Annotated in this window: 192 protein-coding genes (2 of these 192 cut by a window edge); 96 read left to right on the top strand and 96 right to left on the bottom strand. The window is 37.9% G+C overall.

Annotation, left to right across the window (positions count from 1 at the left end; genetic code table 11):
* Positions 1–208: the 3' end of an ATP-dependent protease subunit HslV gene (gene hslV, locus H7U17_RS11695; RefSeq protein ID WP_186756905.1), read on the top strand. Its footprint begins 332 nt before the window's first position; only the last 208 of its 540 coding nucleotides appear in the window; its start codon lies beyond the left edge, outside the window; its stop codon occupies positions 206–208.
* Positions 209–253: 45 nt separating this feature from the next.
* On the opposite strand, the gene H7U17_RS11690 is transcribed toward hslV, so the two are convergent.
* The gene (locus H7U17_RS11690; RefSeq protein WP_186756904.1) at positions 254–2,977 is read right to left on the bottom strand and encodes an ATP-binding protein; all 2,724 of its coding nucleotides are present in this window, start codon (positions 2,975–2,977) and stop codon (positions 254–256) included.
* An 88-nt stretch (positions 2,978–3,065) separates the two neighbouring features.
* A complete protein-coding gene (locus H7U17_RS11685) occupies positions 3,066–3,458 on the bottom strand; it encodes a Dabb family protein (protein ID WP_186756903.1) in 393 nt (130 codons plus the stop codon).
* A 189-nt stretch (positions 3,459–3,647) separates the two neighbouring features.
* Here H7U17_RS11685 and H7U17_RS11680 point away from each other — a divergent pair, with 189 nt between their 5' ends.
* From H7U17_RS11680 to H7U17_RS11660, 5 genes are all read left to right on the top strand, one after another.
* Entirely contained in the window at positions 3,648–4,634 is a 987-nt protein-coding gene (locus H7U17_RS11680; protein ID WP_186756902.1) for an aldo/keto reductase, read from the top strand.
* 59 nt (positions 4,635–4,693) lie between these two features.
* The gene (locus H7U17_RS11675) at positions 4,694–5,593 is read left to right on the top strand and encodes an aldo/keto reductase (protein WP_186756901.1); all 900 of its coding nucleotides are present in this window, start codon (positions 4,694–4,696) and stop codon (positions 5,591–5,593) included.
* Positions 5,594–5,747: 154 nt separating this feature from the next.
* The gene (locus tag H7U17_RS11670; RefSeq protein ID WP_230981375.1) at positions 5,748–6,068 is read left to right on the top strand and encodes a hypothetical protein; all 321 of its coding nucleotides are present in this window, start codon (positions 5,748–5,750) and stop codon (positions 6,066–6,068) included.
* Positions 6,069–6,209: 141 nt separating this feature from the next.
* Complete coding sequence (locus H7U17_RS11665) at positions 6,210–7,862, top strand: SulP family inorganic anion transporter (RefSeq protein ID WP_186756900.1); 1,653 nt, start codon at positions 6,210–6,212, stop codon at positions 7,860–7,862.
* 23 nt (positions 7,863–7,885) lie between these two features.
* Complete coding sequence (locus H7U17_RS11660) at positions 7,886–8,524, top strand: carbonic anhydrase family protein (RefSeq protein WP_186756899.1); 639 nt, start codon at positions 7,886–7,888, stop codon at positions 8,522–8,524.
* A 280-nt stretch (positions 8,525–8,804) separates the two neighbouring features.
* Here the strand turns inward: H7U17_RS11660 and H7U17_RS11655 are convergent, their stop codons facing one another.
* On the bottom strand, positions 8,805–9,155 hold the full coding sequence (locus H7U17_RS11655; RefSeq protein WP_186756898.1) for a single-stranded DNA-binding protein: 351 nt from the start codon (positions 9,153–9,155) through the stop codon (positions 8,805–8,807).
* A 194-nt stretch (positions 9,156–9,349) separates the two neighbouring features.
* On the opposite strand from H7U17_RS11655, the gene H7U17_RS11650 reads away from it, so the two are divergent.
* The 8 genes from H7U17_RS11650 (at position 9,350) to H7U17_RS11615 (ending at position 19,195) form a co-directional block, all read left to right on the top strand.
* Positions 9,350–9,724: a hypothetical protein gene (locus H7U17_RS11650; RefSeq protein ID WP_186756897.1), complete on the top strand. Its 375-nt coding sequence runs from the start codon at positions 9,350–9,352 to the stop codon at positions 9,722–9,724.
* Positions 9,725–9,792: 68 nt separating this feature from the next.
* Positions 9,793–11,103, top strand: a complete 1,311-nt coding sequence (locus H7U17_RS11645) for a DUF2254 domain-containing protein (RefSeq protein WP_186756896.1) — start codon at positions 9,793–9,795, stop codon at positions 11,101–11,103.
* 32 nt (positions 11,104–11,135) lie between these two features.
* Entirely contained in the window at positions 11,136–11,870 is a 735-nt protein-coding gene (locus H7U17_RS11640) for a class I SAM-dependent methyltransferase (RefSeq protein WP_186756895.1), read from the top strand.
* Positions 11,871–12,011: 141 nt separating this feature from the next.
* Positions 12,012–14,963, top strand: coding sequence for an FAD-binding and (Fe-S)-binding domain-containing protein (locus tag H7U17_RS11635; protein ID WP_186756894.1), 2,952 nt, complete (start codon positions 12,012–12,014; stop codon positions 14,961–14,963).
* A gap of 168 nt (positions 14,964–15,131) precedes the next feature.
* Entirely contained in the window at positions 15,132–16,283 is a 1,152-nt protein-coding gene (locus tag H7U17_RS11630; RefSeq protein WP_186756893.1) for a glycosyltransferase family 4 protein, read from the top strand.
* A gap of 47 nt (positions 16,284–16,330) precedes the next feature.
* On the top strand, positions 16,331–17,641 hold the full coding sequence (locus H7U17_RS11625) for a glycosyltransferase family 4 protein (protein ID WP_186756892.1): 1,311 nt from the start codon (positions 16,331–16,333) through the stop codon (positions 17,639–17,641).
* Positions 17,616–18,710, top strand: coding sequence for a DegT/DnrJ/EryC1/StrS family aminotransferase (locus H7U17_RS11620; protein WP_186756891.1), 1,095 nt, complete (start codon positions 17,616–17,618; stop codon positions 18,708–18,710). The genes H7U17_RS11625 and H7U17_RS11620 overlap by 26 nt, the downstream gene beginning before the upstream one ends.
* Before the next feature lie 95 nt (positions 18,711–18,805).
* A complete protein-coding gene (locus tag H7U17_RS11615) occupies positions 18,806–19,195 on the top strand; it encodes a DUF302 domain-containing protein (protein WP_186756890.1) in 390 nt (129 codons plus the stop codon).
* Positions 19,196–19,237: 42 nt separating this feature from the next.
* On the opposite strand, the gene H7U17_RS11610 is transcribed toward H7U17_RS11615, so the two are convergent.
* From H7U17_RS11610 to H7U17_RS11585, 6 genes are all read right to left on the bottom strand, one after another.
* Entirely contained in the window at positions 19,238–20,725 is a 1,488-nt protein-coding gene (locus H7U17_RS11610; protein ID WP_186756889.1) for a lipopolysaccharide biosynthesis protein, read from the bottom strand.
* 3 nt (positions 20,726–20,728) lie between these two features.
* The gene (locus H7U17_RS11605; protein WP_186756888.1) at positions 20,729–21,445 is read right to left on the bottom strand and encodes a class I SAM-dependent methyltransferase; all 717 of its coding nucleotides are present in this window, start codon (positions 21,443–21,445) and stop codon (positions 20,729–20,731) included.
* Between the two features lie 50 nt (positions 21,446–21,495).
* Complete coding sequence (locus tag H7U17_RS11600) at positions 21,496–22,353, bottom strand: glycosyltransferase family 2 protein (protein WP_186756887.1); 858 nt, start codon at positions 22,351–22,353, stop codon at positions 21,496–21,498.
* Between the two features lie 22 nt (positions 22,354–22,375).
* Entirely contained in the window at positions 22,376–23,089 is a 714-nt protein-coding gene (locus H7U17_RS11595) for a class I SAM-dependent methyltransferase (protein WP_186756886.1), read from the bottom strand.
* Positions 23,073–25,508, bottom strand: a complete 2,436-nt coding sequence (locus H7U17_RS11590) for a YfhO family protein (RefSeq protein ID WP_186756885.1) — start codon at positions 25,506–25,508, stop codon at positions 23,073–23,075. The genes H7U17_RS11595 and H7U17_RS11590 overlap by 17 nt, the downstream gene beginning before the upstream one ends.
* Positions 25,509–25,750: 242 nt before the next feature.
* Positions 25,751–26,782, bottom strand: coding sequence for a patatin-like phospholipase family protein (locus H7U17_RS11585; protein ID WP_186756884.1), 1,032 nt, complete (start codon positions 26,780–26,782; stop codon positions 25,751–25,753).
* Between the two features lie 506 nt (positions 26,783–27,288).
* On the opposite strand from H7U17_RS11585, the gene katG reads away from it, so the two are divergent.
* The 4 genes from katG to H7U17_RS11565 all read left to right on the top strand — a co-directional run bounded on the left by katG (position 27,289) and on the right by H7U17_RS11565 (position 33,384).
* Positions 27,289–29,535 (top strand): catalase/peroxidase HPI, encoded by a 2,247-nt coding sequence (gene katG / locus H7U17_RS11580; protein WP_186756883.1) that lies wholly within the window; start codon positions 27,289–27,291, stop codon positions 29,533–29,535.
* Positions 29,536–29,884: 349 nt separating this feature from the next.
* Positions 29,885–30,493: a cytochrome c family protein gene (locus H7U17_RS11575; RefSeq protein WP_186756882.1), complete on the top strand. Its 609-nt coding sequence runs from the start codon at positions 29,885–29,887 to the stop codon at positions 30,491–30,493.
* Positions 30,494–30,702: 209 nt separating this feature from the next.
* Positions 30,703–32,340, top strand: coding sequence for a beta-N-acetylhexosaminidase (locus H7U17_RS11570; protein ID WP_186756881.1), 1,638 nt, complete (start codon positions 30,703–30,705; stop codon positions 32,338–32,340).
* Between the two features lie 198 nt (positions 32,341–32,538).
* Positions 32,539–33,384: a hydroxymethylglutaryl-CoA lyase gene (locus tag H7U17_RS11565; RefSeq protein WP_186756880.1), complete on the top strand. Its 846-nt coding sequence runs from the start codon at positions 32,539–32,541 to the stop codon at positions 33,382–33,384.
* Positions 33,385–33,497: 113 nt separating this feature from the next.
* Here the strand turns inward: H7U17_RS11565 and dprA are convergent, their stop codons facing one another.
* The 11 genes from dprA to H7U17_RS11510 all read right to left on the bottom strand — a co-directional run bounded on the left by dprA (position 33,498) and on the right by H7U17_RS11510 (position 44,046).
* A complete protein-coding gene (gene dprA / locus H7U17_RS11560; protein ID WP_186756879.1) occupies positions 33,498–34,622 on the bottom strand; it encodes a DNA-processing protein DprA in 1,125 nt (374 codons plus the stop codon).
* Positions 34,603–34,956: a MerR family transcriptional regulator gene (locus H7U17_RS11555; protein ID WP_186756878.1), complete on the bottom strand. Its 354-nt coding sequence runs from the start codon at positions 34,954–34,956 to the stop codon at positions 34,603–34,605. Before H7U17_RS11555 ends, dprA begins: the two co-directional genes overlap by 20 nt.
* A 153-nt stretch (positions 34,957–35,109) precedes the next feature.
* Entirely contained in the window at positions 35,110–36,444 is a 1,335-nt protein-coding gene (gene argH / locus H7U17_RS11550) for an argininosuccinate lyase (protein WP_186756877.1), read from the bottom strand.
* 106 nt (positions 36,445–36,550) lie between these two features.
* Positions 36,551–36,946 carry a four helix bundle protein gene (locus tag H7U17_RS11545; protein ID WP_186756876.1) on the bottom strand — a complete coding sequence of 132 codons (396 nt, stop codon included), beginning with the start codon at positions 36,944–36,946 and terminating at the stop codon, positions 36,551–36,553.
* A 115-nt stretch (positions 36,947–37,061) separates the two neighbouring features.
* On the bottom strand, positions 37,062–38,126 hold the full coding sequence (locus H7U17_RS11540) for a M20 family metallo-hydrolase (protein ID WP_186756875.1): 1,065 nt from the start codon (positions 38,124–38,126) through the stop codon (positions 37,062–37,064).
* Positions 38,127–38,182: 56 nt separating this feature from the next.
* The gene (gene argB / locus H7U17_RS11535; RefSeq protein ID WP_186756997.1) at positions 38,183–38,983 is read right to left on the bottom strand and encodes an acetylglutamate kinase; all 801 of its coding nucleotides are present in this window, start codon (positions 38,981–38,983) and stop codon (positions 38,183–38,185) included.
* A 30-nt stretch (positions 38,984–39,013) separates the two neighbouring features.
* Positions 39,014–39,955, bottom strand: a complete 942-nt coding sequence (locus H7U17_RS11530; protein WP_186756874.1) for an N-acetylornithine carbamoyltransferase — start codon at positions 39,953–39,955, stop codon at positions 39,014–39,016.
* Between the two features lie 97 nt (positions 39,956–40,052).
* Positions 40,053–41,198 carry an aspartate aminotransferase family protein gene (locus H7U17_RS11525; RefSeq protein WP_186756873.1) on the bottom strand — a complete coding sequence of 382 codons (1,146 nt, stop codon included), beginning with the start codon at positions 41,196–41,198 and terminating at the stop codon, positions 40,053–40,055.
* Positions 41,199–41,209: 11 nt separating this feature from the next.
* Complete coding sequence (gene argC, locus H7U17_RS11520; RefSeq protein WP_186756872.1) at positions 41,210–42,178, bottom strand: N-acetyl-gamma-glutamyl-phosphate reductase; 969 nt, start codon at positions 42,176–42,178, stop codon at positions 41,210–41,212.
* Complete coding sequence (gene argG, locus H7U17_RS11515; protein WP_186756871.1) at positions 42,171–43,370, bottom strand: argininosuccinate synthase; 1,200 nt, start codon at positions 43,368–43,370, stop codon at positions 42,171–42,173. The genes argC and argG overlap by 8 nt, the downstream gene beginning before the upstream one ends.
* 1 nt (position 43,371) lies before the next feature.
* Complete coding sequence (locus tag H7U17_RS11510; protein WP_186756870.1) at positions 43,372–44,046, bottom strand: GNAT family N-acetyltransferase; 675 nt, start codon at positions 44,044–44,046, stop codon at positions 43,372–43,374.
* Between the two features lie 682 nt (positions 44,047–44,728).
* Here H7U17_RS11510 and H7U17_RS11505 point away from each other — a divergent pair.
* Together H7U17_RS11505 and H7U17_RS11500 are read left to right on the top strand one after the other, a co-directional pair.
* Positions 44,729–45,799 (top strand): Fic family protein, encoded by a 1,071-nt coding sequence (locus H7U17_RS11505; protein WP_186756869.1) that lies wholly within the window; start codon positions 44,729–44,731, stop codon positions 45,797–45,799.
* Positions 45,800–45,931: 132 nt separating this feature from the next.
* Positions 45,932–47,875, top strand: a complete 1,944-nt coding sequence (locus H7U17_RS11500; protein WP_186756868.1) for a gliding motility-associated C-terminal domain-containing protein — start codon at positions 45,932–45,934, stop codon at positions 47,873–47,875.
* 52 nt (positions 47,876–47,927) lie between these two features.
* On the opposite strand, the gene H7U17_RS11495 is transcribed toward H7U17_RS11500, so the two are convergent.
* Positions 47,928–48,083, bottom strand: a complete 156-nt coding sequence (locus tag H7U17_RS11495; RefSeq protein WP_186756867.1) for a hypothetical protein — start codon at positions 48,081–48,083, stop codon at positions 47,928–47,930.
* 59 nt (positions 48,084–48,142) lie between these two features.
* Here H7U17_RS11495 and H7U17_RS11490 point away from each other — a divergent pair, with 59 nt between their 5' ends.
* On the top strand, positions 48,143–48,856 hold the full coding sequence (locus H7U17_RS11490; RefSeq protein WP_186756866.1) for a DsbA family oxidoreductase: 714 nt from the start codon (positions 48,143–48,145) through the stop codon (positions 48,854–48,856).
* A gap of 131 nt (positions 48,857–48,987) precedes the next feature.
* Here the strand turns inward: H7U17_RS11490 and H7U17_RS11485 are convergent, their stop codons facing one another.
* Positions 48,988–50,202, bottom strand: a complete 1,215-nt coding sequence (locus tag H7U17_RS11485) for a serpin family protein (RefSeq protein ID WP_186756865.1) — start codon at positions 50,200–50,202, stop codon at positions 48,988–48,990.
* Positions 50,203–50,826: 624 nt separating this feature from the next.
* Here H7U17_RS11485 and H7U17_RS11480 point away from each other — a divergent pair.
* Positions 50,827–53,001, top strand: a complete 2,175-nt coding sequence (locus H7U17_RS11480; protein ID WP_186756864.1) for a B12-binding domain-containing radical SAM protein — start codon at positions 50,827–50,829, stop codon at positions 52,999–53,001.
* A gap of 139 nt (positions 53,002–53,140) precedes the next feature.
* Here the strand turns inward: H7U17_RS11480 and H7U17_RS11475 are convergent, their stop codons facing one another.
* The 4 genes from H7U17_RS11475 to H7U17_RS11460 form a co-directional block, all read right to left on the bottom strand.
* On the bottom strand, positions 53,141–54,823 hold the full coding sequence (locus tag H7U17_RS11475; protein ID WP_186756863.1) for a S41 family peptidase: 1,683 nt from the start codon (positions 54,821–54,823) through the stop codon (positions 53,141–53,143).
* Between the two features lie 491 nt (positions 54,824–55,314).
* On the bottom strand, positions 55,315–56,436 hold the full coding sequence (locus tag H7U17_RS11470; RefSeq protein WP_186756862.1) for a DUF4221 family protein: 1,122 nt from the start codon (positions 56,434–56,436) through the stop codon (positions 55,315–55,317).
* Positions 56,437–56,712: 276 nt separating this feature from the next.
* Complete coding sequence (smc, locus tag H7U17_RS11465) at positions 56,713–60,264, bottom strand: chromosome segregation protein SMC (RefSeq protein ID WP_186756861.1); 3,552 nt, start codon at positions 60,262–60,264, stop codon at positions 56,713–56,715.
* Between the two features lie 213 nt (positions 60,265–60,477).
* Complete coding sequence (locus H7U17_RS11460; RefSeq protein ID WP_186756860.1) at positions 60,478–61,188, bottom strand: hypothetical protein; 711 nt, start codon at positions 61,186–61,188, stop codon at positions 60,478–60,480.
* A gap of 222 nt (positions 61,189–61,410) precedes the next feature.
* Between H7U17_RS11460 and H7U17_RS11455 the strand changes: the two genes are divergently transcribed.
* The 4 genes from H7U17_RS11455 to H7U17_RS11440 all read left to right on the top strand — a co-directional run bounded on the left by H7U17_RS11455 (position 61,411) and on the right by H7U17_RS11440 (position 64,180).
* Positions 61,411–61,938: a hypothetical protein gene (locus H7U17_RS11455; RefSeq protein ID WP_186756859.1), complete on the top strand. Its 528-nt coding sequence runs from the start codon at positions 61,411–61,413 to the stop codon at positions 61,936–61,938.
* A 304-nt stretch (positions 61,939–62,242) separates the two neighbouring features.
* Complete coding sequence (locus H7U17_RS11450) at positions 62,243–62,746, top strand: QcrA and Rieske domain-containing protein (RefSeq protein WP_186756858.1); 504 nt, start codon at positions 62,243–62,245, stop codon at positions 62,744–62,746.
* A gap of 7 nt (positions 62,747–62,753) precedes the next feature.
* The gene (locus H7U17_RS11445) at positions 62,754–63,311 is read left to right on the top strand and encodes a YceI family protein (RefSeq protein WP_186756857.1); all 558 of its coding nucleotides are present in this window, start codon (positions 62,754–62,756) and stop codon (positions 63,309–63,311) included.
* A gap of 8 nt (positions 63,312–63,319) precedes the next feature.
* The gene (locus tag H7U17_RS11440; protein ID WP_186756856.1) at positions 63,320–64,180 is read left to right on the top strand and encodes a DUF5777 family beta-barrel protein; all 861 of its coding nucleotides are present in this window, start codon (positions 63,320–63,322) and stop codon (positions 64,178–64,180) included.
* On the opposite strand, the gene H7U17_RS11435 is transcribed toward H7U17_RS11440, so the two are convergent.
* Complete coding sequence (locus H7U17_RS11435) at positions 64,094–65,758, bottom strand: ArnT family glycosyltransferase (protein ID WP_186756855.1); 1,665 nt, start codon at positions 65,756–65,758, stop codon at positions 64,094–64,096. The two genes, H7U17_RS11440 and H7U17_RS11435, sit on opposite strands and share 87 nt — an antisense overlap.
* 119 nt (positions 65,759–65,877) lie before the next feature.
* Between H7U17_RS11435 and H7U17_RS11430 the strand changes: the two genes are divergently transcribed.
* Positions 65,878–66,804, top strand: coding sequence for a helix-turn-helix transcriptional regulator (locus H7U17_RS11430; protein WP_186756854.1), 927 nt, complete (start codon positions 65,878–65,880; stop codon positions 66,802–66,804).
* Between the two features lie 22 nt (positions 66,805–66,826).
* On the opposite strand, the gene H7U17_RS11425 is transcribed toward H7U17_RS11430, so the two are convergent.
* Positions 66,827–67,423 (bottom strand): DUF4377 domain-containing protein, encoded by a 597-nt coding sequence (locus H7U17_RS11425; protein ID WP_186756853.1) that lies wholly within the window; start codon positions 67,421–67,423, stop codon positions 66,827–66,829.
* A 198-nt stretch (positions 67,424–67,621) separates the two neighbouring features.
* Between H7U17_RS11425 and H7U17_RS11420 the strand changes: the two genes are divergently transcribed.
* On the top strand, positions 67,622–69,097 hold the full coding sequence (locus H7U17_RS11420; protein ID WP_186756852.1) for a S10 family peptidase: 1,476 nt from the start codon (positions 67,622–67,624) through the stop codon (positions 69,095–69,097).
* A gap of 58 nt (positions 69,098–69,155) precedes the next feature.
* Here H7U17_RS11420 and H7U17_RS11415 read toward each other — a convergent pair whose 3' ends face one another.
* Positions 69,156–70,055 carry a glutamate--tRNA ligase family protein gene (locus H7U17_RS11415; protein ID WP_186756851.1) on the bottom strand — a complete coding sequence of 300 codons (900 nt, stop codon included), beginning with the start codon at positions 70,053–70,055 and terminating at the stop codon, positions 69,156–69,158.
* A gap of 316 nt (positions 70,056–70,371) precedes the next feature.
* Here H7U17_RS11415 and H7U17_RS11410 point away from each other — a divergent pair, with 316 nt between their 5' ends.
* Positions 70,372–71,106 carry an NYN domain-containing protein gene (locus H7U17_RS11410; RefSeq protein ID WP_186756850.1) on the top strand — a complete coding sequence of 245 codons (735 nt, stop codon included), beginning with the start codon at positions 70,372–70,374 and terminating at the stop codon, positions 71,104–71,106.
* A gap of 205 nt (positions 71,107–71,311) precedes the next feature.
* Here the strand turns inward: H7U17_RS11410 and H7U17_RS11405 are convergent, their stop codons facing one another.
* Positions 71,312–73,633, bottom strand: a complete 2,322-nt coding sequence (locus tag H7U17_RS11405) for a CHRD domain-containing protein (protein ID WP_186756849.1) — start codon at positions 73,631–73,633, stop codon at positions 71,312–71,314.
* 205 nt (positions 73,634–73,838) lie between these two features.
* On the opposite strand from H7U17_RS11405, the gene H7U17_RS11400 reads away from it, so the two are divergent.
* The 20 genes from H7U17_RS11400 to H7U17_RS11305 all read left to right on the top strand — a co-directional run bounded on the left by H7U17_RS11400 (position 73,839) and on the right by H7U17_RS11305 (position 92,334).
* A complete protein-coding gene (locus H7U17_RS11400) occupies positions 73,839–74,633 on the top strand; it encodes a M48 family metallopeptidase (protein WP_186756848.1) in 795 nt (264 codons plus the stop codon).
* Positions 74,634–75,046: 413 nt separating this feature from the next.
* On the top strand, positions 75,047–75,616 hold the full coding sequence (locus H7U17_RS11395) for a YceI family protein (RefSeq protein WP_186756847.1): 570 nt from the start codon (positions 75,047–75,049) through the stop codon (positions 75,614–75,616).
* A gap of 32 nt (positions 75,617–75,648) precedes the next feature.
* Complete coding sequence (locus H7U17_RS11390) at positions 75,649–76,917, top strand: hypothetical protein (RefSeq protein ID WP_222439192.1); 1,269 nt, start codon at positions 75,649–75,651, stop codon at positions 76,915–76,917.
* Positions 76,918–77,012: 95 nt separating this feature from the next.
* Complete coding sequence (locus tag H7U17_RS11385) at positions 77,013–77,618, top strand: YceI family protein (protein WP_186756846.1); 606 nt, start codon at positions 77,013–77,015, stop codon at positions 77,616–77,618.
* Positions 77,619–77,683: 65 nt separating this feature from the next.
* Positions 77,684–78,394, top strand: a complete 711-nt coding sequence (locus H7U17_RS11380) for a Crp/Fnr family transcriptional regulator (RefSeq protein ID WP_186756845.1) — start codon at positions 77,684–77,686, stop codon at positions 78,392–78,394.
* A gap of 157 nt (positions 78,395–78,551) precedes the next feature.
* On the top strand, positions 78,552–79,172 hold the full coding sequence (locus tag H7U17_RS11375; RefSeq protein WP_186756844.1) for a hypothetical protein: 621 nt from the start codon (positions 78,552–78,554) through the stop codon (positions 79,170–79,172).
* Positions 79,173–79,248: 76 nt separating this feature from the next.
* Positions 79,249–81,678: a heavy metal translocating P-type ATPase gene (locus H7U17_RS11370; protein ID WP_186756843.1), complete on the top strand. Its 2,430-nt coding sequence runs from the start codon at positions 79,249–79,251 to the stop codon at positions 81,676–81,678.
* The gene (gene ccoS / locus H7U17_RS11365) at positions 81,669–81,854 is read left to right on the top strand and encodes a cbb3-type cytochrome oxidase assembly protein CcoS (protein ID WP_186756842.1); all 186 of its coding nucleotides are present in this window, start codon (positions 81,669–81,671) and stop codon (positions 81,852–81,854) included. Before H7U17_RS11370 ends, ccoS begins: the two co-directional genes overlap by 10 nt.
* A 3-nt stretch (positions 81,855–81,857) precedes the next feature.
* Positions 81,858–84,011 carry a cytochrome-c oxidase, cbb3-type subunit I gene (gene ccoN / locus H7U17_RS11360; protein WP_186756841.1) on the top strand — a complete coding sequence of 718 codons (2,154 nt, stop codon included), beginning with the start codon at positions 81,858–81,860 and terminating at the stop codon, positions 84,009–84,011.
* Positions 84,012–84,023: 12 nt separating this feature from the next.
* Positions 84,024–84,215: a cbb3-type cytochrome c oxidase subunit 3 gene (locus H7U17_RS11355; protein ID WP_186756840.1), complete on the top strand. Its 192-nt coding sequence runs from the start codon at positions 84,024–84,026 to the stop codon at positions 84,213–84,215.
* Complete coding sequence (locus H7U17_RS11350; RefSeq protein WP_186756839.1) at positions 84,202–85,128, top strand: cbb3-type cytochrome c oxidase N-terminal domain-containing protein; 927 nt, start codon at positions 84,202–84,204, stop codon at positions 85,126–85,128. The genes H7U17_RS11355 and H7U17_RS11350 overlap by 14 nt, the downstream gene beginning before the upstream one ends.
* A 46-nt stretch (positions 85,129–85,174) precedes the next feature.
* Complete coding sequence (gene ccoG, locus H7U17_RS11345; protein WP_186756838.1) at positions 85,175–86,587, top strand: cytochrome c oxidase accessory protein CcoG; 1,413 nt, start codon at positions 85,175–85,177, stop codon at positions 86,585–86,587.
* Between the two features lie 22 nt (positions 86,588–86,609).
* A complete protein-coding gene (locus H7U17_RS11340) occupies positions 86,610–87,035 on the top strand; it encodes a FixH family protein (protein WP_186756837.1) in 426 nt (141 codons plus the stop codon).
* Complete coding sequence (locus tag H7U17_RS11335) at positions 87,035–87,742, top strand: sulfite exporter TauE/SafE family protein (protein ID WP_186756836.1); 708 nt, start codon at positions 87,035–87,037, stop codon at positions 87,740–87,742. Before H7U17_RS11340 ends, H7U17_RS11335 begins: the two co-directional genes overlap by 1 nt.
* Positions 87,743–88,042: 300 nt before the next feature.
* The gene (locus H7U17_RS11330) at positions 88,043–88,606 is read left to right on the top strand and encodes an RNA polymerase sigma factor (protein ID WP_186756835.1); all 564 of its coding nucleotides are present in this window, start codon (positions 88,043–88,045) and stop codon (positions 88,604–88,606) included.
* Entirely contained in the window at positions 88,575–89,798 is a 1,224-nt protein-coding gene (locus tag H7U17_RS11325) for a porin family protein (protein WP_186756834.1), read from the top strand. The genes H7U17_RS11330 and H7U17_RS11325 overlap by 32 nt, the downstream gene beginning before the upstream one ends.
* A gap of 122 nt (positions 89,799–89,920) precedes the next feature.
* Entirely contained in the window at positions 89,921–90,430 is a 510-nt protein-coding gene (locus tag H7U17_RS11320; protein WP_186756833.1) for a CHRD domain-containing protein, read from the top strand.
* An 85-nt stretch (positions 90,431–90,515) separates the two neighbouring features.
* Positions 90,516–90,881, top strand: coding sequence for a 2-polyprenyl-6-methoxyphenol hydroxylase (locus H7U17_RS11315; RefSeq protein ID WP_186756832.1), 366 nt, complete (start codon positions 90,516–90,518; stop codon positions 90,879–90,881).
* Positions 90,882–90,892: 11 nt separating this feature from the next.
* Complete coding sequence (locus H7U17_RS11310; RefSeq protein ID WP_186756831.1) at positions 90,893–91,429, top strand: YceI family protein; 537 nt, start codon at positions 90,893–90,895, stop codon at positions 91,427–91,429.
* A 71-nt stretch (positions 91,430–91,500) separates the two neighbouring features.
* Positions 91,501–92,334, top strand: coding sequence for a DUF5777 family beta-barrel protein (locus H7U17_RS11305; protein ID WP_230981374.1), 834 nt, complete (start codon positions 91,501–91,503; stop codon positions 92,332–92,334).
* A 3-nt stretch (positions 92,335–92,337) separates the two neighbouring features.
* Here H7U17_RS11305 and H7U17_RS11300 read toward each other — a convergent pair whose 3' ends face one another.
* Positions 92,338–93,411, bottom strand: coding sequence for a LacI family DNA-binding transcriptional regulator (locus H7U17_RS11300; protein WP_186756829.1), 1,074 nt, complete (start codon positions 93,409–93,411; stop codon positions 92,338–92,340).
* Positions 93,412–93,981: 570 nt separating this feature from the next.
* On the opposite strand from H7U17_RS11300, the gene H7U17_RS11295 reads away from it, so the two are divergent.
* The 3 genes from H7U17_RS11295 to ffh all read left to right on the top strand — a co-directional run bounded on the left by H7U17_RS11295 (position 93,982) and on the right by ffh (position 101,016).
* Positions 93,982–97,398 (top strand): SusC/RagA family TonB-linked outer membrane protein, encoded by a 3,417-nt coding sequence (locus H7U17_RS11295; protein ID WP_230981373.1) that lies wholly within the window; start codon positions 93,982–93,984, stop codon positions 97,396–97,398.
* Positions 97,399–97,431: 33 nt separating this feature from the next.
* Positions 97,432–99,015, top strand: coding sequence for a SusD/RagB family nutrient-binding outer membrane lipoprotein (locus H7U17_RS11290; RefSeq protein WP_186756828.1), 1,584 nt, complete (start codon positions 97,432–97,434; stop codon positions 99,013–99,015).
* A gap of 660 nt (positions 99,016–99,675) precedes the next feature.
* Entirely contained in the window at positions 99,676–101,016 is a 1,341-nt protein-coding gene (gene ffh, locus H7U17_RS11285) for a signal recognition particle protein (RefSeq protein WP_186756827.1), read from the top strand.
* A 75-nt stretch (positions 101,017–101,091) separates the two neighbouring features.
* Here the strand turns inward: ffh and H7U17_RS11280 are convergent, their stop codons facing one another.
* Positions 101,092–102,264, bottom strand: a complete 1,173-nt coding sequence (locus H7U17_RS11280; protein WP_186756826.1) for a 2-isopropylmalate synthase — start codon at positions 102,262–102,264, stop codon at positions 101,092–101,094.
* Between the two features lie 140 nt (positions 102,265–102,404).
* On the opposite strand from H7U17_RS11280, the gene H7U17_RS11275 reads away from it, so the two are divergent.
* Entirely contained in the window at positions 102,405–103,964 is a 1,560-nt protein-coding gene (locus tag H7U17_RS11275; RefSeq protein WP_186756825.1) for a hypothetical protein, read from the top strand.
* A gap of 57 nt (positions 103,965–104,021) precedes the next feature.
* Here H7U17_RS11275 and H7U17_RS11270 read toward each other — a convergent pair whose 3' ends face one another.
* The 3 genes from H7U17_RS11270 to H7U17_RS11260 form a co-directional block, all read right to left on the bottom strand.
* A complete protein-coding gene (locus tag H7U17_RS11270; RefSeq protein ID WP_186756824.1) occupies positions 104,022–104,498 on the bottom strand; it encodes a nucleoside deaminase in 477 nt (158 codons plus the stop codon).
* 92 nt (positions 104,499–104,590) lie between these two features.
* Positions 104,591–105,328: a LytR/AlgR family response regulator transcription factor gene (locus tag H7U17_RS11265; RefSeq protein ID WP_186756823.1), complete on the bottom strand. Its 738-nt coding sequence runs from the start codon at positions 105,326–105,328 to the stop codon at positions 104,591–104,593.
* Entirely contained in the window at positions 105,325–106,401 is a 1,077-nt protein-coding gene (locus H7U17_RS11260; RefSeq protein WP_186756822.1) for a sensor histidine kinase, read from the bottom strand. Before H7U17_RS11260 ends, H7U17_RS11265 begins: the two co-directional genes overlap by 4 nt.
* Before the next feature lie 300 nt (positions 106,402–106,701).
* Here H7U17_RS11260 and H7U17_RS11255 point away from each other — a divergent pair, with 300 nt between their 5' ends.
* Positions 106,702–109,215 carry a TonB-dependent receptor gene (locus tag H7U17_RS11255; RefSeq protein ID WP_186756821.1) on the top strand — a complete coding sequence of 838 codons (2,514 nt, stop codon included), beginning with the start codon at positions 106,702–106,704 and terminating at the stop codon, positions 109,213–109,215.
* 80 nt (positions 109,216–109,295) lie between these two features.
* Here H7U17_RS11255 and H7U17_RS11250 read toward each other — a convergent pair whose 3' ends face one another.
* From H7U17_RS11250 to H7U17_RS11235, 4 genes are all read right to left on the bottom strand, one after another.
* A complete protein-coding gene (locus tag H7U17_RS11250; protein WP_186756820.1) occupies positions 109,296–110,735 on the bottom strand; it encodes a RagB/SusD family nutrient uptake outer membrane protein in 1,440 nt (479 codons plus the stop codon).
* 15 nt (positions 110,736–110,750) lie between these two features.
* Complete coding sequence (locus H7U17_RS11245) at positions 110,751–113,810, bottom strand: SusC/RagA family TonB-linked outer membrane protein (RefSeq protein WP_186756819.1); 3,060 nt, start codon at positions 113,808–113,810, stop codon at positions 110,751–110,753.
* Positions 113,811–114,645: 835 nt separating this feature from the next.
* The gene (locus H7U17_RS11240; RefSeq protein WP_186756818.1) at positions 114,646–115,626 is read right to left on the bottom strand and encodes a pyruvate dehydrogenase complex E1 component subunit beta; all 981 of its coding nucleotides are present in this window, start codon (positions 115,624–115,626) and stop codon (positions 114,646–114,648) included.
* 95 nt (positions 115,627–115,721) lie between these two features.
* A complete protein-coding gene (locus tag H7U17_RS11235) occupies positions 115,722–117,083 on the bottom strand; it encodes an NAD-dependent succinate-semialdehyde dehydrogenase (protein WP_186756817.1) in 1,362 nt (453 codons plus the stop codon).
* A gap of 184 nt (positions 117,084–117,267) precedes the next feature.
* On the opposite strand from H7U17_RS11235, the gene H7U17_RS11230 reads away from it, so the two are divergent.
* Positions 117,268–117,774 (top strand): metallophosphoesterase family protein, encoded by a 507-nt coding sequence (locus H7U17_RS11230; protein ID WP_186756816.1) that lies wholly within the window; start codon positions 117,268–117,270, stop codon positions 117,772–117,774.
* Positions 117,775–117,804: 30 nt separating this feature from the next.
* Complete coding sequence (locus H7U17_RS11225; protein WP_186756815.1) at positions 117,805–118,539, top strand: EcsC family protein; 735 nt, start codon at positions 117,805–117,807, stop codon at positions 118,537–118,539.
* A 60-nt stretch (positions 118,540–118,599) separates the two neighbouring features.
* Here the strand turns inward: H7U17_RS11225 and H7U17_RS11220 are convergent, their stop codons facing one another.
* The gene (locus tag H7U17_RS11220; protein WP_186756814.1) at positions 118,600–119,406 is read right to left on the bottom strand and encodes a 3'-5' exonuclease; all 807 of its coding nucleotides are present in this window, start codon (positions 119,404–119,406) and stop codon (positions 118,600–118,602) included.
* Positions 119,407–119,771: 365 nt separating this feature from the next.
* Here H7U17_RS11220 and dnaB point away from each other — a divergent pair, with 365 nt between their 5' ends.
* Positions 119,772–121,370 (top strand): replicative DNA helicase, encoded by a 1,599-nt coding sequence (dnaB, locus tag H7U17_RS11215; protein ID WP_186756813.1) that lies wholly within the window; start codon positions 119,772–119,774, stop codon positions 121,368–121,370.
* A gap of 57 nt (positions 121,371–121,427) precedes the next feature.
* Positions 121,428–122,429 (top strand): quinone oxidoreductase family protein, encoded by a 1,002-nt coding sequence (locus H7U17_RS11210; protein ID WP_186756812.1) that lies wholly within the window; start codon positions 121,428–121,430, stop codon positions 122,427–122,429.
* A gap of 13 nt (positions 122,430–122,442) precedes the next feature.
* On the opposite strand, the gene H7U17_RS11205 is transcribed toward H7U17_RS11210, so the two are convergent.
* Positions 122,443–122,775: a tetratricopeptide repeat protein gene (locus H7U17_RS11205; RefSeq protein ID WP_186756811.1), complete on the bottom strand. Its 333-nt coding sequence runs from the start codon at positions 122,773–122,775 to the stop codon at positions 122,443–122,445.
* Between the two features lie 481 nt (positions 122,776–123,256).
* Between H7U17_RS11205 and H7U17_RS11200 the strand changes: the two genes are divergently transcribed.
* The 4 genes from H7U17_RS11200 to H7U17_RS11185 all read left to right on the top strand — a co-directional run bounded on the left by H7U17_RS11200 (position 123,257) and on the right by H7U17_RS11185 (position 127,009).
* Positions 123,257–123,994 (top strand): electron transfer flavoprotein subunit beta/FixA family protein, encoded by a 738-nt coding sequence (locus tag H7U17_RS11200; protein ID WP_186756810.1) that lies wholly within the window; start codon positions 123,257–123,259, stop codon positions 123,992–123,994.
* A gap of 27 nt (positions 123,995–124,021) precedes the next feature.
* The gene (locus tag H7U17_RS11195; RefSeq protein WP_186756809.1) at positions 124,022–124,987 is read left to right on the top strand and encodes an electron transfer flavoprotein subunit alpha/FixB family protein; all 966 of its coding nucleotides are present in this window, start codon (positions 124,022–124,024) and stop codon (positions 124,985–124,987) included.
* Between the two features lie 7 nt (positions 124,988–124,994).
* A complete protein-coding gene (locus tag H7U17_RS11190; protein WP_186756808.1) occupies positions 124,995–125,600 on the top strand; it encodes a bifunctional nuclease domain-containing protein in 606 nt (201 codons plus the stop codon).
* A 122-nt stretch (positions 125,601–125,722) separates the two neighbouring features.
* Complete coding sequence (locus H7U17_RS11185; protein ID WP_186756807.1) at positions 125,723–127,009, top strand: NupC/NupG family nucleoside CNT transporter; 1,287 nt, start codon at positions 125,723–125,725, stop codon at positions 127,007–127,009.
* Between the two features lie 131 nt (positions 127,010–127,140).
* Here the strand turns inward: H7U17_RS11185 and H7U17_RS11180 are convergent, their stop codons facing one another.
* Positions 127,141–127,578: a peptidylprolyl isomerase gene (locus tag H7U17_RS11180; protein ID WP_186756806.1), complete on the bottom strand. Its 438-nt coding sequence runs from the start codon at positions 127,576–127,578 to the stop codon at positions 127,141–127,143.
* A 148-nt stretch (positions 127,579–127,726) separates the two neighbouring features.
* On the opposite strand from H7U17_RS11180, the gene H7U17_RS11175 reads away from it, so the two are divergent.
* On the top strand, positions 127,727–127,996 hold the full coding sequence (locus tag H7U17_RS11175; protein WP_186756805.1) for a hypothetical protein: 270 nt from the start codon (positions 127,727–127,729) through the stop codon (positions 127,994–127,996).
* 39 nt (positions 127,997–128,035) lie between these two features.
* On the opposite strand, the gene pckA is transcribed toward H7U17_RS11175, so the two are convergent.
* Positions 128,036–129,583, bottom strand: a complete 1,548-nt coding sequence (pckA, locus tag H7U17_RS11170) for a phosphoenolpyruvate carboxykinase (ATP) (RefSeq protein ID WP_230981384.1) — start codon at positions 129,581–129,583, stop codon at positions 128,036–128,038.
* Between the two features lie 356 nt (positions 129,584–129,939).
* On the opposite strand from pckA, the gene H7U17_RS11165 reads away from it, so the two are divergent.
* Positions 129,940–131,520, top strand: coding sequence for a peptide MFS transporter (locus tag H7U17_RS11165; protein WP_186756803.1), 1,581 nt, complete (start codon positions 129,940–129,942; stop codon positions 131,518–131,520).
* Positions 131,521–131,586: 66 nt separating this feature from the next.
* Here the strand turns inward: H7U17_RS11165 and H7U17_RS11160 are convergent, their stop codons facing one another.
* The 3 genes from H7U17_RS11160 to H7U17_RS11150 all read right to left on the bottom strand — a co-directional run bounded on the left by H7U17_RS11160 (position 131,587) and on the right by H7U17_RS11150 (position 132,573).
* The gene (locus H7U17_RS11160) at positions 131,587–131,730 is read right to left on the bottom strand and encodes a hypothetical protein (protein ID WP_186756802.1); all 144 of its coding nucleotides are present in this window, start codon (positions 131,728–131,730) and stop codon (positions 131,587–131,589) included.
* 126 nt (positions 131,731–131,856) lie between these two features.
* Positions 131,857–132,057: a hypothetical protein gene (locus H7U17_RS11155; protein WP_186756801.1), complete on the bottom strand. Its 201-nt coding sequence runs from the start codon at positions 132,055–132,057 to the stop codon at positions 131,857–131,859.
* Positions 132,058–132,216: 159 nt separating this feature from the next.
* On the bottom strand, positions 132,217–132,573 hold the full coding sequence (locus H7U17_RS11150; RefSeq protein ID WP_186756800.1) for a response regulator: 357 nt from the start codon (positions 132,571–132,573) through the stop codon (positions 132,217–132,219).
* A 512-nt stretch (positions 132,574–133,085) separates the two neighbouring features.
* Here H7U17_RS11150 and H7U17_RS11145 point away from each other — a divergent pair.
* The 5 genes from H7U17_RS11145 to H7U17_RS11125 all read left to right on the top strand — a co-directional run bounded on the left by H7U17_RS11145 (position 133,086) and on the right by H7U17_RS11125 (position 140,900).
* On the top strand, positions 133,086–134,474 hold the full coding sequence (locus H7U17_RS11145) for an undecaprenyl-phosphate glucose phosphotransferase (RefSeq protein WP_186756799.1): 1,389 nt from the start codon (positions 133,086–133,088) through the stop codon (positions 134,472–134,474).
* Positions 134,475–135,128: 654 nt separating this feature from the next.
* The gene (locus H7U17_RS11140; RefSeq protein WP_186756798.1) at positions 135,129–136,142 is read left to right on the top strand and encodes a polysaccharide lyase; all 1,014 of its coding nucleotides are present in this window, start codon (positions 135,129–135,131) and stop codon (positions 136,140–136,142) included.
* A 152-nt stretch (positions 136,143–136,294) separates the two neighbouring features.
* On the top strand, positions 136,295–137,962 hold the full coding sequence (locus H7U17_RS11135) for a polysaccharide lyase (protein ID WP_186756797.1): 1,668 nt from the start codon (positions 136,295–136,297) through the stop codon (positions 137,960–137,962).
* Positions 137,963–138,154: 192 nt separating this feature from the next.
* Complete coding sequence (locus tag H7U17_RS11130; protein ID WP_186756796.1) at positions 138,155–139,801, top strand: polysaccharide lyase; 1,647 nt, start codon at positions 138,155–138,157, stop codon at positions 139,799–139,801.
* 316 nt (positions 139,802–140,117) lie between these two features.
* Positions 140,118–140,900 carry a polysaccharide lyase gene (locus H7U17_RS11125; RefSeq protein WP_186756795.1) on the top strand — a complete coding sequence of 261 codons (783 nt, stop codon included), beginning with the start codon at positions 140,118–140,120 and terminating at the stop codon, positions 140,898–140,900.
* Between the two features lie 41 nt (positions 140,901–140,941).
* Here the strand turns inward: H7U17_RS11125 and H7U17_RS11120 are convergent, their stop codons facing one another.
* The 19 genes from H7U17_RS11120 to H7U17_RS11030 all read right to left on the bottom strand — a co-directional run bounded on the left by H7U17_RS11120 (position 140,942) and on the right by H7U17_RS11030 (position 166,424).
* The gene (locus tag H7U17_RS11120; protein ID WP_186756794.1) at positions 140,942–141,901 is read right to left on the bottom strand and encodes a polysaccharide deacetylase family protein; all 960 of its coding nucleotides are present in this window, start codon (positions 141,899–141,901) and stop codon (positions 140,942–140,944) included.
* Positions 141,902–141,982: 81 nt separating this feature from the next.
* Positions 141,983–143,617, bottom strand: coding sequence for a GNAT family N-acetyltransferase (locus H7U17_RS11115; protein WP_186756793.1), 1,635 nt, complete (start codon positions 143,615–143,617; stop codon positions 141,983–141,985).
* Between the two features lie 104 nt (positions 143,618–143,721).
* On the bottom strand, positions 143,722–145,335 hold the full coding sequence (locus tag H7U17_RS11110) for a GNAT family N-acetyltransferase (RefSeq protein ID WP_186756792.1): 1,614 nt from the start codon (positions 145,333–145,335) through the stop codon (positions 143,722–143,724).
* Between the two features lie 51 nt (positions 145,336–145,386).
* Positions 145,387–146,502, bottom strand: coding sequence for an aminotransferase class V-fold PLP-dependent enzyme (locus H7U17_RS11105; RefSeq protein ID WP_186756791.1), 1,116 nt, complete (start codon positions 146,500–146,502; stop codon positions 145,387–145,389).
* A 45-nt stretch (positions 146,503–146,547) separates the two neighbouring features.
* Positions 146,548–148,233, bottom strand: coding sequence for a GNAT family N-acetyltransferase (locus H7U17_RS11100; RefSeq protein WP_186756790.1), 1,686 nt, complete (start codon positions 148,231–148,233; stop codon positions 146,548–146,550).
* A gap of 62 nt (positions 148,234–148,295) precedes the next feature.
* On the bottom strand, positions 148,296–149,603 hold the full coding sequence (locus H7U17_RS11095; RefSeq protein ID WP_186756789.1) for a UDP-glucose dehydrogenase family protein: 1,308 nt from the start codon (positions 149,601–149,603) through the stop codon (positions 148,296–148,298).
* Positions 149,604–149,605: 2 nt separating this feature from the next.
* Positions 149,606–150,628 carry a DUF354 domain-containing protein gene (locus H7U17_RS11090; protein WP_186756788.1) on the bottom strand — a complete coding sequence of 341 codons (1,023 nt, stop codon included), beginning with the start codon at positions 150,626–150,628 and terminating at the stop codon, positions 149,606–149,608.
* 107 nt (positions 150,629–150,735) lie between these two features.
* The gene (locus tag H7U17_RS11085; protein WP_186756787.1) at positions 150,736–151,713 is read right to left on the bottom strand and encodes a glycosyltransferase family 4 protein; all 978 of its coding nucleotides are present in this window, start codon (positions 151,711–151,713) and stop codon (positions 150,736–150,738) included.
* Between the two features lie 18 nt (positions 151,714–151,731).
* Entirely contained in the window at positions 151,732–152,940 is a 1,209-nt protein-coding gene (locus H7U17_RS11080; protein ID WP_186756786.1) for a glycosyltransferase, read from the bottom strand.
* A complete protein-coding gene (locus H7U17_RS11075) occupies positions 152,937–153,746 on the bottom strand; it encodes a hypothetical protein (RefSeq protein ID WP_186756785.1) in 810 nt (269 codons plus the stop codon). The genes H7U17_RS11080 and H7U17_RS11075 overlap by 4 nt, the downstream gene beginning before the upstream one ends.
* A complete protein-coding gene (locus H7U17_RS11070; RefSeq protein WP_230981372.1) occupies positions 153,743–154,888 on the bottom strand; it encodes a glycosyltransferase family 4 protein in 1,146 nt (381 codons plus the stop codon). Before H7U17_RS11070 ends, H7U17_RS11075 begins: the two co-directional genes overlap by 4 nt.
* 9 nt (positions 154,889–154,897) lie before the next feature.
* Complete coding sequence (locus tag H7U17_RS11065) at positions 154,898–156,046, bottom strand: O-antigen ligase family protein (protein ID WP_186756784.1); 1,149 nt, start codon at positions 156,044–156,046, stop codon at positions 154,898–154,900.
* Between the two features lie 116 nt (positions 156,047–156,162).
* Positions 156,163–156,927, bottom strand: coding sequence for a nucleoside/nucleotide kinase family protein (locus H7U17_RS11060; protein ID WP_186756783.1), 765 nt, complete (start codon positions 156,925–156,927; stop codon positions 156,163–156,165).
* Positions 156,928–156,929: 2 nt separating this feature from the next.
* Positions 156,930–158,318: a nucleoside/nucleotide kinase family protein gene (locus H7U17_RS11055; RefSeq protein WP_186756782.1), complete on the bottom strand. Its 1,389-nt coding sequence runs from the start codon at positions 158,316–158,318 to the stop codon at positions 156,930–156,932.
* Positions 158,319–158,379: 61 nt separating this feature from the next.
* On the bottom strand, positions 158,380–159,927 hold the full coding sequence (locus tag H7U17_RS11050) for a lipopolysaccharide biosynthesis protein (protein WP_186756781.1): 1,548 nt from the start codon (positions 159,925–159,927) through the stop codon (positions 158,380–158,382).
* Between the two features lie 233 nt (positions 159,928–160,160).
* Entirely contained in the window at positions 160,161–162,593 is a 2,433-nt protein-coding gene (locus H7U17_RS11045) for a GumC family protein (RefSeq protein ID WP_186756780.1), read from the bottom strand.
* A 368-nt stretch (positions 162,594–162,961) separates the two neighbouring features.
* On the bottom strand, positions 162,962–164,116 hold the full coding sequence (locus H7U17_RS11040) for a polysaccharide pyruvyl transferase family protein (RefSeq protein WP_186756779.1): 1,155 nt from the start codon (positions 164,114–164,116) through the stop codon (positions 162,962–162,964).
* 2 nt (positions 164,117–164,118) lie between these two features.
* Complete coding sequence (locus tag H7U17_RS11035) at positions 164,119–165,288, bottom strand: outer membrane protein assembly factor BamB family protein (RefSeq protein ID WP_186756778.1); 1,170 nt, start codon at positions 165,286–165,288, stop codon at positions 164,119–164,121.
* Between the two features lie 320 nt (positions 165,289–165,608).
* Positions 165,609–166,424, bottom strand: a complete 816-nt coding sequence (locus tag H7U17_RS11030; RefSeq protein ID WP_186756777.1) for a polysaccharide biosynthesis/export family protein — start codon at positions 166,422–166,424, stop codon at positions 165,609–165,611.
* A 296-nt stretch (positions 166,425–166,720) separates the two neighbouring features.
* Here H7U17_RS11030 and H7U17_RS11025 point away from each other — a divergent pair, with 296 nt between their 5' ends.
* Positions 166,721–167,203: a deoxycytidylate deaminase gene (locus tag H7U17_RS11025; protein WP_186756776.1), complete on the top strand. Its 483-nt coding sequence runs from the start codon at positions 166,721–166,723 to the stop codon at positions 167,201–167,203.
* On the opposite strand, the gene murB is transcribed toward H7U17_RS11025, so the two are convergent.
* Positions 167,200–168,219, bottom strand: coding sequence for a UDP-N-acetylmuramate dehydrogenase (gene murB, locus H7U17_RS11020; protein WP_186756775.1), 1,020 nt, complete (start codon positions 168,217–168,219; stop codon positions 167,200–167,202). The genes H7U17_RS11025 and murB overlap by 4 nt on opposite strands.
* 135 nt (positions 168,220–168,354) lie before the next feature.
* Here murB and H7U17_RS11015 point away from each other — a divergent pair, with 135 nt between their 5' ends.
* The 4 genes from H7U17_RS11015 (at position 168,355) to H7U17_RS11000 (ending at position 172,319) form a co-directional block, all read left to right on the top strand.
* Positions 168,355–169,296, top strand: a complete 942-nt coding sequence (locus H7U17_RS11015; protein ID WP_186756774.1) for a succinylglutamate desuccinylase/aspartoacylase family protein — start codon at positions 168,355–168,357, stop codon at positions 169,294–169,296.
* Positions 169,297–169,345: 49 nt separating this feature from the next.
* On the top strand, positions 169,346–170,488 hold the full coding sequence (gene egtB / locus H7U17_RS11010; protein ID WP_186756773.1) for an ergothioneine biosynthesis protein EgtB: 1,143 nt from the start codon (positions 169,346–169,348) through the stop codon (positions 170,486–170,488).
* A 10-nt stretch (positions 170,489–170,498) separates the two neighbouring features.
* Positions 170,499–171,464, top strand: a complete 966-nt coding sequence (egtD, locus tag H7U17_RS11005; RefSeq protein WP_186756772.1) for an L-histidine N(alpha)-methyltransferase — start codon at positions 170,499–170,501, stop codon at positions 171,462–171,464.
* Between the two features lie 63 nt (positions 171,465–171,527).
* Complete coding sequence (locus H7U17_RS11000; protein ID WP_186756771.1) at positions 171,528–172,319, top strand: tRNA pseudouridine synthase A; 792 nt, start codon at positions 171,528–171,530, stop codon at positions 172,317–172,319.
* A 54-nt stretch (positions 172,320–172,373) separates the two neighbouring features.
* Here the strand turns inward: H7U17_RS11000 and H7U17_RS10995 are convergent, their stop codons facing one another.
* Positions 172,374–174,101 (bottom strand): phospho-sugar mutase, encoded by a 1,728-nt coding sequence (locus H7U17_RS10995; protein ID WP_186756770.1) that lies wholly within the window; start codon positions 174,099–174,101, stop codon positions 172,374–172,376.
* 123 nt (positions 174,102–174,224) lie between these two features.
* Positions 174,225–175,319, bottom strand: coding sequence for a 4-hydroxyphenylpyruvate dioxygenase (hppD, locus tag H7U17_RS10990; protein WP_186756769.1), 1,095 nt, complete (start codon positions 175,317–175,319; stop codon positions 174,225–174,227).
* A gap of 361 nt (positions 175,320–175,680) precedes the next feature.
* Between hppD and H7U17_RS10985 the strand changes: the two genes are divergently transcribed.
* On the top strand, positions 175,681–176,103 hold the full coding sequence (locus tag H7U17_RS10985) for a hypothetical protein (protein ID WP_186756768.1): 423 nt from the start codon (positions 175,681–175,683) through the stop codon (positions 176,101–176,103).
* An 88-nt stretch (positions 176,104–176,191) separates the two neighbouring features.
* Here the strand turns inward: H7U17_RS10985 and trpS are convergent, their stop codons facing one another.
* Complete coding sequence (gene trpS, locus H7U17_RS10980; protein WP_186756767.1) at positions 176,192–177,166, bottom strand: tryptophan--tRNA ligase; 975 nt, start codon at positions 177,164–177,166, stop codon at positions 176,192–176,194.
* A 71-nt stretch (positions 177,167–177,237) separates the two neighbouring features.
* On the opposite strand from trpS, the gene H7U17_RS10975 reads away from it, so the two are divergent.
* Entirely contained in the window at positions 177,238–178,335 is a 1,098-nt protein-coding gene (locus tag H7U17_RS10975) for a DUF1573 domain-containing protein (protein ID WP_186756766.1), read from the top strand.
* Positions 178,336–178,344: 9 nt separating this feature from the next.
* Here the strand turns inward: H7U17_RS10975 and H7U17_RS10970 are convergent, their stop codons facing one another.
* The gene (locus H7U17_RS10970) at positions 178,345–179,553 is read right to left on the bottom strand and encodes an acyl-CoA dehydrogenase family protein (RefSeq protein WP_186756765.1); all 1,209 of its coding nucleotides are present in this window, start codon (positions 179,551–179,553) and stop codon (positions 178,345–178,347) included.
* 130 nt (positions 179,554–179,683) lie between these two features.
* Here H7U17_RS10970 and H7U17_RS10965 point away from each other — a divergent pair, with 130 nt between their 5' ends.
* From H7U17_RS10965 to ppk1, 5 genes are all read left to right on the top strand, one after another.
* Complete coding sequence (locus tag H7U17_RS10965; protein WP_186756764.1) at positions 179,684–180,652, top strand: tryptophan 2,3-dioxygenase family protein; 969 nt, start codon at positions 179,684–179,686, stop codon at positions 180,650–180,652.
* A gap of 64 nt (positions 180,653–180,716) precedes the next feature.
* Complete coding sequence (locus H7U17_RS10960) at positions 180,717–182,294, top strand: NAD(P)/FAD-dependent oxidoreductase (protein WP_186756763.1); 1,578 nt, start codon at positions 180,717–180,719, stop codon at positions 182,292–182,294.
* Positions 182,287–182,658 carry a CoA-binding protein gene (locus H7U17_RS10955; protein ID WP_186756762.1) on the top strand — a complete coding sequence of 124 codons (372 nt, stop codon included), beginning with the start codon at positions 182,287–182,289 and terminating at the stop codon, positions 182,656–182,658. Before H7U17_RS10960 ends, H7U17_RS10955 begins: the two co-directional genes overlap by 8 nt.
* 137 nt (positions 182,659–182,795) lie before the next feature.
* Positions 182,796–184,754, top strand: a complete 1,959-nt coding sequence (gene gyrB / locus H7U17_RS10950) for a DNA topoisomerase (ATP-hydrolyzing) subunit B (protein WP_186756761.1) — start codon at positions 182,796–182,798, stop codon at positions 184,752–184,754.
* A gap of 118 nt (positions 184,755–184,872) precedes the next feature.
* Positions 184,873–186,996 (top strand): polyphosphate kinase 1, encoded by a 2,124-nt coding sequence (gene ppk1 / locus H7U17_RS10945; RefSeq protein ID WP_186756993.1) that lies wholly within the window; start codon positions 184,873–184,875, stop codon positions 186,994–186,996.
* A gap of 58 nt (positions 186,997–187,054) precedes the next feature.
* On the opposite strand, the gene H7U17_RS10940 is transcribed toward ppk1, so the two are convergent.
* The 5 genes from H7U17_RS10940 to H7U17_RS10920 form a co-directional block, all read right to left on the bottom strand.
* A complete protein-coding gene (locus tag H7U17_RS10940) occupies positions 187,055–187,951 on the bottom strand; it encodes a Ppx/GppA phosphatase family protein (protein WP_186756760.1) in 897 nt (298 codons plus the stop codon).
* A gap of 107 nt (positions 187,952–188,058) precedes the next feature.
* Positions 188,059–188,268 carry a hypothetical protein gene (locus H7U17_RS10935; protein ID WP_186756759.1) on the bottom strand — a complete coding sequence of 70 codons (210 nt, stop codon included), beginning with the start codon at positions 188,266–188,268 and terminating at the stop codon, positions 188,059–188,061.
* Between the two features lie 73 nt (positions 188,269–188,341).
* Entirely contained in the window at positions 188,342–189,352 is a 1,011-nt protein-coding gene (locus tag H7U17_RS10930; RefSeq protein WP_186756758.1) for a TerC/Alx family metal homeostasis membrane protein, read from the bottom strand.
* A 64-nt stretch (positions 189,353–189,416) separates the two neighbouring features.
* Positions 189,417–191,198 carry an SLC13 family permease gene (locus tag H7U17_RS10925; protein WP_186756757.1) on the bottom strand — a complete coding sequence of 594 codons (1,782 nt, stop codon included), beginning with the start codon at positions 191,196–191,198 and terminating at the stop codon, positions 189,417–189,419.
* Positions 191,199–191,201: 3 nt separating this feature from the next.
* On the bottom strand, positions 191,202–191,477 hold the full coding sequence (locus tag H7U17_RS10920; RefSeq protein ID WP_186756756.1) for a DUF202 domain-containing protein: 276 nt from the start codon (positions 191,475–191,477) through the stop codon (positions 191,202–191,204).
* Positions 191,478–191,537: 60 nt separating this feature from the next.
* Between H7U17_RS10920 and H7U17_RS10915 the strand changes: the two genes are divergently transcribed.
* Positions 191,538–192,437, top strand: coding sequence for a DUF3078 domain-containing protein (locus tag H7U17_RS10915; RefSeq protein ID WP_186756755.1), 900 nt, complete (start codon positions 191,538–191,540; stop codon positions 192,435–192,437).
* Positions 192,438–192,830: 393 nt separating this feature from the next.
* Here the strand turns inward: H7U17_RS10915 and H7U17_RS10910 are convergent, their stop codons facing one another.
* The 10 genes from H7U17_RS10910 to H7U17_RS10865 all read right to left on the bottom strand — a co-directional run bounded on the left by H7U17_RS10910 (position 192,831) and on the right by H7U17_RS10865 (position 203,038).
* Positions 192,831–194,366: a DUF4301 family protein gene (locus tag H7U17_RS10910; RefSeq protein ID WP_230981371.1), complete on the bottom strand. Its 1,536-nt coding sequence runs from the start codon at positions 194,364–194,366 to the stop codon at positions 192,831–192,833.
* 174 nt (positions 194,367–194,540) lie between these two features.
* The gene (locus H7U17_RS10905) at positions 194,541–195,404 is read right to left on the bottom strand and encodes an alpha/beta hydrolase (RefSeq protein ID WP_186756754.1); all 864 of its coding nucleotides are present in this window, start codon (positions 195,402–195,404) and stop codon (positions 194,541–194,543) included.
* Positions 195,405–195,479: 75 nt separating this feature from the next.
* Positions 195,480–196,238 (bottom strand): GH25 family lysozyme, encoded by a 759-nt coding sequence (locus H7U17_RS10900; RefSeq protein WP_186756753.1) that lies wholly within the window; start codon positions 196,236–196,238, stop codon positions 195,480–195,482.
* 12 nt (positions 196,239–196,250) lie between these two features.
* Positions 196,251–197,129, bottom strand: a complete 879-nt coding sequence (locus H7U17_RS10895; protein WP_186756752.1) for a hypothetical protein — start codon at positions 197,127–197,129, stop codon at positions 196,251–196,253.
* A 446-nt stretch (positions 197,130–197,575) separates the two neighbouring features.
* Positions 197,576–198,508, bottom strand: coding sequence for a polysaccharide deacetylase family protein (locus tag H7U17_RS10890; RefSeq protein ID WP_186756751.1), 933 nt, complete (start codon positions 198,506–198,508; stop codon positions 197,576–197,578).
* A gap of 47 nt (positions 198,509–198,555) precedes the next feature.
* Entirely contained in the window at positions 198,556–199,425 is an 870-nt protein-coding gene (locus tag H7U17_RS10885) for a redoxin domain-containing protein (RefSeq protein WP_186756750.1), read from the bottom strand.
* Positions 199,426–199,520: 95 nt separating this feature from the next.
* On the bottom strand, positions 199,521–200,399 hold the full coding sequence (locus tag H7U17_RS10880; RefSeq protein ID WP_186756749.1) for a 5-oxoprolinase subunit C family protein: 879 nt from the start codon (positions 200,397–200,399) through the stop codon (positions 199,521–199,523).
* Positions 200,386–201,099: a 5-oxoprolinase subunit B family protein gene (locus H7U17_RS10875; protein WP_186756748.1), complete on the bottom strand. Its 714-nt coding sequence runs from the start codon at positions 201,097–201,099 to the stop codon at positions 200,386–200,388. The genes H7U17_RS10880 and H7U17_RS10875 overlap by 14 nt, the downstream gene beginning before the upstream one ends.
* Entirely contained in the window at positions 201,096–201,824 is a 729-nt protein-coding gene (gene pxpA, locus H7U17_RS10870; RefSeq protein ID WP_186756747.1) for a 5-oxoprolinase subunit PxpA, read from the bottom strand. The genes H7U17_RS10875 and pxpA overlap by 4 nt, the downstream gene beginning before the upstream one ends.
* Positions 201,815–203,038 (bottom strand): Nramp family divalent metal transporter, encoded by a 1,224-nt coding sequence (locus H7U17_RS10865; protein WP_230981370.1) that lies wholly within the window; start codon positions 203,036–203,038, stop codon positions 201,815–201,817. Before H7U17_RS10865 ends, pxpA begins: the two co-directional genes overlap by 10 nt.
* A gap of 258 nt (positions 203,039–203,296) precedes the next feature.
* Between H7U17_RS10865 and H7U17_RS10860 the strand changes: the two genes are divergently transcribed.
* From H7U17_RS10860 to H7U17_RS10835, 6 genes are all read left to right on the top strand, one after another.
* Entirely contained in the window at positions 203,297–204,544 is a 1,248-nt protein-coding gene (locus H7U17_RS10860; RefSeq protein WP_186756746.1) for a DNA recombination protein RmuC, read from the top strand.
* Between the two features lie 94 nt (positions 204,545–204,638).
* On the top strand, positions 204,639–205,217 hold the full coding sequence (locus H7U17_RS10855) for a DUF4136 domain-containing protein (protein ID WP_186756745.1): 579 nt from the start codon (positions 204,639–204,641) through the stop codon (positions 205,215–205,217).
* A gap of 244 nt (positions 205,218–205,461) precedes the next feature.
* Positions 205,462–205,800 carry a n-acetylglutamate synthase gene (locus H7U17_RS10850; RefSeq protein ID WP_186756744.1) on the top strand — a complete coding sequence of 113 codons (339 nt, stop codon included), beginning with the start codon at positions 205,462–205,464 and terminating at the stop codon, positions 205,798–205,800.
* A 152-nt stretch (positions 205,801–205,952) separates the two neighbouring features.
* Positions 205,953–207,299 carry a Trk system potassium transporter TrkA gene (gene trkA, locus H7U17_RS10845; RefSeq protein ID WP_186756743.1) on the top strand — a complete coding sequence of 449 codons (1,347 nt, stop codon included), beginning with the start codon at positions 205,953–205,955 and terminating at the stop codon, positions 207,297–207,299.
* Between the two features lie 4 nt (positions 207,300–207,303).
* A complete protein-coding gene (locus H7U17_RS10840; RefSeq protein WP_186756742.1) occupies positions 207,304–208,755 on the top strand; it encodes a TrkH family potassium uptake protein in 1,452 nt (483 codons plus the stop codon).
* Between the two features lie 80 nt (positions 208,756–208,835).
* Entirely contained in the window at positions 208,836–209,636 is an 801-nt protein-coding gene (locus H7U17_RS10835) for a PhzF family phenazine biosynthesis protein (protein ID WP_186756741.1), read from the top strand.
* A gap of 74 nt (positions 209,637–209,710) precedes the next feature.
* Here H7U17_RS10835 and H7U17_RS10830 read toward each other — a convergent pair whose 3' ends face one another.
* Both H7U17_RS10830 and H7U17_RS10825 read right to left on the bottom strand, forming a co-directional pair.
* Positions 209,711–210,142 (bottom strand): c-type cytochrome, encoded by a 432-nt coding sequence (locus tag H7U17_RS10830; protein ID WP_186756740.1) that lies wholly within the window; start codon positions 210,140–210,142, stop codon positions 209,711–209,713.
* A 6-nt stretch (positions 210,143–210,148) separates the two neighbouring features.
* The gene (locus H7U17_RS10825; protein ID WP_186756739.1) at positions 210,149–211,315 is read right to left on the bottom strand and encodes a PQQ-dependent sugar dehydrogenase; all 1,167 of its coding nucleotides are present in this window, start codon (positions 211,313–211,315) and stop codon (positions 210,149–210,151) included.
* A 268-nt stretch (positions 211,316–211,583) separates the two neighbouring features.
* On the opposite strand from H7U17_RS10825, the gene H7U17_RS10820 reads away from it, so the two are divergent.
* A complete protein-coding gene (locus H7U17_RS10820) occupies positions 211,584–212,057 on the top strand; it encodes a hypothetical protein (RefSeq protein ID WP_186756738.1) in 474 nt (157 codons plus the stop codon).
* 89 nt (positions 212,058–212,146) lie between these two features.
* On the opposite strand, the gene H7U17_RS10815 is transcribed toward H7U17_RS10820, so the two are convergent.
* The 3 genes from H7U17_RS10815 to H7U17_RS10805 all read right to left on the bottom strand — a co-directional run bounded on the left by H7U17_RS10815 (position 212,147) and on the right by H7U17_RS10805 (position 218,022).
* On the bottom strand, positions 212,147–212,758 hold the full coding sequence (locus H7U17_RS10815; protein ID WP_186756737.1) for a hypothetical protein: 612 nt from the start codon (positions 212,756–212,758) through the stop codon (positions 212,147–212,149).
* Between the two features lie 21 nt (positions 212,759–212,779).
* Positions 212,780–215,092, bottom strand: a complete 2,313-nt coding sequence (locus tag H7U17_RS10810) for a TonB-dependent receptor (protein ID WP_186756736.1) — start codon at positions 215,090–215,092, stop codon at positions 212,780–212,782.
* A gap of 188 nt (positions 215,093–215,280) precedes the next feature.
* Positions 215,281–218,022, bottom strand: a complete 2,742-nt coding sequence (locus H7U17_RS10805; RefSeq protein ID WP_317172738.1) for an outer membrane beta-barrel protein — start codon at positions 218,020–218,022, stop codon at positions 215,281–215,283.
* Between the two features lie 356 nt (positions 218,023–218,378).
* Between H7U17_RS10805 and H7U17_RS10800 the strand changes: the two genes are divergently transcribed.
* Complete coding sequence (locus H7U17_RS10800) at positions 218,379–219,617, top strand: S8 family peptidase (protein ID WP_186756734.1); 1,239 nt, start codon at positions 218,379–218,381, stop codon at positions 219,615–219,617.
* Between the two features lie 53 nt (positions 219,618–219,670).
* Here H7U17_RS10800 and H7U17_RS10795 read toward each other — a convergent pair whose 3' ends face one another.
* Positions 219,671–219,901 (bottom strand): DUF3820 family protein, encoded by a 231-nt coding sequence (locus tag H7U17_RS10795; RefSeq protein WP_186756733.1) that lies wholly within the window; start codon positions 219,899–219,901, stop codon positions 219,671–219,673.
* Between the two features lie 100 nt (positions 219,902–220,001).
* On the opposite strand from H7U17_RS10795, the gene H7U17_RS10790 reads away from it, so the two are divergent.
* Together H7U17_RS10790 and gap are read left to right on the top strand one after the other, a co-directional pair.
* The gene (locus tag H7U17_RS10790; protein ID WP_186756732.1) at positions 220,002–221,408 is read left to right on the top strand and encodes an alpha/beta hydrolase family protein; all 1,407 of its coding nucleotides are present in this window, start codon (positions 220,002–220,004) and stop codon (positions 221,406–221,408) included.
* 318 nt (positions 221,409–221,726) lie between these two features.
* Complete coding sequence (gene gap, locus H7U17_RS10785) at positions 221,727–222,731, top strand: type I glyceraldehyde-3-phosphate dehydrogenase (RefSeq protein WP_186756731.1); 1,005 nt, start codon at positions 221,727–221,729, stop codon at positions 222,729–222,731.
* Positions 222,732–222,785: 54 nt separating this feature from the next.
* On the opposite strand, the gene H7U17_RS10780 is transcribed toward gap, so the two are convergent.
* From H7U17_RS10780 to H7U17_RS10770, 3 genes are all read right to left on the bottom strand, one after another.
* Positions 222,786–223,121, bottom strand: a complete 336-nt coding sequence (locus tag H7U17_RS10780) for a nuclear transport factor 2 family protein (protein ID WP_230981369.1) — start codon at positions 223,119–223,121, stop codon at positions 222,786–222,788.
* Between the two features lie 76 nt (positions 223,122–223,197).
* The gene (locus H7U17_RS10775) at positions 223,198–223,617 is read right to left on the bottom strand and encodes a hypothetical protein (RefSeq protein ID WP_186756729.1); all 420 of its coding nucleotides are present in this window, start codon (positions 223,615–223,617) and stop codon (positions 223,198–223,200) included.
* Positions 223,618–223,860: 243 nt separating this feature from the next.
* The gene (locus H7U17_RS10770; protein ID WP_186756728.1) at positions 223,861–225,399 is read right to left on the bottom strand and encodes a SulP family inorganic anion transporter; all 1,539 of its coding nucleotides are present in this window, start codon (positions 225,397–225,399) and stop codon (positions 223,861–223,863) included.
* A gap of 557 nt (positions 225,400–225,956) precedes the next feature.
* Here H7U17_RS10770 and cfa point away from each other — a divergent pair.
* Both cfa and H7U17_RS10760 read left to right on the top strand, forming a co-directional pair.
* The gene (gene cfa, locus H7U17_RS10765) at positions 225,957–227,102 is read left to right on the top strand and encodes a cyclopropane fatty acyl phospholipid synthase (protein WP_186756727.1); all 1,146 of its coding nucleotides are present in this window, start codon (positions 225,957–225,959) and stop codon (positions 227,100–227,102) included.
* Positions 227,103–227,412: 310 nt separating this feature from the next.
* Positions 227,413–227,616, top strand: a complete 204-nt coding sequence (locus H7U17_RS10760; RefSeq protein ID WP_186756726.1) for a YwbE family protein — start codon at positions 227,413–227,415, stop codon at positions 227,614–227,616.
* Between the two features lie 199 nt (positions 227,617–227,815).
* On the opposite strand, the gene H7U17_RS10755 is transcribed toward H7U17_RS10760, so the two are convergent.
* Entirely contained in the window at positions 227,816–228,250 is a 435-nt protein-coding gene (locus H7U17_RS10755) for a hypothetical protein (protein WP_186756725.1), read from the bottom strand.
* 262 nt (positions 228,251–228,512) lie between these two features.
* Between H7U17_RS10755 and H7U17_RS10750 the strand changes: the two genes are divergently transcribed.
* On the top strand, positions 228,513–229,721 hold the full coding sequence (locus H7U17_RS10750; RefSeq protein ID WP_230981368.1) for an MFS transporter: 1,209 nt from the start codon (positions 228,513–228,515) through the stop codon (positions 229,719–229,721).
* Positions 229,722–229,877: 156 nt separating this feature from the next.
* Positions 229,878–230,165, top strand: coding sequence for a hypothetical protein (locus H7U17_RS10745; RefSeq protein ID WP_186756723.1), 288 nt, complete (start codon positions 229,878–229,880; stop codon positions 230,163–230,165).
* Between the two features lie 64 nt (positions 230,166–230,229).
* Here H7U17_RS10745 and H7U17_RS10740 read toward each other — a convergent pair whose 3' ends face one another.
* Positions 230,230–230,686: the 3' portion of a LytR/AlgR family response regulator transcription factor gene (locus H7U17_RS10740; RefSeq protein WP_186756722.1), read on the bottom strand. 221 nt of this gene lie beyond the right edge of the window; only the last 457 of its 678 coding nucleotides appear in the window; its start codon lies beyond the right edge, outside the window; the stop codon is at positions 230,230–230,232.

Raw genomic sequence — 230,686 nt, 5'->3', positions numbered from 1 at the left:
TATCTCAGGTACTGGTGATGTAATTGAACCTGATGAATCTGTTGCAACTATTGGTTCTGGTAGTATGTATGCTCAGTCTGCAGCTAGGGCCTTGAAGAAGTTTGCCCCACATTTATCAGCAGAGGAAATGGTTCGTGAAAGCTTAAATATTGCTGCGGATATTTGTATTTATACCAATCATAATCTGGTTATAGAAAAAGTAAGTTAATTGTAGTTTGGTCATTCATCTGATGAGTTTTTGTTAGGTGAATGATCAACTGATTTTTTCAAGTAGCCATTGGTGAAGTATTTTGCCAATGTCCTTTTTATTCATTGGTTTTGATGTATAATCATCCAATCCCGCCTCTAAACATTTCTGCCTTTCATTGTTGAGAATTCCAGCAGTCAGTGCTATGATAGGGGTATGCTTACCGGTTTTGGATTCTATCTTCCTGATAGCATCAGTAGCTTCATATCCATTTAAGACAGGCATTTGAATATCCATAAAAATTATGTCTACTTCATTTTCGTTATATACCTCTATAACCTTTTTACCATTTTTTGCTTCTAAGATTACCGCTTTAGGAATAAAATTATGAAGCAACTTTTTAGTTAAGATCATATTGACTTGATTGTCCTCAGCGATTAAAATAGAAGGCGAAATTTCTTTCAATTGTTCTAAGTCTTCTTGACTAGTGATATTTTGATCGAATGAGACTTTGGAGTCCTCCTGATCAAATAATTTATTAAGAACCTGAAGGAAATCTGGCTTTTTATAAGGTTTTATCAGAAGGGCATCTATATGTTCGGGAATGCTGGAATTTTGAATAAAGGCATCGTGCATCAAGATGACTTTGGGCTCATTTGAAATTAACTTCAGTTCTGTTTTAAGTCTTTGTATAAACTGGGTACCATTTCCATCTTTCAAGTGTTGATTGACCAGAATAAGGTTGTATGGGGCTGAGTTTTGAAGGAGTTTTTCAGCTTCTTCTTGGTCAAGTGCCAGAGTGGAAGAAGCACCAAGATAAGATAGATTTTCTTGGATTACTTTTCCATGTATTTGATTTTTTTCAATGATTAGCGCATAAAGGTTTTCGATTGGTAATGCGGGTTCTTTTTGTCTTTCTTCAAGTGTTTCAAAATTAATATCGAACCAAAATGTACTTCCTTTATTTAATTCGCTCTTAAGGTAAATTTTTCCGCCCATCATATTGAGCAGTTTTTTACATATTGCTAATCCTAGGCCTGTTCCTCCAAATTTTCTTGTAGTAGATGAATCCTCTTGGGTAAATGCACTGAAGATTTTTTCTTGATTGTCAGGTTCAATTCCTTTTCCGGTATCGCTCACGGTGAACCTGATCTTGGAAAAATTTTCAAGCTCTTCACCCAATCGCTCAATTTTCAGGATAATTTCTCCCTTATTTGTGAACTTTACGGCATTACTCAATAAATTGATCAGTATTTGCTTGATACGCACCTGATCTGCCAAGACCAATTTTGGGATATGCTCATCGATATCTAAAATTAATTCAATAGACCTTTGATGTGCTTGAAACGCAACTAGGTTAACCGTTTCTATACCCAGATCATATAAATTGGTTTGGGAAAGCTCAATTTCCAGTTTGCCAGCCTCAATTTTTGAAAAATCCAGGATATCATTTACAATTTCCATCAAGGATTTTGCTGATTGATTGATCAAGGTGATATACTGTTTTTGATTGGCATCAAGGGGTGTTGAGTTAAGTAGATCTGAGAAGCCTATTACGCCATTTAAGGGCGTTCTGATTTCATGACTCATACTTGAGATAAAATCAGATTTGGCTCTATTGGCAGATTCTGCCTGATATTTCGACCTGCGAATCCTATAGGAAGTGAATAACACAATAGTGACCAATACCAACATGATAATAAAACCGGCTAAAAATATATTTCGCCTAAATATTTGCTGTTGGAGTTTTTCATTGATTAGCTTTTCGTTTAAGGCCATTTCCGTATTAATAGCATTTAGTCTTTGATCAAAATCAATTTTGGCCTCCATGCGCCCCATGTTTTTTGAATTCATTTGACTAGTTATGCTATCCTGTAAGGAGGCATATTTTTTCTGGTAATATAAAGCTTCTTTCCAGTTCTCTAGGTTTTCATAGAAAGTAGAATAGAGTTGGTTTATGGTGATAAACTGTTCCCTAAAGTGGTTGTTCTTACTTATGATTTCACCTTTGTCCAAGTATAATTTTGCCTTGTAATTTTGCCCAGTAGCAAGGTAGAGTTCAGCCAGTCTTATGATACAGCTAGTGAGCGTAGAATAGGACTGTTCTTTTTCCAGAATTTGATAAGCAGAGAGATAATTATCAATAGCTCCTGTTGTATCACCTTGTACTTTTTGAATGTCTCCCAGAGTTCTTCTGGCATAGGATTCAAGAAAATCATCTTTTTTGTCTGCTAAAAATGGATTAATCAATTCCAATGCCTCATCATATCTTCCCAATTGAGCAAGGATAAAAGCACGGTTGTTCAAGGCGCGGCCGCTCATGGCTCTATCCTCAACAGCAACACTTCTTTCATAAGCTTCCTCAAAATATTCCAAGGCTAACTCAAGTTGACCACTTCCTTCACTATAAATTGCCCCGATGTTAAAAAATGAGCGGATGGTCAAATTGGGTTTGTTCAATGGGATAATACTTTGATGACCTTTAAAAGCAAAGTCTATCGCTTTAAGATAGTCATCCATTCTATAATAAATCCATCCCAAGTTAATCATGCTCTGTGCTTCCCCTAGCGGATAATCAATGCCTTTTGATAGCTCCAGTGCATTTAAGGAATTACTGAGTGCATTATTGATGTCTTTTTCAATGTTTTTTTCCACCCAGTTGTTCAAACTGTCTATTTTTCCTTCTTGGGAAAGGTCATTTTGTGGCGAGCTTATCTGGAATGATAGAACATCTATGCTTGTGAAAAGCAAAACAGTAAAAAGGGATAATATGAAGAGGTTACTTTTCATTTACAAAGTTGGCTGACCTTCGCGATTTATTTAAAGGTCAGCCCAGAACTATATATTTAAAAAACAAAATAGCATTTAATAATGAGTATTATTGAATTTTGGTGTCATAAACTTGTACTTTTTCCCACTTTTCCTCATGGTCAGCTATGAATTTTTTATGGATTGCTGCCAATTGGTAAATATTATGGTCTTCCAGACTACTAAAATGTACTGTCAAGGAAACGTGGAAAGAGTGGTCTACTACCTCCCTTCTCTCAGTTACAGCGGGGAGTCCAATATAGGCTTTTTTGATACTCTTTATTTTAATTAAATCTTCACAGCCATTGATAAAACTCTTCATGTCTTTTTCAGGGTCTTTTAGCCAGAAGTATACTTGATGAATCATAAAATCTTTTTTAGGTTTGGCTATAGTATTAGTGGATAATAAAATACCAGAGCCCAATAAGGAGAAATAGTTGAGAAATTTTCTTCTAGCGTTCATAGTTAAATAGTTTTGTTGTCAATTACACTCCAAGATAGAAAAATGTTCATGAATGTTTTTTGGGTCAACAAGATTGATTATGTTTTAGAGCTATTGGCCTTTTGTATTTTAAAATACAAAGTTTGAAATTAATACATCAATAGACATTTTCAAAGGTATGAACAGTTAATTTAATAGTGTGAAATAGTTATGGAATATAGGACTTTAGGTAAAACCGGATTAAAGGTGTCAGAAATATCATTGGGAACATGGCAAGTAGGTGGAGGCTGGGGCGGTGCTTTTGATGAAAAGGCAGCTTCGAGAATTATTAATAAAGCGATTGATGAAGGGGTGAATTTTTTAGATACAGCGGATGTATATGATGATGGAGCTAGTGAACATGCGGTCGGGAAAGTTTTAAAAGAACGGTCTGAGGATATATATATTGGGACCAAATGTGGCAGACAAATTAATCCACATGTAGCTGAAGGTTACACGCCAAAGGTACTCAGGGCATATGTCGAGGCTAGTTTAGAAAATATGCAGTTGGAGACCTTGGATCTAATTCAATTGCATTGTCCTCCAACAGAGGTTTTTTATAGAGATGAAATTTTTGAGTTGTTTGATAGACTAAAGGATGAAGGGAAGATTCGTTATTTTGGTGTAAGTGTAGAAAAAGTGGTAGAAGCCAAACAGGCAATAAAATATCCAAATGTTTCGACTGTTCAGATAATTTTTAACATGTTTAGGCAGAAACCTTTGGAAGAGTTTTTTAAGGATGCCGAAGAAAAAAATATTGGTATTATAGCTCGAGTACCATTGGCCAGTGGGCTTTTAAGTGGCAAAATGGATGCATCGAGCACTTTCGATAAAAATGATCACAGGGATTTTAATAGAAATGGAGAAGCATTTGATAAAGGCGAGACATTTTCAGGAGTTGATTTTGAAACAGGCCTTAAGGCTGTGGAGCAGCTAAAGCCTGTGTTTGAGGACAATGGGGTACTGGCTTCTTGGGCCTTAAGGTGGATTTTGATGTTTGATCAAGTGAGTACTGTTATTCCTGGAGCTTCTAAAGTAGAACAGGTGGTTTCAAATGTCAATGCGGGTCAATTACCTCGCTTGAATTCTGATCAAATGAATAAAGTGAGGGAAGTTTACAATGAATATATTAAGCCAAGTGTTCATTTGCTCTGGTAAAATTAAGGAGTGATAATGATGCGATATAAATTGAAATAAAAAATAGAAAAAGGGTTATAATGAATTATCATCAACTAGGAAAATCTCCCATAAAAGTATCTGAACTGTCTTTTGGGTGTATGTCATTGAAAGGTAGTAAATCAGATGATAGGGCATTATTGCGTGAAGCTTTTGACCAAGGGATCAACTATTTTGATACAGCAGACCTATATGATGGCGGAGAAAATGAGAAGCTTGTAGGAGATGCCTTGAAAGGAATAAGAAAGGAAGTCGTTCTTGCTACAAAAGTAGGAAACCAGTTGCGAACTGATGGAAATGGTTGGGACTGGAATCCCCGAAAATCCTATATCTTAAAAGCAGTGGATAAAAGCCTTGAGAGGCTACAGACAGATTATATCGATTTGTATCAATTGCATGGAGGAACCATGGATGACCCTATCGATGAAACGATTGAAGCATTTGAGCATTTGAAGCAGGTGGGGAAAATCAGAGAATATGGCATTTCTTCTATTCGACCAAATGTAATCAAGAGTTATACCGAAAAATCTAATATGGTTGCTGTAATGATGCAATATAGTTTGTTGGACAGGAGGCCTGAAGAGGAATGCTTGGAATTACTTGCTAAGAATGATATTAGTGTCCTTGTTAGAGGGGCCTATGCCAAAGGTTTATTGTTGGATAAACCTGTACAACCGTATCTTAATTGGTCTGAGAGCGAGGTCGAAAATATAAAAGGGAAATTAGCTGCTCTAAGTTCAAGTTTGGTAGAAAGAGCGGGCTTGATCTTGAAGTATTTGCTAGAACAGCCTGCGGTGACTTCTATAGTTTCAGGCATCCGGAAGGAAGAACAATTATTGGACAGTTTGGAGGCTTTGGAAGCAATGGGCGATTGGGATCAAAAGATTATCCAATTAAAAGAAAAATTGCCGGTTAATAGGTATGATTCACACCGTTCATAAAAAAATATGAGAAAATCAAAGATTAAAACAAAGGAATAGACTTGTTCGATTTTGTGATTAATTAATCTATACAGGAACATTTGTCTTATTATATCCGTAGGTTTTCTAAACTTTTGCATACTTTTGGAAATAATAAACTAGAAAAAAATAGCCTTTGACAGATTATTCAACATATAGAAAAACTATTGCCACCATTTTTTTGGTGATTTTTGCATTTTTGGTAATTGGTCCCAGTACCATAGCTTTGATCGATGATCAAATTGATGTTTCTATTTGTTATTCAATGGTGGAAGAAGAAGAGGAGGAAAGCCATGAAAATCATAAACTAGAAAAGGAAGATTTTGTGGACAAATCTGTCTGCTGGGATGCCATACTGGCTCAGTCGAATATTAATTCTGATTTGAATTTCCACCGGATACAAGATTATCATTTCGTCCTAAGGGATCAATTCTGCCCACCTCCAGAACTTTCGTAATATTTTACAGCCAATTTGAGCTGAATTTAGGCAAGCTAAAAATTCCTTTTTATACAGAGGGATTCTTTTGAAGCAAATAAAAAAGTGTTTCGGGAGATGTTTTGCGCCTTATTTAAATTACGAATAAAAAAATAAAATTTTATGACAAAGAAGACTAATCTCTTTGCAAACCTCAAGTCAGACTTGCCATCTGGTCTTGTAGTATTTCTTGTGGCACTTCCATTATGTTTGGGGATAGCAATGGCATCTGGTGCACCATTATTTTCAGGAATCATTACTGGAATAGTTGGCGGTATTGTTGTTGGGTTTTTGAGCCAATCTCATATAAGCGTTTCTGGTCCTGCTGCAGGTCTGACCGCTATTGTAATTGTAGCCATTCAGGATTTGGGTGGATTTGATATATTTTTGGTATCAGTCGTTTTAGCAGGTCTTATACAACTTCTATTGGGTTTCTTGCGTGCAGGCAGTATATCTAATTATATTCCAAGCAATGTCATAACGGGTATGCTTGCAGGTATTGGGGTAATTATCTTTATTAAGCAAATACCTGTGGCACTAGGATCAGATGTGGAAATTGGAGGTGGTTTGGCCATTTTCTCTGATATTGCTGCTTCTTTTACGGATATTCAGCCAGGAGTGATCTTGGTGACTGCTATTTCTCTGGCGATATTGATTGCTTGGGATAAAATTCCTGCATTGAAAAAATTAAAACTGGTACCGGCTGCTTTAGTAGCTGTGATATGTGGGGTATTAGTAAATGAGTTTTTGATCATGTCAGGCAGCTCTTTAGCGATAGGAGAGAAATACCTTGTTAGTTTACCTGTCCCTACTTCTACAGAAGATTTTAAAAATTTAATTACCCTTCCTAAATTTGGAGCTGTAGCTAATCCTGAAGTTTGGATTGTAGCCATAACCATTGCAATCGTTGCATCGATTGAAACTTTATTGTGTATAGAAGCCGCAGACCGTATGGATCCGATGAAAAGGGTGACCAATACCAATGTGGAATTGAAAGCGCAAGGAATAGGGAATATGGTCAGTGGATTGATTGGAGGGCTACCAATGACTTCAGTGGTAGTCAGGACTACGGCAAACGTTAATTCGGGAGCTAAGTCAAAGATGTCGGCAGTTATTCATGGTATATTCTTATTGATAAGTGTTTTGACAATCCCCGTTATTTTAAATAAAGTGCCATTAGCTACTTTAGCTGCGATTTTGTTGTTGATTGGTTATAAATTAGCCAAGCCTTCAACTTTTACTTATTTTTGGAATCAAGGGAAATACCAGTTCTTGCCATTTGTGGCGACGCTAGGAGCAGTAGTCTTTTTGGACCTATTGAAAGGGGTCGCTTTGGGTATAGTTATCAGTGTTTTCTTTGTACTAAAAGGCAATGCCAAAAGAGTATACTATTTCAAGAAAGAAGACTATAATGATGGAGATGTTATTCATGTGGACTTGGCCCAAGAGGTGTCCTTTTTGAACAAGGCAGCTATTAAGCAGACTTTGAATCATATTCCAAAAGGAGCAAGCGTGGTGATAGATGCTTCTGATACTGTGTATGTAACGCATGATGTATTGGAGCTTATTAGAGAATTTAAGGAAATTCAGGCACCAGAAAAGAATATATCCGTAAAACTAATTGGCTTTAAAGCTGCGTATAATCTGGAAAATGACTTAGAGGAATCTAATCATGTTTCCACAGAACATAAAGAAGTTTTAACTTATAGGAAAAATAGGAAAACATCTCATAAAGAGGTAATAACTGATTTGATTAACAATAATTCATCGAATTAATTAAAGGAAATTTCAATAAAAATATGAAAGCACATACCGCTGAAACTCAAGCAACAGTGACTCCACAAAAAGCATTGGACTTTTTGAAAGAGGGGAACCAAAGATTTGTGAATAATCTAAAGTATAACAGGAATCTGCTTGAGCAGGTGAATGATACCAAAGATGGGCAATGGCCTTTTGCAATTGTGTTGAGTTGTATCGATAGTAGAACATCTGCTGAATTAATTTTTGACCAGGGATTGGGAGATATCTTTAGTACAAGAATCGCTGGAAATGTGGCAAACGAAGACATTTTGGGTAGTATGGAATATGCCTGCAAAGTGGCTGGGTCTAAACTTGTGGTGGTGTTGGGCCATAGTAAGTGTGGAGCAATAAATGGTGCTTGTGCAGGAGTGAAAATGGGTAACCTTACTGGTCTTTTAAATAAAGTTACTCCTTCAATTGAAGAAGTTAAAAAAGAGCTGCCAGACAGCTTACCAACAGATGTTAAATTTGTTGAAGCAGTTTCACACCATAATATTATCCATACCATGGATGCCATTTTGGAAAGAAGTGCTGTATTGAAAGAATTGTATGATGCAGGTGAGATCGGAGTCGTAGGTGGTTATTATAATGTGGAAACAGGCGAAGTAGAATTCACTAAGACCATGATTAAAAGCTAAATTGACAGAGCATTTATTTTATAGCAAAGGAAGCCACATTGTGGCTTCCTTTTTTTCTTGAGAGGTATTAGCAGCCCTGTGCTACAGAGTACAAGTATTATCTTCCGGAAATGCCAAAACATAACCTGCTTAATCTCTGGTTTTGGCTAGGAGAGCTTGGGATGCATTGAGTTTAGCATCTTGAAGCTAATTAATATCAGTTTATTAGCCCTTTTCAGTAATAGAGGGGCATTTAAGTGCCCCTCCACTACTGCTTCAGTGTATAAATTAAAATAGGTAACTATGCTTCGGCCTTGCTTTTGTCCCCCAATAGCACCAGGTCATTAACTTGGATTTCCGTGATGTATTTTTTGACACCGCTTTTATCAGTATAGGTCCTGTTGATGAGCTTTCCCTCAATGGCGATCTCAGAGCCCTTATCAGTATATTTGTTGATAATTTCTGCGGTTTTGCCCCAAGCAACCAGTTGATGCCAGGTGGTGTCTTCTACGCGGTCCCCTTTAGCATTTTTATAGATTTCGTTGGTTGCCAAGCTTAGCCTTGCCATCGCATTGCCATTATCCAATACCTTAAAATCCGCTTTTGAGCCTAGTCGGCCAATTAATTGAACTTTGTTTCTTAAAGTGTTCATAACAATAATCATTTAGGTTAAAGAATAAAATCAAAATGAGCATTAGTGTAAATGCTTGGTTCAAATTTGCCTTATATGCTGATTTCTAGTCGGATAATAAATGTTTCTTTCCATTTGTAGTCGTTTGTAAGCATTTGCTTATCTGTACTTTGATTTGTAAATTCCATTAGTTTTTTAATTAAACCTTATTTTTTATGTATAATGAAAAGAAGCAATGTCTCTATTGCGAGAATGATATTCAGGGCAGGGCAGACAAGAAATTTTGTGATGATCAATGTAGAAACAATTATAATAACCAATTAAAAGCGGTTAAGAATAATGAGATCAGAAATATCAATAATGCCCTGAAAAAGAACAGGAATATATTGGAAGGGCTACTGAGCAAGGAGGAAGGAACTTTTAAAGTGAACAGAGAAAGGTTATTGGCAGAGGGGTTTCAGTTCAAGTACCATACCCATCATTATATCAATAAGAAGGGCAATGTTTATGTTTACTGTTATGATTATGGTTATCTGGAATTGGATCATGATTCGAATTGGTTTTTGGTGGTGAGAAAAAAGTCAAATTAGTAAGCTGGCCTATTCTAGTATCATTACTTTATGAATTAAATATTTGATAAGAATTAATCGGATAAGTCTTGAAAAACAAAATCATTTATTTTTGGTCCATTCTTCAGTCCTCTTTTTGGTTTGTTCCTTTACTGCTAGTAGTTTCTTCTATAATTGCTGCAACAGGTTTTATATACCTGGATAATAATTGGGATTTTGCTTCATCTGGGGTAATTAGCTTTTATGTGCATGGAGGAGCGGATGCAGCACGGAGTATACTTTCTACCATTGCAGGGGCGATGATCGGGGTGGCGGGCACGGTGTTTTCCATTACCTTGGTGGCCTTGACACTGGCTTCATCACAATTTGGGCCTCGCTTATTGCAGAATTTCATGCATGACCGGATCAATCAAGTAGTCTTAGGTTCTTATATAGCAACATTTACCTATTGCCTCCTTGTTCTTAGAGCGGTTAAGTCAGACGGGGAAATGGCTTTTATCCCAAATATCTCTATTACATTTGCCATAGTTTTAGCGATCGTGAATATTCTTTTGCTAGTGGTTTTCATACACCATATTTCCGTGAATATTCAAGCAGATCAGGTAATCTCCAATGTTAATCTTAATCTCAGGAGAAATTTTAAGCGACTATTTCCCAAGGAGGAAAATGGAAATGATCTGTCAGAGATTGATGAAGAAAAATTATCCGGAAAAAAGTCCAGTTTAAAAGAGAAACTGGAAGTATATGCCCAGGAAAGTGGTTATCTGCAATCTGTGGATCATACAGGTCTTTTTAACTTAGCCAAGGATCTGGAAGGTTTGGTAGAGGTGAAAAAACATGCCGGTAATTTCATTATTGAGGGGCAGGTTTTGGCCCTGGTCCTGAGTGCCAATGAATTGGAGGTAGAAAAAAATGATCAAGTAAAGTCTTTTTTTATTATAGGACGGAAAAGGACCTCAACCCAAGATGTAGAGTTTTCGATAAGGCAGATGGTGGAAGTCGCGGCCAGGGCACTTTCTCCGGGAGTAAATGACCCTTTTACGGCCATTACCTGTATAGATAAGTTGACCGATATAATTTGTTATTTGACTTCAGCAAAACTACCAAGTCCTTATCACTTTGATGAAGAGGGGGAGGTGTTTTTGATCACCAAGACGATCAGTTTTGAAGATGTGATGAATGTGTCTTTTAATCAAATTCGCCAATATGGAAAAGATGCTCCAGCAGTTATTATAAGATTGATGGAGGCAATGCTCACCATTTATAATTTTTCGAAGAATGAGGAACAAAGAAAGATTGTTAAGAAACATGCCCGAATGATCATGCATTTAGGGAAGGAGAGTTTTGTGGAAGAAAATGACATAGATGATTTGAGGGCAAGGTATGAGCAACTTATTTAGTGTAATGATTGATCTATTAAAAGTTTACCGTCGTGAAGGATAATTTCTCAGGACACGCATCGGATTACAGGAAGTTCCGTCCAGCATATCCAGATGAACTCTATGAGTTTATACTTTCTAAGGTTTCAAGCAGATCTGCAGCATGGGATTGTGGAACCGGGAATGGTCAGGTAGCAGTAAAGTTAGCTGATTATTTTGAAAGTGTTGAAGCTACAGATATCAGTGCCCAGCAATTGGCCTTAGCCCCTCAAAGAAATAATATTGTTTATAGTTTGAGGTCTGCAGAAGAGAGTGGGTTTGCAGATAATAGTTTTGATCTGATTACCGTGGCACAGGCTGTTCATTGGTTTCAATTCGAAAAGTTTTTTAATGAAGTCAAAAGAAGCTTAAAATCCCGAGGAATTATAGCTTTGATAGGATATGGATTGGTTCAGTTGGAGGGAGGAGAAAAGCACCTTGGCAATTTATATGAAAACATCCTAGGAAATTACTGGGACCTCGAAAGAAAATATATTGAACAAAACTATGAAGGTATTCCCTTTGATTTTGGGATTATCCGGTCTCCTGAACTAAGTATGGAATATCATTGGACCTTTGATCAGTTTATGGGGTATTTAAATACTTGGTCAGCGGTTAAACATTATGAAAGGGCTCACAGGGAAAGTCCTCTGGCTTTGGTAAAGGAGCAATTTCAGGAACTTTGGGACAATCAGGAAAAGGTCAAACTTAAATTCCCTATTATCTTGAGAGTAGGTGTTAATCATTAGTTGTATTTTTTCCTGAAAAACTTAGGGCAAATGCCTTTTTGGTGTTGAGTTTGTTGGTCTATCTTTGGGGTTTTGTTATTTTTTCAACAGATAATTCATTTTATTATTTATTAGTTGGCCTAACTGTTTTAATTTTATGGCATGTCTAAGGAGCAAGAGAATTTGTCACCTTTTTTGGCTGATTTGGCCAAAGAATTAACCGGTGAATTATATTACGATCAATTGATGAAAACCCTTTATGCCACTGATGCATCGGTATATAGGGAATTACCTTTGGCGGTAGCGATGCCGAAAACCAAAGAAGATATTAAAAAGCTTATCCATTTTGCGAATAGCCATAAAACATCTTTGATTCCAAGAACAGCAGGGACTTCCCTCGCTGGCCAATGTGTGGGAGATGGTATTGTGGTGGATGTTTCAAAGCACTTTACCCAAATTTTAGAATTAAATAAGGAGGAAGGCTGGGTGCGCGTGCAACCAGGTGTAGTGAGGGATGAGCTGAATGCATTTTTGAAACCTCATGGTTTGTTTTTTAGCCCCGTTACATCGACAGCCAATCGGGCAATGATTGGTGGGATGGTTGGAAATAATTCATGCGGAACGACATCTATTATTTATGGTTCCACCCGAGAACACACTTTGGAACTCCATACGATTCTCAGTGATGGTTCAGAAGCTACTTTCGGGAAAATATCCAAAGAGGAATTTGAGCAGAAATGCAGTCAAAATGATCTTGAAGGTAATCTTTATAAGAAGGCCTTTGAGGAATTAAGTGTAGAAAAGCATCAGGAAAACATCCGTAAGGAGTTTCCTAAATCCAGTATCCAAAGGAGAAATACAGGATATGCGGTGGACTATTTGTTGGAAACTGAAGTTTTCTCGGATACAGATACGGAATTTGATTTCTGTAAGTTGCTGTGTGGGTCTGAAGGGACTTTGGCTTTTACTACGGAGATCAAAATTCATGTTGATCCACTTCCAGATCCAAAAGATGTGGTAGTAGCGGCACATTTTGAAAGTATACATGCTTGTATGAAGGCCACTCAGCTGGCCATGAAATATCATCCTACAGCCTGTGAGATGATGGATAAAATTATCCTCGATTGTACAAAAGAAAATATTGAACAAAGCAAGAACCGGTATTTTGTGGAAGGTGATCCAGAGGGAATTCTAATGATTGAATTCAGGGGGCAAACAGAAGAGGATGCCTTGAAGGATGCCCAAAAGATGATAGATGGGATGAAAGCAGCAGGATTAGGTTATGCTTTTCCAATCATTACAGGTGACAGAACCAAAAATGTTTGGGCGCTGAGAAGTGCTGGACTAGGTTTATTGGCTAATATTCCAGGAGATAAAAAGGCTGTGGCCTGTATTGAAGATACGGCTGTGGATATTGATGATTTGGCGGATTTTATTGATGAATTTGGCGAGATCATGAAAGGATTTGGCCAGAAGCCAGTGCATTATGCCCATGCCGGTGCTGGGGAAATCCACCTTCGACCTATCTTGGATTTGAAAAAGTCAGAGGATGTGAAGGATTTTTATAAAATTACCGAAGCCGTAGCCAAGTTGGTGAAAAAATATGATGGTTCCTTGAGTGGTGAGCACGGAGATGGAAGGGTAAGGGCTGCTTTTATACCGATTATGGTGGGAGAAGAGAACTATCAGTTGTTCAGGAGAATTAAAAAATCCTGGGATCCCAATAATATTTTCAATCCAGGTAAAATAGTGGATACTGCTCCTATGAACAGTTTCTTACGCTATGAGCCAGATATGGTCACACCTGAATTTGACACGGCCATGGATTTTGGTCATGTAGGTGGAATCCTGAGGGCTGCTGAAAAATGCAATGGCTCTGGTGATTGCCGTAAACTGCCTATTTCTGGTGGTACCATGTGCCCTAGTTATATGGCTACCAGAAATGAAAAAGATACTACAAGAGGAAGGGCAAATACTTTAAGGGAATTTTTGACCAAGAATACTAAAGAGAATCCTTTTGACCATCCAGAGGTGAAGGAGGTGATGGACCTTTGCCTTTCCTGTAAGGGCTGTACTTCTGAATGCCCCTCTAATGTGGACATGGCCAGCCTAAAGGCAGAATTCCTTTACCAATATCAAAAGACCAATGGAGTGCCTTTGCGAAGTAAGGCATTTGCATATATCAATAATCTCAATGAGCTTGGCAGCTTGGTGCCTGGATTGACAAACTTCATGATGACCAACAAGTCAACTGGTGGAATGATGAAGAAAATCCTAGGTGTGGCAGAGCAAAGATCATTGCCCACCATTTCCAAGGTGAATTTGAGAAAATGGTACAAAAAGCATTACAGTAATTTGCCAGTAGCAGAAAAGTCCAATGGCCGAGTAAATTTCTTCTGTGATGAATTTACCAATTTCAATGATACAGCAATAGGGATCAAGGCGATCAAATTATTGCATCATTTAGGTTATGAGGTAGTCATGAGGGAACATCCAGAAAGTGGTCGTGGCGCGATCTCTAAAGGTTTATTGGATCATGCCAAAAATTTGGCAAACAAAAATGTAGCGGTTTTCAAAGATGTGGTCAACATTGATGAACCATTGGTGGGTGTAGAGCCATCGGCCATTTTAAGTTTTAAGGATGAATATCCTAGGTTGGTGAAAACTGAATTGGTTGAAGCTGCCAAAAAGCTGAAGCAAAACAGCATGATGGTAGATGAATTCCTGGCCAAGGAAGTTATGAGAGGAAAAATCACAGCGGATCAGTTTACCAAGGAAAGCAAGAAAGTATTGCTTCATGGGCATTGTCATCAAAAGTCGCTGAGTTCTGTGAACTTTACGCAGAAATTATTGACTTTGCCTGAAAACTATACCCTAGAAACTATTCCGTCTGGTTGCTGTGGCATGGCAGGTTCCTTTGGCTATGAGGAAGAACATTATGAAGTGAGTATGAAGGTAGGGGAGATGGTATTATTCCCAACGGTCAGAAAGGCTACAGAGGATACCATAGTGGCAGCACCAGGAACGAGTTGTAGGCACCAGATTGCTGATGGTACAGGAAGGAAAGCGCAGCATCCGGTGGAGGTACTGTTTGAGGCAGCAGGATTAAAATAAAATGTTTAATGGTTGGCAGCTACCTATTCAGCTGTCAACCATTATTTTACTTTTTGAATTTTTGGTCGAATATTTGATGATGAACAATAAGTTGTATTTATAATTCATCTCCAAGATATATACCTTCACTTTTTAGGTTTATATTTGCACTTTTAAAGGAAAAAGTTGATGCCAAAATTAATCCGTGTAACCACCGTTCCCCTCTCTCTGAAATTGTTGCTTTCAGGTCAAATGAAGTATCTGAAAGATGCTGGCTGGGAGGTGTTGATGGTAAGTGCTGATGGAAAGGAAGTTAATGAGATTAAGCGAAAAGAGGGCTGTGAACATGTTATCATTCCTTTCAGTAGAAAAATCACACCAATACATGATTTAATTTGTCTTTGGAAATTAATTCAACTTTTTAAGCAAGAGCGACCTGATGTGGTTCATACACATACCCCCAAGGCAGGTTTGCTCGGAATGATTGCGTCAAAGTTTGCAGGGGTGAAAGTCCGTATACATACTGTGGCGGGGATGCCCTATGTGGTGACAAAAGATAGCAAGCGCAAGCTTTTGGAGACCATGGAAAAGTGGACCTTTAGCAATGCTAACCATGTTTGGCCCAATGCCCATTCACTGAAAGACCTGATTTTGAAAGAAAAGCTCAGCAAGCCAGAAAAGGTAGAGGTTCTAGGAGATGGTTCTTCTAATGGAGTGGACCTGGAAAGGTTTAATCGTGATAATTTAAAGGAAAATCACTTGGTTGCCGCAACCATGCGGGTGATGCCCGGTGAGAATGATTTTATCATTTTGGCAGTAGGAAGATTGGTGAAGGACAAGGGGATAGAAGAACTGGTAAATGCTTTTTTAAACTCCAAGATTATCAATCAATCCAAACTGGTGCTGTTGGGAGATTTTGAGCAAGATCTTAATCCACTGGAAGAAGATATTATCCGTAAGATCGAAGATCATCCAAGAATTGTGCAAGTAAACTGGTCAGATCATGTGGAGCATTATATGGCCATTTCTGATGTGCTAGTCCATGCCTCACATAGGGAAGGGTTTCCAAATGTATTATTGGAAGCAGGAGCCATGCAATTGCCGATTATCTGCTCAGATATCATGGGGAATAGTGATATTGTGACCAATAAGAAAACTGGATTGGTATTTCCTGTAAAGGACAAAGGAGTCCTTAAGGAAGCCCTTGAGTTTGCCTTTGTAAAAAGAGAGGCAATGCAAACATTGGCAGATCACCTTTATGTTGAAGTGACGGCAAAGTATGATCGAAAAAAAATGCATGCATTGATTTTAGAAAAGTACCGTGAATTGACTGCCAAGTAGCCTTTTGTACCAGAGGGCAATCTCGCGTAAAAGCTTATATTTGTTTCATGGAAGAGAGCAAAAAGGTACTCATCATTACTTATTATTGGCCCCCCAGTGCAGGTTCTGGTGTACAACGTTGGCTGAAATTTGCCAAGTTTTTACCTGAATACGGTTGGGAACCTGTGATTTTTACCCCTGAAAATCCAGATTTTGAACTTAAGGACGAAACCATGCTTAAGGAAATATCTCCCAATTGGGAGGTGATAAAGTTCCCTATTTGGGAACCTTATGGAGTATTTAGGTTTCTAAAAAAGAGGAAAAATGGAAGGGCAGCGGATCCATCCAAGTTGATGGAAAAGCGGAATAAAAACTGGTTTGATCAGACTTCCATGTGGTTGCGTGCCAATGCCATGATTCCTGATCCTAGGGTGTTTTGGGTAAAGCCTTCGGTGAATTATTTATTAGATATACTGGAAAAGAATAATATTCAAGCCATCATCACAACAGGGCCGCCTCATAGTATGCACCTAATAGGAAGGGATTTGAAGCGAAAATCAGGTTTGCCCTGGATTGCAGATTTTAGGGATCCTTGGTCCACATGGGAGTTTTTGGATACATTGCCCATGATGAAGACCATTCGTAGGAGGCATGAGCGCTTGGAGAGATCTGTATTTAGGGAGGCAGATAATGTGGTGACCATTTCCCCTACTTTTCAGGAAGAGATTGCCAAGATTGCCAACAGGGAAATTGATCTAATCACCAATGGTTTTGATACTGCAGATTTGCCAGACAGTTTTAATAAGCAAAAACGCAGGGAAACTGTTTTTGAGATTGTATATACCGGGATTATTGATTCCATCAGAAATCCAATACCATTTCTTAAGGCTTTTAAAGGAGCTTTTGAAGGAAAGAAGCAAGCTGTAAAATTGACTTTTGTTGGCAGGGTAAGTGATAAGGTGACCCAATTTATTAAAAAGGATTCTTGGCTAAATGAAAGGGTAGAGTTTCCAGGGTATTTGCCTCATGAAAAGGTCTTTGATTTCTATGAAAAAGCAGATATGCTTTTATTAATCCTGACCAATACTAAAAATGCTAAAGGAAATATCCCTGGTAAATTATTCGAATATATAGCCACAGGAAGATGTATCGTGGCATTGGGAGATCCAGCAGGTGATGCGAGCCAAATTATTCAGGAAGCAGGGGCAGGCAAAGTGTTTTCTCATGAATCTGTAAGGAGCATTCAGCGATTTTTAGAAGATCACGTAGAGTCTGATGTTGGAAAAGCTAAAGAGCGAGATATAAGCAGGTTTGAAAGAAAAACATTGACCAAAAAACTAGCAAAATTACTTGATGAAAAAATCAATACCCTTTCTTGAGCTTGCAAGCATGCATGCGGATTTGGCTGATGAGCTGAAATCAAAGTTTGCTGAGATGCTTCAAAAGGGGATTTTCTCTGCAGGAACTGAGGTAGAGGAGTTGGAAAGAAGTCTCGCTGGATTTTTGAAAATGCCGCATGCCATTGCTTGTGCCAATGGTACAGATGCTTTGGAATTGGCATTGCGGGCCTTGGGAATAGGGGATGGGGATGAGGTGATCGTACCTGCCATGACCTGGGTTTCTACTGCTGAAGTGGTTAAAATGGTGGGGGCTGAACTGATTTTTTGCGATGTGGATTCCGATGGTCTAATCAATATTGACCAAATGGAAAGGATGATCACCAAAAGGACCAAGGCTGTCATACCTGTCCACCTTTATGGGAAAATGGTAAATATGGAAAGGTTGCTTGCCATTACCAGGTCGAAAGGTGTCAAAGTTGTGGAAGATGCCGCTCAGGCATTTGGTGCTTTTCAAAATGGTATTAGTGCTGGAGCCTTTGGCGATATTGGTTGTTTTAGTTTTTATCCAACCAAAAACTTAGGCGCTTTAGGGGAAGCAGGCCTTATGTTGACTGCTGATGATACTCATTCAAGAAAATTAAGGTTATTATTGACACATGGTCAACCTGAAAGGGATATACATGAATTGATAGGCAGGAACAGTAGAATTGATACTTTGCAGGCTGGTTTTTTGAATGTGAAGTTGGATTATTTATTACCATGGCAGCAAAAAAGAAAGCAACTTGCCGAGGTTTATTTGGAGCATCTGCAACATCTTAAGGGAATTATAGTACCTAAGGGGATTTTAAAAGATGATCATAATGCCCATCTATTTACTATAAGGCTGGAAGAAAGGGATAAGCTAAAAGCTTTTCTGGCAGATCAGGGAATAAGTACTGCCATTCATTATCCTATGGCGGTTTCAGCTACTCCCGCTTTTAATGGATATGGGGATTTTCCCATGGCCAATGCGTTGGCCCGAACGACACTTTCTCTACCCCTTCATCCCTATTTGGGAGAAAAAGAGGTAAGGCGGGTTTGCGAAGCGATTCATGAGTTTTTTCGATAGTGAATTTCAAGGTCATCAGTATTTTGTGACCTAGGTCACTGTTTTGAAGTGAGCTATTTTGTACTTTAAGCTTAAATCAAACCAAAACTAAAACCATGACTTATTTCTTTAATAAAACGCTTCAAAACACCAGCTTTGATAAGGTGATAGACCATGTAACCGATGCCCTGAAAGCAGAAGGCTTTGGAGTCCTTACAGATATAGATGTAAAAGCCACTTTCAAAAAAAAGCTGGATGTTGACTTTAGGAATTATCGCATTCTGGGAGCCTGTAATCCTAATTTTGCACATAAAGCGATAGGTGCAGAGGATAAAATTGGGGTATTTTTACCCTGCAATGTTGTGGTTCAGGAATTGGAAAATGGCAATGTAGAAGTGGCAGCTGTGGATCCAATAGCTTCCATGTCAACAGTGGAAAATCCTGAACTTGGTGAAATAGCAGGTCAGGTGCAAGAAAGTTTGAAAAGGGTTGTGGCTGGACTTTAAGATATAATGAAATTTAGAGCCTAAGTGTCAAAGCTTAGGCTTTTATTTTATCGCAAATTTCTTCAAATATTTATCCATTACCACATTAAAGTCCGGTGAGCATTTTGAGAGATAAACAGTTGGGATATAAAGAGCGAGTACAATGACACCTTTAATTAGCAGATTAAGATAAATATTGTCGATGTTTGGCACTAGATCAATGATTAACCAAGTAATTCCAATAATGGCCAATGTTTTGAGACTCTCCCAGGAAAATGGTGACAAATTGTATTTGTTTCTTAGGAACCAATAACGCATACCATTGATCAAGATCATACTGATAAGTGAAGCCATGGCAGCTCCTACAACCCCCATTTTGGGGATTAATAGATAGTTGGAAAGTATCAATAGGGCTAAAGTCAGGAAGCCCATAAATAGGTTATAATAATAATGCTTTGAAACAGCTATGATCTGGTAATTGACTGAAGTTATATTGTCCACCAGTTGTGCCAATGCGGTGAATAGCAGCACAGGCAGTGCGAGGGCATAGCTTTCTCCTAAATAGCCCCCTATGCTGTAGCGGTTACCCCAGACACAAAGGAAGATCAGGCCTCCAATGACCAATAAGGTTTGACTACTTTTGCGGTAAATATTCTGGATATTGGCATAATCTCCTTCGGCCATGGATTCAGAAATGGTCACGATGGAGACTCTTCTGATGGCCTTAGCAGGAACACTGATTACGACTCCAAAAAAGAATAAGGTTGTATAAATCCCCACAGCATCCTCACCAATTAGCCATTGGATCATATAACTGTCTATATACAGTATAAGTCCTCCACTTAAAATTTCAAGAACCCCAGAAGACGAAATACCAGCGATATTGCGTTTTTCAGACTGGGTAAAGGGGCCTGGCTTGCCCAGAGTAAATGCTTTTGTTCTTTTCAGAAAGAGGAATGAGATCATTACGGGTATAAAAAAAATGGCCAAATTGAAATAAATCAGCTGTTGGAAATCCATCCATTGGAAATAAAAAATTATTAAACCAATTATAGGAAGGAACTTTTGAATGACGCTGTCGGCAAAAACACCCGGCAAAGGTTGATGATTGGTACGGAGATAGGCATCTAGGATATACTGGAAAACCCTAAAGCCAATGACCACTAATATCCCCCAATAGAAGGTACCATTATAATGGAATCCCTCAAATCCTCCGTCCTGCGTTTGGAAGATAAAGTCCTTAGTCGCTAAAAATGTAGGGATGGCCAATAATGTTCCCACCAATCCCACCAAAAGGGAAAATGTAATAAAGCTCTTTTTCTTTTCCGGTTTGTTTTTGAATTCCGGCACCATTTTTAAAGTGGTCAGGTTGGTGCCTAAGGTGAAGATGGAGGCAAATAAGGCAGTGGTGTTCAAAACCAATTGCAGCAGACCAATTTCTCCTTCAGTTAATATTTTGGGGCGCAGTAGGGCAGAACCAACAAAACCTATCAGGATTCCTGCATAGGCAATGATAGTAGTTTGAGAAGATTGTTTCCTGATGATCCCCATATTCTACGGTTTGATCCAAAAAGTGGTATCTGAAAGTCCTGTAGTACAGGTAAAATATTCCCAATCTTCAAGTACTTTAAATGCTAACTGATAACTCGGTCGATCAGAATTGTCCAAAATCATTAAGCCTCCGGATTTTAACTTGTCAATAGAATTGAGTAGACAAGCCACCCTAGCCCGTCCATCTACTAATATGAAATCAAAATAATCATTTTCAAATTCATTGGCTATATGAAAATATTTCCAGAACTGCGGTTTGAAGGAGTAGTCCCCAGCCTTTAAATTAAAGGTTTCAAAGAATAAGGGTAATTCCTTGGTACGAAAACTTGGATCCTCAGCAATAAATCGATAATCGATATTATTTAGCTGGTTTTCTTTGAACCATTTTGAAACATGCTCAAACCAGCCTTGGTGATGTTCAACACTTACCAGTTTCTCTATCCTTTGGGCAAAGAATTTGGAACTGGCCCCACTGCCAAACTCCAGACCAATCATGTCTTTTTTTAACCATCCTTTGAGAAAATTCACTGCAGAAGGAGCAAACCATGGTGTAGGCTTGTTCCACCAGCGGAAGGTATAAAATATCCCTTTGATCAAAGGCCTGCATATCCGATAACGGAGGTATTCCAGTCCATCACTTTTATTCCGTTTCCAATTTTTGTTGGGTAGGATACTGTCGTTTTGTGCTTTTTTGAGTTGCTGAATGATTGGATTTGCCATGCTTTGGGAGTAGCCCTTCAATTTTGTGATCAAACTTATAAAAAATCGGTTTATTTACCGCTGATCTTTTGAAAGATGTTTTTCCAGCGGTAAGAACGGATAAACTTTCCTTCCTCTTTACTGACAACTGGTACGGTATTGCCATATGCAGCTTTAATATAACCAATCATGCTGTCCAATAGGTAAAGCGGTTTTTTTTGTTTGATGCTTACCTTAGCCATTGAAAGGAATGCGATGCCTAGTCCATAACGCATTTTGTACATGGCCTGTCCTTGCATATATTTGGCCTTTTTGGAATATGAAGACCCTGTTGGTCGGAGGTGCTTAACTTTAAGGTCTGGAAGGGTAATGACATCAAAACCATGGTATCTACAAAGCAGTTCATCGATGGTGTCCCAACCAATACTACAACGTAATCCATTCATTTGCTCAAAAAGTGCCTTAGAGTAGGATTTAAAGGCTCCTCGGACATGATCCTTGCCCATTGGATGGTTCAATTTCCATTCTCCAACTTCCATTTCATAGGCAAAACCACCTACCACTCCTGCCTTTGGGTGAGTTTCGAATACCTCTGCTATAGTTTTAAAATATTCTTTGGGAAGGATGAGGTCGGCATCTAGTTTGACTATAAAGTCATAACCTTTCTCAAGGGCTTTGTACCCCTTATCAAAAGCTGAAATAACTTTACTGCCCGGTAATCTAGAGGCTTCGGTCTGACTGTTTACCTTGGAGATCCAAGGGAATTTGGCCATATACTCCTCAATTATTTTTTCCGTATTATCGGTGGAATGGTCATTAACAATGACTGTTTGAGAAGGGAGCAAAGATTGCTGAGCCAATGAATCTAATAATCCCGGTAAAAACTGCGCTTCATTGTGCGCAGGAATGATAACACTGTATTTTAGCATAAAGTTGGTCGGCGCTGCCTAATTACATCAGCAAATTCATCAGGTTAAATTGCAGCTTTTCCTTTTTGAGCGCCCATTTCTTTTTAGGAGTAGGAGCGTTCAATGTTTTAAGTGATTTGAATATAAAATACTGGAAATCATTTTCTTCATAAAAAACAGAGTAGGGCATACTTTGTTCCAAGTAAAAGCCATTGTCTGTAATACTTTTTATCAAATCACCTATATTGACTACGGGTTCAATAAACTGTAGTGATTCAGGATCATTATCGGCTCTCCAAGTTGAAAATTCAGGAGTAGGCAGATTGATGAATATGACGGAATCTTGATGGGAATGACGTCTGATTCCCTCAAAAATTCTAAAATGACGGTCCCTGGAAACTTGCTGTAAAATTTCGGAGATAACAAAAAAGTCATAGGTGTTCCCTTTGCTTTCATAGGCCTTCATTTCCGCGATTTTAAAGCTTAGGTTTTGCTGATCTTTCCAGCGTTCTTGAGCTTTTTCAATGCTTTTTGGGCTGATATCTATGCCCAGAACATGACCGTTTTTGGTTTTTTGGGCGATCAAGTGGCTGAGTTCTCCCAAACCACAGCCTATTTCTAAAACACTATGGTCTGATTTTAATCCTGCACCTAGCAATTTCTCCAAAATATGCAGGTAGCCAATATCGAATTCCTCTTTTTTGGGATTATCATCAAAACGGTCGTAGTAACTGAAATACTTATCTTTCTCTTCCATATTTGGGTTGATTTGTATACGGCAGTACTATTCCTGCTAGTAACAGTAATATAATAAAATATTGGGAAGATACTGCTATAAAAGAACCCTGATAATAGGACTTCGGTTCAAATTTGAAGGTGATTTCCGATTCCCCTTGCGGTACCATCATTCCTCTTAACAAATAGTTTGTACGGATAATATCTGCTGATTCCCCATTGACCCTAGCTGTCCAACCTGCAGGATAGTAAATCTCTGAGAAAACTACTAGGCCTGCTTTACTGGCATTGACAGCATATTTCAGCTCGTTAGGCTTGTAATTCACTAGCTTGACAGATCCTGCGCCAGCTTTTGCCTCAAACTCGGTTGTGTTGACTGTAGCTTGGATTTTTGTGTCCATATTTGAAAGAACCTTTATTTCTTCCTCATTAGAATTTACAGGGATGATTTCAGAAGGGAACCAAGCAGGGCCGTTGGCTTCGGGATTTTGGAATACCGCATTTTCAGCTTGGCCAGCAATAATATATTTCGTGTTCAGCATATTTGCTGCTTTTAGAATTTGATAATCAAAATCACCTTCTTGAGCTTTTTGTACAAACTGGCCAATTTCCCCTTGCAATATCCTGTCGATAAGGTCCTGGTACCTTCGCATTTTAGCTCCATGGTATCCTCCGATGCTATTGAACCTATAACTGGTCCTGGCTTCTTGGAAAGTATTTTGTAAGTTGAGCACTCGGAAATAGCCCTTGTCCTGCATGATTTTTTTATCTGCCCCATTTGGAGCAAAATATGTTTCACTAGGATTTTTTCTTAGGGAACCATCGTTAAGATAGCGTTTGTTGACCGTCCAGACATCAGCAATGACCATAACGGATATTCCCAAAGTGGCGTATAAATAGCTTGTTTTTTTCTTGATGGCCAAGTAAATCAAAAGGCCACTGGCGGTAATAAAGGCCAAGCTTCTCAGGGCATCTTTTTGCAATAGGGCTTTTCTATCAGCTCTTAATGCTTTGGTCAGCCATTCTGGGAAATTGGCATCTCCAGCTCCCTTGAAACCAAAAGCTCCAGCTAATAAAATCAGGATCAGTGTTAAGCCACCAACAATGGCTAAGGCAATTAAAAATCCTTTTAATTTTTTCTTTTGGTCCTGCTCGGCAAAAAGATTCTCCAATCCGATACAGCCTAAGACTGGAATGGCAAATAGAGTGATTCCAAGTGCCATCGAAACTGCCCTGAACTTATTATAGCCAGGCAATAGGTCAAATAAGGTGTAATTGAACCAAGCTAGGTTTTTTCCCCAAGCCAACATAAGAGACACTATGGTGATTGCAACAAAAATATTTCTGTACCTTTTTGGAGCGTAAATGATTCCTATCACAAATAAAAAGACCATAATAATACTTCCATAAATAGGTCCGCCCGTGAAAGGCTGGTCTCCCCAGTAGGTCGGGGCGCCCTTGATGAAATTGTTTAACTGAGCACCAGATACACCATTTTGTTGTAGGGCCTTTTCAGTATCGGAGCCTTCGCCAAGGTCTTCTTGACTGGCGCCCCCAGAGAAATTAGGAGCCAAAAGGGTCAATGATTCCAGTTTGCCTTGCGACCAACTGAAGGCATATTCTTTGCTCAGCCCACTTTCATTTTGTGTATTGCTTTCTAATGTCTTTTCACCTCGGATGGAGTAGTCTCCATATTCTAAAATCGAAATTAATCGATTGGCATTTCCAGCTCCTGAAAGGACACCTGCCAAAACCAAAAGTCCGGCAATTTTCCCAAATTCGGCCAAGCTTTTTTCTTTACTGTAATAAACCAATTGTCCTATTCCATAGATAAGGATTACAATTAGGGTATAATAAGTGATTTGTAAGTGGTTAAAACGAATTTGCAACATTAAAGCTAAAGCAGTGATGGCGAAGCCTAATGTCTTTTTGCCACTGAAGGCCATATGAATTCCTGCGAGAATAAGTGGAATCAGGCATATGGCCCAAATTTTAGCATTATGACCAGCTTCGAGACTGAGCATATTAAAGGTGTTGAATGCAAAAGCCCAGGCCCCCATTACAGATATTTCAGGTCTGACTTTAAAACAAAGCAAAAGGATATACATGCCAAGCATCCCAAAGAAAAGTCCATTGATTGGATGGGGTAGTCCCAAGGTTAGTACGGAGATTACAGCTCTGGAAATATCACCTGGGTATTCAGTATTAATCAGGTAGGCAGGCATTCCTCCAAACATGCGGTTGGTCCAAAGGGCCTCCTCACCGGTTTCCTCACGAAAATCCAATACCTCTTTCGCAGAACCTTCCCATTGGAGGATGTCATTTTGGAAAATCATTTTCCCATCGAATAGGATTGGGGAAAAGTATAAAACAACGAGGGTATAAAAAGAAACGATTCCTAAGAGGTGAGGCAAAACCTCTTTTTTAAAATTAATTTGCATGCTGCTAATTTGGTTATCCCTATTTTAAAACGATGTGCAAATTAAAAATTAATGGGGATTTCTAATAAGGAAAACAATGGAGAAGTTGGCCTTTATTTGGTGTTGATTTAATAAAATAGGAGTGTCGTATGGAGTAAATAGCAAGAACAGCCAGAATTGATAGTGTTCAGTTGATGATTATGATCGGAAGGTATTAATTACAGAACGATTAATACCTTCCGGTTTGAAGCTTTGGTTGAGAATTAGGCATTAGAAAATTTAAACAGCTTTTCTGTAATTTCATCCAGCTGCTCATCGACTTCACTTTTGGAGATATAACTTAATGCATCTTCTTTTAATTTAGTCATGTTTTCAATTGATCCATTATCCATAGCTGTATCTGCTTGAATGAGTATAGGCTCTAAACGGTAGTAATCTTTTTGATCCTTGGCACTGAGTGTTTTATAGATTTGGTCTAGGTGATGGTGCACAGTTTTAGCATTTCCAGACATCATGATTTCAATAATAGGTTTTATCCAACCGACCGCACCCCAATCTTTAGCTTTTTTATATTCATATTTTTGACTAGTGCTACCCGTTCCAAGTGAAACAATCATCATATCCTTAGCAGTAGGAAGGTGATCTATGCCATCAAAATTCATCGTCCGGACTTCGGAGTATGCCACCAATGCCGGGTTATTTACAAAAACTCCACCATCAATCAGTGGATAGGGTGTTCCCAAATTGTTTTTTATCCTTGCAGTTTCGAAGTAGGTAGGAGCTGCAGAGGTTGACCGGGCGACATCTTTTACCTTATAATTAAATATGTCTTTTTGGGCTTTGTGCTGCTTAAAAAAATGTGGTTTCCCATTTCTAATATCATAGGAACTGATAATGCAGGGTTTTAAGAGTTGGGATAGCTCGGTTTCCAAAAAGGTATCATTTAGTGCCTCCTCCAATTCGCTGGCGTCGAATTTCTCATCTAATATTCCTGCACCACTTTTAATTTTCTGCCATTTGCTCACATCAAAAATTTCATCCCCACGGTCCAAATAAATATTTACAGCTTGATCTGCGGTTAGTTTGGGACGATTTTCTTCATTTGGTGTCAAATAGGCCAAAGTAAGGATGCCACCTGTACTGGTGCCCGCCAAAAAGTCAAACATATCAGATAATCTTAGCGTTTCATCCTTACCCTTCTTTTGGATTTTTTTCTCTAGTTGGCTGAGGACCACTCCGGGTAAAATCCCGCGAATCCCACCGCCATCAATGGATAATATTCTTACTTTTCTCATGTGTATTGTGGTTTATTGTGCGTGTAAAAAACTTTCAAAAATTGACTTGGTTATAGGTATAATACCTAGGTTATTGAATTATTGTTGATTCAAGAAACTTGACCCAATTGGACCTTTATTAAAGGTTAAGACTTGATTATAAAATCATTTCCTATAGAGTTTTAATCAGAAAATGAATCGTCTTTCGAGGATTATCCTCGGAGAATTAATGCGGATAAATTCAATGAATTATGATGATCTAAAATAGGGAAAATATTTGTAATTCGCTGATATTGATAGGGAAATGATGTTTTGGGTTCCTTCTTATTGGTCCAATTAAAACATTTGGGTTTATTATCTGTTTTAAAAAAAAATCAAAGAATCCCATTGGTTTGTAAAGGAGTTAAATGCCTTGGTGAACTAATTATAAATTTTTAAATTATAGAAGAATATAAAAAAGTACTGTTTAAAAATTCAATCTATTCATCGTCTTTTTAGATCATTATTTACTTAAAAAATCATTAGAAATGGAAAATAGCATGAAGCCCAATACCTCCTCAAATGGCTCTAACGGAGAAAGTAAATGCCCATTTATTGGTGGAACCTTAAATCAGGCTGCAGGTGGCGGAACCAGAAACCGTGATTGGTGGCCCAACCAGTTGAATTTGAGTATCCTTCGTCAACATTCTTTCTTGTCCAATCCTATGGAGGGAGATTTTAATTATGCCGAGGAGTTTAAAAAACTTGATTTAAAGCAGGTTAAGGAAGATTTGTTTGAATTGATGACCGACTCCCAGGATTGGTGGCCTGCAGATTATGGGCATTATGGACCGTTTTTTATTAGAATGGCTTGGCACAGTGCAGGAACTTATCGTATTTCTGATGGTCGTGGAGGTGGAGGTTCTGGATCTCAGCGATTTGCCCCATTAAACAGTTGGCCTGATAATGCTAATCTCGACAAGGCACGTCTTTTATTATGGCCTGTAAAACAAAAGTATGGAAAGAAAATTTCTTGGGCTGACCTAATGATCTTGGCCGGTAATTGTGCTTTGGAGTCTATGGGACTAAAAACTTTTGGCTTTGGTGGAGGTAGAGAGGATGTTTGGGAACCTGAGGAGGATATCTACTGGGGATCTGAAGGTGAATGGATGGGGGATAAGGATAGATATAGTGGTGGAAAAGGTAGAGAACTGGAAAATCCTTTGGGTGCTACCCATATGGGATTAATATATGTGAATCCTGAAGGACCGGAAGGAAAACCTGATCCTGTAGCGGCAGCCCATGATATCAGAGAAACTTTTGGGCGGATGGCCATGAATGATGAAGAAACGGTGGCTTTGATTGCAGGAGGTCATACATTTGGAAAAACTCATGGGGCTGGTGATGTAGAAAAATATGTAGGACCAGAACCAGCTGGGGCTTCCATTGAAGAAATGGGCTTGGGTTGGAAAAATCGCATGGGCAGTGGAAAAGGTGTTGATACGATTACATCAGGTCTAGAAGGTGCCTGGACGAGCACTCCGACCCAATGGAGTAATAGTTATTTTGAAAATCTATTTGGTTATGAATGGGAGTTGACCAAGAGTCCAGCTGGCGCTTACCAGTGGAAGCCAAAAGATAATGGGGGGGCTGGTACCATTCCTGATGCACATGACCCTTCCATTAAGCATGCTCCATTTATGCTGACTACAGACCTGTCGCTAAGAATGGACCCTATTTATGAGCCTATCTCAAGGAGGTTTTATGAAAATCCAGAAGAGTTTGCGGATGCATTTGCTAGGGCTTGGTATAAATTAACGCATAGGGATATGGGACCTGTAGAACGATACCTTGGTCCTGAAGTTCCTAGTGAGGAACTTCTATGGCAAGACCCTATTCCTGCAGTTACACATAAATTGGTGGATGATAAGGATATTGCCGAACTCAAAAGTAAAATTTTGGATTCAGGATTGAAGGTTTCCGAATTGGTAGCTACAGCTTGGGCTTCTGCTTCTACTTTCCGTGGTTCAGATAAGCGTGGTGGAGCAAATGGTGCACATATTAGATTGGCCCCTCAGAAGGACTGGGAAGTAAATAATCCTTCCCAGCTTTCTAAGGTTTTGGCAAAGTTGGAGGTAATTCAAGAAAGCTTTAATAGTGCTCAAAGTGATGGTAAGCAAGTTTCTATGGCTGATTTGATTGTTTTGGCAGGTTGTGCAGGCGTAGAAAAGGCAGCAAAAGCTGCGGGTAATGAAGTAAAAGTTCCTTTTACACCAGGTCGTGGAGATGCGAGTCAAGAACAAACTGATGTAGAATCATTTGCTGCACTGGAACCAGGTTCTGATGGATTTAGGAATTATTATAATAAGACACATAGGGCATCAGCTGAGGAGATGTTGGTAGACCGTGCCCAATTGTTGACACTGACAGCACCGGAAATGACCGTGCTTGTAGGAGGATTACGTGTTCTTAATACGAATTATGATGGTTCCAATAATGGAGTCTTTACCAAAAGACCTGAAGTGTTGAGCAATGATTATTTCATCAATTTATTGGATATGGGGACTACATGGAAGTCCACCTCGGATGCTCAAGACTTGTTTGAGGGTAGTGATCGCAAGACTGGTGAAGTCAAATGGACAGGGACAAGGGTTGATCTGATTTTTGGCTCAAATTCTGAATTAAGGGCATTGGCTGAAGTTTATGGATATAAAGATGGTCAAGAAAAATTTGTTAAAGACTTTGTTGCCGCTTGGTCCAAGGTAATGGATCTGGATCGTTTCGATCTTGATTAAATACAGGTAATTAAATCCTACTTGGATCATTATGGTAGGTTTTAAATAGATAGGGTGGTCATGAATATGATCACCTTTTTTTATGAATTGGATTCTTCATTAATTCTTGCTCAATATTTAATGAGGAATCTAATTTGTTGATTAAATAAAATACCTGCAATTGGTGAAAAATAATTATGCTATTTCTATTTTAATTGTTGTTTAATTCAATTAACTTATAGTGAGCTACTTATAGGTGTTTTTTCCGGTGGGAGATGACATTTTGTGGATTTTTATAGAAGAAAAGGCCGGAAAGGCCATCTAAGGGTGACTTTTAATTGTGTTTTATAACTATTATGCCCAAAATATCATGAAAAAGTATTTTAATCCCCTTTTGTCGGCGCTGATTATCATTCTTCTTTTCCAGTGTAGTGAAAAGAATTCCGGCAGTATTGCAAATGATGTCCTTATGGGAGAGGTACCATTGTACCATGGATTTGAGAGCCAGATAAAATTTGGTGAACACCTAGTGCTGGTAGGAGGATGTAATGATTGTCATACTCCAAAAAAGATGACCGTACATGGTCCTGTGTTAGACTCAGCACTTTGGCTTTCAGGCCATCCAGCGGAAATGCCTAAAATAAAAGTCGATCGAGCAGAAATGGAAGCCAAAGGACTTGCCGTTACAGGTGATTTGACCGAATGGATAGGCCCTTGGGGCGTTTCTTATGCTGCTAACCTTACTCCAGATGAAACGGGTATTGGTACTTGGAAAGTAGAACAACTTTTTAAGGTCTTTAGAGAAGGGAAATACAAAGGATTAGATGGATCTAGAATGATATTGCCACCGATGCCTTGGGAAATGTTCAAATATTATACTGATGAAGAAGTTGAAGCTATTTTTGCGTACCTAAAAAGCATTAAGCCTATTAGTAATCAAGTTCCGCCTCCCTTACCTCCGCTTTCGGCCGTAAATTAAATGGTTGGACAAGGAATTTGATAAGCTAATTAAAGAATGGAAAGAAAGTCATTAAGAAGCTTATTAACTTCATAATGGCTTTTGTTTGGTTTAGTATGACTAATCGTAATAATTAAAAACAAAAGAACTTTTGAAACGAAATAAATTAATTGTTTTTTATTTCATTTTGTTTTATTTTAGTCTTTGATAACCTTAGACTAAAATAAAGTATGAAAATTAAAGTATTGTTTTCCTTATTATTTTTTTCTCTGATAATAATAAGCTGTACGGAAAAGGGAAGGACTTTTTCATCTGAAGAATTTTTGGTAGTGCCCCAACCAAACAGTGTTGAGCTTGGAGAAGCATCAATGGTGCTTAATGGTAAACTGACTGTTTCTGTTAATGGAGAGGAACAAAAGGAAGTCGCCGAATTATTAGCTGATTACCTTAAAGGTGAAATTCAAGTTGAAATTAAAGAAGGAGGAAGTGCTCAATTGAATTTTTTAAAAAATGAGGATTTAGACTCAGAAGCCTATAAGCTAATTGTAAATCCAGGGCAAATAAATATTGAAGCTTTGGACAGAGCGGGCTGGTTTTATGGGGTTCAGAGTCTTAGACAGATTATTGTCAAAGAATCTTCTGAGGGAGACCAGACATACACTTGGTTGGTACCGAGTGTGAAAATAGAAGATGAACCACGCTTTGGATGGCGTGCATATATGTTGGATGAGTCAAGATATTTTCAAGGAGAAGTGTTTGTGAAGAAGATTTTGGATCAAATGGCCTTGCTGAAAATGAACCGGTTTCACTGGCATTTAACTGATGATGCAGGATGGAGAATTGAAATTAAAAAATATCCCTTATTGACAGAAGTAGGATCCAAGCGGTCAGATTCTGAAATAGGAACGTGGGGAAGCGGCGAAACTGCTGGAGAACCACATGAAGGTTTTTACACGCAAGAGCAAATCAAGGATATTGTTGCCTATGCAGCAGCCAGGAATATCACCATAGTTCCTGAGTTTGAAATGCCAGGTCACTCAAGTGCTGCTATTGCAGCTTATACTTGGCTGGGTACAGCAGGTAAGGATATTGATGTGCCTGTTAAATTTGGAAGACATTATGATAATTATGATGTGACCAAACCGGAGTTCGTACAATTTTCCAAGGATGTTCTGAAGGAAATTTTTGAGTTGTTTCCTTCAGAGGTTATCCATATTGGGGGTGATGAAGTAGGGTACAAAGTTTGGGAGGAATCCGCCCACGTACAAAAGTATATGCAAGAGCATGGTATTAATACCCCTGCAGATTTACAGATTAGTTTTACCAATGACATTTCAAAATTCATTGAAGATAACGGCAGAAGAATGATGGGTTGGAATGAGATCATGGGAACAAATATCCATACAGATTTCAGTGAGAAGAAGGACGATCAAGAAGCCGAAACCGAGCTGGCAAAAAATGTGGTAGTACACTTTTGGAAAGGCAATCTTGAACTGGCCACTGAAGCAGCTGAGAAAGGTTATGGCATTGTGAATTCCCTGCATAGCAATACTTATTTGGATTATAGTTATAAGAGCATCAGCTTGGAAAAAGCCTATAGTTTTGACCCTATTCCAGAGGGATTGGATGCCAAATACCACCAAAATGTATATGGAACTGGGTGTCAAATGTGGACAGAATGGGCTCCAAATAATGAAAAAGTAGAATACCAGACTTTCCCTAGAATCGCAGCATTTGCAGAAGTGGGCTGGACTGAACTGGATAATAAGGATTTTGATAGTTTTAAGCAGGCTTTAGCAGTAATTCAAACTAAATATTGGGACAAGGCTGGCATCAATTATGCAAAAGTACTTGACAAAGAGAATTGATATTTTTTAATCTATTAGGTTTAATACGCATCAATTATCGACAGGTATTGGAGGCTGTAGCTTCTAATACCTGTTTTTTTTATGGAATTGAATTTATATTATTCAATTAGGCATTCCTTTATATGATGAAATAGTGGATGTAAAACGAATTAATTTAATTAATTTCGATTATTTAGAAACAAGCAATTACCAGTAATTATGAAGATCATTGAATGTCCTCGGGATGCGATGCAGGGGAGAGAAGAATTTATCGATACAGCAATCAAGGCAGCATATATCAATCAATTATTGGAGGTGGGCTTTGATACGGTGGATTTTGGAAGTTTTGTGAGCCCTAAAGCCATGCCGCAAATGCGGGATACTGCCGAGCTGTTGGAGCTGTTGGATTTGTTTCATTCCAAATCGAAATTATTGGCAATAGTCGCTAATAAAAGGGGGGCTGATGATGCATTGCATTTTGAGGAAATTGATTATTTGGGTTTCCCCCTTTCCATATCAGAAACCTTTCAGCAAAGAAATACCCATAAAAGCATAGCAGAAGCACTGGAAACAGTGGAGGATATTCAGAACCTTTGTGAAATCAAGGGTAGGACCTTGGTAACCTATTTAAGTATGGGCTTTGGCAATCCCTATGGAGAGCCATTTTCCGCTGAAATAGTGGCAGAATTTGTGGGGAAATTAGATGCTTTGGGAATTAAGATCATTGCCTTGTCAGATACGATTGGTGTGGCAGAGCCCAAGTTGATAGAGGAGTTGTTCAGTACCAATATTCAAGCCTATCCGGAGATAGAATTTGGGGCGCATTTTCATAGTAGGCCTGAAAGCATTGAAGAAAAAATTAAGGCTGGATTGAAAGGTGGCTGTGAGCGTTTTGATGGGGCCATTAAGGGCTTTGGTGGCTGCCCTATGGCCAAAGATGAATTGGTGGGGAATGTGGCTACTGAAGTGATGATAGAGGTGTTGGAAAAAGAAGGTTTCGAATTAAATTTGAACAAGGAGGAGTTTGGAGAGGCTATGAAGTTGGCTAGGTTTGTTTTTAGCTAAGTTTGATTTTAAACTATTCGTCATTTAAAATAGCGAATTTTGATTTGGAGGATTTTAAATCCTCCGTTATTTATTTTCGGGATTTAAAATCCCGAAAAGCAAAATTTATATATTTAGCTCAATCCGTATTTTTTGCCAGGAAAGGATTTTATAAGTCCTTGGAATTCCAAATTAAGCAAGAGTGAAGCCAGTTGGGAAACAGGGATTTGGCTTTGCCAACTAAGGTTGTCGATTTCTAATTCTTGGTTATCGGAAAGTAATTTTAGAATAGTCTGTTCCTCAATAGGGAATTTGCTGAGGTCTATTTTGTTAGGTTTTTCAGGATTTTTCTTTTTGTTTCCAGTCTCCCATGAAAGTGCTTCTTGAATATCTTTTGGCCCGGTATAAATACTGGCCTTCATGGATTTGATCAGGTTGTTGCAGCCTTCACTGTAGGTGTTTTGGAGGTTACCGGGAACTGCAAAGACTTCACGGTTATAGCTGTAGGCAATTTCTGCAGTAATCAATGCGCCACCTCTTTTGGCAGCCTCCACTACAATCAAGGCATCAGAGAGAGCAGCGATAATGCGGTTTCTAGCGGGGAAATTATTGGCGTTCAGTACAGTCCCAACCTTGTATTCTGAAAGCAAACCTCCATTTTCCATCATTTTGTTTGCAGTACTATTGTGGGTGGCAGGATAAATGGATTCTAGTGAATTTCCCAACACCGAAATGGTAGGCAATCCAAAATCCAAGGCAGCCCTATGTGCGGTAATATCAATCCCATAAGCAAGGCCACTGATGACTGTTGGTTGGAACGGAGCTAGACTTTCAACTATTTTACGAGTCGTCAGCTTACCATAATCAGAGGCATTCCGGGTACCTACAATACCAATACTCTTTTCTGGATTAAGGTTAATATTCCCCTTTGTAAATAAGAGTACAGGTGAGTCCAAGTATGATTTGAGCCTTGTTGGGTAGCTTTTGTCCAGATAGCAATGGATGTTAATTTGATGTTTTGAACAATCCGCCATCACCTTCTCGGCTTTTTTGAGGAATTCTAGCTTTTGCTTTCTTATTTCAAGTAATTTGGGTCCTATGCCAGGGATTTTGGCTGCCTTACCTCGAGCCATATTGAAAAATTCCTGTGCCGATCCGCAATAGCTGATGATGGTTTTAAAAATATTGGGGCCTAGTTGGGGAATTAGACTAAGTGCTATGGAGTAAAGTAGTTTTGTTTCATCCGTTGTTTTCTGCATGAAGATTGTTCCTGATTTCGATTAAAAAGCTCCTGATTTCTTTCAGGCGGTTGACCATGCCGGCTTTATCGGAAACCTCATAGTGGTCCTTTTTGATGATTTCCTGTGCACCTTGGAGGGTGTAGCCTTTTTCTTTTACCAAATGAAAAATGAGACCGATTTTTTCGATGTCTTCCTTGGTAAACCTGCGGTTGCCTTTTTTGTCTTTTTTGGGTTTGATGATGTCAAATTCACCTTCCCAATAGCGGATAAGGGAAGTAGCTACTTTGAACATTTCAGCTACTTCACCAATGGAATAATACTTTTTTTCTATTTCTCGTTCTTTGTATGGCACCGCTCAAAAATTTAAAGATTCAAAATAACGAATTTATAAGAAAGATGGCAATTGAATGAGCGTATTTCGTGAATAGATATTTAGACTTTAACATAAAATGCCAGACTTGTGATTTAAGTCTGGCATCTTGTTTACAATGTTTATAAACTGTTATTAGTCTTCCAGCAATTTTTTATAACTGGATTCTATTTTTCCAAAATCAAATTTAGCAATGGCCTGATCCATTTTTCGTTTGATTTCATCTAAGCAAAGTTGGCCTATGCTGCCTTCATGACTGTGGTTTACATTATGCTCAGGAGTGAAGTTGTTACTTTCAATATCCAGACCAACCTTTTTGTAAGCATCTCGGAAGGGCATTCCTTGCAATACCAATTCATTGACCACTTCCACGCTGAACAGGTGTTTGTAGAACTTGTCATCAAGAATTCCGGATTTCACCTCAATATGCGCTAACATAAATTCAGTGATCTGAAGGCATTCTTTCAGTTTTTCAAAATCAGGGAAAGTCGTTTCCTTCAAAAGCTGCAAATCACGGTGATAACCAGTGGTGGTATTTGTCATTTGCATCATCAAATTTTGAGGGCCACTTTGGATTTGATTGGCCTTGGCTCTAATTAATTCAAAGACATCAGGATTCTTCTTATGAGGCATGATACTGGAACCTGTGGTCAGGTTATCAGGAAACTTTACAAAACCAAAATGCTGGTTCATAAAAATGATGGTGTCTGCAGCTAAACGATTAAGTGTTCCTGCTAAGCCTGCCATGGCAAAGGCTATTACTTTTTCAGTTTTCCCACGGTTATTTTGGGCATTGATCACATTATAATGCATTTCCTTAAAACCCAATAGTTCTGTGGTCATTGTCCTGTTGAGAGGAAAGGAAGAACCGTAACCGGCTGCTGAACCCAATGGGTTTCTGTCGGCAAGGTTATAGGCTGCTTGAAGCATTTCAAGGTCCTCTGCCAAGGATTCAGCCAAAGAACTAAACCAAAGTCCGAAAGAGGAAGGCATAGCTAATTGGGTGTGGGTATAACCAGGCATCAAATCATTTTTATGCTTTTCGGCTAATTTCACCAAAAGGTCAAAAAGGGATTTTGTAGCTGCAAGTACTTCTTGGATTTCAGAACGGTAATAAAGTTTGAGGTCTACAGCAACTTGATCATTCCTGGATCGCCCACTGTGCAGCTTCTTGCCTACATCACCAAATCTTTCAGTAAGTAGAAATTCCACCTGTGAGTGCACGTCTTCAACTCCTGGGGCAATTTTAAAGGTCCCAGCTTCAATTTCCGCATAGATTTCTCTTAAGCCCTTTTTCAGGGTGGCCAGCTCGTCTTTAGTCAAAAGCCCGATGCTTTCCAACATGGTGGCATGTGCCAAGGAACCCAATACGTCAAAGGGAGCCAAGACAATGTCAAATTCCGGGTCACGCCCAATGGTGAACTGTTCTACTTCCTTGGTACTGGTTGTGTTTTTTTGCCAAAGTTTCATGCTTGTTTATTATTATAGGCCTAGACTTTATTTCTAACAATTAAGCCTATTGGCTATGGTGTTTTAATTTATGGTAATCGGTGTTCTGTATTCTGTTATCAGTGGACTATTTGTCAGAAACAGGGGTTTTTCCACAAAATGCAGATGATTTGGCCATCATACCATTAAGCATTTTTCCAATAGATCGGCATGTGTTTAACAATTCCTTTGATTTATCCTCGGAAATGTAACCGCAATTGGAAGCTGTTTCAATCCAATGTTGAGTTTCTAATTGTTCGGCGTCGGTGTCAGTCAGTTTACTGATAAAGTGTCTTTCATATCTTCTCTTTCCCCATGCCTCTGCAATTTGAGCACCTATAGATCTTGAGGACCTTCTTACTTGATCAGTAAGAGAAAATGTTTCTTCTTTTGGGAACTCTCTGGAAACCTGAAAAATATTTTGAGATAATTGTTTAGATGTAATGTACACATTCAATTCCTGAAAATTTTTTACATATTCCATAACCGTTATTATTAAAACCTAATTCTTACCAATTCTTAAAACCGATTTAATAAGACCCAATTCCAATTTACTGATTACTGATCACAGTTTACCGGTTACCAATTTCTTATTCTTTTTAATTTATTGAATCAATGTATGATCTTAATATATCAATATATCGGTCAATACCCTGATCGATTTCTTCCAAATAAATATATTCATCCGGAGTATGGGAGCGGGCGGAATCTCCTGGTCCGATCTTGATTGATGGATAAGGAATCAAAGCCTGATCCGATAGGGTAGGGCTGCCGTAACATTTCAATTTCATTGAATGGATGACATCCCAGATTTTGTGGTCTTTGGGAAGGGCAGAACTATTCAGCCTAATAGATCTTGGCTGCAAATCTGCCTTTAATATTTCTTTTAGTTCATCCAAAGCCTCTTGAAGAGTATAGCTGTCCGTAACCCTTACATCTAAGGTATAAACGCATTTGTCTGGGACCACATTATGCTGGCTTCCTGATTGAATGATGGTTGCAGAAACTTTACTTTCCCCTAAATATTCTGATACCCTCTTAAACTTATAATCCTTAATGGTGTTTAGATCGGGTAATGCCTCATATAGTGCATTGATACCTTCATTTCTGGCAGCATGACCTGCCTTTCCCGTTACAGTGGCATCGATAACCATAAGGCCTTTTTCTGCTACTGCTACATCCAAAAGGGTGGGTTCTCCCACAATTGCCAAATGGATTTCAGGCAGGTCCTCTAGTAGATAGGCAATTCCTTCTTTTCCACTGATTTCTTCCTCTGCCGTTGCCGCTAGAATTAAGTTAAAAGGAAGTTTTTTTTCATAGAAATGAACAAAGGTGGCTATTAGACTTACCAAGCAGCCTCCAGCATCATTACTGCCCAATCCATATAATTTCCCCTCTTCAATTATAGCCTTGAACGGATCCTTTGTATAACCATTATTCGGCTTGACAGTATCATGATGGGAGTTCAATAATATATTGGGTTTCTGGGAATCAAAATGTTTGTTGACTGCCCAGACATTATTTTTTTTGCGTTTGATCTCTACTCCTTTTTGAAGGAGGTAATCCGCCAATATATTGGCCGTATTTTCTTCCTCTCGACTGAGGGAAGGAGTTTCTATCAATTGCTGTAGAAGCTTTTTTGCTTCTTCTTTGAGCTTATGCATAAATCAGCAAAAGTGATTTAGAGTTTTAATTAGGACTTTTATATTTTGGAAAAGAATCAATAAAGGTCGTATTTATGCCTTTCAATATTGGTCCCTGATTTTTTTCCTTTCGCAGCTAAAATCAGGTTTTCAGCCTTGCCCAACCAAACATTGCTTACCCCTTTTTGAAGGGCAGCGAAGGCATTGTCCAATTTAGGGATCATGCCTGAATGGATGACATTGTCCTTTTTAAGTTCTTCATAGATTTCCTCATTGATACGGGGAACAACTGAATCATCGTTGTTTTCATCAATGAGTACTCCTGCCTTGTTGAAACAGAAATAAAGTCTCACCATATGTTTTTTTGCCATGGAAGTAGCAATTTCCGAAGCAATAGTATCGGCATTGGTATTCAAAAGGTTCCCTTTTCGATCATGTGTTATGGCAGAAACCACAGGGACTATATCCTTTTCGAGTAATAAATTTAATAACTCAGTATCTACTTCTTTAACATCTCCGACAAAGCCATAGTCTATTTTTCCTATTGGCCTTTTTGAAGAACGGATCAGGTTACCATCTGCTCCAGTGAAGCCCAAAGCATTTTGTCTTAAGCCTTGGAGTTGGGCAACAATTTTTTTATTGATAAGTCCCGCATAAACCATCGTTACCACATCCAGTGTTTCAGCATCAGTAATTCTTCTGCCATCTACCATTTTAGGTTTTATGCCTAGACTTTCACCGAATTTGGAAGCCATCACCCCACCGCCATGGACTAGGATTTTTTTTCCTTCCAGTCGTGCAAACAAGGATAAAAATTCTTCCAGTTTTTCTGGATCATCAATGACGTTTCCGCCAATTTTTACAATACTGATATTCATCATAGGGCAATAGGTAGTTAGGGGAAAAGCTTATTTTAAAATATTGCTAAGCGCAGCTTGAGCTGCATAAATTCTGTTTTTGGCCTGGTGTTGTACCAAGCTTCTAGGACCATCCAAAATCTCATCCGAAAGCTCTACATTTCTTCTTACAGGAAGACAATGCATAACTTTGGCATCAGGAGCCTTTGCCAATTTTTGTTCATTCAGCATCCAAGATTCATCAGTACAAAGAATTTTACCATATTCATTGAAAGCACTCCAGTTTTTAACATAAACGAAGTCTGCGTCTGCTAGTGCCTTGTCCTGATCATATTCAATTTTTGCCCCTTTGGTAAACCGCTCGTCCAATTCATATCCTTCCGGATGGGTGATGGTCACATCATGTCCACAGCCGATGGACCATTCTGCAAAAGAATTAGCTACGGCATGTGGAATGGCTTTGATATGTGGTGCCCAAGTAAGCACGACTTTTGGCTTATCTTTTTTCTTATGCTCGTCTATGGTAATCATATCCGCCAAACTCTGTAAAGGGTGACGGATAGCACTTTCCAAACTCACTACTGGGAGGCCACTATGCTTGATAAACTGGTTAAGAATATAGTCTTCACTGTCCTCCTTTTTATTGGAGAGAGAAGGGAAGGCTCTTAGTGCCAATACATCAAAATAACTCCCCAATACTCCGGCAGCATCACGGATATGTTCCACCTTCCCTTGGTTCATGATGGCGCCGTCTTCCATTTCCAATGCCCAACCTTCTTTGTCCATATTGAGTACGATGGCACTCATACCCAAATTAGCTGCGGCAATCTGCGTGCTCACACGGGTCCTTAGGCTGGGATTCAAAAATATCAATCCAATTCTCTTTCCAGCGCCTAGGTTATGATCCTGTAAAGGAGATGCTTTGTATTCCAAGGCTTGTTGGATCAGTTGATCCGCTAGGCTTTTGTTTTCAAATTGGGTGTAGTATTTCATGGGTAAATTAAGTTTTAAGAATAATAAAAACCCTTAATACAAAGCGTTCATCTTTTTGAAAAAATGAACGCCTTGATACCATTGGTTTTGTTTTGTCCTATTGGACTTTATTAGTGGTTAATACTGTTTTTAACTTTTGAATAAATAAAGTTAAGGCTTTTGACTCAATATTCAGTGGGGGAAGCAAACGAATGGTGTGTTTTCCGGCAGAGCTTCCAGTGAAAATCTTGTGTTCTTTGATCAAAGCAGCCCTTACTGGTGCTGCTTCAATGTCCAGATCAAAGCCTATCATCAAGCCCTTGCCACGTACTTCAGTAACGCCTTCAATAGCTTCTAGCGCTTTAATCAGCGCTTCACCATTTTCAAGTGATGTTTCAATAAGGTTTTCTTCTTCTATGACCTCCAATACGGCCAATGCAGCGGCACAGGCCAAATGATTCCCTCCAAAAGTAGTTCCAAGCAGACCATGAGAGGCTTTGAATTCAGGGCTGATCAATACTCCCCCAATTGGGAAACCGTTTCCCATTCCTTTTGCAACGGTGATCAAGTCTGGTTTTAGTCCTTCTACCCACTGGTGGGCAAAGAATTTACCCGTCCTTGCATAACCAGACTGAACCTCATCTAAAATTAGTTTCGCTCCATATTGCTTGGCCAATTTAGAAAGGCCCAAGAGAAATTCAGCATTAGGCACTTGAATTCCACCAACACCTTGGATTCCTTCAACAATGATCCCTGCGATATCACCTTTGGCCAATTGCTTTTCAACTGCATCAATATCATTGAAAGGAAGAATATGTACGTGCTCATGCTCATTGAAAGGAGCGATGATTTTAGGGTTGTCGGTTAAGGCTACCGCACCTGCCGTTCTTCCATGAAAGCCTTTAGTAAAAGAGATAAATCCTTTCTTGCCTGTATCAAAAGAAGCTAGTTTCAGGGCATTCTCATTAGCTTCTGCTCCTGAGTTACATAGGAATAAATCGTAATCGGTATAGCCTGAAACCTCGCCCAGTTTTGTTGCCAATTCCTTTTGAATTGGAATTTGAACAGAATTGGAGTAAAAGGCAATATTGTCCAATTGCTCCTTGATGCGTTTGGTATAATGTGGATGGCTGTGTCCGATAGAAATCACAGCATGCCCTCCATATAAATCTAAATATTCGGTTCCTTGATCATCCCAGATTTTGCTGCCAGCAGCTTTTACAGGGGTGACATTGATCAATGGATAAACGTCAAATAGTTTCATTTTATTGTGGTTTAAAAAGCTACGCTTTTAAGTTTTAAACCTGCTTTTTCATCCAATCCAAAGGCCAGGTTATAATTCTGAACAGCTTGTCCTGAAGCCCCTTTCAAAAGGTTGTCAATGGCAGAATATACCACCAATTGTCCCGCTTCTTTTTTCAGGTGAACAATGCACTTATTGGTGCTTACTACCTGTTTAAGGTCGATGTCTTTTTCTGAAACAAGGGTAAACGGTGCATCAGCATAGAATTCCTTGTATACTTTGTAGGCATCTTCCAAAGAGCCCTCATAAGGGAAGTAAGCAGTGATCCAGATACCTCGGGAGAAATTACCTCTGTAGGGTACAAATAGGAGGTTTTGGTCAAAGCCTTCCTGCAACTGCCCAAAAGTCTGTTTGATTTCTTTTAGGTGTTGATGGGTGAATAGCTTATAAACTGATACATTCTGGTTTCTCTGGCTAAAGTGGGTAGTTTCACTCAGCTTTTTGCCGGCACCAGTACTGCCCGTGATACCTGTAATATGAATATCGCTTTTGGCCAATCCAGCTGCAATGGCAGGTACCAAGGCCAATTGGATACCCGTAGCAAAACAGCCTGGGTTAGCTATACGCTTGGTGTTCTTGTTTTTTGGGGAATTGATCTCAGGAAGTCCATAAAGGAAACCGTTGGATTCATCCCTGAAATCAGTACTCAAATCAATGATGACGGTATGGTCATCGAATTTATTTTCTTCCAAAAAGGATTTGGCCTGTCCGTGAGGCAATCCCAAAAAGACAGCATCCAATCCTTCAGTTTTTACTTCATCTGTGAACACTAAATCGGAGTCTCCGATTAGATCAGGATGTACTTCATCTATTTTTTTGCCTTTTTGGCTGTTGCTATGGATATAAACTAATTCACAATTAGGGTGGTTTACCAAAATTCTTAGCAATTCCCCTCCAGTATATCCAGCAGCGCCAATAATGGCAGTTTTTATTTTAGTCATTTTCTAAGGTTTGGTTCACTTTATGGAAAATTGCTGTTTGGTTACCAAGTATTTTGGTGAAGCCTTTAACATCTTCAGCGGTATAGCCTTTGTTCATTTCACCATAGCTACCAAATTTGGCTGACATCAAATCATGTTCAGACTCAATACCAATCAATTGGAATTGGTAAGGTTTCAAAGCAACTTTTACAGTTCCTGTAACGAAGGTTTGAGTATCCTGAAGGAATGATTCTAGGTTTCTCATTACAGGATCCAAATAATGCCCTTCGTGTAGGTGGTTGCCATAGAATTCAGCAATTTGGTTCTTCCAGAACGTTTGCCACTTGGTCAAGGTGTGTTTTTCCAATAGCTGATGGCCCTTGATGATGATCAATGGAGCAGCAGCCTCAAAACCTACACGGCCTTTGATGCCTATAATGGTGTCACCAACGTGTATGTCACGACCAATGGCATAAGGATCTGCCAATTCCTGAACTTTCAAAATGGCGTCTACTGGATTGTCGAAGTTTTGTCCATTTACACCTTTCAGTTCTCCTGCTTCAAATTGCAAGGTAATGGCTTCAGATTCAGTTTTGGTCAACTGGGTGGGGTAGGCTTCCTCTGGCAAAGTATCACCAGAGGTAAGAGTTTCTTTACCTCCCACAGATGTTCCCCAAATACCTTTATTGATGGAATAGGCTGCTTTTTCGAAATTCATTTCTACGCCGTGCTTTTTCAAATATTCGATCTCAGCTTCACGGCTCAGTTTCAAATCACGGATAGGGGTGATGATTTCAGCTTCAGGAAGAATGGTCTGGAAGATCATGTCAAATCGAACTTGATCATTACCTGCTCCGGTACTACCGTGGGCTACAGCTTTGGCTCCGATTTTTTTAGCATATTCTGCAAGGGCTTTGGCTTGAAGGATCCTCTCAGCACTAACAGAAAGAGGGTAGGTCTGGTTTTTCAATACGTTACCAAACACCAAGTATTTAATTACTTCATTATAATAAGTCTGGGTTACATCCAGTACCTCAAACGAAGCAATTCCCAGTTTTCCTGCCCTTTCTTCAGTGGCTTTTAACTCTTCTTCGCTAAATCCGCCAGTGTTAACCAATACGGCATGCACTTCATAACCTTTTTCTTGGGATAGGTGGATTGCGCAAAAAGTGGTGTCCAAACCACCGCTATATGCTAAAACTACTTTTTTCATTTTATATAATTTCTAACGTTTTACTGGTCTTTTTTTTTAGGCCTGTGAAGACTGCTCGCTTCATGCGTACAAGTCGCTCAAAAAGGCTAAGGTTTTTATCGAAATCTTTGCGCATGGCCACTTCCTTTTTCTTTTGGTCTTTAGGGACATAAAGCATGGCAGTGCAAAGACAGTTACTGCGGTTTTTACTTTTCAGGATTTCATAGTTGACACAGCTTTGGCAGCCCTTCCAGAATTCCTCATCATCAGTAAGGTCAGAATAACTCACAGGCACATAACCTAATTCTGAGTTAATTTTCATGACTGCAGCACCCGTCGTCAATCCAAAGATTTTAGCATTTGGATATTTGCTGCGGCTTAGTTTGAAAACTGATTTTTTAATTTCCCGTGCAAGGCCTGATTTTCTGAAATTTGGAGAAACGATCAACCCTGAATTGGCCACAAATCTTCCGTGACTCCAAGCTTCAATATAGCAGAAACCGGCCCATTCTCCAGTTTTGGATAATGCGATCACGGCTTTTCCCTCCCGCATCTTTTGGGTGATGTATTCAGGCGAACGTTTGGCAATACCGGTTCCTCTGGCTTGGGCGGAAGTAGCCATTTCATCCACAATTTCTTGGGCATATTTACAGTGCTGCTCTCCTGCAGGCTGTATGATAAATTGACTTTTTGTCATGTTTGGTATTTATCGAGGGAGTCGCGATTGGCTCTAATTCCCGACATTGTTTTGCCAACTGATTGACTCCTGTAAGTAGTAAAGAAAATAAATTTGATTTGGGTAGAAAGACATCCGCGTGAGATATCCATAATAATAGCAGGGACTAGGCCCTAAAGAGACTCCTGAAGTCTTTCCTTATTGAAAAAGTAGGCATAGCAATGCTGTTAATGGAAAGGATATCCATTGAATTACTGTGCGTTGCTATGTTGATTAAATGACTCATTGTTCTAATGCGGTACAAATGTTAGAATTAATGGTGAAATAAACAAAATATTTTCATAGAAATTTTATTAAAGCAATGATGCGTAAGGGCTTTGGCCTGAATTCTTTGAGGATTAAGTAATTATATTTTGAAAATTTATGGTACTTGGCAGTTGATTGTTTGGTAGGGGTGGGGAATGTGTTGTTTTTTCGGTTTATTATAGGGTTAGAGATAATAAGGATGAATCTTTGTTTTAATAGTTTGCAAGTTGCATGCTGAAGTAAATCAACAACGATTTTCTTAAAGTCTTTAACAAGTATTACTTGCAATATCTGGTATTTCGGAGGTGTACTTCGAGAGTAATTGATGATGAATGTATTATAAATTCTTTTAATCAAAATAAAAATTGACTAAATTTGTCAAAATATAAATTGTCAAATGAAAACATTAGCCAATATTTTGATGGAGAGTAGGGAAAGCCGGGCGATTACCTTGAAGGAGGCAGTAGTTTTGAGCGGCATAGACTCAGGATTGCTCAGTAAATTTGAACGTGGGAAGAGGTTGCCATCTGAAAGGAACTTGATGAGTTTGTCAGTGGCTTATGGATTGGCATTTACTGACTTGAAAAAGGTTTGGTTGGTAGAAAAAGTATTGAATTTAGTTCAGTATGAAGTTGATTCAGCTGAAATATTGGCTTTAGCAGAAAGTAGAGTGGAATATCTTGCAGGAAAACAATCTCTTGTACTTCAAGAGGTGCCTGAGCAGGTTTTGTCCAAGTTGGAGAAGATAGATTTGCTCAAGACAAAATGGAACAATAAAAGACCATTGGGAGCAGTTCAGCTTGAAAAGATGAAGGAGTATTTTAATGTTGCTTACACTTTTGAAAGCAATAGGATAGAAGGGAATACATTGACCTTGCAAGAAACCCATTTGGTAGTAAACGAAGGGATTACCATAGGAGGTAAGTCAATGAGGGAACATTTGGAGGCTATTAACCATGCAGAGGCAGTAGCATATTTAGAGAAGTTGGCTTCTGATAAGGAGGAGCTTTATAAAAGGAGCCTGTTGGATCTGCATTATTTGGTTCTTAAAGGGATAGATAGAGACAATGCTGGTAAATATCGTTCAGTTCCTGTAAGGATTAGCGGTAGCAAGCATGTTCCTCCACAGCCTTATTTGATCAATAAGATGATGGAGGATTATTTCCTACATTATCAAAAGCAAAGGAATGTCTTACATCCGGTACTTTTGGCAGCAGAGCTTCATGAGCGTTTGGTGAGTATTCATCCTTTTGTGGATGGGAATGGAAGGACCAGCCGGTTGGTTATGAATTTGATTTTGGTAAGTAATGGTTACACCATTGCCAATCTCAAAGGAGACAATGTTTCTAGACTGGCGTATTACCGTGCTTTGGAAGCTGTACAGGTAAATAATGATCCTGTGCCATTTTATCATCTCGTAGCTGATGCTGTTTTGGAATCATTGGAGCAGCATTTGGAGATGGTCTGACCAGTTAGCCCTCTAATTTTTGAGATTGGAGGATTACTTATTTTGGGAATTAACAAAGAGGAGAAGGTAGGAATACTAATTTTACTATATTTGACACTTTATTTACTTGATTCTGTTGTTTAGTGTGTAAAAATGATTTTTAAAAGATTACTATCCGGATCACTTTTTAGGGCTTGCTTTCTTTTTAGTTTTGCGGTTCTGATGCTGCTGGTAAGGTTTGGGTTTTCCCAATCTATAGTAGAACCAAACAAATTATCGACCGATCCAGCTAGGTGGTGTTGGAAAACAGGAGGTATAAATTGGAGGTTTCCAGAGAGAAATATTGAAAGGTATGTCGAGGTAAGGGATTATTTGACTAGTTATAAAAGTACTTTTCACATTTCCCCTCCAAAATATAGGATAGGAGGTGTTTGGGGTGTTGCTCCTGGAATATATTGTGTGACCATTTCTTCACCCTTAACAGAAGAAGTATATAAAAAAGCTGTTAAGGTGTATCCATATGAATTTAATGATGCTTTACCTGGTCTAGAGATAAATGAAGTTTTGGGTGGCTGCAATGGAAATAATGACGAAAATGGTCAAGATGAAAATTTTATTGAGTTTAGTGTTGATTTTTCTGATTATCCCATTGGTCAGATATTTAGGGTTCATTTATTTAATGATTACGGAGAATTGGTTTTTGAAGAGAGCATGGTTTCAGATGGGGGAACTAAAAAGTTTCAAAGCCCAAATTTAAGCTTAGGAGATTATCATGTGAGTGTGGAACATAATGTTTGTAATATCCCTATTGATACAATTTTTAAAATTATAGAAGGAGGCGATTCTGGATTTGAAATTAATGAAAAATACCTAATCAGATGTAGTCAAAGTGCTTTGGTGAAACCTGAAGAAAAAGAAGACATATTATATACTCTTTATGATGTAAACGATGTTCTTTTAGCGACAGGGAATGAATTTGAGATTACTTCTCCCGGAGTTTATAGTATTACAAGCCAATCAGAAATTTATTGCCCTAGTACGAAAACTTTTGAGGTGGTTTCCGAAGCTTGGGAAGTGCCATTGGTGGAAGTGTTAGGCGATCCATGTGAGCGAAGGTTGATCTTGAAATCCGATTATTCAATCCCTGATGGTGTGAATGGAAAAATCCAATGGTACTCAGTCTTGGATGAGGATCAGCCTATAGGAGAAGGCGAGAAAGTAATTGTGACCAAAAATGGAAGCTATTTTGCCAAAATTCATTTTACCAACAATCCAGGATGTGATGTGGTCTCTGATAAGATCGAAATAGCACTTTTCCCCCCTATCATTGATCCTGATTTTGTGACTTCATCAGCTGGTTTATGTAATGGAATAAATTCTTTGTTACTAATTTCTGAGGAGGAAAATCTGCCCGATGAGGCAATAATTAGATGGTATAAAGATACTTATTCAGACAATAATTTGCTTCAGCAGGGAGGAGTGCAGCTAGAAGTTTCTCAGCCAGGTTTATATTTTGCTGAAATTCAAATAAACGGTTGTCATTTGACCATGGATTCCATCTATGTTAGAGAGCTTGATGAGAAGGAAATATTAGTAGAGGAAGTATATGATCTTTGTGACTATGAAGGCACTGACTTGGTCATTGATCCTGGAAGCTTCAAGGAATATGAATGGTATTTGGATAAACAGTTGGTAGGAACCTCCAATGCCTTTATTCCGGATTTGCCAGGGAATTATTCCATTTGGGCCAAAGATGAAAATGGATGTATCAGTACCAGGGATTTTCTGGTAACTGAAGATTGTGAGCCCTTAATAAGTTTTAGTACGGGGATAAAACCTAAGGATCCTAAGTTTCCTTTAGTAGTTTATTATAATGGTTTTGTTCAAGAAGTTGAACTCTATATTTATGATAAATGGGGAAAAGTGGTTTTCCAATCAGATTCAAGTAAAGATGGATGGAATGATGATGAGGGAATATGGGATGGTACTACAAATGGAATTGCGATGCCAAATGGAAATTATAATTTATTGATCAAATATATAGGGGGAGATGGGAACAGTGGGGTTTTGAGAGGAGTGGTAACCGTTATTGATTAAAAATAAATAAGGTGTCTCCAGTCAATTTATTTGTTAATATTCCCGATTTGATTTAAAAGATATACATCAATACAAATAAAATCACCAGCAAGATAGCCACTATTTGGATGATAGGGCTGTTTTTCGGGAATTCGTACTTGCAGATAGGGCATAAATCTGCTTTGGCATCTACCTCCATGGCGCAGGAGGGACATTCTCTAGTTTTCATTATTTTTTGAACTAAAATATATCAAAATTGATTTACCCTTAAGATAATCAAAATAAACTATGAAAATAGAAATCTGGTCGGACATCATGTGTCCTTTTTGCTACATTGGAAAAAGAAGGTTAGAAGCTGCATTGGAGGAATTCCCTCATAAGGACAAGGTGCAGGTAGAGTGGAAGAGTTTTTTATTGAACCCCGAAATGAAAACCGAACCTGATAAAAGTATTTCTCAGTATTTGGCAGAAACCAAAGGTTGGAGTTTAGAACAGGCGGAAGAGGCAGGTGAGCAGGTAGCAGCAATGGCTAAGGAAGAAGGTTTGGATTATGATTTCAGTAAAGTGGTTGTGGCCAATGCTAGAAAAGCACACCGTCTGCTACAATTTGCCAAGATCAATGGCAAAGGAGATACATTAAAGGAAAGATTGTTTCATGCCTATTTTACAGAAGGAGCGAATATGGATGATCAGCCTACCTTGATAAAACTGGCCCATGAGGTTGGGTTGGAAGAAGAAAAAGCCAAGGCAGCCATGCAGTCTGCCGATCTCGATGCAGCTGTCAACCACGATATTTATGAATCCCAGCAATTGGGTGTAAGAGGTGTTCCTTTTTTTGTACTGGACCAGAAGTATGGTGTTTCCGGAGCACAGGCAAAAGAAACTTTTAGCCAGGCATTGGATACTGCTTGGAAAGCTTATGAAGCGGAGAGAGCTCCTTTAAAATCTGTTGAAGGAACTGAAACAGGCAGTGCCTGTGATATTGAAGGAAATTGTGATTAATGTAAATTTTGTGATTTAGTGTTAGAATATTACAAAGGTGGGGCTTGAGTTCCACCTTTCTTTTTTACTGATATTTAGGAGGATTTTAAATCTTCCTAACTTGAGTATAATTTATACAAAGTTGAAACTTATCATCTTACAAACCTTCCAGTAAAAATTATTGAGCCTGTTTTATTGTCAGTTATAAAAAATATAAAAGGGCGACTGGCATGGAATTGCTTTATCGTCTTTTTGGGCCGTGATAATACTGCACTGTTGCCAACTATCACTATTTTATTTAAAGAAGCAGCTGTAGCCTCACTTTTGATTTCATTGGTTTCAAAGGTGGTCTTATGGATGATTTCACCTATTTTCAAAGAATCTTTGCTTGAAATACCGCTGAAATCTGCTTTATTAGAAAACATTAAAGAATAGCCCATCTTTTTAATATCCTTGATAGGGTTGATCTCGGATTCAATCTTCATTTTTGGAAGGGTCAACTTAATCTCTTCTTCAGCACTTAGGCTGTCTATTTTTGAAAGGTAATCCAGGTTGATCTTTTCCTCCAATTCCAAGAGGCTTTTATGTCTCTTTGGTAAAAGTACCATCATAGAGTATTGATTGGATTGATAAGGAATATGAATAGCCTGAAGTTCTGGATCTTCATAATACTGGTAATTGGACTGATTATACATAAAGTCCATACTAACCATTTCCTTTGTAATGGTATAAAATAGGCTCAAAGAATTCCTGTTGGCTTCAAATGGCTTTTCCCATTGTCCAAAAAAATAAATTGCATTCAAAAGGCTCAATTTGACATCTTTCCCCAATCCATTTAATCTCTTTATTTTGTTTTGGGTTTTGTTTGATACCCAATCATTTAACTTTTGGTTGGGATCCGTATTATTACCCATGTTAAAGCTAAAGACATCGGCCATATAGTCTGTCTGAATTTTATCTTTGTATTGGGCATTTATCTCAAAATTGTCTTTTATCCATAAGGAGTTGGCTATGATGAGCTGGTTGTTATTGCTGCCATCATCATTTTTGATGTGCTGAGGTTGAATTTTGGGAGCTTCATTATTTGATGGTCCTTTTAAACCAAAGTTTTCACTGGACTCCTTTTCAAGATTATTGATAGATAATAAACTTTCCAATTCCTGCCTGGTGGATGATCCAGCCCCTTCCATCGTCATGGCTAATGCAATGCTTAGGCTGTAAGGTGAAATGAAATAGTTGTTGGAATCTGGTTTGGTTGCCTTATATATTTTGACTGCAAAGGCATTGCTGGGTAGCAGTGGTGAATTTTGAGAAAAACTATAATGCTGAATTAATAAGCTGAGGATAAAAATAAGGGCTTTTTTCATAAGTTTTTAAATAATATTTACTGACTCCAATCTGAATAAAAAGTGATTTTTAACTTAAGTTTATCATTGTTGAAACCTATCACCTTAAATAAAATCAAGTACATTTTGGGTTTATTTGAATTTGATGGTAAGATAAAGAATGCTGGAACCCAATAAAATACCCCACATGGGGTATTTTTAGATTTTGTTTATTTTAAGTTCGTTGAGAAAACCGGTGCAGATTAAGGGAGTTATTGAGGTTTTCTTTGGCTCTCTCTCGAATTGATAAACTGGAAGACTACAATCAAAACGAATATACCCAAGCCTAAAGCGATAATTGAAGGAGGAAATGGAAGTTTAAAGTCAAGAGAACTTATGGATTCGTTTATCAAATCTTTTAGAAAAAACACTCCTTCCATAAGCGTCAAGAAACTCAATCTTTTTCATTTTGCAGAAGTTAAATTATTTGTAATGTTTGGAAAGGTAGAGCTTAGACAAGCTGTTTTGAAGAAAGGTTATAGGAAAATGATTTTTTTATAGGACTTTCAATGACTGGAGTTATGCTTACTGGCACCTGGTTTTGCCACAAATCATGAATTATTCCACCTTTCTTTATAATTTTGCCCCAAATCAATCCCAAATACTTTGGCTACTAAAGTTCTCTTCATCACCCCTCCATTTACCCAGCTGAATACTCCATATCCAGCAACGGCCTATCTAAAAGGTTATCTAAATACCTTAAACATTACGTCAAATCAGGCTGATTTGGGTTTGGAAGTGATTTTAGCCTTGTTTTCAAAAAAAGGGCTAAAGCAGGTTTTTGAATTGGCAGAAGAGCAAGGACTCCAATATTCAGACAATGTAAATAGAATATTGAGGATGAAGGCTGCTTATTTGCAGACGATAGATACAGTGATTGATTTTTTGCAGGACAAGAACCCAACGCTGGCCTATCATATTTCCGAGGGAAATTTTTTGCCCCAGGCAGCTCGATTTGAGCAGTTGGGAGATGTGGAATGGGCCTTCGGGACCATGGGCCTAAGGGACAAATCCCGTTACCTAGCTACCTTGTATTTGGAGGATTTAGGAGATCTGATTACTGAGGCCATTGATCCTCATTTTGGTTTTAGTCGCTATGCAGAGAGCTTGGGAATGTCAGCAGGTAGCTTTGATGAGATGGAGGAAGCCTTGCAGGGGCCATTGAGTTTGATCGATACCATATTGTTGGATTTGTTGGAGGAAAAAATAGAAGCATATCAACCCGAATCGGTAGCCTTCTCAGTTCCTTTTCCGGGGAATCTTTATGGTGCATTGAAGTGTGGACAATATTTAAAGACCAAGCATCCTAGTATTAAGGTGTGGATGGGCGGAGGCTATCCCAATACAGAGCTTAGAAGTTTGAAAGATGCTCGGATTTTCGATTATGTAGATTATATCACCTTAGATGATGGTGAAGCCCCCGTTCGTTTGTTGTTGGACCATTTGGACGGAAAACTGTCTTTAGAAGCTTTGAAGCGAACATTTGTTTGTCTGGATGGTGAGGTGAAATTGATCAATGGTGCTAGGGATAAAGATGTGCCCCAAAGGGATGTAGGGACTCCAGATTATAGTGACCTGCCTCTAAGTAAATATCTTTCGGTAATTGAGGTGGCCAATCCCATGCATCGCTTATGGAGTGATGGCCGTTGGAATAAGTTGACCCTGGCCCATGGCTGTTATTGGGGGAAATGTACTTTCTGTGATATCTCCTTGGATTATATTGGACGTTACGAACCCATTACTGCTGCTATCCTTTGTGATAGGATCGAGGAAATTATGGCCCAAACGGGAACCAATGGGTTTCACTTTGTGGATGAAGCGGCACCTCCAGCTTTGATGCGGGATCTGGCCTTAGAGATATTGAGAAGGGGACTTGTGGTCGTTTGGTGGACTAATATCCGTTTTGAAAGTAATTTTACTGCTGATCTTTGCCGATTGTTGAGGGCTTCCGGCTGTATTGCCATTTCAGGAGGGTTGGAAGTCGCTTCTGATCGATTGCTTGGCTTGATCAAAAAGGGGGTAACCGTGGCACAAGTGGCCCAAGTTACCCATCATCTTACACAAGCGGGGATTATGGTGCATGCTTACCTGATGTATGGTTATCCGACTCAAACGGCACAGGAAACCATAGATTCTTTGGAAATGGTGCGTCAGCTTTTTGAGGAAGGTGTTTTGCAGTCAGGTTTCTGGCACCGTTTTGCCATGACCGCCCATAGCCCAGTTGGCTTGGACCCAAAGGCTTTTGGCGTTTATAGGACTGATTTGGCCTTGGCTCCTTTTGCCAATAATGAAGTGGGGTACGAGGACCCTATTGGTGTGGATCATGCTGGTTTTTCAGAGGGACTTAGGAAATCTTTGTTTAATTATATGCATGGAGTGGGTTTTGATATACCATTGAAAGAATGGTTTAATTTTAAAGTCCCAATAACTACAATTCCAAAAAACTATATCCATAGGCAAATAGCCGAAGAACCTGCATTAGTTTATAAAAAGCATCATAGAATTGTTTGGATAGGGGCGCAGCCAGATTTGCTGGATTCTGAAGAACCTGGTTTTGTGGAGTTGGTCTTTTCGGGTAAGAAGGAAGATTTTGCCATGGAGTTGCCAGAGGAATTTGCAGAATGGGTGGCCAGCCTTTTGGCGAGGGTGTCCTATGACCAACCTTTGAGTATGCTTAAGGGAATTTGGGAAGATTATGAAGCCAATGTCGGTGATTTTGAAGAGTTGGTGGAATCGGAAGTTTGGGAGATACTGAGAGAGCAGGGGTTGTTGGTTTTTTAGTGACCACTTAGATCGTTGAAACCACAGAGATCACAAAGAACGCAGAGGGGGAGCTGTAAGGGACCATCTGTTCGGGATTTTAAATCCCGAACCATAATTTTATGGAGGATTTTAAATCCTCCATGGCTGATGAAATAGCCTAATGAGGTGAATTGATTAATTCAATCCCTTTCAGTATATATTGATCTTGCAGGAAATTGGAAGTAGTTTCTTCCACATAATAATCAATTTTTAAGCCTTTCCTTTGTGCCCCAGTTCCATCTGGGTAAAAAGCTCCCAAACTGGTGAAATTAATTTCTGACTTATCTGGTAAGGTATATGAAGTTATATTCATTTGGGCTCCAGCGGTGTTTTGTCCAACTGTTATGCAATTTGGTGAAGCCTGAATGGCCATGCCGATATATTCAGCTTGACTCATTGTAGTTTTGTTTACCAGTAAAATTACTTTTCCCTTATAATATTTAGAGCTATGGTAGCCTGCTATGAAAGGATCTTTAATGATTTTTAATGGTGCTTTGTCAAAATAGGCCAAGGAAGGTCTATTGGGAATTGGTGATATCGTTTTGATGAACTTTTTCTTTTCTCTATAGAGGTATTTTGCAAGAGCATTGATGTTAATGTTTTTGGGATAATTTCTTAGATCAATGATGATTCCTTTTGTGCCGGAAAAATCTCTGAATGCGGTTTTTAGTTCATCATTTGAAATAGTTTTTAGGTTCAGGTAACCAATATTGTCTTCTATGTTTTTCCATTTTTCGGTAGGAGTGGATGGTTTGAGATAGGAGTGATCATTTGTTCTGCTAGGATTGTCCAAGTTGAGTGATATTTTTATGATTTGATCATCCCGCTTGATGCTCAGCTCCAAGTTTTTGTTATTACTGAAAATCATCCAGTTTGCCCATTTTTTTAAGTAGGTATCATTTGAGGACGATAGAAATGGCTTTACTTTTTCGTCCAGGTTAGCTTGAATACTTTTCCCATCTATTTCAAAAATTAGGTCACCAAGCATTAAATCTTTGCTTTTTATTAGAGTTTTATCCACTGAGGTCACTACCAAAGTGTCATTAATTATATTCACACCAAATGGTGGTTTATATGCCAATAAAGAATCACTTAATTCTTTACTGTAGTAAAAACTATGTGAATCATTTAAATGTGTAAAAAGATGAGCTTTGGTTTTTTCATAGTCAAATTTCGATTTACAATCGGAGAATTTTACAATGAATTTATCCAATATCTCCACCCAGTTTTCATCCATTAGGTATTTATTGACATAGTAATATTGGATTACATTCCAGAAGCTAAAGAGAGATAAAAGCCGATGGCTTTTAAAGGTGTAATTAAAATTGTCAAAGCCTTTTTCATTATCAAAGGAGGGAATTGAAGAGAAAGTATGCCCTGTGATATAATGGCTTTTGATATTGGTATTGTCCCTTAGTTTGGACAAATGAGAATATAGATCAGGAGAGGATATATACTTTTCAATCCAGTCATAATCATAGTTTTTAGTGAAAAAGCCTTTATGGTTTGTTGAGCTTTTAATTTTGCTTGGCTCTACACTGTTTACAAAATCAAGTAAAAACATATTCAGTTCTGATTGACTTTTAACTTCTTCTAGTTCATTGATTTTGTCTACAAATACTTTGTCCCAGTCGTATTGTCCTTTACTCACATGGGGATGGTGGTATTTCATCAGACCCCAAACCAGCCCAAACTGCTTTACTTTTTCGGTTTCGCTTATTAGCTGTATGGTTTGTGTTCTTGCATTAGCAATAAAACCAAGAATAAGAAGGGCAGTCATTAAAAAGCTCTTTGAATTCATTAGTTTACATCAAAATAAAAAAACATTCATACCAAAGATGGAGTCACAGTTTCGGAAAAATCATTGAGTATTGAAATATAAAAGATGTTAAAATAGTAAAAATGTAGTTTATCATTGGTTAAAGAAAGGTTTTTGCTTGTTGAGTTTTGTAAAAGGAGATTGTAGGCTCACAGTGAAAAATGGGCAAATAAAAAGGAGGATTTAAAATCCTCCTTAGCTGTCTTTTTACATCACAGAAATGAAATTTTGGGACTGATCAATAATGTCCATCAAAACGCCCTTCTCTGATCTCTAAGATATATCCTTCACTATCTACCGCCTCAAACCAAAAGACACTAGTGGCCAAGGCAATTGGTCTATGGTTTTTTTTGGGATTCTCTTGATCTTTTTTACAAGCTGAAAAAATAGTATCAGGATGATTTAGTATATCAAATTTCTCATTTTGTATTCATTATTATAAAAATAAGTTAGAACAAGGAGTGGAGAGACTTTTAACTGCCTTTATTATTTATTCCTAACCTCACAAAAACCATTTCATCATCGATGTTTTCATATATCCATATTTTACTGTCTTTGACAAAATGCTTAGCAGGTTTCTTATTCAATTGTGGGACAAAGGTTTCCCCAATCATATTCAAGTCATTATCATAAGCTGTTAAGTAAACTTCTGTTTTTCCCTTTTTGAGTTGATAAGAAAACCGATAGTAAATTTTATTTTCACTATCATAAAATGGATGCATAAAATTGATCTCCTCTCTATATTTAGCGCGTTCAATTTCAAATTCCTCAGGAGTTGCATGCTCTAATTTATAGATTTTCTCCTTTTTATTGGCTGTAAGCTGGCTACTGTATGATTTTATAAATAAGGAGTCCATTTCTGTGTCATACCACATTAGATCACAAGTGGTCTCATTTGATAATATCACTTTAGTTCCAAACTTTTCTATCCCCATTCTAGGTGCTTCATTTATAATACTACCTTTTCCTAGGTAATAACGAAATCTATAATCTGATGCTCTCTCGAAGCTTTTTAGGTTTAATCTTGAAGTCTCATATTTATCTAAATAAAGTATCCCCAATTTGAAGTTTTTACCATCATAATCTTGGATCAATCCATATATCCGTTTGGCTGATGGATCCATGATAACTTTATCACCCTTTAATAGATCACCTCCTGAATGCCAATTTGCTAAAGAAAAGTTTTCATAATATACAGTCATAAGCTTTCTTCCATTTAAGGAAAATAATGAACTGTGATACATACCCGTTAAGGATATTTGATGTTCATTTAGAACTTTCATTATTGCCATTCCTGGGCCTATACCGTTTGGGCCTTCTCTTTCAAACAGAAACTTATCCTCCAACCTTAACTCTTCTAGGTTGATTTTCTCTAGGGTAAGATCATATTCATTGAAATTATATAAGTATTTGCTATCCGTACTAATGCCTGAACTAGTGAGTCCATATTTCAAAAAAATAACTTCATCTCCAGGGTCGATACGGACTGTGTCTAAGGATAATTCTACATTTGAAAAATATCCCTTGTCTGCATTTTCAGTTTTTCCATTGCAGGAAATTGTCAATGAAATAATAAAATAAAGAAAGTACTTCATATTGTTTGATGATTCAATAAATAATGAAATTAAGATGGTTAATGATTTTATTGATCGTTACGAGGGATCTATAATATGGTATAAAGGAACTTTACCGCCCATCAAAAAAATCAACATCGTTTCTATAACTAAAGCTTTAATCTATGAAAAAGATTGGCAGCAAACAAATATCTAATAAAAGTTATTAAAAACAGATAATGTCCATAGATTCATGTGATTAAGCTCAAAAAAGTACAGCGTTTACTTAAATCCTCCTTAGCATATTAGTTAAATAAATTAATCAATAATATCTTCCAATTCCCTTAAATCCACTGGTACTACTCTGGATACCCCTGCTTCGATCATGGTAATACCATAAATGATATCCGTACTGGCCATGGTCCGCTTATTATGGGTGACAATGATAAACTGGGACTCATGGGAGAATTTTTGGATGATCTGGTTGAACTTATCAATATTAGCATCATCCAGTGGAGCATCCACCTCATCAAAGATACAGAAAGGCGCAGGCTTCAGCAGATAAATGGAGAAGAGTAGGGAAGTGGCCGTCAAGGTCTTTTCACCACCCGAAAGCTGGTTGATGGTCAATGGCCTTTTGCCTTTTGGCTTGGCCATGATCTCAATGGTACTGTCCAATGGAGATTCGGGGTTGGTCAACTTTAGGTCACAATCATCCTCTGCTGTAAACAGGGAACGGAAAACCTTAACAAAGTTGGTCTTGATTTGATCAAAGGCAGACAAGAAAGTTTCCTTAGCAACTGTGTCTATTTCCTTAATGGTGTCCATCAAGGAATTTTTAGCTTTTTCTAAGTCTTCTTTCTGCGAGGAGATGAAAGTATGGCGTTCCTTAATTTCATCATAAGCCTCCATGGCCATGGGGTTGATCGGTCCCATTTTTTCCAATCTTTGTTTGGCCTTTTGGACTTCCTCACGGATTTGCTCCTCATCCTTTTCCTGGTATTCAGGATCGACCTCAGGATCTTCTTGAATCAGGTTATCCAAATCGATTTCAAATTCCACACTTAATCTCTCCTTCATGCTGGAAAGCTTAAGCTTGATCTCGTTAAGGGTATTTTGCAATTCCATGATTAGGGCATCGATCCCTTCTTTTTGCTTGGAAAGCTCACGGATGCCTTTTTCCATTTCGTCGATATCGCCTCTGGAGGCATAGTAATCTTTTTCAGCTTCAGTAACGCCGATTTCAATGGTCTCTTTTTCGGTATATAATTCGATCAATTCATCATCCTTGATCTCATTATTGTCCAGAAGTCCCCTAATTTCTTGATCAATTGTACTGAGTTCGGATTGGGATTTCTCTATCCTTTCCTTACTGTTTTCAAAAGCACTTTTCTTAAAGGAAATTTCTTGCTCAAGGCTATTGACTTTATTTAAGTGCTGATGGTATTGGATGTTTTCTTGGTTGTAATTACTGGAACGGACGGACAAGTTTTCCTCTTCAGTAAGCAATTGCTCATTGATGATTTCGATCTCTTCCTCCATGCCGTCAAAACCATTTTTTTCCTCATCCAGCTTTGGACCGATTTCATTGACTTCTTCGCTTAAGCTGTCAATCTTTTCTAGGATGTCTTCCCGTTTATTGGCATTGGTGGATAGCATTTCTGCCAACTGCTCCTTTTTGGTTTTGATGGAGATATATTGCTGGTTGACCTCAGAAATTTCAGATTGAAGGTCTTCAATGTCCTTCTTATAAGAGACTTCTTTCAGTTTCATCAGGTCACTGACTTTTTTGTCCAAATTGGACCTTGCAGCACTGACCTTTTTGTTCAGCTCCTTGATCTCAACTTCCAGCTTCTCAAGATTCTTTGCCCGGCCAATTCGCTTACCTTCGAAGAGTCCAACTGAACCACCAGAAATGCTGAATTTACGCTTAGTGAATTTTCCGCTTTCCGTAATGAAAATGGTGTCATTATCTTCAGGAATGTCTTTGATCTCACCTTGGACAATATAAACATCATCCAGGATATAACTGATTAGCTTGGCGTACTTTTCATCATATTCAATGATTTCTGTAGCAGCTGTAGCATTGGCAAACAGTTTATTGGTGGAGGGTTTGAAACGCTCAAAATGCTCTAGTACGAAGAAGTTGGCTTTTCCTCTAGCGGCATCACTTAGTAGGTTTACTGCAGCAATGGCTTGGTCCTCTGTGTCCACCACATAATAATTCATATAGCTTTCAAGATAATTCTCAATGGCCACACGATAGTTTTCGCTGGTCGTCAGAATATCCGAAAGAAGGGGAGTGTCCTTACCCCAGTCTGAATTCTTTTTTAAGAACTTGATGGCTTCGGGGAAACCCTCTAAGTTTTCAACCAAGGATTTGGTAAGGTTAAACTCATTGGATTTGGCGTCCAGTTTCCTTCCCAACTGGGTAACCTCTTCCCTAATCAGTTCTATGGTATGGTTGGATTCTTCAATTTTATGGTTTTGATCCTCTTCCTTGGCCTTTAGCTGGGTGATGCGATCGGTTTTTTCATCCAACTCATCTTTCAGTACCAGCATTTTTTCTTCAAACTCAGCTAAGTTGGCTTCCTGACTATTATCGTCCGAAGCGGTTTTTTCCAATTCTTGCTTTAGGGAGGAAAGCTGAATTTGCTTGATCTCCAGTTCTTTGCTGAGTTGGTAGATAGTGTCTTTGCGGGTTGAGAAATCTTTGCTGAGCACTTTTTGCCTTTCTTGGAGAATGGCATGGGCTGATTTTTGTTCTTCGTATTCTGCTTTTAGATTTTCTACAGTAAGCTCCTTTTCCGACAAAAGCTTTTCAGCTACTTCCTTTTCTTGCTCGAGTGATCGAATACTAAAGCCCGCACGGTCATTGGATTTTCGGTCTTGATCGATTTGCTCTCGGAGCTTCATTGACCGGTCTTCCAAGAATCGAAGACGTTCGTTTTTGATTTTTTTCTCACTCTCAAACTGTCTGATTTTGTTGACATGCTCGTTGAGCGTTTTTTGTCTGGAGGAGAGGAGCTTTTCTTTATGGATCTGTTCAGACTTGGATTTTTCCAATTCTGCTTCCTTGGTTGTTATCTGGTTATTGAGCTGTAATTTGCGATCATTTTCCGCATTGATCCTTTCATTGGCACCAATCAGGTTGTCAGTATGGGTTTTTACACTGATTTTGGCCAAGGCAATGCTTGATGCCTTATAGGATTTTTTGATTTCAAAGTATTTAGCAGCCTGCTTGGCCTGCTTTTCCAGGGATTTGAGGTTTTTCTCAATCTCATATAAGAGATCTTCCACCCTGTCAAGGTCTGCATCAGTATCTTCCAGCTTTTTAAGTGTTTCCTTCTTACGGGTCTTGAACTTGGAAATACCGGCAGCTTCCTCAAAGAGGTCCCTACGGGAGTTGTTCTTGTCATTGAGCAACTCATCAATCATTTTCAGTTCGATGATGGCATAGCTGTTGGATTGGATACCCGTGTCCATAAAGAGGTTATTGATGTCCTTAAGACGACAGGCAATGCCATTGAGTAAATATTCACTTTCCCCAGAACGGTAGTAACGACGGGTGATGGTGACATGGGTGTATTCGGTAGGAAGCAGGTTTTTGGTGTTTTCAAAGGTTAGGGACACCTCAGCCAGATTGGTAGGTTTCCTGTTTTTGGTACCATTGAAAATCACATTTTCCATTTTATCGGAGCGAAGTGCCCGGGTTTTTTGCTCACCCAGTACCCAGCGGATGGCATCCACAACATTGGACTTTCCACATCCATTCGGGCCTACGATTCCTGTAATGCCCTTGTCAAAATGGATGGAGACCTTGTCCCCAAAACTTTTAAAACCTTTGATTTCAAGCTTGGTTAGCTGCATGTATGCTTAAATAAAATAGATTAAGACAAACAAAATTAATCAGATCGGGTTAATAAGCAAATGGGAATTTGTAGTTCCTTGGTTTTGATGGTTTTAAAAAAACAGTAGATTTTTACTGAACAGTTTCACAATTTGGAGAAAGATTTCCTTTAAGTCAAAGGGAAATTGGAATAGGGGATGCAATCTGGCCCTTCAGAGGAGATTACAACTAAATTATAGCACTAATTCCTCAAGTTTTGATTTTGCTTCAATTGGCATTTTCCAGGAATAATCTGATAGTAGTTTTTCATATATGCTGTTCCAAAAGTCTTCGTCGTGTAGATTGTTGGATGCTGATCTTGACTTCAAAAAATTGGCTATTTCGTAGACTTGGTGAAATGAATTATAACTTTTTTCTGCATTTTCAAAGGCCAATATTGCCTCTCTTAGTTCTTTACTAAACAACTTCTCGAACCCCACCCTTTCCCATGCTATTGCTGCGCTATAATCTTTTGAGGTGCTGGAAAATGTAGGCGTCAGTTCATTGTCAATTTTTTCTATTTCTTTTTCAAGTTCTTTGATTTGAGGGGTAGATGCGGAATCCCTTTTGTTTTCCATTTCAAAAAGCTGATTTTGCTTCTGTCTTCTTTGTGCCATTAAATCCTTGTATTCCTTGTCTACAGCCTCATAATATGATTCCCATCCCTCCCTTAGTTTTTCTGATGGTGTGATGTGTGAGAAATATTGAGCCAACAACCTTTTTTCTGAAATTTTGGAATTGTCCGTCACGATTGAAACATATTTATCATATTCTTGAAGTTCGGTTATCCCTATTTCACGGTCCTTAAAGCCTGCATTAATAATCGTGGTCATGATCACCAAGCCTACCGATGCTACTGCCCATCTTAATAATCCTATCCAAATTTTCAATCTTTCATCAGTCATGTTTTTTAGGATTTAAGGTTTGATTTATTAATATAACAAAATAATATTTTATGATGAACCATTTGGATCTGGTAGGTAGATTTAAGCTTAGAGAAGTAGGATAGAGATATGCTAAATTTTAAAAGGAGTATTAGGGATACTTTTATAAATGACTTGTTTTTAATAAATGTATACATTGGATAATTTTTGCTATCTTAGTTTTAAACAAAAAATAGCGAAACAGTGGATAATGGAACTTGGATCTATATTATCATCTCGATAATATTTTTTATAGTCAATGCACTTACTAAAAAGAAAAAAGGTGAGGGACAGGAAGTTGATGAGATGGGAGAGGGGGCAATGGATGAACAGCCAGGCAATAAGCCTTTGTCTTTTGAGGAACTTTTAAGGGAAATTAGGCAAGGTCAACAGAAAGAAGCCGATGTTGAGGAGAGAGAGGAAGAAGTGGTTCAGAAAACGGAGGATACAGACTATCCCAAAGTAGAAGCAGCCCCTGAGCCAGTTAGGCGACAGCCTGAAATAAAATATTATGAAGGTACTTACCAAGCCGATCATGTAGAAAAGGGCAAGGCTTTGGTTAAATTGGACGATCAGGTAGAAATCGATAGTGATAAGAAAATATTAAAAGAAGTAGAAGATGTGGCTGAGGAAGGGGCCAGCTATAACAGGTACAGGAGAATGTTAAAGGATCCCCAATCCCTTAAAGATGCTATTGTTGTCTCTGAAATTTTGAAAAGGAAGGAATATTAATGAAAAGGTGTTTTCCTTATAGTCATATGATGACTGACAAAGTACCATTAATATCAAGTAAGGATAAAGTTAAATAATGTGAATATAGGAGTCTGTTTACAGTTTGAATTCTTAGTGCTTTCAAACACTAAATGATAAGAAATAAGCCCATTTTATTACTGTTTAATTTACATTTTTTGAGAGTCTATATACTATTTGCTCAAATATATCAATCCCTAAAATTGTGAGATATTTCATGATATCGGTAGGAGTAGTTCTAATTTGTCTATGATCCAATTGCACTTTGGAATGCGTAGGTTAATGCATGAAGCAACTTACAAATACAAAGGCAGGAAAGCTCACTCAGGATAGGAGAGAGTTCCTATTAAAGACAGGTTCATTATCTGTGATGTCCCTATTTGGAATGTCATTTTTTACCGCCTGCAGCAGCTCAGAAGATATGGATCCTTCAAGCCCAGATGATTCAGGAGGTGATGATTCAGGGAACGGTATTGAGGTTTCGGGAGGTACCGTGACTATTGATCTAAGTAAACAGTCGGGTCTCAAAACCAATGGAGGATGGCTTTTGGTCAGTGAAGCAAGAGTTCTGGTGGTGAATATAGGTAATGATATGTTCAGTGCTTTGACATCTGTTTGTACCCACTCCAATTGCGCTGATAATTGGAAATTTCAAAGCAGTCAGTTTGTTTGTGGCTGTCATGGGTCCAGGTTTACCACAGATGGTTCGGTTGCCAATGGACCGGCTAGCTCTCCATTGACTTCTTATTCGACCATGTTACAGGACGATATTCTAACAATCATGAAATAATCTTATCATGAAAAAGCTCTTTATCATATTCTATTTAGCCTTTTTAGGGAGTACCCAAAAAGCCTTTTGCCAAGAATTTATTACTGAAAGTGGCCATGCAGAGTTTCTCTCCCGAGCCTCTCTGAATGAATTTACGGGGAAGTCAGACCAGCTAAACGGCTTGGTGGACTTGGACAAAAATTTGGTGGATTTTTATATAGACCTGAATACCTTGAAAACAGGGATTGGCTTGAGAGATAGACATATGAGAGAGAATTACCTGGAAACTGAAGATTTTCCTTATGCTGAATTTACTGGGGAAATAAGAGGCCTGAATGAAGAGATGATTAGTTCATTTGAAAATGGGCAAAAAGTAACTGCAGTGGGGAAATTTAAAATTCACGGAGTGGAAAGAGAGATGGAAATCAATGGGGAAATCAAGCAGGATCAGGAAAAAAACACGCTGCATTTGAGCGCTAAATTTGAAGTCCTATTGGGTGACCATGACATAGCAATTCCAAAAGTGATGTTTTATGAGCTTTCAGAGAAACAAATAGTTACCATTAATGTCAGTCTAAAGAAATAAGCAAAACCATGAAAACTTCACTTTTAATATTATCATTATTGTTAACGGCTTTTGTAGCTCAAGCTCAGTTGGAAAGAAAACCTGCTGAACCAAACAAGGAAGAGGACCTGATCTTCCATGCCCCTAGACATATTAATTTGTTGACCGTAGAGCCAATAGAGAAAAAAGGTTTGCATCTGGCCATAATGCATACTTTTGGGGCATTGGATGGAGGCGTACAAAACTTTTTTGGGCTTGACTATGGTGCCAATATTATGATTGGTTTTGAATATGGAATGACCGAAAAATTCTCACTGGGACTTTCCAGGTCCAGCTTGGACAAAGTGTATGATTTATATGGTCGGTATCATTTGATGAGTCAAAGCTATGATAACAGCCGTCCAATTTCAATAAGCCTAATGGCTGGAGCAGGAGTAAACACTTCTGATTATAGTTTTATAGAAGAAACAGAAGTCTCCTTTGCGGATAGAACCAGCTATAAGGCTCAGGTAATGTTTGCCAGAAAGTTCAATGACAGCTTTAGCTTCCAGTTAAGCCCTATGTTGGCCTATTTTACCAGTCCTTTTGAGTTTTATCAGATAGAAGGTGATGAAAATTTGTATTTGGCTTTAGGTTTGAGTGCCAAATATAAGGTGACAGGGAAATCTTCCTTGACATTGCAGTATATTCCTAATTTGAACAATGAGTTAAAAAGTAATTTAGGTGTTGGAATAGATGTGGAAGCAGGAGGTCATGTCTTTCAAATGTACTTTGTGACCAGCCAAGCATTAAACGAGCAGTATCTATTGGCGGGAGGAAATGGAACCCCGGGGGAACAATTTAGGATTGGGTTTAATGTTAACCGCATATTCGCCCTTGGGAAGCGGTAATAATGGATTGATTCTCTCAAACCCGATGATATGCAGCCACTCGTCTTCCATGCTTTCAGTTTGTACATAGTTATTTTGTTTGGCAAATTCCCTTACTTTTTGAAGTAGGGAAGTTTGGTCAGGGTAGGCATGTTGGCTGTACTTATATATGAATAAAGTGAAATTCTGAGGAGGGTTTAAGTAGGGTTGAGCTTTAAAATCTTCTAAGCTAATTGCCCGCTTTTTAGGTAATAGTTTTCCTAGGATAACTTCTTGACTGTCGCAAATAAATTGATGGCTTATTAAGGGTGAATGATGGTCACTGTTTTCAAGGTTTTGGATAAATGCTTCTTTGAAGTGAGAATAATTTTTTAGGCCCGATTGATTTTTAAAAGCCATGAAAACTGGAAGAATCAAGAGCGCCACCATCCCTGCTAATCTTAATCTGGATGTCAGAAAAGCGAGGCACGCTGCAAAAAGGAAATAATAAATCGCAATATTCCATTCCATTAAAGAAAGCGCAACGAATCCCCCGAAGGCTATCCATAATGAACAGAATTTGTTCCAGAAGAAATTATCCAACCAACGGTGGTTTTCAAAAGCGATATTGGCAGATAGCAAAGGGATCAGAATTATCAAGTGCCTAGGGTTTAGGTGAAGGGGATTATAATAAGAGAAGCTGGTACTCATAAACCAAAAACCAATAATCATACAGATGGTACATAAGGAAAAGATGAGGGGTAAGTCTCTTTTAGTTAAAAAAGCCCTGACGATTGAGGGAACGGACAAGACAATCCAAATCCAATAGGTTCGTTCTACAAAAGTCGTGATAGGGATGAAAGTTAATCGTTCCAACATTATCAGCCAGTTTTTGTCAAAATAGCTGTAGGGGGATACATAGTGCCCTTCTTGAATGCTTCGAAATCTAAAAAAAGCATCTTCAAACTTCCATTCAAAGTATCCTAAATATACAAGGAAAAATAAGGTCACGAAGCCGAAAAAGTATAAATAAAAGCTTTTACCGTTATCCTTTAAATAATCAAATACCATAAGCATGACAGGAAATGGTGCTAGGTAAATGATGGTTTCCTTGGTACAAAATCCCACAAAGAAGGCCAGTGCCATTAATAGCCCTGATTCAAGGGGACGTTTAAATCGGTAGTAAGCTGAGTAGGGAATTAATGCGGTCCAGAATAAGAGTGGGGAATCTGGGTACACTTTGGGGAGGAAATGCAACAAATATATATTGGAAATAAAGAATAATACCAACCAAAATTTGGTAGAAGGTTTTGGCATGATGCTCCATATAAGGATCAAGGCTCCTATATAGTAGATCAGGCTGGAGAGTGAAGCAATCCGATCATTGAAACCAAAAAGGAAAGTAAGGAGTCCTGATAATATATAAGCGCCCCACCTGAAAGTGAAATGCTCCCCAGTCATCACATCATTTCCCATCCAGAAATTTTGACCATAAATTATATAGGCCACATCATCACTGAAAGTAATTCCATCATAAGCAAAAAACCAATAGCCTATCAAAAGAAGGATACCTGCAACAAGGTAGGTGTTGGGCTGGTGGAGCTTTATGCTTTTTTCCATAAACTTTTATATCCTCATTGTTTTGAGGATCGTTTCTTGGTGAAAAATTGACAATTTGTGTCTTTAATGTGTGGAGTTATAATCTTAGACGTAAATTGCTTTCTGAAATTTAACTTGTCATGGCTAAAACAAAAAGTGTTGAGCAACAAAAAATACTAAGGGTTTTCAAATTAATCAATTTGCTACGGTCCAATATAGGTAAACCTGTAGGTCGGCTAGCAGAATCCTTGGGTACGGATAAAAGAACCATCTACCGCTATTTCAAATTATTGGAAGAATTGGGGTTTCAGGTAGAAAAGGAGTTTGGTAAGTTTAAGATTGTTGATAGGGTGGATCAGCATAGTGACAGTTTCTATGGGACCTTTACTGATGATGAAACAGCTTTTATAGCCGATTTGTTGAGCAAAAATGGAAAGAAAAACCTATTGAGGGATTCTATCCTGCAGAAGGTCCATCACCGTTCTGATTTTCAGCAAGGTGTCAGTCAGTTGTTCAATGCGCATTTAGGAACATTTGTGGATGAACTAGGAGAGGCAATAAGGGATAAGTTTCAAGTGCTATTGAAAGATTATTATTCCCTTAGTAGTGATTCAGTGAGTGATAGACTGGTAGAACCTGTGGCTTTTACAAGTAATTTTGAATCTGTGTACGCTTTTGAAGTTGCTAGTAAGGAGATGAAACTTTTTAAGTTAGAGAGGATAACCGAGGTGAAAGTTAGCTCTCATAAGCATGTTTACGAGGTTTTACATGAATCCTTAGAGCAAGGATTGTTTGGTTTTACTGGGAAGGACCGATTTCAAGTAAAACTTAGACTTTCGAAGAAAGCCTACCAATTACTTATGGAGGATCATCCTGATGCGAAGCCATATACCTATATAAAAGAAAGAAATCAATATTATTTTGAATCAGAAATACCAGAGTTGCCAGGAATAGCGAGGTTTATCCTTGGCTTACCGGGAGAAGTAGTATTGGAAGAAGGAAAAGAATTGGAGCATTACCTTAAAGAGCAATTAAAAAAGGCTGAAAATATTTTTCTCAGCCCTTGAAATTAAAATAAACTGTGGTCGCTTATTTTAGTTGGATAAGTTTAATCGTATTATCATTTACATGACGGAATACTCCGTCTACATTTGCGCTAGTTTGTAGTTCAAGACTCAAGTCATCACATAAGGTGCTACACTCTATATCTATTTCTCCCAACAGATTATATCCAATATCTTCATTTCCAAGAACCAGGGTTGAAGGACTGAAGTCTGTGGATTTTAAAGGAAGGTCAAAGGTTGTGCCAACACTTACTGGGTCTTTTGAATTTTCTGAAATAAAGGTGTATTGGATAAAATGTAAACCGGTGTCGGAATTAAATGCTTCTTCTTTTCGTATCCTTAATTCATAATTATAACCTAATTCATAGTCAAAACCTGAAATGGCATCTATGGGGATTGCAGTCCATTCATCAGTTGCTACTTGATCGCTAAATTGTACTCTTAGCCATAACGTAGGATTATCTGCTTCATTGTTTTGAATGATGGGGAAATGTTGGACCTTAACATTTTCTTCCTTGATGGGAGTTTCGTCCAAGCAGGATGAAAAGAGCAATATGCCCATTACACTGAGGTAAGCTGTAATGATGCTGGATTGTCGTTTTAGGGTAAAAAAACTAAACATGATAAATAATTGAGTTGGTTTATTAAAAGAAGTGTTTTAATGTATCTCGCAGGTCTACAATAAAAATGCCATTAAATGAAAAATGGGATTATTTATAAGCAACTTTTACCCCTGAAAGTGTTTTTCGACCATCGCCTAGATTGTTTTTTAATAGACTATGATAAATTTTTATCTTCGGCCTTTAATCAATAAGTTTTTATGAAAAGATCAATTACGCTCATTTTAGCATTGCTATGTATGTTGGGAAGCTTAAAGGCACAGGAATTATTAAATTCTGATTCCTCAGCAATTTCCAAACATCAATTGAATATTAAAGGAAAAAATGTTCCCTATACTGCTACGGTCGGAACCCAGCCTGTTTGGGATAAGGATGGTAATGAAGTAGCCTATTTATTTTATACCTATTATGAACGCTCGGATATTCAAGATAAGACCAATAGACCGCTGGTTATTTCCTTTAATGGAGGCCCAGGATCAGCTTCTATTTGGATGCATATAGCTTATACAGGTCCTGTTCTTTTGAATATTGATGAGGAGGGTAATCCTGTTCAACCGTATGGTGTGAAGGATAATCCACATTCCATTTTAGATGTAGCTGATATTGTTTATATCGATCCAGTAAATACCGGATATTCCAGAATTACTGATAAAAAAGCTGACAGGGCCCAGTTTTTTGGTGTGAATTCAGATGTTAACTACTTGGCTGACTGGGTAAGAACCTTTGTGAGTCGAAATAACAGATGGGCATCTCCAAAATACCTGATTGGCGAAAGCTATGGTACCACTAGGGTATCTGGATTAGTGAATAGGTTACAGAACAGCCAATGGATGTTTTTCAATGGTGTAGTGTTGGTTTCTCCAACGGACTTAGGGATTGATAGAAGCGGTCCAGTAGCAGCAGCCAATTATTTGCCTTATTATACCGCCACAGCTTGGTACCACAAGGCACTGGAACCTTCTTTACAACAAAGAGATCTTGAAGAACTATTGCCTGAAGTGGAAGAATTTACGGTAAATGAGTTAATTCCAGCTATGGTAAAGGGAGGTTTCCTTGCGACGGAGGAAAAGCAGGCTTTAGCAAAGAAAATGTCCACTTATTCTGGATTAAGTGAGAAAGTATTATTGGAACATAATTTGGCTGTTCCTACACAATTTTTCTGGAAAGAGTTGCTTAGAGACCAGGGACTTACTGTGGGTCGATTGGATAGTAGGTACAAGGGAATAGATAGGTCTGATGCTGGAAGCAGTTTTGATCATGACCCAGCCCTAACCGCTTGGAACCATGCTTTTGCGCCAGCTTTTAATCATTATATGATCAATGAACTTGATTTTAAGACTGATTTGAATTATTTCCTCTTTGGGCCAGTTCATCCGTGGGATAGAACAAGGGATAGAACAGGTGAAAATCTCCGTTCAGCTGTTGCTCAAAACCCATATTTGCATGTAATGATTCAATCAGGCTATTACGATGGTGGTACGGATTATTTCAATGCAAAATATTCTATGTGGCAAATGGACCCAAGTGGTAAATTAAAGAATAGGTTGTCATGGAAAGGGTATAGAAGTGGGCATATGATGTATTTGAGATCTGAAGATCTCGAAAAAGCCAATGATGATATCAGAGAGTTTATCAAAAAGTCTTTGCCAAAGGACGGAATGCCAGCTCGCTATTAATGACCTATTGAAATCATTTGAAATAAATAATAGATGCAGAGAAGAAAAGGCCGGGAATTTACCCGGCTTTTTCTATATAGGCTTTTTCAAAATCTTCCAAACATAAAATGGGTTCTTTGAATCCCATAAAATCACCTAACAAGAGATAGATGTCAGCTTTGCTTTTTCCCATTTTTCTTAGGCCTTGAATGGAAGTCGCACCTTTGGATTTGGAAAGCTTTTTGTTTTTGGAATGCATGATCAATTGATGATGCTTAAAAGTGATATCAGAGAAGCTATTGGAGGGCAATAAGCTTGATAGATAGGACTGAGCCAGACTGGAATCCAATAAGTCTTGGCCACGAACAATCAGGTCAACTCCAAAATTGATGTCATCAATGACAGAAGCCAGCTGATAGGCCGGCAAGCTTGTCTTTTTCCTGACCACAAAATGCTGCATATTATCAGGCAAGAAGGAATTGTAAACTCCTGATTCCAATGATTTAAACTGTATTGAATGTCCGTTGGTGATCAAACGCCAGTTAGTATTCTCCTCTTTGAGATCTATTTTTCTATTAAGGCATGTTCCCGGGTATTGGGCATTGGTGCTGATATTTGCAATTTGTTTTCTAGAGCATTCACAGGCAAAAAGTAATTGTTTTTCTTTTAATGACTCCAAGGCTTTTTTATAGCTTTCCAGACGATGAATTTGGGAAAATTCTTGACTAAACTCTTTTTGGTTTTTTGGCCCTAGGTCCCAAGGTATTTCCAAGAAGTCTAGTGTGATGAAAATGTCTTCAATATAAGCTTGTCTTACTCGGCTTTGGTCAAGGTCATCTATACGTAATAGTATTTTGCTGTGATGTTTTTTTGCAAGGGAAGAGGTTATCAAAAATGATAAAATATTGCCTAAATGAAGATATCCACTAGGGGTAGGAGCGAACCTTGTTAACTGGTATGTTGCTTGGGTTTTGGGCATAGTAATGGTTACTAAAGTAATAAAGTATCTTCTTACCAACACCCTAAAACGGTGAAATATTCAAGAATAAAATTACAGTCAATTGAAATCAAAATGTGTGTTTTTTTTAATAGATGAGTTGTGTTTTATGAAATTCCTTTATTAATAAGTAGTTACTTGAGGAGGTTGTCAAGGAATTATGGTTAACTTACTTTATCTATGATTCGCAAAACTTTCTACAAGTTCGACATGGCAGAATAATTGTTGTTTATTGAATATTGTAGGATTTGATTTTTAGAGATCAACATTAGTTGAGAACAAGAAAAATATTTTAGAAATGGAAAATGAGCTTAATTTGGCCGTATTGATTGATGCGGATAATATACCTTCTTTTTATATCAAGGAGATGATGGAGGAATTAGCCAAGTATGGTAACCCTACTATAAAAAGAATATATGGGGATTGGACCCAACCGCAGTTAGGCAAATGGAAAGCTGTGTTATTGGAACATGCTATCACGCCCATGCAACAATACAGTTATACTTCGGGCAAAAATGCTACTGATTCAGCGATGATCATTGATGCTATGGATATTTTGTATACAGAAAAGGTAAACGGGTTTTGTCTAGTTTCCAGTGATAGTGATTTTACTAAACTGGCTACTAGATTGAGAGAAGCCAATATGAAGGTTTTTGGGATTGGAGAAAAGAAGACTCCGACACCTTTTATTGCGGCTTGTGACAAATTCATTTATTTGGAAATTCTGAAGCAGCAGGAAAAAGAGGATAAAATTACTGTAGCAAAACAAATTCCAGAAGTGGAAAAAATAACCTCAAAGGTTATTCGTTTGATTTCAAATACTATTTCAGATTGCTCAGAAGATGACGATGGATGGGCCTTTATGGGGGATGTTGGGAACTTGCTACAGAAAAAGCAACCGAATTTTGATTCAAGAAACTATGGCTTTCAAAAACTCACACCTATGATTAGCTCTATCGATAAATTTGAGATTGACCAAAGGGAAAGTGGGAGAGGTAGGCATCGTTTGATTTATGTCAGAAACAAAAAATAAAATCTGATTATCCGCTATGATGCCAGTAATCATAAATACTTTGCTCAGGTGGTTGGGAGACTGAAGTCTGAAGCGGCAGATACTTTAATCAAAGCGATCGTCTTAATTTGTTTTTAATCTTTACTGGTAAAATTGTGGATATAGAAATTAAAAAAGCTTCCAGATATCTGGAAGCCTTTTCCTATATGAGTTATTGTAAACTAAATTAATTATTAATTCCTATATTTCCCTGTCCGACTATGGTGCCCAATTGGTCGGAACTTAAGTGAACGTTTACATATCCGTCAATATTCATTAATCCTGCGTAATTCAAAGCATCTCCCGACTCTAACATTTCCACATTTGTCATACTCATTCCAGTAGTTCCATCAACCGCATTAAAGGAGAAGATGATTGGCCCTCCTTCACTGGCAGAATTAGCATGGATGTGAGCAGGGTGACTACCTCCTTCTGGTGTTCCTTTCATTGCGATGGTTGCTAGGGCAAATCCATTGACTCTTTCAGCAAAGGTAATAGTGCCACTGATTCCTGGTACATCTTTTTCATTTAAAGCATAAACCATAGTATTTCCTGTAAGCTCATTCTGACCGATGTCTCCATGTGCAACGATGGTTCCTAATTGGCTACCACTTAGGTGTACATTAACATATCCATCAACATCGAGAATATCAGCATACGGCATAGGGTCTCCTGCATCAGTTTGTCTAATGGTGGTCATGCTCATTCCTGTGGTACCATCAACAGGATTGAATGATACGACAATTCCACCACCTTCAGCGGCTGTATTGGCATGTATATGTGCGGGGTGACTTCCCCCATCAGGTGTGCCATCTAAACTTATCGTTGCCAATGAAAGTCCATTTACCCTTTCTTGAAACTTGATGGATCCACTGATCCCGGGAACCATTTTTTCTCCAAGGCTATATATTTTTTCATTTCCAGTTAATTCGTTTTGTCCAATATCTCCCTGTGCAACGATGGTTCCTAATTGGCTAGCGCTTAGGTGTACATTGACATATCCATCAACATTGAGAATATCAGCATACGGCATAGGGTTTCCTGCATCGGTTTGCCTGATGGTGGTCATACTCATGCCCGTAGTGCCGTCGACAGGATTGAATGATATGACAATTCCACCGCCTTCAGCAGCAGTATTGGCATGAATATGTGCAGGGTGACTTCCCCTTTCAGGTGTGCCATCTAAACTTATCGTTGCCAATGAAAGTCCATTTACCCTTTCCTGAAACTTGATGGATCCACTGATCCCGGGAACCATTTTTTCTCCAAGGCTGTATATTTTTTCATTTCCAGTCAATTCATTTTGTCCTATATCTCCCTGCGATACAATTGTACCTAATTGCTCTGCACTGAGGTGTACATTTACATATCCATCGAAACTTAGGATGTCATCGTACATTAGCGCATTACCGTCGTCTGTTTGTCTAATGGTGGTCATACTCATTCCAGTATTTCCATCTACGGGATTGAAGCTCACAGCGATGCCACCACCTTCCGCTGCTGTATTATAGTGAATGTGTGCAGGATGGCTACCTCCCTCTGGCGTGCCATCTATCTGAATGGTGGCCAGAGTATAACCGCTAATTCTCTTTTTAAAAGTAACAGTACCACTAATTCCGGGAACAGCTTTTTCACCTAAACTATAAATTTTAAACTGGTCGGTGAGTTCATTGACACCTATATCTGCTTGGGATACAATGGTTCCAAGATCATTTGAGGAAAGATGAACATTTACATAGCCATCCATACTTAAGATGTCTTCATAGGATATAGGGGTTCCCTCATCATTTGTTTCAATAATGGTGGTACTCATTCCTGTACTACCATCGACCGGGTTAAATGAAATGGCTATAGGACCACCTTCAGCAGCTGAGTTGGAGTGAATGTGTGCCGGGTGGCTACCTCCGTCCGGAGTTCCTTCCAAATCGATGGTTGCTAAAGTAGACCCATTTACCCTCTTTTGGAACGTAATGGTTCCGGATATTCCAGGAACAGCTTTTTCCAGAAGATTATAAGTTTTGGAATCCCCAGCTAAAGCATTTCCTCCCATGTCACCTTGGGCTACTATGGTTCCCAAATCTCCATGACTTAGGTGAACATTGATATAGCCATCAAAATTGATTAAAGAATTATAGCTGACTGAAGTGCCATCGTCACGCTTATTTACGAGAGAGGTACTAACGCCCGAACCCCCATCTACTGGATTTAGTGAAATGGCTATATCACCACCTTCAGATGCCGAATTAAAGTGTATATGGGAAGGGTGTACGCCATTTTCCGGTGTTCCGTTTAAGATTAAGGTCACCTTTGTGTAACCATCTTCCCCCTCTTCAAAAATTGCGGAGCCACTTACTCCGGAATTACCGATTTCTACTAGCGGATAGGTCATTTTTTGGCCTGTCAGTTCTAAGGCTTCTGTGGGACTGGTATCATCCACACAAGAAAAAAATCCGATTATGCTTAGCATCATTAGCCAATTAAAAAGATGTAGCGGTATGCGCTTTTTCATTTTCTTGTTGATTTTGGTTAAAAGAATATTGTCATTATAAAATTATAACTAGGATAAATGATATTTGTTTAGTCTTGGTGGTTATTAACTTAGATTGATCAATTAAATTGCAGAAATTTTAATGGTTAATAGAAAGTGAACTATTCATTTAACCGTTAATTGGCATCTTTTTTGGGAAATTTTAATTGAACAATTTTAAATGAATATGTTGAAAAGAATATCAATTTTGCTTTTATCGGGCCTAGTGCTGTATGGTTGTGCTACAGTGCCTTTAAGTGGGAGGAAACAATTGAGCTTGGTAAGTAATGAAGAAGTCTTACCTATGGCCTTCCAGCAATACAATGAAGTAAAAACCGAAAGTAAATTACTTACTGGTACAAGTGATGGAGAAAAGGTGCAAAGGGTAGGGAAGCGCATAGCAGCGGCTGTAGAGACCTATCTTAATGATAATGGTTACGGAGATATTGTCGAAGGATTCGAATGGGAGTTCAATCTTATTCAAGATGACCAGGTAAATGCTTGGTGTATGCCAGGGGGGAAAGTGGCCTTTTATACGGGAATAATACCCGTTTGCCAAGATGAAACAGGTATTGCCGTGGTTATGGGCCATGAGGTAGCGCATGCTATTGCTAGCCATGCTAGAGAAAGAATGTCCCAGGGATTGGTGGCAAATGGATTATTGGGAGGTTTGCAAGTGGCTATGGGGCAAGACCCAACTTTGACTGAGGCGATTTTTATGCAAGCAGTGGGTATGGGGAGCCAGGTTGGTATGCTTAAATTTTCCCGTGACCAAGAATTAGAGTCAGATCAATTGGGATTGATTTTTATGGCAATGGCAGGTTATGATCCAAGAGAGGCACCTGAATTTTGGAAAAGAATGGAAGCAAAATCTTCGGGGGCAGCACCGCCAGAGTTTTTGTCCACTCACCCAGGTCCTGATAGAAGGATTGATGAGCTGAACAAACAAATGCCAGAGGCTTTAAAGTATTATAAACAGTAATTTTTAGGATTAATTTTGATTGGAAAGGCTGTAACCTGATTTAAGGTTACAGCCTTTTTTATTGTCATTATTTGTTAAGATCCAATTTGGAAAAAACAATAAGTACTAATTCAAAATAAAAATGCATTGATTTATGAAGTGAATGATATGGTGTTTTAGATTGATGATTCTGTAAGTAAATGTTTTTTTATGATTTTAAACAATATTTTTAATAATAAAAAACGGCGTATTTTATTATAAAATAAACTAAATGTATTTTTAATTATATTATTTTTAGTTAAATTTTTGTAGTGAAAACATGACAAAAGTCTTGTTTTTAGTTTCTTTTTCTCATGTTTTCGCCATTTCGTGGACAGTACATTTGTTATATCAATTAAGCAAAACAAGTTTTCAACAGCATAACATTTTGAATTATGAAGACAGTGAAATTAATTATCCTATCAGCATTATTAATGATGCTAGGATTTCAGCTCAGGGCTCAGGGAAGTTATGGTTTGTCCGGTCCTCAGGAATTTATGGTTGAAGGAACTTCTACCATTCATGATTGGGAAATGGTGGCCAAGGAAGGGGTGAAAGGAAGTATGAGCGCTACAGTCAATGGTTCAGAAATAGCATCTATTTCTTCATTGAAAATCACATTACCAGTCGAAAGCTTGAAGAGCGGTAAGTCCAGTATGGACAAAAATGCTTATGAGAGTTTAGATAAGAAAAAGAATCCCAACATTCTGTATGAATTGATCAGTATAGATGAAATCGGGGCAGGTATGATTAAGGGCAAAGGTAAATTGATCATTGCCGGTAATTCCAAAGATGTAATAATGGAAGTTAAATATAGGGTGAGCAATGGAGATATAATTTTTGAGGGAAGTCAGGATATCACCTTCTCAGAATATAATATAGATCCTCCAACAGCCATGTTTAATACTATTAAAACAGGTAATGAGTTGAAGTTATCATTTAAAGCCCAATTTCAACCAAACTGATAAATCAACAAACACATAACAAAGCAAAAGCCATGAATACTATGACAAAAGGCATTAATTATGCTATCCTATTCTTTGCGGTTTTATTTTCAGGTACCTCTTTGGTACAGGCGCAAAAATCCTTACAATATTATAGAGCTGATAATAGCTATGGGCTCAATGTTTTTGAGACTAGTAAAGATTCAGTTTCTACTTATGAGGGACTGAGAGTGAAAGTAGGCGGGGACTTCGCCTTACAGTTTCAGGGAATCAATCAAGAAAATAATCTTGACAACTTGGTGGACCTAGGGTCCAATCTGAATCTTCCTACAGCCAACCTGAACCTTGATGTTCAGTTGGAGGATGGTGTTAGAATGCATTTGAGAACCTATCTTTCTGCAAGACACCACTCAGAGGCCTGGGTAAAAGGAGGTTATTTGCAATTGGATAAACTAGATTTTGTTTCTGACGGATTTCTTGAGGGATTGATGAAATATACTACTATCAAAGTGGGTATGGATGAGATCAACTATGGTGATGCACACTTTAGAAGAACAGATAATGCCCGAGCTATTTTCAATCCATTTGTTGGGAATTATATCATGGACTCCTTTACTACTGAGGCCTTTGCAGAAGTGACTCTTCAAAACAGCGGATTCTTGGCTATGCTCGCCATATCTAATGGTAAGCTTAATCAATCAGTAGTAGTCAATGACAACTCTGACAATAAACTTTCGTTTTATGGTAAAGTAGGTTATGACAATTATGTTGCCGAGGATTTGAGAGTTAGATTGACAGGTTCTTGGTATAACAACCAAGGATTGTCAACTGGAACTTCACTATATGGAGGTGACCGTGCGGGTTCCAGATACTACAGCGTGTTGCATACAATTGAAGATGGTGGATCGGACTTTGAGGGTCGTTTCAATCCAAGATTTAGACAGCTTACTGCCTTTCAAATAAATCCGTTTGTAAAATTCAAAGGTCTGGAGTTTTTCGGGATTTTCGAATCAGCGATGAACAGCGAGGACGAAGGTGATGGCCAGTATACTCAACTTGCGGGCGAATTACTTTATAGATTTGGTTCTCGTGAGCAGTTATATTTAGGAGGCAGATATAATAAGGTGAAAGGTGAAGCAAATGCGGATGATCCGACAACCTCCATTGAAAGATTCAATATTGGTGGTGGATGGTTCATGACCAAAAATATTGTAGCCAAAATTGAGTATGTTAATCAGAAATATGACGGATTTGCAGCAGGTTCTAAATACGACGGAGCGAAATTCGATGGACTGAATATTGAAGCAGCGATAAGCTTCTAATCATTTATGATCACATAAAATTTGGAAGGGTATCGGGCAAACCGGTACTCTTCTTTTGCTTTAAATTCAATAGGTCAAATATAAATCAAGGTGATATGTTTAAGTTGATTTCATTTATTGGTATTCTAATGTTGGCTACTATGCCTAAGGAACGAAAAACAATTATGTGGAATATCCTTGAGGAAAGTGAATTGGGTATTGCAGGAACTACCAATGTCAATAGCTACTATTGCATGTCAGAAAATTATTTCGGAGATGATAAAATTTATGAAAGATATTCAAATGAAGGTCAGGTCAGCTGGAGCGGAAAGATAAGAGTTCCAGCAAGAAGTTTTGATTGTGCGAATAATATTATGACCAAGGATTTTCAAAGTACCATTAAGGCTGATCAGCACCCATATATTGGAATGGAGTTTCTTCATCTTGAAAAAGTAAAAGGAGAAGATAGTGCTATTAGTGGTGAGGCAATTGTTACCTTGGTTAAGGTGCAACAAAAAATTAAAATTGCTTGTAAGCTGGAAAGGTTGGATAATGGGGTTTTGAAACTGGAAGGGGATCACACATTTTTGTTCTCTGATTTTGGCCTAGAGGCACCCAAAAAGTTTTTTGGGGCTATAAAAGTAAAAGATCAAGTAACCGTTGAATTCAAATTATTTTTAGAATCTGAGTCTTCAAATTCCATTAAAGGGAACTTATTATGATAAAAGTCATCTTTTTTTAATAGGTTTATAACATAGCTTTGTGATGTTAATTAATTTTTAGGTTCATGACAATAAAGAATACACCATGTGAATTATGCTTAAGCCGTAAATTTTCCATGTTTTCAGGTTTATCTGATGAACATTTATGCAATTTATCGGACAGCAAAAATTTGATTTCCCATAAAAAAGGCCAAATGCTGTTTTATGAGGGCACTAAACCTTTGGGGGTTTTTTGTGTAAGCTCAGGCATTGTAAAAGTGTTTAAAACGGCATCTAATGGTAAAGAGCAAATTATCCGATTAGTCCAGAAAGGAGACTTTCTTGGTTATACATCGTTGTTGGGTGAAGAAGCTTATTTGAATTCAGCTACCATTGTTGAAGATGCAAAAATCTGTTTTATTCCCAAGGAAACTTTTCTTAAGCTCATCGCTGAGGACAACAATTTCCACAGAAGGTTGACCAAGGCGGTTTGTCAAAATCTGGGATTAATGGAAGAGAAGCTAACTGATGCTACCCAGAAGACCATTAGGGAAAGGTTAGCTTTTACCTTGATTAAATTGTCTGACTCTTATGGTGTAGATGGTGGTGAGAGCAGAAAAATAGATCTGGTATTAACCAGAGAGGAAATAGCCGGTTTGGTAGGTACTGCTACTGAAACGGTAATTAGGTTGCTTTCTGAATTTAAGAAGGACAGTCTGATTAAGTTTGAAGGCAAAAAGATCATCGTTTTAGATAGAAAAGGATTGGCCAGGTTATCTGATTTTTATAATAATTGATCAAATCATTCCGTATTTATCAAAAACAAAAGCCCAAACAGACGTTTGGGCTTTTGTTTTTATATATATGATTTTTATCAGGTTTTGGCTTTTTAAATGTCATAATTCCTCAGCCAGAAGCGGTATAAATTTGTCTTAAATCTATAATTGATTACAGATGAAAGGCAACATTCATAATTACCTGGAAATACCTACTGATATATTGGCTCCTATATATGACCAAAAGATTCAGGGGGACTTTTTTGACCGTAGATTGATAGAGGGAGTTTTGAATCAAGAAGAGAAAGACATTTATATGATAATGGCCAATTTGCCAAAAGTCTTGGATTGGTTGCATGGACAAGATCAACCACAGGTCCTCGAGAAAAGACCCTGCGCTATTCCATTATTATTGTTTGACCAAGATCTGTCATTTGATAAACTCCTCTTTCATTATGATGGAACTCCTGATTCTGCCGATATCATACAAGGGTTTTTGGAAAAATTCGAACTGCATATAAAGAGCAGTCAAGCCACCATCATTTCTCCAAGTTTTATTCCTAAATCAAAACTTCAAGAAGAGCAAGCCTTGATTCAACTCATAAGAAACTATACTGGTGAAACCAGTTTTATAAAATTCAATTTTAGGAAAATTGGTGACTTCTGGTCTTATGCTACCAAAAACAAATCCACCATGCTGGTAACTTCCAAAGCTTATCAAGCTGATTTGGCTAAAGTCTTATTTCATTTTTATAAAGGTGGATTTTGGTATGATAACTTATCATTTTATCTGGCTTAAAAATATAAAATATTATATACTAATATTTTAAAATAGGATTCATTATAGTTAAATTGATACAGAACCACCAATGAACATGAAGGAAGTTAAACAAAAGGATCGTACTTTGTGCTTCCACTGTGGAGAACAGTGTTTGGATGAATCCCTTCGCTATGATGAAAAGGATTTTTGTTGTCCAGGCTGTATGCTGGTTTATGAAGTGTTGAATGAAAATGGCCTTAGCAGTTATTATGAGTATGGTGAAAAGCCTGGCATAAAAAACGACAACAATAATAAATCAGCCAATCGATTTGATTACTTAGAAGAACCTGAAGTAATCCAAAAATTAATAGATTTTCAAAACGAAAAGGAAACTCATATTTCCTTTGATATTCCAGCAATACATTGTGCCTCCTGTGTGTGGTTATTGGAAAACCTTCACAGACTTAATTCGAATATTTTTGAATCTCGGGTGGATTATGTAAAAAAAGAGGTACACATCAAATTCGTACATAATGCTCTAAGTCTGAAAGAGCTGGTGAGGCTATTGGCTAAGATAGGTTATGAGCCGAGTATTCAACTGGATGCATTGGAAGAAAAGCCAAAAAGAAGGATAGACAGGAAACTGATATATAAGTTGGCAGTAGCTGGATTTTGCTTTGGCAATATGATGTTTTTCAGTTTGCCTGAGTATTTCAGTGAAGTGTCATTATTGGAAGAGAATTTTAGAGGCCTTTTTGTCCAGCTCAATTTAGCCTTGTCACTTCCTGTTATATTTTATTCAGCAACAGATTACTATAGGTCTGCATGGTACTCTCTGAGTTCTGGTCGTGTTAATATGGATGTTCCCATAGTCATGGGGATAATTTCTCTGTTTGTTTATAGTCTATACGAAGTAATTGAGCTGGGGGAAAGCGGTTATTTCGATTCTATAGGGGGGCTATTGTTTTTTCTATTGATCGGGAAATATTTTCAGCAAAAAACCTATGACCGTCTTGCTTTTGACAGGGATTATAAGTCCTACTTCCCATTGGCTGTAACCCGCTTGGGGAATAAAGGGGAAGAAGTTGTTTCGCTTCCTAAAATAAAAGTAGGGGATACCTTGAAGATTCGTCATGGTGAGTTGATTCCAGCGGATAGTTTGTTACTGGAAGGGGAAGCCCGAATTGATTATAGTTTTGTGACAGGGGAGGAAGTGCCTGTTTTTGTAAAGAAGGGTTCTTTAATTTATGCAGGAGGTAGGCAGCAGGCAGGAGCCTTGCTCCTAAATGTGCAGAAAGCCCCTTCCCAAGGTTATTTAACTGATTTGTGGAACCAAGATAGTTTCCAGCTTGGAAAGCCCAAGGAACTGGAATCATTGGCCAATGCCATTAGTGGAAAATTCACATTGGTGGTGCTGATGGTGGCTTTTGGTGCTCTAGCTTTTTGGATTCAAACGGATGTTTCCGTGGCGGTGAAAACTTTTACCAGCGTTTTAATTGTGGCCTGCCCATGTGCATTGGCGATGTCCACCCCTTTTACCTTAGGTAATACTTTGAGGGTTTTTGGTAATAGGAAATTTTATTTAAAAAACAGCCATGTGGTAGAGCAACTGGCAAAAGCAGATACCTATATTTTTGATAAGACAGGAACGCTTACAGATCCAGCTGCAGCAACAGTAAACTATATCGGATTTTGCTTGGATGAAGAGAATAAATCAGTAATCAAAGGCATGGTCCAGCATTCCATGCATGCCTTAAGCAGTCGGATCAATGTATGGTTGGGGGAGATCAAGCCTGCTTATGTGGAGGGAATAGGGGAGCTTCCTGGAAAGGGTATTGAAGCTATTTATAATGGAAAGATAGTGCGAATAGGTTCGGCCAAGTGGTTGGGGATTGGCAATATTAGAACCAAAGATTTTGGTAATAGGATTTACATCTCCTTTGATGGAGAAGTAAAGGGATATTTTCATATCCAAAGTGGATTGAGGAAGGGTGTGGAAAGATCCATGGATCAATTGAAAGATATGGGCCAAGTTCACTTACTGTCCGGTGATCAGGATCATGATCGTGAAAATCTTCAAAAGGTATTTGGGGCAGCGGTGGAGATGAATTTTAACCAAAGCCCAAAAGAAAAGTTGCAATACATCAAATCATTGAACGATAGAGGGAATAAAACGGTGATGGTTGGAGATGGATTGAATGATGCAGGTGCCTTGCAAGAAAGCAGGGTGGGGATTGCAGTAACCAGTCAATCCACTCATTTTTCTCCTGCAAGTGATGCTATTATGGATGCCGATGTAATTGGCCAGTTACCTCAGTTTATAGCGTTGGCAAAGGAAAGCAGGAATGTGATCAAGGCAAGTTTTGTGCTCAGCTTTCTGTACAATATTGTTGGGATCAGTTTGGCTGTTCAAGGCCTGCTTAGTCCTGTTATTTGTGCGATTTTGATGCCACTGAGTAGTATTTCGGTGGTGGTATTTACTACAGTGATGATCAATTATCTAGCGATGAGAAAAGGAAGTAAAAATAATTATTCATGGAAGTAATATTCATTTTGATCGGGGTGAGTTTGGTTTTGGCTTCTAGCTTTTTGTTCCTGTTTTTCAGGGCCATGAAGAAAGGCCAGTTTGACGATACCTATACCCCTTCGGTAAGAATTCTATTTGATTCACATAAAAACAAAAAAACGGTTAAGCCTAAACCGTCACCTAAAACCAAATAAAGTATGTCAGATGTAATACTAGAAAAGTTCAGTTACGATAATAAAATCGTAAAGTACTTTGGAGCAGCCACCATAGTTTGGGGCTTAGTCGGAATGCTGGTTGGGATATTGGCAGCCATCCAGCTTTTTCTTCCCGAAGCCAATATGGGAAACCCTTATACCACATTTGGGAGGATTAGACCGCTACACACCAATGCGGTAATATTTGCCTTTGTGGGAAATGCCATTTTCGCCGGAGTGTACTATTCCATGCCTCGATTGCTGAAGGCCAGGATGTGGAGTGATGCACTTAGCTGGATCAATTTCTGGGGCTGGCAGTTAATTATCCTTGCTGCTGCGATTACCCTACCATTGGGCTTGACCACTTCAAAGGAATATGCCGAATTGGAATGGCCTATTGATATTGGGATTGCTGTAGTGTGGGTAGCTTTTGGTGCCAATATGATCGGTACATTGCTTAAGCGAAGGGAAAGACATATGTATGTAGCCATTTGGTTTTATTTGGCCTCTTTTGTAACCGTGGCAGTTTTACATATATTTAATTCTTTGGCCTTGCCAGTTTCGTTTTTCAAAAGTTATTCGGCATATGCAGGTGTTCAAGACGCCTTGGTTCAATGGTGGTACGGTCACAATGCAGTGGCTTTCTTCTTGACCACACCTTATTTGGGATTGATGTATTACTTCCTTCCCAAAGCAGCTAATAGGCCAGTTTATTCTTATAAGCTTTCTATAGTTCACTTCTGGTCCTTGATCTTTCTGTATATCTGGGCAGGGCCTCACCATCTTTTGTATACTGCTTTGCCCAACTGGGCGCAGGTTCTCGGGGTAGCTTTCTCGGTGATGTTAATTGCTCCATCTTGGGGCGGTATGGTCAATGGACTATTAACGCTAAGAGGTGCTTGGGACAAAGTAAGAGTTGACCCAGTACTTAAGTTTATGGTTGTGGCGGTTACAGCCTACGGTATGGCCACCTTCGAAGGTCCTATGCTATCATTGAAATATGTGAACGCCATCGCGCACTATACTGATTGGATCGTTGCACACGTGCATATTGGCGCCTTGGGCTGGAATGGCTTCTTGACCTTTGGTATGCTTTACTGGTTATGGCCTAAGATGTGGAAAACAAAATTGTACTCTACTAAATTGGCGAACACCCACTTCTGGTTGGGTACTTTGGGGATTGTTTTCTATGCCTTGCCTATGTATGTGGCTGCCTTGACCCAAAGCTTGATGTGGAAAGAGTTCAATGAGATGGGAAGATTAGCTTATCCTAATTTCCTTGAAACAGTTCTTGAAATTGTTCCAATGTATATGTTGAGGGCATTCGGTGGTGTGCTTTACTTGGCCGGGGCCATAGTGATGGTTTATAACCTTGTCAAAACATCTAAAATCGGCGTTTTCCAAGCAGAAGAGCCAGATGAGGCACCTGCGCTTAGCAAGTTTGTACCTAAGAAAGGTGAATACTGGCACCATGCATGGGAGAGAAAACCAATCTTCTTTACCATCTTGGCTACAGTGGCCATTCTTATTGGAGCGGTGATAGAAATTGTGCCCACCTTGTTGGTGAAATCGAATGTGCCAACCATCAGTAGTGTCCAACCATATACTCCGCTGGAATTGCAGGGTAGGGACCTCTATATTTCACATGGTTGTGTGGGATGTCACTCACAGATGATTCGGCCTTTCAGATCTGAAACTGAGCGTTATGGAGAATATTCCAAAGCTGGTGAATTCGTTTACGACAGGCCATTCCTTTGGGGATCAAAACGAACTGGTCCTGATTTGCACAGGGTAGGAAAGAAATATCCAGATAGCTGGCATTATCACCATATGTTAGATCCAAGAACGATGTCTCCTGGCTCTACCATGCCTGCTTACCCATGGATGATTACCAATACCATGGACCATTTAGATGTTCCGGATAAAATCAGAACCATGCAGCAACTCGGGGTACCATATCCAGAAGGTTATGCTGATGAACAGGCCTTGAAAGATCTGCACGAACAAGCCCAGGGAATCGCTTCCGGACTTTCAGATGCAGGTGTAGAAGTAAGGCCAGATGCTGAGATTGTGGCCCTGATCGCCTATTTGCAGAGATTAGGAACGGATATTAAGAAAACGGATGCCCCGACATCAGAAGAAAGTATCGCCAAATAACCCCAAAAAGTCATGAAAAAGGAAATTTTAACTTCTATAGAGAACGTGGAGATTTATCCCATTTTGTCTTTGCTCATTTTTGTGCTGTTTTTTATCGGTGTTGCTTGGTGGGTGGTGAAGGCAGATAAGCAGTATATAGATCATATGAAATCCCTTCCAATGGAGGATGATAACCCAAATTTTGCGAGCCATGAAAAAAACTAAAATAGCATTATTGGTGTCCATGTTGGCACTTATCTCTCGATCAGCGATGGCCCAAGAGGCTGAAAAGGGATTATTCGAGACTTTAGGGGAGATGGATAGCAGTCAGCTGACCTTGTTGATCATCATCATGGTGGTGCTGGGATTGATGGTGCTCCTGATGATTTTACTGATCTATCTGACCAGTTTTATAGTTGCTTTGCTCAATAAGGAAAATCCGGAAATGGCCAAAGAGCCAAGCTGGTGGGATAATTTTAAAGAAAAATTTGTCACAGGAAAACTTAAACCAATTGAGGAAGAAGAGGAAATATTATTGGATCACAACTACGATGGTATTGTAGAGTTGGACAATTATATGCCTCCTTGGTTAAAGTATGTGTTTTACGGAACCATACTATTTGCGGTTGTTTATTTGGTGAACAACACCAATGTAGGATTTGGTAAATCACCAACAGAGGAATATCAGGCTGAACTGGCAGAGGAAGCCATTGCGGCCGAGGAGCGAAAAGCTTTGGCATTGGCTTCCATTGATGAAACGAATGTAGCCCTAGACCAATCCCAGACCATGTTAGAAATGGGCGGGACCATATTTCAGAATAACTGTGTAGCCTGTCATGCTTCCGATGGAGGAGGTGGTGTAGGTCCAAACCTTACAGATAAATTTTGGTTGCATGGAGGAAGCATTTCAGATGTGTTTTCCGTTATTAAATATGGGGTTCCAGAAAAAGGAATGATTCCTTGGCAAGACCAGTTAAGTCCAGAAGAAATTCAACAAGTAGCGAATTTCGTGCTCTCTCTAGAGGGGACGACTCCGGCGAATCCTAAAGAGCCTCAAGGTGAAGAATATGTTCGTGAAACTGAAGGAGAAACAGGCGGAGAGGAGACTGTTTCAAATAGCTTACAAGTTAATGGCTAAATAATAACAGGGGCAGTATAAGCTGCCCCTTACAAAAAACAGAACGATGTCTCACGATCAGCAAAATAAATCAGAAGCTTTTAGAGATTCCCTTTCCACAGTAAAGGACGATGGGGGAAGGAATTGGGTATATCCCAAAAAGGTGCGTGGTTTTTTCTATAAATGGAGAACGTATGTTTCCTGGATTCTATTAGCTATTTTATTTGCAGGTCCATTTCTAAAGATTGGAGGAAAGCCTTTTCTTTTGTTGAATATTTTCGAAAGGAAATTCATCATATTCGGACAGGTGTTTTGGCCTCAGGATACCCATATCCTGTTGTTCTTATTGCTCATATTCTTTGTCTTTATCATCCTGTTTACTGTAGTCTTTGGAAGGGTGTTTTGTGGTTGGGCCTGTCCTCAGACCCTGTTTATGGAGATGGTGTTTCGCAAAATCGAGTATTGGATTGAGGGAGATGCCAATCAACAAAAACGTTTGAATGCCCAGCCTTGGAACCAGGAAAAAATATTGAAAAAGGGAGCCAAAATGACATTGTTCTTACTTATCTCCCTTTTGATTTCCCATCTGGTGATGGCTTACCTTATAGGGGTGGATCAAACCTTGGAAATAATAAGTAGTCCGCCTTCAGATCATTTGGCAGGCTTCATGGCCTTACTGGCCTTTACCGGGGTTTTTCTCTTTGTATTCTCTTGGTTTAGGGAGCAAGCCTGTACGGTGGTTTGTCCATATGGTAGGCTGCAAGGAGTTTTATTGGACACCAATTCCATCAATGTATCCTATGATTACTTACGGGGAGAGCCAAGGGGGAAAATAAATAAGAAAGAACCTGAGAAATCAGCTAAAGGAGATTGTGTAGACTGTAATCTATGTGTTCAGGTTTGCCCTACAGGTATAGATATCAGGAATGGCGTGCAAATGGAATGTGTCAACTGCACAGCCTGTATTGATGCTTGTGATGAGGTGATGGTGAAGGTGGATAGACCTAAGGGCTTGATTCGTTATGCTTCTGAGAATAGTATTAAGGAAGGACATCAAAAGCTGATTACTCCGAGGGTAGTAGGTTATATAGCTGTTTTATTGATTTTAGTAGTAGCCTTTGTGGGATTGCTCATGACCAGAACTGAAATGTCAGCAACGGTTACCAGGTTTAGAGGTATGACTTATCAAGAAAGGACTGATGGTCAAATTAGTAATCTTTACGAAGTGACCTTTATTAATAAAACCTTTGATGAGCAGGATGTACAAATAAAATCATCTAATCCCCAATTTATAGTGGAGGCCAATGATGAGGGTAATTGGACTTTGGATGGGCAATCTAAAGTTGAAGGAAGGTTCTTTCTGGTAATCGATGCCAATGAGGTAACAGAAATTAATCAGGAAGTGGAATTATTGTTACTTCAAAATGGTGAAGTAATCGATGAAATCAAAACGAATTTTATGGCGCCAATGCCAAAATAGGATTATTTAAAATCATGAGATTATGAACTGGGGAAATTCGATTGTATTGGTATTTGTTGTATTTGCAGCCATTGTTTTTACCATGGTGGGAATTTGCATCAAACAGGATGATATCCATTTGGTTACAGAACAGTACTATGAGGCTGAGATCAAATATCAGGAACAAATAGAAAAGGTTTCCAATGCCGCATTGTTATCTGAAAAAGCAATGAACTTTGATCCCTCGGAAAAATCATTGAATATCCACTTGGAAGATGGGATGAAAGGAACGGTTTGGCTTTTTAGACCTTCCGATGCACGCTTGGATCAGAAAATAGATTTTGAAATTGATCAGACAGAAAATAAGAAGATTAGCCTGAGCAAATTGGAGCAAGGCTATTGGAAGGCAAAAGTCGCTTGGTCCAATGCCGGTAAGGAATATTTTGAAGAGCTAAAAATCACACTATAATGATTTGGACAGCATTTCTTTTGGGATTTTTGGGTTCATTTCATTGTCTTGGAATGTGTGGCCCGATTGCCTTGGCAGTATCAAGCTCCGATAAACAAAAGGCTGTCATGAAAAAAGTTTGGTACAACCTAGGCCGAACAGGCACTTATGCCATTTTAGGATTATTTGCTGGTACCATCGGTTTGGGCTTGGAGTTGGCAGGTTTTCAACAATGGGTCTCTATAGGCCTCGGAGTTTTGATTATTCTTTTCGCGTTTATGTATAAAAAGAGCGAAAGGGCTCTGGCAAAAGGAGGGGCTTATCAGCTTGTGGCCAAGGTTAAAAATGCTCTGGGATATTGGTTGAAAAAAGGAGGTTCAAAGGCTTTTTTTATGACAGGCTTAGTCAACGGTTTTTTGCCCTGCGGAATGGTATATATAGCCTTGTTGGGATCTATGGCCATGGCAGGACCTGTAGAAGGTGCAATTTATATGGTTAGTTTTGGAATGGGCACAATTCCACTTTTATTGGCCTTAATGCTAAGTGGAAATTTATTCAATGCAGATTGGAGAATAAGGCTGTTTAGGTTAATGCCTTATTTTGCCATATTCATAGGTTTATTGTTTGTTATAAGAGGCCTGGGTTTGGGGATTCATTTTTTAAGTCCTGCATTGGAAGTATTCGACCCTTCAAATGGAATCCCTGCTAGTATGACCATTTGCAAATAATTGGTTGTATTGGTTTCTGCGGATAGGCACTTTGCTATTTTAATGGCATTCTACAATGGGCATGTGGTCCAATGAATAACTTGGATGCCCCCCTTCCATTTTTAATAGGATATTGTTTTCAGTTTTTTATGTCGATCCTTTCAATTATATATTTTGTGCCCAAATTTTTTACAATCATAATAAGTGTATGTGTCTATTTTTCAATATATAATCGTTTAATTGTTGTAAAGGGAGAAATATTAAATGTTGACGCAACCCTTTCGAAGAATGTCTTGTATAGGCAAATGAACCATTTCTGTTGTGAACTACGAACCGGACCAAAGGCTGATTAAGGGGCTCCTGAAAAATGATAGAAAGTCCCAAGAACTGTTGTATAAGCAGTTTTACAGTTATGGTATGAGTGTTTGTCTACGTTATACGAGTAATAGAAATGACGCGGTGGAGGTATTGAATGATAGCTTCATGAAGGTATTCACCAAAATCCAGCAATATGATGAGCAATACGCTTTTAAGACTTGGTTCAGGAGAATTTTGATCAATTCATCCATTAATCACAATAAAAGCAAATTAAATAACCATTATGCTTTGAGTTTGGATGAGGTAGTGGAAGTAGAAGACAAGAAGAGCAGTATCATTAATGAACTCTCTTATGAAGAGTTGATAAAACTTATACAAAGCTTGTCTCCAATGTACAGGACTGTATTCAGTTTGTATGTAATTGAAGGTTATTCGCATCCTGAAATAGCAGACTTATTGGGGATAAGTGAAGGAGCTTCCAAGTCTAACCTATCCAGGGCAAGATTGAATTTAAGGGAATTACTAAAAAGGAATCATGAAAAAAGACTGGCGAAATATGAGCGATAAGGAGCTGGATGATTTCTTCAGAGAGGGCTTGGATGAGCCAGAGATTCCTTTTGTGGAGGAGGACTGGGAAAAGATGCAGGAAAAGATGATCCATTTGCCCGGAAATAACAAAGCAGGAGGATTTTATAGATACAAGTGGTTTCTCTTCGGTTTGGGATTATTATGGGTAGGAGCATTGAGCTGGTGGACTATCGATGCTTTTGATAAGCCATATCAAGAGGAAAACTCAAATATAATCGTGCAGAAGAATAATCAAAGGCAAGGAACGCCAGGTAATATTCCCGACAAGGAAACTGCTGCTTCTGCGCAGAATCAGGGAAGCATAAATATTGATGATATCAAAGAAGATACTGAACCTGGTAACGTAGATCAAAAAGAAAATTTGGCTGAAACTTCAAATATCAAAGCCAATAGGTTTATCCAAGAAATGGATAGATCAGAATCAGAAAAAAGAGGTAGCCATGATCCGTTTTATCAAAAGAATAACAGGGAATTGACGGTAGGATCTATGAATAAGCCATTGCCCATCTTTGAGCAGGATTATGAAAAGGAACTGGTACTAGATGTGGAAGCAGAGGGAGCTGTATTAGTTAAGAAGGCAGAAAATAGGATTTCACAGAGATGGAGTTTTTCATTATTACTTTCTCCTGATGTCAGTGCCTTAAAGCTTAAAGAAGTAAGGGGAGTGGGGACCAGTGCGGGAATAAATATTGAATATTATTTTCTACCTAAATGGAGCCTAAACTTGGGCGCTTTATATGCCTTTAAGACCTATGGGACTAGTGATGGCTATCAATTTTCCTATCCAAGTTCAAAGCCAATCACCTGGCTGGAAGGAGATTGTTATGTGTTGGATATACCTCTTAATATCAGGTATTATGCAATTAAAGGCACAATGGATAGATGGTATATCAGTTCTGGATTGTCCTCTTATCTAATGCTGAAGGAGAAATATCAGCTGGTAAATGGTTACAGTTCTTACTATCCAAATTATGAAAACCTGGAAATTAGGAACAAAAACCAGCATTATTTTCAGGTACTCAATATAAGTATGGGGTATGAAAGAAGACTTTCGGAAAAACTATCTATACAGGTTGAGCCCTATTTGAAATTACCTCTAAAAGGGGTGGGGGAAGGGCAGGTAAGTCTTAAGAGTGCAGGAGCACTTATAGGCTTAAAATATAATTGGTAGTGTTTTATAGATAATAAGTTTTAGAAAAATGGTGACCTGCATTTTGTACCAAAAAATGAGGGAAAATGGCAGGTTGGAAAAGTATTGCCTAATAGTTATTGAAAATATTTAAAAATAAAGTCATGGAAAAGTATATGAAGTTTTGGTTGTTGGGGATGATATTACTGCTTGCTGCAGGAATGGTTGCATGTAATGATGATGATGATGATGACCCAATCCCACAAGTGCAGAAAAAAGTCTATAATTTAAATGCTGTCGGAGAGTCTGGGGTGTCAGGTACAGTTACTTTCACAAGGCAAACTGATGGATTTACCCTAATAGAAATTGACTTGTCTGGTACTGCTGCGGGAAATTCTCATCCCTCACATATACATGCCAATTCAGCAAGTGAAGGTGGTGGTATAGTGATAGATTTGATGAATGTAGATGGTGCCACAGGAGAAAGCAGTACTACTGTCACAGAAAGAAATGATGGAACGGAGATTACTTATGAGGAATTGATTGCATTTGACGGATACGTGAATGTTCATCTAAGCGCTTCAGAGTTGTCTACATTAGTTGCCCAAGGGGATATTGGCAGTAATGCAACTGGGACATCCAATAATGGAAATGGTGGAGGTGTCCCTTACTAGCCGATAGTATGAGGGGACGGTTATCGCGTATTGCTGTCCCCTTTCTTTTTTTGATAAAACAATGTTCAACCTAAAATCAATTAAAATGAAAAGTTCAAAAATCTTATTAATTAGCTGCATGTTATTGGGAATGTTGGCTTGTGGAAGTGAAAATGAAGATGATATCATGCCTAATAATCCAAGTGCAGACCGATGTGATGATAATGAGGCGACCTTATCAGGTGAAGTATCTACAATAATTGAAAATAATTGTGCCATTTCAGGATGCCATGTGGCAGGAACTGGTAGGGTGGATTTAACTGTAACATCCAATATTATTCAAAATGCTACTCAAATCAGGAGTTATACAGAAAGTGGCTTTATGCCAGAAGCAAGTTCCGGTTTGACATTGACACAGACCCAAAAGGATGATATATATTGTTGGGTGGCTAATGGAGCTAATAACAACTAAAGAAATTTGTCATGAAAGCTTATTTAATTGCCTTAATGCTTTGGTTGATTGCCTCTCCACTATGGGGTCAATCATTTCGAACGGTATCTTCTGAGGTGAGCTTTTTTTCGAGTGCTCCTTTGGAAGATATTAAGGCTAATAATGAAGAAGTTATTGGAGTGTTCAATGCTGACAAAGGTGCCATTGCCTTTGTAGTTCAGATCAAGGGTTTTCAATTTGCTAAGTCATTGATGCAAGAACATTTTAATGAAAACTTTATGGAGTCAGAAAAGTATCCCCGGGCTACTTTTGAAGGTAAAGTGTTGGACTATAATTTAACTGAATCTGGTGAGCAACAAGCTAGGGTTGAGGGGACTATGACTATCCATGGAGAAAGTCAAGAGATGGAAGCAACGGGGACATTTGAAAAAAGAGCGGATGAAATTATTATGAAAGCTGTTTTTCCTATAGCCCTTGAAGATTATAATATTTCCATACCTAAAATCCTGTTTCAAAAAATTGCAGAGGAAGTGGAGGTCACCGTTCATTTTAAATTCAAAGAAGGATGAAAATTTTGAAAGTAGTAATTTTAGTTCTAGCAACAGTTTTTTTGAAAGTTTTTGGTCAAACTTCATCTCTAATGGCACAGGATAGTTTGCTGGAGCAATTACAGCAAGATGTCGATCCAATAGAAAATATTGTATTGGGAACATTTAAAGGGACTCGACTGATCAATGGGCACACTGTTATGATCAGAGGTGCAGGGAATCTAGATTTTATGATATCACATCGTTTCGGTAGGTTAAATTCTGGCGCTTATAATTTTTTCGGCTTAGATGAAGCCAATATTCGGCTGGGCCTGGAATATGCTTTTACCGATCGCCTGACGGTTGGTTTTGGAAGGAATTCATTTCAAAAAGTCTATGATGGTTTTGCCAAATATAATTTCCTCCGTCAACAATCAGGTGTCAGAAATATACCGGTTTCCATGACGTGGTATTCCAGTATGGCGGTCAATACTTTTAAGAGACCCGAATTACCTTTGAATTTTCAGAGAAGACTTTCCTTTGCGCACCAAATATTAATCTCCAGAAAGTTTTCAAAGTGTGTTTCCCTACAGTTAATGCCCAGTTATGTCCATCAAAACTTGGTGCCAACTAAGGAAGACAAAAATGATCTTATTGCCTTAGGTGTTGGAGGGAGTTTAAAACTAACCAAGCGGACCTCGTTGAATTTGGAGTATTATTATCGCGTAAATCCCAATGAGGATGACGGATTATACGATGTTTTCGCCATTGGTTTTGATATAGAAACAGGAGGACATGTTTTTCAACTCCATTTAACCAATGCTCAGGCCATGACAGAAACAGGATTCATCCCCGGAACCAGCGGAAATTTCTGGGATGGAGATATTCATTTTGGCTTTAATATTTCCAGGTCATTTCAGCTTAAAGAGAAGAATAAATCATGGTAAGGCCTAATGGATATTGGATTTGATATAAGAATCCAGATTATGTTTAGTAATTACCTCAAGGGGGAAAAGTTCTAATTTTGGTGTCTCTTTTTTGAATAATAGATGATTGGCCAAGTGGTAAATTCCTCTATTTACTTGTCTGTTTGGATTTTGGTTGATCAGAAAATTAATCTGACCTGATTTTAATAATTCTATATTCTCCTTCAACAAATCATATCCTACTATACAAATATTAGGAAGCTTGTATTTACTAATAATATTAGCGGTTAGTTTGGCACCCGAAGAAGTCGGAATGAATAATCCTTTAATATCATTGGATTTAATAGCATCTACTAGTTTGGATTCAAAAGACTTCATATCATCACCCTCGATAATAATGGATATGACCTCCATCTTACTAGATTGTTTTTTGTTAAAATAGTCCCTAAACCCCCTTTCTTTTTCAATAAAGTGAACAGAGTGTTGGACTTTTTCGCTGATATGCAAGATGGCTACTGTTCCTGAGTTGGATTTGGTGCAGAGATCGATCAAAGAACCTGCCAACTGACCACTTTGGTACAGATCCTGTCCGATAAAAGCAAGGGGAGATATTCCATTAATCATGGTATTAAAATGAACATAAGGTATTCCCAAACGCTGTATTTCTTTAAAAAAATCCAAGGCTACATTGAGGAAGATAGGAGCACTAATGATCGCATCGGGCTTATTTTCCAAAACATTATAGGCTACTCTTTTAAATGATTCTTCATCATTTAATTTAAAGAAATGGGTTTCGATTTGCATTTGGTAGGGTTGCCATTCTTTCTTTGAGGCCTCCAGACTGTCCAAAGAAAGTTTCCAGTAAGGATCTTCATCAGGGTGGGGAACCAATACAGCAATTCTATTGGTCTTATTTGAGCCTAAGGTTTTGGCGAGAAGGTTTGGGGTGTAGTCGATTTCTTTCAAGATTTTCTCCACCTTTTTACGGGCTACATCAGAAACTTTGCCTCTTTTATGAATTACCCTGTCTACTGTTCCAACTGAAACACCAGATAATTTGGCAATGTCCTTAATCCGAATTGTTTTATTCTTCTCCATTTAAGTATAAAGCTGATTTGGAATATAATTAGCTATATCCAGAACAATTTAATGACTTTTTTCCAACTGTCAGCAAAATAAAATCACCTGATAATAGGAATCAAGTGTAGTTGTATTACTGAATTGTTAACAACATTTTTTAATTGTAACCAAAAACTTAATTAAAAGGCTACAAAGATGAGTAATATTTAATGAATCTTAAAATAACGTAGTTTTTATATAATCTTAGTTTATTGCTTTTGTTTCTATGTGTGCGCAAACAAATATAGTGTGTGCGCAAACATTTTTAGAATTTTTTTTGAATCAATGAAATATATTTCTACTTTGGTGGTGTTAAAATATTTTAATAAGTGTTAAGTGAAATGTTAAATTATTGTTTTTAAATAAGTAGTTGAGCTAGGATTTTAATGATTTCAATTGCTAAAAAAAGCAATAATATATGTTTCAGGTTACTGGTTTATTCCAGGTATTAAATCTCTGTAATCACCCTTATGGAGAGGAGAACTAAAATTAATTGATGCGTATTTGAGCTTGTCTCAATGGAAAACTCTTTCACCTAAACAATTAAATATGAAAAAACTAATTACCCGCAAAACGAAACCCAATTTGCCTTTCAAAAGGAAAAGCAAGGTCCTATTAGCCCAGAGTATGCTGGTAGGTTTAGTGCTTTCTGGTCATGCTTCGGCGAATGTACTAGAAAACGCTCCGATTTTTAATGATGGTATCAGTATCAACAAGGCTGATATCACAATAAAAGGAACCGTAACAGATACCAATGGCGAACCATTACCAGGTGCTGCTGTAACCATTCAGGGAAAAAGTATTGGTACTATTACTGATTTAGATGGTAAATTCACACTGGATGTACCTGCCAATTCAACTTTGGTGGTTTCTTTTCTAGGTTTTACCACGCAAACGATTGCAATCGGCAATCAAACAGAACTTAATATTGTCCTAGAAGAGGAGGCTGCAGCACTTGATGAGTATGTGGTAACCGCCTTCGGTATGGACAAAAAACAAAAAGCGCTAGGTTATGCGACTACTACCGTAAAGTCTGATGAATTGGTGAAGGTAGGAACGCCTAATGTTGCTTCTGCTCTTTATGGTAAAGCTCCAGGAGTTAGAATTCAAACCGGTGCTGGTGGTGCTACTTCAGCAGTTAATATTCAGATCCGTGGTGTCAACTCCATTACAGGTAAAAACCAGCCATTGATCGTATTGGATGGTGTGCCTATCCGTAACGAAGAAGTTACCAATAATAATTATTGGAGTGATCAGCGTTTGAGAGGTAATGGTCTATTGGACATTAACCCTGCTGATATTGATAACATCTCTATTTTGAAAGGTGCCTCTGCTGCAGCCCTATATGGTTCTGAAGCGGTAAACGGTGTTGTATTGATTACCACCAAAAAAGGTAAATCAGGTGAAAAAGGCATGAGTGTAGATTTTAATGCTAATTACACTGTAGATAAGATTGCCTATTTGCCTAAATACCAAAACGTAAGAGGTCCAGGTGGTCCTGCTCATGTTTGGGATTTGGGTCAAGCTGAAGATGGCTTTAACTATGACGAGGAAACCGGTGAGCGCATCGTGCCTAATACGACCATTAACTTTGGGCCTGAATTTGATGGCCAACCAATGCGTACTTGGGATGGTGAAATGAGACCTTACGTGGCTCAAGAGGACAACTATGCTGCCTTGTTTAACAATCCAGTGAGTTCTCAAGTGAATGTAGCGATCTCTAATGCCAATGATAAAGGAAGTTTCCGTCTTTCATTGACCCGTCAGGACAATGAGGCCTTGAGTTTGAATTCTAAGAACAGCAAGAACATTGTTAACTTGAATTCTACCTATAAGGTTAGCAAAAAGTGGAAAACGGATTTGATGATTAACTATATCAATCAGAACACGAAGAACCGTCCTTATTCTATCGACCGAATGATCAATAACTTCGGCGGTATGATGACGCGTTTTGATAATGGAGCTTGGTATTTGGATAATTATCAGACTAGTAGAGGTTATAGGTTCGTGACTGGTAATGGACAGAGTTTAACTCCCGATGAAAATATTTCAGGAAGTGGATTTTTGTCAGCCATTGCAGATTATGCTTGGAGAGTTAACAAGCATATGTTGAATGAAAACAGTAATCGTGTGATTGGTAGTTTGACCAATACCTTTGATATTACCAAAGAATTGAACTTGAGAGCTCGTGTGTCTACGGATTTCACTAACCGTTATTCAGAAGATGCAAGATCTACTACAAGACCATTGGCCTTTGGACCTTCCGGTTCATTTGGTATGCGTACTGAATTGTTCAGTATTCTCTATGGAGATGTAATGCTTAACTATAAGAAGCAAATTACAGATGAGGTGACTTTCAGTGCCATGGCAGGTTATACTGCTAGACAAGAAAGCTTTAATACTGTCAACAGAAGTACTAACGGTGGTTTGAGTTCAGAAAATCTATTTGATGTTGTGGCTTCCACAAATATTCCAAACTCAGGTTCAAATAGAACGGATAGGGTGATTGATGCTGCTTTGGGTACCGTTAACTTGGATTATAAAGGTGTTTGGTTTGTGGAAGGAACTATCCGTAGAGATAGAATTTCTACCATGAATCCTGATAACAATACTTTTGTTTATCCTTCTGTTAACTCAAGTTTTGCGATTTCTGATGCGATTACCTTACCTCAGTTCATTACTTTCTCTAAGCTGAGAGGTTCTTGGGGTATCGTGGGTAACTATCCTGATATTTACAGAGCGAATATTGCTTATAACCAAAACTCATTAGGTGAGCAACAGCCGGGTGGAAATAATGTACTTTATACCAATTTGGGAACTAGCTTTGGAAACGACTTGATCCGTCCGGAGCAAAAGCATGAATTTGAATTTGGTTTGGATACAAGGTTCTTTAACAATCGTTTTGGATTAGATGTCTCTTACTATAATGCACAGATTCGTGACCAAATTTTGCCATTGACCTTGCCTTCAACTTCAGGAGCAAGATCGGTATTGACCAATATTGGTACTTTGAGAAACCAAGGTGTTGAAGTTTCTTTGAATGGTGCGATTATCGAAACAAGAGATTTCGGATGGAATGCTATCTTTAATATTGCTAAAAACGTCAACAAGGTAGAGAAGTTGGCCAATGGTGCAACTGAATTGCTACACAGAGACTATGATGGTAATGCTGCTCAGCTTCGTTCTGTAGTTGGTAATCCAATGGGTGATTTTTATGCTCGTCCAGTGGCTACTGATGATAACGGAAATAGAATTGTTCAGCCAAACGGTCTATATAAAATTGATGACCAAAACTGGATCAAAGCGGGTAATGCTATGCCTGATGCAGTAGGTGGTTTCATCAATGATGTTAGATATAAGAATTTCAATGTATCAGCAGTAATCGACTTCCAGATCGGAGGTAGTGTAATGCCAACTGGTATTAACTGGATGACTAGCCGTGGTTTGACTGAGGAAAGTTTGAACAATATGAATGAAGAAAGAGGTGGTCTTGCTTATTATCAAGATGAAGATGGACAAGGTGTACAAGTTCCTCATTCTACTACTCAAGGTCCAAATGGTGAAACAGTATACCACGACGGTATGTTGATGGATGGTGTTACGGCTGATGGTCAAGAAAATACCAATGTGGTTTCTCAAGCATATTATTACCAAATGACTTATAACTGGGGTGGTCCTCAGTATAGCCAGTCAAGATATGAACTATATATCAAGGACAATGACTATGCAAAATTGAGAGAGCTTTCTATTGGTTATACACTTCCTAATCATATCACCTCTAAAATTGGTGCTTCTAACGTGAATGTTTCAGTATTTGGTAGAAATTTATTCTTCCTTTACAGAAATATCAAGAACCTAGATCCTGAGGTGTTAACAGGTGGCTCAAGATGGGCTCAGTCCTTGACAAGTGCAGGTACCAACCCTGCAACCAGAACTTATGGTGTAATGTTAAGAGCTAAATTCTAAAAGCTAGTTTAAGAACAATTCATATTAATAGACATGAATATCAATAGACTATTTATATATATATTTCTGATCGGTAGCTTAGCAAGCTGTACCATGTCAGACTTTGCGGATAATTATACAGATCCTTCTAAGCTTTCTGAAACTACAGTAGGAAAGCAGTTTACAGGAATGATTCATTCCAATAGACTGTATGTATTACCAGGTTACAGAGATTACTTTGTAGTTAAAAGAATTACTTCAAACAGATATACTCAGGCTACTGGCTGGGTGAATATTGAAAACCAATATGTACCAGGATCTGCTGCTGTAAATGATATCTGGGATGCTTATTATAACTTCATGGCCCAATACCGTGAGTTAGAAAAAGTATACAATGGGCTAACTGAGCAGGAGCAAGAAGATAACCGTTTGTTCATGATTGCTGCAAATACCTATTTCTATGGTCAAACTCAGCAAATGGTAGATTTACATGGTGATATCCCATGGACTGAAGCAGGAATGCTTAGCCAAAATGGTGGTGATTATACTAAATCATATGCAGGTTACGACAAGGCTAGCGACATCTATACTAAAATGCTAGATGATTTGGCAGGCTTTGCCGATGAGTTGAGAGGCTTAGAAATTAATCAAGCTGTTGAGGCTGATTTCAATACTCAGGATTTGATCAACCGTGGTGATGTCGAATTATGGTTGAAATATATCAACTCTTTGAGATTGAGAATGCTTACCAGAGTGAGTGGAACTAGCGAATTCGCAGCTAGAGCGACTGCTGAAATCGCTGAGATTTTGTCTAATCCTTCTGATTACCCAGTAGTTACTGATAATGATGATAATATCCTTTTCAGAATCCATACTTTGGGTACCCTAATGGGAGCTACTCAATTTCAGGATGGATTAGAGTCTTGGGATGGTAACTTGGCAGGTGAGGCTATTTTGAGCCATATGGTGGATAACCAAGATCCAAGATTGACTTATGTGTTCGAACCAGGTGAAGAAGCTAATGGTGAATATATGGGATTGGATCCTTTGTTGAACCCAACTGCACAGAATGATTTGGTATTGTCTCAGACTTTGAGTATTTACAATAGATCTACCTTCAGTAGAAACCAATACTTCCCAGGTGTCATCATGACTGCTTCGGAAGTACATTTGATGGCAGCTGAGCACTACTTGAAAGAAGGCCAGAGCTCAATGGCTAAGATGCATTATGAAGAAGCTATCAAGCAGTCCATCAGTTTCTATGAATACTTGAGAAGCATCAGTAACAATACCGAAGCAGCTGCTCCAGTAGTTCCAACTGATGCAGCTATTGCAAGTTATTTAACAATGGATGCTGTTTCTTGGGATGCTGCTGCTAGCGCTGATGAGCAGTTGAAGTTGATCGCAGAGCAGAAATGGTTACATTTTAACATAGTTCAACCTACTGAAAGCTGGCATGAACTTAGAAGACTTGATAAAGTGGAATTGGAATTCTGGGTAGATAATTCTAACCAGCAAAGTACTCCTCCAAGTCGTTGGATGTATCCTGGATCTGAGCAGACTTACAATACTGAAAACTATGCTAAGGTTCAGTCTGATGATAAGCTTAGCAACCAAATATTCTGGGATGTAAATTAATAAAGTTTCATCTTAAAAATTTGAGTAAAAATTGTTTTGGGGACAATTTAGGCCGTGCCTGCAGTAATACTGCTTGGTGCGGCTTTTTTTATTTTTAGGCTTAATTTTTTTACCGTATGTTCATCCTTAGGGGATAAAACGTTCTTAATACTAAAATGTGATTCTAATCAATGTGATGATCAATTGAAGATTTAGGATTGAAAATACAAGATGATGCATGTATAATGTGCAGTGGCGGATTTTACTTTTTGCATATAATGCTCACGAAAAAAAAATCAGTAGAAGGAGATAGGTTAGATAGGAATAAAAAAAGCCGCTGGTTTTATCCGGCGGCTTTCTTTTAGGATTAAAAATTAAAAGTAAAGTATAATTACTTTGTTTGATTGAAAAAAGTGAAACAGTAAGACTAATGTACAATAAAATTTCAAAAAATAAAATACCGTGATTAGGGTATTTTTTGAATTAAACTGTAAATAAAATGCATAAATATAGAATGTCTCTAAATAAAAAATTTGAATGAATTGCTATAACGTTTTACTTGTTCTTAAATAGACTTAGGAAAAAGGCCAGTTGTTGAATAAGAAATTGAGAATAAAAGAGCCATGCCTTCTAAAAAAATTAAATTATTGTATTTTTGCACTAAATAGAAGAATAAGACACATGTTTGATAATCTTAGTTATAAATTAGATAAAGCATTTAAGACCCTAAAAGGGACAGGTAAAATCACGGAGATCAATGTTGCCAGTACGGTTAAGGAGATCAGAAGAGCCTTGATTGATGCTGATGTTAACTATAAAGTAGCCAAGGAAGTTACCGATACTATTAAGACGGAAGCTTTAGGCAGGGATGTGTTGATCTCTGTTTCTCCAGGGCAATTATTAGTAAAGATCACTCAGGAAGAGCTGACCAAATTGATGGGAGGCAAAAAGGAGGATATTAACCTAAGTGGTGATCCTGGAGTGATATTGATTTCCGGACTTCAAGGTTCAGGTAAAACTACCTTTTCTGGAAAATTGGCCAGCCACCTTAAAAAGCAGGGAAGACAAGTATTATTGGTAGCTTGTGATATTTATAGACCTGCGGCGATTGAGCAGTTGAAAACTTTGGGTGAGCAGATAGGTGTAGAGGTATATGCTGAGCCTGAAAATAAAAATGCCTTGGACATTGCATCTAAGGCCATTGAATATGCTAAGAAAAACGGAAAGAAAACCGTAATCGTCGATACAGCTGGTCGTTTGGCAGTGGATGAACAGATGATGAATGAGATCTCTGAATTAAAGGAGCATCTTAATCCAGCTGAAACCTTGTTTGTAGTTGACTCAATGACCGGTCAGGATGCTGTCAATACAGCCAAAACCTTTGATGAGCGATTAGACTTCAATGGGGTAGTTTTGACCAAATTGGATGGTGATACCCGTGGTGGTGCAGCGATTTCTATCCGTCACGTAGTAGATAAACCAATCAAGTTTATTTCTACTGGTGAGAAGATGGAAAATTTGGATGTGTTCTATCCTGACCGTATGGCTCAGCGAATCCTTGGCATGGGTGACGTTGTATCTTTGGTAGAGCGTGCTCAGCAGTCTTTTGATGAAGATGAAGCTAAAAGGATCAATGCAAAAATCCGTAAGAATCAGTTTAACTTTGATGATTTCCTTTCCCAACTTGAGCAAATCAAGAAAATGGGTAACTTGAAAGATTTAATGGGGATGATCCCTGGAATGGGTAAAGCGATCAAAGGATTGGATATTGATGATGATTCTTTCAAACCAATAGAAGCGATTATCAGAAGTATGACACCTTTGGAGCGTGAGAACCCTGATGTGATTGATGGAGGAAGAAGGAGAAGAATAGCGAAGGGAAGTGGAAGGTCTATTCAAGAAGTTAATAATTTGATGAAACAGTTTTCTGATATGAGAAAATTGATGAAGCAAATGAATAAAATGGGGGGAGCTCAACGAGCATTGGGTAATCTGATGCCTAAAGCAGGAGGAAGAAGATAATATGTGTTAGGTATAAATGAAAAAAATCCAGATCGTTAAAACGATCTGGATTTTTTTATGGATAAATATTTTTTCTTAAGCTTCTACTTTTCCTGATAGCTTAGCTACTTTCATGATCTCATGTAAATCATCATCGGTAATTTCCTTTTTAAGGTCTGCATGCTCCAAGAACAATTGATAAACCTCATCCAGTTGCAATTTGGTCAGGTTATAACCAATTTTATGTGCTCTGAATGCCAATGCAGCTCGGCCACTTCTAGCAGTTAGTACAATCATTGATTCATGAACGCCTACCTCTTCTGGATCAATGATCTCGTAAGTTTCTCGGTTTTTGATTACACCATCTTGGTGGATACCGGAGGAGTGAGCAAAAGCATTGGAACCGACAATCGCTTTGTTTGGCTGAACGATCATCCCCATTCTTTCAGAAACCAATCTACTTACTGGGTTAAGCAATTTGGAGTTGATATTGTTATAAACGTCCAATCTTGGGTGTTGCTTCATTATCATGGCCACCTCTTCTAAAGAAGTGTTTCCAGCTCGCTCTCCAATACCGTTTATGGTACATTCGATTTGTCTTGCACCATTCATTACTGCAGATATGGCATTGGCAGTAGCGAGGCCAAGATCATTGTGGCAATGGGCTGAAATGATTACATTTTCAATGCCCGCTACATTGTCCATAAGGTATTTGACTTTTGCACCATATTCATCAGGTAAGCAATAACCAGTAGTATCAGGGATATTAAGTACAGTAGCTCCGGCTTTGATGACAGCTTCACAGACTCGGGCAAGATATTCATTGTCTGTTCTGCCAGCATCTTCTGCATAAAATTCCACATCCTCTACAAACTTTTTGGCGTGTTTGACTGCTCCTACAGCTCTTTCGAGAATTTGGTCTGGTGTACTTTTAAATTTAAATTTTATATGAGAAGGCGAGGTTCCGATTCCTGTATGGATTCTTGGTCTTTTAGCATATTTAAGGGCTTCAGCAGCCACTTCAATATCCTTTTGAACACCTCTAGAAAGTCCGCAAATAATAGGTTCTGATACACTTTTAGAGATTTCCACAACTGATTTGAAATCCCCTGGACTGGAAATAGGAAAACCTGCCTCAATTACATCTACTCCGAGTTGCTCGAGTTTTTGGGCAATTTCGATTTTTTGAGGGGTGTTCAACTTACAGCCTGGGACTTGTTCTCCGTCCCTTAGGGTGGTGTCAAAGATCAGTACTTGTTGTTTATCCATAACGTGTTGTTTTTATCTAAAATCTAAAGTAAAATCTAATGGTTTGATTGTAAATTGTATTAATTATATTTGTCCAATGTTCAATGGTATAGTTTATAACGTAAAATACTGAAAAACAGTTTGTTGAGTTGTTTATTCTTATGAAGTTAGAAAGAGGGAAAGATATTGTTTTTAATTTAATTAAGTCTTTGAGCACTTCAGAGAAGCGGGGGTTCAAACTTTATGCAAAGCGATTTGGAGCGAATGAAAATGCCAAATTTGTGAAGCTGTTTGATACCATGGATAAAATGGAGGCTTACGATGAAGTTTATCTCTTAAAGAAAGCTCCTGTTACCAAGAAGCAGCTGGCCAATATGAAGTCACATTTGTACAAACAGATCTTGATCAGTCTACGGTTGATTTACGCTGATCAGAATGTGGAGCTGCAGTTGAATGAACAAATTGATTTTGCAAGGATTTTATACAATAAGGGACTTTATCAGCAAAGTTTAAGGTTATTGGCCAAAGCAAAGCATATAGCCGAAAAGTATTTTTTGGATACAATTATGCTTAGGATAGTGGAGTTGGAAAAGGTAATAGAATCCCAGCATATCACCAGGAGTATGCGGGATAGAGCTGAAATTCTTGCCAATGAAGCCAAAAACTTGGCCAAGAGTGCTACGCAAAAGAACTCATTTAGTAACCTGTCTTTGCAATTATATGGACTATACTTAAAGGTAGGGCATGTGAAAGATGAATTTGATAAAAAGCTAGTAGAAGCTTATTATCTGAAAAACATGCCTGAATATGATATGGAAGAGCTTAATTTCTATGAGAAGTTATATCTATTTCAGGCACAAGTTTGGTTTTACCATATTTTGCAGGATTTTCCTCTATGTTTTAGAGCTGCACATCGCTGGGTAGGACTTTATGAAGAGCATCCTCATATGAAAAAGGTAGCAACAGGAAATTATCTCAAGGCCTATCATTATTTATTGGATACTTTATTCTATCTGCAGCATTATGATCGATTCACAGAAGTATTCGAACAGTTTAAGGATAGCTTGGAGAATGATGATTTTAAAATGGATGATAACTGTAGGGTTTTGGCCTTTCTCTATTATTATTCCAATAGTATCAATTATCATTTTCTAACAGGCGATTTCAGTGGAGGAGTTAAATCAGTGGTTCCATCGCTATTGAAGGAAATGACTCTGTTGGAGGATAAGTTGGATGTGCACCACGTTATCGTTTTACATTATAAGATTGCCTGTTTGTATTTTGGAGGCGGGGACAATATCAATGCTATACGTCATTTGAATGAAGTGATTGATCATAAAGGAGATGGTTTAAGGGAGGATTTGCAGTGCTTTGCCCATATTCTAAAGCTGATTGCCAGCTATGAAGAGGGTTTGGATGATAATCTTGAGCATCAAATAAAAACAGTTTATAGGTTTTTGATAAAAATGCAGGATTTGCACTTGGTACAGCAGGAGATGATGTCCTTTGTGAGGAACTTGAACAGAATTTATGATTATCAATTAAAATCAGCTTTCATTGATCTTCGAGATAGCTTGATTCAATATGAAAATCACCCTTATGAAAAAAGGGCCTTTTTGTATTTGGACATCATTTCATGGTTGGAAAGTAAAATCCAAGGCAGACCAGTTCAAGAGGTAATTCGAGAGAAATATCAAAAAAAGTTAATAAGGGAGAAATGATTTATTCTAAACTAGTAAGTCTTGGTGCTGAAATCCTTTGATATAGATTTACGGGTATCAATATACTTTTTTGTCTTCAAAATTTTCCCATTCACTAAATACTTTTAGGGCTTCGTCATTGGGAGCATGTTGCATGGGGATTTTTCGGTCCTGAGGCGGAAGCGGCAATTCGTGATAAATAAAGTCATCATCAAATCCAGCCTCGGAAGCCTGTTGGCGTGTATTGGCGTAAAATACTTGTTTGGGTCTTGCCCAATAAATGGCTCCCAAGCACATCGGGCAGGGCTCGCAAGAAGTATAGATTTCACAGCCTTCAAGCTGAAAGGTCCTTAGGTTTTTGCAAGCCTCTCTAATGGCTACCACTTCTGCATGAGCAGTGGGGTCATTATTGGAGAGTACTTGGTTATTACCTTGTCCTATAATAACTCCATCCTTCACTATTACACATCCAAAGGGACCTCCGTTGCCTGAATGCATTCCTGATCTCGAAAGATTAATGGCCATCTGCATATAGGTTTTTTGCAATTCTGTCATATCGTGGGAGCTAAATGTATATAATTGGTTTGTGTTGATTTAAATTAATTCGAATCTGTCAAAATATGAAACGCTTAGCCTTAGATTTAGTTTTAACCAATCCATTTGTTTACAAATTGCAAAAAGTTGTCTTTATAGTTTTCGCTGACCGCTATGGTAGTGTTGCTGATATTTACCGTATTTTTTGTGATAGATTGAATATGGTCTAGAGAAATAATATAAGAGCGATGTATTCTCATAAATTGATTTTCTGGAAGAATCTCCTCCATGTTTTTGAGGCTGGTCAAAGAAAGAAGGGGAGAGGATCTATCTGCCAAGTGAACTTTAACGTAATCTTTGTATCCTTCCACATATAAAATATCTTTTAGCACGACTTTCACCAATTGGTATTCCACCTTAATAAAAATATAACTTTGTTGTGGATTATCGGCTGAGGTGTTGGATTGAGACGATTTGGATTCAAAGAAGTGGTAAGCTTTAGTGCAGGATTTTAAGAATTCTTCATAACTAAATGGCTTGAGGAGATAATCCATGGCATCAACTTTATATCCCTCTATGGCAAACTGATTATAGGCAGTGGTGAAGATTATTCTAGGTACATTGCTTTGTTTGTTGCTGTCCAAAACCCTTGCCAGCTCCATGCCAGAAAGATCCGGCATTTGGATGTCGAGAAAAATCAGGTCCACTTCATGGCTATGCACAAAGGAAAGCGCATCAATGGCATTTTCAAATTTAGCTTCCAAGGATAAAAAGCTGGTTTGTTCGATAAAGCTACAGATAAGATCCAATGCCAAAGGTTCGTCATCTACAGCGATGCATTTGATTTTCATGCCAGATTGATTTTCAAGGTTACACGATATTCATTTTCAGGGTTTTGATCATCAATTGACAATTCATATTGTTTATTATACAGTAATGACAGTCTTCTTTTGGTATTGGTGAGCCCTATTCCTTTCAGGTGACTTTCAGGACTGTTGGGATTTTTGGGAATGATTTTATTACAGGTTTTTAATGTCAGTTCATTCTTGAATTGCTTTACACTGATATAAATCTGACTTTCTTGCTTGGAGCTTATGCCGTGTTTGAAACAATTCTCCACAAATGGGAGGAATAGCATTGGGGCAATTACTTTGTCCTCAACAGTTTCTTGAATATCCAGCTCTACTTTTACTTTATGAGAAATTCTTAATTTCATCAGTTCGATAAAATCTTTGATAAAATTAATCTCTTTACTAAGTAAGGTTTGATCTTTTTCTGTTTCATACAGGACATAGCGCATCATTCTGGAAAGTTTATGCAAGGCGATACGAGCCCTTTCCACATCAATATTGGTTAGTGAGTAGATATTATTGAGGGTATTAAAAAAGAAGTGGGGGTTTATCTGGGCCTTTAGGTAGGAAAGCTCAGAATTAATCCTTTGCTGATCAAGTTGTCTCCTTAAAGCTTCATCTGATTGCCATTTTTGTACGGCTGCCACACTAGTACTAATGCCCAACCCAAGAAAAAGCACTAGAAGTATGAAAATATTGATAAATTCTTTCTTTTCTACATAGGGCTTGTCATCATCAGGATGAAATGACCGGTGCATTAGTTCAGGAAGATTGATGCTGTTTTCAAAGTACTGGATCATGTACATTAACAGGAAACACAGCCCAATGCTAAGAATAATAAATAGACCGATTTTACCATTGAAGAGTATTTTGGGTACTAAAATATCTTTGTTAAAATAAAATAAGCCAACCAAGAGGGAGAGAAACAAAGCCTGTCTCCACCAAAACTCTGTAGGGAGTGTGGTTTTCCATGATAGTGGACCAAGTAAGAATAGTGTAGCCGCTACTACAGCCCAAACTAATATATGTATAAGGAATGAGATGTTTTTATGGAAAACGGGTGATTGGTTCATGCATTTAGCTTCTTTTTCTATTTAAACATAAAACAATCTTCTTAAAACAAGAAATGCTAATCTGCCAATAGGAAGGATTTGCCCATGAATTTGGGCTTCTGCTCCATTAATTGGTTTCTGAATCTCCAAATAAATGGTTTATCTATTGAATCAGCCCATTAGTCGATAAAGTATCCTGTACTATCTATCGCTTTTTTTAAAATAAACATTTCAATCTACTTTAGTTTTGAATAGTGTCCATGTGACGCTCCTGAACCACCAATTTTAATATTATAAAACTTACCATTTAATCTTAATTTCATGAATTCTCTATTAAAAACTTTGTGTTTTTTAAGCTTGATTTTGATTTCACTGAAGCCTTCGGGCTATGCGCAAACGGCCTCTGATGCAAAAGAAGCTAATTACCAAATCACTGGTACAGTGGTGGAGTCATCGTCCGGTGATCCTGTGGCCTATGCTACAGTAATGCTCTTGGAGACAGATTCTGATAAGAATGTATCAGGCGGAGTGGCCGATGATGAAGGCAAATTTTTTATAACCGGGTTTAAGCCTGGTGCTTATAAGCTGAAAATTAATTTTGTTGGTTTTTCACCTTATGTAAAAGAAAACATTCTAGTAAAATCAGGGCAGAAATTGATCAATTTAGGAGAGGTTGAAATGGAAGAGGAGTCGGTTTCCTTGGAAGAAGTGACGGTTCAAGGGCAGCGTGAATTGATTACGGAAAAAGTGGACAGAACAATCTACAATGCTGAAAATGATAAGACCACTGTAGGTGGAGATGCGACGGATGTACTGAGAAGAGTTCCTATGTTATCTGTTGATTTGGATGGAAATGTGTCCATGAGGGGAAGTAATAATTTAGTCGTGCTGATTGATAATAAGCCTTCCACCATGTCCGCTAGTAGTATTGCGGATGCGCTGAAACAAATTCCGGCTGATGAAATCAAGTCTGTAGAAGTCATTACTTCTCCATCTGCTAAGTATGATGCTGAAGGTTCTGGTGGAGTGATCAATATTGTTACGAAGAAAAATAACCTACAGGGAACTTCCTTAAGTATCAATACCTCTGCAGGAATGAGAGGATCGAATTTGGGCTTGAATGCTAGTGCAAGAAAAGGTAAGTGGGGCTTCTCCCTTGGAGGATTTGGCCGTGCTGGTTATAATGTGAATGGAGGATTTGAAAATACCCAGTCAGTTACCAACCCTGATGGAACCATTAACAGGACGGTTCAAAGTTCCGATACCAGGAACAATATGTTGATGGGGAGATATAATTTTGGTGCTGATTATGAAATCGACAAGTATAATTGGTTGGCAGCATCTGTGAATTTTGGCATGTTTAATTTTAAAAACAAGCAGGACAATTTACTGACAGAAAGTTATTTGGATGAGGTGTTGGAAAGTGCTTTGATGAGGAGGGTAAATACAGATAATTTATCCAACACAGTAGATGTGAGTTTGAACTATACCAGGACGTATGAAAAGCCCCAAAAGGAGTTCAGCATCATGTCACTATATAGTCGTAATAATAGAACCAATAATTTTGTGCAATCACTATTAGATGATGATTTTGATTTAGTAGAGCAGCGGATCAAAAATGACAATCTGAGCAATAATCAAGAGTTTACCGTACAGATAGATTATATCACACCTATAGGAAACGGCGAGGATCAAATTCTGGAATATGGGGCTAAAAATATCATGAGGAGGGTAAATAGTGATTATGCCTATTTTGTGGCAGAAGGAGCAGATGGTGAGTATGTAGAGAATGAGGATGCACAGTTTTCCAATGAGTTCAATTATGACCAAAATGTATCAGCAGCCTATTTGTCTTATACTTTGGGATTTTGGGAGAATTATACTGTAAAAGCAGGTGCTAGATATGAGTACACCACGATTAATGCAGATTTTAAGACTGGAGAAAATGTTGCGGACATCCCTTCATATGGGGTGTTGGTACCAAGTGTAAACCTTAGCCGTAAATTGAAAAATGGCAATATGGTGAAAGCTGCCTATAACAGAAGGATACAAAGACCATCACTGAGGTATCTTAATCCCAATATTCAGGGATCCAATCCAAGTCAAATCACTCAAGGTAATCCACTTTTGGATCCAGAATATACAGATAACTATGAGCTGTCTTATAGTACCTACTTCAAAAATGCCAGTATCAATCTTTCCAGTTTCTTTAGAAATTCCAGTGGTTCCATCCAGCCCGTTCGCAGTGTAATGGATGATGGAGTGATTTATACCACTTATGAGAATATCGGTGTGGAAAAAGCTTATGGCTTGAGCTTATTTTCCAATCTGAATATTTCAAATAAGCTTTCTTTTAATGGAAGTATTGATACCTATTATACCTCAATAGATAATAACCTTGAAGATCCACTTTACAGTGCTTCAAATGAAGGTTTTGTGGTTAGTGGTAGACTGTTTGGTAATTATAATATTACGGATACTTGGGTGGTGCAGGCCTTTGGTTTTGCCAGAGGAAGAAGAGTGAATTTGCAAGGTTATAGCTCAGGTTTTGGGATTTATGGATTGAGCTTTAATAAGCAGTTCAATGAGAAAAAGGGAAGTATAGGTTTTGGTGCTGAGAATTTCATGACTCCAGAATTCAAGATGAATAATGAAATAAGCTCCAATAATATTTCACAGCAGAGTACCAATATTATGCGAAATATGAACTTTAAGATCAACTTTAGTTACCGCATAGGGAAAATGACTGTCAATAAGCGTAAGAAAAGATCCATAGAGAATGAAGACCTTAAGGGTGGTGGCGGAGATAATGGAGGAATGATGGGAGCGCAATAAAGTTATTATGTGGGTCAATTAAACAGAAAAAGCACATTGGATTTCCAATGTGCTTTTCTTTTTATAAAATTTATAACTGTTTACCAGCCTGTATTTTGTGGCAATAAGTTTTCGTCAATATTAATTTCATTTTGAGGCACTGGCCACATGAGAAGTCTGGAATTATAGATTCTTTCATGCCCAATTACACTGGTTACATTTTCCATGGATGCTTGCAGGTCAGCAGCTCCGTATCTTAAGATGTCAAAGTAGTAATGACCTTCAAAAGCAAGCTCTAACCTTCTTTCTTTTTTGATAGCTGTTCTTAATTGATCCTTGCTTAATCCGGTAGGAAGATTGTCAAGACCCACCCTGTTTCGGATTTTGTTTATCGCATTGTAGGCAATAGCCGTAGGACCGTTTAATTCATTCTCAGCTTCAGCCAAGTTCAATAGAATTTCTGCATACCTAAATACTACGAAATTGGCATCACCATCATCGGTAATTGTAGGATCTTCTATTACTCCCTTGATCAATGCAAGGCCAGTTTCAGTTCTTATTGGGTCAAAAGCTTCTCCAGCAAATGTTTGTCCTGCTTGAAGTATAGTGATATCTTTTCTGATGTCACCTGCTTCATACACGTCTGCCAATTCTTGAAGTGGGGAATAAGGTGCTACTCCAAATGCAGGAATTGCGCCAGAGCTTGCGTTAAAAGCACTTCCTACTCCGCCAGTTCCTGTTTTGCCCAAAAACTGTATTTCAAAGATCGATTCAGTGGTGTTGTTTTCCAATGCTGGCAAAAACATGTCTTTATAGCTAGCAGTAGGCAATAGATCATAGCCTAAAGCAGTAACTTGGTTCGCTGCTTGTATGGCTTCACTATATTGTTTATTGTATAGATGAACCCTTGATTTCAATGCTAATGCAGCACCTTTTGTAGCTCTTCCTAGATTAGAAGGACCGTAAGAATCAGGCAGGTTATTAATAGCAATATTAATATCAGCAAGAATCTGAGTAAGCACCTCAGATTTTGGATTTCTGGCTACCAGGGATTCTTCTACAGATTGTTTTGTCAAAATCAAAGGTACGTCTCCGTAAAGATTGGTCAAGTGGAAGTAAAACAAAGCCCTTAGGAAGTGAGCTTCTCCCAAAATTCTATTTTTGGTGTTTTCATCCATTTGAATTTCTGGAACATTGAGCAAAACTTCATTTGCCCTAACAATGCCTTCATAAGACTTTCTCCAGAAATTGAGTGGCCAAACACTTGATGCGTCAAACCCTCTACCTTCACTGATCTCCAGATAATGGTTATATGACCACTGTGAATAGGCATTATCAACCAATGCATCAGAATGTCTCATAAAGTCCCTATACATCTGATTATGGGCAAGGACATTGTATACACCATTGATAGCCAAAGTGGCATCATCGCTAGTTGCCCAAAATTCTGGAGCACCGATAGAGTTAAGCGGATAACGTTCTAAATCAGCACATCCCAGGCAAAGCGCAGTCAGAATAAATGCAATATATTTTTTCATCATTTTCACTTTTGAGATTTAGAAAGAAAGATTAACACCCATGGTAAAGGATTTAGCTTGCGGGTAACTGTCATTAACATTGTTAAAAGTAACCGCATCTTCTGGATCAAAGCCATCTACAAACTTGGTGAAAGTCAATAGGTTTTGTCCTGAAATATAAACCCTTGCATTGGAAAGACCGAATTTAGAAATAGTCTCAGTAGGTAGGGTGTAGCCCAATTCAATATGCTTCATTCTTAGGTATGAAGCATCTAAGATCGCAGCACTGATAGCTGGTCCAACAAATAAAGAGTTGTTGTATTTGTAACCGGTAGCTACCCTTGGTATATCTGTGTCGGTGTTTTCTGGCGTCCATCTGTCCAAAAATGCCGTAGTAAGGTTACTGTAGCCTCTCAAGCCATCAGTTCCATAAACCCCATTTTCAACATCTCTTCCTAATACTCCTTGGAATAAGACACGGAAATTGAAGCCTTTATAATCAGCAGTCAAGGTCATACCAAATGTGTTTCTGATATTAGGGTCACCGATGATCACACGGTCATCAGAATCAACTACGCCATCGCCATTGGTATCTTCATAGATATAGTCACCAGCACTTACTAGAGAACCACCTGGCTGAGCACCATAAGTTTCTGCATCTTGTGCTTCCGCATCAGACTGGAAAATACCTGTAATGATGTGTCCATAAAAGGAATTGATTGGATAACCTTCTTTGGTCAAAACCTTATTGGCTGAAAGGAATTCTTCGTCCAGTTTCAATACTTTATTGTCATTGTGTGACCAGTTCCCAGAAATAGAATATTCGAACTCACTTCCAATGCTTCCGTAATAGTTTAGGGAGAATTCATAACCACGATTCTCCACCTCACCTTGGTTTTGGACGGGAGGAGCGAGGTTGCCCAATGTGGCCACTACAGGAGGGCTTAGTAGTACATCCAGGGATTTTCTTACATAGTAATCAGCAGTAAGGGAAAGTTTGTAATCAAACAAGGTTGCATCTAATCCAATATCAGAAGTTTGTGTTGTTTCCCACTTGACATTTGGATTGGCCAAAGCCCTTGCCGCAGCACCACCTACCAATGAGTTACCAAAGACATATGGCTGATCAAGATTAATAGTTGCGATACTTGGATAATTCCCAATGTTTTGGTTACCAAGTTGACCCCAACTACCTCTCAATTTCAATTCATTTATATCTTGAAGACCTGACATAAAGTCTTCCTTGGCCATGTTCCAACCCAAAGAGAATGATGGGAAAGTACCGAACCTGTTGTTTTCTCCGAATCGGGAAGAACCGTCATATCGGATATTGAACTCAGCTAAATATTTACCCTCATAGTCATAGTTCACACGTCCAAAGTAAGATTCCAATGCCCATTCACTGGCATTACCAGCTACACTTGGGTTCAATGAAGCCACATCCAATTCTGTAAGAATACTATTATTATAGCCTTCATTGGAGGCAGAAAGAAAGTCTTGTCTGTATGCCTGACTCGTATAACCTAGCATTCCGCCTAAGGTCGATTTTCCCAATGTTTTGGTATACCTGCCAGTCAGTTCAAAGGTTGAGGTAGTGCTCAATAAATCAGTTTCACGGTATTCCCCAAGACCATTTGCGTTGAAGATGCTTTCGCCATCAGAAACGGTCATTTTACTTCTGAAGAAACTTTGTTTTCTGTCCTGAACATAAACGGAGCCGTTAGCACGGAAAACCATGTCTTTGATGGGTTCTAACTCAAAGTAAAGGTTAGGAGTGGCTCTGTAGTATTTGGTGTTATTATTTCCGCCATATTTAGCTAAGCCAATAGGGTGGATACCACCATCAGTTCTTCCTGATAATACAGCATTACCTGCAGAGATATAGCCATTGTCATATCTAAGTGGATTAAGCGGCGCCTTTCTGATCATATCTCGGACAAGCTGGGTAACCCCATAGCCTGAATAGTTTGGCTCATTACTATCAGTCAAACTACCAGAGATATTGATTCCTGTCCTTACTTTGTCGGATATTTTCACGTCCACATTGGACCTGAAATTATATCTCTTTGAGTCTGTCTCGATTACCACACCCTCTTGGTCTTGATAACCAGCAGAGAACATGTATTTTACATATTCAGTACCACCAGTTACTGAGAAATAGTGGTTTTGAAGTGGGGCTCCAGTGCGGTAGCCTTGTTCGAATAACCCTTTTGTAGAGTATCTTGAATCACCACCATTTTGCAAAAGGTCCAATTCCTCTTGAGAGTAAACTTCAGGTTGGCCAATATTGGTTTGTGCTTCATTTTTCAAACGAGCAAAATCATATGGGCTCAACATGTCAGGCGTAGTGGTCGCATTTTGGAAGGCCATATAAGAGTTGATAGATACTTTTGGCTTTCCTGATTTGCCTCTTTTGGTAGTCACTAGGATAACACCGTTAGCTGCTCTAGCTCCATAAATGGCAGCAGAGGCAGCGTCTTTCAATACGGAAAAACTCTCGATGTCATTTGGATGAACATCATTTAGGGTAGATTGCACACCATCTACTAAAACCAAGGGAGCAGAATCATTGTTCTGATTTGCCACAGATGTCCTTACTGTACCAACTCCCCTTATTTGTATGGTAGGAGCGTCATTGCCTGGCTGGGCAGATCCTTGAATTAATTGAACTCCGGATACACGGCCTGAAAGTGCATTGGCAGCACTTGTTACACTTTGGCTACCTATGTCTTCAGTGGATAAGGTACCAACGGCACCGGTTAGGTTTTTCTTTTTCTGTGTACCATAACCTACTACAACAACCTCCTCTAAAGAAGAACCTGATAAGGCTACGTCGATTACACTGTTACTGCCAACTTTTACTTCCTGGGAAGTATATCCAATAAAGCTGAATATTAATGTGGCATCTTCAGCAACAGAAAGTGAGTATTTCCCGTCCATATCTGTCACAGTTCCTGATGCTTGGCCTTTTACCAGAATATTAGCTCCTGGTAGTGGCTCTCCTGATTCTCCATCAGTTACGGTCCCTGTGATCGTTACATTTTGTGCGAATGTAATACTGACCATAAAGAACGCAATGAGTGTAAATAGTTTTTTCATAAGCGTTTGTTTAGTTAATTAAATGAAATTGTATACATGAGTCTTTAGGCAAATTTTTAGTGATTTGCTTTTTGTGATGTACTAAAGGTTATTTTTGGTGGGGTACGTTTTTGTAATACTGGCTTCCTTCCTGAGATGTATGAATTATCTGGGAATGAAGTGTTTTCTCTTGAGGGGATTATTAGGGGGTAAGAGATAATTCCCCTAAATTATACTAGTTAGGCCTTATGTACAAATTAAAATGAATATTTTTTTCTTTCGTTTAATGATGTTTTTTGTGATTGTGTGTTTTGTATAGTTTTATATTGGTTTTGTATGGTTTGTTATTTTTATGGAGAAAAAATTTATTGTTTGGTTTAATGAAAAGTAGTTTTTAGGATTTTTAGTGTTAAGGATTTTTTTGAAATTATGTTTTGGGAATTTACCTTGTATAGGTGTGGTGATTAGGAGAAAGTGTATAAGAACATATTGTATATCGGATGGTAATGTATTCTAATTTTTTTTATTGGTCCCTTTTTTTGGTAAGCCTTCTCTTGGATTATCTTAGATGGAAAAAAAATAAATCGTTCTGAATAAAAAAAATAGGGACATCTGTTTTTATATAATGATCCTATAATGATGAAGATTGGCTATTTATCAGCTCAAGGGAATGTAGAATGATTTTTTAATAGGAATTGTTAAAAAATATGATTGTCTGCTTTTTAAACCAGTAAGCTTATTTTTTACGGAATTTAATAATCAATTTTGATCGAGCTGTGGACAGGGAATAATGTTATTTGCAAAAAAAAAGCGGTCAATGCATTGACCGCTTTAAATATTTTTTAAGCTGATGGGATTACTTTGCGTAAGTAACTTGCTTAACAGCTTCAATAGTTCTTTTTACATTAGGCAATGTAGCCTCGATATAAGTAGGAGAATAACTCAAAGGAATATCCATGGAGTTAACTCTTAAAACTGGGGCGTCCAAATGATCGAACATGTTTTTCTGAATATTGAATGCAATATCTGTAGCCAGAGAAGAAATTGGATTGGCTTCTTCAACTACTACACATCTATTGGTCTTTTTAACAGATTCGTAAACTGTAGGATAGTCAATAGGCCTTACGGTCCTTAGGTCAATTACTTCAGCTTCGATACCATCTTTGGCCAATTCTTCAGCAGCTTCCAGAGCTACCTTCATGATTTTTCCAAAAGAAACTATCGTTACATCTGCACCTTTTCTTTTGATATCGGCCACTCCGATAGGAAGTAAATATTCGCCTTCAGGAACTTCTCCTTTGTCAGAATACATCAATTCAGATTCCATGAAAATAACCGGATCGTCATCTCTTATAGCCGCTTTCAATAAACCTTTAGCATCATAAGGATTGCTTGGGACTACTACCTTAAGACCAGGAGTATTGGCAAACCAATTCTCAAAGTTAGAGGAGTGTGTGGCACCAAGTTGACCAGCATTACCAGTAGGGCCTCTAAAAACAACTGGAACGTTGTATTGGCCTCCTGACATGGCGTACATCTTTGCAGCCGAATTGATGATTTGGTCAATAGCTACCAAAGAAAAATTGAAGGTCATAAATTCGATGATGGGTCTTAGACCATTCATACCGGCACCTACACCCAAACCTGCAAAGCCAAGCTCTGCAATAGGCGTATCGTATACTCTATCCGGTCCGAATTCATCCAACATACCTTGGGTCACCTTATAGGCTCCGTTGTATTCAGCCACTTCTTCACCCATGAGAAACACGTTTTTGTCGCGTCTCATTTCCTCGCTCATGGCCTCTCTTAATGCTTCTCTAAATTGTATAATTCTCATTTCTTAGCCAAAATTTTCGCCTGTAAAAATAGAAAGTAATCCTTCAATTACCAAGTCCTGAAAGGAATTAACCAATAATTAGAAAATAATCATTACTAGCCCTTAAAAACGGTTTTAATATTCATGAATTCTTTGATTCCATTTTCTGCTAATTCTCGTCCATAACCTGAATTTTTTATGCCGCCAAAGGGTAAGTGAGGGTTGGAGGCAACCATGGAATTGATAAATACTGCACCTGATTCGATTTCTCTGGCTAGCTTTTCTGCTTTTTCAGGGGCTTTGGTCCATAGAGCAGCACCTAGGCCAAAGTTAGAATCATTGGCCAATTTGATGGCTTCTTTTTCATCTTTTACCTTAAATACAGATGCAACAGGGCCAAAGAGCTCTTCGCTATAGGCTGGCATGTCTGGACGTAGGTTTCCCAATATGAAAGGTTTGAAATTTGCTTTCCCTTCATTGGGGCCACTACCTTCAAGAATGACTTCGGCACCCCGGTCAATGGAAGATTTTACCTGTTGGTAGAGTTCCTCCGCAAGGTCTGGCCTAGCCATGCAAGCATAATTTGCATTTTCATCAAGTGGATCTCCTGCCTGGTAATTTTGGATGTGGGATTTAAAAGCACTAATAAATTGATCGTAAACAGGTGCTTCTACTATGAAGCGTTTGGCGGCAATGCAGCTTTGTCCAAAGTTGATCATTCGGCCCTTTGCAGCTGTTTTGGCTGCAGCTTCAATATCTGCATCTTTGAGGACAATAAAAGGATCACTTCCGCCAAGTTCCAAAACTGTTTTTTTGATTTGTTTTCCCGCTTGGGCAGCGATAATTTGTCCGGCCTTTTCGCTGCCTGTTAGCGTCACAGCTTTTACTTTTGAATGATTAATGACTTTTTCTACCTTTCTGGATCCTATAATCAAAGTTTGGAAAACACCTTTAGGGAATCCAGCTTCACTAAATACTTCTTCAATGGCCAATGCGCATTGTGGGACGTTGGAAGCATGTTTAAGCAAGCCTGTGTTTCCAGCCGTTAAGTTGGGTGCAGCAAATCTGAATACCTGCCAAAAAGGGAAGTTCCAAGGCATTACCGCTAAAATTGTTCCTAAGGGATCATAAGCCACTTTTGCTTCTTTTCCATCTGGAAGGTGTATGGGTTCATCGGCTAAAAAGTCTGCTGATTTTTCAGCATAGTATTCGCAAACCCAAGCACACTTTTCCACTTCTGAACGGGATTCTGAAATGACCTTTCCCATTTCCAAGGAAATGATTTTAGCATATTTTTCCTTGTTTTTTCTAAGGACTTCTGCAGCCTTGTTCATCAGTGAACTTCTTTCATCCATTGACCTTTTTTTCCAGCCTTGGAAAGCGGCTTCAGCTTTATTGATGATTATATCAATATCTTCTTCGGAATGCTCTTCTATATCTTTTAATAACTCGCCAGTATAGGGATTAATAGATTTCATTTATTGAGATTTTTTGTTCCTAGTACAATATTTAGATATTATTTTTTGAAATGGGAGCAGAAACTGTTCCTAATTCTAAGTTGTTTTAGATTAATATTTAAAAGGTAGTTTTATCCAAATACCAAATTGTATTTCTTTGTTTTTATTTTCTAATTCCAATAAGAAGTTAAGCATATTCAATATTATGATAAAAGTAGCATTGATTTCTGATTCGCATAGTTATATAGACGGAAAAACCATTGAACATTTGGAAGATGTGGATGAAATCTGGCATGCAGGGGATATTGGTGAAGAATCCGTAATGGATTCCCTTCCGAAAGGAAAAACCTTGAGAGTAGTTTTTGGAAATATTGATGACAAATCAGCAAGGGAAAGGTATCCTGAGGAATTGGTTTTTGAAAAGGAGGGAGCCAAGGTGATGATGTTACATATAGGAGGGAAGCCACCTAGGTATGCCAAAGGAGTAAAGAAAAGAATAAAAGAAGTTAAGCCCAATATTTTTGTTTGTGGCCACTCCCATATTTGCAAAGTTGAATTTGATCATGAGCTGGGGTGTCTGTATATGAATCCTGGTGCAATTGGTAACCATGGCTTTCATCAGGTAAAAACCTTATTAAAATTTGACTTGGACGAGGGAAAACCAAAAAATCTAAGGGTCGTAGAATTAGGGAAGCGTGGAAGCTTGAAATGATTTTTTTGGGTTTTTGGAATAATAATAGATATGGTGCTTTACGAGGAAATAGCTTTCTATGAGATGAATGCTTGGCTTAAAAAGGTCAAGAAGAATCCATCTATCATGAACAGGATGGCCAAGGGAGTACAACACAAAATCAATGAAATTATTCCTGATAAAATCCACCAGGCCATTACTTATGCCATTGAAAAGATGGTCAAAGGAGTGCTCTTTGGCTCTTCTTATATTAATACTAAGGTCTCTGAAGTAATTCCTTTTGAAGGAAGAGAACTAAAGATTAAAAATAAAATAAAATGGTATCAAAGGACAGCTTCTGTAGAGGGAGCTGTAACTGGTGCAGGAGGAATATTAATGGGGATGGTTGATTTTCCTGCCTTTTTGGCCATAAAAATGAAGATGCTATTTGAAGTTGCTTCCATGTATGGTTATGATGTGAAGGATTTTAAGGAGAGGATTTTTATTCTATACGTGTTTCAATTGGCTTTTTGTAGCCAGCAGAAAAGGAAAGAGGTGATAGAAGTAATAGAGAACTGGGAAAACTTCAAGAAAACATTGCCAGAGAAAGGCGATAATTTTGATTGGCGGACATTTCAATTGGAGTACCGTGATTATATGGATTTGGCAAAGTTGGCCCAGTTGATTCCAGTTATTGGGGCTGGGGTAGGGGCTATTGCCAATTGGCAGCTTACTGACCACTTGGGGAAAACAGCCATGCAATGTTATCGAATGAGGCATTTTGAAAAGGAAGAAACATTGGATTAGGTCGCTAAAATTTCCAATATATAAAATAAAAATGGCTGCTCATTCGAGCAGCCATTTTGTTTATCTGTTATTAAAGTTCCTCAATTTTATCTGAGTGAACTTTCTTTTTGTATCCAATGGAAAGTCTCCTTTCATCATCCAGTCATAATAATTAGGTTCCTCTTGAAGTACTTTTTCTACTGGTTTACCCTTGTGCTTTCCAAAATTAAAACATTCTACCCCTTCATCATTGAAAATAAACCTTCCGGCAAGGTCTACCATTTTTTCATTGATCAGGGCATGGATCTTTTTCATGTCATTTTCAACGATGCCTAGTTTGTTGCCTTGCAGGTCTACAGCTTCTTCGTTTTCGTATCTTTCTACCTGTGCTTTAAAAACCTCATAAGTGGCGATGGTGTCTGCTTCAGCGCTATGGGCATTTTCCAAGGTTTTGCCGCAATAAAATTTATATGCAGCCGTCAGGTTTCTTTTTTCCATCATGTGGAAGATCTTTTGCGCATCCAGCAGGTTCCTTTTTTCGATGTCAAAATCAATTCCTGCCCTTAAAAATTCTTCCACTAAAAGTGGAATGTCGAATTTGAGCACATTAAAGCCAGCCAAATCCGCACCATCCAAAAACTGATGCAATTCTTTGGCGATTTCCTTAAAGGTAGGTGCGTCTTTAATGTCCTCATCATAAATTCCATGAATCAGAGAAACTTCTTTTGGAATAGGGATTGTGGGATTGATTTTCATGGTTTTGATCTCTTCTTTGCCGTTAGGATAGATTTTTACAAAGGAAAATTCCACTATCCTATCCGTAGAGATATTTATTCCTGTGGCTTCAAGATCGAAAAATGCTAAAGGAGTTTTTATGTTTAAAGTCATTTGTTTTTTATTTAACAAGTATGGCCAATTAAGAGAGAAAAGGCTGATAATCGTAAAAGGTACATTTCTATTTATCTCCAAAGATAAGATATTAGAATTAAAATATAGGTTCCTGTTTGCACCTCTTTATAATTTATCAAGGGAATAGGGAATTCCTATGAATTTGGACAAATATGATCTTATATTTGTCGCTCAAATTCCATCATTTTCTACTGGCTTTTATTAGATGAGAAAATGAAAGAAAATGGTGTTAATAGGTAAGAGAACAGGATAATAAACCATTTAATAGTTTATTAATGAACATGTTAATTACATGTTAATAAATTGTTTAAAATCTTTGGTTTAAAGGAGCTACATTTGTTGTTATGGCAGAAGGAAATACTACCGGAAGAGAAAGATCGTCTTTTAGACGGAAAAACGGTGCAGATAAAGGTTTTGGGGCAGGTGTTGGTAAGATACCACCACAGGCAATTGATTTAGAGGAAGCAGTTTTGGGTGCCTTGATGTTGGAAAAAGAGGCCATCACGGCTGTGGTGGATATTCTTAAGCCAGACAGTTTTTATAAGGACGCCCATAAGGAAATTTATGATGCGATTCTTCAGCTTTTTAATGAAAGTGAGCCGATAGACCTGCTTACAGTTACCAATAAGTTGAGGAAGAACGGGAAGCTGGAAGTAGCTGGCGGGGCTTTTTATATTACTGAGCTTACTTCAAAGATTTCTTCAGCCGCCAATATTGAATATCACGCGCGTATCATTACCGAGCAGGCAATGAAGCGTCATATGATCCGAATTTGTTCAGAAATACAATCTGAGGCATTTGAGGAAACGACAGATGTTTTCGAACTTCTGGATACAATGGAACAGTCACTGTTTGAGATTTCTGAAAATAATATCCGTAAAAATTATGCGGATATGAAATCGATTATGCGGGAGGCAATTACTGAACTTGAAGGCAAAAAGGATCTTTCAGATGGTTTGACAGGGGTGCCAAGTGGATTTACAGCTTTGGATAGGGTGACTTCAGGCTGGCAAAAATCAGATTTGGTTATTATCGCTGCTCGTCCTGCGATGGGTAAGACGGCATTTGTACTTTCAGTATTGAGGAACGCAGCAGTGGACCATAGTCGTCCAGTGGCTATCTTCTCTCTGGAGATGTCAGCAGTACAATTGGTAAATCGTCTTATTTCCTCTGAAGCAGAACTGGATTCTGAAAAGATCAAAAAAGGGAATTTGGCTGACTATGAATGGGAACAGCTTATACATAAAACCAGTAAATTATCATCGGCTCCTTTGTTTGTGGATGATACCCCAGCACTTTCCATTTTGGAACTTCGTGCAAAATGTAGGAGGTTAAAAGCCCAAAGTGATATTCAGATGATTGTAATTGATTACCTTCAGCTGATGTCAGGGGATTCCAAGGCAAGTGCCAGTGGGAACAGGGAGCAGGAGATTTCAAGTATTTCCCGGGCCTTGAAAAAGATAGCCAAGGAACTGGAAGTGCCCGTGATTGCACTTTCCCAGCTTTCCAGGGCAGTGGAAACCAGGGGTGGAGACAAGAGACCTCAGCTTTCGGATTTGAGGGAATCTGGAGCGATCGAGCAGGATGCCGATATTGTAATGTTCCTTTACCGACCTGAGTATTATGGTATCAATGAGGATGAGGAAGGAAATAGTACCTTAGGAACAGGTGAAGTAATCATCGCCAAACACAGGAGTGGTTCCTTGGAGACGGTTAGGCTTCGATTTATTGGTAAATACACCAAGTTTGCTGACTTGGAGCTTAATGTACCATTCCAACCTCAAGCACAGGAGGCCATGTATGGAAATAAATTCCCAAGCGAAGCTGGTGGCAAAGGGTTTGATGATAGCAATATGATCAGGATTCAGAGTAAAGCCAACGGGCCTGATGAGGATGATTCATTCCCTGGAGGTTTGGGAAGTAATGAGCCAGCACCTTTCTAAAAAAATAAGTTTTAATAATTTTTGTCATAGTTCATCAAGACATTATTCTGAATGACCATGAAAGCCCTAGTTCTAGATCAAAAAGTTTCTTTTGGAATTAAATTAAGTGAAGTGCAATTGCCAGACTTGAAGCCTAAGGAGGTAAAGGTAAAATTACGTGCAGCTGCTTTAAACAGAAGGGATGAATGGTGTCGTCAGGGACGATATCCTAATATTAAAGATGGTGTGGTTTTGGGGTCTGATGGGGCTGGTATTGTGGAGGCAATTGGAGAAGAAGTTGATAAAGATTGGTTGGGAAAGGAAGTAATTATCAATTCTGCCAATAATTGGGGCGAGAATCAAAAAGTACAATCCAGTGAATTTCAGATTTTAGGAATGCCGAAAAATGGTACATTGGCTGAGTATGTACAGGTGGATGTAAGCAGGTTAGCCAATAAACCGGCTCATATGTCATTTGAAGAAGCAGCGGCATTACCACTCGCCGGGCTTACAGCATACAGGGCATTATTTTATCATGGTCAGGTGAAGGCTGGTCAAAAGGTTTTGGTGACAGGTTTTGGAGGGGGAGTGGCCCAGTTTGCAGCCCAATATGCTGTCATTGCTGGGGCAGAGGTGTATGTTAATAGTAGTAAAGATGATAAAATCAGTAAAGCTGTATCACTAGGAGCAAAAGGAGGTTTTAATTATAAGAAGGAAGCTTGGCTTGATGAAGCCAAAGAAATCAGTGGAGGATTTGATCTGATCATTGATTCGGCAATGGGAGATACGCTTCCTGGAATGATAGGTTTATTGGTGCCAGGTGGGAAGTTGATATTCTATGGAGCTACCTTAGGGAATCCTCCAATGCTGGATGCCAGAAGGATTTTTTGGAATCAGTTAACCTTGCAAGGGACCACTATGGGGAGTGATCAGGACTTTAAGGATATGCTGGACTTTATTAGTAAAGAAAGGATTAAACCTGTAATTGATTCTGTACGGCCTTTGGAGGAAGCTATAGCGGCTTTTGAACTTATGGCTTCAGGAAGCCAGACAGGTAAAATTGTGGTGAAAATCAGTTAAAAATGACGAGGTTTCAGTCCAAGTCATTTTCAAAAACGAAATTTTGATAAGCATTTTTTAGTTCTCTAAGTGCATGAGGGTTGTTTTGGTCTTGGGCCAAAGCAATTCCGTTATTATAGATTTTCTGGGCTTTTTCTATTTCATCCATTTCACTAAAAAAGGCTGCAGCATGAAAATAAGTGGGGAGATACTCAGGATGCGAGGTCAATAATTGATCAAAATAATCAGTGGCTTTTGATGGTTCTGAGTGCTGATATTCCAGTGCAAGAGCGTATATATTGAAGGGATTGTCGGGTTCCTCTTTTAAAAATTGCAATAATTGGTCAATTCGTGCTGTTTTACTCATAAGCGGTTTATTCTTTTAATTACTATTTAATTAGTTCTAATCAAGTCCGTACTGGTTGGACAAAAATAGTTTTTTTCGATCAAGATTTTATATTTATGCTTAAATTAAGGAAAGTAGTTTTTTGCCCTTATATCTTAGAAGCAAACTGAGTTATATTATTGCTTAGGTTATCGTATGTTTCTGTGAAGGTTGGTTTTAAGTGATTTTTGGGCATTTGAACTTGAGTTCAGTATAACTATAAATTATGGACTATAGCCAAAATCAATTGGGGTTGGATGGGTAATAAAAGACCTTTTTTTGTATTTTTGGTCATTCCAAAAACAAGGTTAAGTTAATGTTTTGGAGAATTGATTAAAAAGGAATATTAATATTGCTGATCAATTAAAATTTTTGTTTTTGACAGGCAATATTTTTTGCATGAAACTTGTGAAGTTGAGGCAAGGAAGATTAAAATGTTTAATAGAAAATTAAAATTATATATATGAAAATTCTGGTTTGTATTACCCACGTCCCGGATACCACTTCTAAAATTCAGTTTACCGAAAATAACACCCAGTTTGATAAAACAGGGGTACAGTTTATCATTGGTCCATATGATGATTATGCACTTGCCAGGGCTGTTGAGCTTAGGGATCAGACTAGTGGTACTTTGACCGTTTTGAATGTAGGAGAGGCTGAAACTGAGCCAACCTTGCGGAAGGCCCTTGCCATAGGAGCTGATGAAGCTGTAAGGGTAAATGCTTTTCCTTCAGATTCACTTTTTGTAGCGAATCAAATAGCCCATTATGCCAAAGAGGGAAATTATGATTTGATTTTGATGGGAAGAGAATCCATAGATTTTAATGGAGGTATGGTTCATGGAATGGTGGCTGAAATGCTCGGTATTCCATCTATTTCTCCAGTGATGAAATTGGAAATTGAGGGGGAAGTAGTAAAAATGGCCAGAGAGATCGAAGGAGGTAAAGAACATTTGGAGGCAAGACTGCCATTGGTCGCTGGATGTCAAGAGCCAATAGCTGAGTGGAAAATCCCAAATATGAGAGGGATTATGTCAGCACGAACCAAGCCGTTGAATGTAGTTGAGCCAGTAAGTGACGAGGTGGCCACCAATACCGTTTCCTATGAGCTTCCACCAGCCAAAGGTGCCGTGAAACTCATTGATAAGGACAATGTAGAGGAGTTGGTGAAACTTTTACAAAACGAAGCCAAAGTGCTTTGATTTACTGAATTTTAAAACAAGAATAAAATGTCAATTTTAGTTTATATAGAGCACGCAGAAGGTGCCATCAAAAAAACGTCATTAGAGGCTGTTTCCTATGCTAAAGAATTAGCAGGCCAAGAAGGAAAAGATGTTACGGCTGTAGCATTGGGAAACATCGAAGAGTCTGCTCTAAGCGAGGCAGGGTCGGCAGGTGCTACCAAGGTGCTGCATGTAAATGATGAAAAGTTAAATGCTGGTGTAATCCAAGCGCATGCAGATGCGGTTGCCCAAGCTTTTGAAAAGGTAGGTGCACAGACCTTGATTTTGGCCAAGTCATCTCTTGGTGATGCAGTAGCAGCCAGGTTGTCCGTTAAACTGAAAGCTGGTTTAGTTTCTAATGTGGTTGCTTTGCCAGAAACCAACGGAGGTTATAAAGTAAAGAGAAGTATTTACACAGGTAAAGCTTTTGCCTTTTCTGAGATTACTACAGACAAGAAGATATTGGCTGTTAAAAAGAATGCCGTAGCACTTAAAACAGATGGATCGGCTGCAGCGGTAGAGGCTTTGGAGGTCAATTTGCCTGAAAGTGATTTTGCTGCTAAAATTACCGCTACCGATAAGGCGGCAGGAGAGATTTCATTGCCGGAAGCTGATATTATTGTCTCAGGCGGTAGAGGTCTTAAAGGTGCTGAAAATTGGGGGTTGATTGAGGATTTAGCCAAGGAGATGGGCGCGGCAACAGGATGTTCTAAGCCAGTTTCTGATAGCGGATGGAGACCTCACCACGAGCACGTAGGGCAAACAGGTGTAAAAGTTGCGCCAAGTTTATATGTTGCAGTTGGAATTTCAGGAGCTATTCAACATCTTGCAGGTGTCAATGCATCTAAATATATTGTGGTAATCAATAAAGATCCAGAAGCACCATTTTTCAAGGCGGCTGACTATGGTATAGTGGGAGATGCATTTGAAATTTTACCAAAGTTAACGGAGGCTGTAAAAGCATTAAAGTAATTAGCTAGTGGAGAATACTGTAGAATTAGAAATATTAGGTTTGTCCTCAAATCATTCCCAGTCGGGTTCGTTTACCTTAGTGATGGGAGAAATAACTGGAACCAGAAGGCTTCCGATTGTTATTGGAATGTTTGAGGCTCAGGCCATCGCTATTGAGATTGAGAAGATCGTTCCCAATAGACCGATGACCCATGATTTATTCAAGTCTTTTGCTTCTAATTTTAATTTCTCGGTAGATCATATCTTGGTTTCAGATATGCGAGAAGGTGTTTTTTATGCTAAAATAGTCTGTAAGGATGATGATAAGACTGTTGAAATTGATGCCAGGCCTTCAGATGCCATAGCGATTGCGGTTAGGTTTGATGCGCCGATTTTTTGTGAAAAGAAGGTAATGTCCGAAGCGGCTATTGAATTTAATGAGGAAGAGGAAGCGAAAAGTGAAAAGGAAAGTGCTTCCAGTAAGCCTAAGGCCAATCCTGCCAAGTCCCAGAAGCATGAAGCATTAAAGGATTTCAGTCTAGAAAAATTGAACCAAATGCTGGAAAAAGCGATAAACAGCGAAGATTATGAGCGGGCCGCCAGAATCCGGGATGAAATAAATCGACGAAATTAAGTAGCAAAACCTGAGGAATTTTTCTCAGGTTTTTTTATTTCCTATCTGCTTAAATAATTTAACTTTAGGCTTCAGATTTTAAATGGATACATATTATTTGAAGTACTTTTAAGTAGATTTTTATGGAATATATAAGAGGGATCATAGGAGTAATAGCCTTATTGGCTGTTGCGGTGCTTTTTTCAGCTAACAGGAGAGCAGTTGATTGGAGATTGGTGGGAATTGGTGTTGGATTGCAGGCGATTTTTGGATTTTTGATCACCAAGGTTGAATTTGTTGAGAAGGTATTTGCTAGTATCAGTGGGGCTTTTGTAAAACTATTGAGCTTTGCCCAGGCAGGTGCTATTTTCTTGTTTGGGGATTTAGCGACAGATTCATTTGGGACCATATTTGCCTTTCAAGTTTTGCCCACGATTATATTCTTTTCGACGGTATCTGCTGGTTTGTATTATCTAGGAGTGCTTCAAAAAATAGTGTTTGGGATTGCATGGGTAATGTCCAAAACCATGAGACTTTCGGGGGCTGAGAGTTTATCTGCTGCAGGAAATATTTTCTTGGGCCAGACAGAGGCCCCTTTATTGGTTAGACCTTTTATTCCTACCATGACCAAGTCTGAACTGATGTGTTTGATGACAGGGGGGATGGCCACGATTGCTGGAGGTGTTTTGGCAGCTTATGTGGCTTTTCTGGGTGGTGATAGCTTAGAAGAACAAAGTAGGTTTGCTTCCTATCTTTTAGGGGCAAGTATTATGAATGCGCCGGCAGCGATCGTGATGTCAAAAATCATCATTCCAGAAACCAATAAGGAAGGACTGAATGATAAACTGCAGGTAAGTGATGAGGAAATGGGTGTGAATTTAATAGATGCCATGTCCATTGGTGCGGCAGACGGTTTGAAATTGGCCTTAAATGTTGGAGGGATGTTATTGGCATTTATAGCAGTGATTGCAGCAATTAATTATTTGCTGGAAGGAGTGATAGGGGATTGGACGGGGATCAATGCCTATATAGCAAGTGCAACATCTGGACAGTTTCAGGGTTTTTCATTGGAGTATATTTTAGGACAAGTATTTAGGGTGTTTGCCTGGTTGATGGGAGTAGAATGGCAGGATACACTGCAGGTAGGTTCCTTATTGGGGCAAAAAACAGTTATCAACGAGTTTGTGGCATATTCAGGATTGGCAGAAATGAAGGAAGTAGGATCTTTGAGTGCCAAGTCCATTGTTATAGCCACCTATGCACTTTGCGGTTTTTCTAATTTCAGTTCGATAGCGATTCAAGTTGGAGGTATTGGTAGTATAGCGCCTAATCAACAAGGGGCTTTGTCCTTATTGGGAATGAGGGCCTTGTTGGGAGCTACTTTGGCTTGCATGATGACTGCCACCATTGCAGGTATATTGTTTAGCTGAAAAAAATAGATTGATACCTCATGTATAGTCAAACAAGCGCTAAAAGTATTGCTTAACTTTCCAATGAATTGATAGAGAAACAAAAAAGCTTGGTATTACCCAAGCTTTTTTGTTTTGATTTCCAGTGAGGATTAACTCTCTGAAATTACAATTTTTTCAATTTTATCACCGGCCTTGATTTGGTCGATTACATCTAGTCCCTCGGTTACTTTTCCAAAACAAGTGTGGTTTCTGTCAAGGTGGGAAGTATTGTCTCTACTATGGCAAATGAAAAATTGAGAACCACCGGTATTTCTCCCAGCATGTGCCATAGATAATACACCTCTATCATGGTATTGATTATCACCATCAAGTTCACAGTCGATTTGGTAACCAGGTCCTCCAGTTCCGTTACCCGTAGGGCATCCTCCTTGGATTACAAAGTTAGGGATTACTCTATGAAAAGTTAATCCATCATAAAATCCCTTTTTGGAGAGTGTTACGAAATTTTCAACAGTATTAGGAGCGTCTTTCTCATAGAACTCCACTTTCATTGTACCTTTCTCTGTTATTATCTCAGCTGTTTTCATGCAGTTTTTTTGTGCAAATATACTAAAACCTCGCTTTTAAGGAAGTTTGATAGATACTTTTGTGATGAAATTTTATAATGGAAAAATACAAAATACTTTATTTTGGCTTGCAATTTGATTAAATTATAGTTAATCAAACTATTTAATCATGGATAATCGAGAAAAATTAGAAAAAATGGATAGGGCATTGAGGCTGTTGGAAGATTTAAAAAACAGTCAGGTTGCTTTGATCGAAAAATCCTCACAGCTTCAGCTGGATGCGATGGAGTTCAACTTTTCAAATATGGAAAAAAACATGGGGGATTTGTATTCCCGATATAATGATTCATTGGACATGTTAAATGAAGAACTGGAAAGATTTGAAATTAGAAGGAATAAGTTTGAACGGGAAAATGGATTAGATAAGCCAGAAGAATAAAATAAAGAAGGTCGGGTTTAAACCCGACCTTCTTATATTTTAAATCTTTGGAGCTCCAGAAATTATTTCATCGGAAGCATATTCCGTATATTGTTCAAAATTATGCTGGAATGCTTCGGCAAGTTCTTGGGCTTTTAGATCATAGGCCAGTTGATCTTTCCAAGTGTCCCTTGGGTTGAGGATTTCTTCTGGGACTTTTGGACAGCTTTGAGGTATGGATACCCCAAAAATATTGTGCTGTACATAATCGACACTAACCAATTTGCCTTCTAAAGCCGCAGAGATCATTGCCCGGGTATATTTTAGTTTCATTCTGCTTCCTACGCCGAATGCTCCACCGGTCCAACCAGTGTTTACTAACCAAACATTTACTTCTTGAGCTTTCATTTTTTTACCCAAAAGATCTGCATATTGGGTAGGGTGTAGAGGTAAAAAGGCGGCGCCAAAACAAGCTGAGAACGTCGCTTGCGGCTCAGAGATACCCATTTCTGTCCCTGCTACTTTAGCCGTATAACCAGAAATAAAGTGATACATGGCCTGGCCTGGATTAAGTTTTGAAATAGGAGGGATTACTCCAAAAGCATCTGCAGTTAGGAAGAAAATATTTTTTGGTATTGTTCCCAAAGGAGGTTCTATGGCATTTTCTATATGGTTTAATGGATAGGCAGTTCTGGTGTTTTCGGTCACTTCACGGTTGGTGTAATCAACGGCTCTAGTTTCGGGAAAGAACCTTGTGTTTTCTACTATTGCTCCAAATTTTATGGCATCCCATATTTCAGGTTCTTTTTCTCTGGTTAAGTCAATTACTTTTGCATAACATCCTCCTTCAAAGTTGAATACTCCATTATTGGTCCAGCCGTGTTCATCGTCACCGATTAGTTTTCTGTCAGGGTCAGCAGAAAGTGTGGTTTTTCCAGTTCCAGAAAGTCCAAAAAAAATGGCTGTGTCTCCCTTTTTGCCCATATTGGCTGAACAATGCATGGATAGGACTTTTTCTTGATGGGGAAGAATAAAGTTTAGCACAGAAAAGATTCCCTTCTTGATTTCTCCTGCATAGGCTGTTCCTCCAATTAATATAACCCTTTTACTTAGGTTCAGAATGGCAAAGTTTTTACCTCTGGTACCATCTGTTTCAGGATTGGCCTCAAATTCAGGGGCACAAAGTATGGTAAAGTTGGGCTCAAAATCCTTTAGATCCTCTTTGCTGGGCCTCAGGAACATATTATAACAAAATAGGTTGTGCCAAGCAAGTGTATTGTAAACCCTGATATTTAGCTTATAGCGACTGTCTGCTCCTGCATAGGCATCTCGTGCATAAATTTTTCTGCTTTGCATATGGTGAAGCATTTTCTCATGAAGACTATCAAAATGTTCCTCACTGATAGGTATGTTGATGTCTCCCCACCAAATGGTATTCTTGGTAAGTTCATCTTCTACTATAAACCTATCCTTGGGAGATCGTCCGGTGTATTTCCCTGTGTCGGCCATGAGGCCACCTACATCTGTAAGTGTTCCTTCATTATTGGAAAGTGCATGTTCAACTAGCTCAGCTGGGCTAAGGTTAAAATAAAAATGCTGTTTGTCCATCCATTGAAATTCTATCAATGGGTCTGAAAAGGTGTTTGTTGGGCTAATCATAATTCTTTAAAGATATTTGGGTTACACATGGTGTTTTGTGTTAAACAAATATAGTTTAAATAAGTAGTAAAGTGCCTAAGGTTATCTTAAAAATGTTTGTTTTCAATCGATTTCGGAGGGGTTTTTTAAAGGGTGATTATAACCAGCGTTGTTTGATGAAATGGTGTGATTAACTAAAATTGTTTTCTTTTTTTAGTCCTAAATCGATTAATGATATGTACAATTCGCCTTTGATTTCTTATACAAAAAGAAAAAATCTCTTATCATTGCATTATCTAAAAATATTTTCAGAAAATTAATCCCAAATGATAAACGAAGTGAATACTGATCCTGAAATGGATAAAGGTTTTGATGGACCTTCCTTATTTGGTCATCCGAAAGGTCTGATGACCCTGTTTTTTACCGAAATGTGGGAGCGTTTTAGTTACTACGGAATGAGAGCGCTACTGATATTGTTTATGACCACAGCAGTAATTGATGGGGGATTGGGCTTTGATGATAAGACATCAGGAGCGATTTATGGTCTTTATACAATGGGGGTTTATCTTTTGGCATTGCCAGGAGGCTGGCTGGCCGATAGACTTTTTGGTTTGAAGAAATCAGTTTGGTATGGTGGGATTATTATTGCCATAGGACACTTTACTATGGGAATTCCCGGTATACTGTCTTTGATGGAAGGTAGTCATGGTCCAGCTACAGCTTTGAGTTCACTCGATACCACCACTTTCTTTTTAGGACTTATTTTTATAGTTGTAGGTACAGGATTGCTAAAACCCAATATCAGTTCTATTGTAGGTCAGTTATATCATGAAGGTAGTTCTAAGCGGGATGCAGGTTTCTCTATCTTTTATATGGGGATAAATATCGGTGGGTTTATCGCGCCTATTATATGCAGTACTTTTGCGGAAATAGATTGGCATTTGGGATTTGGTATTGCTGGATTTGGTATGGTCTTAGGCCTGATCCAATATAAGATTACTTCATCCAATTTAGATGGGAAGGGAGATTTAGCAGCTTCTCAAACTCCTGAAGAGGCGGTAAAGCGTAAGCGCTTGGGTCGAGGAGCTTTCCTTACGGCTGTGGTAATTGGGCTTATAATATTGATGATGTTTCAAGGCGTTATTCCTATTAATGCCTCTGCAATAGCGGAAGCATCCTATACGGTTATTGCCATTGTAACAGTCTTGTTTTTTGCCTATGTCCTTGTTTTGGGAGGTTTGGATCCTGATGAAAAGAAAAAGGTAGGAGTTATAGCGATATTGCTTATGTTTTCCGCATTGTTCTGGTCAGGGTTTGAGCAGGCTGGATCTACCTTAAACTTGTTTGCGGAGAGATTTACGGATCGTACAGTTTTAGGCTGGGAAATTCCTACAGGTTATTTCCAGTCCGCTAATTCAATGTTTATTATCATCTTTGCCCCAATTTTTGCTGCCCTATGGGTGAAATTGGGCAAAATGCATTTGGAACCCAGTTCTCCTTTAAAGTTTGCCTTTGGTCTGATATTGTTAGGAGTAGGTTTCTTGGTGATGGTCTTTGCTGCCAAAATTGCCGCATCTGGAGATTTGGCAGGTCCATCTTGGCTATTGTTTACCTATTTGTTTCATACTTTCGGTGAATTGAGCTTGAGTCCTGTAGGGTTGAGTTTGACCACCAAGTTAGCTCCAAAGAAATTCCAGGGACAAATGATGGGAATGTGGTTCCTATCTGTTGCTTTGGGGAACTTGATTGCTGGTTTGATAGCAGGTGAAGCTAGTGGGGAAACTGAGGAGGCTTTGATGCAAATGCCTGATCAATATTTCATGATAGTAATGACTGTGGTTGGCGCAGGTGTTTTATTGATCATACTTACCAAGCCGATTAGAAAACTTATGGGGAACGTTCGGTAGTTTGAAAAAAGAAAGGCAGTCAAAAATGGCTGCCTTTTTTATGTTTTTTATTAAGCGATACTTTGCTTAATGTTCTTTTTTTCCTTTGGAAAATGTTTTTCTAACGTCAATGGAAGAAATTCCTGCACCTAAACCTATTAGGATACAAACGATCAACAAAAAGATTTGAGCTCCAGAACCAAGTGGAGAGTTGAATATTTCTAGCAACATGATGATGATGTTTAGTTGATAAGTCTAATTTTGACGCAATTTAACACCTCGGAATTATTGGACAAAGATTAAACTAAAAAAAAACGAGCTTAACCCCTTGTTAGGTAAGCTCGCTATTAAGAATAATCAGTCGATTTCGTCATCGAAATCACCATAATCGGCAAAGTCCTCATCTATGTCATTCTCATCGAATTTCATTAAGTCTTCATCGATCAAATCCTCATCGTCATCAAAATCGAAGTTGTCTTCTTCAAATTCTGAAGTGAATTTGTCGTCTTCCTCGAAGTCGTCAAATTCATCATAATAGCGCTCTGTTTCTCTTGCCATGATCAATTAAATTAAGTGTAAGGCAGGATTTTTAATGCTATTTACAATAAAAATTAAACTAATTCAAGAGTGAATTAATTGATAGTAAAAAAATAATATTGAAAATCGTAGAATTGTTAAGTTGTTGATTTTTAGGTATGTATAGGTTGCTTTCAGTGGCTATTCGAAGATAGTATGGATGTATTTGGATATAAGGGGTTTGCTAAGATATTTTTTTACTTGCGCATAAGTGTAGGCTTTATTGATATCTCTTTTATCCACGGAGCTTGAAAGAATATAAATTTCAGCATTGCTTTTGTCTGTAGAGAAGCTCTCCAAGAAATCCCAACCATTCATTTCAGGCATATTTAAATCAAGGAACAAATAGTTTGGATTGATCATATATATTTTCTGAAGGGCCTCTTTTGCTCTTTCAAACTTAAAAATTTTGCAGGGTTTTTTGATGTATCGGGCAATTAAGCTTTCAGTTACAAAGGTGCTGATTGGGTCATCATCGATTAATACGATTTTTATCATGTTATGCAAAATACCTTATTTGAAATATATAAATCTATATGTAAAAGTAACTATTTTTTTTGCATCCCAATGCAGATTCGAATATAATTTTCTTTTTTTTAAGTAATTTTTATACACGAAATATCAGTTCATTCTTGATTTGAAGCGTATGTTTTTGATTTCTTGGGCTTTATACTTGGTTGTAATTTTTACTTATCGTTTTGTATTTTGAATCGATTAAAATGAATTTTGAAATAATTATAATGCATTTTATTTGTTTTGAATAGTGAGATATTTTAAATTAGTATAAGATGTGTAAGAAACTGGTAGTCAATTATTTATATGTTTATTTAAGTGGTTGAGAAACGTTAGTGAAAGGATAAAATTCGTGTATGAAAAGAAGTTTATTTAGGTAAATACTGTTGATTGGTAGTTTTGTTTTGAAGTAATGTGACGTTGATCATCATCGTGTTTTGATCATCCTAAATGGATGAGGATGTATTTTGTAACAGTCAATTTTTAAAGTTGTATTTATGAATAGTGCCAATAGATTTGTCTCAGGAATTTTCTTTGTATGGGATGTTATAACCTTAGGTTTAGCCTTTCTTTTATCTATTTATTTGAGTAAAGAAAATGGTGTACAGTCTGTAGATTGGTTGTTGTTTTTTGCACTCACTTCCCTTTGGTTTATCATAGTAATTTGGAGGAAACTTTATTTGTATGAATATAAGGGGGATTATTCAAGTAGGATTTTCAATTATATCAAAGCAAGTGCGATTTTAGTTATTCTGTTTGGACTTATTTATCTCATTTTTACTTTTCCGCCTACTTTTAGGAAAGTTGTTGTCTATTTTTCCATAGGCTTTCCCTTAATCGGAATATCAACAAATTTCATCATTCTAAGTATTATCAATAGGATTAACCAAAATGGAAATGGTTTCAAAAATGTGTTGGTTACAGGGAAGGGAGAAATGGTAAACAAAGTAAATACTTACTATAGAGGTCATCCAAATTTAGGCTATCATATCAAAGGTTTGGTTAAATATAAGCTTGATGATTTTGAGTCTGAAGGTAATGATGAGTCTGTTGAATATGTGAGTGATGTTAATCATATGGGTGAATATATAGAGGCCAATCCCGTGGATGAGATAATAGTAGCACTTCCAGTAAAGTGCTCGAAGGAGATAAAAGAAATTCTTAAGACTGCCGATTATTATGGCACGCGTGTAAGGTTTGTTCCTGATTATGGAAACATTTTAGGAAAGGAATATAAAGTGATCCGGAAGGGTGCGCTGGATATGGTAAATGTCCGTCAAATGCCTTTAGATAATAAATGGTCCTTCTTTCTAAAAGAATGCTTTGATTGGTTGTTTTCCAGCGTTGCTCTTTTGATGTTGTCTCCAGTTTTTGTTTTGGTAGCTTTTCTGATTAAGCTTGATTCACCTGGTCCTGTGTTTTACTGTCCCGTTAGGATTGGACAGGGAGGGAAGCCTTTCAGGGTCTTCAAGTTCAGGACCATGAAAAAAAATGATGAGACAGGTAAGGCGTCTACACAATTCAATGATCCTAGGATTACTAAAATAGGAAAGATCTTAAGAAAATATAGTATTGATGAATTGCCTCAGTTTGCCAATGTTTTTATGGGACATATGAGTGTGGTCGGGCCAAGGCCGCATAGAAGTTTTTTAAATCAAGAGTTCCAAAAGAATGTCGATAAGGCCATGGTAAGACATTACTTTAAGCCTGGTATTACAGGTTGGGCACAGGTGAATGGCTGGAGGGGTCCAACCGAAACTTTTGAGCAGAAAGAACAGCGCATAGCGCATGATCTTTGGTATTTAGAGCATTGGACAATGTGGCTTGATTTAAAAATTATTTATCTGACTATTTTTAGTAGGAAAACACACAAGAATTCTTTTTAAGTAAAGTGTGGAATGTGTGTACTTCCACACTTTTTGTATGTACCTACCCGCTTTTTATACATTTGTTTATTGTTGTTTTTATTGTAAGTGTCTGTTTTTCAGACGGTTTAAGGTTGTAAATTATTTTTAATTATTACACCATTAATAAAAAAAATCAATTAATTAAGCCATCTTTATTAAAATGAGTTTCCACAGAATGTGTATTTGAATACACAGTTTTTCTTTCGTTTTAATAAGATTTCTAATAATCCTCCTATATTTCTTTCGGTTCAATTTTTTATTTATTCAGTTATATTTTTTTTCATTTATTAATGTATGTCGTTGGTTTATGATTTTTGACCACTTGTATTTGTTTTGGCTAAAATGTTGATTTACAGAAGTTTCACTGGCATAGTTATTGGCTAGTTGGGAAACCGAAATCATCCAAAAGATTTTCCATAGGAAAGTAGGGTAATTGGTCTGAAAATCAGCGATTTTCTTTCTAATACGAAATAAATGATCTCGTAAAATTTAAGCTACTGAAAGATGTGGCCTGAGATTGCTGTGCCCTTTTGGATTCCCAAATATTAATAGAGTTAGAAGAAGACGGTAACCACCAGATCAAATAGAGTACCCAACCTTTAAATAAATCAAAATTTAAACTAAAACACACTAATGAAAATCACCAAGAATGTTTTTAAAAGTATGTTTGCTGTTTCCATCTTAGGATTAGCAAGCACTTCATGTGAAATGACCAACCTAGAGGAAGCAAGTATGGAAAGTGCAGAAATCCTAGCTGCTACTGGCCTATCAAGTTCACCCAACATTGTTTACCAAGAAACCTTTGAGGGAAGTGATCCCTTTTCATTTGCACACAAACAATTGTCTGAAGATTATTCACTGACAATTGCTACATCTCCAGTCGTAGATGGATCCAACTCAGGACGCTTTGAACTAAATGATTATGATCCTATGGTTTCCAATGGGACGAGAGCTGAAGTATTGTTTCCAGAGCTTTCTTATAACGAAAGATGGTATTCATATAGCCTCTATTTACCGTCCAAGGATTTTCAAATTGACTCCAATAATGACATTATTAGTCAGTGGCACCAAGGAAGTGGATCAGGAAGTCCGACTACTACATTGAGAATCAAGAATGATCGTTTCTTTTTGAAAAGTGGTCCTACCAAAGAAGAGAGAAAGGACTACGATATAGCAGCAGTAAAGAAGGATGCTTGGAATGAGTTTGTATTTCATATTGTACATTCATCTGGTAGCGATGGCTTGGTGGAAGTTTGGATGAACGGAGAAAAAGTCCTCAATATAGAAGGTGGAAATATGAATAAAGATTATGATCTGCCAAGATGGAAGATTGGGATCTACAAGGACGATTGGAATGGATCGGAAACTACAGATTCAGATAGAAGAGTAATGTTTTTTGATAATGTAAGGCTTGGCAATCAATATGCGAGCTATGAAGAGATGAGCTCGGTATTTGGCGAAAGTAATACCGTTTCACCTGAACCAGAAGAGGAGGAAGAAGCTGTAAGTCCTGAGCCAGAAGAAGAAATAAATCCTGAAGAAGAAACCAATCCTGGTGATGGCAGTGACCTTACTGATGCTTCAAATCCTGAAGCAGGAAACTCAGGTAAACCAATTCCTGGAAAAGGTCACGGAAAAAATAAATAATTCAAAAAATATTATTGGTCAACATCTCCTTCGATAAAATATGTCGATGGCCGGGATTTGATTGTCCAAAAATTACAGGTAGACAAGCATCCTTGATCAATAATCGAAAACAAAAAATAAACAAACGACAACAACGAAAAATTGTAAAATTCATGAAAGTGAACAAAAATCATTTTAGAGGCCTATTAGGCATCACCCTTTTGGCTGGAAGTATCTCCTCTTGTAATATGATGGAGGATAACCTGGAAGGAACCGAAATTCACAAAGCAACAGGTTTATCTACTTCTCCAAATATTCTTTATCAAGAAACCTTTGAAGGAAGTGATCCATTATCATTTACTCACCAACAACTTTCTGAAGATCACTCATTCCAAATAGCCAATAATCCTGTTTTCCAAGGATCTTATTCAGGAAGGTTTGAGCTAAATGACGATGATGATATGGTATCTAATGGTACCAGAGCAGAGGTTTTGTTCCCAGAGCAATCAGAAAATGAAAGATGGTATTCATATAGTCTTTATCTTCCAGCTGATGGGTTTAAGGTAGACAGTAATAATGATATCATCACCCAGTGGCACCAAGGAAGTGGATCAGGAAGTCCTACAACTACATTCAGAATTAAGAATGATCGTTTTTTCTTGAAGAGTGGGCCAACCAAGGAGGAAAGAGTAGATTATGATGTTGCTGAAGTTAAAAAAGACGCTTGGAATGAATTTGTATTCCATATCATTCACTCTTCTGGAAGTGATGGATTGGTAGAAGTTTGGATGAACGGAGAGAAAGTCCTAAACATCAAAGGCGGAAACATTAATAAAAACTATGATTTGCCTAGATGGAAAATTGGTATTTATAAGGATGATTGGAATGGGTCTGAAACCACTGATTCAGATCAAAGAATCATGTATTTTGATAATGTTAGAATGGGAGATGAAAACGCATCTTTTGAAGAAATGTCTTCTATGGGAGAAGAAATAGATGTAGTAGATCCAACTCCAGAACCAGAAGAAGGTAATGAACTTCCGACTGAAGGTTCGGTTCAGAGCTTGACTTTGATCAATACCAGCAGTGATGAGCCAGTTGGTGATTTCCTAAACCAAGCGACTATTGGAGCGAAAGACCATAGACTTTCCATTGTCCCTAACTTTGAGGCTGGAAGCGAACCTGTTGAAGTGAAGTTTGATCTAAGCGGAGCAGCTAATAGAAGTTCTATTGATGACGTAGCTCCATTTGCACTAAGCGGAGATAATGGAGATGGAAACTTCTGGTATGGTGAAGGTCTTTATCCTGGTGATTATGAGCTATTGGTTACTCCTTATTATAATGTAAATGGGCAGAAAGTGGCAGGTCCTGAGCAGTTATTTAGATTTACCATTGTTCAAGCAGATGAGAATGAAATTTTGGATATTACAAACACAATTACAGAGCCAGAAGAGCCAGCATTGCCATCATTTGATATCAAAAGTCTTTCACTTATCAATACTAGCTCTGATAAAATAGTAGGGGAGTTCACTTCTGGAACCACTATCACAGCTAAAGATCATAGATTATCTATCATTCCAAATTATGAAGGTGAAACTCCTGTGGAGGTTCAATTTGACCTAAGTGGTCAAGATGTAAGAAATAACCTTAGTGATAGTGCACCTTTCTCTTTAAATGGTGACGATGGAAATGGTAACTACTGGTACGGAGAAGGATTGTATCCTGGAGATTATGAATTGAAAATTACACCTTACTTCGAGGTTGATGGTGAAAGAGTTCCAGGTCAAACTGAGGTTTTTGTCTTTACTATTGAAGAAGGTAACTCAACTGTAATTGGATAATGAAAATCCTTTAAGTTTTGAGTTAATAAAAGGTGGTACAATCCTAACTAAGATTTGCCACCTTTTTTATGTCCAAAGGGACAAAGATTCTTGAGTTCCTAATAAATCTAAAAACACTAATTAATCATGTTTTGAATGAAGTGGGTTTGACAATGCCACTTCAACAAGTTAAAAATAAATCAACGGAATAATATGCAAAATCAATTAGGCTATTTCAAAGCTTTGACAGCGGTCATTGCTTTGGGGCTAGCGGGAACTGCCTGCGAAATGGTACCAGAAAATGATATTGAAGGAAATGAAAGCTATTCAGCAACTGTTCAGTCTCCAAACATCCTCTATCAGGAGACCTTTGAAGAGAGCGATCCATTTTCTTTTGCCACCATGCAGTATGCGGAATCATACGGATTTGGGGTAACTAAAAGCCCTGTTTTTTCAGGTGATTTTTCTGGTCGTTTTGAACTGAACGATACTGATGATATGGCCTCCAATGGAACAAGAGCAGAAGCATTGTTTCCAAGAATGTCCGAAAAGGAGAGATGGTATTCTTATACACTTTATCTTCCGTCAGCTGATTATAAAATAGATAGTAACTACGATATCATTAGTCAGTGGCATCAAGGAGCAGGAACAGGAAGTCCTACCCTAACATTCAGGGTCACCAATGATCGGTTTCAACTAGAACATGGAGATCATGCTGACAATAGAAAAAAATATGATCTTGCTCCAGTCCAAAAAGATCAGTGGATGGACGTTGTATTTCATGTTGTCCACTCCTCAGGAAGTGATGGTCTCGTAGAGATTTGGTTAGACGGACAAAAGGTGATTGACCTTGAAGGTGGAAATATGGATGCTAGGTATGATTTGCCTAGATGGAAAATGGGTATTTACAAAGATGACTGGAATGGATCCGAAACGACTGATTCAAAGAGAAGAGTACTTTTCTTTGATAATGTAAGATTAGGAAATAAAGATGCTTCTTTTGAGGAAATGAGCTCTATGGGGGAATCTCCTGCGCCAAACCCAGAACCAGATCCAGAGGATGGAAATGAAGTACCAAGTGAGGGACCAATCAAAAGCCTTACTTTAATAAATACGAGTAGTGATGAACCGGTGGGGGATTTTCAATATCAAGCTACCATTGGAGCAAAGGACCATAGGCTTTCTATAGTTCCTAACTTTGAGGAAGGAAGCGAACCCGTTGAAGTTAAATTTGATTTAAGCGGTACTTCCAATAGAAGTTCAATAGATGATGCAGCTCCTTTTTCCCTAAGTGGTGATGATGGTGCCGGTAACTTTTGGTATGGCGAAGGTCTTTACCCTGGTGATTATGAATTATCAGTTACCCCTTTCTATAATGTAAATGGTCAGAAAGTGGCAGGTCCAGTACAGACATTCAGCTTTACCATCACTGCAGCAGATGAAAATGCCATTTTGGAGAGCACAAGTATGATTCCTCATTTACCTGATTTTGATGTCAACAGCCTTACATTGATCAACACTAGCTCAGACAAAGCAATTGGAGAATTCAATTCAGGAGCTAAGATCACAGCCAAAGACCACAGACTTTCTATTGTCCCAAACTATGAAGGTACAACTCCTGCAGAGGTCCTTTTGGAATTAAGCGGAGAAGCCGAAAGAGATAATTTAAGTGAAAGCGCTCCATTTTCATTGAGTGGAGATAATGGCAATGGTAATTATTGGTATGGAGAAGGATTATATCCTGGTGATTACCAGTTAAAGATTACTCCCTATTTTGAAATTGATGGTGAAAAAGTGGCCGGTGAGTCTGAAACTTTCAGCTTTGCCATTATTTCTGGAAAGAAAACTTCTATCAATTAAAAAAGGAAAAGCATTGGGCAAGGATATCTTAGGGATCAGCCCAATGCTTTCTTCCATTTCACTTCTAACAATAATATGAATTATTACTGAGTATAAATTATTACAATCAACCCATTAAGTTTAATTGCAATAACTAAAAAATTGGTGTAGTTTGTTTTGACAGTCTACCGAATCCAAAATAGGATGAAGGTAGGCTGTTTTTTTATTTAAGGTAAATTGTATTCAGTAAGTTTATGTATCGATATTATAGCTCTGTTAGTCAAGTGTTTGTGTTAATTTTTAGTTATATTGTATATAGAACCAATCGAGAAAGGAAGTGTTATTACGATTGATTTTTATTATTTTGATTTGCGCCTGCACAGATACGGATTCATCTGTGGAAGAGGAGATCATAGTACCTACTGGAAACAAGATTTTAAGTAATTCTCTGTCCTTATTGTTTGAAGAAACTTTTGAAGGAAATTCATCTTTCAGTAATATTCATAAACAGTTATCCCATGATTATTCTTTCACCTTAGTTCAGGACCCTGTTTTTAAAGGTCTTTATTCAGGAAGGTTTGAACTTCGGGATACAGATGAAATGGTGGCAAATGGGACTAGGGCAGAGGTTTTATTTCCAGAACAGGTAAGATTGGATAGATGGTATTCTTTTGCTATCTATTTTCCTGCAGTTTCGTTTGAAAAGGACAGTTACCGGGAAATTATTAGTCAGTGGCATCAGGGCGGAGCTGGGAGCCCACCAAATTCTCTACAAATCAGAAATGATCAGCTTATTTTTCGCTCCATTGGTAGGGACAATAGGTATAAGGATCATATTTTGAGCAATGTTCCCAAGGATAGTTGGACTCAATTAGTCTTTCATATAGTGCATGCGCCAAATGATGAAGGTCTTGTGAAGGTTTGGATCAATGGTGAACAAATCCTTCAGTTAAATGGTCGAAATATGAAGTCCGGATATGAAAATCCAAGATGGAAAGTAGGCTTATACAAGTGGGCATGGAATGGCCATAAAACCTCCGACACCAAAAAGAGAGTGCTGTATTATGACGATATTCGTATAGGGAATGAAAATAGTAGCTTAGAAGAAATGACGCGATAGTACGGTCGCTGGGTGAATATTTAGCCAGTCTTTGATGCAGATTAAGATTGCTTTTGGAACTTATATTCAGAATATTCTGTCTTCTGATGAAATACTGTATACCTAAATTTATCCCTGAGGGGTTGCCAAATACCCATCATCCTACATATATTTTCATCCATTGTAGCCCCTTCCAAAAATGCAAATCGTGGGATTTTTAATGGGCTCAGGAGGTTTTGTCTCTTAATGCCTGTAGGTTCACATGTAAATGCCAATTGATAATTTAATTGGTTGAGAATATTGATCTCTCTTTGGGTAAAATCTCCATTTGGGTAGGCGAAAGAAATAACAGGTTTTCCGATCCATTTTTCCAGTTTTTCCTTTGAAGATTTGAGTTCTTTCAAGGATTGCTCATAGGAGCAATTAGGCAATATTGGATGTGTATGCGTATGGGCACCTAGATGTACATAAGGAGATTTGGAAATTCTTTTGATTTGTTCAATATCCATTGCTTCACGCTCCCTGGTTCCTGTAGTAGTTATTTTATTGATCAGTTCTAATCTCTTTGCATTTGGGACCTTTTTAAGTTGCTGCACATCAGGTATACCCTTTTGGTGAATTTGATTAGCATGCATGACCTTTGGCCACCAATAGTTCCCTGTTTCGACGGCTTCGGTTGCAATAAAAATACAAACAGGTATTTTATGTTTATTGGCTACCTTGACTATGTTTTCCTCATTGTTTTTCCAGCCATCATCTACTGTGATCATAATAGCTCCTTTGGGAAATGGCTGCTTGTTTTGAGCTATCATAAGTAAGTCCTCAGGGGAAATGAATTGAAAATCATGTTTTAAGAGCCATTTTACAGCTGACTCAAATTCCTTTTTACTGGGGTCATGAAAGTAAACGGCCAAGATATGTTCGCCATTCATAGATCTTTGGATGGCATTTTTTACCATGCCTGTACTGATCATTGTTTGTGCAAGGCCCCATTTAAAAATATTACTGAAATTGGGTTTCATACTTTGTTTTATTTGGGTTATTCTACGGTCTTAAAAATGTATTAATTTCCTAAAAATTAGGCTGAAATTAATATTAACAGTCTAATTTGGAACCTTTATATCCATTAAAATTTTCTGAATTTTTTTATTATTGGTATAGAAAAGTAATTCTTTACCTTCAATAGTTTTTAATGATATAAGCTTCAGTATAAATGGTTTGATGTGATTGTTGCCTTTATTTCCTAAGTAAAATTCCTGAAATATGCCGTTCAGATTGGAAAGCTTGATTTGGTCAGCAGTAATTAGACTGTTTTTGGGAATTTCTGTAAACCAAGCTAAAGTTTGCAGTTTGCCTTCCTTCACATAAGTCCAACATTCTTGCCCTTCTTCGAATTTTTTCATACAGTCCATTAGAAAGGCCTGCATGGGAAGAGTTTCATGGTTTGCTTCATATTTTAACAAATCGTTTAGGTTGTTTTTTTGAATATTTAAGGTAGTATCATTTTTAATCTTATTGTTTATCACAATGATCTGAACTGATGTTTTACTCATTTTATTTGAATAGGCTTTTTGTAAGTGAAGTAATGGCCCTTGCTTTAGCAAGTGCTTCCACTTGTTTTTTACAAATAGTAAATGGGATTTGATTTTTCTTAATCGGGCTTCATTATAGCCTATACCCTTTAATTGTTTTTTTGTGTTTATTATAAAATTGTTTTTCCATTCATTGATCAGAACTTTTGAGGGACTTTGTATAGTCAACTCGTAGGCTGTCTTGAATTCACTCGCTAAGCTACTTTTATAGGTGTCCGCTCCAGGTGTCAGGTCAAATATTTCAATATTTTCTGCTTTTAGATCTTGGGCTAACATCAAAAAGTGGAGGATCCCGGGAGAGTGTTTTGCATAGAAGGGCGAATGGGTATTAATGCCTTGCAGGTGGACCCAATTTTTTCCCATTACTCCTACATTGGAAGCGATGATTTCTTCGTTTAGTTTCAGCAAGGAGACATGCAACAATCTATTTTTAAAGAGCCCCATCATAAAATCTCTTCTCAATGGGTCTACTTTAAATAGCATGCGGTTATAAACTGCCCCTTTTCTGAAGTCACTTTGTATAATTAATTCATCTAAGATTTCAGTAAATTCATTCCATTCATTGATTTTAATGAATTGAAGTTCTCCTTGTCTTTTTAGTCGGTTGAGTTTTTCTCTCTTATTCTTTTTTTTGATCTCTAAATATGGTTTCTCACTGAATGTTGAAAGAATGGGATGCCTGTGGACTTTTATTTGGCTTCTTTTTTTCCAAAAATGCTTTTGAGAAAATGTTTCAAGTGGAATTCCTTCTGGTAGATACTTTAAATGTATTGCTTCAGGAGAAATCTTATTCCAAAGCATATGAAGTGATCGGTCTAGAAAATATTGACAATTTGTAGTCTGGTACACCCAAACTTGGTATTCGGCTTGGTCTGCTCCCGCACCTATTAGGTGCTTTCTTTTGTCCAGTGCCAAGGGGAAAATCCCAGTAATTTTATCTGCTATAGTTTCTAGGATTAGAATGGGGGTATATTCTTTTTGATATAATTCATACCAACTGCTTACAAATTCCAATCTTTGAAAAGCAGTAGCCCAGGGGCATGCATCGATCAAGGGGTTCCATAGTTCTGAGATATCTGACCTAGAAAGCCTTTTGAGCACTTCTTCCCCAAAAAGTAATTCTATTTCTGGAGCTGAGCTTTCCATAAGGGATGAATTTTTATTGAAGAATAACTTTTCTGATGTCATGTTGCTTCAAATTAAATTTGAAATAATAAATCAAGGTTTATACTGATACATCGATCTTAAGATTAATTATTGATGACGATCTGGTCAGTTTTAAAAGTGATTTGAATACGCTGATATAGATCAGTTAAAAATAGATTTTCCATGGATTTATCATTGATGAAATATTGATTGATTATCACTTTGGAGGATAAATCTGTTTTGCTTTCATTTTTTTTATTACTTGGTGTTATCACCCAGGCGCAAAATTGAAGTTCTTGGTCTTTTGAAATAGAATAGGAGATTTGGCCATTTTCAAATCTTTTTAAAGCATCCTCCAGAAATTCCCACCTTGTTAAGGTGCTTTTTTGCTGTTTATAATTGAGGAGGTCCCCAAGGTGATTTATCCTAAATGGTGTAGGGACTTTGTTAATGGATTGAACTGTAGTGACTTTGATCTGTTTTGGTTTAGAAGAGGAAAAAGAACCTTTTATAAGGGACCAAATCCAAGAGAATAGAAAGTATTGGTATTTGTTTTTGATCAGGTATACGGTTTTCTCAAATTGCAATTTGAATTTTTGGGGAAGGATGCCATAGTTATATAGTCCATCAAAAAAACTTTTTCGGGCGGCCCTTTTGCACTTAAATGATTTGTTTTTTGTTATGACCAATTCATAAGCTAAATCATGGTGGGTTGCCAGTCGATCTTTATAAGGGTCATTTCCCGGAGTAAGGTCAAAAACCTCTATATGCTCAAAGTAAAATTTTCTTCCAAGCATATATAATTGGACGAGTCCCGGAGAATATTTGGAATGAAAAGGCGAATGGGAAATGAGTCCTGCCATATGAACCCAGTTTTTATCGGTCATGGAAATTATAGAAGCAGTTATTTCATCGTTCAATTTTAAAACACTGACATGGAGTATATTTGCTTCAAATAATTCTTTTAAAAACAGTGCTTTGTTTGGGTCTTCTCGGAATTGATTTTTATTGAATAATGCCCCTTGCCTAAAGTCATATTGGTCTCTTAAAAAGTTTAGCAATTCTGAGAATGCTTTGGGATCTTTTATCTCTTCCAATTTTAAATTCCCAGCCTTATTGATTCTATTGTATTTTGCTTTAAGGTGTCTTTTTCGGAGCAAATTTGGAAATTCAGGATGATAGGTATCCATAAGCGGCCTTTTTGAAGCCTGTAGGATTACTTTTTTTTTCCATTTGTGACTCTCTATCCAACTTAAGGGGGTGTTCGGTGGAAGGTACCTGAAAATTACTTTGCATTTTGGGAATTCAGTCAGTAATAAATTCAAGGCATTCGTAATGAATGAATTATTATTTTCTTTGGTAAGCCAGACTTGGTATTCTGAATCGAACTCACCTGCTCCTAGGATTTTTATTCTGGATTTTTTCTTAAGTTCTTTTAGAGGTACGGCAAGATGCACCATTCCTATCACGGTATCCTCATATTGCTCAGTGATGATTATCGGATGAAACTTTTCTTGGTATGTTCTGTACCAAGAACTGATGAAATATCTATGTTGGAATACGGTTGCCCAGGGACAGTTGATATAGAGATTATCCCAGCTATTTTGAAATCTACGATTAGAAAGAAGGTCAAAAGCTTCTTTTCCCCGGTGAAGATTAAGGGAATAGATTTTATTTTTCGAATCTATTCTCTCCTTGAAAATAGTATTACTTGACATAAAAATATCTTAGATTAAATAATAAAAGATTGGATATAAAATATCAACTGTTTAGGCATATTCAAGGGCATAAAGTGCCTCTTTTGCAGCCTTTACAATTTGGTCCAATTCGGTTTTGTTGAGTTCCTGATGAACAGGTAAAGCTAAAATTGTTTGTCTGAGTTTTTTGCTGTGTGGAAAATTTTCCACTGGTAAGGAAGGGTGGGGATTGATCCAAAATAATAGCCCCATAACCCCTTTTTTTCTCATCAGATTTAGGAAATTTTCAGGGTTTTCTAATTCCACAGGGAATGCAAAAGGACTTGCGCCATCAGGTAAATCCCTAAATGGAAGTGGAACAACATCAACTAAATGTTTGAGTAGATAGGTATAATTATCTCTTCTGATTTGAGCAGTTTCTTCAGAAAGTAATTTCGGAAGTAGGTTTAAGCTCATTTTGGATGCAGGTGTGTTTGGATCATTCAAATCAAATTCCTGATGAGGTCGATCCCATTGTTTTTTAAGCCATCTTAAAGCAGGACTAAACACAAGGTGCACCGATCCCAATTCAGGACGGTGGGTGGCTACCCAGTTAAAATGTCGCTTAAATACTCGCCACATTCCAGAGCTTTGGTTTTTAGCTGGTGATGAAGGTGGAGCTGTGCTGACCACTGCACCACCATCTGGTATCCCGTAAGTTTTATAGAGACAAAAAACCCCAATTTGGCCATAAGAACCCAAAGGTTGGCCGTCATAGGTAGCCAGAAAAGACTGCGCTGCATCCTCAATCATAATAATATGATGTTGATCACACCATTCTTTCCAGAATTTTACGTTTTGGGGAAAGCCTAAATAATGTATGATATAAAATGCTTTGACACTTTCGTCTATAAGTCCTTCAAGCTCTTCTTCCTCAGGTTCAAGCATTTCATTGAGTTCATAGTATCTGAGCGTCAGTCCTGCTTGAATAAGCGATTCTATCTCTGAGCCATGATGATATGCGGGGACAAGTATTACATCACCTTCCTTGAGTCCAATGGTTTTGCAAGCATTCCAAATAGCATGTCTGGCTAAGCTGAATATCCTGCAATTTTCCTGGTCCAAAGGAAATGGTGTGAAATTGCTGGGGGGTCTAAAATAGGTGTCTGGTGGTAAGGTGGGCCAGATGGCCATTCTTCTTAAACTCATATATGGAGTCCTCCTGACTCAGGTTGGTTATGATAAAAGGATGTTTTAGGATGCTGCTGATGCTAATTCTGCTACTTTTTGTAATAATTGGCGTTCTTTATTATTGATGCTTAGAAATATCTTGTCATGATGTTTTAACTGCTGTATTTTCTGTGCAATACTTGTTAAAAACAAACCCAGTCGATCTTTAATAGCTGGATGATATCCTATATCAACCACTACCGGGTGCTTTTCTGATTCAGGCAGTTGTTTTTGATATAATTGTTCCCATCTTCCGGGCTCAGCAAGCCATGCATATCCAAGTAACTGGCCATTTTCGACCCAGGTAATGGCATGAAATTCATGGGCAAACTTCAACATGGCATCTTTCAAAAAGTCCCAAGAGCTGGTTCCCTTTTGGTTTTCTTCGTAATTCAGCAAATCCTTTAAACTGTCCATTTTGACGATGGGAAATTCTTTGTTTGGACTGCTATGGAAAAGGTGTAGATCGGCTCCGCTTTTTGTGTTTTGTAGTTGTAGGTGGGAAATAGTTGTGACTATTCCTTTGGACTTCAAGTTTCCTACCCAATGCTTTAAATTATATTTTGCTTTTTTCATTGAAAGCTGAAGGGACATGGGACGAATATTGAATTTCATCAAATATTTGTGTAACTGATATTTTACAAATTGTCTCTTCTTGAACATGGAGGAGTGCGGAATACAAAGTTCCGTAACAAAATCATGGTCATTGGCCATTCTTTCTTTATAGGCATCACCTCCGGGTGTCAGATCAAATTTTATTTTGGGGTCATGAGACAGTAATTCACATAAAAGGATAAAGTGTACAAATCCCGGAGAATGGTTTCCAAAAATAGGTGAGTGTGTGTTGATGGCACCTAAGTGGTACCAATTGTTTTCTTTAAGTCCCAATATTGAAGCAACTATCTCATTATCCACCTTCAGTATAGTGGTGTGTAATAATCCAATTTTAAAGAGTTTTTGAAGTAGTTGGATTTTTTCTGGATTATCTGAAAACTGACTTTTATTAAACATGGCAAGCTGACGAAACTCAAACTGTTCTATCAGAATGGGAAGAATCTCATTGAACTCTTCCAGATCGGAAATTTTTTCAAATGATAAGTTACCTAGCCTTTTGAGGCGGTTATATTTATTTTTGAATTCCTTTTTTCTAAATAGTTTGTCGATTTGTGGATCATTCATTCTTACCAGTGGCCTTTTATATGCTTGTTTAACACAGTTCTTGTTCCAAGTTTCATGTGCTTGGAGCCAATTCATGGGCACTTGAGGAATTAAATACCTGAAATAGATATCACATTGAGGAAATTCTATTTTGATCAGTTCTAAGGCTCCTGTAATAAAATCATCAGAATTGGTTTTATTGGCCAGCCAGGATTGGTATTCTGCTTCATAATGTCCAGCACCAACAATTTTGCTCTTTATTTTTTGGTGTTTTAATCGTTTTCCTTTAATCAGGGCGGTCATGGCAAGCAAGCCCTTCAATTCACCTTCCTCTTCTTCTATTACCATTATGGGGGTATATTCCTTTGAATAGGTTTCATACCAAGCACAAACAAACAGTCTGTTTTGGAAAACGGTACTCCATTCACATGATTCATATAATTTGTCCCATTGAGATTGGAAATCAGGATCCTTTATACGCTCCATCACTTCCTTTCCCGTCAATAAATGGGAAGTAGGGTGGACGACTATTTTTTGATTTGTTTCAATCATTTTGATAGGGGTGTGGGTGAATTAAACAATTGTCAAAAAGCACTAGGGCTTAGTTAAAGGGATTACCAGCAAAGGCCTTCATAATTAGGAAGTTCCTTTAGTTGATCTACCCTTACTAAATCAATGACTTTTGTTTTCTTTTCCAATAAAGAGATATAGGGAGTTGGGTCGAAATTTTTGTGATTGACAATGATTACATCTGCATCATTTATAGCTTGCCCCAAATCATTGGAAAGGAGCTCGGATAAATGGGGGAGTTTATCATTGATATAGGCTTCATTGGCACCGATCAGTTTTGAAAGCTGCACATTCTTATCAAATATGGTAAGGTGATAACCTTTCCCGATGAGTGTTTCTGATAGATCCACAGAAGGACTGTACCTTAGGTCATCTGTGCCTTCCTTGAAGCTTAAGCCAATCATACAAACATTCTTTTTCCCGCTATTTTCGACTATGGTATAGGCCCTTTTTTTTTGGTTTTCATTGGAAGGTGAAATACTACTCAGGACAGGTGTGGTAAGGTAATTGTCATGTCCAAGGGTTACCAATCCTTTTAGGTCTTTTGGTAAGCAAGATCCTCCATAGGCATATCCCGGTTTAAAGTAAGTACTGGAAATATTCAAATGCTTGTCCATACAGAATAGGGACATTACCTTATGAGAATCAATATTCAGCGCCTTACAAATATTACCTACTTCATTGGCGAAGGTGATTTTCAATGCATGAAAGGAATTGTTGACATATTTGATTAATTCCGCAATCTTGATATCAGTTATTTCTACAGGTGCATCAAGCTGTTCATAGATAGAGGCTACTTTTTCCAAAGCTTCCTTATGGTCTCCTCCGATGACTGTAACTGCTGGATGATAATAATCCTTGACTGCTGAACCTTCCCTAAGAAATTCAGGGTTGGAAATGACAGTGAAATCTTTTCCCCTTATTTTTTGGGAGTTTTCTGCAATGATTTCCCCAACCTTATGGTTGGTGCCAGGAAGAACGGTACTTCTTATAACCACGATATGGAAGCTGTCTTTTTCCCTTAATGCCTGTCCGATTCCCTCTGCAGTTCTATAAATATATGAAAGGTCCAAATGCCCTTGGGGAGAAGAAGGAGTGCCAACGCAAATAATGCTGATTTCAGTGTTATTGATTGCCTCATCCACACAGGTGGTCGCGTTAATTTTCCCCTCTTTATGGGCCTTATGAATAATTTGATCGATGTCTTTTTCCAAAATAGTTGGCTGGCCCTTGTTGATTAATCCAACTTTAAACTTATTGACATCTACACCAGTGATATGATGGCCATTTTGAGCAAGACAGCCTAAGCTTACGCATCCAACATAGCCTAATCCAAAAATTGAAATATTCATAATTAATGTCTTTTATAGTGTTGTATTTTTTCTTTCATAAAGTCAACCATATCGCACCAACCATTCATCAGTTCTTCCCTTATCTTGAGTTGTTTGTTTTGGTCGAAAGGACTTGAAATAGTACGATTGATATAGGTTAAGGCTGATTCTCCAGGTAAATGTTGCAAAAGGCCCATATCCATGAGAATTTGATTGGCACGCATCGTTCGAATACCGCAGTAAACACTAGGTACGCCCAGCATGGCACCTTCTCTGGCCATGCTGTCGCCAGAGGAGATTACAAGCTTGGAATAATATATCAGCGAGTGTATGTCATTCACGGGCTCTTGGAGAATTTCCCAGGATTTGGGATATAGGGCTTTTTTACTTTTATCTTCGAGGGATAGCAGTACCTTGGCATCTGGTGCCATCTCTTTGGAAAAGCTCTGGACTATATCTGCCTGCTGTCCGTAATAGTTGAAGGACTTATTGCTGACTTCCCTAATAAAAACATACTCATAAGGCTTAAGGCCTTGTTGCTTAGGTATATCAGGATTTGGTTTAAACCTTTTTGGGCTTAAATAACTCCATTCTTTGAGGCAATTAAAGGTGGACACTTTTCCATTGGCTGCCACAATGGGAGGGAAGAATAATTGATCGGATAATATTTCATTGATCTTATTTACTTTTCCCCTCTCCGGATCATCATAGAACTGTATGATGGGAGTGGAGGTAAGTTTACATGCCATAGCTAAGGGGATACTACTGGCTGCTATGCAGATTTCATAATTGTTTTTGTTGATCAAGGAAAGAAAGGAGGCTGTTCTTTTCAGATTTCCATTCCAAATAATCGACCATTTGGTACCCTTACTGCTTCCCACCGGAATTGGCGTAAATTCAGGATATTCAGCTTGGATAATTTTGGGCAATTTCCCCCTTTTAAGATAGCAAATGGTTACTTCTGAGCCTTCCTCTTTAAGTTCTTTGGCAAGTGCCTTGAACAAGTTGAGCTGGGCAGGATGTTTAATGTCAATTAGCAGCTTCATAAGCAGATTTAGTAGTTTTTCCTTTACAGTAAAAAATAGCCAAATAGGGACTGCTTGGAGACTTTGATTATAAAAGTGAATTTAGGTTTTTGGAGGCATTGAATGCTTCAGAGCTTGTAGGATTCTTGGGAAGTTATACTGGTACTTTTTCCCTTATTGACCTCCTGGTAGATTTGATTTATTTTCTGAGCAATTTGCTGATTGTCAAATTTTTCTAAAATCGGGTTCCTGTTGCGGATGCGGAGTTTTCTTTCAGCAAGGTATTTGAGGTAATAGACATAATCATCCACTGTTTTTGGGACGATAAAGCAATTGTCAACTTTTTCGCATATAAACCTGATATCGCCTACGTCATTGGTAATAACCGGTAATGAATTCAAGATAGATTCTTTAATCACCTGTGGACTTCCTTCCATATGGCTGCACAATAACATGACATCAGCAGCTTGCATGAGTTGTGTAATTTGCTCTCTGTGATAGCCTTTCAATTCTATGAAAATCACTTTGTGGTGGCATTTATCCTTAAAGAAGTTGATTACTTTAAATGCAAATTCAGGATCCTTTTCTTTTCTGTCAAAACTCGATGAAAAAAGAATGATAAAATCATCATCGCCCCAGCCTTTTTCCTGTCTGGTCATTTTTCTGAAATTCAATTCTATTTGGGTGTCAATACCACAGGGTATAATGGAATAGTTTTTATGAAAAAATTTTGACATTTTATGCGATACCAAGATGTTGTGGGCGGAATAATTTGCTGCAAACAAAGAGAAAATCCTCTCACTACCTTTATTGATATCACTTCCGTGAAAGGTTATTATCACCTTTACTTTCCCCATTGCTAAGAGTCTTGCCATGATTACCGCTATAGCAGAAAGGCCATAGTGTACATGGATAATTTCTACAGCACGGTTTTTTATTCTCTTGTAAATTGAAAAGCTGGATTTAATATATCCTAAAAGGCCTCCTTCATTGATCAAATAATGCTCAATTTGATGTCCATAATGATTGGACAGGATATTAGCTTGTTCTTGAATAAACGGATGGGGTTTATTGGTTTTCGATCTACTTACATAAAGGATTTTCATTGAATTATCGTGATGTTTCTAACTATTACTGTGGACGTATTCAGGTTTCTCTAGATGTATCATGCGGTTATTTTCCTCAGTAGAAAATGAGACTTTACCTGCAATAAACTCTTTATAAACCTTCATAAACCCTTTTCCCATTTTTTCAATGGTAAAGGATTCCTTGATGATCTGCTTTCCCTTTTTACCAAATCCTCGACTTTTTTCTTTATTATCAATCAACTCTATGACTTTGGTTACTATTTGATCCACTGTTTCGTTGGTAATCAGGTATCCGTTCTGATTATTAAAAACCAATTCTTTGGTGCCTCCCGCATCATTGGCAATTACAGGTTTGGCCAATGCCATATATTCCATGATAGAATTGGAAATACCTTCTCCGTGGACACTAGTATTAGAAAACATAAGTCCTAAATCGCATGCATTGACCAAAGCCTCTACTTCATTGATTCTTCCGGGATAATTTATCCTAGGATATGCTTTGGATTTTTCCATTATCTCAGCAAAAATCGGGTTGTCAGGGTGATCATGAGCTCCAATTCCCAAAAAACTGATATCTTCCCTTAATGCGGTGACTTTTTTAGCTACTTCCAGAAAAAGTTTATGATCTTTATTTGGCGAAAAAGAAGCAGACATTACAACCAGATAAGGCGTGTTTACCTGATATTTGGCTTTTATTGATTCCTTATCGGGGAGATTTTTAAATCTGCTAAAACTCAACCCATTATAAATGACTTTACTTTTGTTTTTGGGAGGTTCATATGCTTCTATTCCTGCGATAGAATTTGATAGGATGAGGTTGGAAAACTGGAAATTGATTTTATTGATCCAATAATCGATGGATGTTTTGTGGATTTTTGGTGGTGCTGAAGCTATTTGACTATTGATTAGTGGAATATTTAATCCAAACACAGCGGGTAAAGTATATAAGGTTTGTTTTGCTCCCCATGTATGAATAATATCCGGTTGGAAGTCTTTACATAAACGATAAAATCTAGAGATGATTTGCGGCTTAAAACCCTTATTATTTTCGTCAAGTATCTTGATGGGAACTCCTAAATTCAAAAAATCTATATAGTGAATTTTATCTACGGTGAGGACTAACATTATTTCTATTTGACTGTTGGCTTTTAGATATTTTAGCAGTTCTAAAAGTCTTCGCTCTTTCCCTCCAGCCAATAGGCTTCCAATATAGAATAGAATTCGTTTCTGATTTTTTTGTTTCATTTTGTTAGTGTGGTTAATGGTTGGTCAATGTATTTTAGCCTTGAAAAATTTTGATTTATCCAGCTTTCAATGGCCTTATGAGGAGGTAGACCAGTTCTCTCACAAAGTTTGATGACCCATTTTGAGTGAATACCTCTCAATAAAAACGGGATATTATCAATACCAAGAAGCTCCGCCATTCTAATTCGGTGATTTCCTCCTGTGCCCAAACAAAGCTCTCCATTTCTTGTCACGTGAAGCCTGATTTCTTCCACGGAGGGTTTTCCTTGCTGTGCTTGGGTCAAATACCCTTTTTTCTTCATTGATTTATAGGCTTTTTTTAATTCCTTGAAATAGCTTTTGACCGCATCATGTGTATCACATCCTTGTGGTGGATTGGGATCTCCTTGGTTTACCTTATAAATCATTCTTTTATATTGCGGTGTTTTGCTGTATTTCTTCTTATGAAGAAACATTTTTCTGATTGTTTGGTGTACGTCCCATTTTTTGGAATCTTTCGGGATTTTCTCAAAAATAGAGGGGAGTTCATAGATCATATTGACATCCCAGTCATCTGTATGACACCATCTTCCTCGAGGCGGGTAGTCCAAGCTACTTTGATATTTTACCTGATCGATGCTTGTCCAATAGATTGGTGGCATAATTGGTGGTGGCAACCATTCTACTTGTTTTTTTAATGGTAGGTTTAATAGGACAGACAGGTGGTACCTTATCCCAAAGAGCATGTGTATGAGCGCCCATTTGGTATTGGCCAACTTGGTTTTTAATTGGGTGGAAAACTCCGTTTTTTCCAAAGTTATTTTCAATTGGATTGAAGTATACCTACTAGATTTCTAGCCAGTACTTTATAGTTATGATTTTTCGAAACATAGTCAACTACATTTTCTGATAGCTGTTGGTAGTCATCAGCATCCAAAGATTCCAATTGTTTAGAGAGTTGGTTCGCATGAGTGTAAATCAGTCCTAGTTGATTTTTATCAATAATTCCGTCAGGATTTACATTAGGCGTGGATAGAATAGGAGTTCCCACGGTCATGGCTTCAAGGAATGTATTGCTAAAACCTTCATAATGAGAGGTGTTTAGTAGAAATTTTGCTCCTTTAAGAAAGGGGAGTACCCCATTTCTATCCAAGAATCCCATAAATGTTACATTGGGCAATGTCCTAAGTTTTTTGAGGTATAATTGGGTGGTTTTGTCAATTTTTGGAGTTGCTTTTCCTGCAATACAAATTTGAGTATCAGTAAGCCTTGAAGCTATCTCATATAGTAGTTTCAGGTTTTTTTGAGACTGGAATATCCCCAGCCAAGCAATATATTTCCTCTGATCTGCTTTGATCACTTGGACTCTGTTTGACTGGTATAGGATAGGATTGGAGATTTTCTTTGTTTTAATTCGAGGGTATTTCTTTTTAAGTGCATCCAGCTGATAGTCATTCTGGCAAAGAATTATGTCAGTCATTTCCATTCCCCATTTCATGAAAAAGCCATGTATAGGTGAATGGATTTGTTTAAACCGATCATCCAAAAAGTAATCGTTGGATATCCGTAAAATATATTTTACACCTAGCTGTTTGCATATTATTCCAATGAGAAAACTACTCCATCCCGGTACACTTTGATAGAGGTAATCAGGTTTCGCTTTTTTGATTTTTGTATAAAGATCAGGGAAGCGATAATACACCCATCTTATCCATCGTATTCCTTTATTTTCATCATAAAGAGGGATTAGCTTAATGTCTTTTACTTCCTCTTTTAGTTCTCCTCCTTTGATTAAATCTGTCATTATAAAAACATCGTGACCTGTTTCTATAAGGCCCCTAGCCCAGCCAAAAGATTGAACAGCAGCGCCTCCTGAAGGCTTCTCATTTTTTGTTATGATATTGATAATCTTAGGATCTAAAAACAAAAAGCGCATATCATTTCGGTTTATTTTTGCAGTTTTATCCATTGAGAACAATTATGAGAGGACCGTATTAATTTTATCATTAGGATTGTCATTTTTGAGCAACTTCCTTTTTACTTTCCCCAAGGGTAGCATAAGCAAAAGAATCATCATAAGCATATTATCGACTTGCGTATACCTACCAGTAATGGTATAAATCCCAAATGCAATAGCACAAAAACAAATGATCAGCAGATCAGTGCTGGATTTTACCCTCATTAAAGCTTGGACAAATGCAGTGGCGATCATGGATAGATATAGCAATAAGCCAACGATACCCGTTGAATGAAAAATATTTGTCAAGTCACCATGTAAAGATCGGTCGCCGAAGGCCCCTTTTCCGTAATTTCCAGGGCTATCGAATAAACCATATCCTAACCAAGGATCATAATCATAACTGATAAAGGTGTCCTTGAATAACATGTCATATTCAAAGAATCTCTTTTCTTCGGCCAACTCTCTTTCATCCAGTTTTCTTAATTCATAGCGGCTAATAAACTCTTGGATAAAGTCGGTGCTGAAAAAAATGATTGCTCCAGCGAAAACACTTAATAAAACAAAACCTATTACCTTATCTACCTTACCTCTTAAAACAAGGATGATGAGCATGGTTAGGACAGCCAAAGCGCTTAGACCCATCACCGATCTTCTCAATGAAAGCATGATGAAGCTGAGGGCTATGATAAAAATGATCAATTCAATGGGCCTCTTATGACTGATTAGTCTATAAATAGCCGCAAAGAAGGTAAATGCAAGGATATTGAAGTAAGTAGTGTCTTGATTACCAAACAAAAGACCACTTGTGATTCCGTACATTTCTGTAGGTGCATAACCGCTAGCGGTAGAGGCTAGGGCATTTAATACAAACAGGACTAAAATGATAATAGAAGATTTATAAAGTTCTTGAAACAGCTCAGGTCTGTTGTATTTTTTATACACCTCGGGTGTCAATGGAATAAAAATAAATAATGAGATTACTGAAAACATATAAGGCCTGATGAACACGAAGTCACTAGTTTTGTGCAAGAGGAAGAGATAGAGCAAGGCGAGAAGTACGGCGAAAATATTGTTTTTCAGAAAATTAGGATGATAGTAAATGATCTTTCCAATCAATAAGCTGGTTAATAGATAATGCAAACTAGCAGGAGCAACAGGATTAATCATGAAATATGCATAAAATATGACCGGTAGGTAGAATAGAATCCTATCATCTTTATAAAAAAGGAGATAAATGGCAAAGCTATATAGAGCAAACTCCGTTATTAGAAAAAATAGGTTGATCATGATAGATTACTAAGAAAGGATTTCACTTTAGCTACATTTTTTTCTATTGGATCCATGCCGTCGATTTTGTAAACCTGCACACCTTTTTGCTCTACTTTTTTGATCAGTAGTTTTATAAGTCTTCTCCATTTTTTGGTTTCATATTTTAGCTTTTTATCACCTAAGTCGATGTGCGAGGCAATTCTTTTTTTTCGGTTCCTAATCCTATCTAGGATGATATCGACTGGTTTTACATGTACCCATATCACCGCTTTGGGCAGTTGGATGAGAGAAAGATAGTCGTCCAAAACAGCATCGATGATTTTTTTGTCTTTATGCACTAAAAAGGATTTTTGTAAAAAGCCTTCATCCATGACACAAGGTATCCCATTTGCATTGTCCTGTATATCCTGATAGCGACAAAAGTCCCTGTATAGGAAAAAAGCAGATCTAAATCTTTGGGCAGGGTCCGCATTTGCATCGAATTCTGTGTTGGACAAGTGCTGCCAGAAAAACTTACTCAACTCTTCATGGTTTTGGACAAATTGAATTCCCTTATTGATTTGTATGGATTGATGCTTTTTGATTTTAAAAATGTACTTAATCAGGTCAATGGATTTCTTTACAAATCCTTCAGACCTTCTTTTGCTTTGAGTAATCAAAGCATCCAAATGTGTCCATTTTTGCTTGTTGTCCCATTCGTTACAAAGCTCTTTGAATATGGAGGACTTACCTACTCCTGGGGCACCTATAATTTCCACTATATTGGGATGAGGGTTCATCTTTATTGGGATAGATTATTCCAAATTTCATTTTTGATCTTTAATAATACTTTATCGTATGGCATACATGCATCGACCTCGATAACCTTAGCATTCATAAATGAGATATTGTCGAGATTTTCACATTTCTGTTTGATGGATGTAGTGTCATGGGTTGATTTTCTTTGCGCAGCTATTTCTGGGCTTACTCTTAATTTGAATATCATGTCCGGTTCCATTTTTTCAATCTTTTTAAAAAGTGCCCATTCTTTGGCTGCGTGTTTTGATTGAGCTCCATTTTGAAGGTGGGGACCATCGTGCATTCCCCATACATTGTTTTGTGGAAATCGGTCACAAATAATGAGGCTGCCATCCTGGCTGATTTTTTTTGCTAGTTGAAGCATGTTTATTTTCTTTTTAGGCAATATCAGGTAGTAGTAATCTCCAAGTAATTTTCTAAGCTTTTTCGAGACTTTGCTCTTAGAATGGATAAGGTTGGAAATGGAAAAAAGCACTTTGTTATAGGATTGTATAAAAGGGTATTTTCCTAGATAGAAATAGTGTGTGTCCAATTTGAAGGTGAGCCAGTTTACAATGTCTTTGCTAAGTGTGCTTTTACCGGCCCCATCACTGCCGATTAATGCCATAATCTTTCCTCCAGTTACAAGTTTCTTTTTATAGCTCATAGGAGAAAAGAAAGGAAAAAAAAAAGAAGTTACTTTAAGGTAATAAGTATAGTAATAGGATCGTACCAATGAACTGATCCATGATTTCCGATAATGTTTTTTTACTTGATCATAAAAGAATTTGGATAGCTGAATGATGGCTTTTTTGTTATGCTCCAATTTGATTTTTTGTATGGAATCAATAAAACCTTCGGGAATTTTAAGCTTTAGTTGATCACAGGTAGCCAAGAGATTCTCATCCTCACACTGTTTAAGCAAGCCAATCAATTCTTCAACTCTTTTTTCCTGTACTTCTGGTGACTTTTTTATCCTTTTTTTGAGGGGCATTTTGGCCCAAATACGAATCATAAGCACTATGGACTCTAATTCTGGTTTTGGGATTGGCCAGCCTGATTTTTCGTCTGTTTTCAATTGAGAAAAATATTCTTCAAGCCAGGGTAGGTAAAGGTGCTTTACGTATTTTACCCCTGTTACTATAGTATAGTGGGTATGTAAGTGGAGCAAATTCCCAGTTTCTTTATCAAAGCCTATCCAGTCTTCTACTTGGGGATAGGTATTCCATTTTGGACTGCGAGCCTTTTTGAAATTGAGTTTTTTCATTACTGTCTCAAAGGCCTGTTTATGTTTTGGGTCGACGAGAATTTCTATATCTGATTGTCCCTCCAAACCCTCCAATATATGTTGGTTTCCTTTCCAATGAGCAAAGCGAATTCCTTCTTGCTGCAAGGCTTTTAAAAGCAATTTCGATTGATATGTAGGGATATTTTCTACCAATTTTTTGAGGGGATTAGCTAGTTTTGAAGAATTTAATCTTTGAAATAATTTCAATGACACTTCTCCTGTTTTCCTGATTTATACCTAACCACCATATAAGAAGCGCACCTATAGGCAGAGTGATGATGCTCGTAAAAATCAAATAATACCAATTTTCGATTTGTACCCACTGTCCAATATAACAGGACAATGAAAGTAGGAATAGGCTTGAAATAATGGGTCTCAGTGAATTTATTGATAGTAAATCGCTATGGTCTTTGATCCGTTTTTTTATAACGATAGGGTAACCTATGGTCAGAAATAAACGGCCTAAAATGACACTAGAACAGAGTCCAAGGATGCCAAAGTCCTCTACTAACAGAAAAGCCAATAAAATAGAAAAAGAAGCCGCTAAAAATGAAAGCAGTACTTTGATTTGTAGCTTTAGAGAAAGGTTAATTATATCACTGTCCATCTGGAAGAAAATATATTGTATGGCGATGATCAGAATGAATAGGTTTTCCAAATTACCTGCATAATGCTCAGCCCCAACCCAAAGTCCAATAAATGATTGATTGTAAAGTAATACAGCTACTCCAAATGTGCAGACCAATATCCAGTTTACAGTGATGATTACATTTCTGGCATTTTGGACCTTTTGAAATTCTCCTTTACCGAAAATCCCTCCAATTCCTGGGACTATTCCAGTTGTAATCGCTGAAACTATTCCCTTTATGGCAAATGAAGTAAATAGAGTTAATGTATATTTTGTGACAAATACAGGTCCTATAATATATCCTAATACAATTTTATCACTGTTCATCAGCATCATTTTTGTAACCATGAGTCCCATGAACCAGCCACTGAGCTTACCGTAAGATTTTACTTTGGATTTATTGGTCTTACCAAACCCGAACCAAGGAACGTTTTTTTGAACTATATAATAGAAGGTAATTCCTAGTACCAGTGCGATGATAACTTGTACAACCGCTAAGCCAATCAATCCATAGCCCAAGGTTATGGCCAAGATTTTCATTCCTCCTCCAACAGCAATAATTCCGGCTCTGACTCCCATGCGCTTAAAGCCCAGGTTCATTCCTCTCAGTACCGATTCGAAAATGTCGAAGATCTTATGGACTACGAGGGTTAGAATCAATAATGAACAGGTAATTCTGATCAAATTGGAATAGCTTTCATCAACATTGATAATACTTGGTGCATACCAAATAATAATGCTGCCAACGATCAGAACTATGGGAAGAATAAAGAGGGTGATCACAAAAGCCGAAGTCACCTCGCTTCTTAATTCTTCTTCCGGAGCAATATCTCTTTTCTTAGAAACAGACCATTTTAACACTTGGGTTGCTCGAGTATCGGCCATACTCGCATAGCCGGTCATTTGTGTCAACATTTGCCATATTCCGTAAAATGTGCTGCCTAGTCCACTTACTATAAATGGATTAATGATAAATCCAGTAAGCTGTACTCCTATATGGTCAATTATTGCCGTTACGGAATTTAGGTAGGCATATTGCTTTAGGTTTTCTTTAGATTTTTTTCTGGATGTAGTCTTACTGATCACCGTAGGTTTATTAATTTTTCAGGAATACGAGGGTTTAATAGGGGTAATTTTGGGCGGTAAAAAGAAATAAGCCATATCAAAAAAATAATTGTCCAGTTTAGAGGTAAACAGGAACGCACAGCTTCGCCCGGTCAGTCCCAGGCTTTTTTGGTGACTTAAAATTGTCGTCCATCTTGATAGGTGGCGTTTTAGGTAATATGATTAAAGTAGCGAGTCAGAATTGTAGCCATTTACTAAAGGCCGACATTCCTGCTGCTCTTACCGATGATCTTATCGATCAGACTTTTTTTCTGGTCTTCTTTATAATACCCATAGCCATATCCACCATACGTCAGCTCTTTATCTGCGACATCGTTAAATACAGCATATAGGTGAGGTTGTCCGATTTTATTTTTCAGTTTATTGATCTCGGAGATAAATGGGATCTTACTGTAGTTATATCTAATCATGAACAGGGTAAGGTCTACCAATTGAAGTATTTCCAGGGTTTCGCTGACCAAGCCCAAGGGTGGAGTGTCCAGAATGACCACATCATACTTGGTTTGTAGTTCTCTGATCAAAAGCTCAAAATGGTTACTTACCAAGAGTTCCGAAGGGTTAGGAGGGATTGGCCCCGCCACAAGGATGTCAAGGTTTTCATATTTTGTAGATTGAATGACACTTGATAAGTCATGGCTCTGCATGCTTAAATAAGTGCTTAATCCTGCATCATTATTGATTTCAAAATCTCCAAATATTTTTGGTTTGCGCATATCGCATCCTACCAGAATGGTTTTTTTATTGTTTAAGGAAAAGGTGGAGGCCAAGTTGATGGCACAAAACGTTTTACCCTCTCCACTAATACTTGAGGTCAAAGCAATGGTTACTTGTTTTTCTTTAGGGCTGATAAAATGGATATTGGTTTTCAGCGCCCTGAAAGCTTCTGTGATTCCGGATTGAGGCTCGTTTAAGACCACTAGATTTGACTTGTATTTGTTTTTGCCTATATGAGTCAGTACTGGCACTGAAAGTTTTTTCTCAGCGTCCTTAAGATCTTTGATGTTTTGATTGAACATGTAAATCAAAGTGATCGCAGCAAAGGGAATCATCAGTCCTGCAATGATTGCCAAAATATAATTGGTAAGGTAGGGGAGGGTGATAGGTATAGAACCTGGCCCGGCATATTCCACCACTTTGTTTGTAGTGGTATTAGAGGCCAGTGAAATGGCTGATTCAGCCCTTCTTTGCAATAAGAAAGTATAAATACTTTCATTGATGGCAAATTGTCGCTGGATGCGCAATAAGTTTTGTTCGGTAAAAGGTAGTTTGCTGAACTCGCTCTCTAACTTGACGATCCTGTTTTGTAAATCTAAAATAACCTGATCTGTATTCTTTCCAGCGTTGGTAATCACTTCCCTGATAGAACCATTTAAATCTCTGATTTTTTTGTTTACCTCTTTAACTGAAGGAGAAGCTTCGGTGAGGGTAACTAGGAGCCTGGATTTGTCAGATTGTAAGGTGATTAGGTTTTCAATGAGGGTATTGAGAATAGGGTCCTCGATTCCAAGACCTGATGGCATAACTATTTCATTATAGTTTTCCCTGGTCAAGTAGTCTTGGAGGTTTTGATAATATTCTTTTTTGAATTTATGCTGGGCAAGCGTGCTTTCCAATTCAGATATCCTTTCAAACATGGCACTGCCTTCAGAACCTATATTATAGGTCTTATGACTGCTTCGAAAATTCTGAAGGCGGTTTTCTATAAATCCTAAAGAATCTGAAACCCCCGCTATTTGGTTGTCAATGAAGTCTACTGTATTGCTGGCCAATTTGTTTTTTTCCTCAAGTTCATATTCTAGGTATATGTCCATGAGCTGGTTGAGGTAATCAATACCTTTTTGGGAATTTTTAGTGATAAGAGAAAGCCCCAGAATAGATGCCGTAGGATCCATGGGGAATACTTGTAAATTGTCACCGGTATATTGTGAAACAAGGCTATTAAGTGACCTAAGCTTAATTATGTATTCGCCGGTAGGCAATTGTTGATTTTCCTTGTGGGAAATTTTAATTTTTAAATCAGCTACCTCCAACCATTTTCCAAAGGGAAAAGCTTTCATTTTTATAAAGGGACTGGGGTATTCAATTGTTCTACCAGTCTCAGGATTATATTTATAGTAAATATCCTCTGATAGTTCTAAAATATAACTATCGGGATTGTCCCAAGTAATGTTGATATAAGCCCCAGTGAGCTGAGAGTGCTCCCAATCCACTTCCACCTCAAAAGGGGCGTTATTGTATATTTCTATGGGTATTTGTTGGTCAGTGCTATAATATTCGACATCAAAGTCCAGTCTTTCCAGGGTGCCTCTTGCCATGGGTTTGGATTTCATGGTAATAGATTCATTGGACAACTGGTTTGGTGCATACCTTCTTCCAGTTGCAAGGCCTGTCAAATCCAAAATTCCTGTGTTTGGATTATCATCTTTAATTAGGAATTTGCTTTCTACTTTATACTGTGGTGCGACAAATTTATTGGCTATAAAAGCAGCAGCAAGAGCAATCACTATAGAAATCAAAAAATAGGGCCAATATTTGAGGTACCTAAGGAAATAATCTTTCATATTGAAAGATTGAACCTCCGCTTCTTCCAAATAATCTTCGGATGTGTTTTTAGGAATTAATTTCATGAGCGCTCATTTTACAGCTGTTGGCCAAATAGTAGAAGTCATTTCTTAGTACTCCATTGATTGTCAGTTGATTTGGAGTTTTGCTTAAATAAGTGTTTAATTCAAGCTCGATTTTTATCAGGAAATTTTTGGTGAAAAGTTCCTAAAGCATTATAGGTTTAATTTAATTTTTTGATCTTAAAAATCCTAGTTTTATATGTTAAAAAATGAATTTTAAATACATAAAAAAGTAAAATATGTACAAGTGTTCTGTAATAATCTGCTTCTGAAAATTAAAGTTTCGCCCACTTTGATTAAAAGTTCTAAAATGGGCCAAGAGGCCAATAGTTTGAGACGGCCTATTGGGGACTTTTAAAAGATTTCCCCCTTTAAACCTCTTCTAACAAATCAGTTTCTTTACTGAGGAGACTTAATGCATTCTGCCAAATAGCCTTATTATTGTCGATAAATCCTTGGAGCAAATTTTCCCTCCTTTGCAACTCCGTTTTGTCCCAATTATCAATGAGGTGAAGAAGGTTTTTGTTGAATTCAATGTGGTTGTCCTTTTCTAGACGAACACAGTATTCGGGAATTCCAATTCTTGAGAAAAGGTCTCTACCTTTACCGTTGGGAAAGGGGTTTTTATTATAGCGTTCAATATTGATGACAAGTGTATTAGAAAGTTTCATGGCAAAGATGGATCCATGGAACCTATCAGTTATGAGAATGTCTATTTTGCTATAAATATTTAATTGATCAATCACATGATCATCAAAAAGGCTTAGACTCTTTTTCCTTTTGATAAAAATATAGTTGTCAGCATGTTCTTTCAGTAAACTCTTGATATTACGAGCAATGGCTTCATCGGTTACCCCTATTAGGACTATTTTTTTCTTTATTTCAGAGCTTTTGTTAATTTGAAGTTTAAGATCTTTTTCAAAATCATATAATAATGTTGGGTCTGCGATATAATTGGGCCGTTTTACCCCGATTTCTTTTAATAATTCAAAAGTGACCTTATCTCTAACCAAGACTATTTTATATTGATTTAGTATTTGTGATAAAGTATCTTTTTTATTCAAAAACTCGTGATTATTAGGAAGTGGATCAACTGATGCAGCAATGGAAGCTTTTTGGGCCTTAATCCCATCTGGTAAGAAATATATATTTGGAAGTATGTTGTCTAATTTGTCCGAGTACATCCAGACAGTATCGCTACCAGTGAAAATGAGATCATAATCCTGCTTATTGATAAAATCGATCTGTTTTGACAAATCATTATGATTAGATAATTCAGAAAGAGGGACATTGTTTTTAATAAATTTTCTGATAGAGTTGTATCGAACTATTTTTCTATGTCTTATGAATGGAGGTTTCTTGCTGAAAAATTCCCGTTCAATATTTTCCCTCTTTGAAGGTATAAGGTTAATCACCTCAACTGCGGCATTTGGAATCCCGCTTTTAAGTAGATTATAAACACAATAAGTTTGCATTACTGATCCAGGGTTGATGGAGTAATGAAATGTTAGGATTCCGATTTTCATAATTAATTGGTTTTTAATGAGTAGTAACATCCATCCCAACTTCCAATGTATATATCGCCGGATTGATTGATAACTGGTACGGATAAAATCTTATTGTTTTCGAATTGCCAGATGATTTCAAGATCCTGATTTAGCTTGATCAGACGACCACTGCTTTTTCCATCCTTGGTGGAAAGTAAAAGGTTGTTTTCACCATCTAGAGTAGGGGTAATCCAAAGTCCCCGACTGACACTGTTGATCTGTCTTCTTCCAACAATTTCGCCACTTGTGGCTTCTAGTTTATAAATGTATCCTAGGAAGTCACAAAAATAGATATGTGTGCCATCCCTGCTGACAGCACAAGATCCTCTAATAGCACCAACTTGTTTTTCCCACTTTATATTTCCTAGTTTATCCAAGGCACTAATCCATCCCTTTTTTTCACCTTTTGCATAAAAGAAATAGATTGTATTTTGAATTTTACAAACCACAGGATTTCCCCAAGGCTCCCAGAATGGTTTGATTTTCTTTTTCCAGATTAGCTTGCCCTCTTTGGAGAAGCAAAAGGCAAAGCCTCTTCGAGAGGCGCAGTAGATATGATCATTTTCATCAATAGCTACTCCAGAAAGCTGGTACCGTGGAAAGCCAAGGTCATATTTCCATAAGCTGTTTCCATTTGCGTCAAAGCAGTGTAAACCTGTTCCAAAGCCTGTGATGAAAATCCTTCCGTCTGTATAGTTGGGAGAACTCCATGATTTGTAGACTATATTTTTCTTTTTTTTTGGATCGTAGGTGAAAGGGAAGTGCAGGAGTGTATTTAATTTTTTACTGTTTTTTAAGCGACCCTTTTGTTTGGATAGGTCTTTTAGCCATTGAAGTTCACCATTTAGATTAATGCAATAAAAAAAGCCATCCCCTCCGGCAAAATAAACCCTGTCTTCTAAAAGTAAAGGAGAAGAATATATCTTCTCTTTGGTAAGAAAACTCCATCTGATTTTCCCATTACTGTCAAGGGAGTAGAAGTTACCACTATGCGAACCAAAGTATAAGTTGCCTTCTTGGTCCGTTACAGCAGTGGACTCAGCTCCATAAATTGGATTGGTATTCAAAAAACATTTCCAGTTTACAACAGGGGTATTGTTCCCTGAGGTGTATTCTTGCTGAGCATTTCTGTATTTATTGAATAGGAACATTTCAATAGTAGATATTTAAGTTGGCTTTCGAGAGGGAGTTGCTAAACTGTTCCCCAATTATTGTTTTTAGATGCCTATGAATAGCCATTTGGTTGAAGAAAGCTATTTCCCTATACTCTTGAATTTCAATAGTCATAATCAAAGTGAATCAATTGCTCACTTTATATGGCTGAAATTGAATTGGTTATTTTGAAAAAGTGTTTACTTTGTTTTTAGATTCTTGTAATAAGAGGTGCTTTCGGAGAAAGTAATAATGTACTTTAATGGATATTAAACTGTTTCTGGTTCTTTTATTATTAAGGTTGTTTATTTTGTTATAATTAATTAGTAGCAGTGTATATCAACAAGCCAACGGTTATGATACTTACAAACAGTTGGAATGTTTGTATTAAGGTAGCTCCTGTACCTAATTCCCTAACTTTCATTGGTTCGACATAGATAAGATCGTTTGGCTTAAGGAAGTAAAATTCCGACTCCATGATATCTTTATTGTTGAGGTTGATAACGTGGTTTTTGGATCCGTCTGGGTATTGTCGGATTAAATGAACTTCATCTCTATTGGCATAAATTGTTAAATCGCCGGCATTGGCAATCGCTTCGAAAATGGTCACCCGGTTCTGTAGAAGCGTATATTTGCCGGGCCTAGAGAATTCTCCTAGTGCACTGTACCTGATGCCTCCTAACCTTACGCGGACAAAAAAATCTTCCTCTACAATAAACTCTTTGAGTTTGTCTTCAATGTGTAACTTAGCTTCATTGGTAGTCAATCCAACAAGCGAAACTTCTCCAATCAAAGGTAATTCTACCATTCCTTTATCATCTATGGAGTAGCCTGTCAGGAAAAATACATCACCTCCGCTTAATAACCCTCCGCTGGCCATTCTGCTTTGAGCCATGGCATTTGGATCTGTGAAAATCATATTGACTTCAGGGCTGGTAGTACGGATGGATATGTCCACTACATCGTTATATAACAAATAGTAATCCTCAATTTTATGGACTACTTGCTCTCCTTTTCTGGCAACAAATTCATCTTTATCTTCATCTTGTAAGTAAATGACCTTTTTGTTTGAGATACAGCTCGAAATTATGACAGTACAAAAGGAGAAAAGCATTAAAGTTTTTATCAGTTTCATAAAGTATTCATTCAAAATGATTAATTAACTAAAAAGTGAAATTCTTGTGTATCAATTAATTAAGTCATAAATATATAGTATAATTTTTTATTTATCCACTTAAACAACAAAAAAATGAATAATAAATACAAAAAAAAGTTTTTCAAATATGAGGGAGAGTTGTGTTTATAAATAATCATTTTAAATGGAAATTTTGTGTAATGCGGTTTTCCCCTCAAAAGAATTAAGTTAGGATTGGCTGGTGACTGAGAATTTCTTTCTTACTTTTGTGGAGTTAAATTTGAAATACTAGTAAGATGTTCCGACCTGATTTTGATGATATTTTTATGGAGTTGGCCGTTAATTTGGCGAAAAGATCCCATTGCATAAAGAAACATGTGGGAGCAGTGTTGACAAAAGAAACTAGGATTATTTCAATAGGCTATAATGGGCCTCCTTCTGGTACCCATAATTGCGATGAGGAATTTCCAGAAACGGGTTGTAGCAGGGACAGTAAGGGGAGTTGTTCTTTGGCTTTGCATGCAGAGCAAAATGCAATCCTTTATGCTGTTAAAAACAATGCATCTGTGGAAGGGTCGACATTGTATGTAACTTTAGCCCCATGTCTTGCTTGTGCAAGGATCATTTATTCCATGGGAGTAGCCAAGGTAATCTACATGTATTCTTATGCAGATTACAAGGGCCTGCCTTCCGATGAAGGAGTGGATTTCCTAAGAAAGTTTGGTGTAAAAGCTGAGCAGTATGAAAAAGAGATCAGTTTTGAAGATCATTTGATTTAGATAAAATTAACTTCTGGGCTTAGCAATATATTGAATTTTTCCTTTATATCTTTTTGGATTCTCTCAGCGAGGGCTTTAATGGTTTCACCATCACCATTGCCATAATTGACTAAAACCAAGGGTTGTCTTTTGTGCACACCAATAGGTCCAAATGTTTTGCCCTTCCAACCTGATTTCTCGATCAACCAAGCTGCTGGTACTTTGATTCCAGTCTCCTGGGAATAGCCTGGGATATCAGGATATTGCTTTTTCAATTCTTCAAATTGCTCACTGGAAATTGTTGGGTTTTTGAAGAAACTACCGGCATTTCCAATTTCTTTAGGATTGGGAAGTTTACTTTCCCTAATTGAAATTACCGCATCACTTATAGCTTTTATATTTAATTGATCATCACTGATACCCATTTCTTTCAAGGTTTCATTGATTGCTCCGTAGCTGATATTGAATTTAGGTTTTTTTGAAAGTTTGAAGGTTACGTGAGTAATTACATAATTGTCTTTTTCCTTGTTTTTAAATATGCTTTCTCGGTAACCGAAATTACACTTTTGTGAATCAAATAATTCTGATTTTAGGGTTCCTCTGTTAATCGCCTCCAAATGGTCAAATACTTCTTTTATTTCTACCCCATAAGCACCGATATTTTGCATTGGGGATGCACCAACAGTTCCAGGGATCAAAGAAAGATTTTCTATACCTGCCCATTGATTCTGAATGGCCTTTAGTACAAACTCATGCCAGATTTCTCCTGCACCAACCCTGACCCAGACATGGTCATCATTTTCTTTGGTAACTTCAATCCCATTGATGTCAATTTTGACCACTAGGGCAAATACATCCTTTGTGATCAATATATTACTTCCTCCTCCCAGGAATAGCAAAGGGATATTCATGGTTTTTGAAAACTCGATAGCCTCTACCAATTCTTCTTTGGATTTTACTTTGGTGAAAAAACGGGCTTTTTTGTCAATTTGAAAAGTATTATATGGTTTTAAAGAAATGTTTTCTTGTATCTTCATAGGAGATTATTGGTTGAAGTAGCCGTGGTTTTTCTTTCTTGTAATATGGAAGCCATAAATATGCTTCTGCGAATTAAATAAGATTTTAAGCAATAAGAAAGTGATCTGCTTGAGGAAAATGAATTAAAGCAATTTATGAAAGAAATGGTAATCAATGGGGTCAGAATTAGACCCGGCCAATCTATTAATATTGAAATAGCCATTGCTAGGCTTCCGACCCACACGTTGATCGATCTGCCCGTTTTTATTGATCGGGCTAAAGAGGATGGACCAACAGTACTGATAAGTGGAGGGGTGCATGGTGATGAAATGAATGGGATAGTAACCGTAAAAAGGATGTTGGAGGAGGGATTGTTTAAACCCAAAAAAGGAACTATCATTTATATTCCATTAGTGAATGTTTATGGATTTTTGAGCAACAGTAGAACCTTTCCCGATGGACGTGACCTAAACAGAAGTTTTCCTGGTAGTAATAAAGGGTCTTTGGCATCGCAGATAGCTTATATCCTCACCACCCAAATCATTCCCAATATTGATTATGGAATTGATATACATACTGGTGGAAGAATGCTTTCTAATTATCCTCAAATAAGGGTGGATTTTAAAGATGTCAAAGGACTGGAATTAGCTAAGGTGTTTGGAGCAAAGTTTGTGATCAATTCCAATCACATAGATAAATCATTTAGAAAAGAGGCTTTTAAACTAAAAAAACATATTTTAGTTTATGAAGGAGGAGAGTCAATGCGCTTGGATGATCTGGCTATTGATGAGGCTATTTTGGGAACGAGGAGAGTACTTGTTCACTTGGGAATGATTGAGGAAGATGTTAATCATGGTCAGTCCATATTAATGAAAGAAAGTTCTTGGTTAAGGGCGAAAATGTCTGGCATTTTCACTCCAATTGCGAAGGCAGGAGAAGCGGTCAAAAAGGGACAGGTATTGGCGAAAATATCAGATCCTTACGGACAAGTAAAGGTATCTGTAAAGTGTGGCTCAAACGGTTATATAGTAGGGGTGAACAATTCACCAGTAGTAAATGCAGGTGATGCCATTTTTCATATTGGCAAGGGAGCGTAGGTTAAAGGGTTGAAAATGAAATAAATATTAATTTTGGAACAGCTCAATCATGACTTTTGAAAAATATAAACAAGTAAGGGATTATACCATACAGCTATGTTCGCATTTAGAGACAGAAGATTTTGTCGTCCAAGCTTCAGCACATGTAAGTCCTACAAAATGGCATTTGGCCCATACTACCTGGTTTTTTGAAACTTTTGTACTAAAAAAGTACCTGACGGAGTATAAAGAGTTTCATCCTGATTTCAGTTATTTTTTTAATAGTTATTATAATGCTGTAGGTGAGCGCACAGTTAGAGATCAAAGAGGTTTAATGACCAGACCAAGTGTGGAAGATGTGTTTGATTATAGAGATTATATTGACGAACAAATGCAGCTTTTAATGGGAAGGTCCTTGAATGAGGAAATTGAGCAAACTATAGTACTGGGACTGAATCATGAGCAACAGCATCAGGAATTGTTAATTACAGATTTGAAGTATAACCTTTGGTTAAATCCGTTGTATCCTGCTGTTCTCAATATAAGAGAGTATTCCGCCCAAAAAAGCAGAGGTTGGCAAAAGATTAATGAGGGATTGTATTCCATAGGCTTTGAAGGTAATGGTTTTTGCTATGACAATGAGCAGGGCAGGCATCAGGTGTTTTTGGAAGAATTTTCCATATCCACGAATTTGGTTACTAATGGTGAATACCTTGAATTTATTAAAGAAGGTGGATATCAAAATCCTGTTTTTTGGCTTTCCGATGGTTGGGCATGGGTAACTGAAAATCAGCTATCACTTCCCTTGTATTGGAAAGAAATTGAGGGTAAATATAAATGCTATACCCTGGATGGATTAAAGGAATTGGACTTAAATGCACCCATTACCCATGTGTCCTTTTATGAAGCCGCTGCTTATGTAGAATGGGCCGGCTATCGTTTGCCTAATGAGGCAGAGTGGGAGGTTGCTGCAGAAAAGTTAAATTGGGGTGATAGGTGGGAATGGACCAATTCGGCCTATTTGCCTTATCCCAGATACCAAAAAGCAGCTGGAGCCATTGGAGAGTACAATGGTAAATTTATGATCAATCAAATGGTGCTTCGGGGTGGCTCTGTGGCTACTTCGGCAGGGCATTCAAGAAAAACATACAGGAATTTTTTCCACCCTCAGTTTAGGTGGCAATTTACAGGAATCAGACCTTGTCAAAAATAATTATCAAAAAATGGAATTTATTTTAAATAAGGAGAGTGAATTTGCTCTTGATGTCCAATCTGGCTTAAGTGCTATAAATAAATATTTGCCCTCAAAGTATTTTTATGATCACAGGGGAGATATGCTCTTTCAGCAAATTATGCAGCTTCCAGAATATTATTTAACGAGAACCGAGTTTTCGATTTTAAATCACCATCATTCCTCCATTTTAAATCCGGTTTTAGACTTGAACCAATCATTTAATTTGGTGGAAATGGGGGCAGGGGATGGGCTTAAAACAAAAATCCTGATTGAATATTTACATTCCCAAAAAGTGGATTATACTTATTACCCCATAGATATTTCAGGTAATGTACTTAACCATTTGAAGGAAAGCTTGGAAAATAAGTTTGAAGGAATCCAGATTCAACCGATAGAAAATATATATAGAAAAGCCTTGAAGGAAAAAATTTGGGATAATGATCGTCCAACGCTCTTACTCTTTTTAGGCGCTAATATTGGCAATTTTGTTTTAGATGAAGCCAAGGAAATACTGGGGATAATAGGACAGGCCTTATCAAAAGGAGATTATGCATTGATTGGCTTTGATCTAAAAAAAGATCCAGAGTTGATTCTAGGAGCCTATGATGACAGTCAAGGAGTCACCAGGGATTTTAACCTCAATGTTCTGAACAGGATTAATAAGGAACTAGGAGGAGATTTTGATCTTAGTAAATTTAAACATTGGCCAGTTTATAATCCTGTTAACGGAGAATGTAGAAGTTATTTGGTTAGCCTAATTGATCAAGAAGTGCATGTTGAAGCTTTAGGGGAAACTTTTCAATTTAAAAAGGCAGAAGCCATTCATACTGAGGTGTCAAAAAAATACGATACGGATGAATTATGTGTTCTGGCGAAAGAAAGTGGCTTTGAAATCATCAATGATTTTCTGGATGATCATGAATTTTTTACTGATAGCTTATGGAAGAAAATGTAAAATTCGATTTTGAATTTGAAATGATTACCTTCGGACCCTCAATAGCATGTTTGGAGTTAATTCATGAAAAGTAAACCATATACTTACCTATTTAGGGTACAATATTTAGGCTTTCGTTATCACGGTTGGCAAAAGCAACCAGGAGTGAAAACTGTTCAAGAGATGTTACAAAGGGCTTTTAAGGGTGCTTTGGGCATAGAAGAATTCAATATATTGGGATCTGGAAGAACAGATACAGGCGTGTCTTGTCTCAATGGGGCTTTCGAACTTTTTTCGGCTGAGCCTATCGATAATTTGGATAGAACAGTAAAAAGTTGCAATGCTTTTTTACCAGATGATATTAGGTTACTTACTGCCAAGCAGGTTGGACCAGAGTTTAATGTCATCCAAGATGTGGTGGAGAAGGAATATCGATTTTATTTTTCATTTGGTACTAAACCTCATCCATTTTCAGCACCATTTACGGTTGTTTTTCCTGAGAAATTAAATGTTCCATTGATGAATGAAGGTGCCAAGTTGTTTGAAGGAGAAAACGATTTCAGGAATTTTTGTACCAAACCAAAACCGGAAACGCAGTTTAAAAGATTTATTGATCTAGCTGTAATTGATGAGATTTCGGGAACTGATGCATCATGGGAGTTGGCTGAGCCTAATTTCTGTTTTAGGGTAAGGGGAAAAGGTTTCCTAAGAAATCAGGTGCGGTTAATGATGGGAGCCTTGTATGATTTAGGAAAGGGAAAACTAGAATTAAAGGATTTGGAAGATGCTTTGAATGGGAAATTGGAAATAGGACCATTAAGTAGGAAAGCTCTTCCTACGGGCTTGGTATTGTATGATGTGGTTTATGAAAAATAAGAAAGGCCCCTTCTAGTGGGCCTTTCTTATTCTATACTTGAAGTATCTTATATCTTATTCAAAGAATTTTTTCAAGCCTTCGATTTTCTTAACCAAAGAAGCTTCTACCGCTCTGTAGGCCTCTCTGTTTGGAAGGTGTTCATTGACAGAAATATAATATTTGATTTTTGGCTCTGTACCAGAAGGTCTAGCAGAAATCTTACTTCCATCTTCAAGGTAGAACTGGATTACATTGGATTTATCCAGTTCCAATTCTTCCGTTGTTCCTTTTTCGATATCGTAAAGTTTGCTTTCCAATACATCAATGACCTTGGTTACTTTAATACCATTAATGGTATCTGGTCGATTTGTTCTGAAACCATGCATCAATTGTTGGATTTGTTCAGCACCATCTTTGCCTTTTTTCGTGACTGAAATAAGCGCTTCTTTATAGAATCCGTACTCTTGGTAAATCTCAGCAAGGACATCGAATAAGGTCATGCCGCGTTCTTTATAATAGGCCACTACTTCGGCTAAGGTGGCACAAGCTGAAACGCCGTCTTTGTCTCTTACTGCATCACCAACCAAAAAGCCGTAGCTTTCTTCGCCACCGCCGATAAATTCTTTCTTTCCTTCAAGCTCTCTAATTATCGCAGCAATATTTTTAAATCCAGTAAGGACCCTGTAACAAGGGATTCCGAATCCTTTACATATTTCCTCAATCAGTTCCGTGGTCACAATGGTATTCACCATGTATTGATCACCTGTAAAATGTCCTCTTTTGCTCCACATAGTGAGCAGATAATAAGTCAGGAGGGTTCCTGTCTGATTACCATTGAGTAGCTCAAACTCTCCTTTTTCATTTGGAATGGCAGCGGCATACCTATCGCCATCAGGATCACAAGCAAGCACTAATTCTGCATTGACCTCTTTTCCTAGTTTAAGGGATAGGTTCAAGGCTTCTGCTTCTTCTGGATTCGGATAAACTACGGTAGGGAAATTGCCATCAGGCTCAGCTTGTTCTTTTACCACGTGGATATTTTCAAAACCGAAAGTTTTAAGAGCTGCTGGAACCATTTTACCTGAAGCACCATGAATAGGAGAAAATACAATGCTCATATTCCTTTGATTCAAAATGGCTTTTGGAGACAGGCTAAATTTTTTGATGTCATTCAGATAGCTTAGGTCCATTTCATGACCGATAAATTCTATAAGGCTTTCGTTTTTGTCCCATTTAACATCATCTATAGATTTAATTTTTTGAACTTCGGTAATGATGTTTTTGTCATGTGGTGCGACTATTTGGCCGCCATCTTCCCAATAGGCTTTATAGCCGTTATACTCTTTCGGATTATGTGAAGCAGTGATCATTACACCACTTTTACATCCATAATAGCGAATGGCATAGGAAAGCATTGGTGTAGGTCGCATTTCCTTGAAATATTTCACCTTTATACCATTTGCAGAAAGTACATTGGCGGTAGTATCTGCAAAGAGCGTATTGTTGATCCTAGAGTCATGAGTGATGGCTACTTTTATCTCTTCACCAGGGAAGCATGCAAGTAGGTAATTAGCTAATCCTTGTGTGGCCATACCTACTGTATATACATTCATTCTATTAGAACCGACGCCCATTACACCTCTCAGACCACCCGTTCCAAATTCTAAATCCTTATAAAACGAATCGATGAGTTCTGATTGGTCTTCAGACTTGAGCAAAGTCTGGATTTGTTTTTTTGTTTCTTGGTCAATGTTACTATCAAGCCAGCTTTGGGCTTTGTTAATGATGGATGCGTCTGTCATGATTTTGTAAAAAACTTAAAATGAAAATCAAATTTAATCATAAAAGCGGTTTTTGCCACGCCTGATGAAAGCTTTCACTTAAAAAGTCAAAATTCTTCACTTTTTAAGTATTAACAGATTGAGCTATAGGTTTCCTCTTAGTCTCTGTTCTCTCTCGATGGCTTCAAAAAGGGCTTTAAAATTGCCCTTACCAAATGATTTAGCACCTTTCCTTTGAATAATTTCAAAGAATAAAGTAGGTCTGTCCTGTACAGGTTTGGTGAAAATCTGTAAAAGATAACCTTCATTGTCTCTGTCTACCAGTATGTTAAGGTCTTTAAGTGGTTGGGTAGCTTCATCTATTTTTCCTACCCTTGAGGGCATTTCTTCATAGTAGGTTTCAGGTACTTCCAGAAATTCCACGCCTCTGCTTCTAAGCTCTCCTACAGTTTGGATAATATCATCTGTGGCAATGGCTATATGTTGGACACCCGGACTATTATAAAAGTCCAAATATTCCTCTATTTGTGATTTCTTCTTACCTTCTGCAGGTTCATTAATGGGGAATTTGATATAGCCATTTCCATTGGAAACTACTTTGGACATTAGGGCAGAATATTCAGTTGAAATATCCTTGTCATCAAAAGTGACCAATAAACTAAAGCCCATTACCTTTTCGTAAAATTCCACCCATTTGTTCATTTCTCCCCATCCTACATTTCCCACACAATGATCTATGTATTTAAAGCCCACAGGGCTGGATTGATAATTGCTGCTTTTGCTTATGTATCCTGGGAGAAAAGGACCCTTGTAATTTTTTCGTTCTACAAATGTGTGAATGGTTTCCCCATATGTATGTATGGAGGCAGTTTTTACTGTGCCGTTTTCATCTCGGAGTATTTTTGGTTCCTCAAAGGAAACTGCGCCACGAGAGGTAGTTTCTTGCCAAGACTTCTCGGCATCATCTACCCAAAGAGCTAAAACCTTTACACCGTCACCATGTTTTTTGACATGAGCTGCAATGGGATGAAATTCACCCAAAGCACTGGTCAAAACAAGTCGGATTTTTCCTTGACTCAATACATATGAGGCTCGGTCTCTAATTCCTGTCTCAGGCCCCGCGTATGCTATAAGTTTGTAGCCAAATGCATATTGGTAAAATAAGGCAGCTTGTTTGGCATTGCCGACGTATAATTCCACATGGTCAGTTCCATTAAGTGGAAGAAAATCAGTTTCCATAGGTCAAAATGTTTTGGGTCTATACTTTTACCATCCTTAACAAATATATCATTTTATATGATGTGAGCATATTGCCCAAAGGATTATCTGTTTGATTTTCAGTCGTAAATTCTTGTTCAAGGCAAGTGTTATTGGGGTCACTTTTATTCCCTGAAATTTAGTTTTTTTAATGTTTAAATTGATTAGCTCATTGGTAGAAATAATGGTGACATTGTTTGATTTTAAAATAAAGGAAGGGTGAAATTAGATCTTTAGAGGACAATAATTAGGAAAAAAAGACTTTCATAAGGCAAAAGTCTTTTTTGGAAACTCTTCTGGGATTATCTACCTTCATATTTAAATTCAAAATCAACAAAAAATAATGGACTTAGATAAGTTAGACAAAGACCTAACCGCTATTGTAGAGAAAAGAATCGCGTTGAGTAAACTGACTTATGCAGACGACAATTACGATGATATCGAAGAGGAGATGCATGATTTGGAGGATGATTTCAACGATGAGTTTGGTGATGCTTTAGAGGGAGAGCTGGAGAAAATTTATGACAAGCTGGATTCAGATACAGATGTTTTGTTACCATCTGCTTATTTGGCTAATAAATATGTTCCTATGCTTCCTGATGCAAGGGGAATTATTTCCTACGAAGTAAAAGGAAAAGAAGGGGTACCTATTGAATCGGAACAGTTTGATGGTCAAGATGTGAGGATTATTATTGTGCCTAATCCAACGCGTTTTGTGATGCAGATCAATGGAGTGGCCATGAAAGATTTGTGGAGATCTAGGTAAAAGAAATCAAAATATACCATAAAAAAGCACGCCAAACTTAAACTTCGGCGTGCTTTTTTACTTAGTTAAAAGGGATGAATATTTTTGTTTATGCAAAGCCTAATTTGGCTCTTACTTTTTGAAGGGTGTTTTGCGCTATCTTTTTAGCCTTTGCTTCACCTTCAGCTAGCTTACTGTCCAGTTCATCCAAATTGTTCATATAATATTCAAAGGTTTCTCTTTCCTTGGCATATTTTTCTGTAACCAGGTCAAGTAATTCTTTTTTGGCATGTCCATAACCAAAGTTACCCGCAAGGTATTTTTTTCTAAGTTCCTCTGACTGGTCTTTGTTCGCTATTAGGTTAAATAATTTAAACACATTACAAGTGTCAGGGTTTTTGGGCTCTTCTAGCGGAGTGCTGTCCGTGACGATACTGTAGATATTCTTTTTTAATTGTTTCGGCGGAAGGAAAATGTCAATATAGTTATTGTATGATTTGCTCATCTTTTGGCCATCAGTGCCAGGAATGATCATTACCTCTTCATTGATTCTTGCCTCTGGCAAGATAAGGATTTCATCTTCCAATCTAGCGTTGAATGAGGAAGCTATATCACGGGTCATTTCCAAATGCTGCATTTGGTCTTTCCCTACAGGAACAATGTCTGCCTCAAACATCAGAATGTCAGCCGCCATCAAAACTGGGTAGGAAAATAAGCCTGCATTGACGTCAGAAAGTTTGTCAGATTTATCCTTAAAACTGTGGGCATTTGCCAACATAGGATAAGGGGTAAAGCAGCTCAAGTACCATGTCAACTCTGTGATTTCAGGAATCCTGGATTGTCTATAAAAAACAGTTTTGCTAATGTCCAGTCCAAATGCCAGCCAAGCAGCTGCTACTGCATGAACATTTTCTTTTCTCTTCTCCCCATCCTTAATGGTGGTTAGGGAGTGGAAATCGGCGATAAAAATGAAAGATTCGTTATTGTCTTTTTTTGTAAGTTCTATTGCCGGGACTATTGCTCCAAGGATATTTCCCAGATGTGGCCGTCCCGAGCTTTGAATTCCTGTTAATACTCTTGCCATCAGTCAAATTTTTATCGCAAATTAAGGAAATAAAGGCAGAAATCGCTTGAATTTTACCGTTATTTGTAAGTATGAGAAATATTGCATTGACGTTAATCACTTTGTTGTTTTTTCTTTCTTTGGCTTTTGTTGTTAAGGCTCAGGAACTTGCCACCAATCCATTGATGTGGGAGAGAAATCAGGCCGAATTAGGAGCAGTGATGGAGGAACATGGTCAGGTTAATACATCTTTCTATATGGCCAATAATGGAGAAATGCCTGTAATTATTGAGGAGGTATTGACAGATTGTGGTTGTACTACGGTTGATTTTGAAATAGATACACTTTACAAAGATGATATCGGAGCTATAAAAGTGGCCTATCAGCCTACCAGTTTTGGTGGTAGATTTGAGAAAAAGGTGTTGGTGAAGACCAATATTAATCCAGCTGGTGATACTTTATTGATTGCAGGAAATAATATTCCTTACCCATCCAATGTAGCTTCATATTACGATTACAAAATAGGGGACCTGGGTTTTAGGTTTAGCTCTATTAATATGGGAAATGTCTTTACCAATGAGCCGAAAATCAAATATGTGGATTTTTATAATTTCAAAGACCTTCCAATTACCTTGGACCATAATGACATGAGCCTTCCTGAGCACGTTAAAATCAATATGGTGCCAGCCATCGTTCCGGCAAAATCAAGAGGGCTACTGGCTATCCAGTATGATGGGGAGCTAAAAGAAGACCTAGGCTATTTTGATGAGACAGTAACATTTGAGATTGAGTCAAATAGTAATGAGGGAATTGACTTGAGGTTATTGACCACGGTTCATGAGTACTTTGCTCCGATTGCCAAAAGTCAAGTCAATGAAGTGCCTCATTTGGCTCTGGCAGAGGTGAATATTGATCTGGGAAAAATATCAAGTAAGAATTTAGTGTCCAGAAGTGTGAAAATAACCAATACAGGCAGACAAGCGCTCAATATCAGAAAAGTGGTAACCAATTGTGATTGTATGGTTTATGATTTGCCTACCATGGATTTGGAACCTAGGGATCAAACGGAATTGAAATTTACTTTTGACCCAAGTGGGAGATTGGGGATTGACCATAAAATGATCACCATTTTCAGTAATGATCCGAGAACTCCAACTAGGACCATCGTAATTAAAAGTCGGATAGACTGATAAAAAGCCTCACTTGAATGCTTGAATGCCTGTAATTTCCTGCCCAAGGATAAGAAGATGAATGTCATGGGTCCCCTCATAGGTGATTACGGATTCAAGGTTCATCATATGTCTCATAATTGGGTATTCACCGGTGATTCCCATTCCGCCATGTATTTGCCTGGCCTCTCGAGCAATATCAAGCGCCATAGCTACATTGTTTCTTTTCGCCAAGGAAATTTGGGCTGTAGTAGCTTTGCCTTCATTTTTAAGTTTGCCTAGTCTCCATGCCAAAAGCTGTGCTTTGGTGATTTCAGTGAGCATTTCCGCCAATTTTTTTTGTACAAGTTGGAAAGACCCAATGGGTTTATCGAATTGGATTCTTTCACTGGCATATCTTCTTGCCGAATCGTAACAATCCATAGCCGCGCCAATTGCTCCCCAAGCTATTCCATACCGAGCAGCGTCCAGGCATTTTAAAGGAGCTCCCAATCCAGCTTTCCCGGGAAGTAGATTTGATTTTGGAACTTTTACATTGTCAAATACCAATTCACCTGTGCAGCTCGCTCGAAGTGACCACTTATTATGGGTTTCGGGAGTGCTGAATCCTTCCATTCCTCTTTCTACAATTAAGCCATGAATTCTGTCAGATTCATCCTTTGCCCAAACAATAGCAATATCTGCCTTTGGAGAATTAGAAATCCACATTTTGGCCCCATTCAATAAGAGGTAATCGCCCATATCCTCGAAGTGGGTTTTCATTCCTCCGGGGTTAGAGCCATGATCGGGTTCTGTCAGGCCAAAGCAGCCCAGTAATTCACCACTTGCTAACTTGGGAAGGAATTTTTGTTTTTGTTCTTCTGATCCAAATGCGTAAATAGGGTACATTACCAAAGAGCCTTGAACAGAAACAGTCGACCGCATTCCGGAATCTCCACGTTCAATTTCCTGCATGATCAGTCCATAGGAAATATCATCAAGTCCACCACCTCCATATTGCTCAGGGATCTGAGGGCCAAAAGCCCCAATTGAACCGAACTTTTTGATAATACTTTCAGGAAAATGGGCCTTTTGAGCCCAATCTTCTATAAATGGCGAGATTTCTTTTTTGACAAAATTCCTGATTGATTGTCTGATGAGCAATTGCTCATCATTGAGTAATTCATCCAAAGCATAAAAGTCCACGCCTTCGAAAGGATCCTGTCTATGAGATGGGGTATTAGGGGATATTGACGACATATTCAGTTGCTTTATTGGGTTTTTAGACTGATTTTTGCACCTTCATTTATAATTATAGATTCTATAAAGTCTCCTATAATTAAGCAAGAAGTTTTATAAAAAACTAAATTACCTCCCTAAATATACAGCTATGAGCAAGGAGCAGCCATCCAAGGAGATCATTGATAAAATCCAGTTATTAAATGAAAAGTATAAATCATCTGGGCAGGATATGCTCTCTTATCTGGAGGGACTATTATATGCAGATTATTTGACTTATTGGGATTATATCAACTTGGATACCCTTTTGACCCTTCAGCAGCCTAAAACCTCTTTTAAAGATGAGAAGATATTTATCATTTATCATCAGATTACTGAGTTGTATTTCAATTTGATTATTTGGGAGTTGGAGCAGATTTCTGAACAAAAAAACATTAAAGCAAAATTTATTAAGGAGCGGCTCAATAGGGTGATCATGTATTTTGACCAGCTTATTTCTTCCTTTTCAGTAATGTGGAAAGGCATGGAAAGGGAGCAGTTTTTGAAATTTAGGATGTCGCTTTTGCCTTCCAGTGGATTCCAAAGTGCCCAGTACAGGATAATTGAAATCATGTCCACAGAGATTCAATACCTGGTGAATTTGGAGGATAGAGAAGATTATATGGATATTAACCTTACCAGTGTGGATAGCTTGTTTGATATACTTTATTGGCAATTTGGGGCAAAGGAACTGGCCACGGGAGAACAAACGTTAACTCTAAAGACCTTTGATGAGAAATACGGTAAGCAATTGAAGGAATTAATTATCAAATACAGAAAAATCAACCTTTGGAAAGTTTATCAGCATTGTCCAGATATAGATGAAGAATTGACCGAATTGATGAGGACTTATGACCTGAAGGCAAATGTTTTTTGGCCACTGGCCCATTATAAATCAGCTGTAAAGTACCTTCATAAAGCTCCTGCAGATATTGCTGCGACTGGAGGGACTAACTGGCAAAAGTATCTTCCCCCTAGGTTTCAGAAGGTGATATTTTACCCTGAGCTTTGGTCAGAAAGAGAAAAGGAAGAGTGGGGGAAAGGCTGGGTAATGAAGGAAGTATTTGGAGAAGAAGAGTAGGTTGGTATAAATGACCGATATGCTTAAGTAAAATTAGATATGATTTAAGGATAGATACCTTACTATGAAAAAAGAAATACAACTTAGGCTAAGTCCTCAAGTGGCTTTTGATTCAGAAAAATTTGAATTGGCAGTTAAAAAGTCTCTTGGACTTCAAGGAACGGATGACCGAATAGTTATACGCCAGGCCAAGCGATCCATTGATGCAAGGGGTAAGCAGGTAAAGATCAATGTAAGTTCCGAAGTGTTCATCAATGAGGATCCAAGCCCAAGGATTACAGCCGTTAAGGAATATATGAATGTTTCCAATTCAGATCCTGTAATCATTGTGGGAGCAGGTCCGGCAGGATTGTTTGCGGCACTGAGATGTATCGAGTTGGGTGCAAGGCCAATAGTAATAGAGCGGGGGAAGGATGTTAGGGCCAGAAGGAGAGATCTGGCAGCGATCAATAAGGACCATACAGTAAATCCAGAATCGAATTACTGTTTTGGAGAAGGCGGGGCAGGTACCTATTCAGACGGAAAGCTCTACACCCGATCCAAGAAAAGAGGAGATGTCAGGCGGGTGTTGGAGATTTTGGTTGCCCATGGGGCCAGGGAAGATATTTTGGTGGATGCCCATCCTCATATCGGTACCAATAAACTCCCCAAACTGGTAGCTGAATTAAGACAAAGCATTTTAGATGCAGGTGGAGAAATCTTGTTCAATACAAAAGTGACCGACTTTATCATTGAGAGCAAGGAAATGAAAGGTGTTGTCACGGAAGAGGGAGAAAAGATCCTCGGTCTGGGTGTTATCCTTGCAACTGGACATTCAGCGAGAGATATTTTTCATTTGCTTAAGGAAAGGGAAATTCTGATTGAAGCCAAACCTTTTGCCCTAGGGGTAAGGGTAGAGCATAGTCAGGAATTGATTGATAAAATCCAATACCATTGTTCTGGAGATAGAGGGGCTTATTTGCCTGCTTCTTCTTATGCCTTGGTACAACAGACGATGTATGAAGGAAAACAAAGAGGTGTCTTTTCCTTTTGCATGTGCCCTGGTGGATTCATCGTTCCTGCAGCCACAGCTCCAGGTGAGCTTGTAGTCAATGGGATGAGTCCGAGTAGAAGAGACAGTAAATTTGCCAATTCAGGGATTGTGGCAGCAGTAGAGTTGGAGGACATTCCCCAATATCAAAAATATGGAGAGCTGGCTGCCATGATGTTTCAAGCTGATGTAGAAAAGGCGGCATGGGAGTCAGGAGGAAAAAGCCAGGTTGCCCCTGCACAACGTTTGGTAGATTTTGTAAATGGTAGAACAAGCAAAGATTTATTGGGAACTTCCTATCAGCCCGGTCTAAATTCCGTTGATATGGGAAAAGAAGTGTTACCTGAATTTGTAGCAGATAGGCTTAGGAATGCATTTAGGGGATTTGGCAAGAAAATGAGAGGTTATCTTACCAATGATGCGCAAATCATTGGAGTTGAAAGCAGGACCTCTTCACCTGTGAGGGTGCCTAGAGAAAAGGAGAGCTTTGAACATCCTATTATCAAAGGTTTATATCCTTGTGGAGAAGGCGCTGGGTATGCTGGTGGCATTGTTTCTGCAGCGATGGATGGGGAGCGTTGTGCTGAAAAATTATTAGAGAAATATGGATAAAAAGAAAACAGTTATAATTGGAGCGACAGATAAACCCGGGAGGTATGCCTATTTGGCTGCAAACATGTTAAGGGAATATGGACAGCCTATTGTACCAATGAGTATTCACGGTGGAGAGGTGAGCGGTGAAAAAATCATTGATTTAAAAGGTAAACCTGCTATTGAAGGTGTAGATACAGTAACCATGTACATCAATCCATCCCATCAGGCAGAATGGGAAGATTATATTGTTTCCTTAAATCCAAAAAGGGTGATTTTTAATCCGGGTTCTGAAAATCAAGGTTTTAAAGGACGGTTAGTAGCAGAGGGAATTGAAACAATAGAAGGTTGTACTTTGGTGATGTTGAGGACAAATCAATACTAGGTTTTGGTATTGGGTTTGAGGTTGGATTTTTTGTGTTTATATAGCTGTTATGTGCTAAAAATGTTGTATTATTAAAGGTTGAAAGTGAAATTGAAAATGGAGGAATTTTTCCTCTTTATTCTTTTATAAATCCTATTATGAGTAAAGAAGAAGCGTCGAATTTAGGGGACTATTCCGCAGGGAATATTCAGATTCTAGAAGGTTTAGAAGCAGTAAGGAAAAGACCAGCCATGTATATTGGTGATGTGGGAGTCAAAGGGTTACATCACTTGATATGGGAAGTGGTGGATAACTCTATCGATGAAGCCTTAGCTGGTCATTGTGACACCATTCATGTGACAGTGATGGAAGATAATTCCGTCATGGTGCAGGATAATGGTCGAGGTATTCCTACTGATATGCACGAAAAGGAAAAGCGATCTGCACTGGAAGTGGTTATGACGGTGCTCCACGCTGGTGGTAAATTTGATAAGGATACCTACAAAGTTTCAGGAGGACTTCATGGGGTAGGGGTTTCTTGTGTGAATGCACTTTCTACCATGTTAAAGGCTACTGTTCACAGAAATGGGAAGATTTTTGAACAAGAATATTCCAGAGGTGTTCCCCAGGCTGATGTAAAAGAAATTGGTACTACCGAAAAAAGAGGTACTACCATCCATTTTAAGCCTGATGGTGAAATATTTTCCATTTTGGAATATAAGTATGATACCATTGCCACTCGTTTAAGAGAGATGGCTTTCCTTAATGCTGGTATTAGGATCCACCTTAAGGACATGAGGGAAATGGATGAGGAAGGAAACCATCGTTCTGATGAGTTTTATTCTGAAGGAGGTTTGGTAGAGTTCGTAGAGTACTTGGATGAAACCAAGGAAAAGGTAATTTCCGAGCCAATTTATATTGAATCAGAAAAGAATGGCGTGCCTGTTCAGGTGGCTATGAGTTATAATTCCTCTTTTACTGAGAATGTGGTTTCCTATGTGAATACCATTAATACTTATGAAGGAGGGACGCATGTTTCTGGATTTAGAAGGGCATTGACAAGAACCCTGAAAAGCTATGCAGATAAGTCTGGAATGCTTGACAAGGTAAAGATAGATGTGTCAGGTGATGACTTCAGAGAAGGCCTAACAGCTGTGATTTCTGTGAAAGTTGCTGAGCCGCAGTTTGAAGGTCAGACGAAGACAAAATTGGGCAACTCTGAGGTTGTCAGTGCTGTTGATAGTTCGGTATCTGAAGTATTGCAGTACTGGTTGGAAGAGCATCCAAAGGAAGCTAAGATAATCGTAGGAAAGGTAGTACTTGCTGCCCAAGCCAGACATGCTGCTAGAAAAGCACGTGAAATGGTGCAGCGTAAAAATGTACTTGGCGGCGGAGGACTGCCAGGTAAATTGGCTGACTGTGCTAATACCAATCCTGAAATTTGCGAATTGTACCTTGTCGAAGGGGACTCTGCAGGTGGTTCTGCAAAGCAGGGTAGAGATAGAGATTTCCAAGCCATTCTTCCGCTTAAAGGAAAAATCCTAAATGTGGAAAAGGCCCATGAGCATAAGATTTATGATAATGATGAGATCAAAAATATTCTTACTGCACTTGGGGTGAAATTTGGTACTGCGGAAGATGAGAAAGAGTTAGATTTAACCAATTTGAGATACCATAAGATCGTAATCATGACGGATGCCGATATTGATGGATCTCACATTCGTACTTTGATCTTAACCCTTTTCTTTAGATATATGAAAACTTTGATAGAAAATGGATATGTATACATTGCGCTACCTCCATTATATCTATTGAAAAAAGGCAAGGATGAGCGTTATTGTTGGACAGAGGAAGAAAGGGTAACACTTACTAAGGAAATGGCTGGCGACGGCAAGATAGATAATGTGGGGATTCAGCGATATAAAGGGCTTGGAGAAATGAATCCAGAACAGTTGTGGACTACAACCATGGATCCGAGTACCCGTACAATGAAACAGGTGACCATTGAGTCGGCAGCCGAAGCTGATCACTTGTTTAGTATGTTGATGGGAGATGAGGTGGCACCAAGGAGAGAGTTTATCGAGAGGAATGCCAAATATGCCAAAATCGATACCTGATAAAGCATAAATTTAGGAAGAAAAGGGGGGCGACTAGCCCCTTTTTTACTTATCTTGAATTATCGTCGATAACCATTATTTTTAAAATAATTTATATTCAGAAGTTTGTAATATGGAGATGGATGTCATTCAAAAAGATAAATTTATAAGTAAGATAGATAGCAGTGACCTGGTGAGCAGGGACTTGAGTTGGGTTAAATTCAATGATAGGGTTTTGGATCAATCTAAGAAGAAGTCCAGGACTATTTTTGAAAAGCTGAAGTTCATGGCGATTACTGCCTCTAATCTTGATGAATTTTTTATGATCCGGGTAGGGTCTTTGTATAATTACCTGGATTATGATAAAGAGCGAATAGACTATTCAGGTCTAAGGGAAGAGCCATTCAAAGAAAAACTGATGATGGACTCCCAGGCTTTTCATAGTCGTCAGCATGAGCATTTTATCCACGAAATACTTCCTAACACGGAAGCTTCTGGCTTTGTATTGAGCAATGTTAAAAATCTTAATGATGATGAGCAGGAGCTAATACGGGAGTATTTCTTTAAGGCTGTGTATCCAATGCTCACACCTATGGTTTTTGATGGCTATCATACCTTTCCTATATTGATGAACAAGCTGTTGATTTTTGGGGTGGTAACCATTAATCCAGGAGAGAAAAAAGATAATAGAAAACTATCATTTGTACAGATTCCCTCTAATATTCCAAGGTTTTTTGAAATTGAGCGAGGAGAAGGTGTGGTATATGTGCCTATTGAGGAGGTTATTCGGGAACATATCGTTTCACTTTTTAGGAATGTAGTGATTGAATCCATTAATCTTTTCAGAATTACCAGGAATGGGGATTTTACTTTGGAAGAAACTGAGGACATGGATTCCAATTTTCTTGAAGAAGTTAAGCGGAAACTTAATGAGAGGAAAACAGGGCGTGTTGTTCGGGTTGAAATAGAGGAGGGGCACAGCAAATGGATGATGAATTTGCTGAAAGATCGTTGGAAAATCCAGAATGACAGTATTTTCAAAGTCAAGAAGGAAAGTATGCTGGATTTTACAAGTTTCTGGCAGATTATTGGAAATAAGCGGTTTAAAGACAGAATGTGGCATCCACCAGCCCAAGTGGCACCATTAAGTTATCCATTGGCAGGTAGGTCTGATATTTTCCAGACCCTCAAGCAGAAAGATGTATTACTGCATCATCCTTACAATAATATCGAACCCATCTTCGATTTACTTTACCAGGCTGCTGAGGATCCGAATGTAATGGCCATTAAAATGACTATTTACAGGTTAGCGAAGCATTCAAGAATCACTTCGGCCCTGTTGAAAGCAGTTGAAAATGGGAAACATGTTTCCGTACTATTTGAGGTTAAGGCCCGTTTTGATGAAGAGAATAATATTCAAGAAGCCAAGAAACTTCAGAAGGCAGGTTGCTTTGTGATTTATGGTGTGAGTAATTTCAAAACGCACACTAAATTATTGTTGATAGTGAAGAAGGATGAAAATAAAGTAACCAGGTATGTGCATTTGGGCTCTGGAAATTATAATGAGGATACTTCCAAGTTATATACAGATCTAGGTTTGCTTACGACCAATGAAGTATTGGCCAATGATGTTTCTGAATTTTTTAATGTAATTACTGGACACTCTATGCCTAGTAGTTATAAAAACCTAATCACAGCTCCTCAAGGCATGAGAAGTCAGTTGATCAGTTTTATAGAAAATGAAGCTGAAAATGCCAAAAAAGGATTGCCATGTGGAATTTTTATCAAGGTAAATAGCTTGGAAGATAGCGAATCTATTCATGCGTTGTATAGGGCGTCCCAAAGTGGAGTGCCAGTGAAGTTGATCGTGAGGGGGATTTGTTGTCTGCGTCCAGGAAGAAAGGGACTGAGTGAGAATATTGAGGTTTATTCAATTGTAGGGGACTTTCTTGAACATTCGAGGATATATCATTTTCATAATAATGGTGATACCAGGACTTATGCGGGAAGTGCAGATATGATGGTGAGGAGTTTTGAAAAAAGACTGGAATCCTTGTTTAGGGTTCAGGATCCTTTTTTAGAGAAGCAGTTAATGAATATTATTGCCTATAACCTAAAGGACAATGTTAATGCCTATATCATGCAGGAAGATGGTAGTTATAAAGCCAAGACTCCTGGCGAAAATGAGGAGGCATTCAATATTCACGAAGAATTTTTCAAGCTGACTCCTGAGATCGTAGAGAATGTTCGTTTACTGCAGTAAAATATAGTTTGAAAAGTAATACAAAAGGCTGTCATTTTTAGATTGACAGCCTTTTCTTTTATAATGCTGAAATGGCCAATTTAGACTTGTTTTTCTCAAAGAGCACATTCATGACACCATCTTTCAAGCCAACATCAGGGACAATCATTTTGCTAGCTTCAGCTGCTTCCATTGCTTCAAGATAAATGCTTGATGCTGGTATAATTACATCAGCGCGATCTGGATTTAAATTCAAGTGGTTTACCCTTTCTTCATAGCTGAATCCCTCCAGATAGGCCTTTATTTCTTTTATTTTATTGATGTCAAGATACCTTTTGTTTTTCCTGGGATTGGACAGTTCAAAGATTTTGTTGATGTTTCCACCTGTACCTATACAGGTGATCTTATGTTTCTTATCTATGTTTTCTTCTATAAAACTTCGCATGGATTTCCAAACCTTGGGGGATTGGCCGCTGTCAAGCGTTCTTACGGAACCTATTTTGAAGGACTTACTAGCCACTTTTCGTTGGTTTTGGTATATATTGAGTTCTGTACTTCCACCTCCCACATCAATATGAAGATAGGATTTTTGGTCAATATAGTTCCATAGGGCGATGTTGATCAGGTCTGCTTCTTTATTTCCATCTATAATTTGGATTTTTAAACCCAAATCCTCCTTCACTTCTTCTGCTATATCTCGGCCGTTTTCTGATTCTCTCATGGCAGAAGTAGCACAAACCATATAATCGTCCACCTCATATAGATCGATGAGTAATTTGTAGGCTTTCATCAGTTTGATGAATTTTCTACGATTTTGGTCGCTTATTCTTTTGTCATGAAATACGTCTTTTCCTAATCTTAAAGGAAATCTAACATATTCTAATTTCTTGAAATTGATGTTGTTTTGGTAGTGGGTGATATGGGTGATCTGCAATCTGATGGCATTTGACCCAATGTCTACTGCTGCTAGCTTCAAGTTTGATCTGGTTTATTATGCTGTCTTTACACCTAAAACAAAATCTCCTTGGTAGGAGACTAATGGTTAAAAATAAAATAAAAAGAGGGGAAATCTTCCCCTCAAATTTATTTTTTCTTAGATAAGCCCAAAAAGATCAGGCCAGCAATAATTGAAGCCCCGCCTGCATAAGGTGGCCAGTTTACATTTTTTTCTTTTTCTGCGCTTAGCTCAATTGGCCCGGCATCAATAACGGTTTCTTCCGTGGTAAAAGAAAAACCAGTTACGAAAAACATAGCTATTCCAGCTATGATCAAAATAATTCCAATGGTTTTCATATGTTTTTATATTGATTTATATCAAACTGTTCAAAAAACCTACCAAAGATTATTTTTTTTTATAAAAGTTGATTTAAAATTTTTTGTTGTTTGTAATTGTTTCATATTGAGTTCTTTGTGATTTGTGTTTTTTTATTGATAGGATTAAACAAAAAGTTAGAATTGACCCCACAATACCTAATGATATGGATGAAGGTATATGGTAAAATGAAGAAATGATCATTTTTAGTCCAATAAAAGCAAGTATAAAAGCCAAGCCATATTTAAGGTATCCAAAGAGATCAAATGCAGAAGCCAACAAGAAATACAATGCTCTTAAGCCTAGAATAGCAAAAATATTAGAGGTGTAAAGAATTATAGGATCATTAGAAACAGCGAATATGGCGGGAATAGAGTCAACTGCGAAGAGTAAGTCAGTGATCTCAATCACTGCTAGTACCACTAATAGTTGGGTGGCTAATTTTCTCCCATTGATTCTGACGAAGAACTTGTCTCCATGAAATTTTGGATCTACGGGAAATAATTTATGGATTATTTTTGTCCCAATGGTATTGTTATAGTCTTCCTGATCACCTTCATCTTCAGGAAGTAGTGATTTCCAACCTGCATAAAGCAAGAAAAAACCGAAAAGCGTAAGAATAAAGTTAATTCTAATAGTATTTCCCCATATTTCAAAAGAAGGGAGATAGCTTAATTCAATAAGTGTAATTCCAAAGAAAATAAATATAGCCCTCATAACGATAGCTCCAATGATCCCATAGAAAAGGACTTTGTGCTGATATTTATCGGGAACTTTGAAGAATTTAAATACCATGATAAATACAAAAAGATTGTCCACGCTTAGCGCTTTTTCTATCAGGAAAGCTGTATAATATTGAGAAGCTTTTTCTACTCCCAAATTAAAAAACAGGTACAGCCCAAAAAGTAATCCAAGCCCTATCCATATAATTGACCAAAATAGGGCTTCTTTTATATTTATTTTTCGAGCTTTTCTATTGAAAAGAAACAAGTCGATGGCCAGCATGCTTATTATGATCAAGCCAAAACTAATAAGGGTAAAGCCTTCTTCCTTGAAATAATCCATTTTAATTTTTTTAGAACTGCAAAAGTAGAAAATACTCTTCTAGCTCAAAAACTTTAGTTATGGTTTAAAATGGGAAAAATATCGGGATACATATGGTGGCAATGATCCAATATATGATGTTTAAAGGAGTTCCCACTTTTAAGTAGTCCACAAATTTATAATTGCCCGGAGTATAGATCATGGTATTGGTTTGATATCCCATTGGAGTCATAAAGCTTAAAGATGCGCCAAAGGTTACTGCCATTAAAAACGGCCTGTCGCTTACTTCCAAAGCAGTAGATATGGATATGGCTATAGGTGCCAATAGCGCTGCGGTGGCATTATTGGACATGAAATTGGTGATCAAAAAAGTCAGTCCAAAGACTACACTTAAAATGCTTCTGGGGCCATAATTGCCCAATTGTTCTATAAGTAGATTAGCCAATAGTGTGGAGGCCCCCGTCTTTTCTAGAGCAGCTCCCATAGATAGAATTCCGGCTAGCATAAATAGTACTTTCCAGTCTATGGCCCTATATGCTTCGTCTGTTGTGATGGATTTCAGCATAACAAGTAATACCACACCAACAATAGCAGCAATGGTTATGGGAAGAATTTTTAAACCTGCCAAGGTGATTACGGAAATTACGATAAGAAGGGTTTGGACAATTTTTTTCCAGTTAATTCTAGGGGTAGTATCTTCAGAAATGATCAATAAGTTTTCTCCACCTTTTATTTGTCCTACGACTTCCTCATCACCCCGTACTAATAAGACATCACCAGCCGAAATTTTGGTATGCTTTAACTTTTTGTTGAGAATATCATTTCTGTGCCTGATGGCGAGTACTGTAAGTCCGGGAAAGGTAGCCCTAAAGTCTACAGATTTTACGGTATTATTGATGAGGTTTGAGTTTGGAGGGACAACCATTTCATATAATTTGTGCCCCTGAAACTTAAAATCTTCATCTTTGAGTTTAAGATCAATTTTTAATTCTATTCCCGGCACATTTCTGATTTGTGTTAATGTTTCCTTGTCACAAGTTATCCTAATGGTGTCGTTTAATCGGATAGAGGTGTATTTATAGGCATTGATCTTATCCCCATTGTCACGGATAATCTGTACAGCTTCTACATTATAGTCGTTGAAGAATTTGGCTGATCGAATGGATTTTCCAATATCCTCAAATTTGTGGGTGACAAATATCTCTGTGATATAATCTCCTAAGTCAAAAGTTTCGGATAATTCTCTGGCAGGTTGTCTGCTAGGAATTAACCATCTGCCTATGGTCATCATATAGGTGATTCCAACAAGTAAAAAAATGATTCCCATTCCGGTCATTTCGAATATTCCGAATGGTTTAACCCCATTGCTTTCAGCTATACCACTCACTAGAATATTGGTACTGGTACCCAAAAGCGTACAAACGCCCCCCATCAAGGCTCCAAAGGACAGTGGCATTAAAAGCTTGGAAGGAGGTATCTTGGTGTCTTTTGATATTTTCAGGACCGTTGGCATCATCAAAGCGACGATTGCTGTATCATTAATGAATGCAGACAGGGTGCCTGAAACTATCATAAGTGTCAGTAGGAACATGAATTCATTCTTTCTGCTCATTCGCAGGAAAAGTATGTTGATTGAATTGAGAGACCCTGTCTTAAAAACTGCGGCACTGATAACGAACATGGCTCCAACTGTAATGGTGGCGGGGTTGCTGAAGCCAGCAACGCCTTCTTCAAAATTCAATATCCCCGTAACCATAAAGCTGATCATAACCATGATGGATACGGTATCTATGGAGAACTTCTCCGTAAGAAAAAGCACCATGGCTAGGCCGATAATGATAAGTACTAATGAAATTTCAAACGTCATAGTTTACATTTTAGCATAATGGCCTTTTTGGATCTTTCTTCTAATGGAGAAGAAGTTGGTGAATCCCATTATCAAGAAGATTAAGCTGATACCGAATGATAAATATCCAAATTCTTTGATATTGGCCAAGCCTTCTACTTTTACCAATGCAGTACCACTGACCAAAAAATAGAGACTTGTTCTAATATACGAAAGAAGTGTTCTATCATTGGCCATTTTGGTCCTTTGTCTTGCCAAATAATCCCTAACAATTAATTCATTTTCAGATTCTTTTTCCATAGTTTTGCTAACTTCATGTAGTTCAATTTCATAATAAATCTAAAAAAAATGCTTTTTTCTATGAAGAATTTTTTTCTAACCTGCACTTTCCTCGGTATTTATCTTGTGAGTTTTGCTCAGACCGAAACCAAAGGTGAAGAGAAAGTGAAAAGTGACACCTCATATTGGGTGAAGGAATTTTCGGCTGGATTAAATTTTAATCAGGGTGCATTTAGCAGTAACTGGAAATCGGGAGGTGTAAATTCCATATCATTTGGGAGCATTTTAGCAGGAAAGGCCAATTATGCCAAAGAAAGATGGACCTGGGATAACCAAATGGAATTGCTTTATGGAATAGTTAAAAATGAAGGAGAGCAGTCAAAAAAATCCAATGATCGTATATTCCTTGATTCAAAGGTAGGATATAAGCTTTCTGAAAAATGGGGGAGTTATTTTTCTGCCAATTTCCTTTCCCAATTTACCAGAGGTTATGAGTTTGGCGATGATGATGTAAGGACGCTCATATCAGATTTTATGTCACCTGGTTATTTGACAACTTCCCTAGGTTTTGAATTTAAGCCAAATGATGAGTTCAATCTGCGTATTGGTCCGTTGTCTCCAAGATGGACTTTTGTGGCCAATTTAGATGTTTCGGATAATGTGGAAGATAATTATGGCGTTCCTATGGGAGAGAAGGTGAGAACTGAATGGTTGGCCCTGCAGTTATTTGCAGAATGGGATAAAGACATTGCCGAAAACTTTAATATTAAGTCTAGGTACCAGATGTATGCTAACTATGAAACCTTGGAATGGAAAACAATAGACCATCGACTTGATATAGCCTTGACAGCTAAGATTACCCAATTGATCAATGTGACTTTTACCAGTATTAATTTGTATGATATAGATCAAGATGCGGGAATTCAATATAGTCAAGGTTTAGCTTTAGGTATACTATATAAGGTGAGTAACAAAAAATAGATGATAACATACCTTTTTTATAAAATATTTTGAATACAGGTGAAAATTACTATTTTTGTTTAACTGTGGTAGTTAAATAATAGTTGGTTTAGTTTTCAAAATAAAGAGCAGAGAAGTTTTCTCTGCTTTTTTATTTGCTATATAATATTGTAAATATTTGATTTTCAAATCCTTATAAGGATTGGTGTCAGTCGGTATTGACCTGTTTTATATCAAAGATATTAGATGTTTAATTTGACAAAGATTGAGTGTGTTGACCATTTATCAAAAAACAGTATTAATTCTGAGAAAAATTATCAATTGAATCAAAGTGGGAATTGGTTGAATGAAAAAAATGAACGTTAAAAGCGCTTATGTTTAAAATAAGCGCTTTTAACTAGTGTGTAGCTTAAACTACTGATGTTGTTCTCTCAATAGATCATTTATGGTCTTGACGGGATTAAAGGTGGATAAAGGAACTTCCACAAATAACGTGTTCCAGTCTGCCATTGATCCATTCCATAGACCTGGTAGTTCCTGCGCTTTAAGCTCTTTCCCATTTTTTGATTTAGTAGTAATGAATCCTGTTTCAGGGTCACGATGCTTCATGAGATTGAATTTTTCACCTTTATAATTTCTTACTGCACAAACGAGATCAGTAGGGTTAAAGTGTGTTGAATGCTTTAATATGGAGGCTTGCTCTGGATTATTAAGGTCAAGTTGGGCTGTTTCTCCTATTTGGAGAGAAATGGCTCCGTCTTTATCTTTGACCCAGAAAGGTCCACCGCCAGGTTCCCCCGTATTTTCTACCATGCCACAAACCCTGATAGGTCTGTTCAGTTTTGATTTCACATAAGAAAATTTTATTTCATTTTCCCAGTTGTTAAATTCGGAAGGGAATTGCAATCCTAATTTGTTCTGCAGCAAGTCCACTGATGCACTTAAAGTATCAGTATTAGAATCATTATCCATTTTGATAAGTAAATCAAAAACTTCATTTTGGAGATCCAAAAGGATACTGGCCAATGCAATTTTGTAGGATTTAGTGGTCTCTTTCAGGTGATCTGGCACCACATTGTCTATGTTTTTGATAAATATAATATCTGCATCAATCTCATTTAAATTTTCCAATAAGGCACCGTGCCCTGCAGGTCTGAATAAAATTTCTCCATCTTCTTCTATAAAAGGGGTATTGTCAGGATTTACAGCAATGGTATCCGTCGATTTTTTCTGTTGGGAAAAACTTACTTCAAAATTTACATTAAATCGATCTCCTAGTGATTTTTTTAGAAAATTCACTTTGTCTTCGAATCTTTCCTGATGTTCTGGAGATACAGTGAAATGTAATCTTACGGTATTGTTTTTTCCCAACCCGTATTGTAAACCCTCTACAAAATGTTCATAAACAGGTGTTCTGCTACCATCTTCATATCTATGAAATTTCAGTAAACCCTTGGGTAAATTTCCATAGGATAGCCCTTTCTCATTCAATAAATAATCGATTATGGTAGAATAATTTTCCTGATCAATTAGCTGATTAATATCAAGGTCCGCCTCAGCAAGGACTTCTGAAAGGTCCTTATAAAATGCAAACGTTTTCAAATTTGAAATAAATTTTTCAACGAATGGATTGCTAGCTAATGATTGGTCATCAGCTTCTAGGTAAGCAAATAAATCCCTGAACATTCTCGTGGCGGCACCACTTGCAGGAACAAATTTTACCAATTCTTTTTCTGAAACCTTATCGTTGTAGGAGAGGAGGTAATCTTTAATTTCATCATCGTTTACGGTAATAATGCCATTGCCTATACTGGCAGCTTTTACTATTGGCAAATAGGGAAAGCCCTTTGTGAAATTTTGGATTTGCAATTCAACTGTTTCCAAATCCATTCCCTGTTGGATTATTTTCTCCTTAATCCCAGCTTCATTCATATCGGTTTCATTAAGCATAAAAACAATTTATGGGTGTGGTTAATATATAATTCTGCGGTTATAATATTTATTAAAAATAGTCGAATTTTGATGGATTTCAACAAATAAGGGCTTTAAAATATGTTTAAAGTTCTAAATTTAGAATGAAATCCTGTCATCATGATATAAAAAATACCTATATACTGTTTACGACTATTGGTGAAAAGATTGGGAAACGAATTCCAATACCGAAGGTAATGACTCTCTCCAATAAGTCCAAGTATGCCCACCATTTCTAATCCTGAATTCATGTGGAATTTCTTTTTTTCTCATCGCTATATGTATTAGACTGTTTCCTTCATATAAGAAGTCATCGTCCCCGCAATCTATGTACCACTTTATTGAAGAAAGGGATTTAGTATCCATTTTTTCTATTAATGAAAGAGCATTGTGTTGTTCGAAATAATCCTTCAGCGCTTCATCGGAATAGTCCTCTAAATTACTCATTCTAGAAGTCATTTGATCAAGGGTAAGTGGACCGATATAGGCACTTAATGGAGCTGCTGCAGCAAATAGCTCTGGATGGTGCAGCGCATACATGAAGCTTCCTCCTCCTCCCATGGAGAGACCTGCGACAGCCCTATATCTTTTTTCCTTTTTGATTCTGTACTTTTCTTCAACGTGTGGAATCAATTCTTCGAAAATATAATCTTCATAATTCCAATCTCCATCGATCTGATTGAAATATCCTCTTCTTCCAGTATTCGCATCTGGCATCACGATAATCATTGAAGTAGCTTTGCCTGCTTTTATGGCTTCATCAGTAATGTGAAGGACTTCACCAAATTGTACCCAACCGGTCTGATCGTCTCCCGCTCCATGAAGAAGATATAGTACTGGATAACTTCTTTCGGAGCTTTCATAATCAGGAGGAAGATAAATGGCATATTTTCTTTTTCCTTGTAAAATTTCACTATCCATGCTCAAATTGTCAAATACTTTTCCTGATTGGGCTAAAACATTTTGAGCTATACATACTAAGAGCAAATTGAGGAGGATGGTTTTGAATAAAGACATAGTACAAATGATCTTTTCTGATTATAGGATTTTATTTAATAGAATTTTCACTTTGGAATTTCAATGGGCTTGAAGTTAGTCCTTAATGACAGTACTAAAGCTTTTGTCAGGATTAAATAGGTCATGGTCAACATTTCCTTTTGCCCCAGTGATGGTTTTTTTATCTGTTCTTTGCCAAATTAACCAGCCTTTTTCCTCCCAGGCTTTAGGTATTTTGGGTTTAGTAACCCCATACTCCGCAATCCAAAGATCGTATTTTGCAAATTCCGGGTTGTTAAGGTATTGATTTCCAAAAGGATTGTTGGTGTAGATAATAGGTTGGATATTGAGTTTCTCTTCAACAATTTTTAGCCAAGTCAGGACGTCCGAATGAAATTTAGAATGATTTAGAGGTAGTTTTATCCCTCCTTCTTCTAAATCCAATACAGGAGGCAGGTCTGAATTCGTATAGTCCAGTGTCTCAAGAAAGTTCTGAGCTTGCTTTTCGGGGGAATCTGAAGAAATATAAAAATGATAAGCTCCATGAAGTAGCCCTACCTGATGTGCTGCTTTTTGATTTTCAAAATAATCAGGGTCTTTGAAAGAATCTCCTTGTGTAGCCTTGTCATAGGCAAAATAGACCTGGTCTGCTTTTATTTGTTCCCAATTAATATCTCCTTGGAAATGGGAAACATCTATGCCCAAAATTATATCGGGTAATTGGGGCTTTTCTGTTGTACTAACGGGGGTATTGGAATTATGACTTGACTGTTGGTCTTTTTCTGTCTCTTTTTTGCAGGAAAAGAGGGATATTGATACGAATAGGCAAATAAATTCGAGTTTGATTGATTTCATGTGAGGAGCTAATTATTTAATAAGGTCTTTGACTTTATTTTCTTCTTTTTTTATCAAGGAATTGGGCAAGGAAAAATTGAAAAGTTTTTTTAAGATCAATGTGAACATATACCAATATAAGAGTGGTAGAAAGACAAATATGATTATAATATTTACCAACATATTCATGGCCAGTTCCACTGCGTGTTGGCTGGCAAACCTAATAATCGCTAAAAAGTCTGACCCTAGCTTGCTGACTTCATTTTCAATATTGTCTGTGGTTTTGATGGCTTTATCCTCTACTTTGTCCAAGAAGGTCAACTTTCCATCGTGTTTTTCTGCCTGTTTACTTTTAAGACTGTCCAGTTTTAGTTGCTGAAAGGACTTTTTTTGATCTATTGTGTCTTTGGTAGCTGCTAAATGAGATTTTAATTCAGTTCCCAAATCAATATTGGTCTGAGAAACTATTCCTGCACTTAAACTGGAAAAAATATTTAAACCAGGTGAGATCATTAATAAGAGGATCAAAATCCGAAAAGCATATAATCTTATAGGAGGCCAGAACAAGGCTGCAAAAGTGATTAAAGTAATCCATTTAAAAAACATCCAATGACTGAGCTTTAATAAGCTGTATTGAATAAGGACCAGGATATTTGCCACCTCCAAATAGCTTAATAACTTTTGAAAGTCATCCTCAATGGTATATGACCAATTTTTTATCAATGGAATACTTTCAGCTAAAGGAAGAATGATAGCCTCAATCTGTGATATAATAGCGGTGCTGGTCAGTAGTTCTTTTGAAGCTTGCGACTGAAAGCTTTCCGCAGTACCATATAATAGATTAAAGAATGATGCAATAACAAGTATTCCTAATCCTACATATATGTAGTTTCTTTGGTGGTTGAATGTCATGGTGAAAAAAATAATATCTAAATACAATGTACAAGGAAAAGTTTTGTATTTCAATTTTCACGATATGAAATAATTTGTAAGATGAATAAAAAACAATAAAGTCCGTGTAGTGCACGGACTTTAGTCAAAAATTTGTGATCGGAAAAACGCAATTTATTTCAAACAGTTAGAAGAGATTCTTTAGGTGATTAAGAATCACTAATTACATTATTTGATGTCTTATCTTTTGATTGTTGTTAATTGTCTTTTATTCAATGTTTTACATAATTAAGTTAAGAAATATTATGCTTATTTGTAAGGTTAAGATTGAAGAATGAGAAGTGTGGTAGGGTTTTGTATATAAATGATCAGAAATAGTTAATCATCAACTTTAAATTGTATAAGAAAAAGGCAACTTTTTGTCAATCTTTCATTTTATGTCAATATCCGCTTCATTTTTAAACTATTTATTGGTTGAGGGCTTTGATGAAATCAGGAGTAATAGGATCTTCTTTGAAGAAGTCGCCTTTCTTTCCCATGCTAATCGCCCATCTGTCAAGCCATGAAATTCCCCAATCTCCAAACTTGGTAATGGCAGTATTATAGACAGGATCCGTCAAAGCTTCCTCTTGAGAAATAAATTGATATCCGAGGCTTTTGATTCTTCTGATCAATGCTTCCATATAATCAGCATTCAATAGGCTAGCATGGCAAAGTAAAATTTGATTTATATTCCTATTGAATAATTTTTGGGCAGATTTTTCAAAATAAAGTACCTTGCTTTCCATATAATCAATATATGCTTTACCTATCTTTTTCATTAATGCTGTATCTCCATTTTTATAGGCTGTTGAATAAGCGTAAGCAAATAGATAATCATCATTGTCAACTGTGACAGGGGCAGCTATATAGTTATGATTGATTAGGAATTCGCTTAATTGATCATTTAATTCTTTGGTGTCTCCACTACGCAAATAGGGATGGCGGAAAAACCTTAATTCTTGGTTATACTTTGGAAGAAGATTTCTTAGAATTTGTTCTCCTTTGATAATGTCTTCAGTAAAAGCTTCATAGCCTACTTGATGATAATTGGGGTGGGAATAGGTATGATTACCAAGTTGCATGCCCTTGGATAACCAAAATTCTAGGAGCTGCAGCTTGGTGGAATCTAATTTTTCATCTTTGTAGAGTTTGCTTTCGTTCACATAGCCTATTGCTGAAATGTTTTCCCTGCTGAAAGCATTGACAAGGGATTCTGTGATTTGACGTTGAAATTCAATATCATTTATTCCATAACTTACAGTAGGAAGGTCGTCTACTGTAATGCAAATTTTCTTTTCTTGCGCCATCGATTGGATTGTAATAAATAAAACTACTAAAGAAATGGCTATGGATTTCATAATTAAAAATTGTTAGATGGTCTAAGCTAGTTTTTTTTCAATATGAGTTAATTGCTAAGTTTTTGAATCACTTCTTCCACTCCTTCTATTTTGCCCATATAGGCAATATTGCCTTCTTGGTCCAAAACCACTATGGTGGGATATACATAAATATCGAAATCATCCATTACTTTTTGAGTTCCCCTTAGAACAGGAAAAGTATAACCTTTTTCTTCGATGGAATTAAATAATTGATTGGGTTTGTCTTTTGGCATAGGCCTGTTGACTGCGTAGATTTCAACTTGTGGGCTGTCTTTATATTTTTCGTGCAATTTTTGAAGATCTGGGAATTTTACCCAGCACGGTCCACAGCTGATAAACCAAAAATCGAATACGACGATTTTTCCTTCAAAATCTTTATTTTGTAAGCTGTTGTCGTTAATGTCTTGAACTTCAAAGGGAACATGGATTTTTTCGTCGACTTTTCCTGAAATATTACCAAATTCTATAAAATGCACCCAAGAACTATAAAAGTTCAGGTTCAGGAAAAATGGAAATAGAAATAACAGGCTAGTATAGAGATGTCTTTTTTGAATTTCACGGTCAGAGTAAATAGCTCCTGCCAGCACGCCCAATAGGAAAGAGATATAGGAGGGTAGTACTTTAGTGGCAAAGCGCACACTCGGCGCGCTCATAAAAATGAAAAATACTACTGCAAATACAGCTAAGAACATAATGAATTTTGTAGGAAGAAATTTTTTTCCTTTGCTGTAATAAAAATGTATGGTGATAAGTAACAGTATAAAACCAAGTAAGGCTCCAAATCCCCAAAGGCTATAATCCTTCGATAGGTCTAAAATAAAATCACAGATAAAGTAAGTAGTAAGTAGAATGGCTATACTTAATAGTAGGCCGAATATTGTTTTTTTTATTTTCATTAGGTACTTGATTCAAATGATTGTTGAGCGGAGTAAATCTAAAGAAGCTTTGGAGATTTTTGAATATATGGAGTGAAAATATGTTAACTTTTATTTCACAGATCATCTGACCTTATCAATTTGAATTGGATTTTGTCTCCTTGCTTTTTTTGTGCCAAAATATTAATCGCAGATTGATTGAGCTGGAGAATTCTGGGGTAGCCACCTGTAACCTGTGCGTCCCGCATTAAAATCATTATTTTACCTCCGGGGCTTAATTGTACGGTGCCTGGATATACTGGTGTAGTTAAGATTTCATTTAATTGGTTTTCCAATTTTTCTTGTATCTGTATTCCCATTCGATTCATCATAGGAGAAAGATGAAATTCCCTATCAAATAGCTGATCAAATATATCATTAGGTAGCTGATCGGATTCTGGTCCGGCGTAGACTTCAATTTGTTGGTTTTCTAATAAATAATGGTCAACTGAAACCTTTGCATTTAATGAGGGTAGGTCTACTATTGGAGCGTTAAATGGCAAAATACTGCCAGCTTTAAGAAGATGATGGGGGGAAATACCCTTATACCAACTTCTACTTTGAAGTGTTATAGATGTTTGAAAGCCGCCTTTAATGGCTAAATACATTCTACATCCCTTGCTAAAAGGTCCGATTTTTAAGCGGTCTCCACTGTTAATGTGTATAACATTATTGATTTCCTGTGGTTTCTGATTCAGGCTGATTTTGGCTTGAGCTCCAGTCAAAACGATTTGGGTTTTAGCCCAAAAGATGAATTCGCCTCCTATCATGGTCATTTCTAGGCAGGCACTGTTTTCATGATTTCTTAATAGATGATTGGCGAGTTCATATGATTGCCTGTCCATGGCTCCAGCAGAGGGGATTCCCCAATGTCCCTGTCCAAATCTCCCCAAATCTTGAATGGAGCTGTAGAATCCAGGTTTGATGACCTCTACATGGGCTTCAGATAGTCTCATATTCTAAAGTGTAATTTTGATTGATAATGGATCTTGAGATCGCCTCGAACTCTTTTTTATCAATACTATAAAATTTGATTTCATCACCAGGCTGGGCGGAAATTGGAGGTTGTTCTTTTAGGTTAAATACTTGTAGCGGTGTTAAACCAATAATATTCCATCCCCCAGGGCTATCCATGGGGTATATTCCTGTTTGTTGCCCACCAATGGCTACAGAGCCCTTTTGGATTTTAGGATCAGGTTGGTCTTTTCTGGGAGCGTAAAGCTTTTCCGAAAGTCCCCCCAAGTACATGAACCCAGGCATAAAACCAAAAAAGTGTAAGAGGTAAGATGGCTTTTGGTGTTCTTCAATAATGTTGTTTACACTGAGTTTGGTGATTTTGGCTACTCTCGATAAGTCCTTGCCTTGGTAAAGTACTGGGATTTGCCAACGCTTTCTGTGAAGTATTGAGTGCGTTTCTTTTTCTTGGGAAAATTCTTCTATTTGTCCAATCACTTCATCCAAGGAAAATGGCTCCTTAAAATTTAAGCTCAAACAATGATAACCTAAATGAGCATCCCATAATTCTTCATACCAAATCGAAATGATTTTCTTTTTATAAGTCATCATTTGCAATAAGATATCCTTACTGATTTCTTGTGGCCAGCATATCTCAAGAATATTGGGGGAAATATGTTTATAACTCAGCTTATAAGTCATCTAATATTGCTTTGGGATTTTACCAATTGATTTATCGCTTTGGCAAGGTTCAAGGCAGTTTCATTATCTCCATGAACGCAAACTGTATGTGCTTTTATTGGAAGGATATTTCCAGAAATGGTTTTAACTTTTTCTTTGCGAATCATAAGCTCTAAGTGTTTCAAGACTTCATGTGTATCATGTAATACGGCATTGGGCTTTTTTCGGCTTACCAATTTTAAATTATCTTCATAGTTACGGTCTGCAAATATTTCATACCAAACTGGTATCCCTTCTTTTTGGGCGAGTTCTGCAATGACGGAGTTATAAGGAACATAAAGTAAAATTCCGGGGAAATGCTTTTTCATTATTTTGACCAATAAATGGGCTATTGGCTCATTTGTGGCCGATTCATTGTATAATGCACCATGGGCTTTAATATGGTGAAGTTGGCCATTTTGGTCGGTGAGCAAGTCTTTAAAGGTGAAAATTTGGTCGAGTATACTCATCTCTAATTCTTCAATAGAAATGTCCATCACTTCGCGTCCAAAATTTTCCGGGTCTGGATAGGAGGGGTGGGCACCAATGCTTACTTGGTGTTGCATAGCATATTTAATCGTTTTAATCATGCTATTTTCATTACCGGCATGCCCCCCGCAGGCAATATTACAACTGCTGATAAATTGCATTATAGCCGCATCAGCACTTGAGCCTTCTCCCAGGTCGCTGTTGATATCTATCCCCATAATTGCCATTTTTCTAAAACACTCATGATACTTTTAATTCCTAAAACCCAGGTAATGATCCAAATCCCAAAGCCTAAAATATTTAAAACGACCCCGTTTTTGTACTTATTCATTAACTTACGGTTATTGACAACCCATAGAATAAAGGTACTTAAAACTGGTAATAATATACCATTTGTCAGCTGAGCTATAGTGATTAATTCTACCGGTTTAATACCTAATGAAGCAAAAATTACACCTAAAAGAATAATTAAGCTAAAGGTCCACCTCATGGGGTTAGAGTTAAGGGCATTATTCCAACCGAAACACCCACAGATGACCAATGCGCCCGCTAAAGGAGCGGTAATGGAAGAGGTGATGCCAGCGGCAAAAAGGCCAATGCCCAAAAAATAAGGGGCGGCTTTGCCCAAAAGTGGTTCTAGGCTTTTTGCTAAGTCCAAAACAGAATCAATTTTCTCTGCACTGCCCAAGGAACCTGTAATTAAAATTGCAATTGAGACCAGACCTCCCAAACAGACTGAAATTACCGTGTCAATTTGAACATATTTTAAATCCTTACTTCCTGTCCATTTTTTTGTGACCAAGGCAGCATGTAAGAATAGATTATAAGGTACTACCGTAGTTCCGATCAAAGCTCCGATCGTTATAACATTATTGCTATTTATTCTTGGGACCAATCCTGCAATGAGTAGGTCCAGTTGGGGGGAACTCATGATTGCTGTCAGCAAAAATACTATACTCATTATAAGTACAATAAACACCATGAAAGTTTCTACCTTTCTATAACTGCCACTCATAAGTAAACACCAAGCCAAGAATCCGACTATCAATGGGTATGGAGAAAATGAACTGAATAATGGAAGCTTTTCAAAAACTCCCAAGCCTAATGTTGCCCCACTAATATTGCCCGCTTCATAGGCTGCATTGCCCATGACAATGGCCAATATTATGAAGATAAGAGAAGGTACTTTGATCCAACTGTGCTTGAATTCTTGCCTTATTATTTCTGGTAGGCCTTTTTGGTGGATAAGCCCAATCCTGGCAGACATTTCCTGAAGTAGGATGGTGGCAATAATAGACAATATGAGCGCCCAGATCAGATTGTAACCAAAATTTACTCCAGCAAGGGTACATACGGTAACTGTACCAGGCCCTATAAATGCAGCCATCACCAAAGTTCCTGGCCCCATGAATTTTTGTATAGTTCTTCTCAAGAAATAATCGATTTGTGTAAGAAAAGAGAAAATCTAAAATAATTGATTCCGTCGGGATAAGTAAAACTAATGTGCTTATTTAGTCTTTATCGCCAAATTGAGTGATTTCAAGTTATTTTAGGTAAAGGGGAGAAATTTTTGTTTTGTAAAAGTTTTTATGATTAATGGAACGACATGAATTGTCCCATTATTATAAAGTTGAGTATAGACTAATTCAAAGTATAGGTTTAATTTGCTGGTAAAAATCGGTCGGAATAAATGGAAATGATGCTTTTGGGCCTTTTGGCTTTGAATATTGTGATTACTTTGATTTTGCTTATCAAGCAATTTAGCTTGGCCAATGAGAAGAAATTTATAGAGGAAAAGTTAGCTGGCGTAAGATTGAGTTTGGAGCGGCAAATGGCAGAAAACCGTCAGGAGATTGGTCAGAACATCAATCAGCAATTTAAACATGTTTTTGATACATTAAGGGAGAATTCAAAAGACCAAAATGAGACTTTAAGGGACTTTGGTAAACTTTTTAGGGAAAATGTGCGGGAGTTCAATGAATTACAGCGAGAAAAATTTAGTGAACTGGAGAGAAGGCAGGAAAAAATGCTTTTGTCCACTGAATCCAGGTTGGAGAAAATGCGGGAGACAGTGGATGAAAAATTACAAAAAACCTTGGAAACTAGATTGGGGCAGTCCTTTGAGATAGTCAGCAAACAGCTCCAAGCAGTACAGAAAGGTCTAGGTGAGATGCAAAACCTGGCAACTGGCGTTGGAGATCTCAAGAGAGTATTGACCAATGTAAAGAGTAGGGGGGTTCTTGGTGAATATCAATTACAGAGCATTTTGGAAAATATACTAGCCCCTGATCAATATGTAAGTAATGCGGTAATGAAAAAGGGTTCGTCAGAAAGGGTAGAGTTTGCGGTGAGATTACCTGGTGCCAATAGTGATGAACCGGTATTCCTTCCTATTGACGCAAAGTTTCCTCAAGAAGCCTATCATAGATTATTGGAAGCTTACGACATTGGAGATAAGGGCTTAGTGGATGCTTGTAAGCAGGAGCTTATGCGGGCTGTGAAAAAATCAGCTCAGGATATCAGTCAGAAATATATTAATCCGCCCAATACTACTGATTTTGCTGTGATGTTTTTACCTATGGAGAGCTTGTATGCTGAGGTCATCAGGGATGGGGTTTTATCACAGCAATTACAAAAAGAATATAAAGTAGTGGTCACTGGCCCCACTACCTTGGCGGCGATGCTGAATAGTTTACAAATGGGCTTCAAGACATTGGCTATACAAAAGCGTAGCAGCGAGGTTTGGAAAGTGTTGGGTGCCGTGAAAACAGAGTTTGGTAAATTTGGTAATTTGATAGAAAAGGCCCAGAAAAAACTTAATGAGGCCAACCATGAATTGGATACTTTAGTGGGGACCAGGACAAGGGTGATTCAAAGAAAGTTAAGAGATGTGGAGGAATTACCAGAGTCCGAAGAAGGGAAATATTTAGATAAATAAAGGATCGCGTGGTAGTACAGAAATTTATATTAATGCAACTTAAACATACAACTTTAGGTCATTTCTGTCGTTTTTTAAATAAATGGCATTTAGTATGAAATTGAGAATTGGAATTAGCATTTTTCTTATAGGGGCTTTGACATTAGCCTGTAATCCGGTCAAGGTTTACTTGGAAAAAAATGACGTAAAAGAGGATAGATCCTATAAAACCTTTGCTATAATTAATCAGTATGAAGGTAAAGATGCTTGGAATTCACCTACTTTGAATGGGAATTTAATTGATGATTTGGTGGAAGGAATGGAGGAGAGGGGCTTTGTGCAAGATAGTGAGCATCCTGATTTGATTTTGAGGTATAATACGCTTTTAAGTGATAGGGAAAAAGAAGTGCGCAGCAATAACTACGATGGTTTGTATCCTTACGGAATGTATTCTCCGATGTACCGATACCCCTATAGAATGGGATACCCCTATTGGCCAAGTCAAACAGAAATAGAGAAGTATAATTTGGGTGAAGTACTGATTGATTTTATTGATCCCAAAGCAGATGAAATTATTTTAAGGATCAGTGCAGTAGGAGAGGTCAATAATATCAAGCAAAAGACCAAAAATATAGGAGTGTCAGTGGACAAAATTCTATATGAGTTTTCTAAGTATATGTCCAGTGATAGCTGATATAAACTGGATGAGCGCAAAGAGTCACTTGATAGTTTTATAAGTGACTTTTTTTAATTTTATACCCATGTTAATTAAAAGGATATATAAAAAGTGATACATATAAATCCAGTAAAATTCCATTTGTAAAGGAATAATGACCAACCAAATAATCTGTATGAGCTATTTTTGTCAGTGATTGATGTTAAATATGTCAGGCAGGACTATATCTGATTCTTAATAGTTTTTCTAAACCAAAGCAGTAATGTTTAATTATGATAATAGGACCTTTAGGTCAATTAGCAATAGCGATAACGGGGAAGTTTCTTCAGAGACAGTTTTTCATTATTCTCAAGAGGGAGAAATCCTAACAGCACGTTATTCAGGAGGTGAAATTGTCAAGGGGCATTTGATCGGGAAAGTAGATCAAAACGGGGTGATTAATATGCGTTACCATCATATAAACCAAGCAGGAGAATTAATGACGGGAAAGTGTATTTCCACTCCTGAAATGATGGGGAATGGGAAATTAAGGCTTCATGAATCATGGGAGTGGACTTCTGGAGATTTATCAAAAGGGACATCAATGATCGTAGAAGAGTAACTTTAGAATGTGATTCAGTGTGTTTTATTCCTTATAAGTCAGCGGACTAATTGTGTTGAGTTGGGCTAGCTGAGTTTTGAAGGCTGGTTTTTCAACTAAAAATTAATTTGCAATTTTGTCTTTGCAGGTTAAAACACCTTATATTTACGCCCATGGCCATGAATATTGTGATCGCTGGAGCTGGTGATATGGGATTCCATCTCGCTGAGTCTTTGAGCTATGAAAATAAAGACATTACCTTAATTGATACCGATAAGGATATACTGGAGAATGTTGCTTCCAGACTGGATGTGCTGACAGTGATGGGGGATTCTGCTTCCATTGATGTTTTGCAAAACGCGAATGTCAAAGAGGCTCATATGGTTATGGCGGTAACGACCTCCGAGAAAACCAATATAGTTACAGCTATGTTGGCCAAGCAGCTTGGGGCAAAGCGGGTCATTGCCAGGGTAAGAAATCATGATTACCTATTAGAGGAAAACGTAGCTTATTTTCATAATCTAGGCATTGATAATATTATTTCTCCTACTATGCTGTGTAGTGGGGAAATCCACCGCATGATTAAGAATTCGACTTTCTCTGATATTTTTGATTTTGAGGAAGGAAAACTGAATGTGGTGGGAATCATTTTGAACCAATATTCCGCTTTGGTCAATAAAAAATTATCCGAGACCCGGGCTATGCCGATTTTTGAGGATATTAGGATCATTGCCATTGTCAGGGATCAGATGACCATTATTCCAAAAGGAACTACAGTATTGAGGAATAATGACCATGTTTATTTTATCTCCAATAAAAAAGCGAATGACTCCATTATCCAATTGATGGACCAGAGAGAAATTAGTATAAAAAATGTGATGATTATTGGTGGGGATGACCTAGCTTTTACTTCAGCACTTAAGTTGGAGCCAGAATATAGGGTGACCTTGATCCATAAAGATAAAGAGCGCTGCAAATGGTTGTCAGAAAGGTTGGATACTTCTTTGGTCATTCATGGGGATTATAAGAATATAGAATTGCTGATAGAAGAGGGGCTGGAGGAAATGCAGGCCTTTTTAGCCTTGACAGAAAGTTCCGAGACTAATATTATTACTAGTTTGAGTGCCAAAAACCACGGGGTATACAAAACTATCGCTCATGTGGATACCCGAGAATATATCCATATTTCACATAGTATCGGGGTAGACTCTCTTATCAATAAAAAGTTGGTGGCAGCTAACCAGATTACCAGGTACCTGAGGAAAGGCAAAGTGGAGGCTATTTCGGGTATTTATGGAGTAGACGCCGAATTTATACAATATGTGATCTCAAAAAATAACCGATTAACTAAAAAGCAACTTCGTGAATTACATTTTCCTGAAACGGCTATCGTAGCAGGTGTAATCAGAGGGGAGGAAGTTTTTATACCGGATGGAGATTTTCAACTTCAAATGAATGATAAAGCCATTGTTTTAGCATTGCCATCTGCCAAATCCAGTTTGGAAAAATTATTTAACTGATACGATGATCCATTATAAGGCTATTGGAAAAATCATGGGAGGCTTATTAATGCTGTTGGGCTTATTGATGCTCCCTGGGATTGGCTTTAGTTATTATTTTAAAAGTGGGGACCAGATGCCCCTGATTTATTCGGCTTTTGTCTCCATGGCCATGGGGGCTATTTTCTTTTTCTCTTTTTCCAAACAAGATCAGAATATTCGTAAGCGAGAAGGCTATTTGATAGTAGGCCTAAGTTGGGTTTTTATGTCTTTATTCGGGATGCTTCCCTATTTGGTAAGTGGGACAATCCCTAATATTCCTGATGCCATATTTGAGACTGTTTCAGGCTTGACCACAACAGGGGCGTCTATTTTAAATGATATAGAGGCCCTGCCTAAGGGGATTTTGTTTTGGCGAAGTATGACCCAGTGGATAGGTGGTTTGGGAATTATTGTGCTGACTGTGGCCATATTTCCACTATTGGGGATTGGGGGAATTGAGCTGTTTGTGGCGGAATCTCCAGGCCCCACATCAGATAAACTGCATCCTAGAATCAGGGAAACTGCGAAGAGGTTATGGTATGTTTATGTTGGGCTCACCATCCTATGTACAGTACTGTATTATTTAGGTGGCATGACCTTTTACGATGCCATAAATCATGCTTTGACTACTTTGGCTACTGGTGGGTTTTCCACTAAGAATGCCAGTATGGCCTTTTATGAATCTTCCTTTATCCAATATGTGGCAATAATTTTCATGTTGCTTGCTGGTACCAACTTTACGATAATTTACTTTGGGTTGATGGGTAAGTTTGATAAGGTTTGGAAAAGCGATGAATTCAAAGCTTATGTTTTGGTGGTGGCGTTAATTATAGCTGCTTTAACCATCCCTGTTTATCTTTTTTCTGGTGAAGGACCAGAGAAAGCATTTAGGGATACCGCTTTCCAGGTTTCATCTTTACTGACCACTACAGGGTATGTTACTGCTGATTATACCAGTTATGGCCATGGGCTGACCATTTTATTCTTTTTGATTTTGTTTATTGGAGGTTGTGCAGGGTCTACAGCAGGAGGGATTAAGTTTATCCGACATTTGACGTTCTTTAAAAATACCCTTTTGGAATTTAAGCGCATTGTACACCCAAGGGCGGTAGTACCTTTAAAAATAAATGGAGATAGGGTTACAGGGAAGATCATTACTCATATCATGAACTTTTTATTGATATATCTAATGGTTTTTGTTCTAGGAAGTGTAGCACTTTCAGTTTTGGGTTATGATATGTTGACCAGTTTTGGGGCCATAGCCACTTGTTTGGGAAATGTGGGGCCTGCAATAGGTGATGTTGGGCCCTTAAATAATTTTGCTTTTTTTGACCCTGTAGCTAAATTGTTCTTGTCCTTTATCATGCTTTTGGGTAGGTTAGAGCTTTATACTATATTAATTTTATTTACACCATATTTCTGGCGAACTAATTAGAGCTTTAGTTTCGTGTAGATGGTGGGAGTACTTCAGTTGATTTAGATTGAGTAATTGTTTTTCAAAAAGAATTGTAGACCATGGGTATTCAATATCAAATAATATCGGTTTTCACAGATCAAAAAAGAGGCTTTAAGGGGAATCCTTCCGCAGTAATTTTTTTGGACCAGGATCTTTCGGATATTGATTTACAAAGGATCGCGACGAGTTTGGACCAGCCAGCGACTACTTTCCTTTGGGAAATCCCTAAGAAGGGGGAATATAAGATTAGGTGGTTTGCACCAAGTGCTGAGATAGGCTTGTGTGGTCATGGTACTGCAGCCGCAGCAGCCTTTCTAAATCAAAAGACTGGTCAAAATGGACCTTTTAAGTTGCATTATGCGGAAGGGATCGTGGCAGGACATGTCAATGAAGATCAAACCATCAGTATTTCCATAAATGCCATTCCGGTTCAGGAGAAATTAGAAAGTGTTCCCGAAGCAATTTTAAACGGCTTAGGAGTTCCCGTATTGGAGATGTACAAGACGGCCAATAAGCATATTATTCTTACGGATTCTGAGCAAAACGTCAAACAGATGAATCCAGATTTTGAACAACTGAGGGAAAGTGAAATCTTTGGTTACGCAGTTACTGCAAAAGGTGATGAAGTGGATTTTGTAAGTAGGACCATCGTTCCGCATACAACGGTTTTGGAGGACAGTGCTACAGGTTCCTCACATGCCATGTTGGTGCCTTTTTGGGCAGAACGATTGAAGAAAGAACATTTTAGAGCTATTCAACTTAGTCCTAGAGGGGGGACGTTTTTAGGAGAATTGAAAGCCGGTGTAGTAAAGTTATGTGGTGAGTATGTGATGGAGGAAAAAGGTAAAATCAGCATCTGAAAAAATAATTAGCTAGATTTTGATATGGAAAAGGGGCAATCTAATGCCCCCTTTTATCTGATTTTACAACTAGATCATTTAGCTGCTTTTTCTTCCTTTTCAATGGATTTTACTTCTTTTTCAGAAACCATCTTTTTTGATTCATTCCCCCAATTATTGAGGATATAATTCATTACATCAGCTACCTCATCATCGTATAATCCCAAGTTGGCCATGGTATTATTATAGGTCTTTTTGTTGACAGTGATTTCTCCATTCATTCCAAACTTTACTGCTCGAATGCTCTGTTCACGGTTTTTTAACAAAAAGTCAGAATTAGCCAAAGGAGGGAAGGTGCCTGGCACTCCTTTACCATCAGCCATATGACAAGTGATACAATAATCTTTGTAGACTTCCTGACCTCTTTTTATGCTTGCCTTAAGCGCGTCGTCTTGATCACCAAAAGTAAATGCTGTCCAACCTAAGTATGTTCCTATTACAGTGGTGATTATCGATATTTTAATCATAAACGCTTATTTGTTTGGAATGATTTTAACAATACCCTTTCCGCCAATAGCAGCATAAATATGGTTATCAGGGCCTATTTTTACATTTCTTAGCCTACCCAATCCATCTAATAACTTGGTTCTGCTGACTACTTTTTTACCTTCCATTTCCAATAATTCGAGGTATTGGAATTTTAAGGATCCTACTAAGACACTTCCAGCCCAGTCAGGGTAAGTTTCTTCTGGCACTATCGCGAAACCTGATGGGGCAATGGAAGGAACCCAATAGTAAATAGGTTGCTCCATTCCTTCTTTGCTAGTGTCTTCAGTAAGCATGGAATCGTCATAGTTGATGCCATAACTTACCAATGGCCAACCGAAGTTACCTCCTTTTTTTACAATATTGATTTCATCACCGCCTTGTGGGCCATGTTCATTCACCCATATTTCCTTATATTTTGGGTGGAAAAGCATCCCTTGTGGGTTTCTATGCCCATAGGAATAAATAGCTTTTTTTGCATCGGGTTCATTTACGAATGGATTGTCTTTTGGAATGCTACCATCGTCATGAAGTCGGTAAATTTTTCCGTTGTCCCTGGAAATATCTTGCGGGTTATTGTCCCTGTCTCCTCTATCTCCAGCGGAAAAATAAAGGTATCCCTGATCATCGAAAGCGAGTCTGGATCCAAAATGTTGTCCTTTTCTGGTATTAGGGCCAGCTTTGTAGATAGTTTCATGGTCAGAAAGTTCGGTGCCATTGAATTTTGCTCTTATCACGGCCGTATTGGCACCTTCTTCTTCTCCTTCCGATGAAGCAGCGGTGAAGTATACCCAGTTGTTATTTTCGAAATCAGGATGTAGGATAATGTCCAATAGTCCTCCCTGGCCTCTTGAAGATACCTCAGGAGCATTTTTTACTTCTGTTTTTTCACCGTCTTTCACTAGGAAAAGAGTCCCCGCCTTTTCAGAGACCAAGATGCTTCCATCCGGCAAGAAGTCCATTCCCCATGGATCATCAAATCCTTCAACTATTGTTTCTACTGTATAATTTTTTGGATCTTCAGCTACTTTGGGTGTATTCACGCTGATTCCTGGTCTGTTATCTTTTTCCTGTGCGCAGGAGCTGCCCGCTATTAAACTAAACGAGAATAATGTTAAAGCGCATTTTAAATGCATGCTGGTTTTAAATTTCATAATAAATAGGCTTATTATTATAATAGGTTTTGTGAATTTGATTTTCTTCCTGAAAGAAATTGTAAAATTATATTTTACAGTTCCTTAATGGTTTTAGCAAATTTGATGCTAAATATAAGCAATAACCAAGTCAATTGAATGGTTAATCAGGCCAAGATTTTAATTTACTTAAAATGGATATAATAATTTTAGTTTTAACATGAATCAGAAATATCCATATTGTATATTTAATATAGACTAATTATTATCTGACCGGAAAATTAGCAATATGAATAGAGTTATTAATAGAATTGTTTTCGCAATGATGCTATCCCTATGGGTAGTTTTTACGGGTTGTAGCCAATTAACGGAGTCCATTTATACAGATAATGTGTTGGAATATGATCTCAATACTATCAGTACGGAATATGGATATACTGGTAAGGCAATATTTAAGGAATATACAGATGGGAGCGGTTTACAGCTTACCCTGATTCTGGAGGGAGAAGCAGATAATAAGGCTTATTTCTTTCCCGCACACTTACATAGGGGAACTTATGGTGATGTGGAAGTTCCTATGTTGGAAAAATTAAATCCAGTGGATATTAGACCATTGAGGAGTGTGACCATCTTAAAAGGCTATACATATGAGGATTTAAAGGAACTTGATGGACATATAAAGGTTCATTTAGCTGAAGAAGGGCCTGATTATAATACTATTTTAGTCGCCGGAAATGTAGGGGCTAATGCAGTGCAGGAATGATCATCTATTTAAAAAGATGGATATAAAAGAAAATCGGCCGCGAGTATAGCATTCGCGGCCGATTTTCTTGGTTGCCTTAACTTTTTGGCTTAGAAAGTCACATTAAATGTTAGGTCAAGATCTGATTCCCCTCCAGCTTGCACATAATCTTCCCAGTGAGGATTGTCTGCACCTTCATAGGATTTGTCCAAGTCATGTCTGAGAACAACTCTTATTTCACCAGAGTTACTTGTTGAATTATCATCAATATTAACAATACCAGTTAGTCCCACTGGCTGGCCATTCATGTCTGTATCATCATAGCTATACTCCATAAATGAGCTGGCGCCTACAAATGCTGATCCTAAAAAGTAGAATTGGTGCTCTTCACCTTCTTCTTCAATTTCTTCTGTGATATCCTCGTTGGCTATACCGTTATAGGCTGTGATTTCCATGCGATAACTCTTTCCACTTTCTAAGCCAGTGATCGTTTCGATTTGTATGGTCCCACCCAAGGAAAGGCCTCCTTCAGCTGATGCTAAGAAATCCATAGATGTACCAATATTGTTTCCGGATTCATCTACTTCAGTGAATGTAAGGGTTACATCAGTAATTACTTCCTGGTCCAATTCAGGGACGGGATCATCTTTGCCACAGGATACCAATGTAAACGTTAGTCCTAGTAAAAAGGTAAAGGACAATAGCTTTGTTTTAGTTTTCATAAATAATGTGGTTTTATTTTATTAGAATTTATATTTTAATTTCACGGAAATGTTTCGGCCCATTTGGTGACTGAAGTATCTGAATCTGTCCATGTAATCTTTGTATTCTTTATTTAGGAGATTATCTACAGATAAATTGGCTTTTAGACTAGTTTTTTCCTTTTCAAACAACAAACTGCTGAGGCTAATATTCCACAAATTATATCCAGATGGTGCTGGCGCCAAGTCAAAGTCCGGCTCCCTTTTTTGACGGAAAACAGAAAGATTGCTTAGACTCAGTTTATTATTGCTTAGACTACTAATTTTAGGTAATTCATAGCTAATCCCAGTTTCAATCCTGTCTGCTGGAATAAAGGGGAGATAGTTTTTATCGATTAAATTCTTTGCCCGAACCATGGAGCCTTTTAGAAACCATGAGATCCCACTGTCGTGTTGGTAAACTGAGCTTAAGTCCATTCCCCAAAGTCCAGCATCGGTTTGGAGGTATTCATAAATATTGAAGGTTCCTCGAAGAGACACATATTTCTCTCCTGTGGGATTGAGATAGATATAGTTGTTGATTTTATGATAATATCCAGTCCATTCAATATCCCAATTCCCCTTATTGAAGTTCAGGGTATTGACCCACTTGATGGCCTGTTCACTGACAAAGTCAGGATTCCCAATCTCCACAGCAGCTGCTCCATGGTGAAGACCTTCACTAAATTGCTCATTGATATTGGGAGGTCTCCAAGCTGATCCAATATTGGAAGTTAGCAACCAGTTACTATTAAAACTATAGGCTGCCCCAATAGAAGCTGTAAAGTTTTTAAAGGTATAATCCCTTTCTTCCAATTCACCATCTTTATATCTGGCAGCATCTACATACCTGAAGTCATAGCGAGCACCTGCTTCCAGTTCCAAGTTTCCACTGGTGTATTTTTCAATGGCAAATGCCCCTAAATTGATCAAATCATAATTGGGAATAAGAGGAGTTACTCCTGTTCCCGGAATATTATTATTGGCTTGTTGGAGCACATTGATGCCAATAGAGCCATTCCAAGATTTGGCACTTGGATGCTCGTAGGAAAGATTGAGGGTATTGGTGAATAATTCTAGGTCCAGTGCAGCCCTGTCATTAAGTGCTCCACGTCTTTTATCAAATTCCTGTCTGTTGTTTTGCTGAAAGGCATATTCTAAATTGAAAACCCCATCGTTTTTTAAATGATAATGGCCTTTTGCTTTGAGTAAATGGTGAACTACTTCCTGTCTAGGATTGACGATGTCATATGTAAAGTCGGGATTACTAAATGGTCGCCCATTGGCGATCAGCTCATTTAAATCTGATGAATTCCCAGTGTGAGAATCACTCAAAATACCAATTGTAGTGGAGAACCTACTGTAAAATAGATCTACACCTATGCTTTTTGAGTTATATCCTATGGCGCCTGAAAAATTGAGTTCACGCATGCCTGTGTTATCCTGAAAATAATTCGGGGATTTGATGTTTCCCCCAGCACGACTTGAAGCTTGGAATCTATAGCCTAGTCCTTGCCACTTTTTACTACCACCTTCTAAACTTAAGGCTGCAGCCCCTGAGCGTCCATTTGTGTTACCTATTAGGTTGACCGTGCCTTTTAGGCCTGATTTTACTGGTAGTTTTGGAGGACTGACCAAGATTACTCCACCCATAGCTTCAGGACCAAACCTTACTGATTCTGCACCTTTTACCACTGAAATATCTTCTGCCATGAAAGGATCGATTTCAGGAGCATGCTCTCCACCCCATTGTTGGCCCTCTTGTCTGATACCGTTATTTAGAATCATGATTCTATTACTGTGCATTCCATGAATAACAGGTTTTGCAATATTGGCACCGGTGGAATAGGTGGTCACACCAGATAAAGATTTAATGGTTTCTCCCAAGTTTTTACCCCGGTTTTCATCAAGCAAATCTTTTCCTAAGTTATTTACAGCATTCATGGTATTTACAGCATCCTTGTGCCCGATGATTTCTATACCATCAATCGTATATTCCTTTTGATTCAAGCGAATAGTGAGATTGACATTGTCATGGACGTTGAGTGGGAGCATTTGGGCCTCATATCCCATGGATTCGACTTTGAGTTCGAAATGTCCTTCACAAAGGTCGTTAATCCTAAAATTTCCATTTTGGTCTGATAAAGTGCCTTTATTAAGCTCGTTTACCCATATATAGGCATTGGCCACAGCTTCGTTACTTTCGCTGTCTAATACCTTTCCTCTTAGGATAAAGTAGCATTTTTCCTGAGCCCATATATTTGAACTCAAAAGTAATAAGGTGAATAAAAGTGAGCTTAGTTTTAACTTGTCCATTATTGATGGCAAATATAATGCAATATTGTTGCTTTTATAGTTTTATTGCAACTTTGTTTCATTAATAAACTTTTAATTGGAGGGAAAAAGTTCAGGGCAGTGGTGAAATAATCAGAATATGAAAATAAAAAAAACGTACAGCTCACTGAAACTGTACGTTTTTGAATATATAGTTACTGAAGTATGGATCAATCATATTGCGGTTGATTCCCGCCAAATGCTCTTAGGTTATAAGTTAAGGTAAGCATAAAGAATTGTTTGAGCACATCTGTCCTTACATTTTCTATATAGACATCAGTGATATTTCTTTCAATACTTGTGTTCTGGTTCAATAAATCGAAAACAGTCATTTTTAATTCCAGATTTTCAGAAGGAGGGAACCTATAACCAAAGTCCGCATTCATCAACCAAATGGACTGATCAAATTCATCACCTAAGCCTGCATAAAGCTGGTTGTTTACATTTGTGCTGATAAAAAATCCTTTCCAGAAATTCCAATATAGGTCCAAACGGGTGCTTTGAGAATAGTAATTTGAGTTTCGGTCCGATTGTAAGGTACTTCTTACCACATTATAATTTGCGCTAGTTCCCAGGTTAAAGTCTAATTTTTCACCAAAGTTGCTAGTAATGGACAGGCCTTGTCCCATGCCGAGGTTGTGGTTGGTATTGAGCTGTTCATTAATTAAGCCCGGCTGATTAGAGTAGCTGAACCTTGTATCCAGGTTCAAGTTACTTTTCATAAAACCCAATGGGAATCCAAAAGAAATGCTAGTTCTTGCATCATAGGCATTATCAAGGTTAACTGGTCTCCTTAGTTGGCCGCCTTGTCTCAATAATACTTCATCGTTAATAAGTGTATCTTGTGTTGCAATAAAGGTGCTTGTTCCCATATAGTTTTTCCTCACACGGCCGGAAAAGTACATAAAGAATGATTTGGAGTTTTCCAGGTTGATTTTTCTTATCCTAGTAAAGATCCTGTGTTCATACTCTTGTTCCAAATTTGGATTTCCCATAGAGATGGAAAGCGGGTTGCTATTATTGATCACATCCTGTAACTGGTTTACAGATGGGGCATCTGTATCCGTTCGATAACCAAACCTAATATTAGTTTGCTTATTGGGTTCATAGGTGACATACACCCTTGGGATGAAATTTTTGAAGTTCCTTTGGGTATTTTCGAAGCCTGGAAAAAGTCGGTCACTGTTAAGGTCGGCTATTTGGTAAACAAAGGAAGAGTAAATTCTTAATTCCTCACCAGCATATTGATAGCCGAGGTTCATCTCATGATGACGATAGCCGTTATCAAATTCATTACTAAGAGTACTGTCTTTTTCAAAATTAAAAGATTCCATTTCCCTTTTGCTTACATCTCTATCACTCAGTCCGCTGTCATCTCTTAATTCATATTCCAGCCTCAATTGAGAGTTTTCCCCGATAGGTTCTGTATATACTATCTCACCTTCAAATCTATTGGAATTTGAAGTGCTATTGGTTCTCTGAATCAGGCTATCCAAGTTTTCATTTTGGTAATTCCTATTGGCAGAGATCAATAAGGATTCACTATTGTTTTTTCTATATCGGGATTCGATCGTGGTAGAAATTGTCCTGCCCGGTTTGTTAAATTTATATCGATAGGTTAAGTCATTATCTATTCTTAGTCCATCACTATTAGAGGTAGTCAAGTTGGCTGTTTCACTGATAGGAGTGGACTGGTCATAGAGGTTTCTTGCCAATAGACTATTTACTGCATCTGATTTTTGGTATGAAAATCTAGGTCTCCAAATAACCGCATGTTTATCTGAGATGTCATATTCCAATTTAAAGGTCATTCTATGCGTTTGACTGTTGTTTTTGTCCAACCTTTCCTCATTATAAAATTGGAGACTATCACTAGGCAATATGTATTCACGACTGGAAGTCCTATTTAAGGTGTTTTTACTATCATTAAAGAAATAGTTACCAGAGATCTTTGCTTTTCCATTGTCGAATTTATCTGTGAAATTGGTACCGACAGCATTGGTCTTCGTAATACCAGGCAGTGATCTGACCGTAAGGTCATCACTATCCCTTCTTCCCCAGCCACGGTTATTGCCAGATCCGAAAGCACCGGTAAGATCATCAGCGGAAAAATTCTGCTGGTTGATATTATTACTCAAACCCAGGATAGAAAGTCTTTGTGCTCCTTCAAAAAAATGTATGGCTCCTCCAGCTAGGTAATTATCGTCAGTACCATATCCAGCAAAGAGTTGTCCGAACTTCCCGCCTCTTCGGTCTTTTTTAGTGATGATATTGATGGTTTTTATGGTTTCTCCATCATCAAAACCAGTAAGTTTTGCTTGGTCACTTTTCTGGTCCAAAAACTCAATTTTGTCAATTACCTCAACTGGCAGATTTTGCATGGCCATAGCAGGATCATCTCCAAAGAAAGGTTCTCCATCTACTAAAACTCGGCCGACGGTTTCGCCCTGAACTTCTATAGTTCCCCCTCTCATATTGACTCCGGGCATTTTGCGAATCAATTCACCGGCACTAGCTTGTGAACGCGTTTTATACGCATTGGCGTTGAAAGAAACGGTGTCACCTTTTACTTCACCGGTCATGATTTGGCCTTTGACCTCAACTTCTTGAAGCTGCGTGGCATCTTGGCCTAAAACAATGGTTCCAAGATCATTGCCCTGAAAATTGGCGTATGTTTTTTTTAAGGTTTCAAAACCAATGAAACTAACTTCAAGAATGAAGGTTGATATAGCTGGTTTGGCTATTTGAAAATCCCCATTTTCATCAGAGTAGGTGTTGCTTAATGTTTCATTTTCGGTATTCTTGACAAATATATAAGCGCCAGGAAGAGTTTCTTCACTTTGTTGGTCAATGATTCTACCCTTCAGGGTTTCTTGCGCCCGTAGATTTCCCCACAAGGTTAGATTTATCATTAAAAAAATTAGGTAAAATTTGTTCATACTACTGGTGTTCAGTTTTTTATGGTTAAAGGAATATTACGTGCGTATTATATTAGACTACAAAATTAGACAAAGGTTTTCCCTACACTTATGATATTCTATGAGTGGAAACAAATTCAGTTAAGCGGGGTATTTTATGGTTGGGTACCATACCGTTTGACAAATAAAGTTTTTAGGATTTTTATGATCTTCCATGTTTGCTAAATCGGTTGATTATTAGTTTTTATATTTTTGGGCCTTTACAAATGGTTGTATGAGGTTGATTTCCGTTTAATTTTAGTTAAATTGTTCTGTACTGTTTTGATTATTAATTGTTTAAAAGTTAGAAGATGAGAAAGTATTTATTAAAAGTAATGATGAGACCAGCTGTGGTTTTATCGGTTTGTCTGGGAACCATTCTAACTTCATGTCAGGAAGTGGAAGAGGGTACTGTTTCTGCGCCAGTAGATCAATCAGCTGATATTAATGGCACAGTGATACCGGGAAAGTATATTGTGGTTTTAAATGACCATAAAATTAACTTTAGAAGGAAAGGTAATTATGAAGATATACAAGCCGCAATGAGGAAGGAGGTTGCGACCATGCTATCGGATTTCCGAGTGGCTCCTGAAAGTATTGATAGGGTCTTCAGTGCTGCGCTAGAAGGATTTGCGGTAGCATTAACTGATCAGCAACTCAATCTTCTAAGCAGTGATAGTCGGGTTAAATTTATTGAGCAAGACCGGGTTATTGCTTTGGCCCCACCTCCAGGTAAAGGCCCCGGAAATGGCGGTGGAGGAGGAGATAGCGAGCCTGCTGGAGAAACTGTTCCTTATGGAATTGATAGAGTAGGAGGAGCTTTTGACTATTCAGGAAGCAATGTGGCCTACGTCATTGATACCGGAATAGATTTGGATCATCCGGATTTGAATGTGGATGCTTCCAAGGGATTTAATGCTTTTAATACAGGAAAAGATGGCAAATCTTTAGATGATGGGAATGGACATGGTTCCCATGTGGCAGGGACAATTGCCGCGATCAATAATGATATTGGTGTGATAGGAGTGGCTGCTGGTGCAACAGTGGTTCCTGTGAAAGTCTTGGATTCGAGAGGTTCAGGTTCTTATTCTGGTGTAATCGCTGGAGTGGATTTTGTTAAGGCAAATGGCAGTAATGGAGATGTGGCCAATATGAGTTTGGGAGGTCCTGTTTCCAATGCTTTGGACCAAGCGGTACAGGATGCGGCAGCTTCTGGTATTAAATTCAGTCTGGCAGCAGGTAATGAAGGTGAAAATGCCAATGGACATTCTCCTGCAAGAGCAAATGGTTCAAATATTTATACTGTTTCAGCCATGGACAAAAATGATAACTTTGCCTATTTTTCCAATTTTGCCAATCCTCCAGTAGATTACTGTGCCCCAGGTGTATCCATTGAGTCAACTTGGAAAAATGGAGGGTATAATACGATTAGTGGGACTTCCATGGCAGCTCCGCATGTAGCAGGAATCCTGTTACTGGGAAATATCCAAAGCAGTGGGACCGTAAATGGCGACCCTGATGGGGACCCTGATCCAATTGCATCTCACTAAGATGACTTTTAGATAAAAAAATATTAGCCTCCTGATTGATTCGGGAGGCTTTTTTATATCTCTCCTAATCGGATTTTCTTTTTCAGCTCTATCAATAAATATTCTAAACCATTTACGCGAATTTCATACATGGTGTTTAGCCACATGCCCAATTTCCCTTCAGGAAATCCTTTTCTATACATCCAAACCAAATAATGCTCAGGGATATCACAAATAAGCCTTCCCTTATACTTTCCAAAAGGCATTTTTTTTGTTACTAAATCAAGCAGGATTTCTTTTTGCATAGACGAAGATATCTGAAAAACGTATTAACTTTAAATTCCTAGGAATACATTTTGTTATTTAATTTATAACTATCTGTAAAGTAGTAGCTAAATCAAGTCCATGAATCTTCGTCTTAGTAAGTATTGTCTTGCCTTTTCAATCAGTTTTTTAGCCCTTTTATCCGTGCAGGCTCAGAAACTGCAAGGTAGCTGGAAAGGAGAGCTCAGTATTATGGCCAGAAAACTCCCTTTAGTGTTTCATTTTGAGCAGGAGGCAGGTGAATGGATGGGAAGTATGGACAGCCCTTCTCAGGGGGCAAAAGGACTTGCTGCAGATAAGGTGTTATATTCGTTCCCCATGGTCACTGTGGAGTTGGAAAAATTTAAAATCACCTATGAGGGGGTATTGATGAATGATACCATCAAAGGTACTTTTAGCCAATCTGGAGTAGAGATCCCTTTGGATTTGATCAGGATGGAAGAGGGAGAACTGCTTGGGACGTCAAAGCCGCAGGAACCCCAAGAACCCTTTGATTATGATATTATTGAAACCAGTTTCCAAAATTTGAAAGCAGGTATAAAGTTAAAAGGTACCATTACCAAGCCCAAAGGGATGGGCCCCTTTCCTGCTGTCGTTTTGGTCAGTGGTTCTGGAGAGCAAAACAGGAATGGAGAAATATTTGGCCATAAGCCATTTTTGGTCATTGCTGATTATTTGACCAAGAATGGAATAGCCGTCTTGAGATATGATGAACGGGGAGTAGGAGAGTCGGAGGGCGATTTTGCTGAAGCCAATAGCTTTGATTTTGAAAAAGACGCTGAGGTAGCCTTGAATCATTTGAAGAAATTTCCTTTTGTTAATCAATTAAAGAGTGGAGTGATCGGGCATAGTGAAGGAGGAATGATTGCCTGGATAATGGCTGCGGAAACCAAAGGAATGAGCTTTGCTGTTTCTTTAGCTGGCCCCACTGTTCCTATTTCTGAACTGATGATGCAACAAAGTCAGGATGTATTAGAATCCTATGGGGCTTCAGAGGAGTTGATTGGAGAACAGCGAAAAATCAACGAAGTACTTTATAGGGTTTTTGAAGAAACAGAAGATTTTGATGATTTAAAAGGGAATTTGACAGGAGCACTAAAGTCTCATCTACAAGAGGTGAATAAAATGGATTCCCTGAGTCAAGAACAAATCCGGGAATTGGAGGATGCCTACAGTCAAATGGTATCCCCATGGTATTTTAATTTTATGAAATTTGATCCAGAACCATATATTAGTCAGACTAAGATGCCTGTATTGGCATTATTTGCAGAAAAGGATATACAGGTAAATGGTCGCATCAATTATCAATCTTTGGAAGAAATTAAAAAGGTGGAAGTATTGGAAAATATTAGCCTTAAAATATATCCTGGTTTAAATCACTTGTTCCAAACAGCTGAAACAGGAGCCATTGATGAATATGCCCAAATAGAGGAAACCTTTAATGAAGAAGTATTGGCAGATATAGTGGCTTGGATCGAGGCCCTTTAGTAATGAAATGAATTGCTAATTCTAATGTCTATGTCGGATTTTACTGAAAAGTTGGAGGTTTTGGGAGTGGATTCTTGCAATAAATTCAATTTTGTATCAAGAAAAGTGAAAAACTTTAGCTGGAGGCTAGATTAATGAAGCCTTAATTTCCTTCCTAAATATTAATTCAATAAATTTGGCATAGTTAAAAACAGGCGTCCAAAGCTAAAGTACTGCAGGAAGCATTTAGCATTTTTGCAAACCATGTCATTGGAATTTGGATGCTGTAATCATAAGTCGAAAATAACAACATAATTTTACCTATTAACCTTACTAAAAATGACAAAGATTAAAGTAGGAATTAACGGATTCGGAAGAATTGGTAGACTGGTTTTCCGCGCTGCCCAAGAAAGAGATGATATTCAGATTGTGGGTATCAATGACCTAGTTGACGTAGATTACATGGCTTACATGTTAAAGTATGACTCTACTCACGGGATCTTCAAGGGAGACGTAGAAGTTAAGGATGGCCAGTTGGTGGTTAACGGTAATGCAATCCGTGTAACTGCTGAGAGAAATCCTGCTGACCTTAAGTGGTCTGATGTTGGTGCTGAATATGTAGTTGAATCTACTGGTCTTTTCTTGACTAAGGATTCTGCAAAAGGTCACATCGAAGCTGGTGCTAAGAAAGTGATCATGTCTGCTCCTTCTAAGGATGACACTCCTATGTTCGTAATGGGTGTAAACGAATCTTCTTACACTTCAGATATGCAGTTCGTTTCTAACGCTTCTTGTACTACCAACTGTCTTGCTCCATTGGCTAAAGTAGTGAATGACAACTGGGGTATTGAAGAAGGTTTGATGACTACTGTACACGCAACTACTGCTACTCAGAAAACTGTTGACGGTCCTTCTGTGAAAGACTGGAGAGGTGGACGTGGCGCAGGTCAAAACATCATCCCTTCATCTACAGGTGCTGCTAAAGCAGTAGGAAAAGTAATTCCTGAATTGAATGGTAAATTGACTGGTATGGCGTTTAGAGTACCAACTCCTGACGTCTCTGTAGTTGACCTTACTGTTAAATTGAAAAAAGGAGCTACTTACGAAGAGATCTGTGCTAAAATGAAAGAAGCTGCAGATGGTGAATTGAAAGGTATCTTGGGTTACACTGAAGACGCAGTTGTTTCTAATGACTTCATCGGTGACGCTAGAACTTCTATCTTCGATGCAGGTGCCGGTATCCAGCTGAGCGACAAATTCGTGAAATTGGTGTCTTGGTATGACAATGAGTGGGGTTACTCTAATAAAGTTGTTGACCTAGTAGCTTATATCGCTAGCAAATAAGAGGTGATTTAACCTTGAACATATAAAAGCCAGCTTGATTGATTTCGAGCTGGCTTATTTTATTTCTATGATATAAGAAGTCATAGCCTTAATTATCTTGCCTTTGGCACTGCTGAATTGATAAAAATCGGAAAATGCATATTGTTTTCCATTTTGCATTTTCATCATTCCGTTTACTGCACCTTCTTTTCCATGGGATAATATTTGGTGTAGGACTAATTCAGTTACCTTGTTTGTTTTCAAACTGGGGAGTTCACTCTCAAAATTTTCTTTTCCAGTAATTTTTTTGTCCCCTACAATGTCCCAAACAATTTCTTCAGATACGCTTTCTAGTATAAAATCCCTGTTTCCATTTGCAAGGGCGATATTAAACGCTTTTAGAAACCCCATTTTTGGAGAGTTTCCACAATTAGGGCTAGAAGTGATTTTGACCATTCAGTTATAGTTGATGATTGTTTTAAATAATCTACATCCACCCGAGTTCGCGCATCGCCCAGGAGGAATTCCAAATTTTAGTCATACTTTCCACTTTATCTTCCGTATTCATTTTGATAGCATAAACATACTCTGAATTTGTGGTTTTATTGGTAGGAGGTATTGGTCCTCCTTCTCCGGTATGCTTTCCTGTAAAAGTGGAGAAAAACAAGGCAGTCTTATTTGATTCATCAAAAGCGGAAGCATGCAAGTTATAGGTAGAACCAGGCATCGTAATGGTGCTTAAATGCTCTACCCAATTTACATAATCTTGAACTTTTGTAACATCGTTTAATGCCTCACTTTGTGCGGTGAATTTAGCGTCTTGGGCTACATAATTTTCGCAGGATTTCCATCCTTTTGCAGATTCACAGTTGTGAAAGAATTTTTTTGCATTTTCGTAGGCGCTCATGGTATTTGGGTTTAAAATGTTAATGGATCAGTATTATAAATTTAGTCATATTTTTGCAATTCAGGAAGTGATTGGTGGGGTGTAATGGTTTGAAATATAGTGAATTGTAGGTGGTTTTGGGTTTGTGGTATCTTGTTTTCCTTAATCAAACTAGAGTAGCTGTTTGATATCCCGTTTAGGCAATAAAAAAAAGCAACGATTTTAAAAACCGCTGCTTTATAATGTTTGCTTTGTTTTAATGGATCAATCCATTACAATTTTATAACTCGGATCATCGTCAGCATAATTAACACTGATGATTTTTTCTGCTTTTTCCAATAAGGTTTTTGAGCTGGTGCTTAGGTGACGGATATAGACGGTTTTGCCTACCTTATTGTACCTTTCTGTTACCTTGTGTACTGCATCTATACCTGAGTGGTCCACAATGCGGCTTTCAGCAAAATCGATGATGATTTCATCAGGATCATTTGTAGGATCAAATTTCTCACCAAAGGTCAGTGCTGAGGCAAAGAATAATGGTCCATAAATCTCATAGTGCTTCACACCGTTTTCATCAATCGTTTTCCGTGCACGGATCATTTTAGAGTTTTCCCAAGCAAATACCAATGCAGAAATGATCACGCCGACCAATACCGCCAGGGCAAGGTTGTGCAAGAAAATAGTTACCAAGGTCACTACAATCATTACTAAGACGTCCGTGAAAGGAACTTTTTTGAAAATCTTCAAGGATGCCCATTCGAAAGTGCCGATAGCTACCATGAACATCAATCCCACCAAGGCAGCCATAGGGATCATTTCTATATAAGAAGAGAAGAAAAGGATAAATGTCAGCAAACCGCAGGCAGCTACGATTCCTGAAATCCTGTTTCTCCCGCCAGCGTTAACGTTGATCAAGCTTTGGCCGATCATGGCACATCCTCCCATGCCACCAAAGAAACCGGTAGTGACATTGGCTACACCTTGTGCTATACATTCTTTATTTCCATTACCACGGGTCTCAGTAATTTCATCTACTAGGGATAAGGTCAGCAAACTTTCAATAAGCCCAACGCCTGCCATGATAGCAGAATAGGGAAGTACTACCATTAAGGTTTCCCAATTTAAAGGTACCATTGGTAAATGAAATTCTGGAAGGCCACCTGAGATGGAGGCCATGTCTCCGACTGTCTTGGTGTCCACTCCTCCTAGGATCACTATACCTGAGATAACTAAAATCGCCGCCAGTGCTGAAGGGATGACTTTAGTAAGCTTTGGAAGGAATTTGATGATCACCATGGTAAGGATAACCAAGCCTAGCATAATATATAATGGAGGGCCTGAAATCCATTCTTTGACTCCTGGGGCTGTTTGGATTTTAAATTGTTCAAATTGGGAAGAAAAAATGATGACAGCTAGACCATTGACAAATCCATACATTACTGGGTGGGGGACCAAACGGATCAGTTTTCCCAGTTTCAAAACGCCAACAAGGATCTGAATGATACCCATAAGAATGACTGCTGCAAAGAGATATTCTACACCATGGCTTACCACCAATGCCACTACCACCACTGCGATAGCGCCAGTGGCACCGGAAATCATTCCAGGTCTACCACCTAGCATTGCTGTGATCAAGCCAATAAAAAAGGCTGTATAGAGTCCAATCAATGGAGATACTTGTGCGATCAAAGAGAAGGCGACTGCTTCTGGAACCAATGCCAGTGCAACAGTTAAGCCTGATAGTATTTCGTCTTTAAGTGTTGATTGCTTTGGACGAAAAAGGTTAAAGAACATTTGCGTCATGTCTTTTTTGTTTAATTGGTATGGTAAGATTGTATATTCAGATTGTTTTGGCCACAGTTATTTGTCCCAATATTATACTAATGATGGGAGTATTAAAAAAAGCCACCAAGGGTCAGGGTGGAGTTGGGATAGTTTTTATTGCGGCAATGTTTATCATAAGTGATGCAAAGGTAATTCTTTTTTTTAAAAACAGAATAAAATTTCATGAAAGGGTGTGAGATGATACTTGGATGAAATTATTATTAACTTTATATAGTTGAAAATGAGTTGGTTTAGATGTTGTTTTGTTAATAAATTGCTTTATATTTTGTTGTTTATTTTATACGTACTTGTATAAATTGAATAATTGTAAACGAAATTAATATTTTGTTGTATTTTTTGATTTAGAACTGGCTTTAGATTTTTTGCGTGGAAAGAAAAGAACTGATATTTCTTTAATTCTTGACTGTATTTTAATAAATTAAATAGAAGAAGCTAGTCATTTAGTCTGACTGAATTCAGCTTATTCTTTGATGTTGAGAACAATTTAAGGTTTGTGTAATTAAAATGGCACCACCATGGATGTTTATCAAAAGACGATTCAGGAACTTTTAGCGAATGCAGGTATTTGTGTTAACGGATCAGCTCCGTATGATATTCATGTAAAAGACCAACGCTTTTATAAAAGGGTGCTCGGTCAAGGTTCTTTAGGTTTGGGTGAGTCTTATATGGATGGTTGGTGGGAATGTGAAGCTTTGGATGAATTTTTTAATAAGTTATTGAGAGCAAGATTACATCAAAAAATCAAAGGGAATTTTAAGATGATTTGGCAGGGGATCAAGGCCAAACTATTTAATTTACAGACCATCAACCAGTCTAAAAATATAATCATCCAACATTATAATATTGGTAATGAATTATATGAGAAAATGTTGGATAAGCATATGATGTACAGTTGTGCTTACTGGGAAGATGCAAGGGATTTGGATGATGCACAGGAGAAAAAACTTGAACTGATATGTCAAAAACTAAAGTTATCCCCGGGGATGAGGGTGCTGGACATAGGTTGTGGATGGGGTGGATTTGCTGCCTATGCCGCTAAAAATTATCAGGTAAGTGTAGTTGGTTTGACACTGTCTGAAAAACAGGCTGAGTTGGCTAGGATACATTGCAGAGATTTGGATGTGGAGATACGTTTGCAGGATTATAGGGGGATTGATGAATCATTTGATAGAATTTTATCTATAGGGATGATGGAACATGTGGGGGTGAAAAACCATCGAAAGTACATGGAAGTTGTGCATAGAAACCTAAAAGATGATGGAATTAGCCTTCTTCATACTATTGGGAAATATGAGGCTTTTGAAATAACAGATCCTTGGATTGACAAATATATTTTTCCAAATAGTTTAATTCCTTCAGCAGCACAGCTTACTAGGGCGATGGAGGGATTTTTTCAAATTGAAGATTGGCACAACTTTGGACTTTACTATGATTATACGCTTATGGCATGGCTGGACAGGTTTAAAGCCGCCTGGGATTCTTTAAAGCGGGGGTATGATGATCGATTTTACAGGATGTGGGAATATTATCTGAGCTGTTGTGCGGGTTCTTTTCGATCTCGTCAAAATCATTTATGGCAGATTATTATGGTTAAGGATACTTTTAAGGGAGAGTACAGGGCAGTTAGGGATTTGTGTAAAGACCCTATTAGTGAAAAATAATTACAATATAAGCTATATAGTAATTAATGGTTCGATTTTACAATAAATAGAATACTGTTAATTTGCTTTATTTCGTCCAATTGTTCCTTATGTTTGCAGAGGAGATATTAAAATTAATTTATATCCGCAATTGCACCAGCAAGTTTTACCATTCAAAACATTCCCTATTAAGAGAATACATATCTCTCAGAAATACTAATTTAAATCTGTGTAGATCCGTGGAATCTCCCGATAAATCTGGACAGGCTGTGAGAAATAAGTTTACTGGTGTTAAAATGGGTAATCATATTAAAATTATTTAAATACAATCATGCCTGACGGTAGAAATAGAAAAGACATAAAAATAGGGGACTTTGTTGAGATCGTGCAAAAGCACCATCAAAGAACAGGTGAGCTCACTGATGGCTTGGTCAAGCGGATATTGACCAAGTCTGCGAACCACCCACATGGAATAAAAGTCCAATTGGATACAGGTGAAGTGGGAAGAGTGAAGAATATAATCGAGGAAGATTGATCTTATCTCCTTTGGGAGGTCTTTTTTACTAATAGGTTATTCGGATTTTAATTTCTACTAAGTCAGAAAAAAAGCCTGTACCGATTAATCGATAGAGGCTTTTTCTAATTTAGTAATAATGGACTGATTATTAATCCAAGAAAATCAATCTGTTAATTTTTTCTTTATCAGATAGACAAAATTTAATCTGTTTGATATTTTATGCCAACCAAGCATTCCAAGGGATTCTTGAAAGGATTAAGATTAGGGCAATTCCATAGAACATATATAGACTTCTATACCTTGCTTTGCTGTTGGTTAATTTTTTAGCCCTGCTATAACCTACCGTAATCAAGATGATGGCAATGATGTTTATCACGGGATGTTCCATGGCATATAGTCGACTGGTAGCGTCTCCCATAGCATTTCCTCCAGATAAATTAGAAAAACCCAAGGGGCTGATGAAGTAGATGCCTATTCCCACGATCAATTGTATATGAGCTGGAATCAGGCCGATCAAACCAAATTTGCGGCTTTTATCAGTAAATTCTTTATTGCCCAAAGCACCGATTAAGGCATAAATAAAAACAATGGCCAGACCCGCAATGACCAAATAAGCCATTCCGGAATGAAGGTGTTGAAATCCTGTTTGCATGTTGTCTTTTATAATTTTTTTTACAATTCAAATTAACGCAAATCTTAGGAGATTTTTAGGCTTTCCTCAATATTTCATGGGAATAAGGATTTTTTCCTCAAGTTTATGGATTGTTCTCATGTTCTTTGGGATTTGCAATATAGTTTTGGACTCGAAAGAAAATTACTGTTAAAATAAGTATTCACCCTTTTTACTTTGGTCCATCCTAATGAATTATTTTCAATTCATAAAAACGAATAGCCGGTTATTGATTTTTGGTGTCATGATGACTTTTTTGTCCAGCTATGGACAAACCTTTTTATTGGGTTTGTATATCCCTTTTCTACTCGAAGACTTCAGTCTTTCCAATGCTGAAATAAGTGTCTTTTATATGATTGCAACAATTGCCAGTGCTGCAGTAATCCCTTATTTGGGGAAATATATTGATACTGTACCCATAAAAAGATACACTTTATTTGCCATGGGCTTATTTATTCTTGCTCTGTTGCTCATGTCCATAAACCCCTATTGGTTTTTATTGCCATTGGCATTTTTTGGCTTGAGATTGGCAGGGCAGGGGCTTTTTAGTCATATTTCCATCACTTCCATGTCAAAGTATTTTTTAGAAGGTAGGGGTAAAGCCATCAGTTTGGCTTCATTAGGGCATCCACTGGGGCAGGCCGTCTTGCCGCTGATTATTCTTGGCATTATTCAAACCTATGGTTGGAGGAATTCATTAATAATCAATGCAGCCATTGTATTTGTTCTTTTAATAGGATATTTATCCTTTGTACTTAGGAAGCAGGATTTAAAGGTAAAGGATAAAGGAGAAGCTGAGAAAAATAGTGATCATGATGAATTGATGTCTCAAAAGGAAATATTGGGGACTCGTAATTTTTGGTTGCTTGCTCCCAATATGTTTATCCTTTCTTTTACAGTGACCGGCCTTTTTTTCTACCAGTTTTCTTTGGCAGAATTCAAGGGTTGGTCTGCGGAATGGATGGCTTTGGGATTAAGTTTTTATGCTGTTGCTGGGTCTTTGTTTATATTGTTTGCTGGGCCCTTAATCGATAAATACAGTGCAAAGCTGTTTTTTCCATATTATTTGATTCCTTTTTTATTAGCAATTATTATAGTTTGGATAGTTGATGCTTCATGGGCTGTTATTCCATATATGATTTTAATGGGGGCATCTTCAGGTTTTGGAGGTGCCTTGAAATCTGCTTTGCAAGTGGAGTTTTTTGGGGCCAGGTCGATCGGTTCAGTCCGTAGTTTATTTACTTCTATTATGGTCTTGAGCTCAGCCGTTGGTCCGGCAGTTTTTGGGCTGTTTCTTGATATTGGGTCAGATTTTGATGGCATCTTTGTTTTTTTAATTGTCATTTTAGGCATTGTTATTCTACTTTCCTACAGGGTGATTCCAAAACACACTTTGGCCAGGTTAAAATACCTATTAAAACGAAGAGGTAAAAGGTTTGATAGTTTTAAGTAATAACATTGCTTATGAATCATTAAAAATGTATTTAGGATATATAAAATGTATTTTATTTTAACCTGTTTCTATAACCATAAACCTTTTTTATTATGAAAAATTTAAAAATCAAGAACCTCTTGCTGTTCGGTCTGTTTTTTTTTGACCTCTATTTTGGTGATTTCAGCTTGTGGATCTGATGATGATGAACCCAATTGTTCTACAGCCTGGGCATCAGAGTTACAAACAGAATCCGATCTTATAGTTGAAGCCTCTCAGGAATTTGGCATGTCTCCTAATGCCACAACATGCGAAGCTTATAAGGATGCTTATCAGGTATATATCAATGCAATAAAACCTTATGGGAATTGTAATGCCCTTACAGGTGCAAATAAACAAGAGTGGGAAGATGCGGTCGAGGAAGCTGAACAAGCAGTAGCTGCAATTGACTGTTCAACTTATTAATAGGTTGTAATAATATTGTTTTAATCAAAATGGCCAGCTTGATTCTCCAAGGTGACCATTTTGATTAATTGACTGATTCAAGGTTTCCAGCATAATTACTTCCAATAGGTATTTTGTGTTTTCCAATGGTAACCTGATGTCTCTCGATTTTTTCAATTTTGTCTTTATGAACGATAAAGGATCGGTGAATTCTAAAGAAGGAATCAGGCAGTAATTTTTCAGCTTCCTGAAAAGTCATCCTGCTCATGATTTTGTTTTCATTAGTTTGGAAGGTGACGTAATTTCCTGCAGCTTCCAAAAATAGAATCTCGCTCAATTGTACTTTTATCTGTTCGTAGCCAGTTTTTAAAAATATGGAAGTCTTTTCGGTTTCCTTGCCATTTTTTAACATCCATAGCTCGTTAGCTTTGGTACAGGCTTTAGTAAATCTGGCCAAGGAAAACGGTTTCAACAGATAATCAATTGCGTCCAACTCAAAGCTTTTTACTGCATGCTCAGAATAGGCAGTGGTGAAGACAATC

It is taken from the genome of Echinicola salinicaeni (assembly GCF_014280965.1).
GTDB classification, from domain to species: domain Bacteria; phylum Bacteroidota; class Bacteroidia; order Cytophagales; family Cyclobacteriaceae; genus Echinicola; species Echinicola salinicaeni.
Note: the sequence above shows the minus strand (reverse complement) of the source record. Positions and strands in the feature narration are given on the sequence as shown.

Bases quoted from the DNA above. Each gene is read 5' to 3' on its own strand.
- H7U17_RS11690 (WP_186756904.1), bottom strand. From the start codon at position 2,977: ATGAAAAGTAACCTCTTCATATTATCCCTTTTTACTGTTTTGCTTTTC.
- H7U17_RS11685 (WP_186756903.1), bottom strand. From the start codon at position 3,458: ATGAACGCTAGAAGAAAATTTCTCAACTATTTCTCCTTATTGGGCTCT.
- H7U17_RS11680 (WP_186756902.1), top strand. From the start codon at position 3,648: ATGGAATATAGGACTTTAGGTAAAACCGGATTAAAGGTGTCAGAAATA.
- H7U17_RS11675 (WP_186756901.1), top strand. From the start codon at position 4,694: ATGAATTATCATCAACTAGGAAAATCTCCCATAAAAGTATCTGAACTG.
- H7U17_RS11665 (WP_186756900.1), top strand. From the start codon at position 6,210: ATGACAAAGAAGACTAATCTCTTTGCAAACCTCAAGTCAGACTTGCCA.
- H7U17_RS11660 (WP_186756899.1), top strand. From the start codon at position 7,886: ATGAAAGCACATACCGCTGAAACTCAAGCAACAGTGACTCCACAAAAA.
- H7U17_RS11655 (WP_186756898.1), bottom strand. From the start codon at position 9,155: ATGAACACTTTAAGAAACAAAGTTCAATTAATTGGCCGACTAGGCTCA.
- H7U17_RS11650 (WP_186756897.1), top strand. From the start codon at position 9,350: ATGTATAATGAAAAGAAGCAATGTCTCTATTGCGAGAATGATATTCAG.
- H7U17_RS11635 (WP_186756894.1), top strand. From the start codon at position 12,012: ATGTCTAAGGAGCAAGAGAATTTGTCACCTTTTTTGGCTGATTTGGCC.
- H7U17_RS11630 (WP_186756893.1), top strand. From the start codon at position 15,132: ATGCCAAAATTAATCCGTGTAACCACCGTTCCCCTCTCTCTGAAATTG.
- H7U17_RS11625 (WP_186756892.1), top strand. From the start codon at position 16,331: ATGGAAGAGAGCAAAAAGGTACTCATCATTACTTATTATTGGCCCCCC.
- H7U17_RS11620 (WP_186756891.1), top strand. From the start codon at position 17,616: ATGAAAAAATCAATACCCTTTCTTGAGCTTGCAAGCATGCATGCGGAT.
- H7U17_RS11615 (WP_186756890.1), top strand. From the start codon at position 18,806: ATGACTTATTTCTTTAATAAAACGCTTCAAAACACCAGCTTTGATAAG.
- H7U17_RS11610 (WP_186756889.1), bottom strand. From the start codon at position 20,725: ATGGGGATCATCAGGAAACAATCTTCTCAAACTACTATCATTGCCTAT.
- H7U17_RS11605 (WP_186756888.1), bottom strand. From the start codon at position 21,445: ATGGCAAATCCAATCATTCAGCAACTCAAAAAAGCACAAAACGACAGT.
- H7U17_RS11600 (WP_186756887.1), bottom strand. From the start codon at position 22,353: ATGCTAAAATACAGTGTTATCATTCCTGCGCACAATGAAGCGCAGTTT.
- H7U17_RS11595 (WP_186756886.1), bottom strand. From the start codon at position 23,089: ATGGAAGAGAAAGATAAGTATTTCAGTTACTACGACCGTTTTGATGAT.
- H7U17_RS11590 (WP_186756885.1), bottom strand. From the start codon at position 25,508: ATGCAAATTAATTTTAAAAAAGAGGTTTTGCCTCACCTCTTAGGAATC.
- H7U17_RS11585 (WP_186756884.1), bottom strand. From the start codon at position 26,782: ATGAGAAAAGTAAGAATATTATCCATTGATGGCGGTGGGATTCGCGGG.
- katG (WP_186756883.1), top strand. From the start codon at position 27,289: ATGGAAAATAGCATGAAGCCCAATACCTCCTCAAATGGCTCTAACGGA.
- H7U17_RS11575 (WP_186756882.1), top strand. From the start codon at position 29,885: ATGAAAAAGTATTTTAATCCCCTTTTGTCGGCGCTGATTATCATTCTT.
- H7U17_RS11570 (WP_186756881.1), top strand. From the start codon at position 30,703: ATGAAAATTAAAGTATTGTTTTCCTTATTATTTTTTTCTCTGATAATA.
- H7U17_RS11565 (WP_186756880.1), top strand. From the start codon at position 32,539: ATGAAGATCATTGAATGTCCTCGGGATGCGATGCAGGGGAGAGAAGAA.
- dprA (WP_186756879.1), bottom strand. From the start codon at position 34,622: ATGCAGAAAACAACGGATGAAACAAAACTACTTTACTCCATAGCACTT.
- argH (WP_186756877.1), bottom strand. From the start codon at position 36,444: ATGAAACTTTGGCAAAAAAACACAACCAGTACCAAGGAAGTAGAACAG.
- H7U17_RS11545 (WP_186756876.1), bottom strand. From the start codon at position 36,946: ATGGAATATGTAAAAAATTTTCAGGAATTGAATGTGTACATTACATCT.
- H7U17_RS11540 (WP_186756875.1), bottom strand. From the start codon at position 38,126: ATGCATAAGCTCAAAGAAGAAGCAAAAAAGCTTCTACAGCAATTGATA.
- argB (WP_186756997.1), bottom strand. From the start codon at position 38,983: ATGAATATCAGTATTGTAAAAATTGGCGGAAACGTCATTGATGATCCA.
- H7U17_RS11530 (WP_186756874.1), bottom strand. From the start codon at position 39,955: ATGAAATACTACACCCAATTTGAAAACAAAAGCCTAGCGGATCAACTG.
- H7U17_RS11525 (WP_186756873.1), bottom strand. From the start codon at position 41,198: ATGAAACTATTTGACGTTTATCCATTGATCAATGTCACCCCTGTAAAA.
- argC (WP_186756872.1), bottom strand. From the start codon at position 42,178: ATGACTAAAATAAAAACTGCCATTATTGGCGCTGCTGGATATACTGGA.
- argG (WP_186756871.1), bottom strand. From the start codon at position 43,370: ATGAAAAAAGTAGTTTTAGCATATAGCGGTGGTTTGGACACCACTTTT.
- H7U17_RS11510 (WP_186756870.1), bottom strand. From the start codon at position 44,046: ATGACAAAAAGTCAATTTATCATACAGCCTGCAGGAGAGCAGCACTGT.
- H7U17_RS11505 (WP_186756869.1), top strand. From the start codon at position 44,729: ATGAAAACATTAGCCAATATTTTGATGGAGAGTAGGGAAAGCCGGGCG.
- H7U17_RS11500 (WP_186756868.1), top strand. From the start codon at position 45,932: ATGATTTTTAAAAGATTACTATCCGGATCACTTTTTAGGGCTTGCTTT.
- H7U17_RS11495 (WP_186756867.1), bottom strand. From the start codon at position 48,083: ATGAAAACTAGAGAATGTCCCTCCTGCGCCATGGAGGTAGATGCCAAA.
- H7U17_RS11490 (WP_186756866.1), top strand. From the start codon at position 48,143: ATGAAAATAGAAATCTGGTCGGACATCATGTGTCCTTTTTGCTACATT.
- H7U17_RS11485 (WP_186756865.1), bottom strand. From the start codon at position 50,202: ATGAAAAAAGCCCTTATTTTTATCCTCAGCTTATTAATTCAGCATTAT.
- H7U17_RS11475 (WP_186756863.1), bottom strand. From the start codon at position 54,823: ATGAATTCAAAGAGCTTTTTAATGACTGCCCTTCTTATTCTTGGTTTT.
- H7U17_RS11470 (WP_186756862.1), bottom strand. From the start codon at position 56,436: ATGAAGTACTTTCTTTATTTTATTATTTCATTGACAATTTCCTGCAAT.
- smc (WP_186756861.1), bottom strand. From the start codon at position 60,264: ATGCAGCTAACCAAGCTTGAAATCAAAGGTTTTAAAAGTTTTGGGGAC.
- H7U17_RS11460 (WP_186756860.1), bottom strand. From the start codon at position 61,188: ATGACTGATGAAAGATTGAAAATTTGGATAGGATTATTAAGATGGGCA.
- H7U17_RS11450 (WP_186756858.1), top strand. From the start codon at position 62,243: ATGAAGCAACTTACAAATACAAAGGCAGGAAAGCTCACTCAGGATAGG.
- H7U17_RS11445 (WP_186756857.1), top strand. From the start codon at position 62,754: ATGAAAAAGCTCTTTATCATATTCTATTTAGCCTTTTTAGGGAGTACC.
- H7U17_RS11440 (WP_186756856.1), top strand. From the start codon at position 63,320: ATGAAAACTTCACTTTTAATATTATCATTATTGTTAACGGCTTTTGTA.
- H7U17_RS11435 (WP_186756855.1), bottom strand. From the start codon at position 65,758: ATGGAAAAAAGCATAAAGCTCCACCAGCCCAACACCTACCTTGTTGCA.
- H7U17_RS11430 (WP_186756854.1), top strand. From the start codon at position 65,878: ATGGCTAAAACAAAAAGTGTTGAGCAACAAAAAATACTAAGGGTTTTC.
- H7U17_RS11425 (WP_186756853.1), bottom strand. From the start codon at position 67,423: ATGTTTAGTTTTTTTACCCTAAAACGACAATCCAGCATCATTACAGCT.
- H7U17_RS11420 (WP_186756852.1), top strand. From the start codon at position 67,622: ATGAAAAGATCAATTACGCTCATTTTAGCATTGCTATGTATGTTGGGA.
- H7U17_RS11415 (WP_186756851.1), bottom strand. From the start codon at position 70,055: ATGCCCAAAACCCAAGCAACATACCAGTTAACAAGGTTCGCTCCTACC.
- H7U17_RS11410 (WP_186756850.1), top strand. From the start codon at position 70,372: ATGGAAAATGAGCTTAATTTGGCCGTATTGATTGATGCGGATAATATA.
- H7U17_RS11405 (WP_186756849.1), bottom strand. From the start codon at position 73,633: ATGAAAAAGCGCATACCGCTACATCTTTTTAATTGGCTAATGATGCTA.
- H7U17_RS11400 (WP_186756848.1), top strand. From the start codon at position 73,839: ATGTTGAAAAGAATATCAATTTTGCTTTTATCGGGCCTAGTGCTGTAT.
- H7U17_RS11395 (WP_186756847.1), top strand. From the start codon at position 75,047: ATGAAGACAGTGAAATTAATTATCCTATCAGCATTATTAATGATGCTA.
- H7U17_RS11390 (WP_222439192.1), top strand. From the start codon at position 75,649: ATGAATACTATGACAAAAGGCATTAATTATGCTATCCTATTCTTTGCG.
- H7U17_RS11385 (WP_186756846.1), top strand. From the start codon at position 77,013: ATGTTTAAGTTGATTTCATTTATTGGTATTCTAATGTTGGCTACTATG.
- H7U17_RS11380 (WP_186756845.1), top strand. From the start codon at position 77,684: ATGACAATAAAGAATACACCATGTGAATTATGCTTAAGCCGTAAATTT.
- H7U17_RS11375 (WP_186756844.1), top strand. From the start codon at position 78,552: ATGAAAGGCAACATTCATAATTACCTGGAAATACCTACTGATATATTG.
- H7U17_RS11370 (WP_186756843.1), top strand. From the start codon at position 79,249: ATGAAGGAAGTTAAACAAAAGGATCGTACTTTGTGCTTCCACTGTGGA.
- ccoS (WP_186756842.1), top strand. From the start codon at position 81,669: ATGGAAGTAATATTCATTTTGATCGGGGTGAGTTTGGTTTTGGCTTCT.
- ccoN (WP_186756841.1), top strand. From the start codon at position 81,858: ATGTCAGATGTAATACTAGAAAAGTTCAGTTACGATAATAAAATCGTA.
- H7U17_RS11355 (WP_186756840.1), top strand. From the start codon at position 84,024: ATGAAAAAGGAAATTTTAACTTCTATAGAGAACGTGGAGATTTATCCC.
- H7U17_RS11350 (WP_186756839.1), top strand. From the start codon at position 84,202: ATGAAAAAAACTAAAATAGCATTATTGGTGTCCATGTTGGCACTTATC.
- ccoG (WP_186756838.1), top strand. From the start codon at position 85,175: ATGTCTCACGATCAGCAAAATAAATCAGAAGCTTTTAGAGATTCCCTT.
- H7U17_RS11340 (WP_186756837.1), top strand. From the start codon at position 86,610: ATGAACTGGGGAAATTCGATTGTATTGGTATTTGTTGTATTTGCAGCC.
- H7U17_RS11335 (WP_186756836.1), top strand. From the start codon at position 87,035: ATGATTTGGACAGCATTTCTTTTGGGATTTTTGGGTTCATTTCATTGT.
- H7U17_RS11325 (WP_186756834.1), top strand. From the start codon at position 88,575: ATGAAAAAAGACTGGCGAAATATGAGCGATAAGGAGCTGGATGATTTC.
- H7U17_RS11320 (WP_186756833.1), top strand. From the start codon at position 89,921: ATGGAAAAGTATATGAAGTTTTGGTTGTTGGGGATGATATTACTGCTT.
- H7U17_RS11315 (WP_186756832.1), top strand. From the start codon at position 90,516: ATGAAAAGTTCAAAAATCTTATTAATTAGCTGCATGTTATTGGGAATG.
- H7U17_RS11310 (WP_186756831.1), top strand. From the start codon at position 90,893: ATGAAAGCTTATTTAATTGCCTTAATGCTTTGGTTGATTGCCTCTCCA.
- H7U17_RS11305 (WP_230981374.1), top strand. From the start codon at position 91,501: ATGGCACAGGATAGTTTGCTGGAGCAATTACAGCAAGATGTCGATCCA.
- H7U17_RS11300 (WP_186756829.1), bottom strand. From the start codon at position 93,411: ATGGAGAAGAATAAAACAATTCGGATTAAGGACATTGCCAAATTATCT.
- H7U17_RS11295 (WP_230981373.1), top strand. From the start codon at position 93,982: ATGAAAAAACTAATTACCCGCAAAACGAAACCCAATTTGCCTTTCAAA.
- H7U17_RS11290 (WP_186756828.1), top strand. From the start codon at position 97,432: ATGAATATCAATAGACTATTTATATATATATTTCTGATCGGTAGCTTA.
- ffh (WP_186756827.1), top strand. From the start codon at position 99,676: ATGTTTGATAATCTTAGTTATAAATTAGATAAAGCATTTAAGACCCTA.
- H7U17_RS11280 (WP_186756826.1), bottom strand. From the start codon at position 102,264: ATGGATAAACAACAAGTACTGATCTTTGACACCACCCTAAGGGACGGA.
- H7U17_RS11275 (WP_186756825.1), top strand. From the start codon at position 102,405: ATGAAGTTAGAAAGAGGGAAAGATATTGTTTTTAATTTAATTAAGTCT.
- H7U17_RS11270 (WP_186756824.1), bottom strand. From the start codon at position 104,498: ATGACAGAATTGCAAAAAACCTATATGCAGATGGCCATTAATCTTTCG.
- H7U17_RS11265 (WP_186756823.1), bottom strand. From the start codon at position 105,328: ATGAAAATCAAATGCATCGCTGTAGATGACGAACCTTTGGCATTGGAT.
- H7U17_RS11260 (WP_186756822.1), bottom strand. From the start codon at position 106,401: ATGAACCAATCACCCGTTTTCCATAAAAACATCTCATTCCTTATACAT.
- H7U17_RS11255 (WP_186756821.1), top strand. From the start codon at position 106,702: ATGAATTCTCTATTAAAAACTTTGTGTTTTTTAAGCTTGATTTTGATT.
- H7U17_RS11250 (WP_186756820.1), bottom strand. From the start codon at position 110,735: ATGATGAAAAAATATATTGCATTTATTCTGACTGCGCTTTGCCTGGGA.
- H7U17_RS11245 (WP_186756819.1), bottom strand. From the start codon at position 113,810: ATGAAAAAACTATTTACACTCATTGCGTTCTTTATGGTCAGTATTACA.
- H7U17_RS11240 (WP_186756818.1), bottom strand. From the start codon at position 115,626: ATGAGAATTATACAATTTAGAGAAGCATTAAGAGAGGCCATGAGCGAG.
- H7U17_RS11235 (WP_186756817.1), bottom strand. From the start codon at position 117,083: ATGAAATCTATTAATCCCTATACTGGCGAGTTATTAAAAGATATAGAA.
- H7U17_RS11230 (WP_186756816.1), top strand. From the start codon at position 117,268: ATGATAAAAGTAGCATTGATTTCTGATTCGCATAGTTATATAGACGGA.
- H7U17_RS11225 (WP_186756815.1), top strand. From the start codon at position 117,805: ATGGTGCTTTACGAGGAAATAGCTTTCTATGAGATGAATGCTTGGCTT.
- H7U17_RS11220 (WP_186756814.1), bottom strand. From the start codon at position 119,406: ATGACTTTAAACATAAAAACTCCTTTAGCATTTTTCGATCTTGAAGCC.
- dnaB (WP_186756813.1), top strand. From the start codon at position 119,772: ATGGCAGAAGGAAATACTACCGGAAGAGAAAGATCGTCTTTTAGACGG.
- H7U17_RS11210 (WP_186756812.1), top strand. From the start codon at position 121,428: ATGAAAGCCCTAGTTCTAGATCAAAAAGTTTCTTTTGGAATTAAATTA.
- H7U17_RS11205 (WP_186756811.1), bottom strand. From the start codon at position 122,775: ATGAGTAAAACAGCACGAATTGACCAATTATTGCAATTTTTAAAAGAG.
- H7U17_RS11200 (WP_186756810.1), top strand. From the start codon at position 123,257: ATGAAAATTCTGGTTTGTATTACCCACGTCCCGGATACCACTTCTAAA.
- H7U17_RS11195 (WP_186756809.1), top strand. From the start codon at position 124,022: ATGTCAATTTTAGTTTATATAGAGCACGCAGAAGGTGCCATCAAAAAA.
- H7U17_RS11185 (WP_186756807.1), top strand. From the start codon at position 125,723: ATGGAATATATAAGAGGGATCATAGGAGTAATAGCCTTATTGGCTGTT.
- H7U17_RS11180 (WP_186756806.1), bottom strand. From the start codon at position 127,578: ATGAAAACAGCTGAGATAATAACAGAGAAAGGTACAATGAAAGTGGAG.
- H7U17_RS11175 (WP_186756805.1), top strand. From the start codon at position 127,727: ATGGATAATCGAGAAAAATTAGAAAAAATGGATAGGGCATTGAGGCTG.
- pckA (WP_230981384.1), bottom strand. From the start codon at position 129,583: ATGGACAAACAGCATTTTTATTTTAACCTTAGCCCAGCTGAGCTAGTT.
- H7U17_RS11165 (WP_186756803.1), top strand. From the start codon at position 129,940: ATGATAAACGAAGTGAATACTGATCCTGAAATGGATAAAGGTTTTGAT.
- H7U17_RS11160 (WP_186756802.1), bottom strand. From the start codon at position 131,730: ATGTTGCTAGAAATATTCAACTCTCCACTTGGTTCTGGAGCTCAAATC.
- H7U17_RS11155 (WP_186756801.1), bottom strand. From the start codon at position 132,057: ATGGCAAGAGAAACAGAGCGCTATTATGATGAATTTGACGACTTCGAG.
- H7U17_RS11150 (WP_186756800.1), bottom strand. From the start codon at position 132,573: ATGATAAAAATCGTATTAATCGATGATGACCCAATCAGCACCTTTGTA.
- H7U17_RS11145 (WP_186756799.1), top strand. From the start codon at position 133,086: ATGAATAGTGCCAATAGATTTGTCTCAGGAATTTTCTTTGTATGGGAT.
- H7U17_RS11140 (WP_186756798.1), top strand. From the start codon at position 135,129: ATGAAAATCACCAAGAATGTTTTTAAAAGTATGTTTGCTGTTTCCATC.
- H7U17_RS11135 (WP_186756797.1), top strand. From the start codon at position 136,295: ATGAAAGTGAACAAAAATCATTTTAGAGGCCTATTAGGCATCACCCTT.
- H7U17_RS11130 (WP_186756796.1), top strand. From the start codon at position 138,155: ATGCAAAATCAATTAGGCTATTTCAAAGCTTTGACAGCGGTCATTGCT.
- H7U17_RS11120 (WP_186756794.1), bottom strand. From the start codon at position 141,901: ATGAAACCCAATTTCAGTAATATTTTTAAATGGGGCCTTGCACAAACA.
- H7U17_RS11115 (WP_186756793.1), bottom strand. From the start codon at position 143,617: ATGGAAAGCTCAGCTCCAGAAATAGAATTACTTTTTGGGGAAGAAGTG.
- H7U17_RS11110 (WP_186756792.1), bottom strand. From the start codon at position 145,335: ATGTCAAGTAATACTATTTTCAAGGAGAGAATAGATTCGAAAAATAAA.
- H7U17_RS11105 (WP_186756791.1), bottom strand. From the start codon at position 146,502: ATGAGTTTAAGAAGAATGGCCATCTGGCCCACCTTACCACCAGACACC.
- H7U17_RS11100 (WP_186756790.1), bottom strand. From the start codon at position 148,233: ATGATTGAAACAAATCAAAAAATAGTCGTCCACCCTACTTCCCATTTA.
- H7U17_RS11095 (WP_186756789.1), bottom strand. From the start codon at position 149,603: ATGAATATTTCAATTTTTGGATTAGGCTATGTTGGATGCGTAAGCTTA.
- H7U17_RS11090 (WP_186756788.1), bottom strand. From the start codon at position 150,628: ATGAAGCTGCTAATTGACATTAAACATCCTGCCCAGCTCAACTTGTTC.
- H7U17_RS11085 (WP_186756787.1), bottom strand. From the start codon at position 151,713: ATGAAAATCCTTTATGTAAGTAGATCGAAAACCAATAAACCCCATCCG.
- H7U17_RS11080 (WP_186756786.1), bottom strand. From the start codon at position 152,940: ATGAAACAAAAAAATCAGAAACGAATTCTATTCTATATTGGAAGCCTA.
- H7U17_RS11070 (WP_230981372.1), bottom strand. From the start codon at position 154,888: ATGGATAAAACTGCAAAAATAAACCGAAATGATATGCGCTTTTTGTTT.
- H7U17_RS11065 (WP_186756784.1), bottom strand. From the start codon at position 156,046: ATGATTAATCCTGTTGCTCCTGCTAGTTTGCATTATCTATTAACCAGC.
- H7U17_RS11060 (WP_186756783.1), bottom strand. From the start codon at position 156,927: ATGAACCCTCATCCCAATATAGTGGAAATTATAGGTGCCCCAGGAGTA.
- H7U17_RS11045 (WP_186756780.1), bottom strand. From the start codon at position 162,593: ATGAAATTAATTCCTAAAAACACATCCGAAGATTATTTGGAAGAAGCG.
- H7U17_RS11040 (WP_186756779.1), bottom strand. From the start codon at position 164,116: ATGAAAATCGGAATCCTAACATTTCATTACTCCATCAACCCTGGATCA.
- H7U17_RS11035 (WP_186756778.1), bottom strand. From the start codon at position 165,288: ATGTTCCTATTCAATAAATACAGAAATGCTCAGCAAGAATACACCTCA.
- H7U17_RS11030 (WP_186756777.1), bottom strand. From the start codon at position 166,424: ATGAAACTGATAAAAACTTTAATGCTTTTCTCCTTTTGTACTGTCATA.
- H7U17_RS11025 (WP_186756776.1), top strand. From the start codon at position 166,721: ATGTTCCGACCTGATTTTGATGATATTTTTATGGAGTTGGCCGTTAAT.
- murB (WP_186756775.1), bottom strand. From the start codon at position 168,219: ATGAAGATACAAGAAAACATTTCTTTAAAACCATATAATACTTTTCAA.
- H7U17_RS11015 (WP_186756774.1), top strand. From the start codon at position 168,355: ATGAAAGAAATGGTAATCAATGGGGTCAGAATTAGACCCGGCCAATCT.
- egtB (WP_186756773.1), top strand. From the start codon at position 169,346: ATGACTTTTGAAAAATATAAACAAGTAAGGGATTATACCATACAGCTA.
- egtD (WP_186756772.1), top strand. From the start codon at position 170,499: ATGGAATTTATTTTAAATAAGGAGAGTGAATTTGCTCTTGATGTCCAA.
- H7U17_RS11000 (WP_186756771.1), top strand. From the start codon at position 171,528: ATGAAAAGTAAACCATATACTTACCTATTTAGGGTACAATATTTAGGC.
- H7U17_RS10995 (WP_186756770.1), bottom strand. From the start codon at position 174,101: ATGACAGACGCATCCATCATTAACAAAGCCCAAAGCTGGCTTGATAGT.
- hppD (WP_186756769.1), bottom strand. From the start codon at position 175,319: ATGGAAACTGATTTTCTTCCACTTAATGGAACTGACCATGTGGAATTA.
- H7U17_RS10985 (WP_186756768.1), top strand. From the start codon at position 175,681: ATGGACTTAGATAAGTTAGACAAAGACCTAACCGCTATTGTAGAGAAA.
- trpS (WP_186756767.1), bottom strand. From the start codon at position 177,166: ATGGCAAGAGTATTAACAGGAATTCAAAGCTCGGGACGGCCACATCTG.
- H7U17_RS10975 (WP_186756766.1), top strand. From the start codon at position 177,238: ATGAGAAATATTGCATTGACGTTAATCACTTTGTTGTTTTTTCTTTCT.
- H7U17_RS10970 (WP_186756765.1), bottom strand. From the start codon at position 179,553: ATGTCGTCAATATCCCCTAATACCCCATCTCATAGACAGGATCCTTTC.
- H7U17_RS10965 (WP_186756764.1), top strand. From the start codon at position 179,684: ATGAGCAAGGAGCAGCCATCCAAGGAGATCATTGATAAAATCCAGTTA.
- H7U17_RS10960 (WP_186756763.1), top strand. From the start codon at position 180,717: ATGAAAAAAGAAATACAACTTAGGCTAAGTCCTCAAGTGGCTTTTGAT.
- H7U17_RS10955 (WP_186756762.1), top strand. From the start codon at position 182,287: ATGGATAAAAAGAAAACAGTTATAATTGGAGCGACAGATAAACCCGGG.
- gyrB (WP_186756761.1), top strand. From the start codon at position 182,796: ATGAGTAAAGAAGAAGCGTCGAATTTAGGGGACTATTCCGCAGGGAAT.
- ppk1 (WP_186756993.1), top strand. From the start codon at position 184,873: ATGGATGTCATTCAAAAAGATAAATTTATAAGTAAGATAGATAGCAGT.
- H7U17_RS10935 (WP_186756759.1), bottom strand. From the start codon at position 188,268: ATGAAAACCATTGGAATTATTTTGATCATAGCTGGAATAGCTATGTTT.
- H7U17_RS10930 (WP_186756758.1), bottom strand. From the start codon at position 189,352: ATGGATTATTTCAAGGAAGAAGGCTTTACCCTTATTAGTTTTGGCTTG.
- H7U17_RS10925 (WP_186756757.1), bottom strand. From the start codon at position 191,198: ATGACGTTTGAAATTTCATTAGTACTTATCATTATCGGCCTAGCCATG.
- H7U17_RS10920 (WP_186756756.1), bottom strand. From the start codon at position 191,477: ATGGAAAAAGAATCTGAAAATGAATTAATTGTTAGGGATTATTTGGCA.
- H7U17_RS10915 (WP_186756755.1), top strand. From the start codon at position 191,538: ATGAAGAATTTTTTTCTAACCTGCACTTTCCTCGGTATTTATCTTGTG.
- H7U17_RS10910 (WP_230981371.1), bottom strand. From the start codon at position 194,366: ATGCTTAATGAAACCGATATGAATGAAGCTGGGATTAAGGAGAAAATA.
- H7U17_RS10905 (WP_186756754.1), bottom strand. From the start codon at position 195,404: ATGTCTTTATTCAAAACCATCCTCCTCAATTTGCTCTTAGTATGTATA.
- H7U17_RS10900 (WP_186756753.1), bottom strand. From the start codon at position 196,238: ATGAAATCAATCAAACTCGAATTTATTTGCCTATTCGTATCAATATCC.
- H7U17_RS10895 (WP_186756752.1), bottom strand. From the start codon at position 197,129: ATGACATTCAACCACCAAAGAAACTACATATATGTAGGATTAGGAATA.
- H7U17_RS10890 (WP_186756751.1), bottom strand. From the start codon at position 198,508: ATGAAATCCATAGCCATTTCTTTAGTAGTTTTATTTATTACAATCCAA.
- H7U17_RS10885 (WP_186756750.1), bottom strand. From the start codon at position 199,425: ATGAAAATAAAAAAAACAATATTCGGCCTACTATTAAGTATAGCCATT.
- H7U17_RS10880 (WP_186756749.1), bottom strand. From the start codon at position 200,399: ATGAGACTATCTGAAGCCCATGTAGAGGTCATCAAACCTGGATTCTAC.
- H7U17_RS10875 (WP_186756748.1), bottom strand. From the start codon at position 201,099: ATGACTTATAAGCTGAGTTATAAACATATTTCCCCCAATATTCTTGAG.
- pxpA (WP_186756747.1), bottom strand. From the start codon at position 201,824: ATGGGGATAGATATCAACAGCGACCTGGGAGAAGGCTCAAGTGCTGAT.
- H7U17_RS10860 (WP_186756746.1), top strand. From the start codon at position 203,297: ATGGAAATGATGCTTTTGGGCCTTTTGGCTTTGAATATTGTGATTACT.
- H7U17_RS10855 (WP_186756745.1), top strand. From the start codon at position 204,639: ATGAAATTGAGAATTGGAATTAGCATTTTTCTTATAGGGGCTTTGACA.
- H7U17_RS10850 (WP_186756744.1), top strand. From the start codon at position 205,462: ATGTTTAATTATGATAATAGGACCTTTAGGTCAATTAGCAATAGCGAT.
- trkA (WP_186756743.1), top strand. From the start codon at position 205,953: ATGGCCATGAATATTGTGATCGCTGGAGCTGGTGATATGGGATTCCAT.
- H7U17_RS10840 (WP_186756742.1), top strand. From the start codon at position 207,304: ATGATCCATTATAAGGCTATTGGAAAAATCATGGGAGGCTTATTAATG.
- H7U17_RS10835 (WP_186756741.1), top strand. From the start codon at position 208,836: ATGGGTATTCAATATCAAATAATATCGGTTTTCACAGATCAAAAAAGA.
- H7U17_RS10830 (WP_186756740.1), bottom strand. From the start codon at position 210,142: ATGATTAAAATATCGATAATCACCACTGTAATAGGAACATACTTAGGT.
- H7U17_RS10825 (WP_186756739.1), bottom strand. From the start codon at position 211,315: ATGAAATTTAAAACCAGCATGCATTTAAAATGCGCTTTAACATTATTC.
- H7U17_RS10820 (WP_186756738.1), top strand. From the start codon at position 211,584: ATGAATAGAGTTATTAATAGAATTGTTTTCGCAATGATGCTATCCCTA.
- H7U17_RS10815 (WP_186756737.1), bottom strand. From the start codon at position 212,758: ATGAAAACTAAAACAAAGCTATTGTCCTTTACCTTTTTACTAGGACTA.
- H7U17_RS10810 (WP_186756736.1), bottom strand. From the start codon at position 215,092: ATGGACAAGTTAAAACTAAGCTCACTTTTATTCACCTTATTACTTTTG.
- H7U17_RS10805 (WP_317172738.1), bottom strand. From the start codon at position 218,022: ATGATAAATCTAACCTTGTGGGGAAATCTACGGGCGCAAGAAACCCTG.
- H7U17_RS10800 (WP_186756734.1), top strand. From the start codon at position 218,379: ATGAGAAAGTATTTATTAAAAGTAATGATGAGACCAGCTGTGGTTTTA.
- H7U17_RS10795 (WP_186756733.1), bottom strand. From the start codon at position 219,901: ATGCAAAAAGAAATCCTGCTTGATTTAGTAACAAAAAAAATGCCTTTT.
- H7U17_RS10790 (WP_186756732.1), top strand. From the start codon at position 220,002: ATGAATCTTCGTCTTAGTAAGTATTGTCTTGCCTTTTCAATCAGTTTT.
- gap (WP_186756731.1), top strand. From the start codon at position 221,727: ATGACAAAGATTAAAGTAGGAATTAACGGATTCGGAAGAATTGGTAGA.
- H7U17_RS10780 (WP_230981369.1), bottom strand. From the start codon at position 223,121: ATGGGGTTTCTAAAAGCGTTTAATATCGCCCTTGCAAATGGAAACAGG.
- H7U17_RS10775 (WP_186756729.1), bottom strand. From the start codon at position 223,617: ATGAGCGCCTACGAAAATGCAAAAAAATTCTTTCACAACTGTGAATCT.
- H7U17_RS10770 (WP_186756728.1), bottom strand. From the start codon at position 225,399: ATGACGCAAATGTTCTTTAACCTTTTTCGTCCAAAGCAATCAACACTT.
- cfa (WP_186756727.1), top strand. From the start codon at position 225,957: ATGGATGTTTATCAAAAGACGATTCAGGAACTTTTAGCGAATGCAGGT.
- H7U17_RS10760 (WP_186756726.1), top strand. From the start codon at position 227,413: ATGCCTGACGGTAGAAATAGAAAAGACATAAAAATAGGGGACTTTGTT.
- H7U17_RS10755 (WP_186756725.1), bottom strand. From the start codon at position 228,250: ATGCAAACAGGATTTCAACACCTTCATTCCGGAATGGCTTATTTGGTC.
- H7U17_RS10750 (WP_230981368.1), top strand. From the start codon at position 228,513: ATGATGACTTTTTTGTCCAGCTATGGACAAACCTTTTTATTGGGTTTG.